We start from the raw sequence: 212,179 nt of genomic DNA, 5'->3' as shown, positions 1-212,179 counted from the left end.
GGAGGAGACACCGGCAGAAAGGGTCAGCGCGGACGCAAGCCACGCGGAGGCGAGAAAGCCAGTGGTCGGAGGGGACGACATGGAAAGGGCGGACCTACGACGTGGCAAATTGCGGCGGGCAAACCTCTCCGAGGCGAAGTTGCAGGGGGCAGACCTCTCCGAGGCGAAGTTGCAGGGGGCAGACCTCTCCAGGGCGGAGTTGCAGGGGGCAATCCTCTTCGGGGCGGAGTTGAAGGGGGCAGACCTCTCCAGGGCGGTGTTGCAGGGGGCAAACCTCTCCGGGGCCAAGTTGCAGGGGGCAATCCTCTTCGGGGCGGAGTTGCAGGGGGCAGACCTCTCCGGGGCGGAGTTGCAGGGGGCAATCCTCTCCAGGGCCAAGTTGCAGGGGGCAATCCTCTTCGGGGCGGTGTTGAAGGGGGCAGACCTCTCCAGGGCCAAGTTGCAGGGGGCAGACCTCTCCAGGGCGGAGTTCGATGATGCAACCAACCTCACCGCGGCTATTCTTCGAGGTGCCGCGGTGAGGTTGGTTGATGATACCACCGTAGCACGATTGCAGCCATTCTTCGACGACATCTTCGCCGATGGGAGCCTGTTTGGCCAAGATGACAGCAACAGGACCCTTCCTTTTGACGCGGACTGGCCGGACCATTGGCCAAGGGAAGAGTTTGATTTCGAAGATTTCTATGAAGCATGGCGCGCTTGGCAGCGCACCCTTGATCCGCCTTTGCCGCCGGAGGCCCTACCGGAAGACGGGTAGGACCGCGCTCGGACCGGGGTCGGCGCTTTGGGCCGCTGGGGCTCTTGTGCTTTATCGTGCCGCCCCCCTCTGACCGTTGGTTTTCCTGCGCCCTCGCCATGCGCCCGCCCGAGGGGCGGGACGGGCGCGGTCCGGGCTGGTCGCCCGGGCCATAAGGGGGCCAACCGTCGCGCTCCTTCATCCCCCCTTCCCCGTCCTGCCAAATCCGTGCATAAGCGCGCCCATCCGAAAAACACACCAAAGGACCGGACCCATGCATGACATCCGCACCATCCGCGACAATCCCGCTGCTTTCGACGCGGCGCTGTCTCGTCGTGGGATCGCGGGCATGTCGTCCGAGATCCTCGCGCTGGACGAGGCCCGCCGCGCCCTGATCCACGCCGCAGAGACCGCGCAGGCCGAGCAGAACAAAGCCTCCAAGGAGGTCGGTGCCGCCAAGGGCCGGGGCGACGAGGCGGAATTCGAACGCCTGCGCGCGCTGGTCGCCGAGAAGAAGGCCGAGATCGCCCGCATGACCGAGGAAGCCAAGGAAAAGGACGCGGCCCTGACCGACCTTCTTCTGGGCATCCCGAACCTGCCCTATGACGACGTGCCCGATGGCGCGGACGAGGCCGACAACGTGGAAATCCGCCGCTGGGGCACGCCGCGCAATTTCGCCTTTGACCCGGTCGAGCATTACGAGATCCCCGCCGCCAAACCCGGCATGGATTTCGAGACCGCGGCGAAACTGTCGGGCAGCCGTTTCGTGCTGCTGAACGGCGCGATGGCCCGTCTGCACCGGGCGCTGGCACAGTTCATGATCGATTTTCACATCGAAAACCACGCGCTGACCGAAACCATCACCCCGGTGCTGGTGCGCGAGGATATGATGGTCGGCACCGGGCAATTGCCGAAGTTCGGCGAGGACAGCTATCAGACCACGAACGGCTGGTGGCTGATCCCCACGGCCGAGGTGACGCTGACCAATATCGTGAACGGCGACACGGTCGACGAGGCCACCCTGCCCCGCCGCTACGTCGCCCATACCCAGTGTTTCCGGTCTGAGGCAGGCAGCGCGGGCCGCGATACCTCGGGCATGCTGCGCCAGCACCAGTTCGAGAAGGTCGAGATGGTGTCGATCACCCACCCCGACCAGTCCGAGGCGGAACACGACCGGATGACCGGCTGTGCGCAGGCGATCCTCGAGGCGCTGGAACTGCCCTACCGCACGGTCGTTCTGTGTACCGGCGACATGGGCGCGGGCGCCCGCCGCACCCATGATATCGAGGTCTGGCTGCCGGGGCAGAACACCTACCGCGAGATTTCCTCGGTCTCTACCTGTGGCGACTATCAGGCCCGCCGGATGAACGCCCGGTTCAAGCCCGCCGATGGCGGCAAGCCACAGTTCGTGCATACGCTGAACGGGTCGGGACTGGCCGTGGGCCGGACCCTGATCGCGGTGCTGGAGAACGGGCAGCAAGAGGACGGGTCGGTCACCCTGCCCGCCGCGCTGCACCCCTACCTGCGGGGCAAGACGCGGATCAGCGCAGAGGGCCAGATGGTCTGACAGGAAAGGGGGCCGCGGCCCCCTTTTTCATTTGATTGCAGCGATAGGCACGCGACCGCCCGGGTGGGCGTGGAACACGCCCGCCATGGGGCGGGCGGGCGTGTGCCGAGCCGCTGCGCGACCCGGCCAGTTCTCGTTATTTTTTCTCGCCCTTGCCGAGGTGCTTCTTCAGCCGCGAGGGCTGTTTATTCTTGCGGCCTTTAAACGGGTTCTTGTCGCCCTGATCGCGCAGGAACAGGCGGATCGGCGTGCCGGGCATGTCAAAATCGTCCCGCAACCCGTTGATAAGATAACGGGAATAGCTGTCCGGCACCTTGTCGGGATGCGAGGTCATCACGACAAACGCAGGCGGGCGGGTCCGCACCTGGGTCATGTAGCGCATCTTGATCCGCTTGCCTTGCGGCGCGGGCGGCGGGTGCTGTTCCAGCATGCCGATCAGCCAGCGGTTCAGCTGGGCGGTGGTCACGCGGCGGTTCCAGACATCGTGGGCCTTCATGATCGCCTGCTGCAACCGGTCCAGCCCCTTGCCCGTCTTGGCCGACACCGTCACCAGCGGGGCCCCGCGCAACTGCGGCAGAAGCTTTTCAAACGAGGCGCGCAGGTCTTTCAGCTTATCCTGCTTTTCATCCTCCAGATCCCATTTGTTGACGGCCACCACAACGGCCCGACCCTCACGTTCGGCAAGGTCAGCGATGCGCAGGTCCTGCTGCTCAAACGGAATTTCGACGTCCAGAAGGACCACCACGACCTCGGCGAATTTCACCGCGCGAAGCCCATCGGAGACCGACAGCTTTTCCAGCTTTTCCTGAACCTTGGCCTTCTTGCGCATGCCGGCGGTGTCGAAAATCCGCATCGGAACCGGGCCACCGTCACGGCCAGCCCATTCGGTCTGAACCGAGATCGCATCGCGGGTGACACCGGCCTCTGGCCCGGTCAACAGGCGTTCTTCGCCGATGATCTTGTTGATCAGGGTGGATTTTCCGGCGTTCGGGCGACCGACAACGGCGATCTGGAGCGGCTTTTCACGGGTGGGCACGCGCGGGCCCATATCCTCGTCATCCTCGTCGATCTCGACATCGGTTTCGGGGGCGTCGCTGGCATGTTTTTCGGCGAATTCATCGGCCAGCGGCATCAGCACCTGCAACAGGTCGGTCATCCCTTCGCCATGTTCTGCGGACAGGCGGATCGGTTCGCCCAGCCCCAGCGAATAGGCTTCCAGCAGCCCGGCCTCGCCCGCGCGGCCCTCGGCCTTGTTGGCGGCCAGAAGCACATGGGCGTTCTTCTTGCGCAGGATATCGGCAAAGACCTCGTCCGTCGGGGTGACGCCGACACGGGCGTCGATAAGGAACAGGCACACATCGGCCATTTCCACCGCCCGTTCGGTCAGCCGCCGCATCCGGCCCTGAAGGCTGTCGTCAGTGGCTTCTTCCAACCCGGCGGAATCGATCACCGTGAACCGCAGGTCGCCCAGCCGCGCCTGTCCTTCGCGCAGGTCACGGGTGACCCCCGGCTGGTCGTCCACCAGCGCGAGCTTCTTGCCCACAAGGCGATTGAACAGCGTCGATTTCCCCACATTGGGGCGGCCGACGATTGCAAGGGTAAAGGTCATGGGTCACGGGTCCGGATAAATTCAGACCCGCCCTCTATACCATTCGCAGCCTAACGGAAAGCCAGCAGTTGGCCGCGCGTGTTCAGCAGGTACAGGACCTGCCCCGCCACAACCGGATTGGAGGCTGCGCCGCCGGGGATTTCCACCTGCCCGATTAGTGCACCAGAGGCCGGATCGAACTGCCGCAGCGCCCCGTCGGACGAGGCGACGATCACCCGTCCGCCCGCGATGATCGGCCCGAAGTGGGCGTAAAGCGTTTTCTGGCGGCGTTCGCGCCCTTCTTCGAAGGTCGGAAGCTGGATCCGCCAGACGACGCCCCCGTCACCGGAATCCATCCGCACCAATTCGTTGCGGTCGTTGATGAAGAACAGGCTATCGCCCGCGGGCCAGACCGGGCCGACGGCCCCTTCGGTCGCGGTCCAGAGCCGGTCGCCGGTTGCAGCTTCCATCGCGACAACCCGGCCCGAGGAATTGCCCACGTAAAGCCGGTTGCCAACCACCACCGGATCGGCGGCGATGTCGGACACGGTTGCCGCCGCACTGCCCAGCCGCTGCCCGGTCACGACCGAGGACCAGCGGCGCAGCCCGCCACGCGGGAAGGCGGCCAGCACTTCGCCGCTGGGGAAGGGGAAGAAGGCAAGTTCGCCGGTCACGGCAACGCCGGCCCCACCGCCAAAGCCCGATGCCGACGGCGCGCCGTCAATGGTCCAGCGGATGCGGCCGGTATCGGCCTCGATCGCCCAGGCGCGGCTGTCACGCGACACGACATAGACCAGCCCGTCGCGCACCGTGGGGGCAGAGCCGCCCGGCGCGTCAAGGTTCTGGGTCCAGACCTCGGCCCCGGTCTGCGCGTTCAGCGCGGTCAGTTCGCCAAAGCCCGTCGCCACGAACAGCATGCCGTTGGCAAAGGCGATCCCGCCGCCCGAGGCGGAAGAGGTCGAATCGTAGCCCGGCGTTACGTCGCGCGTCCAAAGGGGCGCGCCATTGGTGCCCGTGGCGGACACGGTCGCGCGGGCATCCAACGTGTAGATCACGCCGCCCGCCACAACGGGATCGGCGGTCATGCGGGCACGTCGGCTGTTGCCCTCGCCAACGTTGACCTGAAACGCCAGTTGCAGGGCCGATCCCAGCGCCGGGTGCCCCGCCACATGGGTCGGGCCGCCGTTGCGGTGGGTCCAGTCAGCATTCGTAGTTGCGGCAGGCAGGCGCAGCGGACGGGTTTCATTCGCGGTGGCCTCGGACGTGCCGACCATGCCGTCGCGCAGGTCCAGCCGTTCGCCGGGCAGGGTCACGTCACGTTCCCCGCAGCCTGCAAGCAAGACCAGCGAAAGGGCCGCCGTCGAAAAGAACCTGTTCATCGTCACTGCCTGTGCCCCCTCTTGGCCCTGCGCCCGGCCGGATCGTTACTGCGCGGTTCCGGCGACATCCGCCGGGCTGGCCAGATCTAGCGCGCCACCCAGCGCCACAATCAGGCCTCCGGCCCGGTCACGCAAGCCCCGCGTTGCGGCGGCGTCTTCGCGGATCGCCCGCAGGTCTGCCAGTGCCGCGTCGATCTCGCCCATTTCGATCCGGGCGAGGGCAATCTGTTCCTGCGCCAGAAGCGACAGCGGCGCGCCGGGGCGGGCCAGCGGTTCCAGCGCGGCGATACGGTCCGCCGGGGTGGTTGTGCCGGTTTCGGCCAGAACAGCCTTGAACGCGGCGATGTCGCGATATATCGGCGCCACCTCGGCATTGCCGGCAAGCGCCCGCAGGGTCTCTGCCGCTGCGGCCCCGTCGCCCGCGTTCTGCTGTTCCGCGGCCAGAAGGAAGGCGGTGGCGACACCGGTGGGCAGTTCCGCAAGTGCGGCGGCCCGATCCGCGCTTTCGTTGGCCGACAGAGCTGCATAGATCGCATCGCCCTTGGCCTGCGCGGCAGCGGCGCTGGTGGCGCGCTGGTATTCGGTCCACGCCGCCCCGCCGACAAGCCCGACGACCAGCACGGCGGCGATCCAGCCGTATTTCTTGAAATAGGCGAACAACTGATCGCGGCGGACCTCCTCGGTCACCTCGTCGATAAAGCTTTCAGGGTTGCTCACGCCAATATTCTCCGCTCGGGCACTTTGTTCCGGACCGTCTTAGCGTGAAGCGGCGGCCAATGCCAAGACCCGCGTCGCACCCCGGCCATGACCTGCCAAACGCCTGAATCTGTTGCACCCCTGCGCCACCTTGCCGCTATTTCATGAAAACTCTAATCTGAACCGGTTAGTTTAGCGTATCGGATGCATCAAAACGCTTGCGACTCGTCCTGCAGGACATAAGTCAACAGCCAACCGCACAAGTATTCGAACGTCTTTTTGAAGCCAAAGGTCCGACCGCCCATGAAGATCATGCCCATCCTGACCGCCATCATTGTCTCGGCTGTCCTTTATCTTGGTATTTTCGAACGTGACCGGCTGTTGGGCTTTGCGGGGCTGGATGGCTCTGAACCCGAGGTCGCGGCCGAGGAGGCCGTTGTCGAAGAGGTCGCCGAAGGTGATCTGATCAAGGTCGTGGTGCAAGCCTCGTCAGCCCGCGAAGTTGACAACGCCGTCATCCTGCGGGGCCAGACCGAGGCCGCCCGCGAGGTTGAAGTGCGGGCCGAAACCTCGGGTCTTGTGATTTCCGATCCGCTGCGGAAGGGCGCCAATGTGTCCGAAGGCGATCTGCTGTGCGAGTTGAACCCCGGCACCCGCGCCGCCGGTCTGGCAGAGGCCGAGGGCCGACTGGCCGAGGCCCGGTCGCGTCTGCCCGAGGCACAGGCCCGCCTGCCCGAATCCGAAGCCCGTCGGGGAGAGGCGCAATCGCGTCTGACCGAAGCAGAGGCGCGGCTGGAAGAGTCGCGAGCCCGCCTGTTGGAGGCGCAGATCAACTTTGACGCCGCTGAGAAGCTGTCCGAGGACGGCTTTGCCTCGGAAACCCGCCTTGCCAACGCCGAGGCGGTTTTGTCTTCGGCCCGCGCCGGGGTGACATCGGCACAGGCCGCCGTCGAAGGGGCCCGCGCCGGGATCGTCAGCGCTGAGGCCGGGATCGAAGGTGCCCGGGCGGCGATTGAAAGTGCCCGCGCCGGCATTGCCTCGGCGGAAGCCGGGGTTGCAAGCGCCGAGAAGGAACTGGAACGGCTGCGCATCGCTGCACCCTTCGCGGGACTTCTGGAAACCGATGCCGCCGAGCTGGGCGCTCTGCTGCAACCGGGCAGCCCCTGCGCCACCATCGTGCAGCTGGACCCGATCAAGCTGGTGGGCTTCGTGCCGGAAACCGACGTGGGCAAGATCAGCGTCGGGGCCATGGCCGGGGCGCGCCTTGCCTCTGGCTCCGAAGTGCGCGGACAGGTGACGTTCATCGCCCGGTCGGCGGATCCGACGACCCGCACCTTCCGGGTCGAGGTGAGCGTGCCCAACCCCGACCTTGCCATTCGCGACGGGCAATCGGCCGACATCCTTGTCGCCGCCGCCGGGCGCACCGCCCACCTGTTGCCGCAGTCTGCGCTGACCCTGAACGACGCCGGCATTCTGGGCGTGCGCATCCTTGAAGACGGAAACGTGGTGCGCTTTGCCCCGGTCGAGCTGATGCGCGATACGATGGACGGGGTCTGGGTCACCGGGTTGCCCGAGACCGTTGATGTGATCGTGGTCGGGCAGGAATACGTGATTGACGGGGTCGTTGTCGCCCCGACCTACCGCGAGGCGAACGGATGACCGGTATCGTAGATTGGGCCGCGTCCCGGGCGCGGATGGTTCTGGCCTTTATCGCCCTGTCCATCGCGGCGGGGTGGTTCGCCTATACCGGCCTTCCGAAGGAGGGCGAGCCGGATATCGAGATCCCGGCGCTGTTCGTGTCGGTCCCCTTCCCCGGCATTTCGGCGGAAGACGCCGAAAGCCTGCTGGTCAAGCCGATGGAAACCGAGCTTGCCGATCTCGACAACCTCAAGACCATGACCTCCACCGCCGCCGAAGGCTATGCCGGGGTTGCGCTCGAGTTCGAGTTCGGCTGGGACAAGACGCAGGCCATGGCCGATGTCCGCGACGCGATGAATGCGGTCGAGGCATCGTTCCCGTCGGGCGCCGAAAGCTATTCGATCAACGAGATCAACTTTTCCGAATTCCCGATCATCATCGTCAACCTGACCGGTGACGTGCCGGAACGGACCCTGATCCAGATTGCCAAGGACTTGCAGGACCGGCTGGAAACGCTTGAACCGGTTCTGAAGGCGCAGCTGACCGGCCAGCGGGACGAGATGCTACTGGTCGAAATCGACCCGCTAAAGCTGGAGGCCTATAACGTCACCGCTGGCGAATTGATCAACGTCGTGACCCAGAACAACCTTCTGGTCGCCGCGGGCGAGGTATCCAGCGCGCAGGGCACCTTTGCGGTCACGATCCCGTCGTCCTTCGACGAACCGCAGGACGTCTATAACCTGCCGGTCAAGACCAACGGCGACCGCGTCGTCACCCTGGGTGATCTGGCCACGATCCGCCTGACCTTCGAAGACCGCGAAAGCACGGCCCGGTTCAACGGGGTCAACACCGTGGCCCTTCAGGTCGTCAAGCGGAAGGGATTCAACGTCATCGACACCGCCGAAATGATCCGCGCGGCGGTTGACGAAGCCCGCGCGGACTGGCCCGAAAACATGCAAATCGCGGTCGAGGTCGGCACCTCGAACGACCAAAGCCGCAACGTGGCATCGATGGTCAGCCAATTGGAAGGGTCGGTACTGACCGCCATCGCGCTGGTGATGATCGTGGTCCTTGCAGCGCTTGGAACCCGGCCCGCGCTGCTGGTCGGCTTTTCGATCCCGACGTCTTTCCTGCTGACCTTTGCCCTATTGGCGGTCATGGGCGTGTCGATTTCCAACATTGTCATGTTCGGTCTGATCCTAGCGGTCGGGATGCTGGTGGACGGGGCCATCGTTGTGGTGGAATACGCCGACAAGCGCATCCGCGAAGGCATCGGCCCGATGCACGCCTATGTGGACGCGGCCAAGCGGATGTTCTGGCCCATCGTATCGTCGACAGCGACGACGCTTTGTGCCTTCCTGCCGATGCTGTTCTGGCCCGGCGTGGCAGGCGAATTCATGGGCATGCTGCCGGTGACGATCATCTTCGTCCTCTCGGCATCTCTGATCGTGGCGTTGATCTACCTGCCGGTCATGGGCGGGGTAACGGGCCGGATGAGCCGCCTGTTCGGCAAATATTCCGACGCCCTACGCGCGCGTCTGCCCTGGGCCGTGCGGGCGGTTCTGGTGGTTCCGTCGATCCTCGTGACCTACTCGGGCGCGATGCTGACCCTGAACCCCGGATACTTCTCGGGCGCAGCAAGCCAGACCGACGGGGGCGGGTCGTCCATTCCGGGCATGGCGCTGTTCGTGCTGGGCGCGATCATGCTGTCGATCACCGTCGGGTCAATCCGGCTGAACCGCCAGCAGAAGCGGATCAAGGCAGGCTACCGCCGGTCGCCCTTTGGCTGGGTGATCCATGCCATCGCGGGCAACCCGGTGATGCCGCTGGTGTCGATCGGGGCGATCATCTTCCTTGTGATCTCGGTCTTCACCTACTTCGGGGCGAACAACAACGGCGTCGAATTCTTTACCGAGAATGAGCCGGAGCAATCCATCGTCTACGTTCAGGCGCGCGGCAACCTGTCGCTTGAGGAGAAAGACGCGCTGGTCGCGCAGGCCGAACAGGTGGCCTTGTCGCAGCCGGGCGTGCAGACCGTCTTTGCCTTCGCGGGCGCGGGCGGGTTGAACCAGAACACCGCCGGGGCCACGGGCCCGACCGATGCAATCGGGCAGTTGCAGCTGGAACTTGTGCCGTGGGAAGACCGCGCCGCCCATTCCCGCGAAACCGGCATTCCGCTGTCCGATCTGGACGGGGATGTGATCATTGCCCAGCTGCAGAACCGGCTGAGCCAAATCCCCGGCATCCGCACCGAGACCCTGAACCTTGCGATGGGTCCGGGCGCGGTAAAACCGATCCACCTGCGTCTGAAGGGCGACAACTGGCAGGAACTTCTCGACACCACGCAGGTCGTGCGCGACTACCTCGACGGGCTGGAAGCCGTGATCCAGACCGAAGACAGCCGCCCCCTGCCCGGCATCGACTGGGAAATCAGCGTCGACGTGGAAAAGGCCGGCCTGTTCGGGGCGGATGTGGCCACCGTGGGCGGCATGGTGCAGCTGGTCACGCGCGGCATCCTGCTGGATACGATGCGCGTCGACACTTCGGACGAAGAGATCGAGATCCGGGTCCGCCTGCCGGAAGAGGATCAGGTCCTGTCGACCCTGTCGAGCCTGAAGGTGCGGACCGCGTCGGGCCTTGTGCCCCTGTCGAACTTCATCACAATCACGCCGGTGCCGACGCTGGCCCAGATCAACCGGATCGACCAGCAGCGGTATTTCGACGTGAAGGCCGGGGTGGAAACCGGTCTGGTCAAGCTGACCGATGCCGAAACCGGCGCGTCCCGGATCATCCCCGAAGCCGACTATGACGCCGACGAGGCGCTGAAGGCACAGGTGACCGCCGGGGACCTGACCCTTGCAGTGGTCAACGGTAACGAACGGATCGAGGTCATACAGGACTGGCTGGACACGCCGGACAACCTGCCGGCCGGGGTCAGCTATGAATGGGCCGGCGATCTGGCCGACCAGAGCGAATCCACCGCCTTCCTGCAAACCGCCTTCATGGGGGCGCTGGGGCTGATGTTCATCATCCTGCTGGCGCAGTTCAACAGCTTCTACAACTCGGTTCTGGTTCTGCTCGCGGTGATCCTGTCCACCACCGGCGTGCTGATCGGGATGCTGGTCATGGATCAGGCGTTCTCGGTCATCATGACCGGCACCGGGATCGTGGCGCTGGCCGGGATTGTCGTGAACAACAACATCGTGCTGATCGACACCTATCAGGAATACCGGCAATACATGCCCCGGACCGAGGCGATCACCCGCACCGCCGAGGACCGTATCCGCCCGGTGCTTCTGACCACGATCACCACCATGGCGGGCCTGACCCCGATGATGTTCGGCCTGAGCCTTGATTTCTGGAACGGTGGCTATTCCATCGACAGCCCCACGGCGCTGTGGTGGAAACAGCTGGCCACTGCCGTCGTCTTCGGCCTTGGGATCGCCACGGTGCTGACGCTGATCTTCACGCCCTCGATGCTGGCGGTGCGGGTCTGGGTGACCACCTATGCCGAATGGGCGTCGATGCTGGCCGCGAAACTGTCGATGGGCCGGACCAGCCGCGCCGCCCGCGACTGGGCCTTGTCAAAGGCCGCCAAGCGGGTCCGGACGCCGGAGATTATCTGGACGCCCGAGCTGATGCCCGTGGCAGAGCCTGCGCCGGAAGAAACGCCCGAGGAACCGGCACCGGAGGCCGCGAACGAGCCCGAGCCCGCCAAGGAAGAGGCCGAAAAGCCCGCCGGGAAGAAACCGCCACTGCGCGCTGCCGAGTAAATGGTAAGGTGGGTCTCGACCCACCACCCGGGCCCGGAGAAGGGAGATCTGGCTAGCCTGTCGCGCTGACAGGCTGCTTTGAGGGTTAGGCGGTGTTTCCGACGCGCGGACTCAAAGCCGCAGGCCGCCGCGCATCGCCGCACCGCGGCCCACCAATGCGCGACTCTGTCTGGGGGCTATGGGAATTATCGCTCTGTCCCGCACATGGGCAATTCCGACTCGGCGATACAAACCAAGAGTTTCGACCGTTGCCGCCTTCAACCAGACTGCCCGTAAGGTGGGTTTCAACCCACCATACCTGTCAGGCCGCGTCTTCCTCGGCCTGCTGGCGGTGCCACAGCTGGGCATAGCGACCCTCTTGCGCCAACAGCTCGTCGTGCCGTCCTTCTTCGACGATCTCGCCCTTTTCCAGCACCACGATCCGGTCCGCATCGGCAATGGTCGACAGCCGGTGCGCGATGGTCAGCACGGTCCGCCCCTGCCCCATCGCCTTCAGCTCTGCCTGAATTTCGCGTTCCGTGTCGGTATCCAGCGCACTTGTCGCCTCGTCCAGAAGCAGGATCGGCGGATTCTTCAGCAGGGTCCGGGCGATGCCGACCCGCTGTTTTTCCCCGCCCGAGAGTTTCAGGCCCCGTTCGCCCACCGCCGTCTCGTATCCTTCGGGCAGGGATTGGATGAAGTCGTGGATCTTCGCGGCCTTGGCCACCGCCTCGATCTCGGCATCCGTCGCGCCCGGGCGGCCATAGGCGATGTTGTAGCGGATCGTGTCGTTGAACAGGACCGTGTCCTGCGGCACCACCCCGATTTGCGCGTGCAGGCTGTCCTGGGTCACATCCCGAATGTCCTGCCCGTCGATCCGCAGCGCGCCGCCGTTCACATCGTAGAATCGGAACAACAGCCGCCCGATCGTGGATTTGCCTGACCCCGACGACCCGACGATCGCCACGGTCTGCCCGGCGCCCACGTCCAGCGTCACGCCCTTCAGGATGGGCCGCGCCGCCTCATAGCCAAAGGACACATTGTCCAGCGTCACCGCCCCGCCCGTCACCTCCAGCGGTCGCGCGCCAGGCTTGTCCTGCACCTCGGCCGGCTGTTCCAGCAGATGGAACATGTCGCCCATGTCGATCAGCGACTGGCGGATCTCGCGGTAGACTGTCCCAAGGAAGTTCAGGGGCATGGTGATCTGGATCATATAGGCGTTGACCATGACGAAATCGCCCACTGTCAGCGTGCCGTCCTGCACGCCCATCGCGGCAAGGATCATCACAACCACAAGCCCGCCGGTGATCAGGAAGGATTGCCCGAAGTTCAGGAAAGCCAGCGAATAGTTCGTCTTCAGCGCCGCCTGTTCATAGCCCGCCATGGCCCGGTCATACCGGTCGGCTTCCCACTTCTCGGCGCCGAAGTATTTCACGGTTTCGAAGTTCAGCAGGCTGTCGATGGCCTTCTGGTTGGCGTCCGTGTCCTGTTCGTTCATTTCCTTGCGGATCTTCACCCGCCATTCTGTGACGGCGAAGGTGAACTTTACATAGGCCGCGATGACCACGGCGACCACGGCAAGATACCAGAAATCGAACTGAACGAAGAAAATGATCCCGATCAGCAGTAGCTCAAGCACCAGCGGCCCGATCGAAAATAGCATGAAGCGTAAAAGGAAATCGACCCCCTTTACCCCGCGTTCGATGATCCGGCTGAGCCCGCCCGTCTTGCGCGTGATGTGATAGCGCAGGGACAGGCGGTGAATATGGGTAAAGGTTTCCAGCGCCAGCATGCGCAGCGCCCGCTGCCCGACCCGGGCAAAGACCACGTCGCGCAACTGCTGGAACCCGACGCTCATCAACCGGGCAAGGCCGTAGGCAATGGTCAGCCCGACCGCACCGATGGCCAGCATCCCCGCGCCCGAGGCATCGGGGGCCAACGCATCGACCGACATCCCGAAAAGCTGCGGCACGACGATCGACACGACCTTGGACAGAACGAGGATCAACAGCGCGCCAACGACCCGCCGTTTCACCCATCCCTGCCCTTCGGGCCACAGGTAGGGGCCGACCTTGCGGATCACCTGCCAGCCGCGCATCCGGTCTTCGTCGACCTCTGTGCGCTTTGGATCGGGCGGGGTTGCGCCTTGGGCGGCGGCGGGTGCGGCGGCGTCGGTCATGCGGGGGCTCCGGTCTGGATGGCCCCCTTACCTAGGATCGCACGCGGCCAAAGACCAGAGCGGCGGTGGATTTATTGTCCCTCGCCCACCTCAGGCAGGACGAAAACCTGCCCCGGATAGATCAGGTCGGGGTTTCGGATCCGGTCCCTGTTCGCCTCGAAGACATAGGTATACATCACCCCTTCGCCATAGCGGTCACGGGCGATGGCCCAAAGGGTATTGCCCGGCTGCACCGTCCGGACCGCGATGCCACGTTCGTCCAGCGTTGCCTGATCCTCGGCCATGACTTCGGCGATGGCTTCGGGCTCTTCCCGCTTGAACGGGGTTTCAATCCGGCTGATCACCGCGCCCTCGGCATCGACCTCGTCGACCCGCAGGGTATATACGCCGGTGTCCACCTCGGGCAGGTCCGTGCGCCAGTTGCCGCCGTCGCCGATCCGCGATGTGGTGATCGGCTGGTTGTCCAGATAGATGCGCACGAACCCATCGCTGCTGCCGCGTCCCGCAAGAAGGACTTCGCCCGCCGGGTCATAGGTGATGCTGTCCAGCGCGACCGAGGACATGACCTCGGGCGAAGTGTCAGAGGTGGCGGGCTGGATCAGTTCCACCCCCTCCTCGCTAAGGCTGAGCACCGCGGGCGCAGAAGGCGCGGCAGGTTCGCCGGTGTCGGATGTGAACACGCCCCCGGTCTCGGCCAGCGCGGTTTCCGTGGCCTCGGTCTGCGGTGTTTCCGGCGCGGGTGCCGTCGATGCGGACGCTTCGGCTGTTGTTTCGGTCGCGGCTACGGGGTCCGCTTCCGTGCCCTCAGCAGTCGTGGCCGGCGCCTCTGCCGTCCCGGTCGCCGGGGCCGCTGGCGCGGGGTCAGCAGTTGCAAGGGCAGCGGGCGCCGATGTCGGGCTGATCAATCGCTCGTCCGCTGACAGGACCGCCGCCCCGTCCGGGTCCGCCAAAAGGGCCAGAACGCGGGGCTGGTCTGAGGCTGGCAGGGACAGGAAGGCCATGAAGGCCCCGTTGGCATCCGCTGTCACACGGTCCACCGATGTGCCGTCGATCAGGATATCGACCACCATGCCCGGATCGGCGCGCCCGGCCACGGTACCCAACCCATCGGATTCAATGCGCATGTTGTCGAACCGGGGGGCCGACACGGCCGGGGCGTCCGGTTCCGACGCAGCGGGGGCCTCTGCCACCGCAGTTTCGGCGGTGGGGGGCGTGGCGCTGTCAGTCAGGTCTGCGTCCGGCGCGTCATCGGGGGCCGAAGGCGTGGGCGCGGGGCCGGTGTCGGCCTCTGCCGCCGGGGCAAGATCGGTGGCGGGGGCCGTCCCGGCCTCTTCGCCGTCCGGGGTCGCGGCAATGGCCGCGGGGGCGGCTGCCGGGTCAGGTTGTTCGGCGGGGGATGACCCAAAGACAAGATAGCCCGCAATGATGGCCACGACCGCAGCCACGCCACCCGCGGCAAGGCCCGCCGTGCTTGATCCAAAAACGCTTTTCACGCCTGTCCCTTCCCCCATGTCCACCCCGCCCGAAACCAGCATTTCCGGCAGAGGTTGAGCGACCATAGCAACGGGGGTATGAGCGGTCAAAGCCTATGAAACCCCATCCGAAAGGACAGCATATGACCGCATCTGCCCAAATTTCCGTCTGCGTCTATTGCGGGTCGCGGGCCGGGGCGCGCCCGGCCTATGCGCAGGCCGCGCGTGACACGGGCGCGATGCTGGCCCGCCGGGGTTGGCGGCTGGTCTATGGGGCGGGCGACGTCGGGCTGATGGGGCTGGTCGCCAAATCCACGCAAGAGGCCGGGGGCCGGACCTTTGGCGCGATCCCCACCCACCTTCTGGACTGGGAGGTGGGCAAACGCGATCTGGACAGCTTTGTCATCACCGAGACGATGCACGAGCGCAAGAAGATCATGTTCATGAACGCCGATGCGGTGGTCGTCCTGCCCGGTGGCGCGGGCAGCCTTGACGAGTTCTTCGAGGTGCTGACCTGGGCGCAGATCGGGCTGCACCGCAAACCGATCTTCCTGCTGAACACCGATGGCTATTGGGGCCCGCTTCTGGCGCTGATCGACCACACCATCGCCGAAGGCTTCGCGGGCGCATCACTGCGCGATTTCTACCGGGTGGTGGACACGGTCGAGGCGCTGGAGGCCGGGTTGTCCGACGCGACCTAGCCCGCGACGACCGCAGCGCGGCGCGCGGCCCGGTCCTGCCGGACCGAGGAGACCGAATAGATCGCCAAACCGACCCAGATCAGCGGGAAGGCAATCCCGTGCCAGACGGTGAAGGGTTCCATGAAGACCAGCGTGGCGCAGAGGAATTGCAGCGTCGGGTTCAGGTATTGCAGCAGACCCACCGTCGACAGCCGCAACCGCCGCGCCGCATAGGCGAACAGGATCAACGGCGTCCCGGTCAATAGCCCCGAGAACATCAACAGGACGTGGGTCCCCATCGGGTTGCCGCCCCCTGCCCCGGTTCCCATCAGCGCGATCCACGTCAGGGCCAGCGGCGCCAGCACCAACACCTCTGCCGTGACCGACACCACCGGGCCCAGCTCCAACCGTTTCTTCAGCACCCCGTAGCCGCCGAAGGTGCCCGCCAGCCACAGCGCGATCCACGGCGGAACGCCAAGGCCCAGGGTCAGAACCGCCACCGCCGCCGTTGCCAGCGCGACGGCGATCCACTGCGCCCCGCCCAGCCGTTCCTGAAACAGCACCCGACCCAGAAGGACCGCGACAAGCGGGAAGATGTAATAGCCCAGCGATGCCTCGACCGCGTGGCCGAAGGAAATCGCGAAGATGAAGCCGAACCAGTTGCCGGAAATCAGCAGGGCCGCCGCAAGGATCAGACCATAGCGGCGCAGAGAGTTGAGCGCCCCGAACACCAGCCCGAACCGCCCCTGTACGATCAACACGCCGGCGAAGAACACCAGCGACCAGAGCGAGCGGTAGGACAGCACCTCGAGCGGGGGGATGTGTTTGAGCATGGCGTAATAGAGCGGCGACAGGCCCCAGATGGTACAGGCTAGCACCATCGCCAGAACGCCCTTCATCGCGTCGCTCATCCCTGTCTCCCGCCCGGTTCGGCCGCATCTGCGCATGGGTCACAAGGATTGGCAAGTCGGCATGAAAAAAGGCCCGAACCAGCGGTCCGGGCCTTTCCTGTCATATCGGTCGCGCGGATTACATCCGGCTGGCGACGTTTTCCCAGTTCACGAGGTTGTCGAGGAAGTTGGTCAGATAGGCCGGGCGCTTGTTGCGGAAGTCGATGTAGTAGGAATGTTCCCACACATCGCAGCCCAGAAGCGCGGTCTGCCCAAAGCACAGCGGGTTCACGCCGTTTTCGGTCTTGGTGACGGCCAGCGACCCGTCGGCGTTCTTGACCAGCCAGGCCCAGCCCGAGCCGAACTGGCCGGCGCCAGCGGCGCTGAACTGCGACTTGAATTCATCGACCGAGCCGAAGCTTTCGACCAGCGCCTTTTCCAGCTCGCCCGGCATCGCCGACGACCCCGGCCCCATCATTTCCCAGAACTGGTTGTGGTTCCAAAGCTGGCTGATGTTGTTGAAGATCCCGTTCTGGGCCACCGCAGAGGCGTTGTAGGTGCCGGTGATGATCTCTTCGAGGGTCTTGCCCTCCCACTCGGTGCCCGCGATCAGCTTGTTGCCGTTGTCGACATAGGCCTTGTGGTGCAGGTCGTGGTGGTATTCGAGCGTCTCGGCGGACATCCCCTTGGCGGCAAGCGCGTCGTGGGCATAGGGAAGGTCGGGAAGTTCAAAAGCCATGTCGGGCCCCCTTGTTTTTGCAGCGTTTCGCGTGAGTCTAATCCTCGGCCATAAAGAGCGCATGAGGGGCAAAGGTCAAGGCAAGGGCCAGAGGAATCGGCGCGGTAAGGTGGGTCTAAACCCACCTTGCGCTATGGCCCCATGCGCCAAACCCCACGCAATCCGGTCCGTAAGGTGGGTCTTGACCCACCCCTTCCTAGAGCCAGTCCACCCGGTCGCGGAATGTATCCCGGTTCGGGAATTTCGCCGCGTGCACATCCATCAGCTTGCGCGCATCATCATGGCGGCGCAGCGGGCGGCACAGCATGATCAGCCGTTCCAGCGGCATCGGACGCCCGGGCGCAAGGTTCACCGCCTTGACCAATGCATCCCACGCATCCTCGACCCGCTCCAACCGGCGCAGCGCCGCGGATTCGAACAAGAGAACATCCACGTCCCCGTCCGCCAGTTCCCGGTTCTTGGACAGAAGATCGACGATGGCCTCGTAGTCTTCCAGCTTCTGCATCATCCGAACCGAAGACATCAGCGCCTCGGGGGTCATGGTCTCGGTCGGAGAATCGCCCGCCTCGGCCACTGCGCCCTCGACGTAGTTGGTCAGTACGTTCGACATGATCCGGTTGACCACATCGGGCGACACATGGCGGTAATCCCCGCGCGACCATGCGACAGTCGGGTTCGACAGGGTCACGAATTCATAGGATGGGAAATAGTCCACTCCGTCCTTGCCGATCAAGAACTCGTCCAGCGCCGCGCGCTGCACCGATTTCGAATAGGCATTGGCCACCAGCACATCCATATCCCGGAAGGTCGCCAGCAGCGGTACCGGCGACACGGTCACCAGCATCTTCAGCGGCTTGGTCCGGTGCTTCTGCAAAAGCGCGTAGAGGTCTTCCAGCCCGTCCAGCACGTCCTGATAGGACAGAACCCGGAACTCGAACCGCTCCGGGTCTTCCTTGATCAGCGGACCGGGGGGCGACACGTTCAGATAGAGGCCCAGCTTCGTATCATACCAGGTTTCCACATAGCCCAGCGTCAGGATCAGCACATCCGCCGTCGCCGCCTGCGCCATCGCATCCAGATAGCGGTGCCGGAAGGCCAGAATATCGTCCATCGGGAAATCCAGCTTGGCCATGCCCAACTGGCTGTCGCAATAGCGCCCCTTGCCCAGCGGATAGATCAGGTCCTCGCCCGGAAAGCTGTCCCGCTCCAACGCCCAGCGAATTTCATTCGTGACCGAATGGATCGAATATTTATTGAAGAAATTCGCAGCGTCCCCAAGGCTTTCGCCAATCGCGCCCAGTTCGAATTCCCGGCTGAGCACCCGTTTCCCCGCCGCCTCCAGCGACTTTTCGACGTTGCGGGCAAAGCAGCTGCCGATGGCGAAAATCGTATCCTCGGGGCCGATCTTGAACGAGGGCGAACAGTTCGGCGAGGCAAGCGGATAAAGCCGGTCGCCGTCCTTGTCCGGTGCGGGATATTTGCGCAGCCCGTTGGACCGTGCCCGCTCCATCGCCTTTGCCGCGCTCATCTGTTCGATATTGCCGCGCCGTGCCATCGGTTGCCTGCCCTTTCCATGCCCCGATCCTGATCGCCGGGGCTTGCGGGCGATGTTAGTCGCACCCCTTCCCCAGTTCAATACCACGCCCCGAAATGACCTTATTTCCAAGGCTGGTTAGGTTTTACATGGGGTGGGATATGAGCTAGGAAATCTCAACAACATGTGTACGAGGCGCAGTAAGAATGACCGATGGTGCAGAATACGCCGTGCCGGACTTGTCCGGTTCGATCGCGGACAAGATCAGTTTTCATGAAAACGCAATCGTCGTGCCGCCCCCCAAGGACGGGCTGAACAGGTCTGTGCAATGGTCGGGTGTGCTGGACGCCGATGGCACCTTTGTCGAAAATTCGATCACCTGGCGCGGCAAAAGCCAGGTCACCCGTCCGCCGCAGATGCCCGCCGAAGGCGAGATCACCGAGCTGAAGGGCACATGGATGTTCCTTGGCCCGCTGTTCGGTCATTTCGGCCATTTCCTTGTGGAAAGCATCTGCCGCATCTGGGCCTACGGGCAATTGAAGGACAAGATTGACGGGGTCATCTATGTCCCCAAGTTCCAGAACCGGCCTGAACATGTAGTCTCGGTCTATGCGCCTTTCCTGAAGGCGCTTGGCGTGGATTGCCCGGTACTGAACCTGTCCGACGCCACCCGCGTGGAAAAGCTCTATGTGCCCCAGCAGGGCTTTGGCATGTTCCAGATGATCGAAGGCGCGCCGGAATTCCGCGATTTCATCAATGACTACGCGGGCAAGGATGTGGAACCCGAGGGCGCGAAGAAGATCTATGTCTCGCGCTCCGCGCTACCGCCGATCCGGGGCTCGATCCTGGGCGAAACCCTGCTGGAAGAATGGCTTCAGGCCGAAGGCTACGAGGTCTACCACCCGCAGAAACACAACCACCTTGAACAGATCGCGGCCTATAAGGCGGCGACCCATGTGATCGCGGTGGATTGTTCGCCCCTGCACCTGCTGGCACTGGTGGGCAACAAGGACCAGAAGGTCGGGATCATTGCCCGGCGCGACGGCGACCTTGACCAGATCTTTGCCCGGCAGATCAAGGCCTTCAAAGGGGCCGAGGCCCATGCCTTCAACGTGCTTGAACGCAACTGGATTGAAAGCCATGCCAACCGACCCAGCCGCACAAGTTGGGGCGAGGTCAACTACGCCAAGCTCTATGAAGGGTTCAAAACGGCCGGGCTGATCACCGGCGACACCCCCTGGCCCGCCCTGACAGAGACGCAGGTGACCGAGATCGCCGACGAGATCGGCAAGGGCGCGGACACGACCTTCCGGCCCTTCGAAGGGAAATAACCAAACGAAAAGGCGACTCCCAAACAGGGGCGTCGCCTTTCCGATTTCAGATCAGGAATGCGCGGTAGCGCTCCTTTGGATCACGCCTTTTCAGGCCAGAACGCCGACCGGCCCGGCCTTGGCACCGTTTTCCAGCAGCCCGAACACATAGTGCCCGACCGAGCGGAAACAGACCACGTGGAAGGTCTCTGCATCGTCGAGCCAGAAGGCCCCCGCGACCTGTGCCATGCGGGTCCGGCGGAAGTCCCCGGCGCCAAAGGCCGCCGTGGACAGGTCCACCGGCGCGATCTTGGCCAGTACCTCGCGCGCGGCCACACCGCCCGACAGGGTCAGGCAGGCGCGGGCGTCGGACACGTTGACGGCCATGAAATGGCCGCCCGCCAGCGCGCTTTCCAGTTCCGCAACCGCTGCCGCGGCCTCGGCATGAGGCACCACGATCAGCAGTTCATCCGGCGACATCCAGCAGGCGCCCTTGCCCCCGGTGACGGTGGATTTGCGCACCCCCGGCACGGGCTGCCCGGTGATCTTCTTGACCGCCGTTTTCAGCTTGGCCGCCGACAGGTCGCCCCGCAGGGTGACCATGCCGACCGGGCCCGCATCGCGGACGGTGACGCCGTTGTGGGTGGCCTCTGCCCCGTTCAGGAAACTCACAGCCTCAGACATTCTGCTTCTCCCCGTCCTTGTCGTAGAACACCTGATCCACGATCTTGGCTTTGACAAAGGTGCCGTCACCCTTGGTGAACTCGATCACGTCGCCCATGCGGTCCGGCCCTTTGTGGACCAGCCCCATGGCAATTCCCCGGCCCAGCGTCGGCGAGAAATAGGTCGATGTGACCCGGCCCTGCACGTTGCGCTGACCATTGGCGTTGTCGCCCGGTGCTGGGGCATAGGCCCCGTCCGGAATGACCGACCCGTCAAGGGTTTCAAGGCCCACCAGTTTCCAGCGGTCGGGGCTGGCCATATAGGACCGTTCCTGCGCCCGCTTGCCCAGATAGTCCTCTTTCTTCTTCGAAATGGCCCATTCCATGTTCAGGTCCTGCGGGATGACGGTGCCATCCGTTTCGTCCCCGATCATGATGAACCCCTTCTCGGCCCGCATGATGTGCAGGCATTCGGTGCCATAGGGCATCACCCCGAATTCCTCGCCCGCCGCCAGCAGCGCATCCCAGAAGGCGCGGCCCTGGCTGGCCGGAACGGCGATTTCGTAGGACAGTTCGCCCGAGAAGGAGATCCGGTAGACCCGCGCGTTGAACCCGCCGATCTGCCCGTCTTTCCATTCCATGAAAGCGATGGACTCTTTCGACACGTCCATGCCACCCAGCTTTTCCAGCACCTTGCGCGCGTTGGGGCCAACCACGGCGACCTGCGCGAACTGTTCGGTCGCGTTGGTCACATAGACCTTCCAGTCCCACCATTCGCACTGAAGCCAGTCTTCCATCCACGCGTGAATGCGCTCGGCCCCGCCGGTGGTGGTGTGGCACAGGAAGGTGTCTTCGTCGATCCGGGCAACGACGCCGTCGTCGATCAGGAAACCGTTCTCGTTGCACATCAGCCCGTAGCGACATTTGCCCGGCTTCAGGGTCGACATCATGTTGGTATACATCATGTCGAGGAACTTGCCCGCGTCCGGCCCTTTGACGATCAGCTTGCCAAGGGTCGAGGCGTCGAGCAATCCGAGGTTGCGACGGGTGTTCTTCACCTCGCGCATCACCGCGTCATGCACGCTTTCTCCCGACCGGACAAAAGCATAGGGGCGGCGCCAGTGACCGACCGGTTCAAAGTCGGCGCCGTTGGCCTCGTGCCAGCCATGCATCGGTGTCTTGCGGATCGGCTGGAACAGCTCGTCCCGGGCCTCGCCACCGATGGCACCCATGGAAATGGGCGTATAGGGCGGGCGGAAGGTGGTGGTGCCGGTCTGCGGGATCGCCTGATCCAACGCATCAGACAAGATCGCCAAGCCGTTGATATTGCTCAGCTTGCCCTGATCGGTCGCCATGCCCAGCGTGGTATAGCGCTTGGCGTGTTCGACGCTTTCGAACCCTTCGCGGGCCGCAAGCTGCACGTCCGAGACTTTCACGTCGTTCTGGAAATCCAGCCAGGATTTCATCCGCAGCTGGATCGGTGCGCCCTGCGGCATCAGCCAGACCGGGGAGATCGCGCCTTCTTCGGCGTCGGACCCGGCCGGGGCCTTGCCTGCCTTGGGCTTGCCGCCCGCAGCCTTGACCGCGGCCTTGGCCTGCGCCACGGCGTCCTCCAGCACGGCGGCGGTGCGCAGGTTGCCATTGGCGGTGCCCGCAGCTGCGACAAAGGGCTGGCCCTTGTCGCCTGTCGGGGCGCGGGACGGATCGGGGCGGAACATCGCCTGCGCCTCGTCCCAGATCAGCTTGCCGCCGCAATGGGACCACAGGTGCACCACGGGCGACCAGCCGCCGGACATGGCGACCGCATCGCATTTGATCTCTTCGATCACAGCGCCTTCGCCGGCCTGCAGGCAGATCGCCACGCCTTCGACGCGCTTGCCGCCCTTCACCTTGGCGATGCCCTTGCCCATCTCGACCCGGATACCCTTGGCGCGGGCCGCGTCGGCCAGCGGCCCGGCCCCGTCGGTGCGGGCGTCGATGATGGCGGGCACCGAGAGGCCCGCATCGACCAGCGCGATCGCGGTGCGATAGGCATCGTCGTTGTTGGTGACGACCACAGTGCGATCCCCGATCGACACACCCCAGTTGACCACATAGTCGCGCAGGGCGGCGGCCAGCATCACGCCGGGGATGTCGTTGCCGGCAAAAGACAGCGGCCGTTCGATGGCGCCGGTTGCGGTGATGATCTGCGTCGCGCGAATGCGCCACAGGCGGTGACGCGGACCGTCCTGATCCGGGCAATGATCGGTCAGCCGTTCGTAGCCCAGCACATAGCCGTGGTCATAGACCCCAGCACCCATGGTGCGGGCGCGGATGGTGACATTCTCCATGCCTTCAAGGGTTTGAACGGTGTCTTTCACCCAGTCATCGGCGGGTTTTCCGTCAATCTCGGCCCCATCCACAACGGCGCGGCCACCCCAGTGGTGGGTCTGTTCAAAGATCGTGACCTTCAGGCCCGACTGCGCCGCTTCCAACGCGGCGGCAAGGCCCGCGATCCCGCCACCGATCACCAGAACATCGGTGAAATGGTAGAAATGTTCGTAGGTGTCGGAATCCCGTTCCTTGGGCGCCTTCCCCAGACCGGCCGACTGCCGGATGAAGGGTTCATAGACGTGCTTCCAGAACGGACGCGGGAACATGAACATTTTGTAGTAGAAGCCCGCAGGCAGGAAGCGCGCGAAATGGGTGTTGATCGCGCCCACGTCGAACTCAAGGCTCGGCCAGTGGTTCTGCGAGGTGGCATAAAGCCCGTCGAACAGCTCGGTCGTGGTGACGCGCTGGTTCGGTTCGAACTTGCCGCCCTGCCCAAGGTTCACCAGCGCGTTCGGCTCCTCGCCGCCCGAGGCGACGATCCCGCGCGGGCGGTGATATTTGAACGACCGGCCGACCAGCATCTGGTCGTTGGCCAGAAGCGCCGAGGCGAGCGTGTCGCCCTCGTAGCCCTTCATGCGCTTGCCATTGAACTGAAACTCGACGGGCTTGGCCTTGTTCACAAGGCGGCCGCCGTTGGAAAGCCGGGTGCTCATTGAAACTCCCTCCACGACCAGCCGGGGTGTTTGGCGCTGATCTTGTCCTTGATGTCCTGGGGCGGCTCGTGCGTCTGGGCCGGGTAGAAACCGAAGAATTCCAGCGTGTTGGTGTCGCGGGCCGCAAGGAACCACTTGCCGCAGCCGTTCACATGCCGCCAGCGTTCGAAATGCACGCCGCGCTTGTTTTCGCGCATGAACAGATAGCCTTCAAACTCGGCATCCGTGGACCCGGGGCCGAAGCGCTTCAGATGCGCCTCTCCGCCCGCGTGGAATTCCGTCTCTTCGCTTTTCACCCCACAGCAGGGGCATTCGAGAATAAGCATTGTCCTGCCTCCTTAGTGGGCGACGCCAGCGGCGACGCTTTCGTCGATGAATTTGCCTTCACCGAACCGCCACATGCTGAATTCCTCGGTCAGCGGCGAATGGCCCTTGGCCATCAGTTCCGCCATGGCCCAACCGGACCCCGGAATGGCCTTGAACCCGCCGGTGCCCCAGCCCGCGTTGATGAACATGCCCTCAACCGGGGTTTTCGACAGGATGGGCGAGCGGTCGCCGGTCACGTCCACGATCCCGCCCCATTGCCGCAGCATCTTCAGCCGGCTGATGATCGGGAAAGTTTCGTTCAGGGCGCGGACGGTTTCCTCGATATGGTGGAACGATCCGCGCTGGGTGTAGTTGTTGAACCCGTCGGTGCCGCCGCCGATGACCATTTCGCCCTTGTCGGACTGTGACATGTAACCGTGCACGGTGTTGGCCATGACGACCACATCCATGCAGGGCTTGATCGGTTCGGACACCAGCGCCTGCAGGGCCACGCTTTCGATCGGCACACGGAAGCCCGCCATCTCGGTCAGGACCGAGGTATTGCCGGCGACGATCCCGCCCAGCTTGTCACAGTCGATGGACCCGCGGTTGGTGTCCACGCCCTTGACCTTGCCGCCTTCGGTGCGGATCGCGGTGACTTCGCATTTCTGGATCACGTCCATGCCCATGTCGGAACAGGCGCGGGCATAGCCCCATGCCACGGCGTCGTGCCGGGCGGTGCCGCCACGGGCCTGCCACAGCGCGCCCAGAACCGGATAGCGGGGGCCGTCGATATTGATGATCGGCACCAGTTCCTTGACCCGCTGCGGGGTGATGAATTCGGTCTTCACGCCCTGCAGGCTGTTGGCGTGCGCGGTGCGCTGGTAGCCGCGGATTTCATGCTGGGTCTGGGCCAGCATCATCACGCCGCGCGGGCTGAACATGACGTTGTAGTTCAGGTCCTGCGACATGGTCTCATACAGGCTGCGCGCCTTTTCGTAGATCGCCGCCGACGGATCCTGAAGGTAGTTCGACCGGATGATGGTGGTGTTCCGGCCGGTGTTGCCGCCGCCCAGCCAACCCTTTTCAAGGATCGCCACATTGGTAATCCCGAAGTTCTTGCCAAGGTAGTAGGCTGTGGCGAGCCCGTGCCCCCCCGCGCCGACGATGATCACATCGTATTTCTTCTTCGGTTCCGGGCTGCGCCAGGCGCGTTCCCAGCCGGTGTGATAGCGCAGCGCCTCGCGGGCGACTGCAAAGACGGAATAACGTTTCATCCTTGGCGAATCCCTTCCAGACATTCAGGGGGTCAGTCTGGCCCTTATCGGCGCGTGGGCGTCGCATCTGTCGATTCCCAGCGGCGAAAACACCCCGTTATGCGACATTTGCGGCGCCCTTGCCCCGCGCGGGGTTGGGTCAGGGGGACGCAGGGCCGCCTTTGCCTCTTTTCCGCGGGGCGCGGGGGGCTTAGGTAGGGGCGGACAGACCCTGAAAGGTGGCCCATGCTGTTCTGGATACTCGCGGTCCTTCTGACCCTTCTGACCGTGTCTTTGCTGGTCCTGCCGATGCTGCGCGGCGGGGACGGTGTAGAAGCCGCGGATGACCCGGCAGCCAAGGATATGGCGATTTACCGCGACCAGCTGGCCGAGGTGGAGCGCGACCTGGCCCGGGGCGTGCTGGACGAGGCCGAGGCCGAGCGGACCCGGACCGAGATTGCCCGCCGCCTGCTGGCCGCCGACAAATCCACCCGGTCGGACGGGGCCGAGGCGCCGCAGGGGATCACACGCGGAACGGTGGCAGTGACGGCCCTGCTTCTGGCCGGAGGCACCCTTGGTCTTTATGCATGGTTGGGCGCCCCCGGCGCGGTCGACGTGCCCCATGCCGCAAGGATCGCCGCCAGCGCCGAGATGCGGGAAAACCGCCCCTCGCAGGCAGAGCTGGAAGAGGCCGCCCTGCCGCTGATGCCTTTGATCAATGCCGACGAAGACTATCTTGCCATCGTCAACCAGCTGCGCGAGATCGTCCCGACACGGCCCGACGACCTGCAAGGCTGGCTGCTTCTGGTCCAGCACGAGGCCGCGCTGGGGCAGTTCGCCGCCGCCGCGCGGGCGCAGGAACAGGTCGTTCGGATCAAAGGGGCCGGGGCCGAGGTTGAAGACTATACCGTGCTGCTTGACCTGATGGTCGGGGCGACGGCGGATCATGTCTCGCCCGAGGCCGAGGCCCTGATCCGGCAGATCCTTGATATGGACGACCGCAACATCACCGCCCGCTACTACCTTGGACTGCTTTACGACAAGACCGACCGGCCCGACATTGCCTTTCGCCTGTGGCGCGGCGTGATCGAGGAAGGCGACGCCGACACCTTTCACGTGTTCCAGGCCCGCCAGCAGATCGAACGGACCGCCTGGCTGGCCGGGGTCGACTACACCCTGCCCCCCGAACGCGGCCCCAGCGCCGAGGATGTGGCCAATGCCGCCGACATGACCGACGAGGACCGGCAGGCGATGATCGAAGGCATGGTCGCGCAGCTGTCCGACCGGCTGGCCAACGAAGGCGGCACGCCCGCCGAATGGGCGCGGCTGATCAATGCGCATGGGGTTCTGGGCAATACCGAACAGGCCGCCGCCATCTGGGCCGAGGCGCAGCAGGTCTTTGCCGCCTCGCCCGAGGCCGTGGCCACGATCCGCGCCGCCGCCGAAGCCGCCGGGGTGGCCCAGTGATCTGCGCCAGCGCCGAAGAATTTGCCGCCGCCCTGCCCCGCCACGGCGCGGTGGCGGGCCTTGATCTTGGGACCAAGACCATCGGTGTAGCGGTGTCGGATGGGCTGCGCAGCGTGTCGACCCCGCTGGAAACTATCCGCCGGGTGAAATTCACAACCGACGCGGCGGCGCTTCTGGCTATCGTGGCCAAGCGCGACATTCAGGGGCTGGTGCTTGGCCTGCCCCTGAACATGGACGGAAGCGAAGGACCGCGCGCCCAGTCGACCCGCGCCTTCGCCCGCAATCTTGAACGGTTGACCGAGATCCCGATCGCATTCTGGGACGAACGCCTGTCCACGGTTGCGGCAGAAAGGGCACTGTTGGAGGCGGATACGACCAGAAAACGTCGCTCCGAGGTGATCGACCACGTGGCCGCAGGTATTATCCTGCAAGGCATGCTGGACAGGCTGGCCTTCCTGAAGGGATAGCGCGGTGACAAAGCCGGAAATAAGTGACGAGATCTGGAAGCGGGCCGAGATCGACAGCCCCTGCGTGAAGATTTGCGTTGTGCACCCGGCGGCGCGTTTGTGCACCGGCTGCCTGCGGTCCATCGACGAGATCGGACGCTGGAGCCGGATGACCCCGGAAGAACGCCAGACCATCATGGCCGAACTGCCCGCACGCAAGCCGCTGTTGGTGCAGCGGCGCGGCGGACGTCAGGCGCGTCTGGATCGGCGGTAACTGCCGGGCCTACTCGTTCAGGCGGGACATGGAATCGATCAAGTCACTTAGAAACTCGGTCGCTTCCTCGGCGGTCTCGAAATCCGGCGGCAACCCTGATGACACGGCCTCGCAAATCAGCCCGACAAGGGTATTGCGACCCCAGCCGCCATCAATGGCAACCCGGTAAAAGTCATGCGCAGCGAGCCGGGTCTGGATCGTCCGCCGCTGCAATTCGTCATAGGAATTGAAGGCAGAAATTAGGGGCCGAGCGTCATCGGCCCGCACAGCCTCTCCTGCGTGCCATGACCCATACCAAGCCCGCCCGTTTTTGGTCCTGACGGCCCCTGTTCCCTCTCGCTGTTCGTGGATGATATCTCCGCAGTAGAACGCCCCGTCCTCGTAGCGAATTATCGCGCGACCATGCTTTTCCCCGTCGATCCAGTCGCCCGCGTAGGAATAGCCGTTTGAGGCGGTCAGAACGCCGTATCCATGACGTTGGTTAGCGGCAAACGTCCCGACATAGACAGTTCCATTGGACCAAGTTGCCGTGCCTTCCCCCGCCATCTGGCCATCTAGGAAGTCACCCATGTAGGAACCCCCATCAGGGAAGGTCAACGTGCCCTCGCCCGAAGGCCGTCCCTCTAAAAACGTGCCGACATAGATCGACCCATCCGGGAAGACCGCGCGCCCGGTCCCGGTCGCTTCGCCCTCAAGCCAATCGCCTTCGTAGGTATACCCATTGGGAAGCGAAAAGGTCCCGGTTCCGTGACGCTGACCGTCAAGAAACTCTCCGGTATAGACCGCTCCGCCTTCGTAGGTTTCGGTGCGAATCTCAGGGTCCGGCAAGGCTTGGTTCGGTAACGAGAGGCAAGCAACGACTGCGAGCATGCGTAAGTTCATGAGATGCACCTCGAGCGCGGGCCAAATCCCGGTGTTGGGACCTGGCCCGAATACTTCGCCGCAACCACCGCCTGACTTTGCCCGACTCTAGGTCAGGAATGGCAATCCGTCTATCCTCGCGCCTGCATGCCCAATCGAACGAAAGCTTAATCAGCCTTCAGCCAGTCGCGCGGGTCCGGGAAGCAGGGCCGGAAATAGGCCATCATCCGGCCTTCGTCGGGGATGGTTTGCCCCGCCTGCCACGGCGCGACGCCATGGATCGCCAGCCTGTGGACCAGCACGGCCTGCCCCGGCTCCAGCGGCACTTCGGTGCGGTGGCACATCTCGAACACCTCGGCGCGGGCATCCTTGTAGACCTCGGTCACATCTATGTCGGCCCACATCGCGGGCGGCAGCCCGGCAAAGGCGGTCATGAAGGCATCGCGGATGATCTCGTGGCTGCCTTCCCAGACGACCAGCGGGCAGGCTCGGGCCGGGGTCAGCGCGATCCCGAGGATATAGGCGTGGGGTTCGCGCAGGTGCCGCCGCTTGTCCGGCCCTTCGGCCAGAAGCCCGTCCAGATGGGCGGCGTCCCGACGCGCCCGAAACCGATGCGCGGCATCGCTTTCGCCCGCGTCGCGGCCCGGATAGCCCCGGTAGACGACGGAGAGTTGCGCCGGATGCAGCGGGTGGATCGTGGGCACGATCCCTTCCCAAGCTCCGCGCAGAGGAACATTGCCGATCTCGCCCTCAGGCCCCGTCGGCAGGGCGTCGACGCCTACGAACCAGGTTCGGTCATGGCGCAACCACTTGGCTTGCATCGCCGGGTCCGCCGTTACCTTTCGGGCCGCCTCCCGGGCCGCCTCGGCCCATTGACCCGTGCGCGGATCGGCGGGCAGGACGGCGAAGGACCGCTCGGTCAGGGCGTCCATCACCATCCCAGTGCCTTGCGCAGCATGTTCAGCGCCACCAGCACAAGGAAGGCCCCGAAGAAGCGTTTCAGCCGCCCGGCGTCCGTCTTGTGGGCCAACGTCGCCCCCAAGGGGGCCGTGATGAGCGTCATCGCCACCACCAGCCCGAAGGCCGCCACGTTCACCGCCCCGATGGTGAAGGGCGGAACATTGTCGATATCGACCAGAAGGAACCCGGCAACCGAAGGGGCCGCGATGATCACCCCGAACCCGGCGGCTGTGGCCACCGCCCGGTGGATTGGCACGCCGAACAGGGTCATCGTCGGCACGCCGAACGACCCGCCCCCGATCCCCATCAGCACCGACAGGAACCCGATCACCGGGGAAAAGGCCAACCCTTTGATCCCTTTGGGCATTTCACTTCCCAACCGCCAGCTGGATTTGCCGAAAGCCATGTAGAGACCGATGGCGATCCCCAAGCCGCCGAACACCCCCTGAAGCACGGCCGACCGCAGGCTTGAGGCCACCAGCATCCCCAGGATCGCGCCTATCACGATCCCCGGCGCGAAACTGCGTAGGATCGCCCAATCCACCGCGCCCTTCTTGTGGTGCGCCATGACCGACCGGATCGAGGTAACGATGATCGTGGCCAGCGAGGTCGCCAGACAGATCTGCATCAGCTGCGGCCCGTCATATCCCAGCCCGGCAAAGGCATAGTAGAAGGCCGGGACCAGAACGATCCCGCCGCCGACGCCCAAAAGCCCGGCAAGCACCCCGGCAATCGCCCCGATCACCAAAAGCAGCCCGCCCATCTGGATCAGCATCATCGTATCTGGCATCGGTCATCCCCCATGTGTTGCGACTTGATGCCCTGCCCCGGTGAAATGGGCAAGACACCATCCGCGTCGCCGGGGGTGGGGCATCAGGCCGTCGCGCGGCTTTCCAAGAGCTTGGTCAGCCAGTCGGGGTCCATTTCCGGCACCGAGGACAGAAGCAGTTCGGTATAGGCCGGGTGCGGCGGCGACAGGATGTCGTCCTTGATCCCCTGCTCGACCACCTTGCCCTGGAACATCACGACGATCTCGTCGCTGATCGCTTCGACCGTGGCGATGTCATGGGTGATGAACAGGTAGGAAATCCCCTTGTCTTCCTGCAGCTTCATCAACAGCCGCAGGATCCCTTCCTGCACGATCTGATCGAGTGCCGAAGTGACCTCGTCGCAGATGATCACCTCGGGGTCCGCGGCCAGCGCGCGGGCAATGCAGATCCGCTGTTTCTGACCGCCGGACAGCTCGGAGGGCAGCCGGTCGTAGAAACTTGCGTCCAGTTCGATTTGTTCAAGCAGTTCGACCACGCGGGTTTCCAGCGCCTTGCCCTTAAGCCCGTGATAAAACTCCAGCGGGCGGCCGATGATTTCCCCGACCGTCTGGCGCGGGTTCATCGCGGTATCCGCCATCTGATAGATCATCTGGATGCGCCGCAGCTGGTCCTTGTTGCGCCCGGCCAGCGTGGGCGGCAGCGGATCGCCGTTGAAGGTCACCTGCCCTTTCATCGGCGGCAAGAGCCCGGTGATCACCTTGGCCGTGGTGGATTTGCCCGATCCGGATTCGCCCACGATGGCGACGGTCTTGCCCCGTGGCAGGCGGATGTTCACATCATGCAACACCTGCACCTTGTTGCCATAGGCCGCATCGACCGTGTCGATGGACAACACGATGTCCTCTGACTTTTCCGCAGGTTTGCGCAGCGACCGCACCGACCAGAGCGATTTGGTATAGTCCTCTCGGGGGTGGTCCAGCATCGCGCGGGTTTCCGCCTCTTCCACCTCTTCCCCGTAGCGCAGCACCTTGATGGTGTCGGCCATCTGGGCCACCACGGCAAGGTCGTGGGTGATGTAGATGGCGGCGGTGTTGAACTCTTCGACGATCTTGCGCATCGACATCAACACTTCGACCTGAGTGGTCACGTCCAGCGCGGTAGTGGGTTCGTCAAAGATGATCAGGTCGGGCCGGGGCGACATGGCCATGGCGGTCATGACCCGCTGCAACTGCCCGCCTGACACCTGGTGCGGGTAGCGGTCGCCGATGGTGTCCGGGTTCGGCAGGGTCAGCGCCTTGAACAGCGTCCGGGCATCCTGTCGCGCCTCTGCGTCGGATTTCAGCCCTTCGCGCACGGTGGCCCCGACCGTCTGGTCGATCAGCCGGTGGGCCGGGTTGAAAGAGGCGGCGGCGGATTGCGCCACATAGGTCATCCGGGTGCCCCAAAGCTTGCGCTTCTGGCTTTCCTTCGCCTTGGCAAGGTCGATGCCGTCAAACAGGATCGACCCGCCGGTGATCCGGCAGCCCGGCTGGACATAGCCCATCGCGGCCTTGCCCAGCGTCGATTTCCCCGCCCCGGATTCCCCGATCAGGCCCAGGACCTCGCCCCGGTGCAGGGTCAGGTCCACGCCCTTGATGATCGGGTTCCACTTTTCGTCGGCATAACCCTCGATACGGATGTCCCGCATTTCCAGAAGCGGCGTGCCTTTGGGATCAGTGTTCATCGCGGATACCACTTGTCTTGTGCAGGAACCAATCGACGACGAAGTTCACGGCGACGGTCAGGATAGCGATACAGGCCGCCGGAAGCAGCGGGGTCAGCCCTGCCTTCAGGTCGAACTGCGCGAACTGGATCAGGTTGGCGGTTTCCCGCACCATCGTGCCCCAGTCGGCCGTGGGCGGCTGGATGCCCACCCCAAGGAAGGACAGGGCGGCGATGGTCAGGAAGACAAAGCAGAACCGCAGCCCGAATTCGGCCACCAGCGGCGGCAGGATGTTGGGTAGGATTTCGCGCCGCATGACCCAGCCCAGCCGTTCGCCGCGCAGGCGGGCGGCTTCGACATAATCCATGACCGCGACGTTCACCGCGACCGCCCGGGTCAGACGGAACACGCGGGTGCTGTCCAGCAGTGCGATGATGATGATCAGCGAAATCGCCGAGGATCCGAAGATCGACAGAAGCATCAGCGCAAAGATCAGCGACGGGATCGCCATGAACACATCGATGCCCCGGCTGATGAACTGGTCAAGGTAGCTGCGGTTGATCGCGGCGATCAGGCCAAGCCCACCGCCGATTATGAAGGCCAGAACCGTGGTTGCCAGCGCAATGCCGATTGTGTTGCGGGCGCCATAGATCAGGCGGGTCAGGATATCGCGACCGATCTGGTCAGTGCCGAACCAATGTTCGGCGCTCCATGGCAGGTAGGACCCGAAGGAACTGTCCGCCTCGCCATAGGGCGCGATCACCGGGGCCAGAATGGCCACCACGACATAGAAGGTGATGATCAACATGCCCGCGATTGCGGTCGGTGGGGCCTTTTTCAGGGTCAGCCAGATACGCTGGGCACGGGTCCGGCGGGTCTTGACCTGGCCGACCTCGGCCGCGGCCGAATAGGATTGATTGGTCTGGGTCATTTCGGATGCAGGAGCCTCGGGTTGGTGATGATGCCGATGATGTCGGCGGTCAGGTTCAGAAGCACATAGGTCGCGGCGAAGATCATCGCGCAGGCCTGAACCACGGGAATGTCACGCGAACTGACGGCGTCGACCATCAGCTGCCCGATGCCGGGATAGACAAAGACCACCTCGACCACGACAACGCCGACGACCAGATAGGCAAGGTTGAAGGCAATGACGGCTGCGATCGGCGCCCAGGCGTTGGGCAGTGCGTGTTTCATGATCACCCGCGCCGGCGGTTCGCCCTTCAGTCGGGCCATTTCGATGTAGGGGCTGGCCAACAGGTTGATGATGGCCGCGCGGGTCATCCGCATCATATGCGCCACGATCACCAGCGTCAGGGTCAGGGCCGGCAGGGCCGTCGCGTAGACCCGGTCCCAAAAGGGTGTTTCCGCCTGCACGTTGGCAAGGCTTGGAAACACTGGCCACAGGGTCGCGAACAGCAGGATCAGGATGTAGGCGACGAAGAATTCCGGGAAGGAGATTGTCGTCAGGGTCGAGGCGCTGACCGCCTTGTCATAGAAGGAGTTGCGCCACAGCGCGGCGGTGATCCCCAGAAACAGCGCCAGCGGAACCGAGATGATCGCCGCAAAGCTGGCCAGGAACAGCGTGTTGGCCAGACGTGGCGCCACAAGATCCATCACCGGGCGCGACCGGTCCACACCGGATGCCGCCCTGCCCGAGAAAGATGTTCCGAAATCGCCGGTCATCATTGACCCGAGCCAATCGAAGTAGCGCAGCACCACCGGCTGATCGAGGCCGATCTCGCGCCGGAAGGCGGCCACCGTTTCCTCGGTCGCGGCCTGTCCCAGCACCGCCTGGGCAAAGTCGCCGGGCAACATGCTGATCGAGGCAAAGATGATGACAGAAACGATAAGCAGTGTGATTATCCCAAGGCCGAGGCGCTTGAGAATCGTCGTCAAGATTGGATGCATGCATCCTTCTCCCTGTGTTCCCTGTCCCGTCTCCCGTCAGCCGAAAACGGCCGATCTTGGCGGGACTTTCATCAAGGATAGGCAGAGTCGTCCTTGGAAGACCACAAAAAATTACCCGCCATGACCCCAAAAATTTTGTTGAGGCCGTGACGGGACACGCATAGGCTTTGGCTTGAGTTTCCCTGTCCGGACCGGACGGGGGGAACCAAAACAGGGAGAACATAATGAAAGACAACTTCATGGACCGGCAGCGAGCACTTCTGCGGGCTGGCCGTTTGTCGCGTCGCGACTTCATAAATTCGGCAATGACGGCGGGGATCGTCCTGCCGACCGCCATGACGCTGGCCGACGGCGCAATGGCCCAGTCCGCCAAGCGCGGCGGCGATCTGAAGATCGGCCTTGGCCACGGCTCCACCACGGACAGCCTTGATCCGGGCACCTATGAAAACGGGTTCTCGACCAATGTCGGCTATATGTGGGGCAACAGCCTGACCGAGGTCGCGCCGAACGGCGAACTGGTCGGCGACCTTGTCACCGGTTGGGAAGCATCGCCCGACGCGATGACCTGGCGGATGCCGCTGCGTGAAGGCGTGACCTTCCACAATGGCAAGACCATGACCCCCGACGACGTGATCGCCTCGTTGAACTTCCACCGTGGCGAAGACTCCAAGTCTGCCGCCAAGGGCCTGTTCGCCACCGTCGACGACATCAGCGCTGACGGCAACACCCTTGTGTTCCAGCTGAACACCGGCAACGCCGACTTCCCCTTCCTGATGTCGGACTATCACCTGCTGATCATGCCGTCGGAAGGCGGGTCTGTGGACCCCAACGCCGGGATCGGCACCGGGCCCTATGTGCTGGAAGCCTTCGAACCGGGCGTGCGCTGCTTTGGCCGCCGGAACGAAAACTACCACAAGTCGGATGCCGCATGGTTCGACACCGTCGAGGTTCTGTCGATCATCGACCCGACCGCGCGCCAGAACGCTCTGATGAACGGCACCGTCCATTTCATCGACCGGGTTGACCCGAAGACCGCCAGTCTTCTGGGCCGCGCGCCGAATGTCACGATCCTCGAAAAGACCGGGTTCCTGCACTACACCATGCCGATGCGGGTCACCTCGGCCCCCTTCGACAACTATGATCTGCGGATGGCGCTGAAGTACTCGATCAAGCGTCAGGAACTGGTGGACAAGATCCTTCTGGGTCACGGCGTGATCGGCAACGACCACCCGATTTCGCCCTCGGTTCCGTTCCATGCCGCCGGTCTGGAGCAGCGGGAATTCGACGCCGACAAGGCCCGGTTCCACTTCGAAAAGTCCGGCCATTCCGGCCCGATCCAGCTGTCCACCTCGGATGCGGCCTTTGCCGGTGCGGTGGACGCCGCCCAGCTGGTCGCCGCCTCGGCCGCCGAAGCCGGGATCGAGATCGAAGTGGTCCGCGAACCGTCGGACGGCTACTGGTCGAACGTCTGGAATAAGAAGGGCTGGTGCACCTGCTACTGGGGCGGTCGCCCGACCCAGGACTGGATGTATTCCTCGGCCTATACCGCGGACACCGAATGGAACGACACCGATTGGCGCACCACGGACGCCGCGGTCCGCTTCAACGAAGTCGTGGGCCAGGCCCGTGCCGAACTGGACAACGCCAAGCGCGCCGACATGTACTTCGAGGCGCAGTCGCTGATCAACGACGACGGCGGCGCGATTGTCCCGATGTTCGCCAACTACATCATGGGTCATTCCAACATGCTGGCGCACAACGACGACGTGGCGGCCAACTGGGAACTGGACGGCTACAAGCTGACCCAGCGCTGGTGGTTCGCCTAAGTCCAGCCGGACATCTGAAACAGGAAAGGGCGCGGTGCAGACCGCGCCCTTTTCTTTTACGAAGCAAACGCGGGCACGCGTCCGACCGGGTGGGCGTGGAACACGCCCGCCTTGGGGCGGGCGGGCGTGTGCCGGGCCGCTGCGCGACCCGGCGTTCATTCGGACGTCAGCAACCCAAATGAAAACCCCGCGCGGGTCGCTCCGCGCGGGGTCAATATGTACAGATCGCGGTCCGCCTAGCTGATCTTGGTCAGCAGCTCGTCCAGCGACTTCTTGGCGTCGCCGTAGAACATCCGCGTGTTCTCTTTGTAGAACAGCGGGTTCTCGATCCCGGAATAGCCGGTCCCCTGCCCCCGCTTGGAAACAAAGACCTGCTTGGCCTTCCAGCATTCCAGAACCGGCATCCCGGCGATGGGGCTGTTGGGATCTTCCTGCGCGGCGGGGTTCACGATGTCGTTCGACCCGATCACGATGACCACATCGGTGTCCGGGAAGTCCTCGTTGATCTCGTCCATTTCCAGAACGATGTCATAGGGGACCTTCGCCTCGGCCAGAAGCACGTTCATATGGCCGGGCAGTCGGCCCGCGACCGGGTGGATCGCAAAGCGGACGTTCTTGCCCTTGGCCCGCAACCGCTTGGTCAGTTCGGAAACCGACTGCTGCGCCTGCGCCACAGCCATGCCGTAGCCGGGGATAATGATGACGTTGTCGGCCTCTTCCAGCGCGGTTGCGACACCGTCGCTGTCGATGGCGATCTGCTCGCCCTCGATCTCCATCGCGGGGCCAGAGGTGCCGCCGAAGCCGCCCAGGATCACGCTGACGAAGGACCGGTTCATGGCCTTGCACATGATGTAGGACAGGATCGCACCCGACGAGCCCACAAGCGCGCCAACCACGATCAGGAGGTCATTGCCAAGCGAGAAGCCGATCGCCGCCGCCGCCCAGCCGGAATAGCTGTTCAGCATCGACACGACGACGGGCATATCGGCCCCGCCGATCCCCATGATCAGGTGATAGCCGATGAACAGCGCGGCCAGCGTCATCAGCGCCAGCGGCAGGAAGCCCCCGGTGTTGAAGTACCAGATCAGGCAGATTGCCGAGAGGATCGCCGCCCCGGCATTGAGCGCATGGCCCCCCGGCAGTTTTTCCGCCTTGGAGCTGACCTTGCCCGCCAGTTTGCCATAGGCGATCACCGACCCGGTGAAGGTCACCGCCCCGATGAAGATGCCAAGGAACAGTTCGACCCGCAGGATGTTGATCTCGACCGCCGATTTGTGGGAAATCAGCGACCCGAAGGTGCCAAGCCCCTGATCGTGCAGCCACGCCTCGATCCCGGTTGCGGTCAGGGTGGTGGGCACGCTTGCCATGATTTCGGCCACGCGGCCGATCTCGAAATGGGCGTTGAAGCCGACGAAAACGGCCGCAAGGCCCACAAGGCTGTGCATCGCCGCGACCAGTTGCGGCATTTCGGTCATCTGGACGCGCTGCGCCACCTGATAGCCGATGATCCCGCCGCCCGCGATCAGCAGAAGCGACAGAAGCCACAAGCCCGAACCGGGGCCAATCAGCGTCGCCGCCACCGCCAGCGCCATGCCGACGATGCCATACCAGACCGCGCGCTTGGCGCTTTCCTGCCCCGACAGACCGCCGAGGGAAAGGATGAAGAGAACAGCCGCGACCACATAGGCCGCCGTGGTGAATCCGAATTCCATTGTCCCCTACCCCCTTACGATTTCTGGAACATGGCGAGCATGCGCCGCGTGACGAGGAAGCCGCCGAAGATGTTGATCCCGGCCATGAAGACCGAGAGGGCGGCAAGGAGGATCACCAGCCACGACCCGGACCCGATCTGCATCAGGGCGCCAAGGATGATGATCGACGAGATTGCGTTGGTCACCGCCATCAGCGGCGTGTGCAGCGAATGCGACACGTTCCAGATGACCTGGAAGCCGACGAAGACCGAGAGGACGAACACGATGAAGTGCTGCATGAAGCTGGCGGGGGCATAAAGCCCGGCCAGAAGCATCAGCCCGCCGCCCACGGCCAGAAGCGTGACCTGGTTCTTGGTCTGGGCCTTGAAGGCCGCGACCTCTGCGGCGCGTTTCTCTTCCGGGGTCAGCTCTTTCGGGGCTTCCTTCTTCACCGCAGCGATGGCCTGCACTTTCGGCGGCGGGGGTGGGAAGGTGATCTCGCTGGCGAAGGTCACCGTTGCGCCACGGATCACGTCGTCTTCCATGTTGTGATTGATCTGGCCGTCCTTTTCGGGGGTCAGGTCAGTCATCATGTGACGGATGTTGGTGGCGTAGAGGGTCGAGGCCTGCGCGGCCATCCGACTGGGGAAGTCGGTATAGCCGATGATGGTCACGCCGTTGTCGGTGACGATCTTTTCGTCGGCCACGGTCAGCTTGCAGTTGCCGCCCTTTTCGGCGGCAAGGTCGACGATGACCGATCCGGGCTTCATCGCCGTGACCATGTCCTCGGTCCACAGCTCCGGCGCTTCGCGGTTGGGGATCAGGGCGGTGGTGATGACGATGTCCATCTCGGGCGCAAGCTCGCGGAACTTGGCAAGCTGGGCTTCACGGAATTCCGGAGAAGAAACAGAGGCATAGCCGCCGGTCGCGGCCCCGTCCTGCTGTTCTTCCTCGAAGTCGAGGTAGACGAATTCCGCGCCCATGCTTTCGACCTGTTCGGCCACTTCGGGCCGCACGTCAAAGGCATAGGTCACGGCACCCAGAGAGGTCGAGGTGCCGATCGCGGCAAGGCCCGCAACGCCGGCCCCGACGATCAGGACCTTGGCCGGTGGCACCTTGCCCGCGGCTGTGATCTGACCGGTGAAGAAACGGCCGAAATTGTTGCCCGCTTCGATCACGGCGCGGTAGCCCGCGATATTAGCCATGGACGACAGCGCATCCATCTTCTGGGCCCGGCTGATGCGGGGGACCATTTCCATGGCGATAACGTTGGCGCCCTTCTTGGCCGCCGCCTCCATCCCTTCGGCATTGCCGCCGGGGTTGAAGAAGGTGATCAGGGTCTGGCCTTCGCGCAGGCGCTTCATTTCGGCGTCGGTGGGCACCCGGACCTTGGCCACGATATCGGCGGCTTTCCACAGGGCGGCGGCGGTCTTGACCACCTCGACCCCTGCGGCCTTGTAATCCGCGTCCGAGAACCCGGCGTTCGCGCCGGCCCCGGTTTCGATCAGGCAGTCATATCCAAGTTTTTGCAGGTCAAGGGCGGACGCAGGCGTCATGGCGACCCTGTTTTCACCCTCGATTACTTCCTTCGGAGCTCCGATTTTCACGAAAGCGTCCCCCTCTCTCTCCGTTTGCGTCCCCAGACGGCGGGCCTGCCGAAAGGGGTTTCCACCCAGTTGCGGCGCAGGGCCGCGAAATTCCTTGCCCGGTTGGTCCGGGTCTGATGTTGCGCATAGCGGGCGTCTGCGGTTTTCACAACCCGGGACGCGGCGTTTCCGACCATTCTGGACAGAATCCCGACCCCCGCTCTAATCCTTCGTCGTGCCGAACCAGCGGCGGGTTTTCATCGAGTATCGGGCGAAATCGGCCCTGAACGTGCGGCGTAGCCGGTCCTCCTCGGGCAGGATGAACCGCCGTTCCAGCACCCAGACGAAAACCGGGATCAGGGGCAGCGCAAGGGCCGCATCGAACCGCAGGATCAGCCCGGTCAGAACCAGCACATCGCCCAGATAGATCGGGTTGCGGCTGCGCCTGTAAATGCCGGATTGCACCATCTTCGCGGGCACGCGGTGCGGGATGACGGTGGTGCGCTGCTTGCGCAGCTCGGTCACCGCCAGAAGCATCAGAACCAGCCCACCGCCGATCAGCAGTCCGGCGGCAAGGTCGGACCACGCCCCGCCGAACCCAAGACCCCACGGGTCGGCTATCCCGATCCGCCAGGCAATGACCACGAAACCCGCCAGCCAGACAGGGGGGATGTCGATCCACTTCAGCATGTGCCATTCCCCTTGTTTTTCAGGCCGATCCGGTCTCGGCCAACACATTCGACACATTGCATGTATATTACAAGTCCCCTTCTAGATCTGCGTTGCATTGTCGCGATACCAGAACCGGCCAAATTTCCGAAATGTGGCGACAAAGCGGCCTATGACACAGGTTCGCCATGGTTCGGGAAAATTGAGGCAAATTTTCACTAAATGGTCACAAGATTTCCCCTTCCAAACGAAATCCTGCCCTAACCGTCAATTAATTCAAACTCTGTAAACAAAGGCCCGAGGTGTGTCCGCACTACAGGAATGCGGTGGGCGAGCAGAGAGTGGTGAAACAATATGATCGGTTATCTGGTTACGCTTGGCGACGGCAGCCTTGACAGCGGAGATTACATCTCTGCCTCCCAGTCCAATTTCACGCAGGATAGCATCATTGGAACGGGCAGCTGGAACTGGTCCGGCGTCTGGCAAGGCGATGGTCTTTTCTATTCGAACATCAACGACACCGGGGTTTATTACCTCGGGTCCGACGGCAACGTCTATTTCGTTCCGGATAACTGGTACACCACCAGCGGCGACGCCTCTGCCGTCTCTGCGCCGGCATATGTCGCCGACGATGGCATCGTTTCGGGCACGGGTGGCAGCGATTTCATCGATTCCAGCTATACCGGCGATCCCGACGGGAACGTCGTTGATGGCGCCGACGGCGACAACGACAGCATCGATGCCGGGGGCGGCAACGACACGATCATTGCCGGGTCGCTGAACGACACCATCGCGGCGGGCGACGGGAACGACGTCGTCTATGGCGACAGCACCACCACCCCGCCGGCGAGCACCTCTGAACACCTGAACTGGATCGCGCAGGGCGCGAACGGCACCAATATCGCCGGCGGGTTTACCCAAGATACCGGCGGGATGAACGTCAACGTCTCGTTCACCAATGACGGTGGCAACACGGCCGTTCAGACCTCCAGCTCGACCCAATATGTGGGCACCGGCCCCTATGCCACGAACTCTGGCCTCTATTTGGCCGGCGGCGCGGGTCCGAACGTCACCGCAACCTTCGATTTCAGCGCCGAGGCCGGATCGGGCCTGACGGGTGAAGTCCAGAACATCAGCTTCATCCTCAACGACGTGGACATGTCCGGCTGGCAGGACATCGTCACGATCAACGCCTCTGACGCGAACGGAAACCCGGTTGCCGTCACGATCACGCCCTATGGCGCGGATACGGTTTCGGGCAATACGGTTACCGCCGCAAACACCTCGGACACGCAGACCAGCACAGAGGGCGCGGTGCTTGTCGAAATCGCAGGCCCGGTTGCGACCTTCGAAATCATCTATGAAAACGGTGGAACCGCCGGTCAGGCGTTGTGGGTCACCGATGTCTACTACGACACGATTCCGATCGTTGAGGGCGACGACAGCATCAACGCCGGCATGGGCGACGACCTTGTCTATGGCGGTGGCGGCGACGACATCATCCACGGCGATGATTATACCGCGCAGACGCCGGACCCGATCACGATCGACGCCACGAACTTCACCGACACGACCAGCGGCTTTACGGTCACTGCGGTCAACGTGGTCGGCGGTGTCCAGACCGCGCCCAGCGCGGGCAACCTTGCGACCTTTACCTATAATGGTGTGACCGGGTTTGGCGCCAGCGGCAACATTTCCGACTCTGACAGCGCGGTGTCCCAGCAAACCGGCTATGACCTTGCCTCTGGCCTGTCGGAAGAACTGCACGTCAACTTCGATCAGGACATCACCGAACTCAGCTTTGATTTCAGCGTCCTGTGGACCCAAGATTTCGCCGAACAGGCGCAATGGGCGATCTATAACGATGGCGTTCTCGTCGCCTCTGGCACCTTTACCGAAGGTGTTGCCGGCAGCGGCGAAGGCACGGTTGATGTCTCCGGCTATGGCGCGTTTGACCAGATCGTCTTTTCCGGCCTACCGCAGACCGACGGCACCGACGGGTCCGACTTCCTGATCACCTCTGTCACCTACACCCCTGCCGCCGATACGGCCGGGAATGACACGCTTTACGGTGGCGCAGGCAACGACAGCATCTGGGGCGTAGACGGCGACGATACGCTTTACGGCGGCGACGGGAACGACCACCTGGACGGCGATGCCGGGAACGACATTCTCTATGGCGACGCCGGGAATGACGTGCTGGTGGGCGACAGCGGCAACGACCAGCTTTACGGCGGGTTGGGCGACGACGGGATCTATGCCTCGTCCGGCGACAACTATGTTGAGGGTGGGGCCGGGAACGACTCCATCTACATGGGCGGCGGCTATGACATCGTGAACGCCGGAGACGGCAACGACGTCATCTTTGGCGGCGCGGGTGCGGACATCCTTTCGGGCGAGGCTGGCGACGACACGATCTATTCCGGGGACGGGATCGATACAGTCGCCGGTGGCGCAGGCAACGACACCATCTTCGTCGGTTCCGGAGATCAGGCCGTTTTTGGCGGCGACGACGCTGATACCTTCATCGTCGATCCGACGCTGACGGACGGGTTTGGCAACACGAACACCGCGATCTGGGTCGACGGTGGCGCGGGCGGGCTCGACAGCGACACGCTCGATCTCTCCGCCTATCTGGCCTACCAGAACCTGTCGCAGACCCCCGATCCGGACGGCAACAGCACCTCGGGCAGTGTCCAGGTCCTCAATGCGTCGGGCGAGTGGGTCACGGTTCAGTTCGCCGAGATCGAAAACCTGACACTTCCGCCCTCGGACGGGACCGTTTCGGGCACCGCGGGCGCGGATATCATCAACTCCGGCTATTCCGGCGACCCGCAGGGCGACATGGTCGATGCGGGGGACGCGGTCCTTCCCGGTCACGCCGCCAACGACGACCTGATCGAGGCCGGCGCGGGCAACGACATCATTCAGGCCGGTGCCGGAAACGACACCGCTTATGGTGAATCGGGCAACGACACGCTCTATGCCTCGGCCGGGAACGATACGCTGTACGGCGGTGACGACGGCGACCGGTTCATCGTCACCAACACCACCTTCGACGGCGAAACCTTTGTCGGCGGCGAAGGCGGGACCGACTACGACATCCTTGATACGCCGTTCACCTCTACGGATGTGCGCAACATCACCTTCACCGGGGACGAGGCCGGGACGATCACCGATGGGTCGGCAACCGCGACCTTCTCGGAGATCGAAGCGATCTACACTGGCGCCGCGAACGACACGATCGACGCGACCCTGGACAGCTCTGGCATGGACCTCAGCACCGGGGGCGGTGACGACACCGTCATCGGCGGGTCCGGCGCCGATTGGATCATCGCCGACTTTGGCAATGACTCGGTTGCGGCCGGGGCTGGAAACGACACGGTCGAGGCTGGTGCCGGGAATGACATCGTCTATGGCGGTGCGGGCACAGACACCGTCTATGGTGGCGACGGCAACGATTTTGTCGATGCGGGCGCGGACAACGACATCGTCTACGGCGGCGCGGGCACCGATACCCTTCTGGGCGGAACCGGCGACGACACCATTTATGGTTACCAGACCTTCGGGTCCGACACCGCGGGCGACAGCATCGACGGCGGCGCCGGCAACGACGAAATCTATGGCGGCGACGGCAATGACGTGATCGCCGGTGGCGACGGCAACGACTACATCGAGGCCAACGACGGCGACAACTACATCGATGCCGGCGCGGGCGACGACTATGTCTACAGCTGGGCCGCGAACGACACCGTTCTGGGCGGCGCGGGCAACGATATCCTGTCGATGGACTGGGCCAGCCAAAGCGTCAGCGGCGGCGACGGCGACGACATCATCGAGGTCTGGGATTCCTGGGGTGCCGGTCCGCACAACATGACCGTCGTGGGCGGCGAAGGGGCCGAGACCACGGGCGACACGCTCGACCTCAGCTTCCTGTCGACCGATACTACCGTCGATCTGACCGCGAACGACCCCGAGGCCGGGACCGTGACCGATGCCAATGGCATCGTCACCTTCTCGGAGATTGAAAACATCGTCCTCAGCAGCGGCCGCGACACGATCCTGCTGGCCGATGGCTCTGGCGCCGATGCGGTCACCGGCTTCGATCTGACCGACAGCGGCGATGGCACCACCAACGACCAGCTGGACGTCTCTGCGCTGACAAATGCGTCGGGCGACCCGGTGACCACCGCCGACGTGACCGTGACCGACACCAATGGCGACGGCACCGGCGACGCGATCCTGACCTTCCCGAACGGGGAATCCATCACCCTGATCGGCGTTTCGCCGACCTCGGTCGACAGCGCCGCCGAACTGGAGGCCATCGGCATCCCCGCCGCACCGACGCTGGACGGGACCGTCAGCGGCACATCGGGTGACGACATCATCGACGCGGCCTACACCGGCGACCCGGAAGGCGATATGGTCGACGGCAACGATGCGGTCCTTGCTGGCCATGCTGGCAATGACGACCTGATCGAAGCCGGGGCCGGGAATGACTCTGTCACGGCGGGTGAAGGCAACGACACCGTATTGGGCGGTGACGGATCTGATACCATCAACGGCGGGTCCGGCAACGATATCCTCTACGGTGACAGCCCGCAGGTCGTGAGCGACCAGTTGGTCAACGGCGGCTTTGACGGGAACCTCTCCGGCTGGACCAACACCGGCTCGGTCTATTACGAATCCGGCACCGCGACCCTAAGCCAGGATAGCGGCTCTGGCACGCTGACCTATGACACGTTGCTTACCGGGCTGGACAATGGCCCGAGCGGCGACGGGACCGCCCAGATCCAGGTTGATCTGAGCTGGGGCAACGGTCTTCCCGATCTGACCGGCACCGCGACCCTTGAACTCCAGATCGATGGTGTCACCTACGCCATCCTGGAAACCGGGGGCCAGAACGGCTCGACCGGCACGATCACCTACCTCAACGGTGCATCCGGTTCGACAACGACGGTGACCGCCGGGACGCTGACCTCTGTGGTCATCGATCTCCCCGCTGGCATATCTTCGACCGGAACGCTCAGCTTCGTCTACGACGCGGCGTCCGGGGGCTCGCGCGATGACCTTTGGGTCCACGAAGTTCAGGTTCTGACCTATCCGTCCGATGGCGGCGACGACACCTTTGTCCTGAACGATTCCTTCGGCAACGACACCATCATCGGTGGCGAGCTGGGTGAAACCGGTGGCGACAAGATCGACGCCGAGACGGTGACCGCCGACACCACCCTGAACTTCACCGCCAACGAAGCCGGGACCTTGTCGGACGGCACCTCGACCGCGACCTTCTCCGAGATCGAGGTCTTCTCGCTCGGCTCTGGCAACGATGTCGTCGATGCCTCCGCCACCACGGTCGGCGTGACGGTCCATGCGGGCGCTGGCGACGATTCCATGCTGGGCGGCGATGGCGACGACATCCTGATCGGCGGCACCGGCGCGGACACGCTGAACGGCGGCGCGGGTAACGACCTTCTGGATCTTGGCGAAGGCGCGCCGGACGGCGACGCGGATGTCATCATCCTGACCGACGGGTTCGGCAATGACAGCGTCGACAACTTCGATGCGCCGACCGCCAATGGCGACGGCACCTTCACCGGCATCGACACGCTGGATGTGACGGGGCTCACCGATGCGGGTGGCGATCCGGTCAACGTTTGGGACGTGACCGTCACCAACGACGGCGGTGGCAATGCGGTCCTGACTTTCCCGAATGGTGAATCCATCGTGATCAACGGGGTCGACCCGCTGGTCGCCGATGATCCTCTGTGGCTGAACGCCATCGGCATCCCCCTGTCCGACGGCACGATCGAGGGCACCGCGGGCGCCGACGTGATCAACGGCGTCTATACCGGCGACCCCGACGGGGACATGGTCGACAACAACGATGCGATCCTGCCGGGCCACGGGCCCAATGCGGACCTCATCTATGCCTATGGCGGGGACGACACGATTTCTTCCGGCCTGGGCGACGCGACCATCTATGCGGGCGACGGCAACGACGAAGTCTACGGTGGCGTCGATGGCGGCAATGAAACCGTCTATGGCGGCACCGGCAACGACACGATTTCCACCTTCGATGGCGAAGACACCATCTTTGGCGGCGCTGACGACGACCTGATCTTTGGCGGCGGCCATGCCGACGTGATTTCCGGCGATGCCGGCAATGACATCATCAACGGCGGCACCGGGGACGACCAGCTTTTCGGTGGCGATGATGCCGACCGCTTCGTCATGGAAGCCGGGTTTGGCAGCGATGTCATCGTCGGTGGCGAAGGCGGGACCGACAGCGATACCATCTGGTCGACCCAGGGGATCGACGTCACCGTCACCATGACCGGCGACGAGGCTGGCACGATCACCGATGGCGCCTCGACCGCGACCTTTTCGGAAATCGAAGCAATCGAAACCGAAGGTGGCGATGACAAGGTCGACCTGAGCCTCGATAGCTCCGGTATGTTTGTCGACTCCGGCGCAGGCAACGACAGCATCACGGGTGGCAGCGGCTCCGACAGCATCGTCGCCGGGGCAGGCAATGATGTGGTCTATGGTAATGCCGGCGACGACACAATCCGCACGAATGATGGCTCTGACACAATTTTCGGTGGCGACGGTGCCGACAATATCATGGCCGGTCAGGACAACGATATCGTCTACGGGGGCAGCGGCGCCGATAACATCAACGGCGACTCCGGTGCCGACCTCATCTATGGCGGAACGGGTGCTGACAGCATTGATGGCGGCACCGGGAACGATACGATCGTCTTCTCGGAAGGCGATATCGCTCGTGGGCAAGACGGCGACGATACACTTGTCCTTGAGGACCTTGGAGAGCTGACCAACGGGACCATTACCGTTTCCGGCGGAAATAATGCCGAAACCCTCGGCGGCGGTGACACCCTGCAACTGGGCGATCTGGCTGATCTGTCGACGCTGAACATCACCAGCACTACGACCAACGCCAGCGGCAATACCTCCTATTCCGGCTCGGTGACGCTGGACGATGGCACGATCCTGAACTTCAGCGAGATCGAGAACATCATCTGCTTCACCACCGGAACCCGGATCGCCACGCCGCATGGCGCGCGTTCGATCGAGGACCTGAAGGTTGGCGATCTGGTCGTCACCCGCGACCACGGGCTGCGCCCGATCCGCTGGATCCAGTCGCGGACCGTTCCGGCGATGGATCGTTTCGCGCCGATCCGGCTGCGCCGCGGGGTGATCCGCGGGCTGGAAAACGATCTTGTCGTTTCCCCCCAGCACCGGATGCTGTTCCAGGGCTACGAGGCGGAACTGCTGTTCGGCGAGACCGAAGTTCTGGTCTCGGCCAAACATCTGGTCAACGGCAAGGACGTGACCGTGGAAGAAGGCGGCACGGTCACCTACTACCACATGCTGTTTGACGAACATGAGATCGTCTATGCCGAAGGGGCTGCGACCGAAAGCTTCCACCCGGGCGATATCGGCATGACCGGGATCACCGACGAAGCCCGTGAAGAACTGTTCGCGGTCTTCCCGGAACTGCGGTCGATGCCGCGCTGCTATGGCGACACGGCCCGCCGCGTGCTCAAGCAGTACGAAGCGCAGCTGATCCGGATCTGATCACCCCTGCCCCCGCGCGGCGCGACCGCGCGGGGGATCAGTTGATCCCGTTGACCTGTTGCAGACGGCGGATATAGGCGACAATCGCCGCGACCTCGCCTTCTGTAATTCCTTCGACCGGGGGCATATCCCCAAACCGCCAGTGGTGCGCCCGCACGCCATTGCGGGCGGCCAGCAGGAACGCCATGTCGCCATGGTGCGACGGTTCATAGATCTTGTGAATCAGCGGCGGGCCATAACCGTCGCGCCCGGCGGCATTCTGCCCGTGACAATCGACGCAGTAGGTATCAAAGGCCAGCTTACCGAACTCGGCGTTGCCGCCCAGCATCTCCGGCACTGTTACCTCGACCAATGGCGCAGCGGCAGCGGGGTCGGTTTGCGCTTCGGCCACCCTACCCTGTCCCATCACAACCGATAGAGCCGCGACGGCGGCCAGCCCGGCCGCGCCAATGAAGATTATATTCTTCTTCATTCATTCCTCCTGCATTCTGGCGCCCGTTTGCAGGGTTCCCCCACTGGAAGGTCAAGCCCCCATGCGCAGGCGTGGGGCTGTTTTCGCCTGTTGCCAGTCCCGCGCCGCTGCACCGAATGCTTCGAACAGCGGGCGCGATACCGGGTCACTGCCCGCGTTCCATTCCGGATGCCATTGGACCGACATGGTAAACCCCGGTGCGCCGTCGATATAAATTGCCTCGGGTGTGCCATCGGGCGCGTGGCCGTCGATCACCACGCGGGACCCCGGCGACTTGATCCCCTGCCCGTGCAGCGTATTGGTCATCACCTCGCGCGCGCCGAACAGTCGGTGGAACGGCCCGCCTTCGGTCAGGGACACGACGTGACGCAGGGCGAATTTCTCTTCCAGGGTGCCGTCGGGCGGCATCCGGTGGTTATCGCGCCCCGGCAGGTCGCGGATTTCCGGGTACAGCGTCCCACCCATGGCCACGTTGACCTCTTGAAAGCCTCGGCAGATTCCCATGAACGGCTGGCCCCGATCGACACAGGCCCGGATCAGCGGCAGGGTGATCGCATCGCGGCACCGGTCGAAATCGCCGTGGGCCGGGGTCTCGGCCTCACCATATTCCTCGGGGTGGACATTGGGGCGCCCGCCGGTCAGCAGGAAACCGTCACAGATTTCAAGCAGTTCATCGACCCGCACCATCGCGGGGTCCGCCGGGATGATCATCGGCAGCGCGTTCGACACCGACGCCACCGCGCAAGAGTTCATCGTGCCGCCCGCATGGGTGGGGTAGCTGCCGTCCAGAAGGTAGGAATTACCAATAATCCCGATCACGGGGCGCGTCATACCGTAGTCTCCCATTCCTGACAGGAGAATAGGGCCGCTCTGCGCCTCGGGGAAGAGGCACATATGCGGGCAATGTCACACGCCCTTGTGCAGCGGCGCACGAAACCGCGCGCCGCTGTAGGATCAATGGTTGCGCTGCGCCTTCAACTCCAGCCGCCGCCGGTGCAAAACCGGTTCGGTATAACCCGAGGGCTGAACCCGCCCCTGAAACACCAGATCGCAGGCGGCCTGAAAGGCGATTCCGTCGAATTCGGGCGCCATGGGGCGGTAGGTCGGGTCGCTTGCGTTCTGCCGGTCCACCACGGTGGCCATCTTCTGCATGGCGGTCATCACCTCGGCCTCGGACACGATGCCATGGTGCAGCCAGTTGGCAAGATGCTGGGACGAGATGCGGCAGGTGGCGCGGTCTTCCATCAGGCCGACATCATGGATGTCCGGCACCTTGGAACAGCCGATCCCGGCGTCGATCCAGCGCACCACATAACCAAGGATGCCCTGGGCGTTGTTCTCGACCTCACTCAGGATCTGGTCGCGGGTCCATTTCTGATAGGTCGCCAGCGGGATATCGAGGATCGTATCCACATGGGCACGGCGACCGCCCTTGCGCAGCTTGGCCTGCACGGCGAAAACATCCACCTTGTGATAATGCAGCGCGTGCAACGTGGCGGCGGTGGGGGACGGCACCCAGGCACAATTCGCCCCGGCCTTGGGATGTTCGATCTTCTGTTCCAGCATCGCCGCCATCAGATCGGGCATGGCCCACATGCCCTTGCCGATCTGGGCGCGGCCAGACAGGCCGCATTCCAGCCCGATATCGACGTTGCGGTTTTCATAGCCGCCGATCCAGGCCTTGCGCTTGATGAAATCCTTGCGGCTGAACGGCCCGGCTTCCATCGAGGTGTGGATCTCGTCGCCGGTGCGATCAAGAAAGCCGGTGTTGATGAAGGCCACCCGCGATTTCGCGGCACGGATACATTCCTTGAGGTTGACCGAGGTGCGCCGTTCCTCGTCCATGATACCCAGTTTCACGGTGTGACGCGGCAGGCCCAGCATGTCTTCGACGTGATCGAATATGGCGCTGGCAAAGCCGACCTCTTCCGGGCCGTGCATCTTGGGCTTGACCACATAGACCGATCCGTGGACCGAATTGCCGCTGTCGCGTTGCAGGTCATGCATTGCGATCAGCGTGGTGATGGCCGCATCCATCAGCCCCTCAAAGGCTTCGTTCCCGTCGCGATCAAGGATCGCCGGATTGGTCATCAGGTGGCCCACGTTGCGGATCCACAGCAGCGCCCGGCCCTTCAGAACCAGTTCGCCGCCATCGGGGGCGGTATAGGTCAGGTCGGGGTTCAGGCGGCGGGTAAAGGTTTTGCCGCCTTTCGACACTTCCTCGGTCAGGTTGCCCTGCATCAGGCCCAGCCAGTTGGAATAGGCCTGCACCTTGTCCTCGGCATCGACGCAGGCGACGGAATCCTCGCAATCCATGATCGCCGACATCGCGCTTTCCAGCCGCACATCGGCCAGAAGCGCCTGATCCCGGCTGCCAATCGGATGGGCGCGGTCGAAGACCAGTTCGACATGCAGCCCGTTGTTGCGCAACAGGATCGCGTCGGGGGCCTTTGGGTTGCCCCGGAAGCCCACGAATTTCGACGGGTCGATCAACGGCCGGTCATCGACCAGAAGCTGGCCCTTTTCCACATGGTAACGGCGCACGTCGGCGTGGCTGGTGCCCTCGATGGGAAAGGTTTCGTCAAGGAAGACGCGCGCCCGCGCAACGACCCGCGCGCCCCGGCCCCGCTCATAGCCACCGGCCGGCGCGGGGCTACCCATGGCATCGGTCCCGTAAAGACAGTCATACAGGCTGCCCCAGCGGGCGTTCGCGGCGTTCAGCGCATAGCGGGCATTGGTGATCGGCACCACCAGCTGCGGACCGGGCACCTTGGCGATTTCCGGGTCTACGTTGGCGGTGTCGATCTCGAAATCCGCACCTTCGGGCAGCAGATAGCCGATCTCGGTCAGGAAGGCCTTGTAGGCCTCGTGGTCATGCGGCTTGCCCCGATGCGCGATGTGCCAATCGTCGATCTGGCTTTGCAGCGCCTCGCGCTTGTCCAGCAGGGCGCGGTTGCGCGGGCCGAAATCATGGACCAGCGACGAAAACCCTTGCCAGAAGGCATCCGGATCGACCCCGGTTCCGGGCAGGGCCGCCCCGTCGATGAATTGCGCCAATTCGGCCGCCACCTGCAGCCCGTGCTTTTCGATGCGATCGGTCATGGTTCCTCCGGCAAATGCATACCGCTGTATGCGGTTTCATCCGATGTAGCGCATCGCCCACCGCCCGACAACGCGCGCGACCCAAACCATCCCCCGAAAAAGCGGGAAAGTGCTTTCGCGATTTTTTGTCAGTTGGCCCGGCTTGCGGGCAGCTAAGCCCGGTCCTAGGGTCGGCCCGACAACGACAGGAGCCACAGATGAAAGACGCCAGCCCGCAGACCATCTACCTGAAAGATTACACGCCCTTCGGCTGGATCGTGGACCGGGTGCAGCTGACCTTCCGCCTGTCGCCAACCGCGACGCGGGTTCTGTCGCGGATCGAGTACCGTCCCAATCCGGCGGCAACGCCCGGTGCGTTCTTCCTGCATGGCACCGACATGACCCTGATCAGCGCACGCATCGACGGGACGCTTGTCACACCCAGCCTGACCGACGAGGGGCTGACCTGCGATGTGCCCGATGGTCCGTTCATCTGGGAGGCCGAGGTCGAGATCGACCCCGCCGCCAATACCGCGCTTGAGGGGCTCTACCTGTCGAACGGCATGTTCTGCACCCAATGCGAGGCCGAGGGGTTCCGCAAGATCACCTATTATCCGGACCGCCCCGATGTCATGGCCCCCTTTGCCGTGCGGATCGAAAGCGACCTGCCAGTGCTTTTGTCGAACGGCAACCCGGTGGCACAGGGGCCGGGCTGGGCGGAATGGGACGATCCCTGGCCGAAGCCCGCCTATCTGTTTGCGCTCGTCGCAGGCGACCTTGTCGCGCTGAAGGATAGGTTCACCACATTGTCCGGCCGTGAGGTAGAGCTTGCCATCTGGACCCGCGCGGACGAGGCACACAAGACCGCCTTTGGCATGGAGGCATTGAAGAAATCCATGCGCTGGGACGAAGAGGTCTATGGCCGGGAATACGATCTGGACGTGTTCAACATCGTCGCCGTCTCCGATTTCAACATGGGCGCGATGGAAAACAAGGGGCTGAACATCTTCAACTCCTCCTGCGTCCTTGCCTCGCCCGACACATCGACCGATGCCATTTTCGAACGGATCGAAGGCATCATCGCGCACGAGTATTTCCACAACTGGACCGGCAACCGGATCACCTGCCGCGACTGGTTCCAACTGTGTCTGAAGGAAGGGCTGACGGTTTTCCGCGATCAGCAGTTCACATCCGACATGCGGTCCGAACCGGTCAAGCGGATCGACGATGTGCTGGTCCTGCGGGCGCATCAGTTCAAGGAAGACAACGGCCCGTTGGCCCACCCCGTCCGGCCCGACCATTTCGTCGAGATCAACAACTTCTACACCGCCACGGTCTATGAAAAAGGGGCCGAGGTGATCCGGATGCTGAAGCTGCCGGTCGGCGACGCCGCCTATGACAAGGCGCTGGCGCTTTACTTTGACCGGCATGACGGGGACGCAGCCACGATCGAGGATTGGTTGCAGGTGTTCGAAGACGCCACCGGGCGCGACCTGACCCAGTTCAAACGCTGGTACGAACAGGCGGGCACCCCGCGCCTGACCGTCACGGACGACTTCAAAGACGGCACTTATACCCTTAATTTCAAACAGGAAACGCAGCCGACCCCCGGTCAGCCGGTCAAAGACCCGCGGGTGATCCCGATTGCCGTGGGCCTGTTGAACCCGAACGGGGACGAGGTGGTGCCGACCACCCTTTTGGAAATGTCCGGGGCTGAACAAAGTTTCCGCTTCGAAGGATTGGCCGCGCGGCCCGTCCCGTCGATCCTGCGCGGATTTTCCGCCCCGGTGATCCTGCAGCGCGACACCACGAACGCGGAGCGGGCGTTCCTTCTGGCCCATGACACCGACCCCTTTAACAAATGGGAGGCCGGGCGCAGCCTTGCGCTGGACGCGCTGACCCGGATGATCCGCGATGATGCCGCGCCGGATGCGGGCCTTCTGGATGCGCTGGACCGGGCGCTTGCGGATGAAACGCTTGACCCGGCGTTCCGCGCCTTTCTGCTGGCTCTCCCGTCCGAGGATGAACTGGCCCAAAGCCTGTTCGACGCCGGGACGACCCCCGATCCGGCGCTGATCCACGACCGGCGCGAGGCGCTGCGCAACGCCGTGGCCACCCACTGCGGCGGCACGCTGGCAGCGCTTTACGACCGCCATCAAGTGCACGGCCCCTATTCGCCCGACGCGGAACCGGCCGGCAAGCGGGCGCTGACCAACGCAGCCCTGTCGCTACTGACCCTGACGGACGGCGGCGCCCGCGCCCGCGCCCAGTTCGCCCGCGCCGATAACATGACACTGTCGCAGGCCGCACTTGGCGCGCTCTTGTCGATCGGATCCGGTCAGGACGAACTGGCCGCGTTCGAGGCGAAGTGGACCGCCGACAAGCTGGTGATGGACCGCTGGTTCGGGATGCAGGTGGCCCATGCCGCCCCCGACCGGGTGGCAGAAACCGTTGCGGCCCTGACCACGCGGCCCGATTTCGACATGAAGAACCCGAACCGGTTCCGCGCGGTGTTCGGGGCGCTGTCGGGCAATGCGGCGGGGTTCCACCATGCCTCGGGCAGTGGCTATGATCTGATGGCAGATTGGCTGATTCGACTGGATGACATCAACCCCCAGACCACCGCGCGGATGACCACCGCCTTCCAATCTGCAAAGCGATACGATGCGGACCGCAAGGCCAAGATCCGAGCCGCCCTGGGACGGATCATGGCCAAGGACAGGCTGAGCCGGGACACCCGCGAAATGGCGGAACGGATTCTGGGCGATCTTTAGCCTTTTGGCCGGGCGACAGGGCGCAGGCTGGTCAGGACCGCGGCTTGCGGTTGGCAATAATCCTGCGCCCGTGTCCATGTCTGCATTTCCGCAATCTTCGATCGGTTTGTCATCGGCCCCCAATCGGCGGCCACGCCGCGCCAGCGGCTGTCGCGCAGCGCCACGGCCTGATCCCGCGTCACGGTGACCGCCATGATCCGGGCCGCGCAAGACAGGTTGTCGGCGGGATCTTTCAGGGCCTCCCCTGTCCGCGCCCGGCAGCCATAGCGGCGGGCCGTATCCGGGTAGATCTGAAGCAGGCCATACCATTTCCCGCCCCCGCCGACGGCATCGGGGTTCCATGTGCTTTCGTGCCGGGCCAGTGCCGACATCATCCCGACCCAGAAGGCGCGGCGGCGGTCGGGTGGATTCTGTGGATAGGCCGGACACCACGCCGCGATATCACGCGGCACCACATCGACCATCGCCGCCCCATGCGCCGAAAGGGCCGACATCGCGGCCCGTGTCCACAGGGCCGCGCCGGGCCGGTGGTCCCAGCGGGCATCGGGCAGATATCGGGGCCGGGCACGCGGCCGAACACTGGCCGGGCCTTCGTTCACCACGACCGGCCCGCGCAGCATCCAGACGGGCCGCGCCTGCGGCCGGACCGCAGACAGGCGCAGCGCCGCCGCATCGGATAGCAGCGGGGGTTGCAGGCCGGATTGGTCGGGATCGGCGAAAACCGCCGCACTGAATACCCAAAGCCCAACCATCCCCCCAAGGATTAGCCGAACAGCAAACATGAAACTCAGACTGCGCCCCCTGCCCGCCCCCTGACAAGCCTTATTTCGCATAGGCTCCGCCCCTTGCAGGAAACCGCGCTTCGGCCTAGACAACGCGGAACGAAAATCCGAAGGACGCCGCCCCATGCTCGACCTGACCTATGACTCCCCGAAACCCAAGGTGATTGCCGGTGCCACCGGCGATTGGGAACTGGTGATCGGGATGGAAGTGCACGCGCAGGTCGCGTCCAAGGCCAAGCTGTTTTCCGGCGCCTCGACCCAATTCGGCGCAGAACCCAATTCCAACGTCGCCTTCGTGGACGCGGGCATGCCCGGCATGCTGCCCGTCATCAACGAAGGCTGCGTTGAAATGGCGGTGCGCACGGGGCTTGGACTGAAGGCCGAGATCAACCTGTTCTCTGCCTTCGACCGGAAGAACTATTTCTACCCGGACCTGCCGCAGGGCTACCAGATTTCGCAGCTGTATCACCCCATCGTGGGCGAAGGCGAGGTCCTGGTGGAGATGGGCAACGGCATGGCGCGGCTGGTGCGGATCGAACGCATTCACCTTGAACAGGACGCGGGCAAGTCGATCCATGACATGGACCCGGCGATGTCCTTCGTCGACCTGAACCGGACCGGCGTGGCGCTGATGGAAATCGTCAGCCGCCCCGACATTCGCGGCCCGGAAGAGGCCGCCGCCTATGTCGTCAAACTGCGCCAGATCCTGCGTTATCTGGGCACCTGCGACGGGAACATGCAGAACGGCAACCTGCGGGCCGACGTGAACGTCTCGGTCTGCCGTCCGGGCGATTATGAACGCTATCAGGCGACGCAGGATTTCGGCCACCTCGGCACCCGGTGCGAGATCAAGAACATGAACTCCATGCGGTTCATTCAGGCCGCCATCGACTACGAGGCGCGGCGCCAGATCGCCATCCTTGAAGACGGCGGCAAGGTGGATCAGGAAACCCGGCTCTATGACCCGGACAAGAACGAAACCCGGTCAATGCGGTCCAAGGAAGAGGCGCATGATTACCGCTACTTCCCCGATCCGGACCTGCTGCCGCTCGAGATCGAGCAAGCTTGGGTGGACGACATCGCCGCCCGCCTGCCGGAACTGCCCGATGCCAAGAAGGCCCGGTTCATCAATGACTTCGGCCTGTCGGACTATGACGCATCGGTGCTGACCGCCGAGGTCGCCAATGCCGCCTATTTCGAAAAAGTGGCCGAGGGGCGCGATGGCAAGCTGGCCGCCAACTGGGTCATCAACGAGCTGTTCGGCCGGTTGAAGAAAGAAGACCACACGATCGAGGAGAGCCCGGTCACGCCCGAACAGCTGGGCAAGATCGTCGGCCTCATTTCGTCGGACGCCATTTCCGGCAAGATCGCCAAAGACCTGTTCGAGATCATCTATACCGAAGGCGGGGACCCCGAAGCCATCGTCGAAGAGCGCGGCATGAAGCAGGTCACCGACACCGGCGCGATCGAGGCGGCCGTGGACGAGGTGATCGCCGCGAATCCCGGTCAGGTGGAAAAGGCGCAACAGAACCCCAAGCTGGCCGGCTGGTTCGTGGGCCAGGTGATGAAGGCTACCGGTGGCAAGGCCAACCCCAAAGCCGTCGACAGCCTCGTGAAGGCCAAGCTCGGGATCGAATAAGCGTAATCAAACTGACGAACGCAAACCGCCGTGGCAAACCCGCGGCGGTTTGTGCTTTCTGGGGATGGGTCCTGCCGTCCACAATCAGAACGATCTTCCACTGAAGATACGGCAGATCAAACGGGATTCTTCGACCGCTCCCGCTAACACCTGTTGCCCCAACGGACGATCCGGAACGATACTATCGGGTCTTTGGAAGTGGTGCCCGGGGGCGGAATCGAACCACCGACACGAGGATTTTCAATCCATAAAGTCACATAAGAATAAATCGTTCCGAAACAAGGTGTTACCATCTTTCTTTCGGTGCGCTTGGTCACCCTTACATCACCCCTAAATACTGTTGACAAGGGTCACCAGCCCTTGCGTGGCGGCGCGGGTTCGTTGCGGTGTGCCATTTTGAAACTGTCCGGGATCAAATCACCAGAGTCGTTACAAGCTCCCGTTGATCACCTTCAAAGAGGTGAGCGTAGGTATCCAGTGTGATTGCTGCCGTCGCGTGTCCCATGAGCGTTTGTAATTCTTTTAGGTTCGCACCTTTCTTCACCAAGCGGGATGCGTAGTGATGCCTAAATGCATGGAAGGCGCGGTTTCGGCTCACTCTAACAAACCTCGGGTCCGACTTTGATTCCGCCAAGGCGTCAGCACGTTCCTTGAGCGGTTCGAGCATGCGTGAGTACAAATTGCTACCGCAGATCGGAACGTCACTTTCGGTGCCAAAAGCCAATATTCGGCTATGGTCCCCAAGCCATTCCTTGAGGACTTCTTCAAGGATCGGGTGGAGAGGAATATCCCGCACAGCATCAGCCGTTTTCACGTATCCTACGTCACCTTTTTCCGGCGCGCTTTGGGTGATCTTTATTACTCCGTCACGCGGGAGGAAGTCCTTTCTGGGGAAGCCACGCGCTTCGCTAATTCGAGTCCCGGTATAAACGAGGAAGTAGAGCATTGGACGATACCTCGCCCAAACGCGACGAGTTTGCAGTTTGTCATCCTGTGCCAAACTGTCTGCCGCAGCCAGCATCGTGTACACTTCATCGGGAGTGTAAGTCTTTTCGTCGCGCTCCATGCGTTCGCGGATTTTCTCCTTGTTCGTCGGCGACGTATCAATGTCGTGTGAGGGGACTTCAGTGATGTAGTCACAGGCCTTAGCGTGTTTCAGTACCGCAGTGATCAGACGCAACGTCTCCTTGCGCGTCTTTCGGGAAAAACCGGCCAAAACGCATGTATCGTAAACCTCTTCAAAGTGCTGCCTGCTGACGTTTGCAATCAGGACGCTCCCAATTGCCGGGTAAATCCGTTCCCGCAAATAGGACTCGTACACCCTCAATGTGATCGGTGCGATGGGATCGCCACGCCGTGGATGCTCTTTTACTGTAAGGTAGGATTGAGCTACGGCTTTGAAAGTAGGGTTTTCTCCTGTCTTGCGAGGCCTTTTGCGCTTGCGGTCCTTCGCGGTGTCAATGTTTTTCTGAGATCGAAATAGCTCAGCCTCCGCACGTGTGTCGAAAGCCTCCTGCACCTCCTTTTCACCGTTCTTCCAGCGGACGGCGTACGGCTTTTCCTTCCGCTTCAACTTAATCACTTTTGCCATGAATCACCCCTGATACTTATGTGTCGGTGATGGTAGCGCATCCCGTGCCACAGATTGAGGTCACTTCATGGCAGGTTTGTGGAAATTCAGAATTGCTTGGCTGGAAACGGTAGTGCGTTTTGGGGCATCCCATTGCCCGGGGGGCCAAGGAAATCCGTGACACGTGCTCTTATGCCCTCTCTGTTCACAGTTTCACATTCCCAGATCACCAAGACGCGCCAACCTGCATCTATTAGCGTGGCTGTGTTCTTTGCATCCCGCTCTACATTGCGGGCAAGTTTGCCTTGCCAATAGGCTGAATTTGATTTGGGCCGGTTTGTCCGTTTGCAATCCGACGCATCGTGCTGATGCCAAAAGCACCCGTGGACGAAAAGGACTGCCCTACGTGACGGAAACACGAGGTCTGGTTTACCGGGCAAGTCCTTCCGGTGCAGCCGATACCGGTAACCCATTGCATGGCACAGTCGGCGCACGCGCATTTCTGGTGCGGATTTGTTAGACTTGATCCGCCGCATGTTCTCTGAGCGGGTTTCGGGTGATACACGATCCATGGTCAACATTCTGCGGTTGAATTGGGCATTGATACCAGACTCGCAACATGTATTCATGCCCACATGGCGTTAAAAGTGACCGAGTTCTTCGGGTTCACCCCACTGGACCCGGCAGCGCGCCCCTACGTTGAGGGACTGAAGTGTCCCTTCGTGGACGGGAAGTGCATAAAACCTGAACACGGCGCGTGTTCGGTTGAGCCGCTGACACTTGCGGAGCCCGTCATATGCTGCCCAAATCGGATGTACGGGGAGGGCTTCCTTGCACTGAAAGACTTGGCCCAAGAGGCCTTCGGTTCGGGATGCACCCTAATCCGCCCGAATGAAGCACAGGACCGAATTGCCGGGCTGGGCGATCCTCTCACCGGGAACGAAGTTGTTGTATTCGGGAAGTATTGGGGAAAGGAGCTACCGTTGCCGCGCCCGAAGGGGAAGGGAGCCAAGACGGCCAGTGCCTATTACGTTGATTGGGTGCTGGCCCGGCTCGATGCTGCTGGCGATCTGAGCGAGATTATCGCCGTCGAGGTCCAGACAATCGACACCACAGGCAGCTACCGCGACCAATCCGAAACGTTCTTTCAGGGAAGGGCATATGCTGACGCGTCTGGCAGAATTCCCGGTTTCAGCAACGCCGGAATGAATTGGGAGAACGTGAACAAGCGCATCCTGCCCCAGTTGATCTACAAGGGCCATGTTCTGCGCCGGGAAGAGCTTTGCCGCAAGGGCCTGTTCTTCGTCTGCCCGAAACAGGTCTATGATCGTATCCGCGACCGGCTAGGGGGTCATCTGCACGACTACCGCCCCGGACAAGGTACGATTACGTTTCGAAGCTATGAACTTGGTGTAGAGGGAGCAGCGGGAACCCATCGTACCATGACATTGCATGGTCAGTTCACGACAACCGTTGACCAAGTGGCCTTGGCGTTTACGTCGCCTATGAATCTTCCGGACGCGGATGTTTATGCTGCTGCAATCCGAAACGCCTTGAATCGGTAGTTCAGAGAATTCGTTGAGGTTTGAAAATGCCGGTTCTTGATTTCAAAGAAATTCCTGAGGCGCATGTTGCGGACGGACGGCAGGATACCTTTGAACTGTTTGCGAGGGATGTACTCAGCTTCATTGGTTTTACAGTTGTCGCTGCACCTGATCGGGGCGCCGACGGCGGGAAAGACCTAATTGTCGAAGAGCGGCGTACCGGCGTTGGGGGCGAAACAGTTCTAAGATGGTTGGTTAGCTGCAAGCACAAAGCGTTCAGCGGGAAGTCTGTTAGCCCTGCGGACGATTCCAATATTCAGGACCGCGTAGCCGCCAATAAGTGCCAAGGCTTCCTTGGTTTCTACTCGACTTTACCAAGCGCCGGGCTTGGTGGGATTCTTGCGGGCCTCAATATCGAAACTCAGGTGTTTGACCGGGAACGGATTGAAGGTGAACTCCTGCATTCCGCAAAGGGTCTTGAAATCGCCGAGAGGTACTTTCCGGAATCTTTGGCGGTATGGAAAACTGAAAACCCAAGCCCAGCCAAAATTTTCGCGGACCAGTCATCACTAAGGTGCCACGTTTGCGATAAAGAGTTGTTGGAACAGGACGACAAGGGAATTGTAACGCTCTGGCAGGAAATGAAGGACGGTGACTATTCTCGACCAGATAGTTACCACCACGTATTCTGGACGTGTCGTGGTCATTGTGATCGCGTTTTGAAAGACCGAATGAGGGATGAAAGATTAATTGACGGCTGGGAAGACATTTCCGACGTGATGATGCCAACAATCTACGTCAAATGGACGATGAGCATCATGAATGAATTGCGGTCTGGTGTGACGTATTCCGACGAGGCCTTTGAAGCGTTGAAGGAATTCCTTCTGCAGGTCTATCCCTACGTGGCACGGGACCTTTCCACAAACGAGCGGGAACGAGTGAAGACGCTTTCGGGAATTCCCGCTTTCCTTGGCGGATTGGGCTACTAAGCGCTTAGCAAATTCGTCTCGACGCTATCCAAGGGACGCAACCAGTTCGTTTTCGCGGGTATCAGCAAGGGCAGATTCTGCAAAGAGTATTGCTTCACCGATCTTCCTGCCCAACATCGGGGGTACCGCATTTCCAACCTGAACGTATTGTTCGGTTCGTGGACCTTCGAACCGGAACCAATCAGGGAAAGATTGAATTCGGGCCGCTTCACGCACAGTAATGCTACGATCCTGTTCGGGGTGGATGTAGGCACCCCAGTGTACGTCGCACTTGGTCAAGACTGTGCAGGACTGTTCGTCCCACTTCATCCGACCATATCGCTTTGTATGGTCGCTGCGTTTGGCTCGCTTCATCCCGGCAGGTAGCAAATCAAATGGAATATCGCGCCAGCTACCGCCTTGCGGGATATGCTGCATCCGCTCGATATTAATAGCGCCAAGGCGCGGCGCGGCATGGTTGTAGACGGCATTTGAACCGGCCCGCAACTCGCGCTGGTAGTCTGACTTCGGTTCCGACGCATAGCCGCATACACCGGCGTCTTCGCCGTTGCTGAGGCTGGGGAGGTCTGACAGGGCGTCGTGGATTGTCGTCAACGGCGATAACCCCTCACCGTGCGTCCTTTCAGGCCAGACGATAGGCAGCCCAATCCGGTTTGCGATGAACACTACGCGGCGGCGTTCCTGCGGAATGCCGTAGTCTTCGGCACGAAGGATTTGCGCTTCGACGTTGTAGCCAAGTTCCTTGATCCCGGCCAAAACGCCTTGGAACGCTTCGCCTTCACCGGCGGACATGATCCCGGTGACGTTTTCCATCACAAGCCATTTCGGCATGAGGCCTTCCACAATCCGAAGGTATTCGCGGAACAAATGGCTACGTTCATCGTGCATACCGCGCTGATGGTTGTAGACCGAATACCCCTGACAGGGCGGTCCTCCCGCAAGACAATCCAACTCGCCCTTTTTCAGGCCAGTGGCTTTTAGGAAATCGGATGCATCAAGGTCCCGAATGGACCCTTCTAGGAAATATGCTTCTTTGTGTGTTGCGACGAACGTAGCCCCAGCGAATGGGTCAATATCGTTACCGGCAACGATAGAATACCCAGCTTGGCGAAGCCCCTCGGACAGGCCGCCTGCGCCGCAGAACAGGTCGATTGCAGTTGGTCGGTTCATTGTGGTCCCCTTCGTCCGGTCGCCGGTCTGGGTAGCGGCAAACCCGGTTCCTCATGCCGATTCCGGTCAAGATACTCGGAAACGGCCTGCCGTATCACCCACGAAAGCGACACATCCCTATCCTCAGCAATCTGGGTTAACAAATCGTGGTCACTGTCAGTGAATGAGACTGTGACCCTAGATGATTTTTGAGCGGCTGCCAAGGTATGTTCCGGCTTTGTTCCTGCGGTGCGATTTTCCGCATAGTGCATCACTTTGATGATGTTGTCACCAGAAATCATCGCCCCAAACATCGACCGAAACCACAGTTGGATTGACATTTGCGTTGCAATGAGGTATTAAAATACCACATTGTTGGTGCTGCGGGGCAGCTTCACAGCGTGCCGGTGGTGCGGTGCCTTTTCAGGGCAATGAGCAATCTCCAATCATCGAGAACCAACATGGACTACACCCTTTCCATGCGGGACGTGGCCGTTGCCTGCGGACTTTCGGATTTCAGTTGCCGCAAGTTTTTCCGCGACCCCGCTCTTCGGAACTTTACCGCACAACCCGGCCCAAATGGCGGGCGGCCTCGCCGGTACTGGCGTCTTGCTTCTCTGGTGCCCGTCCTGCGTCAGCAGGTGTGGTTCACGCCAGAAATGGAAACCGAACTGGCACACCTTGACCTACAACAACGGAACAAAGGAAATGACTAACACACCTCGCATCACCCGCAACTCATTGCACGCCGGAGAGCGTGCCCGCCTCGAAAAAATCGAGAATTCTTTCCGCGTACATGCCGCTGCTTTGCACGGCGATTCACTGAGCCCGATCATGGTGGATACGCTGGTGAATAGCCTCGTTGGCGACCCTCGCGTTTTTCATCATTTGGTCACTGGCGGCACCGAAGAAATCAATCCCGACGACGCAGCGGTTATGCGCGGGTTCTCCCGCGCCCTTATTCAGGGCGATGACATGGCCCAACGCAACCTCGAATTCAGTTCAGCCACCCGTCGCGCTGAGCTTGAATCCATGTTCTTCGCATCCTTGAAGCCGGGCGAAGCCCTCGCCATGCAGCGGCGGGGCAACGATGTGCTTTCCCGTGCGAAAGAAGCGTATATTTCGGAACGGCTCGATGAACGCTTTGCCTGAACCCGGTAGCAATCCGCTTAATGGCCGGGCAGAACGCTTCGCGCGTTTGGTCGGTATCGACGGGCTCACCTACCTTGCCGCATGGTGCGAGTCCGCGGAAGGATACCCGAAGCCGGAACCGACGCCCTCCGCAAGGGTTCAGGCCAGTCGAATGGCGGCAAAAACGGCGGATCGCCGGGCGTGGTTGGCCAAGCGGAAAGCTGATGCTGCCGCGCCGCGTGAGATCAACACGTCGCCACAATCTATCCTGTTGCTCATGGATGACGTCAGCACTGCTCTCATGCACGCTGCAAAAGTGGCCAGTGCGCACGGTGCTGATCGGCTGAGCACCGCCCTGAAAGCCAGCTTGACCCGGCACGTTGGAAGGCATGCGCGAGTCTCTCAGCGCGTAGAGCGCCCCGCTATTGATACCAATGATCCAGACGGTGCCGAAACGTTTGCCCGGCGCATCTTGGAGATTAGCTGATGAGCACGCAACTGGAAGCCTTGGTCTTTGTCTGCACCACCTCTCTTTCAGAGTTGAAAGCGCTGACCGCTTCTTTGGATGACACAGACCCGCGCATTATCGACGCACGGATTCGGCAGATCGAAGCCTGCGCCTCAACCTTGTCGAGTGGACTTGACCGTTTGTCGAAGACTTTGGACGATCTTCCGCCCGAGACGGGAGTGCCAAACAATGGACCCCAACCACCGGTAGATGACGGTGGGCTCCTGTTGCACGCCGCTCAGCGCCTTTTTGAGTTCCTTCCCAATGACAACTGACCGGAATTCTTTGCCTTGGTGCGCAACTCTGATCCGTCCGATGCCTGCTGGAACCGTTGTGAACCCTACAGAGGCGCAAGCCCTTTTTGGGCGGCACTGGGACCCCGGAGAGGCTTACATTGTTTGTGGGGACGGTACAGCGCGCCGTGTGGTGACGGAAGACCGCGCGCGAGAGCAAAGCCTGAACTGGATCATGCGCGCCGAGGCCTGCCGGAACGGTCATTTCGCTCTGCGGCGGCTCGGGCGGAACGGTCCACCAGCCTGCCGCGAATGTGAGCGCGCATCCAAACGCCGCGCCCGGCAACGACGTACAGTAAATCGCTCGGGATGAGCGACCCAATACCCGACCAACACAAGCACTCCAACCCGACAGGAGAAACCTAAATGGAAACCTGACCATGCAAATCAATCTCAATCGTGCCAAACGCTCGAAACTTCACACTGCGATGCGGGATGCCATCGGGGTTGGAGCCGATCCCACAGATACAGAGGAAGTAATGCTGTCCGGCTTCATCGAGGCGTTTTGCTGGGCTGATTACCCCGGCGAAGCCTTTGAACTGGCCCGCGCGTTGGATGCACATATCTATAGCGATCTTCACCGTTCTGACTTTTGTTTCGTCACAGTAGACGCCTGTGAGTTGCGCGACGCGCTGGGGGCCAAATCAGTGAACATGGCGCTCCGTATGTGCGGCATGCGCCCGCGTCAGCGGGGGAGTCGCATCATCTGGTCCGATGCTCCGGGTAACGAACCGACCATGACTGTAACCCTTCCTGCTGACCTGTTGGACCGTTGGAATGAAGACGTTTGAACTGGGACCATTGGGGCAATTCTTCGGGCAGTGGGGCGAGTGTGCCGACGTTCGTTTGCCCTGCTGCCTTGTCAGCCGTAATGCCCGGTTTTCCCATGAGTGCCGGACACGAGAAGACTTGTGTAAGACCTTGCAGCTTCATGCGGATGCCGATGGGGTCAGCATCCGGGATGTGGGTGAACTGGTGTCTTGGGTACTGGGTGACGATGTTCCGCCGAAACCGATCCGCCGAAATGTCGGTCATGTCGCGGTGGATGCGACGTGGTTTCTCTACTGAAATGCAAAAGGCGAGGGCCTGAACGACCCTCGCCAGTCTTATTTGCGCAACCGGATATGGAGATCGTCCGGTGTGAACCTAAACGCCACTTTTTCTTACCATTTTTTCCTATCTGACGCAAGATTTGACGGTTGCATTTTCCGGCTCCAATTGCAATTTCCACCAAGCTAAACTTTTGATATAACACGATTTTTTTAGACCGAATCGTGAAAATTGCTGGACATGGGCCTGCGTCCGTGGCAATTATGCGGCAACTGGGGTTTTAACCGACCTCGTTCTTGCACCGTCCACGGTTGATCGTCCGTGGACACCCCCGCGCTGGGATTGGATTTCATCCTTTCCCATTAGAACCTAAAGCGCAGCCAATCACCGACGAAGCCTTGAACGCGGAGTTTTTCGCGAAGGGCGACGTGTATCTACCCGACTGAAGTCGGCAAGAAATCCGTTTCGACGGAGTGGTATCGGCTGCCGAATTTCGGAGAATCTGAACATGGCGAAGACTGCCACCAAAAAATACCAAGAGTACGGCCCGGACGTAGCCGCCAAGTTGGAAGAAGCGTACGACGCTCTTTCCCAGATTCCTAAACACCACAAAACCCCGGAGGATGCCGACAAGGTAATGAAACCGCTGATCGAGGCGGAGAAGATGGCGCTGGGCGGTATCGAAACTGACTCGCTGAATGCATGGCTCCCCCGCGTGGATTTTCTGGGGTTGGTTAAACAGCGTTTCTCAGTTCGTGGCGGAGTGAATCGCAAAGCCGTCGCCCGTTGGGCGGCTTTGGCCGGGGTCAAGATGGACCCTGTAAGCCTGCCGCAGGAGCGGCCCCGTCTGACGGTTGTGAATTCTGACCAGTTGAAAACCTCCAAGGCCGGTTCAGAGACCAAACAGAAATCAGCAAAACCGAAACTCGAAAAGACCAAAGACCAGACCTCACAACCGCTGACGCGGACTCGTGACGAGGTAGACGCGGATATTCGTGCCGCAGACATCAGCCCCGACACTACAGAAGCCCAGTTGGTCAAATTCCTCGGTGAACGGATCGGAGCCGACAAGCCGACCCGCGCTCACTATACTGAGGCGCTGGCAAAGAGCGGTGGAGGCTTCACCAACCTCCCCAAAACCGATGTGCGCCACCTCTGGCGCACCGCTGGTAAGGCCGGGGAGCCGGGTGCTGAAGACAACGAAGCGATCCCAGTTGTAAACCAATGGGGCTTCCCGGATATGGTGGAGGATGGGACACGGCGGATCGAAGGAGCCAACGCAAAGAAGCCCACAATCTTCCGCTATATGGATGAACCCGCGCATATCGAAACGTCTTCGGCGGGCTTGCCTCGCATTCGTCCGCTGATCGAAAAGCAGCACAAGGTGCTGCTGAATAACGTCTCAGCGTGGCAGCACGCTCGCACCACAGCAGGTGGGGACGAAGTCAAACGCAGGGTTTCGGTTCCAGACGATGTGAATGCTCAAATCTATGGCAATATGCGCACGCGTTGGCCGGTTCTTCGCGGTATCACCTCGACGCCGACATTCGCGTTCAATGGCAGCCTGATCCACACGCCGGGTCTGCATGACAGCGGAATCTACTATTCCCCTGACTGGAAGATGGACCTGCCCCGTGTCGACACCAAGCCCTCTGAGGAAGACGTGCGGGAGGCCGTCCGGCTTCTCGTCGAAGAGGTGTTCGCTGACTTCCCGCTTGGAGGCATGCAACGCGACGAGATCGTGGAAACGGTGCTCAATGGTGAGGGTGTTCCTGCGGTGGCAAACCTTCTGGCGATGCTGTTGACTATGTTCTGCCGTGAAATGTTCACAGGGTCGCCGGTGCCCGGTATGTTGGTTGGCAAGCCTCAGCCCGGCACCGGAGCATCGCTGTTGATGGACGTGTTTTCCATCATCGCCACCGGCAGCGAAGTGCCAGCTATGTCGCTTCCCACATCCAAGGAAGAAATGGTCAAGACTCTCCTGACCGTGATGACCGATGGTTCGGTGCTCTGCAACTTCGACAACGTTGACAAGCGTATCAACAGCGGCGAACTGGCCTCGGTCCTGACAGCACCGAAGTACAAAGGACGCAAACTCGGTGACAACGAGTCTATCGAAGCTGAGGTGCGGGTGCTCCTGACGTTCACGGGCAACCATGTCCAAATGACCGGTGAACTTGTGCGCCGTCTGGTGCTGGTCGATCTGGATGCGAAAACCGCTCATCCAGAAAAACGTGCGGGGTGGCGGCACCCGGACATTCGCAAATATGCTCGGGATAACCGTGGACGGCTGGTCTGGGCGTGTTTGACGTTGATCCAGAACTGGGTGGCAAGCGGTATGAAGCGCGATGAAAGCGCCGTGCTCAACAGCTATGAGAACTGGTCCGGCGTGATCGGCGGCATTCTGAATGACGCTGGCGTTAAGGGCTTTCTCGGCAACCGCGTGCAGTTGGAGGCATCCGCCAAGGATAGCGCAACCCTTGCCAAGGAGAAATTCATCTTCGAACTGGCGGCATGCTATTCCGACGGGCAGCCATTCCGTGTAGCGACGGATTCGGATCGGGTGGACAAACCGGGCAAGGTGCCGTCGCTGATCGGAATCGCCGATAAGGAGAACGAGGCAAACGACGGCTTCCCGATCCTGCTGGAAAACAGTGGCTACGACAAGGAAACGGGGCGGTTCTTCAAGGACAAGGCGGCCGGACCGTTTGGAAAGATGATGGTGCGGTTTGCCGACGAAACACATGAAACCGTGGTGGACGGCACACGGTACGAAGTGACTTTCGTGGAACGCAAGTTGCGTACCGGTGCCACGGAATACGTGATGCGCAAACAGCCTGCCAAGTGATACCGGCCCGCGTCAGCGGGCGCACTATTTGGCCCGCTGACGCATTAACTCTCAACAATGCTGGTCATGAGTATCGAAAACTTGCTGGGGATTGCCTATCTCGTATTCGATAACTGATTTTCTCGGAACCTAGCATGTATTTAGCCGATGCTTTGCTGCGCTCGACCAGCAGTGACCCCAATCTTTCTCAGATGCGATCACGCTTGGAAGACGCAGAGCTATTCGCGGTTGAGGCAAGTGCAATGACGCTGTGCCACGAGCTTCGGTTGGAAAGCGCCGGGCAATTAGAGCGGATTTCCGGCATCATCTGCGCACACCCCAGAACAATTTTTGCCGAGACTTCCACAAAGGTGCTGGCCCCCCTCCTGATGCGGGTCATGCATATGGACGAGCCCCTTGCACAGCAGTTAATCAAAACCTTCCCGCGCATCGGTGTTTTGATGGTGCCCGATGGCAACGAAGTCGAACTAACGCTGGCGTGGATAAATGGGGAAATCCCGCACCGAAAATGGTCGGCAGATTGGCGTACGCGACTTGTTGGCGTCGGAACATGGCGCGTTCGATTGAGCACGTCCGAGCCTTTTCCTTTTCAGTCACCGGACGCCATGCTCGCAGCAGCATTCCACAGACCAGAAGTCGACGTTTTCATCCGAGCATTTGAGCAAGATGGTATCCCGTACGATGATGCGGTGCACATGGCATGGATGACGAACAGGTTGCTTGCACTTGGCGGGACACCCGACCAAGATGCACATGGTTGGGACGGGGTGCTACGTACAGTTGCGATTGCCGCAGCAATAGCGCTTGGAGCAATCCTTCAGGTAGAAGCCCCAGAATTGAAGCGCGATCAGCGTTCTGCAGCCAATCCGCGTTCGCGTCGACCGGCACGTACTAAGAAAGCCGTTTACGAAGACAGATCCTTTGAAGACCGCCTCTCCATAGTCACGCTGCGCCTCACCGATCCCGAAATACAGCGATGGTATGAGACACCGGCACAAGCCGAACGTCGAAAGCGAAAAACGGCTGCTCGCCACCTTGTGCGAGGGCATTTGTTTGCGACCCGATGGGGCGGGATCGCATGGCGTAAACCTCACTGGCGGGGAGACCCGAACAGAAAAACTCTTCACCGCGTGATCTAAGGCCCGTCGAACAGCGGAGAGCAGTGCATAACGACAAACGGATTGTCATAGGGGGCAGCATAGGGCGCGAAATGCGCCCCCTATGCAGTTTTGCCCAACGTTTGTTGGGTCTCACGGGTCCTGCATATGGGTGCATAGGGGCAATGGCCAATCAAGAGCACTTTCAAATCCAATTTTTCAATCCTCGCTCCCGCCGGTCGCCAAGATAAAACCAGAGCAGAGTGTCGTGCAGCGTTGCACTACCCCTATGCACCGCCACGCACCCTATGCAGGCCGTGGGATTGTTGAAAATGCCGCATTGGTATGGCAGTTACCGCTAATGCAATCAAACCGGCGCTCTTGTGCAGTTGCGGTCCGGTTCGCGTGGGCGAGCCAGTTAACAAGGTTGCGGGAAGTTTCAGTTTGAAAAACTGACCCAGAAACACCGACCAAAGTCCCACAGAGACTCGCCTGACAGGATTTTATGCCAGCTTTTGTTGCGATACGCTGAGAATGCGCAGGCATGAACCTTGGTGCCGAGATTGGAGCTTTTCGCTTAAGTCGTGGCTGTTTGGGCGTGCAGGACAAAATCAAATTCGTTAACACCTTAGTCTCGATGGGTGCCCCCTGCCTTTTGACAACCAGCCATTTTGACGAGTTCGCGTTTTTGCGCTGGGGAGCGTCATGACTTAATTGGTTCGCAGAGACTTCAATGAACTTCCCTCCGGGTGGACTTACATAACAAAAACCTCCTTGGGCAACGCAACGTTGGGCCGGGCGCAGCACTGAGAAAGCACGTGGGTTTCTGGGCCAGAGCAGGTCTCAATAGGCACGTACCCAGAAATACCGTGATATTGCACCCAGAATAGTATCAAAATACCTAGCGAATCATCCTATTGATACTATATCATGCCTTCTAGGGGCGTATGATACTGAGAGGTGTTCTGAAATGGAAAAATGGGGATACATCCGCGTGTCGGTAGATCGTGTCACCCAAGCGGCGGGTTGGGAGGACCAGATCGCCACACTGAAAGAGCTAGGCGTTGCCGACGAGAACTTGAACCCAGAGGAAGCCAGCACACGTGGTCCGCGTCCGGTGTTTGAGAACATGCTTGCCAAAGCGAACAGACTGGCGACTCCCGAGCGGAAAATCTGTATATGTGCGGCAAAGATGGACCGCGCATTTCGCGATTTGGCCGCCGCTGACGCGGCCATAACACACCCCGAGAACCCCAATGTGATTTGGCTTCTGCCCGACCTATCCAAGAACCCGCTGGACGCCGAAGACCCCACGCAGATGCTGCTTGTCAGGATGATGGGTGCTGTCGCTCAGTTCGAGCGAGATCGGTTGGCAGAGCGTAGGGCCTATGGCATCGCGAAGGCCAAACGGGATGGAAAATACAAGGGCCGCAAGCCAACCGCCCGCGCAAAAACGCCAGAAGTCCTCAAGCTCAGGGAACGTGGTTTCAAGCCGGACGAGATCGCCAAGCAGCTTGAGATTGGGCGTGCATCCGTCTTCCGCATTCTGCGGGATCACCGCGAAGGGATGGCACGGGGCCGCTGACGCGGCCCACCGTCACCCCGCCAACCCAACGATCGCCTGCGTGGCAGGCCAACGGCGCGAACCGTCCTTGGGCTTGTTGAAGCCTGTAGGCCGGACGTCCCCCGATGATTAAGATTTGAGGGACCCGTCCGGGTACCTACCCCGTGCGCCATCCGGCGCGGGGGCAACTGCGCGTGCGTAGCAGATCACCGAACGTTATCGTTAGCCACCGACGAAGGCGGGGACCCGCAGAGTGCAGTATAGGTGGACCCCCCCTTGCCGCCGGTTTCGTAGACTCAAAATTTGATACGGATGTTATCCGCGTGTTTCACAAGCTTCTGGTTGCCGTCAGTGTGAGAGGCGTCATTCCTCGACACGGCTGGTATGTTCACCGACCAGTGCATCGCGGATTTCCTTGAGTAGGGTCAGGCCCTTGTCGAGCGCTATGAACAGAATGCCCGAAATCACACTGCTTAGACCACTTGCCATCCAGATCACGTCTTGTTCGTTGTATCCGGCCCATACCGCAAGGGCACCCAAAATCATGCCCAACGCACCAATCAAACTGAGAATAAACATTCGCCACCATCTTTTCGCTTAGTTGAAATTGCTGACGTTACTCATAGTCCGTGGTCCCATAGTCTGCAACAACACATTCGTTGTGCATGGCAAAGGTGGTTGATTCAGAACTGGTTGGGGTTTTTGCGGTGCGTATGCGTGAAGAGCGTTTGCGCCTCGGAATTTCTCAGGAAGAGTTGGCACATCGGGCCAATCTTGACAGGACCTATGTCAGCGGTTGCGAACGGCGTTTGCGCAATCCGTCGTTGGTATCTGTTGAGCGGATTGCAAACGCGCTGGGCATCCCAGCCGGGGATTTGCTTAACTCTTCGGAGTGACTGCCTTCCGGTGGAAACGAAGCCGAGCATTTCTTGACGGGAGAACAGGAGCCATGGATACTCAATTTTAGCGCGACTCTTTTTGGAAAAGGATTCCCGGTTGGGCAAATCGAAGACGTATTCACTTTACCTTGCGAAAGAAGACGTAACCGATTTTGAGGATGTTTTCACTGAGACGGCCAAGGACAGAATTAAGGCGGGTGATGTAACTCTTTCGGACACTGATGATCTAGGGGAAGCTGCGTCCGTTTTTGTGTTTGAGAATGTGCCGAAACATCCAACTTGGTTTTCAGACGTCACCGGGGTTTTCGATGGTATCCCGGCTATTAAAAACAAGTCGTCATGCGCTGTCGTTGTCTTTAGGCACGTGGACCGGGTCTTTGTAACCACTTTCGCACATGGGTGGCAGTATATCGACGACACAAAAATTGAGTCTGATTTCGGCTTGCGTGTCGCGATCAATTCACTCGACGACAGTAAGGTTCGAAGAATTGACAGGAGCAATCTTGGCGAAGCGATAAAAGGCGTTTCCCAGTCGGCATTTCAGAGAGACCTTCAAGCTTTCGGAATAGATGAAGCTCTTGATCTCGTAAGGCGCATTTCCGGTCGTATTGAAGACGATGACTTCGCCAACAGTGTCTCTGGTGCGACTGCACTAAAGATCACCCGGGAAATGACGCTTGCGGAGCTTCCCGAGGTCGCGGAAGAAGCGCTGACCCGATCCCAGTCGACGGACTATCAGTCGAGCGGTTTCTATATCATCGACAAGGTTCGGCCCATTCTTGATCGTGTTGTGCTTGCTGAACTCGATGCAAAGGCCGTCGAGATCATTAGCGACGGGGCAGACAACTTCGAGCTTTCCATGCCGGGCTGGTCCGAAGAAGATGTCGTTTACTACGGGTTAAAGGGACCGGGACTGAGGGACCGCTTTCCCGATCTTCTGATGTCGCACTATCGGAATGCCCTTGGCGAGAAGATCGGTGATCTGGATGTGGAAACGATTGCCCGCAAGCATGGCGTATTCGCCGAGTTCAATAATGATTCAGCGGTAAAGAAGCGGTGGAGTATTAAGAAGGCGTTGGTGGGATCGGTTGTTCATAACGGCGGCCTGTACGCGATCAGCGAGGGTGATTGGTTTCGGCTGGATCAACAGTTCAAGACTGACATCGATGCTGCATTTGGTGCGCTCAAGCAGGATTGGGCAACACCGCCTTTGATGATTGTGAAAAAGGTTTCTGAGGACGGGAAGAAGACAGGTTTCGAAAGCGAGTTGAGCTACAACCAACGTTGCGCTGTGAAATATGGTCAGGTTTGTTTGGATCAGGAAATGCTGATGGTGCCTGCATCCCCGCATGGCAAGTTTGAGGCGTGCGACCTTCTGGACATTGCAAACAAACGCCTGATCCACGTGAAGAAGAGTTCCCGTCAGTCGAGTGTGTTGAGCCACTTTTTCAAACAGGGCAGCAATTCAGCGCGCATCCTCAAGACGATTCCGGAAGCACGGGATGCTTTGGTGAAGAAAGTGGGAGATTTGACCGACGCCGCTACGGCGAAAGCATTAGAAGACGCCTTGGGCGACTCGATGGATGGATGGACGGTAGAGTTTCACATCGTTGACGCACCGCGAAAAAACGGTGAGTTTATGATCCCGTTTTTTAGCCGGATTACGTTGCGTGACGAAGCACGTATGCTGAAAGGCATGTCGTTTGACGTTTGTTTGCGCTTCATCCCAACACCATCAGCATAGTTCGAAGGAATTGTCGCGGACACGCCGGGATACTTCTTGGCCGCATTTCAAAAATAGAAAAGCTGCAATATAATTAAGAAAGGCAGTCAGATGACGATCGAAGAATTCATCGCCCATATTAAACGGAGCCCGCAACACCGTTATCTGTATCACTTCTCTGACGAAAGCAACTTCGATAGCATCAACCGCCTTGGGTTAGTGTCGAAAGAGCGCATGCGCGTAGAAGGATGGTGGCCAACCACCACAGGTGGCAATGATTGGAGCCACACTCAGGACACTGTAAGGGGCATTGACCCCTATGTTAGCCTTTGCTTCACGTCCAACCACCCCATGAAGTTCGTTGCCCACAATGAGGGGAGGCTACCAAGCCCCCGGTATTTGGCCATCAACCCGGAAGTGCTTCTGGTGCCGGGTGTAAGAATTGCCTTTGGTGTCGCGAACGCCAATGATACCGTAATCCTTCCACTGAATGAGGCATTGGCGCAAATTGACATTGAAGTTATCTACTCTCGAACCGACTGGTCCGATCCGGCTGTCAATGCTCGCCTCCGAGCGGCAGAGAAAATGGAAATATTGGTACCTAACGGTGTGGAGCGCGCAATGATAGCGGGAATTGTGTAGTGGCAAGCCGACCCGTCTTTCTCCCGGTGTTCGAAGGCCGCAATCTCGTCTTAGAACGAGCCTTCGAGTTCCCGTGGGCTTCGGGTTTTGCTGAGGTTCAGAAGAAGAAGAACATTGTAGCTCTGCACAATGCAGCGCATCGCCACGGAGTCGAGAACATCCTAGAAATATCTTCCAAGTCGGCTGACGAACTTGGAAGACGCCTTAGCGCGTTCAGCTTGAAAGTCCCCATCGAAGTTGGAAAGCGCCCGCTGGAAAGCGTGTATCAGGGATCAAAAGTTTTTGAGAAAGGCGGGCCGTTCCCTCAGGTTTTTGACATGACGCCACGCGAAGCCAAGCGCTTCATCCGGGATCAAGACAAAGGCAAACTCATCCGTTTTGAACTTGATGGTAGACGCTTCCCGCTATCCCCAAAGAGCGCATTCTATGACTGGCTGTACATCCGGGCCCTTGTCGAACATGCCGACTGGATCAGCCGCAATGTTCACTATGAAGCTTTCACCGACATTGAATTCAACCCAGCCAAACAAGTGAACTGCCAAGCCCGCGCGTTTGCAGAGTATTTGAGTCTTCTCAACCGCTCAAAACTCCGAGAGGCAGCGGAGAACTTCGAGAAGTTCGCGGATATGCTCAGCCCGGTTTGACTGGTGTCCTGCGGTATCGTGACAGGCCTGCGGACATCGATGCGCATGTGCCATATTGTTTCGATCTACGAATCGTCACATCACCCCATTTCCAGAAGGTCAAATCTGACTAAACTGAGTCACCCCTACGTCACCCCTTGATGTGCCAAAAGATCGGAACCCCCCCCCAAAAACGTTGGCTTTTTCTCGTGACGCGAAATTTTCCCGCGAAGCTAAACTTCTCGTAAGGTGTTGATCTAACAGGATATTCGTGGTGCCCGGGGGCGGAATCGAACCACCGACACGAGGATTTTCAATCCACTGCTCTACCCCTGAGCTACCCGGGCACGGGATGCGTTGACTGTCTTGTCAATCGCTTGGGTGGGTGCCTTCTAGACGCGCTTTGGGTGGGTGTCCAGAGGCTTTTGTCGCAAAAATTTCAATGCGGTTTGCGAAGCTGTCCTTCCATCTCCCGAAGCGCCTCTTCGGCCTCTTCCGGGTCCTCGGAGGGGATCGCGTAACTGCCTGACAGCCACTTGCCCAGGTCGATGTCGGCGCAGCGTTTCGAGCAGAAGGGACGCGCCTTTGGGTCGGTCTGTTTGCCGCAGATCGGGCAGGTCATTCCTGCACCGTGGCCAGCAGGGACCGCATCGGCAGCCGTTCCCGTTTGCGCTGCATTTCGAACAGGCCCATGGTGGTCCAGCCGACCAGAGAGGTCTCGATCCCGTCGGATTTGAAGGCGGCGCGCAGCGATTGTTCCACCTGCCGCCGGTGCGCCTTGGACATGGGCGCGAAATCCACCACGATCTGTCCGCCCAGCCCACGCAGACGCAGCGCGCGTGGCAGGGCCCGGGCGGCGGCAAGGTTAGCCTTGAGCGCCGCGGCCGGGGATGTATCGCCGCCGGTGTTCACGTCGACCGCGACCAATGCGCGGGTCGCCTCGACCACCATTGTTCCCTCGCCGATCGGCACCTCGGCCCGGCCGATTCCGTCGATTTCATCCAGAACGCCCAGCTGGGCAAATCCGCCCGGTTTGGTGACGACCTCGGCCCGGTCGGTCCAATCGCGCCAGGCCAGAACATGGGGCCCGTCCCCATCGGTCAGCGCCTCGGGGTCCGTGCCCTCGGCATCGCCTGTCACCGCCTCGGCCAGCGCCAGCATGGCGGCGATGTCCTCGGCAATCTCCTCTTCCCCGGCCCCGTCACAGGATGACCGCAGAATCAGCCCGTGCTCCGCCCCCTCCATCTCGGCATGGCCGATGGCAAGGATGCGGGCGCGTTCTTCCTCGTCCTCGACCTGCCGCGACAGGTTGATGCCCGGCGCGCCGGGGGTGACGATGGCATAGCGGCTTTTGAACAGGATCCGGTTGGTCAGGGGCACGGCCTTGCCATCCTCGGCATAGCCGGTGACCTGCGTCAGGATCGGCTGGCCGGGGCGCAGCCCCTTGCCCTGCCGCAGAAAGCCGGTCTGCCCGTCGGGCAGGCGCACCATCATGCCGCCCTGCCCCTTGAGAGGCCGGTCACAGATCGCCCGGAAGATCGCACCGGGGCGCGGCTGGCTGTCATCGTCGATCAGAAGATCGTCAAGCCGCCCGTCGACCATGCGCGCGGCGGCTTCGCGCCCGCCAATGTGGTCGAGAATGATTGTCCGGCCCTTCATGCCGCGCCTCCGTGAACTGGGTATCCCATCGCCTGCAATAACCCCGCGGTTTCGGTCAGGGGCAGGCCCACGACACCGGTGAACGATCCGTTGATCCACGGAATGAAAGCCCCGGCGGGCCCCTGGATGGCATAAGCGCCGGCCTTGCCGTCCCAGTCCCCGGTGGCGAGATATGCGTTCACCTCGGTGTCCGACAGCCGCTTCATCTGCACAATGGTCAACACGTCCCGGACCTTGATCACCCCATCCCGCTTTGCCGCGATGGCGGTGATGACCCGGTGGCGGCGGCCGGAGAGTTTGTAAAGGAATTCAGCGGCTTCGCCTGCGTCCTCGGGCTTGCCCAGGATCCGGCGACCCAGCGCGACAGTGGTATCGGCGCAAAGCACGACCTCGCCCACCTCTGCCGGTACAGCCTCGGCCTTTTCGCGAGCCATACGTTTGACGTAGTCGCGGGGCAGTTCGCCCTTTTGCGGGGTTTCGTCGATGTCGGGTGCGCGCACCGCATCGGGGCGCAGCCCGATCTGCGCCAACAACTCCAGCCGCCGGGGCGAACCGGAGCCGAGGATCAGTTTCGGGGATGCTGCGGTCATGTCCTCACCCAGAAATGCCACCGGGCGACGGCCACGGCTTGCCGTGCAAACCGTTTACCCGCGCGGGGCGAAACGCCGTTTCGCCCTACTTGAAGCGATAGTTGATCCGCCCCTTGGTCAGGTCATAGGGGGTCATTTCGACCTGCACCTTGTCGCCTGCCAGAACCCGGATGCGGTTCTTGCGCATCTTGCCTGCCGTATGCGCGATGATCGTATGGCCGTTTTCCAGCTCGACCAGGAATGTCGCGTTCGGCAGGAGTTCCTTCACGACACCGGGGAATTCGAGCAGTTCTTCCTTGGCCATGTGATCTCCTGAATTGGTTCTTCGCGCCCGAATGCGCGACCGGCGCTTAAATGCGCCCGAAACCGCCGATTTTCAAGGGGCAATCAGCGCAACGACCGGATTGTGACCGTTTCGACCCGCCCATCCTGTTCCGTCCAATGGGCGAAATTGCCAACCTGCCCGGTCTGACGCGGGGCGGCGATGGCTGCGGGGTCCACATCGGCGATGACCCAGCCGGGGGCATCGGTGTCGCCCTGGGCGATGATCCCGTCGGACGGCAGGCCAAAATCGGGCGGGCAGAAGAACCCGACGCGGCCCGTGCCGCTGTCCAAAACGTCACATCCCGCGACCCCACCCAAGACCGGGGCCTGCACGATCAGGCATTGCCCTTCGATGGCGCGGGCACGACAGGATTGGCGGACGCGGGTCTGCCCGGCGGGAAAATCCGTGGCGGATGGGACAAGGATCATATCCGCCCCGGCCTCGACCAATGCGCGGGCCTGAAGCGGGAATTCGCTGTCATAGCAGATCAGCACCCCGATCCGGCCCAGCGCGGTGTTGAACAGCCGAATCTCGTGCCCCGGTGAGATTTGCATCTCGTGCCGCTCGTAGGGGGTGAGGATCAGCTTGTCCTGCCAGTCCAGCTGTCCCTGCGGCCCGAATAGATAGGCGCGGTTCACCGTTCGGCCCACCGCGTCATGGGCGCAAAGCGACCCGGCAAGGATCCAGACGCCGTTGTCCCGTGCCAGCCGCTGGTGCAAGGCGGCCCAGTCCTCGGCCCGGTCGGCCATGCGGTCGGCCCAGGTTGCGGGGTCCGGCTCTCCCTCCGGCGTGCCGATCAGCGCCGCCTCTCCACCCGCGTATTCGGGAAAGACCAACAGATCGGCCCCCTGCCCCGCCGCATCGGCCACCCAGGCCGCCAGCTTCGCCTCAAGCGCGGCGGGCGTCGGGTGCCATTCGGGACGATAGGCGCAGGCGGCGATTTTCATAGTGGCTTGATCCAGAATTGCAGGGGTTTCGGGGATTCACTGGGCTGACCATGATCTTTCCAGCGGAAAATGGCGATGGCCCCGTCCAGTTTGCGATAGCCGCGCTTGCGCCAAAATCCGTCCAGCGGGACATAGGCCTCGGGCCGGTCGGGGTGGTCTTCGGGGCGGATCACCCCGCAGAACGCGGAATAAAGGTACCCAAGAGACCGCGCATGCGCCTCTCGCATGTCAAAGAAAACATGGCCCGCCCCCTGCCCCCGATATTCGGGCAAAAGCACGGATTCGGCGCAATAGAACACGTCGGCCATGGGGATATCGACCTCGGCAAAGGCCTTGGCGAACTGGTCGTCATGGCCAAGAAGCGGCGTCCCGGTCGAGGCGCCAACGATCCGGTCCCCGTCAAAGGCGGCAACCAGCACCGCGCGCGGGTTGTCGCGATAGCTGGACATATATTGCCGCTCATAGGCCAGATCGCCGTCATAGAGATAGGGCCATGCCCGGAACACCTCGATCCGGAGGCGGGCAAGATCATCCAGCGCCGCCTCGACCTCGGCGCCGGTCAGGGTGCGAAACTCCAGCGTCACGCCGCCACCTGCGCCACCCAATCGGCAAGGTTGTAATAGGTGGTCACGCGCGAAATCTTTCCGTCCCGCAGTTCCATGAACGACCCGCCCGGCAGGCGGTAGGTCTGGCCCCGCGCCTCGGGCAGGCCCGCGTCGGTTTGCAGGTAGGTGCCGTTGACGATGAATTCGGCCGCCGCGCGGGTGCCGTCGTCGTTCGCGAAAATCACCATGTCCGTCAGCTCCTCCTTGTAGCAACGGGTCATGTGATCGCAGAAGGCCCTGAACAAATCCTTGCCGGTCCTGATCTTTCCCTCGTTGACGTGGTGGGCGACGTCCTCGGTCAGCTCGGCCAGCATGGCGTCGGTGTCGCCCGCGTTGAAGGCCTCGAAATAGCGGGTCAGGGTGGCGCGCGCGTCGGTCATCGTCGTTTCAACTCTCTCTTGCGGGGCCCCAGCGTTCGATCAGGCGGCCCATGATCTGATCCCGGGTCTGGCGGTAGCTGTCCAACCGCGCCTCCCGGCTTTCTCCCAGACCGGTGGGGTCGAGGATTGGCCAGTACTCTACGTCCAGATGATAGAACCGGGTGAGCTCCAGCGCCCTTCTTTGGCTCGCGGGCGACAAGGCGATGACCAGATCGAAGGACGACAGGTCGTCGCCCCATTGTTCCATCTCGTCGAATGACCGGGACCGGTGGCGGGACAGTTCCACGCCAAGCTCCTGACAGACGGTCACAGCGAATCCGTCGATCTCCAGATCGTTCTTCACGCCGACGGACTGGATATAGCATTCCTGCCCGTAGAGTTTCTTCATGATGCCTTCGGCCATGGGCGAGCGAACCGAATTATGGTCGCAGCAAAACAGGACCGACTGGGGCAAAGGCGGAAAGGTTTTGTCCCCGTCCCCCACCGGTTAGCCTCCCCAGTGCAGAACGCAGATCAGGGTGAACAGGCGGCGGGCGGTGTCGGTGTCCAGCTCTGCCTTGCCTTCCAGCCGCTCCTGCACGACGCGGGCGCCTTCGTTGTGAATCCCCCGACGGGCCATGTCGATCGTTTCGATCTGGCTGGGGGCGGCGGTTTTCACAGCGTCGAAATAGCTTTCGCAGATCTGGAAATAGTCCTTCACCACCTGACGGAACGGCCCAAGCGACAGATGAAATTCACCTGCCGGGGCGTCGGCCTCGGTGCGGATGTCAAACACCAGTCGCCTGTCGCGGATCGCAAGGTTTAGCTTGTAGGGACCGGGCGGGATGCCCTTCCCCTCAGTGTCCGGCAGAGTGAAGCTATTGTCTTCCAGCAAATCGAACACGGCAACCTTGCGCTCCTGCTCGATCTCGGGCGTGGGCGGCGGCAGGTTGCTGTCGTCGATGGCAATCTCGATGATCTTCGACATGGCCCTACCCCTCGTTCAACCGGTCAAGCCGGGCACGGACGGACAGGCCGTGCGCCTGAAGGCTTTCGGATGTGGCAAGCCGTTCAGCGGCGGGGCCGATGGCGGCCAGCGCCTGCGGGGTCATGCGGGCAAGGGTGGTGCGTTTGACGAAATCCATCACGGACAATCCACTTGAAAACCGGGCCGACCGGGCGGTGGGCAGCACGTGGTTGGGTCCGCCGATGTAATCGCCAATCGCCTCGGGGGTCCAGCCCCCGATAAAGATCGCGCCCGCATGGGTGACGCGGGCCGCCAATGCCTCGGCGTCGTTCACGCACAGCTCCAGATGTTCGGGCGCGATCCGGTCGGACAGGGCCACGGCCTGATCCATGCTGTCCACGGTGATCACCGCACCGAAATCGCGCCAGCTGGCCCCGGCGATGGCCCGGCGTTCCAGCGTTTCAAGCCGTTTGTCCACGGCGGCGGCCACGGCCTGCCCAAAGGCCGCATCGTCGGTGATCAGGATCGACTGGGCGCTTTCGTCGTGTTCGGCCTGGCTTAGCAGGTCCAGCGCGATCCAGTCCGGGTCGTTGTCGCGGTCGGCGATGACCAGAATTTCAGACGGCCCCGCGATCATGTCGATCCCGACCTTGCCAAAGACCCGGCGTTTGGCCGCGGCAACAAAGGCGTTGCCCGGCCCGGTGATCTTGTCCACGGGCGGGATGGTTTCAGTGCCATAGGCAAGGGCCGCGATCGCCTGCGCCCCGCCGATGCGGTAAATCTCGTCCACCCCGGCAATCCGGGCGGCAAGGATCACCAGCGGGTTCGTCACCCCATCGGGGGTCGGCACGGTGATGGCCAGACGGGACACTCCCGCAACCTTGGCCGGGATCGCGTTCATCAGGACCGAGGACGGGTAGGATGCCAGCCCGCCCGGCACATAGAGGCCCGCCGCCGACACGGCCGTCCAGCGCCAGCCAAGCGAGGCACCGGTGGCATCCTCCCAGCGGGCGTCTTCCGGCATCTGACGTTCGTGGTAGGCGCGGATGCGATCCGCGGCGAGTTCAAGGGCGGCACGATCCTCGGGGCTGACCTTGGCGCACTCCGCCTCGATCTCGGCCTCGGAAAACCGCAGGGTCGCAGGGGTCAGGTCCAGACGGTCGAATTTCGCGGTCAGGTCGATCACTGCCGCATCGCCACGCGCCCGCACATCGGCAATGATTCCGGCCACGACGGCATCCACATCCGGGCTGTCTTCGCGCTTCATTCCCAGAAGCGCGGAAAAGCGGGCTTCGAAATCGGCGTCACGGGTGGACAGAAAATGCGGCATGGGCAGGCTCCTTCCCCCGCCTGATACAAGGGGCGGGGCCGGGCATCAATGCGGCGTTTGGGGTCTGGCCGCGCGCCTAGTCGTCCAGCCGCCGGATCAACTGGATTTCGTCGACATAGTTGCCCTTGATCAGCAGCGCGCGGGGGATCACGCCGAAGCGGACAAAGCCGTGCCGGGCGTAGGCGTCATAAGCGCGGGTGTTGGTTTCGGCGACAGTCAGTTCGATCTGGGCCAGCCCATCGGCGCGGCCCTGCGCAATCGCCGCTTCGATCAGCAGATCGACCGCCCCTTTTCCGCGCAACCGCTTGCGCACATAGACCGCGTGCAGGCTGGCGCGGTGGCGGGCGTTCAAACCATCCTCGCGGTCATAGGCCAACAGCCCTTCCAAGCCCTTGTCCGTCCAAAGGCCGAAAATAACGCCCCCTTCCAACCGCTGAATATAGCGGGATTCGGGAAGGGTCTCCCATTGCGCGAGGGTCGAGCCATAGGCCTCGGGATGCAGGCGCAGCGCCTCCAGCCGGACATGGCGAAAGGCCAGCGCATCGGCGGCTGTCAACCGCCGGACGATCATTCGGGATGATCCGGCGTCTTTTTCGATGGCGCGATGTAGGGGCGGGTGACGTCCTGAAGGAGGACTTCCAGCGCCTCGACCTCCAGCGCGATGGCCCCGTCCCCTGCGAGGGTCAGGGTCACGCGGCCGGTTCCGTCTTCGCCCGCTTCAAAGGAAATAGACAAAAGCGATAGAACGACATCGGAATCGCCACGCGGCACCCCTTGAGATTGCACTTTTCGAACATCTTCGATGGACAGGACAGATTGAACCCGCTCCACCGCGCGGCGCCGGGTTGCGGCCCGGTCGGCATCTTCCCAACGGAACCGGTTCAGCAGGATCGCAAAGCGGCGCTGCCGGGGCAGCCATTGCATTTCCGACGCCGGAAAGACCGCATCCTGCGCCAGTGCCGACAGGACCGACAGGTCCATCTCGTCCAGCGCCTTCAGGCGCAGCGGCTTGTCGCCGCCATCCTCGAATCGTGCGTCTCCGGTCACTCGCCCGCCACCCTTTCGATCTGTGCGCCCACCGCGCCCAGCTTTTCCTCGACATGCTCATAACCACGGTCAAGGTGATAGACCCGGTTCACGCGGGTTTCCCCCTCTGCCGCCAGCCCCGCCAGAATCAGCGAGACCGAGGCGCGCAAATCCGTCGCCATGACCGGTGCGCCCTTCAGACGGTCGACCCCGTGCACCGTGGCATGGCCTCCGTGCACCTCGATACTGGCGCCCATGCGGACAAGTTCCGGGGCGTGCATGAACCGATTCTCGAAAATCTTCTCTTCCAGCACGCTGGTGCCCTCGGCGGTGCAGAGCATCGCCATCATCTGCGCCTGAAGGTCCGTGGGGAACCCGGGGAAGGGTTCGGTGGTCACGTCCACCGCGCGGGGGCGGTCGCCATTGCGGGCCACTTTCAGCCCCTCGGCGGTTTCCGTCACCTCGACCCCGGCCTGATGCAGTTTTTCGACAAAGCTTTCGACCAGCGACAGACGGCCGCCAATGCATTCCACCTCGCCCCCGGCGATCACCGGGGCCAGCATATAGGTGCCCAGTTCGATCCGGTCGGTCACCACCTGATGGGTCGCCCCGCCCAGACGGTCCACGCCCTGCACCTCGATCCGGCCGGTGCCGTCGCCGTCGATCTGGGCGCCCATCTTGCGCAGGCAATCGGCCAGATCGACGATTTCAGGCTCGCGCGCAGCGTTGTTGATCACTGTGGTGCCCTTGGCCAGCGTCGCGGCCATCAGCGCGTTTTCCGTCGCCCCGACCGAGGCAAAGCGGAAATCAATGGTGCCGCCTTTCAGGCCACCCCGGGCGACCGCATGAAGATAACCGTCCTTCAACTCGATCTCGGCCCCCAAGGCCTCAAGCGCGGTGACATGCAGGTCCATCGGACGCGCCCCGATCGCGCAGCCGCCGGGCAGCGACACGACCGCATGGCCCTCGCGTGCAAGCAGCGGACCCAGCACGAGGTTGGAGGCGCGCATCTTGCGCACGATCTCGTAATCCGCGGTGGTCGAGTTCAGCCCGTGGCTCGACAGCACCTGCACCTTGCCGTCATGCAGCGCGGACACTTCGGCCCCCAGCGACTGCAACAGAAGGGTCATCGTCTTGATGTCCGACAGGCGCGGCGTGTTGGTCAGGGTCAGCGGCTCTTCGGACAGAAGGGTTGCCGGCATCAGGGTCAGTGCCGCGTTCTTCGCCCCCGCGATCCTGATCTTGCCCTTCAGCGGCGTGCCGCCCTTCACGATAATCGAATCCATAGCCTGCCTATTCGTCTTTCCCGGCGGGGTCGTCCGCCGTCTTGCCTGTGCCACGGGCGCGCGCCTGCGCCTTACGCCGGGCCATATTCGCCTTCAGCGCTGCCTTCAAACGGTCTTCCCGCGTCTGCGTGGATTTCCGCCCGGTCTTTGGCCCGTCTTTCTGCTCCATGACCGCGTTGTTAAAGGAAGGTGCAAAAACCGTCCAGAGAGGGCTTGCGCCCGATTTCGATTAGGGCTAATCCCCGCCTCGCAGATGCTGCAGTAGCTCAGTGGTAGAGCACTCCCTTGGTAAGGGAGAGGTCGGGAGTTCAATCCTCCCCTGCAGCACCATCCTTAATTCCTTTGATGTGTTGCACAGTTCAGGCGTTGGGCCTAATAATACATTGCACTGGACGGCCTTCTACAACACCCTGCGGGTGGGTTGGGTATGGTTGGTTCGGTGCAGGTCATGAAGCTAGGAAAGTATTCCGGTACAGTTCTTCAGTTCGACTTTGGCGATTTCTATTGCTACGGCATTTGCGTCGGGGCGAGCCAGTTGCCGCATGAAGACTCCAAGTCGGCCAAAGGCATCTTCATCGTCCGGATGCTTGCTCCGGCGGTGTCTGAGGAAGTGTCCGACCTGAACGTCATACACGGCTTTCCTCTTCGGACTTATGTGCGGTTCCATCTTGGCGCCATGATGCGCCAACCTGAGGTCACGATCCTTGGACAGGTCGAGTTGTCCGAAAGCGAACTGTCGGAACCCACCTTCAAGAGTCTTGGTCTGTTTGCGCCTGGAGCGAAGGCCAAGGGATGGTGGTTGCTCAACAGCAATCGAGAGGATTGGGTGACAAGCCTGACACCTGAAGAAAGGCGCTTCCCCATAAATGGGGTCTACGGTCTCGTTGGCTTGCGGGAACTCTACGACTTGGATCTCTACCCCGAGTCCGAAATTTATTTCACGAATGCCCCAGCCTAACCAATGAATGCCTGCCAACCACCTTACATCGGGAAACTCACCCGCAGTTGCACGGTCTCGATCCCCGGGTTCTGGGCGAATATGTCGGCGTTGGACCGGTGGTCGTAGGCCAGTCCGAACCGGACCCCGCTGCGGGTTTCATAGCCGAACTCGATCCCCGACCGAAACTCCAGCGGTCCGCCAAGGTCGAACCCGTCGTTGGGCGCGTAAAGCCCCGGCATCAGGTGCAATTCGGCGAAATAGGGCGTGTCGGGGCGGGTCAGTTCGTAGGTGACGCCGTAACCCATCCACAGCTCTCCCTTCTCACCCACCGACAGGCCCGCGGCGGTGCCGAAGGGGCCGAATCCTCGACCGAAATCGTAGCGCAGGTAGATCTCTCCGGCCGGCTGTGCCCGCCGTTCCAGCACCTCGCCCGCCGAGATCGCGAATCTTGCCTGCCGGTCGTTGCCCGCAAGGCAGCCCGCGTCGGTCCCGCAATGGTTTTGCGCCATGTCGGTCAGCCCGAAGGCCAGCAAGAGCACTGCAAAGGTTCCGTCGGCCATGATACCCCCTTGGTCTGATGGTTGCGGGCTACCATAGACAAGCGGCCCGCGCTGTCCACCGCCCGGCCTAGACGCCCTGAAGGATCGCCAGCGCCTCGGCATGGATGTCACGGTTCGCGGCGGCGATCACGCGCCCGCCCATATGCGCCGGGCCACCGTCCCAGCTTGTGACGATCCCGCCCGCCGCCTCGATCACGGCCTGCGGGGCCTGAATGTCATAGGGGTTCAGACCTGCCTCGATCACAAGATCCACCTGCCCCGCCGCCAAGAGGGCGTAGCCATAGCAGTCCATCCCATAGCGGGTCAGCCGGGCGCGGGTCGCCACAGCGTGAAAGGCGCGGCCCTCCTCATCCGTTCCGACCTCGGGAAAGGTGGTCAGCACTGTTGCCTCGGACAGGGGACGGTGGGCGCGTGTGACCAGCGGCGCGGTGCCGGATGGCCCTGTCACCTCGGCCCGGCCAAAGCCGCCGACGAACCGTTCCCGGATATAGGGCTGGTCGACGATCCCGAAGATCGGCCCCTGTTCGTCCGACAGCGCGATCAGAACCCCCCAGGTCGGCGTGCCCGAGATATAGCCGCGCGTCCCGTCGATCGGGTCGATCACCCAGGTCAGGCCGGAGCGTCCTTTCGTGGTGCCAAATTCTTCGCCCAGAACCCCGTCATCGGGGCGTTCGCGCGCCAGAATATCGCGGATCGCCTGTTCGGCGGCGCGGTCGGCGACGGTGACAGGGTCGAAGCCCGCCCCGGTGCCGGTCTTGTCATCGGTGTCGATCTGGGCAGCGCGGAAATGGGCCAGCGTTGCGGGTCGGGCCGCATCGGCAAGCAAATGGGCGACCCGTTCCAGATCGCCCTTCGTTGCATCGTTCAATGTGTTGCGCATCCCTGCCCCCGACGGTCCCTTTGCACAGGCGGTAGCCCGCCCGCGCAAGGCCCGTCAAGGGTTCGGTCAGGCGGCGTCGCTCAGGACGCGGGCCAGATCGAACAGGCGACGGCGCTGGGTTTCGGGAATGGCATAGTAGGACCGCAGCAGGTCCAGCGCTTCCTTGTCGGCCAGGATATCCCCCGGCAGCGTTGCATTCGCGTCTTCCTGCCCCGCGGCGTCCAGACCTTCGAAGAAGAACGAGATCGGCACCGAAAGCGCGTGGGCGATGTCCCACAGGCGAGAGGCGCTGACGCGGTTCATGCCGGTTTCGTATTTCTGGATCTGCTGGAACTTGATCCCAACTTTTTCGGCCAGCTGCTGCTGGGTGGTGCCAATCATCCAGCGACGATGCCTGATCCGCTTTCCAACATGAACATCAACAGGGTGCTTCATTGTAATACCTCGACTACGGGGCCGACCCTGCTCCTCATGTGTCTTTTCCCGGTTGAGTGCCCGTACACATGGCGATCGGCGCGATTTGATATTGGCCAAGGAAACACGTCTTGGTTGCGTGGGTCTACATGACCTTTAGGATAGGTATCCCCGTTCCAAAGGCGCCGAATCCCGGAATAAACCCGTCCAAAAGGATAGGTTCACGCTGCAAACCCGCTATACTAGCGTCTGCAAGCCAATGATAGAAAACGGGATTCCATGACGCACAAAGCCTTTCGCATTCTCGCTTCGGGCGGGGAACCGACGCTGACACATGTGGAAACCCCCATGCCCGCAAAAGGCGAAGTTCGCCTGAAGATCGAGGCATGCGGGCTTAACTTTGCCGATCTGTTGATGGCGAAAGGGACCTATCAGGACACGCCCCCTGCCCCTTTCACCCTTGGGCTCGAGGTGTGCGGCACGGTGATCGACAGCGGCCCCGAGACAGACGCCCCGCCCCCCGGCACCCGCGTGGCGGTGTTCAGTGGGCAGGGCGGGCTTGCCGAAGAGGGGCTTTTTCCCGCCGACCGCTGCATTCCCGTCCCCGACACAATGGACCCGGCGGTGGCCGCAGGGTTTCAGGTTGCCTATGGCACCTCGCATCTTGCGCTGACCCGGCGGGCCCGACTGCGGCCGGGGGAACGTCTGGTTGTCACCGGGGCGGCGGGCGGTGTGGGCCTGACCGCGATCGAGATCGGCAAGGCCTTGGGGGCCGAGGTCGTGGCCATCGCGCGCGGGGCCGACAAGTTGGCCGTGGCGCAGGCAGCGGGGGCTGACCATGTGATCGACGCGACCACCGACCCGGCTGACATTACCGCCCGGATCAAGGCGCTTGGCGGTGCCGATGTGGTCTATGACGTGGTGGGGGGGGATCTGTTCACCGCCCTGTTCAAGGCCGCCAACCGCGAGGCGCGTTTGATCGTCATCGGCTTTGCCGGGGGCGAGGTGCCGAAGATCCCGGCCAACCACCTGCTGGTCAAGAACATCGACGTGATCGGCTTCTACTGGGGTGGCTACATGGCCTTTAACCCCGAGGCCCTGACCGACAGCATGACCGAATTGATGCGCTGGCATGCCGAAGGGCGACTGAAACCCCATATCAGCCACTCCCTGCCCCTTGACCGGGCCGGCGACGCGCTGGCGCTGCTTGCAGACCGAAAATCCACCGGCAAGGTCGTGGTGACAATGGGCGGCTAGGTCAACTGCCCGCGGATCGGAATTTCTCCATCAGGTAGGGGCCGGACCGGACGGCTGGATAGGCGTCCGATCCGTCCAGCGGCGTGATTTCCGCCTCCCAGTCGGGTTGGTGAAAGAAGGCGAGGCTTTGACGGGCCGGCTGATCCGGAAGCGCCACCACCCGGTGCAGCGTTGACACCCAGCGGTCCGCCGTCCAGCGCGCCATCAGGTCGCCGATGTTGATGAAGAATGCCCCTTCTTCTGCCGGAACATCGACCCAGTCCCCGTCCGACATCACCTGCAAGCCACGCGACCCCGCCTGCGGCAGCAGAATGGTGAGCGAGCCGTAATCCGTATGCGCCCCGGCCCGCTGTTGCCGGTCCAGCGCCGCGCCCAGCGTCGCCGGATAGTGCAATGCCCGCAGGGCCGAGATGGGATTGCCGATGAAGGGCGCGAAATACCCCCGGTCCAGCCCCAGCGCCTCTGCAAAGGCGGCCATGATCCGCGCGGCCAGCGCTTCCATTTCGGCGTAATAGGCCTCCCACGCGGGTCGGAACCCCCCCAGATCCGGCCAAAGCGTCGGCTGGTAGCAAAAGGCATGGGCGTCCGGGTCCGACACCCCGTCGGGCACCCTCAGGGGACCGCCGTTGAAGCTTTCTTTCAGATCGGGTGGCGTGTCTTCACCCTTGGATTTCGCCAGCGCCTCTTTGTCCGGGCCAAGGTAGCCATAGGGGTAGCCCGCGTAGGGCGCGGCCACCGCCTGTTTCGCCGCGACCCCTTGGGCAAAGAACCGCTGCGCCGCAGTCCAGACCGCGCCGATGACCGCCTCTGGCACCCCGTGCCCGCGCAGGATCAGGAACCCGCTGTCGCGGCAGATCGCATCCAACCGGGCGGCTTCCCCGGCACGGTCAGCCCCCGTCGCGGCCTCGAACCGGGCAAGGTCGAGCGTGGCGAATTCCACCGCCCTAGCCTTTCAGCACATCACGCCAGCTGTGGCGCGGCTGAAACCCCAGCATCGCCTTGGCCTTGGCGTTGGAATACATCGGCTCGGCCTCGCCCATTTCGCGTTTGACCGGGACGCCCTGATAGTAGCGCGCCTGCACCTCGGCATTGGTCAGCCCGACGCTCATGTCGTCATTGGCCACGTTGAACACCTCGTGCCCCAGACCATCCTTCTTGAGGCAGAGGTCCACCATCTGCCCAAGGTCGCGCCCGTCAATATAGGCAAAGAAGTTGCGACGGCGCATATCGGGGTTGTCGATGAACTGCGGGAAAAGGGTGCGATAATCGTCCTCTTCCATGACGTTGTTCAGTCGCAGCCCGTAGATATCCGCTCCAGACCGGGCCTGGAACGACCGGGCGGTCGCCTCGTTACAGACCTTGGACATGGCATAGCTGTCCTGCGGCAAGGTCGGGTGATCTTCGTCCACCGGGATATAGTCGGGCTGCTTGTGCCCATCCCAGAAACAGACGCCATAGGTGGTTTCCGAACTGGCGTAGATCACCTTGCGCACGCCCATCCGCAGGGCCGCGTCGATCACGTTGTAGGTGGACAGGGTGTTGATCCGGAAGGTTTCATTATCGGGCACGATCATGATCCGGGCGATGGCCGCGAAATGCACGACCGCGTCGAAGCCCGGCATTCCCGTCCCAGCCTCAAGGTCCGGGAAATCGCCATAGGCCCGCATTGCGTTGAACACCTGGCCCGCGTCGGTCAGGTCCACCCGCAGGGTCGGAACACCGGGAATATCAAGTGGTTGCAGGTCAAGGTTGACGACCTCATGCCCCTGATCCAGCAGGTAGGGGATCACCTGCCGCCCTGCCTTGCCGCTGCCACCTGTGAATAGAATGCGCATGGTTTCGTCCTTTCGTTCAGGTCAATTTCCGGATCGGCGACCCGGCCTGATAGGCCCGGATCGCATCGACCGTCTGTTGGTAGAAAAGCTTGAAGGTTGCCGTTGTCGTATAGCCCAGATGCGGGGTTAGCAGAAGCCGCCCGTCGGCGATCAGCCCGGCATCGCGCAACGGGTCGTCGGCGGGCAACGGTTCGATGTCGAACACATCCAGTCCCGCCTTTGCCGGCCGTCCCCGTCGCAGCGCCGCCAAAAGCGCCCCGCTGTCCACGATCGGCCCGCGTGACGTGTTGATGAACACCTGACCCTCTTTCGCGGCGACGAGCGCGTCGGCGTTGATCAGGTGGCGGGTCCGGTCCGACAGCACAAGATGAACGCTGACCACATCCGACCGCGCCATGAGGTCATGCAGGCTGTCCGCCTTTTCCACGCCCACCTCGGCGCAGCGGTCTTCGGTCAGGTTCTGCGACCAGGCCAGCGGCACCATCCCCAGGGCCCGGCCGATCGTGGCCATCTGCGCGCCGATATTGCCCAACCCCACCAGCCCAAGCGTCAGCCCGGCCACATCGCGCCCCAGCCCCGCCTGCCAGCCAACCGGCCCGTGCAGCGCCGCCACCTCTGGCATCAGCCGCCGGTTCAGCGCCAGCATCATGAGGGTGGCCAGTTCCGAGGTGGTTGTCTTGCGGCTTTCGGTGCCGCAAACGGCGATCCCCCGCGCCCGTGCGGCGGCAAGGTCGATGGCGGCGTTTCTCGGCCCCGAGGTTACGATCAATCGCAGATTCGGCAGCGCGGCGATCAGATCGGCCCCTAGCGGCGTGCGTTCCCGCATCAGGCACAGACAATCGAAGGGGGCCAGCCGCGCGGCCAGCGCCGCCGGATCGTGCAACGTGTCCCGAAACACCGTCACCTCGCCCAGCCCCGACCAATCGGCCAGATCGGTCGCCACATCCGCGTAGTCATCCAGTATCGCGATTTTCATGCCACCCCACCCCCGTTTTCGACAGTTGACCCCGCCCGGACAAGAAATGCAATCGGCCGGGTCGACGGTGGGCGCAAACCGCTTCCCCCTCTGCAACCGACCTGCCATAATGACCGCCAATCAAGAGAAACAAGAGCAGCTGCCATGCCGAACGATCTCCTCTCCGGGGCACATAGTGCCACTTACGACGCGTCCTCAATCAAAGTGCTCAAGGGCATGGAGGCCGTGCGCATGCGCCCTGGCATGTATATCGGCGGCACCGACGAACGGGCGCTGCATCATATGGCTGCGGAAATCCTCGACAACTCCATGGACGAGGCGGTGGCGGGCCACGCCAACCGCATAGAGGTTGAACTGCACGCCGACCATTCGTTGACTGTGCGCGATAACGGGCGGGGCATTCCAATCGATCCGCACCCCGACGACCCCAAAAAATCTGCACTTGAGATGATCTTTACCGAGTTGCACGCGGGCGGAAAATTCAACGGTGACGCCTACGAGACCTCAGGGGGGTTGCATGGCGTTGGCGCTACCGTTGTGAACGCCCTCTCCGACAGCCTTGTGGTTCAAGTTGCCAAGAACAAAGAACTTCATGAAATCCGCTTCTCAAAAGGCGTGCCGCTAACCGGTCTCGAAAAGGTAGGCGCGGCACCGAACCGGCGTGGAACTACCGTAACCTTTCATCCCGACCCTGAAATCTTTGGGTCACTTCGATTCAAGCCGTCTCGGCTGTTGAAGATGGCCCGGTCCAAGGCCTACCTGTTTTCCGGTGTGGAAATTCGTTGGAAATCAGAAATTGACGATGGTGAAACACCAACCGAGGCGTCCTTCTTTTTTCCCGGTGGCCTATCCGACTATCTAATAGAAAGCCTCGGAAAGTCGACGACCTACGCGGAACGCCCCTTTTCCGGCAGGGTAGACTTCAAGGAAAAATTCAACGTCCCCGGATCGGTCGAATGGGCGATCAACTGGACGCCCGCGCGCGATGGGTTCATCCAGTCCTACACCAACACCGTCCCCACGCCCGAGGGCGGCACGCATGAGGCCGGGTTCTGGCAGGCGATCCTGAAGGGCATCCGCGCCTATGGCGAATTGGTGGGCAACAAGAAGGCGGTGCAGATCAACCGCGACGACCTTCTGACCGGGGGCTGCGCGCTTCTGTCCATCTTCATCCGCGAACCGTCTTTCGTCGGCCAGACCAAGGACCGGCTGTCGACGGAAGAGGCGCAGCGCTGGGTCGAATCCGCGGTGCGCGACCATTTCGACAACTGGCTGGCGGCGGATACGAAATCGGCGGGCGCGATCCTTGATTTCCTTGTGCTGCGGGCCGAGGAACGGCTGCGGCGCAGGCAGGAAAAGGAAACCGCGCGCAAGACGGCGACCAAGAAACTGCGCCTGCCCGGCAAGCTGACCGATTGTTCCGCCAAATCGCGCGAGGGGACCGAGCTGTTCATCGTCGAGGGCGACTCGGCCGGCGGCTCGGCCAAGGGCGCGCGGTTCCGCGAGTTTCAGGCACTCCTGCCGCTGCGGGGCAAGATCCTCAACGTGCTGGGCGCGGCCTCGTCCAAGCTGGGCCAGAACGCCGAGATCAACGACCTGTGCGAGGCATTGGGCGTGCGGATGGGGACCAAGTTCAACCTCGACGACCTGCGCTATGACAAGATCATCATCATGACCGACGCGGACGTGGACGGGGCGCATATCGCCTCGCTCTTGATGACCTTCTTCTTCACCCAGATGCGGCCGATGATCGACGCGGGCCACCTCTACCTCGCTTGCCCGCCGCTGTATCGGCTGACGCAGGGCGCGCGGCGGGTCTATGTGGCCGACGACGCAGAAAAAGAGGCAGTGCTGGCCCGCGGGTTGGGCGGCAAGGGCAAGATCGACGTGCAGCGGTTCAAGGGGCTTGGCGAAATGGACGCCAAGGACCTGAAAGAAACCACCATGGACCCGGCCACGCGCAAGCTGATCCGAGTGACGATCGACGAGGACGAACCGGGCGAAACCGGCGACCTGGTGGAACGGCTGATGGGGAAAAAGCCGGAACTGCGGTTCCAGTACATTCAGGAAAACGCGCGGTTTGTTGAGGAGTTGGATGTTTGAGCAAGCCGCCAAACGCCGCAGCAAGGAGCCTGATAGCTCGTACTTTCATAGATTCGGCGGATGGCGATTATGTCGCGGCCCGCGCCTTGTGGTTTCTAGGTATCGATCAGCAATTTTGCTGGTCCGCTCAACAGGCCATTGAAAAATATCTAAAGGCCGCTTTGCTTTTGAACGGCGTGAACGTTCGGAACAGCAATCATGCTCTATCAAGAAACCTGACAAGTCTTGTTCAGGTTGGTCAGGGGTCAGGATTTGCTCTAGATAGCCGCATCATGGACAAGATGGGGTTTGCTGATCCGGAATTGCCGCTAGCCGACGAAACTTTCGGCGAATTCATCGAGAGGATGGAAAGAGGCGGCAATGTTAATGTGCGCTACGGCTTCCACGGATTCGTGCTATTTCCGGGAGATTTGGCGAAACTAGACCATGTTGTTTTTGAGGTCCGTCGCCGTTGTACCGACCTTGACAGCCTAGTGTACCATCGAGCGCCAAATTTGGGAAAAATACGCGATTATCTTGAAGAACATCCTGACTTTGAGCCTTCACCCTTACGCTCAAGCCCGATCTTTTTCGGAAATGAGGGAGCGGCGAATGAACGCTTACAACAACTCCTAAGAGAAAACCTCTCGTTCAACAGGACTGAGACTTCCGAGCTCTCATTGGCGCACCATCGTTTTTCAGGGCGCAACCCGCCTTTTTCAGAACGGTTGAAATATGCCGAGGGAATGGACGCGATAAAATGGCTATTGGAACACGCATACTTTTCGGGACCCGATAAGAAAGCGTTGGAAGCGGCGCTTGAAATTTCGGTTCGCGCCTAGTCCGAGTACGGGCGGTGACGTTTGCCCGTCGTGTGGACATGGCCATAGCCTTGCAACAGGTGCTGCGTTTCAGCAATTGGCGCCCACCCGGCGCGCCAGCGTCGGGCACGCGTCCGCCCGCCCCATGGCGGGCGCGTTCCGCGCCCACCCGTGCGGACGCTTATCGCGTTGCCCTGACCGGGGTGCCGAACAGGCGCAGCCCCCTACTCCTGCACCGCTTCCAGATAGGCCACTAGGTCGGCGATGGCTTGTGTCGTGGTGATCTCTTGTCCGGTCTCGATCCGCAGCGTGGCGGGGGTTCCGGCCTCTTCGAAATAGCCGCCCCAGACCGGCATCGGCGACCCGTGCGCCACCAGCGGGTCGCGTCCGTCGATCCGCATCACCACCCGCAGCACCGGGAACACCCCGTCGTTGGACAGTGCCAGCGTGGTCAGCGCGGGCGGTTGCAGGATCAGCATGGCGGCCATCGGCCCGCCGCCCGTCGCCTCGGCCCCGTGACAGGTCGCGCAGGAGTTCATGTAGATTTCCGCCCCCCGCGTGGCCTCCCCCTCCTCTGCCAGCACCGCGCCGCCCAGAAGCGCCAGACCAAGGGCCAGCGCGCGCATCACTCGGCCTCGCGCTGGATGGATTGCAGGTAGCTGGCCAGCGCCCAGAGCCGCGCCGGGACGGGGGTGGAGCCGACCATGATCGTCTCGCCCATGTCGCCCGCGCCAAACTCGGGCATGGCTGTCGAAAAGCTGCCGTCGCGGTGAAAGCCGTCAATCGTGCTCATGACATAGTCGGTCGGGAAGGTGCCGCCGTTGCGGGCCGCCAGTGTGGTCAGGTCCGGGGGCTGCTTGATCAGCATCTCGCCGAACTCTCCGGACCCGCGCGCGTCGGCACCATGACAGGCCGCGCAATCCTCCATGAAGGCCTGTCGACCGTCCACGGTTTCCTCGACACAGGCGCCAAGCGCCAGAACCCCGATCAGAACTGCTGTTTTCTTCATTGCCGGTCTCCCTGTTCGCTCTGGTTATCCTGCGCCCCGGATCGACAGGACGCCTTGATCTGCGTCAGACAAGCCGCCCCGCATCAAGCCGCAGCACCCGGTCCATCCGGGCGGCAAGGTCAAGATTGTGGGTGGCGATCAGCGCGGCAAGCCCCGATCCCCGCACAAGGGACATGAGTGTGTCGAACACCACCTCTGACGTCGCCGGATCAAGGTTGCCGGTGGGTTCATCCGCCAAGAGCAGACGCGGCGCATTGGCCAGCGCCCGGCAGAAGGCCACCCGCTGCTGTTCCCCGCCCGAGAGCGCGGCGGGCCGGTGGTCGGCCCGGTGTCCGACGCCCACACTGTCCAGAAGCCCCCGCGCCCGATCCGCCGCCGCCCCCGGCGCTGTGCCATTGGCCAGCTGCGGCAGGGTCACGTTTTCCAAGGCGCTGAATTCCGGCAGCAGGTGGTGGAACTGGTAGATGAACCCCACGTCCGTGCGCCGGATCGCGGTCCGCTTGCGGTCGGACAATTGCCCGGCGGCGACCCCGCCGATACTCACCTGCCCCGCGTCGGGCGTATCCAGCAGCCCGGCGATGTGCAGAAGCGTCGATTTCCCCGCGCCCGAGGGGGCGACCAGCGCCACGACCTCGCCCGGGTGGATCACCAGATCGGCGCCGGTCAGCACGGTCACCTGGTTCGGCTTGCCGTGGTTGTAGCCCTTGGTCACACCGGACAGTTCAAGGATTGGATCACTCATAGCGCAGCGCCTCGACCGGGTTCATCCGGGCCGCGCGGCGGGCCGGGAAGATGGTGACCGTCCAGGACAGGCCAAGGGACAGCGCGATAGAGGACAGGACGTCATCGAGTTCCAGTTTCGCAGGCAGGGTGTAGATGCCCCGGATCGACGGGTCCCAGACGCCGCCGCCCGCGACGTAGTTCACGAAGGAAAAGATCGGATCGATGTAGATCGCGAACAGGCAGCCCGCGATCAAGCCCAGAACCGTGCCCAGCGTGCCGATCCCGGCCCCGCAGATGAAGAAGATCCGCAGTATCGACCCTTCGGTCAGCCCCATGGTCCGCAGGATGCCGATATCGCGCCCCTTGTTCCGCACCAGCATGACCAGCCCGGAAATGATGTTGAGCGAGGCGATGAGCACGAGGATCGACATGATGACGAACATCACATTGTCTTCGACCGTCAGCGCCCGCAGGAACGACCCCGAGGCATCCCGCCATGTCCAGACCAGCGCCCGGTCCCCGGCGGCGGCCACGATCTGCGGGATCAGCGTGTCGACCGCGTCGGGGTCGTCCACCATCACCTCGATCTCGTCGGCCACCCCGTCCTTGTTGAAGAACAGCTGCGCCTGATCGATCGGCATGTAAATGCGGGTCCGGTCTATATCCCAGCGCCCCGCGGTGAAGATATAAGCGACCTCATAGGCCGAGACGCGTGGGCTGGTGCCAAAGGCGGTGCGGGTGCCATTGGGTGAAATGATCCGGATCTTGTCGCCCACCGTCACCCCCAGCTCTCGCGCAACGCCAGAGCCGATGGCGATCCCCTCGCCAAAGTTTGCGATATCGCCAAGGCTGCTGATTGGTTCGACGATTCTTGGAATAGTGACAAGATCACTGGCAGAAATGCCGTAAACCTCTACCCCATTGTTCGAATTTTGATAGTTTGCCATGACCTGCCCCTTGACCAGAGGGGCGGCGCGGGTGACGCCGGGGATGTCGCGAAGAGCGGCGGCCATGGCGTCGTAGTCGGTTATCGCGCGGCTGGTGCGGCCGTTCTCATCCACCCCGATTGACTGGTAGACGGTCACATGGGCGTTCGATCCAAGGATCGTATCGACGAATTCGGCCCGAAACCCGGACCGGACGGCCAGCGTCACGATCAGGGCAAAGACCGCCAGCGAGACGCCGATCAGGCTGATCCATGTCATGATCGACACGCCACCCTCGGCCCGGCGGGCACGGATATAGCGCCACGCGATCATGAACTCGAAGGGGGCGAAGGGGGCGGTTGCGCCTTGTGACATCGTTGGTCCTGCTGCTCTTTCGCCCAGATATACCGCAGGCGCGGGCGCGGGACCAGTGGCCGCGGCGGCAGTGGTGCTTGCCCGCCTATGGCGGCCTGGGTGCCCGTTCGCCCACCGATTGCGTTTCTGGCCCTATCGTGCAACCTGTTGTCCGGAAACGATTTGCCCCGGTATCAGCACATGCGCGTCATCTGGAAATTCTTTCGGTCGATCTGGGATCACTTCGTGTTCTTCCAGATCCGCCTGTCATCGCATCCCCGCGCATTGATCCTTATCTGGGGTGGTGCAGTCGCCCTGTCTTCGGTTCTGACGCAATCGCGCGGGCCAAGCGCGCTTGGCTTTTTCGCAAGCCTTGGCATCGGTCTGATCGCCCTGCCCGCCCTTCAGTTCCTGAAGAACCAAATGCAGGCAGGCACGGCCGGCCGGGTCAATTTCCAGGTCCCGCCGGGCCTGCTGGACGAGGTCGAGACCGCACAGCAGGCGGTGACGGACAAACCCAACGGGATGGTGATGGTGCGGCGCGGGCCGAACCCCGGCCCGATCATGCATTCGGTTGCGTTCGACAAGGGGCTGCGGCAGCCGGGACAGGACTGGACCATCAGGACCACGGAAGACAGCCCAACTTATGCCCGTGTCATCGACCACATGCGCAACCGCGCCCCGCAGTGGCGCAGCTATGGCCAGACCAAATTTCTGGATCAGCTGTTCACCAAACAGCCGCTGATCAACGAGAACAAGATCATCTTCGAAACACCGCTGGACCTTGCGGCCCCGGAGATCACGCTGGGCAAATCCGACTATTTCGTGGGCATGTGCACCGCCGACCTGTGCCTGCGCACCGGGTTCAGCATCGGCGGCGAACATGATGCGGTGCTGCCCGCCCGGGACCGTTGGGGCTATCAGCGGCTGTCAGACAGGCTGATCGCGCCAGCGCTGGTCAACGCCACGACCCCGGCGTCGTTGCATCTGGGTGTTGATGTGGTTGTGGTGACCCGCGACAACAGGATGCCGCTGGCGGTTCAGGGCAAGCACAACCTGCAAAGCCCCAACCGCATTGTCCCCTTCGCCACCGGGTCGATGGATTGGGAGGACATCGGGGATAACACGACCCTTAAATCCGTGGTTCTGTCCGCCGCGCGGCGTGAGTTGAACGAGGAATGGGGCGGACCGAACCGCAACGCAGAGGCCTCGCGGGCCTGTATCTCTGCCCGTTTGCAGGTGATCGGCGCTTATCGGGAAATGACGCGCGGCGGCAAACCGCAGTTTGTTGTCGCGGGGCGGGTCGATATCGATTTCGCCCATATGGTCCCCGACGCGGCCGAGGTTGTCCGGTCACGCCACCCCGAAGCGGTTCCGATCGTGGAAAACCTTCGGGATGTTCATGGTGTCGCGTCTCAATTGGTGAACGGTGGCTTCGAAGACCTGCTGGGGCCGTCACAAGCCCTGTTCGGGACGTTTTACTGTCTCAAGATGGCGGTCGAACATGACCCCAAGATCATGTCCGACCTGCTTGGATTGCCCGAGACCTAGGCCTTCGCCAGAATCGCGGCGATCTGGTCTTTCAGGTGCAGCCGTTCCTTGCGCATCTCCGACATATGCAGATCGTCGGTCGGCTCCACATCGGTTTCGGCGCGGTGCACGGCGCGGTTCACCTCGTGGTATTTGTCCGCAAGGGTCGCGAAATGCGCGTCCTTGGTCTTCAACGCGTGGATCGCGTCAGCCTTGTCGGGGAATTCCTCGTGCAGCTCGTGCGGGGTATGCGACATGCGTTTGTCCTTTCATCGCTCTGTTCCCCCCGACCCTAGCCGGGGGAATCACGCCGCACTTTGACACGGGTCAAATCACCGTTGCTGGTTTTGCCAGTCCGGGTGCATCCAGGGCTGAAGGTTGGACCGGGGCAGCATGCCCCGTCCAAGGATGTGATCGGCGGCCTTTTCGCCGGTCATGATCGAGGGCGCGTTGAGGTTGCCATTGGTGATCCGGGGGAAGATCGAACTGTCCGCGACCCGCAGTCCATCCACCCCGATGACCCGGCATTCCGGGTCGACGACAGCGCTGGGATCATCCGCCGCGCCCATCTTACAGGTGCCGCAGGGGTGATAGGCGCTTTCGGCATGTTCGCGGATGAAATCGTCCAGCGCATCATCAGACTGAACCGCGTCGCCCGGCTGGATCTCATGCCCGCGGAACGGCGCAAAGGCCTCCTGCGCGAAGATCTCGCGCGTGAGACGGATCGCGGTACGGAATTCGTCCCAGTCGTCAGGGTGCGACATGTAGTTAAAGAAAATGCGCGGGTCGTCGGCCGGGTCGGGGGACCGCAGGGTGATCTCGCCCCGCGATTTGGACCGCATCGGGCCAACATGGGCCTGAAATCCGTGCCCTTCGGCGGCGACCTGCCCGTCATAGCGCACGGCGATGGGCAGGAAATGGAACTGGATGTCGGGGTAGTCCACCCCGGCCTTCGACCGGATGAACCCCGCGCTTTCGAACTGGTTCGACGCGCCAAGGCCGGTCTTGGTGAACAGCCATTGCGCCCCGATCAGACCCTTGCCCCAGAGGTTCCAGTATTTGAACAGGCTGACGGGTTTGGTGGCGGCCTGCTGGATGTAAAGCTCCAGATGGTCCTGCAGGTTCTGGCCCACCCCCGCCCGGTCCGCGACGACGTTGATCCCGTGGTCTGCCAGATGCGCACCCGGCCCGATGCCGGATAGCATCAACAGTTTGGGCGAGTTGATCGACGAGGCGGCAAGGATCACCTCGGCCCGGGCCCGGATCACCGTCCGTTCGCCGCCCATGTCCACCTCGACGCCGACGGCGCGGCCCTCTTCAATGACAACGCGGCGGGCAAAGGCCCGAACCAGATCGCAGTTGTCCCGCTTCAGCGCGGGCCGGAGATAGGCATTGGCCGCAGACCAGCGCCGCCCTTTCCAGATCGTCGCGTCGAAGGGACCGAACCCTTCCTGCTGTTCGCCGTTGTAGTCGCCGGTGACCTGATAGCCCGCCTGCTGCCCGGCTTGAACGAAGGCGCGGGTCAGCGGGTTGGTGCGCGGGCCACGCGTGATGTGCAGCGGGCCGTTTGTGCCGCGCCACGACGGGTCGCCCCCGTGGCCGCCACTGTGCCAATGTTCCATCCGCTGGTAGTAGGGCAGCACATCGGCATAGGACCAGCCGCGCGCGCCGCTGTCGTCCCAATGGTCGAAATCGCGGGCGTGGCCGCGCACGTAGATCATCCCGTTGATCGACGACGATCCGCCGATGACCTTGCCGCGCGGGGTGGCCAGCCTGCGTCCGCCCAAATGCGGTTCCGGGTCCGACCGATATCCCCAGTCGTACATCTTCATGTTCATCGGGTAGGACAGCGCGGCAGGCATCTGGATGAACGGTCCGCCGTCCCAGCCGCCGTGTTCGATCACCAGAACGGACTTGCCCGCCTCGGACAGCCGATAGGCAAGGGCGCAGCCGGCGCTGCCCGCGCCCACAATAACGTAATCTGCCTGCATGTCAGAACGGCGCCTCGCAGGGGTTCATCGACACGTAGACGGATTTGACCTGACTGTAGTGTTTGATGGCTTCCTTGGAGTTCTCGCGCCCGACGCCGCTGGCCTTGACGCCGCCAAAGGGGGCCTCGACCGGGGCAAGGTTGTAGGTGTTGATATAGCAGGTGCCGGCCTCGAACCCGGCGGACACCCGGTGCGCGCGGGTCAGGTCATTGGTAAAGACCCCGGCGGCCAGCCCGAATTCGGTGGCGTTGGCGCGGGCCATCACCTCTTCCTCGGTGTCGAAATCAAGGACCGACAGGACCGGGCCGAAAATCTCTTCTCGGGCGATGGTCATGGTATCGGTCACATCGGCAAACAGGGTCGGTTCGATGAAGAACCCTTCATTGCCGATCCGCTTGCCACCGGCGACCAGACGCGCGCCTTCCTCCTGCCCAATGCGGATGTAGTTTTCGACAATCTCAAGCTGCCGTTCGTTGACCATCGGGCCGATGGTGGTGGCCATATCCATCGGATCGCCAATCACGGCCTTGCCCATCCGTTCGGCCATCCGTGCAAGGAACGCGTCCTTGATCCCCTTTTGCACGAACACGCGGGTCCCGTTGGAACAGACCTGCCCGGTGGAATAGAAATTGCCAAGGATCGCGCCGGACACGGCGCTGTCCAGATCCGCGTCGTCGAAGATGATCAGGGGCGATTTGCCGCCCAGTTCCATCGTTGCGTGCTTCATGTTCTGGGCGGCCATGGCATAGACCTTGCGCCCCGTCGGCACCGACCCGGTCAGCGACACCTTGGCCACGCGCGGGTCCTGCACCAGCGCGGCGCCGACGTTCCCCAGCCCCTGCACCACGTTGTAGACCCCCGGCGGGGCACCCGCCTCGGACAGGATTTCCGCGACCTTCAGGGCACAAAGCGGCGTCGCCTCGGACGGTTTGAAGACCATCGTATTGCCGCAGGCCAGCGCCGGAGCGCCCTTCCACGCGGCGATCTGGGTGGGGTAGTTCCACGCGCCGATGCCGACGCAGACGCCCAGCGCCTCGCGGCTGGTATAGACGAAATCACCGCCAGCCAGCGGGATATGTTCGCCGGTCAGGCTGCCCGCCAGCCCGCCGAAATATTCCAGCGCGTCGGCGGCGGATGTGGCATCGGCCACGGTGGTTTCGGACAGGGGTTTTCCCGTGTCCCATGTCTCCAGCACCGACAGGTCATGGTTGCGGTCGCGCATGATATCGGCGGCGCGGCGCAGGATACGGCCCCGTTCGGTGCCCGACATCGCGGCCCAGTCCTTTTGCGCGCGCTTGGCGCTGGCCAGCGCCAGTTCGACAATCTCCGGGGTGGCGGCATGAACCTTGCCGATCACCGCCCCGGTGGCCGGGTAGATCACCGGAATCTCGGGGCCGTTCGTATCCTCGACATATTGGCCGTCGATGAAATGGCTGGCGGTGGGTTGGGTCGGATAGGTCATGTCGTCACCTTCGGGTCATGTCATTCGCCGCGCGGGAACCGCTGGCTTTCTTCAAGGATGTTGAGGTCCATGTGGTTGCGCATGTAGCGCTCGGACGCTTTTTGCAGGGGCTGGTAGTCCCATGGGTAATAGGCGCCGTTGCGCAGCGCCTCGTAGACCACCCAGCGGCGGGCCTGGCTTTCGCGCACCTCGGCGTCGAAGCGGGCCAGATCCCAGCGGGCCTCTGACTTGGCGCGCAGGCTGTTCAGCGTGCCCTGATGGGCCGGATCATCGGCAAGGTTGGTCAGTTCGTGCGGATCGGCGTCCAGATCGAACAGCTGGTCGGGGTCCAGCGCGCAGCGGTTGTATTTCCACTTGCCGTAGCGCAGCGATACCATCGGGGTAAAGGAAGCCTCGGCCGCGTATTCCATTGCCACCGGGCTGGTCCGTTCACCGCCCTGCCCCAGATGCACAAGGCTTTCGCCGGTGGTCCACGGCATCACCTCGTCCATGCTGACGCCTGCCAGATCACAGAGCGTCGGGCAGACGTCGATGTTCGAAACGGGCGTATCAACCCGTCCCGGTTCCATCCCCGGTGCTGCGATCATCATCGGCACCCGGGACGAGCCTTCGTAGAAGGTCATCTTGAACCACAGCCCGCGTTCCCCCAGCATATCGCCGTGGTCGGACACGAACAGGATCACCGCCTCTTGCCGGGTATCTTCCAGCACTTGCAGGATTTCCCCGATCTTGTCGTCGAGATAGCTGATGTTGGCGAAATAGGCGCGGCGCGACCGGCGAATGTCTTCCTCTGAAATATCAAAGCTGCGCCAGTCGTTGGCGTCGAAAATCCGTTTCGAATGTTGGTCCTGATCGTCGTAGGGGATGGCAGGCACCTGCGGCAGCAGATGGTCGCAGTCTTCGTAAAGATCCCAGTATTTCTTACGCGCCACATAAGGATCATGCGGGTGAGTGAAGCTGACGGTCAGGCACCAGGGCCGGTCATCTGCCCCCCGCGCAAGGTCGTAAATCTTGCGGGTCGCGTGATAGGCAACCTCGTCGTCGTATTCCATCTGGTTGGTGATCTCAGCCACGCCCGCGCCGGTCACCGACCCCATGTTGTGATACCACCAGTCGATCCGCTCTCCGGGTTTGCGATAATCCGGGGTCCAGCCGAAATCGGCCGGGTAGATATCGGTGGTCAACCGTTCTTCGAACCCATGCATCTGGTCGGGGCCGACAAAATGCATCTTGCCCGACAGCGCGGTGTGATAGCCCGCCCGGCGCAGGTGATGGGCATAGGTCGGCAGGGACGAGGTAAACTCCGCCGCGTTGTCATAGACCCGCGTGGCCGAGGGCAATTGCCCGGTCATGAAACTGGCCCGCCCCGGCGCGCACAGGGGACTGGCCGTATAGGCATTGCGGAACCGCGTGGACCGCGCCGCAAGTTTCTTCAGGTTCGGTGCCTGCAACCAGTCGGCCGGGCCGTCGGGAAACAGGGTTCCGTTCAGCTGGTCCACCATCAGGATCAGGATATTGGGGCGGTCGGTCATGTGCTGTGGGCTCCGATTTCAAGGTCGAGGGCGGTCAGGACATGGGCCACGGCATCGGCGCCGGTCGGCTGGGCCTGACCCAACACTTCTCGCAGATACAGCCCGTCGATCAATCCGGCGACACGATCCGCGACCGCATCCGCCCTGTCCCCGACAAGGGGCCGCAGGTCGTGGGTCAGGTTCGAATGCAGTCGCCCCTGATAAACCGCCAGAAGACGCCGCGCCTCGTCATTGGATTGGGCAAGGACGTAGAAATTCAGCCAGGCCGCCACGACCTCGCGGCGGAAGTTGGACGAGGTGAACCCGGCGCGCACGATCGCCTCCAGCCGGCCGCGGTGCCCCCGCGCCATGGCAAGCGCGCCGCGCACCTCTGCCCCGTAAAGCGACAGCGTGTGGCGCATCGCGGCAAGGAAGATCTGGTCTTTGCCGCCAAAGTAGTGATGCGCAAGGGCCGAGGACATGCCTGCCCGCTTGGCGATCTGGCTGACCGTCACGTCCAGCGACCCGGCGGCGCCGATCTCTGCGATCGTCGCTTTCACCAGCGCCGCGCGGCGTATAGGCTCCATCCCAAGCTTGGGCACGGTGATCCCCCTTTTTCACTTGCCAAGCGAGACTGGAGGTTTTTAATTGACTCGTCAATCAACAAAAAACCATAAACCCCTAATGCTGACCTCACAGGGAGACTTCAGATGAAACTTCGCACCACCCTTTCCGCCGCCGCGCTTGCCGTGGCCGCCGCCCCGGCCTTTGCCGCCGGGCACGCCGAATGTGGCACTGTCACTTTTTCCGACGTGGGCTGGACCGACATCACCGCCACCACCGCCGCGACCACGGTCGTGCTGGATGCGCTCGGCTATGACACCGACGTAAAGGTGCTGTCGGTGCCGGTGACCTATACCGGTCTGGCCGAAGGCGACGTGGACGTATTCCTTGGCAACTGGATGCCGACGATGGAGGCCGACATCGCCCCCTACCGCGAGGCGGGCACCGTCGATACCGTCCGTGCCAACCTTGAAGGCGCGAAATATACGCTGGCCGTGAACAAGGCCGCCGCCGATCTTGGCATTGCCGATTTCGCCGACATCGCCGCCCACAAGGACGCGCTGGAAGGCCAGATCTTTGGCATCGAGCCGGGCAATGACGGCAACCGCCTGATCATGGACATGATCGCCGCCGACGCCTTTGGCCTGACCGGGTTCGAAGTGGTCGAAAGCTCGGAACAGGGGATGCTGGCGCAGGTCGCCCGCGCCGATGAACGCGGCGAGCCGGTCATCTTCCTTGGCTGGGAACCGCACCCGATGAACGCCAACTTCGACATGTCCTACCTGACCGGTGGTGACGACTGGTTCGGCCCCAACCTTGGCGGCGCGACCGTGTACACCAACACCAGTGCGGGCTACGTCGACGCCTGCCCGAACGTGGGCAAGCTGCTTCAGAACCTCGAATTCACGCTGGCCATGGAAAACGAGATCATGGGCGCGATCCTGAATGACGGGGAAGAGCCCGAAGACGCCGCCACCGCTTGGCTGGCCGCCAACCCCGACGCCTGGGCTGGCTGGCTGGACGGCGTGACCACCATGGACGGGGGCGATGCCGCCGCCGCCGTGGCCGCGGCCCTTCAGTAAACGACACCCGGACGGGCGGCCCCGCGTGGGCCGCCCGTTTCGCATGTTACCGCAAGAGGGGCCAAAGCCCCCGAAAGGACAGGGAATGGAGTGGCTTGAGGACAACAAGATCCCCGTGGGCAAGGTTGCCGGGGATGCCTTTGACTGGCTGGAATCGAAGGGCGCCTTTTTCTTTGATGCCCTGTCAGACGTTCTGGATTGGATGATCGACGCCTTTCTTTGGCTTCTTCAAACCCCCAATCCGCTGATCATCATTGCCCTGTTTGCTGCCCTGACGTGGTGGCTGCAACGCAGCTGGAAACCCGCCCTGTTCACGGTGCTGGGCTTCCTGTTCATCATCAATCAGGGGTACTGGGAAGAAACCACGGAAAGCCTGACGCTTGTGCTGTCGGCCTGTGTGGTCTGCATGGGTGTGGGTGTGCCGATCGGCATCGCCGCCGCGCACCGGCCCCGCCTGTATCAGTGGATGCGCCCGGTGCTGGACCTGATGCAGACCCTGCCCACCTTCGTCTACCTGATCCCGGCGATCGTCTTTTTCGGCATCGGCATGGTGCCCGGGCTGATCGCGACGGTGATCTTCGTTCTGCCCGCGCCGATCCGACTGACCTATCTTGGGGTCTCCTCGACCCCGCAACCGCTGCTGGAAGCGGCGCAGGCCTTTGGCGCGACCAAGCAACAGGTGCTGTGGAAGGTCGAACTGCCCTCGGCCCTGCCGCAGATCATGGCCGGGTTGAACCAGACCATCATGCTGTCGCTTTCGATGGTGGTGATCGCGGCCCTTGTGGGCGCTGACGGTTTGGGCGTTCCGGTTGTCCGGGCCCTGAACCAGGTAAACACCGCCAAGGGCTTTGAAAGCGGGTTCGTCATCGTTGTGGTGGCAATCCTTCTGGACCGGATGCTGCGGATGGAGCGGAAGTGATGACCAAGACAACCAACCCGACCGCGACCGCCGGAGTGGCCGTCGAATTCGACAACGTCTCCATCGTCTTCGGCGAGAAGCCGGAAGAGGCCCTGCCCCTGATGGACGAAGGCATTGAACGCCCCGAGATCCAGCAGAAGACCGGCCAGGTTCTGGGCGTGCATGACTGTTCCCTGACCGTAGCCGAGGGCGAAATCCTTGTGCTGATGGGCCTGTCAGGGTCCGGCAAATCCACGCTTCTACGCGCGGTCAACGGGCTGAACCCGGTCTGCCGTGGCGCGGTCCGGGTCTGCGACGGCAACGCGCTGGTTGACGTGACCCACGCCGACAGCGCCACCCTGCGCCGGATGCGCCTGTCCCGCGTCGCCATGGTGTTTCAACAGTTCGGCCTGCTGCCCTGGCGCACGGTTCGCGAAAACGTCGGGCTGGGGCTGGAACTGGGCGGAATGGCCGCCCCGGAACGCCGCGACCGGGTGGATACCCAGCTGCAGCTAGTGGGTCTGTCTGACTGGGCCGACCGCAAGGTGGGCGAATTGTCCGGCGGCATGCAGCAGCGGGTCGGCCTTGCCCGCGCCTTTGCGACCGAGGCCCCGATCCTGCTGATGGACGAGCCGTTTTCGGCGCTCGACCCGCTGATCCGCACCAAGTTGCAGGATGAATTGCTGGAGCTACAGCAAACCCTGAAACGCACGATCATCTTCGTCAGCCACGATCTGGACGAGGCCTTCAAGATCGGCAACCGCATCGCGATCATGGAGGGCGGGCGCATCGTGCAATGCGGCACCCCGCGCGACATTTTCAGCAATCCGGTGAACGAATACGTGGCGGATTTCGTGGCGCATATGAATCCGCTGGGCGTGCTGACCGCGCGTGACGTGATGGTCGATGGCGCGGCGGACGGGCCAGAGGTCGGGCCGGAAACCCCGGTGAAGGACCTGATCGACCAACTGCACGGCGTCCCTGCCCTGTCCGTGGTTGAAGGCAGCACCCGGCTGGGCGTTGTCACGCAAAGTTCGGTCCTCGCGCGGATCGGCTGAAAGGGATGCGCCTGCCCCGGCAAGGGGCGGGCGTAATCCGACCCCTACGCCGGATCGAACCCGTATCCGAACCGAGCGATATCCGCCGCGCAGAACCGCGCCACCAATGCCGCGTCCCTGTCTGAATAGTAGAGACGCCAGTCCCGGTCACGGTCCGAGGCATTCACCCGCCCGACCGCCAGCGAAAAGCCAAGATGCGCCTCGAATGGCTGGATGTCTTCGGCCAGATGTTCCAACCGGATAAAGAGGTTTGCATGTTCGACCCCTGCCCCATCGGTCAGGTAGCGGGCATAGGGATTGGCGTGAAAGCTTTGCCCGACCATCGGCGCGTTGAGGAAGGTGCTGAAGTCCGTGGCCTGCGCCAGACGGACGGCGGGATGGTCGAAGGTCTGGGTTTGCAGCCAATGGTAATAGCTCACGAGCCGGTCCCAGGGGTTGCGCACCAGTGAGACGCAGTAGAGGTCAGCCATTTCTGCGCGGCTGATCAGACCTTCCACGTCAGCAAGGGTCGAATGTTTCCACAGCCGCCCGGCCGCCTGCACCCCCTTCAGCCGCTTGCGCCGCCGCAGCGCCTTTGGCGTGTCGCCGATCAGGATATCATCGGCCTTGGCCCGCGCCTCGAGCGCGAGCGCCAGCGCGGTGCCCCCGGTCTTGGGCGCATGGGCAAAGATGTAACGGCGACCGCGCGAGATAATCATGCCCGCAGGCTAGGGCCCGACAGCGTCCCCCACAAATGAAAATCGCCCGGCCTTTGCGGGACCGGGCGACCATTTCTTGCGCTGCGGCGGATCAGCCGACCAGAACCGCGTCCGACAGGATGTCGGTCGTCGGGATCGGGCCGCTCAGATCGTTGGGATCATAGGGGTTGTCGAAGACCGTATCGTATCCCATGTCCTCGAGCGCGGCGATCGAGGTCAGCGACAGGTAGTTCGCGTCGTTGATGTAGCCGGTCATGATCTCGTTGACGAACAGCACCTCGTCCCAGTGGCCGCCAGCGGTCCCCGCCGCGCCATCCATTTCGATCGGTACGCCGAAATCGAACCCGTCAGACGCGGCGATATCGGCGAATTCCGATTCATAGACGTCATTGGCGTTCTGGCCGGTGAAGACCAGATCGCCGGTCGCGATCGACCCGGAGGTCAGCCCCATGTAATCCCACAGGGTGCCAAAGCCGAGCGTGTGCAGCATTTCATGCAGCACGATATCGTTGAACAGGCCCAGCGCGTCGAAATCCTCCGCATCGGCGATGTCAAACTCCATGATGCCCGCAATCGGGGTGCCGTCGGCGGTGCGCACCACGGTCGGCCCGGCCTGCCCAAGAATGCCGCCCACCCCGTCGATATCGGTGAGCGAGGCAGAGATGGTGATATCGTCCGTCGCATAGCGACCCCGGTCGATATCGGCCATGTCCGACAGGATCAGGTCGGACAGGAATTCGGCGGCGTCGATAAACGCCTGCTGAAGCGCGGCGGTCCAGGTGCCGGAGAATTCGATGGTGATGTTGAACCCCGAGCCGTCGCTGCTGCCGGAGGTGTATTCGGTCAGAAGGGTCGGGTCGCCGCCGCCGGGTTTGCCGCCACCGCCGCCGCCGGGCTTGTCGCCGCCGCCGCCACCACCGCCGCCACCACCGCCGCCGCCCTTGGCGTCGCCGGAAACGTCAACAAACGTGATCCCGGTCGCCCCAAGGCTGATCTGGGAATAGGCGCCCATGCCACCGAAACTATAGTCAGCTGCGGGGCCAAAGGTGGTCACATCGGCAGGGCCGCCGCCCTGCCCGCCAAAGTCGAATTCATCGACGGCATCGTCGAAAAAGTCCGGAAAGTCTTTCATCTGATCCTCCTGTGCCCCACGCCCCGCCATACTGCGCCCCGAACAGGGCATGGGGCAAGAGCAGGGTTTTCACAATTTTGCCCGTTTCAAATACAAAAGGCCGCCATTCCGAAGAACAGCGGCCCATTGTTTCGCAGTTGGAAACGGTGGCTTAGCCGACCAGTTCCAGACCCGAGAAGAAGAATGCGATTTCTTCTTTCGCGGTTTCCGGGGCGTCCGACCCGTGAACCGAGTTTTCGCCGACCGACTGGGCGAACTCGGCACGGATGGTGCCAGCGGCGGCGTCGGCCGGGTTGGTGGCGCCCATCACTTCGCGGTTCTTGGCAATCGCGCCTTCACCTTCAAGCACCTGCACCACGACCGGGGCAGAGGCCATGAATTCGCACAGTTCGCCATAGAAGGGGCGCTCGGCGTGCACGGCGTAGAACTGGCCAGCCTGGGCCGGGGTCAATTGAATCCGCTTCTGGGCGACGATGCGCAGGCCGGCATCTTCGAACTTGGCGTTGATCTTGCCGGTCAGGTTGCGGGCGGTGGCATCGGGTTTGATGATCGAAAGGGTGCGTTCAACAGCCATCTGTCTAGCCTCTTCTTTGCATGGGCGGTTGGCCCGGGTTGGAATTTGGCGCCGCCCTATCACGGGCAGCGGCGCAGGGGAAGGCCAAGAAACGCGATTGCGGCGCGGCAGGGGGGCGATAGTCTGCGCCCCATGATCCGTATTCTGCGACACCCGGTCTTTGCCCATCTCTTTGCGGCGCAAGTGGTGGCCCTTCTGGGCACCGGCCTGTTGACGGTCGCGCTAGGGTTGCTGGCCTATGACCTTGCCGGGGACCGGGCGGGGTTGGTGCTGGGCACGGCCTATACGATCAAGATGGTGGCCTATGTCGGCCTTGCGCCTTTGTCTGCGGCGATCCTGTCGCGTGTCCCGCGCAAGCCGCTGTTGATCGGTGCGGACCTGATCCGCGCGGGGGTGGCCCTGTCGCTGCCCTTTGTCAGCGACATCTGGCAGATCTACCTCTGCATCTTCCTGCTCCAGACGGCTTCGGCCACCTTCACCCCCGCCTTTCAGTCAACCATCCCCGAGGTTCTGACCGACGAGGCCGATTATACCCGCGCCCTGTCCCTGTCGCGGCTGGCCTATGACATCGAAAACCTCGTCAGCCCGGCGCTGGCCGGGGCGCTGCTGCTGATCGTGTCCTACAGCAACCTGTTCTTGGGGACGGTGGCGGGGTTCATTCTGTCGGCCCTGCTCATCTGGCGGGTTGCGCTGCCCCTCCTGCCCCGCGCCAAGGATGCCCCGTTTCGCGAACGGCTGCTGGGCGGGCTGGCCCGCTATCTGGCAACGCCCCGGCTGCGCGGGCTGCTTGCGCTGACCCTGACCGCCGCTGCCGCAAGCGCCTTTGTCATCGTCAACACGGTGGTGATGGTGCGGGGCTCCTACGGGCGGGACGAAGGCGCCGTGGCCCTTGCACTGGCGGCCTATGGCGCGGGATCGATGCTGGCCGCGCTGGTCTTGCCCCGGCTACTGGACCATCGCCCGGACCGCCCGGTGATGCTCGCGGGCGGTGTGGGGCTGGTGGCGCTGATGGGCTTGGCCGCCGCGGGGTTCGCGGGCGGGCCGCCGGGCTGGGGCGTGCTTCTGGGGCTGTGGTTCGGGATGGGACTGGCCTATTCGGCAGTGCTGACCCCCTCGGGCCGGTTGCTGCGCCGCTCCGCCCCGCCCGAGGCGCGCCCGCCTCTGTTCACCGCCCAATTCGCCCTGTCCCACGCCTGCTGGCTGCTGACCTACCCGCTGGCAGGCTGGGCGATGACCGCCCTTGGCCCGGCTGGGGCCTTCGCCGCGCTGGCGCTTCCGGGTGCGCTTGGGGTCGGCTTGGCCCTTTGGCTTTGGCCGATGGGCGATTGACGGCGCCCCCGACCTCTGGCAAGGCGCGGTCATGCTCAAAATCCGCGACATTTCCTACTCCATCGACGGGCGCACCCTGATCGACACGGCCAGCGCCACCATTCCCACCGGCCACAAGGTCGGGCTTGTGGGCCGCAACGGCACCGGCAAGACCACCCTGTTCAAGCTGATCCGGGGAGAGTTGATCCTTGATACCGGCGATGTGGAATTGCCCCGAGGCTGGAAGATCGGCGGTGTCAGTCAGGAAGTGCCCGGAAACGAGGTGTCACTGATCGACACGGTGCTGGCGGCGGATGTGGAACGCGCGGCCCTTCTGGCCGAGGTGACCGAGGACGCCAACCGGATCGCGGAAATCCAGACCCGGCTGGCCGATATCGACGCCTGGAGCGCCGAGGCGCGGGCCTCCTCCATCCTGAAGGGGTTGGGGTTCACCGACGCCGAACAGAAAATGCCCTGTTCGGCCTTTTCGGGCGGCTGGCGGATGCGGGTGGCCCTTGCTGCCGTCCTGTTTTCCGAACCGGACCTGCTGCTACTCGACGAACCGACCAACTATCTGGACCTTGAAGGGGCGCTTTGGCTGGAAAGCTACCTGCGGACCTATCCCCACACCGTGCTGATCGTCAGCCACGACCGGGAGCTTCTGAACCGCTCGGTCACGGGCATCCTGCACCTCGAAGATCTGAAGCTGACCTATTATTCCGGCCCCTACGACAGTTTCGCCCGGCAGCGGGCCGAAAAACGGGCGCTGATGTCGGCGGCGGCGAAAAAGCAGGATGCAAAGCGGGCGCATCTTCAGAAATTCGTGGACCGGTTCAAGGCCAAGGCATCGAAGGCCAAACAGGCGCAAAGCCGGGTCAAGATGCTGGAAAAGATGGAAACCATCCGCGTCCCCGAGGATGCCGCACGCACCGTCTTCACCTTCCCCGCGCCGGAAGAGCTGTCGCCCCCGATCATTGCCACCGAAGGGGCCTGCACCGGCTACGGCGACACCATCGTGCTGCGGGATCTGAACCTGCGGATCGATCAGGACGACCGCATTGCCCTTCTGGGCCGCAACGGCGAGGGCAAATCGACCCTGTCAAAGATGCTGTCGGGCCGGCTTGAGGTCATGGCCGGCCGGATGAGCATGTCGAACAAGCTGCGCATCGGCTTCTTTGCCCAACATCAGGTCGAAGAACTGCGGGTCGACGAGACCCCGCTGCAACACATCATCCGCGCCCGCCCCGGCGAGGCGCAGGCCAAGCTGCGCGCGCGGCTGGCGGGCTTTGGCCTGATGGCGGCGCAGGCGGAAACCGAGGTGGGGCGCCTGTCGGGCGGGCAAAAGGCGCGTCTATCTCTGCTTTTGGCCACGCTGGACGCGCCGCATCTGCTGATCCTCGACGAACCGACCAACCACCTTGATATCGAAAGCCGCGAGGCGCTGGTCGAGGCCTTGAACGCCTATACCGGCGCGGTGATCCTTGTCAGCCACGACATGCACCTTCTGTCGATGGTGGCCGACCGTCTGTGGCTGGTGAAGGACGGGCGCGTCGGCCCCTATGACGACGACCTAGAGGCCTATCGCCGGATGCTGTTGCAGGTGGAAAAGCCCACCGAGAGGGCGAAGCCGGAAAAGCCGAAGGCCCCCAAGCCGACCCGCGATCAGATCCTTGCGCTGCGGGCCGAGGTTCGCAAGGCCGAGGACCGCGTCGCCAAGATCGAGGAAATGCGCGAACGGCTGGCCAAGAAACTGGCCGATCCAGAGCTCTACGAGGATACCAAGAAGGGCGAGCTGGAGACCTGGAACCGCAAATACGCCGAGATCATGGACGGGCTGGCGCGGGCCGAGGCGCTGTGGGTGGCCGCAAGCGAGAAGCTGGAAAAGGCGGAAAGCGCCTAAGCGATAAATAACTTGAAAGCCCGCGCAGCGCCTGCCCGTGGGGTGGCGATTTGGCGTTTTCAGTGGCGTGATTTATCGTGCCACCCCGCCTGACTTTCCCGCAGGTGTGCATCATTGCAAAATCGCCAGCCCGCCGGGACGGGCAGGCGATGCGCGGGCGGCCTTCGGCCTTGTTCCCGCGCAAGTCACGGATATGGCCAAAACCAGTGGCCCCCCTGCCCGCCCCATGCCATGATGCCCAAAACCGACCGAGCAGAGGCCCCATGACCGATCTTGCCGCCCTCATCACTGCCTTCACCACGCTGTTCGTGATCATCGACCCGATCGGGCTTGCCTCAATCTTCATCGCGATGACGCAGGGCCAAAGCGATGCGGCACGGCGCCGGATGGCGCTGCGGTCGTGCCTTGTCGCCTTTGGGCTGATGCTGGTGTTCCTGTTTCTGGGCGAGGCGGTTCTGACCTTTGTCGGCATCTCGATGCCGGCGTTCCGCATCGCGGGGGGTGTCCTTTTGTTCCTGACCGCGCTGGACATGCTGTTCCAGCGCCGCCAGCAGCGCCGCCGCGAAAACGCGGAAGAGGCCGAACAGGATCACGCCGACGACCCTTCGGTCTTTCCGCTGGCGATCCCGCTGATCATGGGGCCGGGCGCGATCACCACGCTCATCCTGTTAACCGGGCAGGCCCGTGGCCCGCTGGAGTTTGCCGCCGTGGGCGCCGTGGCCACAGTGATCCTCGTGATCGTTTTCCTGACCTTCCTTGCCTCCCCCTTCATCGAGCGGGTTCTGGGAAAGACCGGGATCAACGTCGTCACCCGTCTGTTGGGCATGTTGCTGGCCGCCTTGTCGGTGCAGTTCATCCTGGACGGGCTGCGCAGCTTTGGCATCGCCGGATAGGCCCGCACCATGAGCGAACATGAAATCGGACGCCTGATCTACCTTGTGGTCCTGCTGACCGCCATTGTCGGCTGGGGCTGGAGCCGGGGACGCGGCGCCATGGGCCAGCAATTTCAATACCTGCTGATCTGGGGATTCCTGTTCATGGGGGTGATCGGGATCTACGGTCTTTGGCCGAGCCTGCAAGAGGTGATCTCGCCCCGGCAGGGGATCAGCACCGATGGCGCGATCACCCTGCCCCGCGCGCGGGATGGGCATTTCTATATCACCGCCGATGTGAACGGAACGCCGGTTCGTTTTGTCGTGGATACGGGGGCATCCGACATCGTGCTGCGACAGGAAGACGCCCGGCGGGCGGGGATCGACACGGGAAGCCTCAGCTACCTTGGCTCGGCCCAGACCGCCAACGGGATCGTCGCGACCGCGCCGGTGATACTGGACAGCCTGAGCGTCGAAAGCATGACCGACCGCGATGTGCGGGCCGTTGTGAACGGGGGCGAGTTGTTCGACAGCCTCTTGGGTATGTCCTACCTGAACCGGTTCGAAAGCGTCGAAATCCGGGGCGACCGTCTGATCCTGAACCGATAGGGTCTATCTATACGAAATGCGCCCGCCACCGGACGGGCGCGTGCCCGACGCTGGCGCATCGGGCCGGGCTTTGGATCACAACTCTTTCGCGATCTTGCGCAACTCGAACTTCTGGATTTTGCCGGTCGAGGTCTTGGGCAGCTCCTGAAATACAACCTTTTTCGGGGTCTTGAACCCGGCCAGCCGCTCGCGCGCAAAGCCGATCAGCGCGGCCTCGTCCACCTCGGCCCCGTCTTTCACCTCGACAAAGGCGCAGGGAACCTCGCCCCATTTGTCATCTGGTTTGGCCACGACAGCACAAAGCAGAACCGCAGGGTGGTGCATCAGCGCGCCCTCCACCTCGACCGACGACACGTTCTCGCCGCCGGAAATGATGATGTCCTTCGCCCGGTCCGTGATCTTGATATAGCCGTCGTCGTGCTGGAACGCGATGTCGCCAGAGTGGAAATACCCGCCTGCGAAGGCCTCTTCGCTGGCCTCGGGGTTTTTCAGATAACCCTTCATCACCGAATTGCCGCGCAGCATGATCTCGCCCACGGTTTCATTGTCCCAGGGCACAGGCGTCATGGTGTCGGCGTCCATCACCACGGCCTCTTCCATCATCGGCTGGATCACACCGGTCCGGGCCTTGATGGCGTAACGCTCTTCGGTCGGCAGGTCGTTCCAGCCGTCCTTCCAATAGCATTCGGTGACATGTCCATAGGTTTCGGTCAGCCCGTAAACCTGCGTCACCTTGAAGCCCAAGGGTTCGATCCCGGCCAGCGTCGCGGCAGGCGGCGGGGCGCCTGCGGTATAGGTGGTGACGATATGGTCGAACGGACGACGGTCGCTGTCCTTGGCGTTGATGATCGTGTTCAGCACGATCGGCGCGCCGCCCATATGGGTGATCCCTTCATCGGCGATGGCGTCATAGATGCCCTTGGCCGTCACATCCCTCAGGCAGATCACAGTGCCGCCCACAGCAGGGATCGACCATGTGTGGATCCAGTTGTTGCAGTGAAACAGCGGCACGATGGTCAGGTATTTGCTGGCCTCGGTCAGCCCGAAGGTCATGCAGGTGCCCATCGAATGCAGATAGGCCCCCCGGTGCGAATAGACCACGCCCTTGGGCCGCCCGGTCGTGCCCGAGGTATAGTTCAGCGCAAGGCTTTCCCATTCGTCTTCGGGCATGATCCAGTCAAACTCCGGATCGGCGGCGGCAAGGAAATCCTCGTATTCGGTGTATGTGCTAGAGGCTGGGAAGCCTGCGTCGGGATCGGCCACTTCGATGATGCGGGGGCCATCGCCCTCCATCGCGTCAATCGCCGCCTCGGCAAGGGGAAGAAGCGCAGTATCGACCAGCGCCACCTTGGCCCCGCCATGGCCGAAGATATAGGCGACCGTATCCACGTCCAGACGGGTGTTGATCGTGTTCAGAACGGCGGCGCAGGCAGGCACGCCGAAATGCGCCTCGGCATGGGCGCCGACGTTGGGCAGCAGCGTCGCGACCACATCGCCCGGCGCAACACCCGCCGCAACAAGGGCCGAGGCCAGCCGCGTGCAGCGGTCGTGATACTGCCCGTATGTCAGGCGGCGGACGCCATGCACCAGCGCTTCGCGTTCCGGGAAGATCAGGGCCGCGCGGCGCAGGTGGCTTAGCGGCGTCAGCGGGACAAAGTTCGCCCTGCGCCGTTCCAACCCGGTTTCATCTGCCATCCAGCCCATCGCCAACCTCCCCTGAATGTCGTTTTCGGACGAGAGTATTGCGGCGGCGCAGCGGAAAAGAAAGGGCAAAAGAACAAAGGGTCCGGCGAATGGACAAAAATGTAAGACATTTTGCAGCTGCGGGATACATCTTCTGCGGCATGGCCGTGATCGGGTTGTCGGACAATGCCATGCCGCTCCTGACGCCGGTGACCAGCCTGTGGGTGTTCCACCTGATGCGGTCGGCCATGGTCATCGCGATGCTGTTGGGGATTGCCCTGTTCGCCGGTCTGCCCCTTCTGCCGAAAAGCTGGCTGTGGGTCACCGGGCGGAACCTGTTTTCGGGCGGCGCGATGTTTCTCTACTTCGGGGCGCTGGCCTTTGTTCCCATCGGGGTCGCGGTGGCGGGGCTGTTCACCGCGCCGGTCTGGGTTCTGTTGTTTTCCGTCGTGTTCCGGGCCGAACGGGTCGGCTGGGTCCGCTGGCTGGCCGTGGCCATGGGCTTTGGCGGGGCGGTTCTGGTCATCAACCCAGCGGCGGGCGGGCTGACGCTGGCCGCCGTGGTGCCTGTCATGGCCGGGGTTCTTTACGCCATCGGGGCGCTGGCCACCCGCAGCTGGTGCGAGGGCGAAGGCACCGCGCCGATGCTGTTTTCCTACTACCTTGTCATCGGGGTCGGGGCGCTGATCGGGCTGGGCGTACTGGCGCTGGCCCCCATGCAGGCCGCGCCGGACGCCGCCGGCTTCGTCGCCCGGGGCTGGGTCACGCCAGACCTGCCCACCTGGGGCTGGATCGGGTTTCAGGCCGTCACCTCGATCATCGGGGTTGGGTGCCTGACCAAAGGCTACCAATTGGGCGAGGCGACCTATGTCGCCATCAACGAATACGCGCTGCTGGTCTTTGCCTCGGTCTTTGCCTGGGTGCTGTGGGGCCAGACCCTGTCGTGGACCGAACTGGCCGGTATGGCGATGATCGTCGGATCGGGCGCGGCGATTGCGCTGCGGACCCCGCGTTAGGCGGGCGTCAGCGCGCCGACCGTCCAGCCATCGGTGGTGTTGAAGGGGATCGCCTTGTTTTCAGCCCGGGTTTCGCAGGTCACCCCTGCCCCGGTCGTGGTCATCCGCACATCCACCCCGCTGGAGGGGGTCATCAGGAAATAGGACGGCAGGCCCTTGTTCCCGACCTGCTTGCGCACGGCCTTGGCCTGTTTGCCCCATTGCATCTTGGACTTGCTGTTCCAACCCGACCCGGACGAGGTCAGCGCGCCCACGTGATAGATGGAATGGACACCGCCAGCCGATCCGGCCTCGACCTGCGAAAGCAGATTGTCAAAATCCGCCGTGCTGTCGGCGATGGTCAGGTGCATCCCCATCAGCCGCCCGCTGTTCAGTCGGAAGGTGATCGTGGTGCAGGACGACACGCCGGGAAAGAACAGCTGGGTCGGGTGCCAGCCCATCTGGGTTTCACGGATGATATTGACATCGCCCATCTGCCGCCACGTGCCGCGGCTGGCCAGAAACTTCATCCCCATCGTCGATCCCTCCCCCTGCGATCCTGCCCCCACTATGGCAAGTTTGCAGGCATCGGAAAAGAGCGTTGGCGTCAGGCCTCGACCGGACAGTCGCGGCGGATTTCGCGGTCCAGAAGGCCGGTTTCAACCAGAAGGCAACGGTCGCGCGCTTCGTAGTAATAGCCGCGGGCATACCACATGACCGCCGCGTCGATATCGCCATCCGACACAAGCCACGCGCCACGCAGGTAGCGCCCGGCGTACATCAGGTTGGTTTCCGCATCCAAAAGCTCGGACGCGGGGCCATTGTGCCCCATCTGCCGGGCGGTGGCGGGCAGCACCTGCATCAGCCCCCAATAGGGGCCGTTTCGGGCACCCGGCCGGTAGTCACTTTCGCGCTGGATGACCCGGTGCAGCAGTTCCGCCGGGATGCCATGGATCTGGGCGTATTTGTTGACCAACGCCCGCATCTCGGCGGTTTCGCCGGGATAAAGGGCGGGTTCGGACCGGACCAGCGCCTTGTCGGAATGCGGGGTAGAACAGGCGGCCAGAAGGCCAAGGAGGCAGACAAGGGCAAGGCGGCGCATGGCGGAGAATCCGGCAGTTGTGACCCGCGTCTTCTAGGGCAGCGCGGGTCATATGGCAAAGCGCCCTGTTGGCGATCGGCGGAAGGGTGCCGGACTGTCAGACCGGCATGATCCGCCGCATCGGCCGGGGCGTGACCTGTTCTGCCCGCGCAGCGACCTTGGCCAGGTTCTTTTCCAGCAACCGGTAGTTGCGGATATTGGCGTTATAGACCACGTCGAACACATCCCCCACCAAGGGGATTGACCCGATCAGCAGGTCGGCCAGCAGGTTGCAGCACATATAGGCCAGCGCCCCCGGCGTGGCCCCCAGCTGGCGCGCCTTCCAGATCATCCAGACCGAGGGCGCCAGTGTCGCCACATCGCCCACAACCGGCAGCAGCCCAAGGATATTATCCAACCCAACGGACCAGTTGGTGCCCGGAATGTAGAACAACGCATCCATCCGCCACGCAACGCGGCGGAGGCGGGCCAGCTCGGAATCGATGGTTTGCGGCTCAATGTTCATGCCATTAACATAGGGATGGGATGGCGCGATGTAAATCTGTTTTGGAAATGAGTTAGAAGGTAAAAACAACAAACTGAGGTGGACTATGTTGAGACCACCTCAGATAAATGGATCTACCGGAAGTTAAGGAGCCATCGGGAATAGCCTCGCCAAGTGATCGACCCCAGAACCGATCTGAAATTTCTACGAAATGGCGAGAGACGGAGCCGGTATCATCGGTGCAGGTCACTGTTCCATAGCCCCATTCTCCTATGGACTCCCTAAGCAAATCGCCCTTGCATTCACCGCCTCCCCCATCCGAGGTCGCGAAAATTGATGCGGTCCGTGCCCCATCAAAAGTGATAGTCCCGACGAAGCCACCGAGGTGCTCCAAACTTGAATTGCTTATGACGGAAATTCCGACGGGAAGAGGTTTACCGAGCGGTACAGGCACACCTGCCGCAGCGAGGGAGGAAGAAGACGCCTCAATACTGTCGTCAAATACTGCATCACCACTAAAGGCAACTTCAGCCATGACCGGCGTATGCAAAAGCCAAAGCAATACAGCGGCGAATTTGAGTTCCAAAGAAATTCTCCACAAATGGCATCACAGGTTTCGATCAATTGGGCTCATCGAAATTGGTCGATTGAAAGAACCTTCCCGCGTCACGCTGGCAATCTGCGAAATCCTGCCAACTGTCGAGTTGCGCATCCGCCTCTATGGTTTTGTGTCATTCATTGTTGGGAACCGCCGCAGCGCCCAGGCGATGCCCACATCCAGTTGGCCAGCGCTGGACTGCACCCCCGATTGACGCAGCGTGCCCGAAGGTCTGCCCCACATCTCGCGCGGGGCGGCCATGTCGAAATTCAGGTCGGGCTGGCCAGCGCTGCGGCAGGTGATCCTGCCCGCCCCATCCGCCCCCGGAGCGGGTCGGGTAATGGTGCCTCGGCAATCCGGGCTGCCGCCCGGCCCTTCAGCCCAGACAAAAACGCGTGTCACCCCTTCAGCCACCATGAAGCCGTGCAGGATAAGGGGCGACCCGTTCGTCGGCGTCAACTGCACCACCAGATGCACCGATGGCCCCTGCCCCCGGCCCTGCCCCTCGTGATCGGCGGTGGGGATATCCGCCCGGCGCGGCAGGTCATCGGCCAGCGCCGCCCCGGCGATCAGGCATGCGAGGATCGTCGCGCCCGGTTTCATCCCGGTTTCACCAGCCCGATCCGGTTCATGAACTCTTCCAGCTCCGACCGGCCAACATCGAAACTTTCGGCCTTGATCGCATCGAATTCCTTGCGCAGCGCGGCCTTTTCGGCCCCCTTGCAATCGTTCCACGGGCGGCCCTGCAATCCCATCACAAGGACATAGTAGCCGATAAAATGGGGACGGGTTCCGGCGGCCAGAAGGCGGCGGTAGGCCTCCTTCGCGCCCAGCGCCCGAATCTCCTCGGCCGTGGTGATGCCCGCCTTGGCGAATTCCGCCGCAGTGGCCGGGCCGAGGTTGGGAATGGTGGTGATATCGCTGCACATGGGCGCAGAATGCCCCGGCCGCGGCACGCGCGAAAGCCGGAAAAAGGGCCAGCCCTGCGCAGCAATGGGAGGATCCCGCGCAACAGGCTGGCCGGTCAGGATACCGGACCCCGAGGGAGAGGCGGGGCCACGGCGGAGGTTCTGCGTGCCTCAGATCGAGGCGTAATCCTTGAAGAGCGGGACCGGCGCCCCGGTCTGCCCCTTGGTCGGAGGCTTCGGGGCCGGCTTCGGCGCGCTCTTGGTCTTTGACGGACGGGTCAGCATGTCGGACCCCTTTTCTGTCTGCCTGCCTTGAACACGGGCGATCTGCGCCGCCTCGTTCCTTGACCATAGAGTCCAAAACGGGCACCGCGACGGCAGAAATGTGGCGAAAACATGGCACTGTCGCCAATCGCGAAACGATCAGATCAAAGAGGAAATTTTGGCTCCGGCGGTAGGGATCGAACCTACGACCAATTGATTAACAGTCAACTGCTCTACCGCTGAGCTACGCCGGAACACGGGGCGGTATGTAGCAACGGTCTTTCCCGGCGTCCAGAGCTTTTCGCGGAAAAAATGCACAATCGGGCCGGAAAGTTCAGATGATGGAAAAACGGGCGTCGATGGCGGGCTGGGGATCGGCGGATATCAGGTTTTTTCCCACCAGATCAATAAGATGCGCAAAGACGTTCCGTTCGGCCATACCCAGCATCCCCTTGGGGATGTCAGTGTAGATGGCCAGGGTCAGGTCGCGCGCCGTGGCCGTACCCTGTGCGAGAGTGGCGAGGATTTGCGCCTCGCGCCCCCGGCGATGCCCGATCAGCCAGTCGATCCGTTTGTCCGGGTCCGGCACCGGATGCCCGTGCCCGGGCAGGTGCCGCGCCACCCCGATCCCCCGCAGCTTTTCGCAGGAGTCCATGAAATCGGTCAGGTCGCCGTCGGGCGGCGATACCAGCGTGCTGGCCCAGCCCATGACGTGATCCCCCGACAGAAGCGAATCGCCGACCCGCAGGCAGATGTGGTTGCCGAAATGGCCGGGGGTGTGGATTGCCTCGGCCTCCCACCCCGCCCCTTGTAGCACCCCGCCATCTGCGATGGTCTGGTCGGGCCCGAACAGCGGGTCTACCCCCTCGCCACCCCCGGTCAGCCCATCAGCGGCCAGCCGGTCCATCACCTCGGACCGCCCCGCCCTGCTGTCGCCAAAGGCCACGACCGGCGCATCGACGCGGCCCGCCAGCCGCGCGGCAAGGGGCGAATGGTCCACGTGGCTATGGGTGACGATGACATGGGACACGGGCCGGCCTCCGATCGCGGCCAGAAGTGCCTCAAGATGGGTCGGGTCATCCGGGCCGGGATCGACCACCGCAATCTCATCCGTGCCGATCAGATAGCTGTTGGTCCCAAACAGCGTCATCGGCGACGGGTTCGGGGCCAGCACCCGCGAAATCCCGCCCCCCAGATCAACCCGTTTGCCTGTCTCGTCCTGCATTCTCTTCCCTCTTGCCCCGGCCCAAGCTAGCCTGCCCGTCATGGTCTTCCAATGGCTCAAACGCTACATGCCCCGAGGGCTTTACGGACGCGCGGCGCTGATCCTCGTGTTCCCTGTCGTCATGCTGCAGCTGATCGTATCGCTGGTCTTCATCCAGCGCCATTTCGAAGGCGTGACCGAGATCATGTCGCGGGCCGTGGTGCAGGAGATCACCTTTCTGCTGGACGAGATGGCCGCCGCCCCGGACAGCGCCGCCGCGCGGGCCGAAGCCGGGCGGATCGCCGACGCCCTGGATTTCGATCTGGTGTTCGATGCCGCCCCGGATGCGGTTGTCGCGGCCCGACCCTTCTATGACCTGTCGGGCCGGGTGATGCTGGATATCTTCAGCGCCGCGATCCCCGGGCTGGGCCCGACCGACCTGTCCAACTTTCGCGAGGTGCATATCCTGCTCGACACGCCGGAAGGGCCTGCCGTTCTGAGCTTTGGCCGGTCGCGGGTGTCGGCGTCAAACCCGCACCAGCTGATCGTGATCATGGTGGTGATGGGTGCGTTGATGACCCTGATCGCCTATCTGTTCCTGCGCAACCAGCTGCGCCCGATCAAGCGGATGGCCGATGCCGCCGCCGATTATGGCAAAGGCCGGGTCGTCCCCTATACCCCGTCGGGCGCGGTCGAAGTGCGGGCCGCCGGGATGGCGTTTCTGGAAATGCGCGCCCGGATCGAACGCCAGACACAGGCCCGGACGATGATGCTGTCGGGCATCAGCCACGATCTGCGCACCCCCCTGACCCGGCTGCGCCTTGGCCTGTCGATGATGGACGAGGAGGAGGCCGAACCGATGGTCCGCGACGTGGCGGACATGGAGCGGCTGGTGGATGCATTCCTGGACTACGGCCGCGAGGACGCCGCCGACGCCCCGGAACCGACCGACCCGGTCGCCTTTCTGCGGCAGGTGGCCGGGGATTCGGCGCGGGCGGGCCGAGCGGTGGAACTGGGCCGGATCGACGGAATCGACGACACGGCACAGGTGATGCTGCGCCCCATGGCCCTGCGCCGGGCGCTGGAAAACCTGATTGGCAACGGGCTGCGCTATGGCGGCAAGGTGCGGCTGTCGCTGACCGCAAGCGACCGCACCCTGCGGTTCCGGGTCGAGGATAACGGCCCCGGCATTCCCGCCGACCAGCGGGACGAGGCGATGCGCCCCTTCACCCGGCTGGACCCGGCCCGCAACCAGAACCGCGGCACCGGTGTGGGCCTTGGGCTGGCGATCGTGGCCGACATCGCCCGGCTGCATGGGGGCACCCTGCGACTGGGCGAAAGCGCCGATATGGGCGGGCTTTGTGCCGATATCGTCGTGGCGCGCTAGGCGCGGCGCAACCACGTCTTTCATCCCGCGCCCCGGTCCACTATGAAAGCGCGGAACGATTTTGGCAGGCATGGATATGGCACGGCATCTGATCACCTCTGCGATCCCTTACATCAACGGGATCAAGCACCTTGGGAACCTCGTGGGCAGCCAGCTTCCCGCCGACCTCTTCGCCCGCTACCAACGCGAGCGCGGCAACGAGGTGCTGTTTCTGTGCGCCACCGATGAACACGGCACCCCGGCGGAACTGGCCGCGGCCAAGGCCGGCAAGCCCGTCGCCGAATACTGCGCCGAGATGCACGAGGTTCAGACCCGCATCGCCGAAGGTTTTCGCCTGTCATTTGACCATTTCGGCCGCTCGTCCAGCCCGCAGAACCACAAGCTGACCCAGCATTTCGCGGGGCGACTGGCCGAGGCCGGGCTGATCCGCGAAGTCAGCGAAAAGCAGATGTATTCCCACGCCGACGGCCGGTTCCTGCCCGATCGCTATATCGAAGGCACCTGCCCCAACTGCGGCTTCGACAGCGCCCGTGGCGACCAGTGCGACAATTGCACCAAGCAACTAGACCCGGTGGACCTGATCAACCCGCACTCGACGATCTCCGGCTCGACCGACCTTGAGATGCGGGAAACCAAGCACCTCTATCTGTGTCAGTCCAACCTCAAGGACCAATTGGAGGAATGGATCGACACCCGCGAAGGATGGCCAGTGCTGACCACCTCGATCGCCAAGAAATGGCTGAACGACGGAGACGGCTTGCAGGACCGGGGCATTACCCGCGATCTGGACTGGGGCATCCCGGTCAAGAAGGGGGACGAGGATTGGCCGGGCATGGAAGGCAAGGTCTTCTACGTCTGGTTCGACGCGCCCATCGAATATATCGCCTGCGGCTCGGAATGGGTCGAAGCGGGCAAAGGCGACGATTGGGAACGCTGGTGGCGCACCGACAAGGGTGCGGAGGACGTGACCTATACCCAGTTCATGGGCAAGGATAACGTGCCCTTCCATACCCTGTCCTTCCCCGCCACGATCCTTGGGTCCGGCGAGCCGTGGAAGCTTGTCGATTTCATCAAATCGTTCAACTACCTCAACTATGACGGCGGCCAGTTCAGCACATCGCGCGGGCGCGGCGTGTTCATGGATCAGGCGCTTGAGATTCTGCCCGCCGACTACTGGCGCTGGTGGCTTCTGTCCCACGCGCCGGAAAGTTCCGACAGTGAATTCACTTGGGAGAACTTCCAGACCTCGGTGAACAAGGATCTGGCCGATGTGCTGGGCAATTTCGTGTCCCGCGTGACCAAGTTTTGCCGGTCGAAGTTCGGCGAAGTGGTCCCCGAAGGCGGTGCCTATGGCCCGCGTGAAGAGGCGCTGATCGCGGCGCTTCAGGACCGGATCACCACCTACGAGGGGTTTATGGACACCATCGAGGTCCGCAAATCCGCCGCCGAACTGCGGGCGATCTGGGTGCTGGGCAATGAATACCTGCAAGAGGCAGCCCCTTGGGCCACCTTCAAGGAAGACCCGGACACCGCCGCCGCGCAGGTCCGCTTCGCACTGAACCTGATCCCGCTTTACGCCGCCCTGTCCGCCCCCTTCATCCCGGATGCGGCAGAGGCGATGGCGACCGCAATGGGCGTGTCCGCCGACTGGCCGTACAGCGCCGCGTCGGCCCTGACCCGGCTGGCCCCCGGCCATGCTTTCACCGTGCCCGACAACCTGTTTTCCAAGATCAGCGACGAGGCTCGGGAAGACTGGCAGGTCCGCTTTGCCGGAACCCGCGACTGACCGGTTCCATATCCATGCGGCGGCCCGGCTGACAATCGCCGGGCAGCCCGTGGCCCTGCGCAGCAGCGCCGCGCCCTGCCCGCCCGGCCCGGTGCCCGTGTGCGACATCGCCCCCCTGCCCCTTGCCGATGCGTTGCCCGCGCTGGTCGGCTGTCTGGCAAGCGGGGCGCCGTTTTGCGTGTCAGTGACCCCGGCAGGGCTGCAGGAACCGGCGGGAACATTTCATACCGCCACGTCCGGGTCGACGGGCGCGCCGAAACGCATTCGCCGCAGTCACGCGTCATGGATTGCCAGTTTTCGGGAAACAGCACGCCGTTGGGGCGTCACCCCGGACGATCGGTTGGCGGTTCTGGGCGGGTTGGATCAATCCCTGTCGCTTTATGCGCTTGTCGAAGGGCTGCATCTTGGGGTGACCGTCGATGTCCTGACCGGCCTGCGCCCGGACCGGCAGGCTGCGGCGCTGGACGGGGTGACGCTGCTTTACGCGACTCCGACCCAAGTGGGGCAGATCGTGCAAGCCGACCGCCCCCTGCCCGCCCTGCGCCATGTGGCAGTGGGCGGCGGTGCCTTTGGCGCGGCCCAACGCGCCGCCCTTGCCCGTCTTGCCCCGAATGCATCGGTCGAGGTGTTCTACGGCGCGGCGGAAACCAGTTTCGCCACCCTGTCGGATGCGACCACGCCCGAGGAGTCGGTCGGTCGCCCCTATCCCGGTGTTGACCTGCGGGTGGACGAAGCCAGCCTAGTCTGGCTCCGCAGCCCTTATCTGTTTGACGGCTACGCGGTGGGACATTCCGACGGCACACAGATCGTCGACGGATGGGTGACGGTCGGGGAAACCGGATATCTGGACGACGCGGGCAACCTGTTCCTGACGGGCCGCGCCGACCGCATGTTCACCGTGGCCGACCGCAACCTGCACCCCGAGACGATCGAGGCGGTGCTGACCGCCCAGCCCGGCGTGACCCATGCCGCCATCCTGCCCCTGACCGATGCCAAACGTGGTGCGGTGCCGGTGGGGTTCTACGCAGGCGACGCCGCGCCCGAGGTGCTGATGGCTGCCTGCCGCGCGGCCCTTGGCCCCGGCATTGCGCCCCGTTGGCTGCGGCCCCTGCCCGACTGGCCACTGCTGCCCGGCGGCAAGACGGACTTGCGCGCCCTGTCCCGATTGGTCGAGGGTGGCGCATGACCGCCCGCATCCTTGCCGCCCGCCGCACCGCAGTCTGCCCAAGGGGCGGGGCGCTGTCGGCCCTGTCCATCCACGACCTTGCCGCGCCGGTGATCCGGGCGCTTCTGGACGACGCGGGGATCGCACCGGAGGCCGTGGACGAGGTGATCCTGTCCAATGCCATGGGCGGCGGTGGCAATCCCGCGCGGCTGGCCGCCCTTGCCGCCGGTCTGCCCGAGACCGTCGCGGGGTTGAGCATCGACCGTCAATGCGCCGGGGGGCTGGACGCCATCGGTCTGGCAAAGGCGCTTGTCGAAAGCGGACAGGTCCGCGTCGTGATCGCGGGCGGGGCCGAGAGCTATTCCCGCCGCCCCCTGCGGTCCCATGTGCCGGCGTCAGGCGACCCAATCCCCTATGACCGCCCGCCCTTCACCCCCTTCCCCAACCGCGACCCCGAGATGGAAGAAGCCGCCGCCGCGCTTGCCCAGCGATTGGGGATCGGGCGCGACCGGCAGGACGCCTGGGCCGTGGACAGCCATGCCAAGGCCCTTGCGGCGCGCGACAGGCTGGCGTCCGAGATCGTGCCCGTGGCTGGCGTGGTGGCCGACAGTTTCACCCGTGACCTGACCCCGGCGCTGGCCGCGCGGGCCAAGGTGATCACCGGCCCCATTACCCACGCCAACGCCGCCGTCGCGGCGGATGGGGCGGCGTTCTGCCTTGTCGTCGCGGCGGACCTTGCCCCGGATGCGCCCCGGATTACTGGTTTTGCCTCGGTCGGAGGGGCGCCGGACATGCCCGGTCTGGCCCCCGTGGCGGCGATTGGCCGGACGCTGGCGGGGCGGGCTGCGGCGGACCTGTCGGTGGCCGAGGTGATGGAGGCCTATGCCGTGCAGGCCATCGCCTGTGTCGAGGGCGCAGGGCTGGACCCTGCCATCGTCAATCCCGGCGGCGGGGCGCTGGCGCGGGGGCATCCGGTGGGGGCTTCCGGCGCGGTCCTGGCCGTGCGCCTGTTTCACGAGGTCACACGGACGGGCGGAGCGGGGGTCGCCGCAATCGCGGCGGCAGGCGGGATTGGATCGGCGCTGGTTCTGGAAATCTAGGTAGATCGCATAGCCCGCGCTGGTCCTGCCCCTAGTCAAACCCCCGGAAGGTCGCGAACTCTTCGACCGAAAGCCGCTCGGTCCGGAACTGGTTCACCGGGTGATCCCAGTCAGGGTGCCCCAGCGCGATGCCACAGACGACCAACTCGTCCGCGCCCAGCCCCAGATGGTCGTGCACCAGCCGCCCGTGGTTGGCCAGCGCGCCGATCCCGCAGGCCCCAAGCCCCGCATCGGTCGCAGCCAGAAGGAAGGTTTGCAGGCACATGCCCAGATCCATGAAGCACCCTTTGCCCATGTCGGGCCGGATGGTGACGACAATACCCACCGGCGCATCGAAGAACCGGTAATTGCGGTCGAACTGCGCCCGCCGCCCATCAAGATCGCGCTTGTCGATGCCAAGGGCCGCATAAAGGGCAAAGCCCGCCGCCCGTTGCAGCGCCTTCAATTCGGCCGGCATCGGGCGGGGAAAATAGGAATAATCGGCGTCATGCGGACTGCCCGCGGCCTCCGCGCCGGTCAGCGCGGCGGAAAACTCGGCCAAGGGCCTGCCGGCCAGCACATGGAACCGCCCCGGTTGCAGGTTGGCCCCGCTGGGCGCCATGCGGGCGATGTGCAGAAGGTCGGCGACCTGTGCCTTGTCGACGGGTCGGTCCAGAAACGCCCGGACCGAGGTGCGCCGTTCAAACAGGCTGTCGCCGCCCGGCGTCATATCAGCCCCGCGACAGGATCGCGCCGGGCCGGGCCTGATACAGCCCCCGAACGATCAGGCCCGTCACCACGACCTTGACCAGATCGCCGGGGATATAGACCCACAGGATGCCGATGGCGGCAAACAGGGTCCGGTCGGTCAGCAGGTAGAAGCCCACCATGCCAAAGGCATACAGGACCAGCACCCCGCCGATGGCCGCAGCCACCCCGGCCGACAGTGCGATCGGGCCACGCAGCCGTTCCATCACCAGACCGGTGACAAAGGCGGCCACCGGAAAGCCCACGACGAACCCGGCGGTGGGCGAGGCAAAGACGCCCAACCCCCCGCGCCCGCCCGCCAGAAGCGGCAGACCAAGGGCGACCAGCCCCACGAAGAGAAGCATCGACAGCCCGCCCCGTTTCGCGCCCAGAACCGCCCCGGCCAGCATCACCCCAAGGCTTTGGGCGGTGATCGGCACGCCCCAGGGCATGGTGAACTGCGGGATCAGCCCCAGCGCGGCGGTCAGCGCGGCAAAGAGGGCGATCAGGGCGATGGATTTCTCGGGGCTTTGCATCGGGGGTCCTCCGTAATGTCAGGGGCGGTGTATCAGGGCCGAAACTCTGCCGCCACCCCGCCGCGCGCGCGCAGCGCCTCGGCCACATGGTCGGCATCGTCAAGGGCGGACAGAGTCAGGGGCAGGACGATCCGCCATGCGGGCGGTCGGGTGGACCGGGCCTTCCAGGCTTGCGTCAGGCTGCGCGCCCGGTCGCCCAGCACCGGGACAAAGCGGACGACCAGCGCAATGGCCAGCGCAACGGGTGCCGTGCGCAGACCAATCGCGCGGAGGGGCGACAGCAGCCACATCAGCACGTCGATCATGTCGGACAGTTTCGTCGTCAGCGTCACAAGGTTGGCCAGCGCCACCGCCGTGCCCAGCCGCAGGCAGATCGCGGACCCACGGGCCCAATCCCCCGTCACCACATGCCACAAAAGGATCAGCGCAAGCACCAGCCACAGGGGCCGCAGCATCCGCAGGCCAAGCCGGGCGAACCGCACCCCGCCGGTCAGGTAAAACCCGGCAGTGACAGCCGCCGCACCGGCCAGCCAAAGGGGCGATTGCAGGGCGAACAGCCCAACGGTGGACAGCGACAAAGCGGCCAGCTTCCATCCCGCCCGAAGCCGGTGAAACGGGGTCTGAATGTCAGAGGTCAGCGCCAGCATCGGGCAACTCCTGTTCCATCGCGGCGCGGTAGGCGGGAAGCACCGTACCCGGGGCACCATCCCCTATGACCTTGCCCCGCTCCAGCCAGATAACCCGGTCATATCCGGCGATCACAGCCGGATCGTGGGTGATATGCACCAACGTCTGTGGCAGCGCGTCCAGATAGCGGGTTAGAGCCCGCGTGGTCGGGATGTCGAGGCCGGAAAACGGTTCGTCCAGAACGATCACCGCCGGGTCCATCGCAAGGACCGCCATCAGGCAGACTAGGTGTCGCTGGCCCTGGCTGAGGGTGGCGACGGAGCGTCCCGTCCAATGGGATTTGCCAAAGCGGGCCAGCATCCGCGCCGTGGCACCGGCTGCCGCCCCCTTGCCCTGCCCCAACTGCCGCAGGCCAAAGGAAATCTCTTCGTCGACGGTCGGGAAGATGATCTGGTGGTCAGGGTTCTGGAACAACAGGCCCACCGTGCGGATCGCCGCCTTGCGGTCGGTCAGAACGTCAACGCCACCCACCCGGGTCTGGCCCGCCTCGGGCGCGATCAGACCACACAGCACCCGCGCCAGTGTCGATTTGCCGGACCCGTTGCGCCCCACGATCCCGATCCGCCGGTCGGCGGTCTGCACCGATAGCCCGTCCAGCGCCCGCACCTCGCCCAGCTGCACGGTCACACCGTCGATGCTGATCTGTGCCGGGGTGGCGGTGGTCATGGCTGTCCCTTGTCCCTTGGCCGCGCGTGCGTCGGCGCGGACTGAATGGCGCAAGGGGGCGGTGATATCAACGGTTTTCGGGGATCAGGGGTGGTACCCGCGGCCGGACTCGAACCGGCACGGCCTTTCGGCCAAGAGATTTTAAGTCTCCGATGTCTACCATTCCACCACGCGGGCTCTGTGGCCGGGGCTTAGCAGAGCTGCCGGGCCCCGCCAAGGGATCAGAACAGCCGGATCATCTGTAGCCCCCAATAGGCGAACATCAAATCAAGGCCGGTAAGGGCATAGAGGAACCGGGCCGCCTCCCAAAGAAATCCGAACAGGTCGCGGGCAAGGAAAAACACCGCCATCAGGATCATGAACCCGGCCTGTGCGCGGATCCGATACATGGTTTCACGGATCCGGGCCGGGGCCAGCTCGGCCAGCGCGGAATAGCCATCCAGCGGCGGGATCGGCAAGAGGTTGAAGAGGATGAACCCGATCGACAGGTAGATCGCCGTCGACATCAGCGCGACATAGGTTTTCGACCCGAGGGAAAACGTCGAATAGGCAATGAAGATCAGGGCGATCAGGGTCAGGATATCCATGATGATTCCGCCCAGATCGACCCAAAGCTTCTTTCTCTGGTCGATCAGTGCAGGGTTCAGATAGACCGCGCCGCCGGGCAGGAAGATGCCCGACCAGATGAAGATCAGCCCCGGCAGAAGGATCGAGGTGAAGGGATCGGAATAGCGCAGGATATTGAGCGTGAGGTAACCGGAACTGCGCACCGTATAGTCCCCGGCCCGGTAGGCGATGATCGCATGGCCGAATTCGTGAAAGGCCACTTTCAGCGTCATCAGAAGCAGCATGAAGAGGATACCCAGCGCCTTTTCCGCAACTCCGGAAAAGACCCCGAGAAATAGCAGCAGGCCGCTTAGAACAACTGCCGAAGAATGCAGGATGAAGGGAAGCCATTCCCGCTGCCCAATCCGGCGCGGCCGGTGACTCATACGCTGTTTCACTGGTTACTCCCTGACATTTGCCGCATTTGGTCAGGCCGGCGCGGCGGGGGCAAGCCCCTCTTCCTTGACCGCCTGCATCGCCACATAGGTCGATGTATTGGCAAGATAGGGCAGCGTGGAAATCTTTTCCGCCAGAACCAGCCGGTATCCGGACATCGACGCGGTGCGCACCTTCAGCAGGTAGTCAAAGGCCCCGGCGATCAGGTGACATTGTTCCACCTCGGCGATTTTCAGGACAGCGGCGTTGAATTCCGCAAGCGCGGCTTCGCGGGTGTCGGTCAGCTTCACCTCGACAAAGGCGACGTGATCGCGGCCCAGCCGGATCGGATCGAACAGGGCGCGGTAGCCACGGATCACGCCGGATTCCTCCAGCCGCTTCAGACGCGCCTGCGTCGGCGATTTGGACAGGCCGATGCGGCGGGCGAGTTCGGTCACGCTGATCCGGCCCTCGACCGCAAGCACGTCCAGGATCTTGCGGTCGAATGGGTCGATGTCGGAAAATCGTTCGGTCATGGTTTGGCCTGTTTTTCGGTCCGAATGGCTTTCACTTGGATCAATAGCAGGCGAACCGCCCAGCAACAATGCTGTATCTTGGGAAGATCATCTATGGAGTGATTCATGTCCCACCCCTCGCTTGCCCAGATCCGCACCGATATCGACGCCGCACTCTATGCCCCCGAGGGCCCGGTGATCGACCGGCTGACCCGCACCGCCGCCCTGACCGCTGCGGACCGCGCACAGATCGCCGCGAAGGGGGCCGACCTTGTCCGCCAGATCCGCGACGCCGCCGATCCCGGCCTGATGGAAGTGTTTCTGGCTGAATACGGCCTGTCAACCGAGGAAGGCATCGCGCTGATGTGTCTGGCCGAGGCCCTGTTGCGGGTGCCGGACGCCGATACCATCGACGCGCTGATCGAAGACAAGATCGCGCCGTCGGACTGGGGCAAGCACCTTGGGCATTCGGCCTCGTCGCTCGTCAATGCCTCGACCTGGGCGCTTTTGCTGACCGGCAAGGTTCTGGATGATGAAGGCACCGGCCTGAGCCGGGTGATGCGTGGCGCGATCAAGCGGCTGGGCGAACCGGTGATCCGCACCGCCGTGGCCCGCGCGATGAAGGAAATGGGCCGCCAGTTCGTTCTGGGCGAAACCATTCAGGCCGCGATGAAGCGGGCGCAGGGGATGCAGGCCAAAGGGTTCACCTATTCCTACGACATGCTGGGCGAAGCGGCCCGGACCGAGGATGACGCCAAGCATTTCCACCTCGCCTATTCCCGCGCGATTTCGTCTATCGCGGACCATTGCGACAAGGGGTCGGTGGCGGAAAACCCCGGCATCTCGGTCAAGCTGTCGGCGCTGCACGCCCGCTATGAACAGGCCCAGAAGGCGCGGGTCATGGACGAACTGGTCCCGCGCCTGCGGTCGCTGGCCCTTTTGGCGAAATCGGCGGGCATGGGATTGAACATCGACGCGGAAGAGGCCGACCGCCTGTCCCTGTCGCTGGATGTGATCGAAGCCGTCCTGTCAGAACCGGCCCTGAAGGGGTGGGACGGGTTCGGCGTGGTGGTGCAGGCCTTTGGCCAGCGCGCCAGCCATGTGATCGACTGGTTGCACGCCATGGCCGAAAAGCATGACCGCCGGATCATGGTCCGCCTTGTAAAGGGCGCCTATTGGGATGCCGAGATCAAGCGCGCGCAGGTCGAAGGGATGGAAGGGTTCCCGGTCTTCACCCGGAAAGAGGCCACTGACATTTCCTATATCGGCAACGCCCGCAAGCTTCTGGGCATGACCGACCGCATCTACCCGCAATTCGCTACCCATAACGCCCACACGGTCGCCGCGATCCTGCATATGGCCCGCGACATGGGCCGCACGCCCGCCGACTATGAATTCCAGCGGCTGCACGGCATGGGCGAGGCACTGCACACCATCGTTCTGAAGGCCGAAGGCACCCGCTGCCGCGTCTATGCCCCGGTAGGCGCGCATGAAGACCTTCTGGCCTACCTTGTCCGGCGGTTGCTGGAAAACGGGGCCAACTCCAGCTTCGTCAACCAGATCGTGGACGAAGACGTCCCGGCCGAGGTGGTTGCCGCCTGCCCGTTCGACGCGCTGGGGCAAGGGCTGCACCTGCCAACGGGGCCAGAGCTGTTCGCGCCGCATCGCCGCAATTCCAAAGGCTGGGACATTACCCATGTGCCGACGCTGGCCGGGATCGACGCGGGCCGCGCCCCCTATCAGGGGCACCGCTGGACCGCCGCGCCGATGGTCGCCACCGGTGGCACTGGGGCTGACCCGCGCATGATGCCCAACCCCGCCGATCTGTCGGATGTGGTGGGTGAGGTGCGCGAAGCCACCCCCTCTGACATCGCCGCAGCACTTGACGCCGCCCGCCCCTGGCAGGCCAGCGCCGCCGAGCGGGCCGATGTGCTGGACCGGGTCGCCGACCTTTACGAAGAGAACGCAGAAGAGATTTTCGCCCTTGTCGCCCGCGAGGCGGGCAAGATCATGTTCGATGCAGTGGGCGAGGTCCGCGAGGCGGCGGATTTCCTGCGCTACTACGCCGCCGAGGCCCGCGCGGCGGGCGACGCCACCGACCCGCGCGGCGTCTGGACCTGCATCAGCCCGTGGAACTTCCCACTCGCGATCTTCACCGGACAGGTGGCCGCCGCGCTCGCGGCTGGCAATGGCGTTCTGGCGAAACCCGCCGAACAGACGCCCCTGATCGCCACCCGCGCGGTGGCGCTGATGCATCAAGCCGGGGTGCCGGGCACGGCTCTGCAACTACTGCCCGGTGGCGGCGGCGTGGGCGCGGCCCTGACATCAGACGCGCGGGTGAACGGCGTGGCCTTCACCGGGTCCACCGCCACGGCGATGAAAATCCGCGACGCGATGGCCGCGCATTGCGCCCCCGGCACGCCCCTGATCGCCGAAACCGGCGGGCTGAACGCGATGATCGTCGATTCCACCGCCCTGCCGGAACATGCGGTCCGCGATATCGTCATGTCCGCCTTCCGGTCCGCCGGGCAACGGTGTTCGGCGCTGCGCTGCCTGTATGTGCAGGAAGACATTGCCGACAAGCTGTTGAAAATGCTGAAGGGCGCGATGGATGAATTGTCCATCGGCAACCCCTGGCACCTGGCCACCGACATCGGCCCGGTGATCGACGCCCAGGCCCTGAAAACCATCCGCGACCATATCGAGGCCGCCCGCGCCGAAGGCCGCATCCTGCACGAGCTGCCGGAACCCAAGGGCGGACACTTCGTGTCGCCGACGGTGATCCGGGTCGATGGAATCGGCGCGCTAGAGCGGGAAATTTTCGGGCCGGTCTTGCATGTGGCCACCTTCCGCGCCGACGAGATCGAGGCGGTGATCGACCGGATAAACGCCACCGGCTACGGGCTGACCTTCGGGCTGCACACGCGGATCGACGACCGGGTGCAGACCATCGTGGAGCGGGTCCATGCGGGCAACATCTATGTCAACCGCAACCAGATCGGCGCCGTGGTCGGCAGCCAGCCCTTCGGGGGCGAGGGGTTGTCTGGGACCGGGCCAAAGGCCGGTGGGCCGCACTACCTGACACGGTTCCGCGCGCCCGCCGCTGCAGGGCCGGTGGGCAGTTGGGACGGGGCGGCGGACACCGGCGCGCTGGCCGGGGCACTGATGCAGGCCGCACCTGCCGGCGCGATGCCCGAGCCCGTGGCGATGCCGGGGCCGACCGGGGAATCCAACCGGCTGGGCGTCTCGCCCCGTGGTCCGGTTCTGTGCCTTGGGCCGGGGGCAGCCGCCGCGAAAGCGCAGGCCGACACCGTGCGCGCCCTGGGCGGCATCGCGGTCGAGGCCGGAGGCGATGTGCCGCCCGAGGCGCTGACCGTGCTGGCCCCGCTGGCGACCGTGCTCTGGTGGGGCGACGCGGACACCGCCCGCGCCTATGAGGCTGCCCTTGCCCGGCGCGAGGGCCCCATCGTGGCGCTGGTCACCGCCCAACCCGACGCCGCCCATGTGCTGCACGAGCAGCACGTCTGCATCGACACCACCGCCGCCGGGGGCAACGCCGCCCTTCTGGCCGAGGTGGCCGCAAGCAGCGCGGCCTGATAAAAGGTCCCTAGCACACCCGCCCGGCTCTCAAACGAGGGTTCCGGGCGGTTCTTTTTGTTCAGGCAGTCGTTTGGGGACCGATGTCGAAATTCTGTTTCAGTGTAATGGTCGGCTGGACAGCGATCGTCGCGCTTGGCCCGTTTGTGTCCAGCGCGGCAGAGTTGCACTACGACGATCCGTCAACAGTTCGACAGCTTGCGTGGTGGTTCCTCGGGATCACAGGTTGGCCGGATAGTATCGCCGGTGAAGTGGTCCATACCTTCGGCGCCGGCAGGTCTGAATATTTGCACTACGGCTTGGTCTTCATTCAAATTGTCGCGGCATGGCTGGTCGCGATTTGGGGTTGCGCAGCTTTCAGTCGACGCAGCTCATGACCTGGCGCGGTAAGTCAAACATCACAAATGCAAACGCCTTGATGTTAACCCCAGTTTCCATGGTGACGCGGCGGGCCAATCCGCTAGTCTGGCCGCGACCCAATTGCCGGAAGACCGATGTTCCCGATCCGCGATCATAACCCCTCTGAGAAGGTGGCCTTTGTCACCTATGCCCTGATTATCCTGAATATTTCGGTTTTCATCCTTACGGTGACGGTCTTTCAGACCGACCGCGATCTGGCAAAACTTTACTGGCATTACGCCCTGATCCCTGACCGGCTGTCCTCCGGAGATAACCCGCTGGCGCTGATAACCTCGCAGTTCCTGCATGGCGGGTTCCTGCATCTGGCCGGTAACATGCTGTTTCTATGGATTTTCGGCGACAACATGGAAGAGGAGATGGGCCATGTCGGGTTCCTCCTGTTCTACCTGGCTGCGGGCGTGGGTGCGGGGCTAGCGCAATATGCCTCGGCCCCGTCCTCGAACGTGCCGATGATCGGAGCCTCGGGGGCGATTGCGGGGGTGATGGGGGCCTATCTGCTGTTCTTCCCCAAGGCGCAGGTCGATGTGCTGATCATCATCATCTTCTTTTTCCGGATCATCCCGATCCCCGCCTGGATCGTGCTGGGCGTCTGGTTCGGGCTGCAGCTGTTCAGCGGCGTCGGCGACAGCGGACAGGCGGGCGGGGTTGCCTATTGGGCCCATGCGGGCGGATTCCTTGTCGGGATTGCCCTTGCCCTGCCGCGCTGGCTACGTAAGGGGGCCACGGCCTTCTGGTCGCGCACCGATGGGCACCCGCCCCACCCCGAGGCTCGCTATACAAGGATCGACAGCCGCATTCCCACCGTTCGCCGCCGCAAGTGAAGGACCCCGCCATGCCCCGCCCCCGTATCGACGCCGTCGCCATCACCGCCCGTGACATGGCCCGCTCTGTCGCCTTCTACCGCTGTCTTGGGTTTGACATCCCCGAGGTGCCCGCAGACGCCCAGCATATTGAGGCAGTCCCGCTGCCCGGCGAGGCGCGACTGATGATCGACAGCGCGGCACTGGCCGAGAAACTGTCGGGCCGCCCGCCGGCCCCGGCCACCCATTCCGCCTTTGCCCTTCTGTGCGAAAGCCCGACCGAGGTGGACAGCGTCGCCGCAGCGGTGGCCGCCGCCGGGTTCACCGTCAAGACCCAGCCCTGGGATGCCTTCTGGGGTCAGCGCTATGCCACCGTCGTGGACCCCGACGGGTACGAGGTTGACCTGTTCGCGCCCTTGGGTGGGTAAGGGGATGGTGGGTTGAAACCCACCTTACGGGGTCGGGATATGCCTTTGTAAGGTGGGTCTTGACCTACCTGACCTGTCAGGTACCGCCGGTCTCTTCCGGCACCCAGATAAACTCGATCCCCGCGATGGTGGCCGAGATCTTGTCGGCGAGGGCCTTGGCCCCGTTGCCGACTGAATTCATCACCGCGATCCCAAGCATCACGGCGGCGGCGGTGCCCACGACCCAATCAACGGTCGCGGCCCCGTCCTCTTGGGCGTGAAAGCAGTGCAGAAATGACAAAAGGCGGTCCATGCGGGCCGCCTATCATCGGATTGGGACGAAATTTTGACCGCTCAGGCGCCGCGGATCACCTTGGCGAATTGCGGGAAGATCGGCTCGTTGGCGCAGATCACCTCGCCATCGGCAAGGATGTCGCCGCCGGGGTTCAGCGGTTCGACGAAGGCACCCGCCTCTTTCGCGATCACAAGCCCGGCAGCCATGTCCCAGGCGTTCAGGCGCCGTTCCCAGAACCCGTCGTAGCGGCCCGCCGCCACATAGGCGAGGTCCAGCGCGGCGGCGCCGAACCGGCGCACCCCGGCCACGGCAGGCAGAAGCCGGCCAAGGTCTTTCAGCGTCTCGGGCAGGTCCGACCGGCCACCGAAGGGCAGCCCGGTGGCAAAGATGCATTCGATCATCCGCGACCGGCCCGACACGCGGATCCGGCTTTGGTTCATCCAGGCGCCAGCGCCTTTTTCAGCATGGAACATCTCGTCCTTGACCGGGTCATAGATGACCCCCGACACGATCTGCCCCTTGTGTTCCAGCGCGATGGACACAGCCCAATGCGGCAGCCCGTGCAAGAAGTTCGTGGTTCCGTCCAGCGGATCGACGACCCAGCGGCGGGTCGGGTCTTCGCCGTCGATTTCCTTGCCCTCTTCACCCAGGAACCCATAGGTCGGGCGGGCGGCCATCAGCGCCTCGCGGATGATCTCTTCGGCTCGGTGATCGGCCTTGCTGACGAAGTCACCCGGGCCTTTGGACGAGACCTGCAGGTTTTCCACCTCGGTGAAATCCTTCAGCAACGACCGGCCGGCGGTGCGGGCGGTCTTCATCATCACGTTGAGATTGGCGCTGAATTGCATTGGGCAGGCTCCGCAAAAGGGGTCAGGCCGGGCGTATAGGCGCTTGACCCGCCCGGGGCAAGGGGGCGCGGCGCGGCTCAGGGCGTTAACCATTTGGTTATCCCTTCGCGCGACACTCTGGCCGGGACAATACGGGTCGGTGAAATGTTCGGGTTAACGATCGACAAGCTTCGGTATCAGACAAGCATCGTCGTTCATATCGAGGCGCGGGATCGCCTGAAACGGATCGCATCGGCCCTGATGCTGGTCGCGCTATTGCAATTTCTTGGCCAGATCACGTTTTCGCATTGGTTTCTGGGGCTGGTGGCGGCCGCGGAATGCGCCTCTTACCTCATGTATCGCAAAATCCCGTCGAATTTCAGAAAAATCCCGATCCCGCTGATGTCGGCGATCTGGCTGCTGAACCTTGCAAGCACCGTGGTTTATGTCTCCCCCGCTCTGGTGCTGGCCTCGACCCCGACGACGGCGATGCTGCTGGCCGGATATCTGTGGATCTTCGGGATATTCGTGCACACCACCAATAATTTCGCGACCCTGCCACTGTATAACTGGACACTGATGGTCCCGACCTTCCTGACCAGTTTCGCGATTTTCTGGCTGGCGTCTCAGATCGACTATGGCCCCGCTGGCCGAGAGGAATGGCTGATCACGACGGCCTTCATGGTCGTCTATTGCTTCAACACCATCGAAACCCTGCACAAACAGAAAGATACCCGCCGGGCCCTCAACGCCGCCCGGGACGAGGCCAATACCCGACTGCGGGCACTGGAACATATCTCGCGCCATGATCCGCTGACTGGATTGCTGAACCGAAATGCCTTTGACGAGGCGCTGGAAGAGATGCTGGCGGCCCGGCGCGGCAGGACGGACGTGGCGGTCTTCATTATCGATCTGGATGGGTTCAAGCCGATCAACGACACCTACAGCCACGACGCAGGCGATCAGGTGCTGCGGACGATTGCAGAACGGCTGCTGGCGCTGGCCGGGCAGACCGGGATCATCGCCCGTCTTGGGGGGGATGAATTCGCCATGGCGTTCCGATCCATCAACTCTGAACCGGCGGCGCGGCGTCTGGCCGAATATGTCTCGTTCGAGATCCAGAAACCGATCATCGTGGATGACAAGCACCTGACCGTCGGGGCAAGTGTCGGGATCGGGCTGACCCGCCATGCGGGGCACAGGGTGGATTCCCTGTGCAAGGCCGCCGATCAGGCGATGTATCGGGCCAAGTCCCTGCGCGACAACGCCCATAGCGCGGTTCTGTTCCGGCCCGAGGATTTCCAGAAGCGCGCCAGCCTTGAAGACCGCAAGGTCCTGATCGCATCCATGGCCGCGCGCGAGATCAAACCCTATTACCAGCCCAAGGTCTGCTTTGAGACCGGTGCCATCATCGGGTTCGAGGCGCTGGCCCGCTGGGACCACCCGATGCGGGGGCTTCTGACGCCGGATAATTTCCTGCCGCAGATCGACGAGTTGGGCCTGCAGGGCGATTTCCTGCAACACATGGCCCGCGCGGTCCTGAACGATCTGGATGACATGGTGGGCGAAGGGCTGTCGCCGGGTCAGGTGTCCATCAACGTCCCCGAGGTTGCACTGGCAACCCGCTCTGGCCGGGAGGGGCTGGACAGTCTTCTTGCCCGCCATTCGCGGGTCCGCCACCTGGTCACACTGGAGATCACTGAGGATGTGTTTTTTGCCCGGTCAGGGGATGCGATCCGGGCGGCGATCAGCCATTTCCGCGCTGCCGGGCAGCGGGTCTCGCTCGATGATTTCGGCACCGGCTTCGCCTCGTTCCAGCATCTGCGCGAGTTGGAGTTCGACGAGTTGAAGATCGACACCAGTTTTGTCCGGGATCTTGGGCGGGACCCCAAGGCCGAGGTTCTGGTGCGGGGGTTCTTGTCGATGGCCAGCGGGCTGGGTGTGACGACCATCGCCGAAGGGGTCGAGACAGAGGCGCAGATGAACCACCTGCGGCAGCTCGGATGCCGATATGGTCAGGGGTTCCTGTTCGGCCGCGCGCAACCGCTGGCCGAAACCAAGCTGCGCCTGCATGCCGACTGGCGGCTGATCGAGCCAAGAACCGGCACGCTGACATGGCCACCGCTGACTAAGGTCTCTGCAACTTGACCGCCTCCTGACGGGCCAGACGCGCAAAATGCGCCATGTAGGGGCGTGCGGTGTCTTCTTCCCGGGTCGCTGCGAACAGCCGCCGGGTGATCCCCTCGGGCCGGACCAATGGACGGGTGACATAATCGGACGAGGTTTTCACCTGACGCACCACCCAGTCGGGCAGCACAGACACCCCCCGGTCCGACGCCACCAGCATCAGGATCACCGCCGTCAATTCCACCTGCCGCACCGCCGCCGGTTCAACCTTGGCCGGGGACAGCAGCATCTTGAAGATATCCAGACGCGCCCGGTCCACCGGATAGGTGATCAGGGTCTGGCCCCGGAAATCCTCGGCCTCGATCACCGCCTTGTCGGCCAGCGGGTTGTGCGAAGAGGCCACGAAGACCGGGGCGTAGTCGAAGAGCGGCGTGAAGTCGACACCCGGCAGGGTTTCCGGGTCCGAGGAGATGACAACATCCACCTCCTCCTTGCGCAGCGCGGGCATGGCATCGAAGGCTAGGCCGGGACGGATGTCCACGTCCACCTCGGGCCAGGCCTTGCGGAACTGTTCCAGCACCGGGAACAGCCATTCGAAACAGGCGTGGCATTCGATAGCGATATGCAAGCGCCCCGCCTTGCCCGAGATCAGCCCGGCGAATTCCGCCTCCAGCGCGGCCATGCGGGGCAGGATGTCGTCGGCGGCGGAGAGGAGTTTCTTGCCCGCCGCAGACAGCTTCAAAGGTTTCGACCGGCGCACGAACAATTCGACGCCCGCCTGATCCTCGATCCCCTTGATCTGATGGGACAGGGCCGACTGGGTAATCCCCAGAACGTCGGCCGCCCGGGCCAGCCCCCCGGTTTCATGGATCGCCTTGATGGTGCGCAGGTGCCGGAATTCGATATACATTCCCAACTCGATTCATAATCTTTGTGAAAGTTATGAATTTGTCTCATGTGAAGAAATCGGTGACAAGGGGTCAACTCAAGTCACACAGGTGTCCCATGACTCGCCCCAAGGTTTCTTTCGAATTCTTCCCGCCCAAATCGCTCGACGCGTCGTTCCGGCTTTGGGATTGCGTGCATGCCCTGTCCCCGCTGGAGCCGGAGTTCGTCTCGGTCACCTATGGCGCGGGCGGAACCACCCGCACCCTGACCCACGAAGCCGTGGGCACGATCCACAAGGCGACGGGCCTGACCGTGGCGGGCCATCTGACCTGCGTCGATGCCAGCCGGGCCGAAACGCTGGAGATCGCTGAAAGCTATGCCGCCGCCGGCGTGACCGAAATCGTCGCCCTGCGCGGCGACCCGCCGAAAGGCGCGGGCGGATTCCGCGCCAACCCCGACGGGTTCGGATCGTCGGTGGAGCTGATCGAAGCGCTGGCCGAGACCGGGAAATTCACCATCCGCGTCGGAGCCTATCCCGAAAAGCACCCCGAAAGCGCCGATGCCAAGGCCGATATCGACTGGCTCAAGCGCAAGATCGACGCGGGCGCAACCAGCGCGATCACCCAGTTCTTTTTCGAGGCCGAGACCTTTTTCCGGTTCCGCGATGCCTGTGTGAAGGCCGGGATCGACGCGCCGATCATCCCCGGCATCCTGCCCATCGAAAACTGGGAAGGCGCGCGCCGGTTCGCCAAGTCCTGCGGCACCTCCATCCCGCAGGTGGTCGAGGACGCCTTTACCAATGCGACCCGCGACGGCACGACCGAATTGCTGGCCACTGCGCTGGCAACCGAACTGTGTGATGATCTGCTGCAGGGTGGCGTCGATCACCTTCATTTCTACACGCTGAACCGTCCCGAATTGACGCGCGATGTCTGCCACGCCTTGGGAATCTCCCCCCGGGTTCGGCTACAGCAGGTGGCCTGACGGCCCCCGTTCAGCGGGGCACCATTCCCGTGTCACTCGCCCCGCCCGCGTCCTTCAGCCCGCCTGTCCCGCCAGGCGGGCTGTTTTTGTCAGATCGAGGGTTTCCGCCTTGGGATGTCCCTGTGCCGTGACATGCAGCCGTTCGGACGGGTCACGCCCAACGATCCGACGCCGCCGGGACAGGAACAGCTTGCCCCAGCCGCGCCATGTTCCGATCGACGGCGCGGCAACATCGCAGGGAAACCTGTCGCGCCAGCCGTCCGGCAGGTCCAGCCCGCAGTCCTCCAGCCGCCCCAGAAGCCAAACCAGCGGGATATTGGCCAGTGGCCGGGCCGCGTGGTCGCCCCCCAACTGCCCGCCCACGTCCCCGTGGGTGCCCCGGAACCAGACCTGCTCCATCACGCCGGGCCAGTCGGGCGGGGTTTCCCACATGACCGGGGCATAGGCCTCGCGGGTTTCGTCAAGCGCGAGTGCGTGGAACCCGTGTCGCACATGGTTCGACAGACCATGGTCGTGGAAATGATGGGTCGCCTCGGCCCAGCGCCAGATGATCGGCAGCCGCATCCCCAGCGCCTTGACCGTGTCCCAGCAGGCCACGGCCTCGATCTCGGTATCGGGGTGACAATAGAGTTCGCGGAACTTGGCGGCGTATTTGCTGCGGGCGCCGGTCCGGTAATGGCGATAGGCCTGCCGGATATTGCGCACCGTCGCCTGATCGTGGCGCACCAGCCCGACCATCCCCACGACCCCGGCCAGGGACCGCACCGCATAGGCGCCGCGGGAATAGCCGATCAGGATGATCTTGTCCCCGGGCCGGTAGCGCGAGGCCAGCACTCCATAGGCCCGTTCTATCTGCCGGTTGATCCCCTTGCCGGTCATCACCCCATAGGTTCCGGACCAGTCGCGCCACTGAATCCCCGCCTCGTAATAGACGGTCAGGTTGGCCCTGATCCCGGCCTCGCGCAGCAGCTTGAAGGTGATCCCGGCGTTTGTTTCATCGCCGTCGTCCAGCGTCGACATCGTCCCGTCCAGAACGATCACATGGGTCGCAGGCCCACGGTGCCGCCCCTGCCCTTCTTCGTGGCGGGGGCCGCGGCCGATCAGGCCGAACAGCCAGTCACGCAGAGAGGCCATTTCCGCGCCCCTTTCTGCCGATGGCGGAATAAGTCGCCATGCGTATCATGTCCCCAGTCTGCCCATGGCGGCTGAAGAATCCATGAAAAACCGCGTGAGCCTTTGTTACTGGCCCTGCATGGCCTGCCAGACCCGTTGCGGGGTGAACGGCATATGGGCCTGTCGTCCGTCCAGCGCGTCGATCACCGCGTTGGTCACGGCGGCCAGCGCACCGACCGTCCCGGCCTCGCCACAGCCTTTCATCCCAAGCGGGTTATACAGCGACGGGGTCGGTTCCGAGGTGAAAGAGATCATCGGCAGATCGGCGGCGCGCGGCATCGCGTAGTCCATGAAGGTCGCGGTCAGAAGCTGTCCGCTGTCGTCAAAGACCACATGTTCGGTCAGGGCCTGCCCCACCCCCTGCGCCACCCCGCCGTGCACCTGCCCTTCGGCCAGCATCGGGTTGATCAGGTTGCCGAAGTCGTCAACGACCGTATAGCGGGCCAGCGTGACCTGTCCCGTCTCTCCGTCGATGTCCACCTCGGCCAGATGCGCGCCGTTCGGGAAGGACCGGTTGTCCAGACGGATGGTCTTTGACTGCGACAGAAGGTCGGTCCGGCCAGCGGCGCGGGCCATCCCGGCCACTTCCAGCATGGTCGGGGTCAGGTTCGAGCCCGGAATGCGGAACCGTTCGTCATCAAACCTGATGGTCCCGGCGTCCGCCCCTTCGTGATCGGCCAGAAAGGCGGAGAAGGTTTCGATGATCTGTCCCACCGTGGCCAGCGTGGCGGTGTTCTGAACCGTCACCGACCGCGACCCACCGGTGCCGCCACCCGTCGCGATCAGGTCGCTGTCGCCCTGCACGATGGTGATCGCCTCCATCGGGATGCCGGTCTGGTCGGACAGATAGGCGGCATAAACGGTTTCATGCCCCTGCCCGTTCGACTGGGTGCCGACAAAGACCGACACGGTGCCGTCTGCATTGAAGTCAACACGGGTCGTTTCCTCGGGGTCGCCTAGGATGCTTTCGATGTAATAGCACAGCCCGATCCCGCGTCGGTTGCCCTTGGCCGCGCTGTCGGCGCGGCGCGCGGCAAAACCCGGCAGATCCGCCTTTTCCACGGCCCGGTCCAACACGCGGGCAAAATCGCCCACGTCGTAGGTGACGCCGGCGCGGGTGGTATAGGGAAACTGGTGGGGCCTGATGAAATTGATCCGCCGCAGGTCCAGCGGATCGACCCCCAGTTCCCGCGCGGCCTGATCCATGGCCCGTTCCAACACAAAGATCGCCTCGGGGCGGCCCGCACCACGATAGGCATCGACGGGCGTCGTGTTGGTATAGACACCCGTGCATTGCAGCCACATGGCCGGGATGTCGTAAGTGCCCGGCGCGACCTTGGTGAACAGCTCTGTCTGGATGCCTTGGGCGAACTGGCTGTTGTAGGCGCCCATATTCGCGATGCTTTCCACCTTGTAGCCGATGATGCGGTTGGCCGCGTCAAAGGCCAGCGTCGCGGTCGAGGTCAGATCGCGCCCGGCATTGTCGGACAGCATCGCCTCGGTCCGCTCAGACATCCAGCGGACAGGACGGCCCAGCGCGCGGGCGGCGTGGGCCACCAGCACCATTTCGGGATAACGCATTGCCTTCATCCCGAAACCGCCGCCGACATCGGGGTTGGTCACCCGGACCTGCGCGGGGTCAAGCTTCAGGTGGAAACAGATTTCCTTTTTCGATTCCCAGACCCCCTGCCCGTTCACCGAAACATGCAGACGGTCGCCTTCGGGTTCTGCGAAACAGCCCCGCGGCTCCATCGAATTCACGATCACCCGGTTGTCGGGTATCTCGACCCGGACAACGCGGGCAGCACGGGCGATCGCCGACTCGACCTCGGCTTCGTCTCCGAAGCCCCAGTCAAAGGCGATGTTGTCCGGGGCCTCGGGATGGATCTGCGGGCCGCCCGTGACAAGGCCAAGGTGCGGGTCAGCCTCGTCGATATCCAGCAGGATCATCTCGGCCGCATCGCGGGCCTCTGCCATGGTGTCGGCAACGATCATCGCCACCGCCTCGCCCAGATGGCGGACCCGGTCGCGGGCAAGGATCGGGCGTTCGGGCGCGGCGCCCTTGGTGCCGTCGCGGTTGGTGGCGCGGCTGCCCTTGAGGCCCATGTTCAGCCCCGCCGCTTCCAGATCGGCGGCGGTCAATACCAGATGCACGCCGGGCGCCTCGCGGGCGTCGGCAACGTCCAGTTCCGTGATGGCCCCATGCGCCATGGGCGACCGCAGGACATAGGCCACCAGCGCGCCGTCGGGTGCAATATCGTCCACATAGCGGCCCTGCCCGGTCAGGAACCGGATATCCTCGACCCGTTTAACGGATTGGCTGCGCCCGAATTTTTCCATGTGCTCTTGTCCGCTCTTCTCTTGAGGCCAACTTGTCCATTGTGTTTCCACCATACCACTCAGTACCAGCCGTCCGCGGGTGGCGCGGAACGCGCCGCCCATGGGGGCGGACGGCGCGTGGCCTTTCTGCGAAAGGCCGGGGCGAAGCACGGTATCGTTGGAAATCTTGCCCAAGCACGCCGTCTGTCTTGCCAGTAGCGTAGCGGGCGGGGCGGCACTGTCCAGCCCCGGATGGTCAGTTCAGGTCCAACTCGGCCAGAAGCGGGGCCCAGCCCGCGCCGTGCATATCCCTGTCCTGCGCCATCCCCTGCACGTTCGGGCGCGGCATGGAAAACTTCACCACGTTCAGGTCCGGGATATCGAACCGTTTGAGCTGCGCCGGATCGACTTGAAACAGGGCGGCGACCCGGTCACTGGACAGTCCGGCGCTGACCCTTGCAAATGCCTCTGGCGAGCCGCAGAAGATATCGACGGTCAGCCAGAACGGCCCCGCGTTCTTGGACCGCACCTTTTCAACGATCTGCCCCAGTTCAGGCATTGATCACCTCCAGCCGGAAGGCCTCCATCGGGTCTGACAGGGTCAGAACGTGATTGAGGCAGAATTCATAGGCCGCCCCCCGGTCGATCTCGGCCGGGGAGAAGGGGAAGGCAAAGGTCGGCTGCTCTTCTTCGCGTGTCAGCGGATGGTGCAGCAGGAAGGGGTTGAGAAGCTTGCCGATCTCGTTGGCGCGGTCCTGCGTGGGCGCGGTGATGATCCCCAGAACCCCGACCTCGACCGGCGGGGTGGCACGGTTTTCCAGTTTGCCCAGTGTCGCGTCCACCCCGATCACCCGCAGTTCCACGCTGAACTCCTCTGGCGACAGGCCAAGGCGGTTCTGCACCCGCGCCCCGTGCTTGGCCAGAATATCATCGCACCACGCATGGATGTTTTCGACATAGCGGCGGTCGCGGATCGTGGCCATCAGGATGGTCTGGAACCCGGCGGTCCGCGCGCCTTCCAGTTTGACGGTATAGCGGTCCGACGGCACCCAGACCGACCCGTCCACCCGGACCGACCGGTCGTCTTTCTGCACATAGCGCGCGGCGGTCACATCCAGATGCCCGCCCGGTTCATGCAGGATGAACGGGTCGGAGTTTTCGTAAAGCATATGCGCCGACACGGTATGCGGCGTGCAATAGGCCCCGTCGGCCAGCGGGGTCACGGTAAACCCGGTGGCGTCAAAGTCGATCACGATCACCCCCGATTGCGGGTTCGTAGCACAAAGCGCGCCGCATTCCCCGATCTTGGCCCCGTGCCACGCGCCCCCGGCATGATCGCCCCGCATCAGGGGCAGGGCCGCGATGGTGGCTGTGTCGGTGGTGCGGCCCGCGATGATGATCTCGGCCCCGGTGTCGATCGCGGCGGCGATCTGTTCGGCCCCGGCAAGGGCCACGATATGGGTGCAGCTTCCGATCAGGTCGGCGTCGATCTCGGGCGCCGCCGGCAGGGCCGCAACCCGACCGGCGGCGAAGGCCTTGGCCACCTCGGCCGGGGCCTGTTCAGACCGCAAGACGGCGATCTTGGCGGTCTGCCCCAGTTCAGCCAGACATTCGCGGGTGATATCAAGAAACCAGTCGACAGTGCTGTCGGTGCCGCAGGTTCCCGCAGTCCCGATGACCAGCGGACAGCCCGCCTGTGCCCGCGCCTCGATCAGACCCTTCCATTCGGCCTTGGTCCCCGCGCGGGAATATTTCGACACACCCCGCCCAAGGTAGGACGGGCCGCTGTCGGTCGACCCGCCGTCGATGGCGATCAGATCGGGGTTCAGGGCAATGCCACGGGCAAGGGCCTCGGCATCATAGCCGAGGCCCAGCGCGCCCGAAGGGATGAGGACGCGGGTTGGCATCAGTCGGTCACCGCTTGCGGCTTCTTGATGTATCCGCGCAGGAAGACCGGCGCGACGAAGCCCGCGATGGCGAAGATCCACAGACCCACCGCGATCGGCGAGGAGAAGAGATAGGTCACTTCCCCATCACTCAGAACCATGGCGCGGCGCAGCGCGTCCTCCATGTTCGACCCCAGAAGAATGCCAAGGATCACCGGCACGGTCGGGATGTCCATCTTGCGAAAGACATAGCCCACGACCCCGAAAATGATCATCAGCAGAAGGTCGAAGTAGCCCCCCGTCAGCGAATAGATCCCGACGAAAGACACCATCGTGACGCCGGGCAGCAGCAGCGCGGGCGGCACCTGCAGGACCTTCACGAAGACCTTCACCATCGGCACGTTCATCGCCAGCAGGACGAAGTTCGCGATCAGAAGCGATGCGATCAGGCCCCAGACGACCTCGGGCCGGTCGGTGAACAGGGTCGGGCCGGGGGTGATGTTCAGGGTCATCAGCACGGCCAGAAGAACCGCCGTGGTCCCCGATCCCGGCACGCCCAGCGTCAGCATCGGCACCAGCGCCCCGCCAGCGGCGGCGTTATTGCCCGCCTCGGGCGCAGCGACCCCTTTGGCCACCCCGGTGCCAAAGCCCCCATTGGGACCGGCGATCGTCTTTTCCATCATATAGGTCAGGAACGACCCGAGCGAGGCCCCCGCACCGGGCAGGACGCCGGCGATAAATCCGACGATGCCGGACCGGACCTGCGTCCAGCGGGTCGACCAGATTTCAGCCCAAGGCACCGTGACCTTGCCCAGCGCCACGCCAACCGCGCCGCCCTTGCCGTGCTTTTCGATGAAGAAGAACACCTCGGACACTGCAAAAAGGCCCACGATGGCAACAAGGAAATCGATCCCGTCCATCAGGTGCAGGTTGCCGCCGGTCATCCGGGGCATGCCGCTGAAATTGTCCAGACCGATCACCGAAATCCCCAGGCCCACGCAAGAGGCGAAAGCCGCCTTGGCCTGATTGTTCGAGGCAATTCCGCCGAGGGTGGAGAAGGCCAAGAGGTAGAGCGCGAAGTATTCCGCCGGGCCGAATTGATAGGCGATCCGGCTCAGCGCCGGGGCGATCAGGGCCAGCATGACCGTGGCGAACAGCGCGCCCCAGAACGAGGCAAAGCCCGAGATCACCAGCGCATCCCCCGCCCGACCTGCCTTGGCCATCGGGTATCCGTCCAGCGTTGTCATCAGCGCGGGTTCATCACCGGGGATGTTCAGAAGGATCGAACTGATCCGCCCGCCATACATGGCGCCGTAGTAGACAGAGGTCAGCAGCACCAGCGCGGCGGTCGCGTCCAGCCCCATGGTGAAGGTGATCGGGATCAGGATCGCGACCCCGTTCGACGGCCCAAGACCCGGCAGTGCGCCCACAATGGTGCCGATAAAGCACCCCATGACCGCCAGCATCAGCGTCCAGGGCGACAGCGCGATGGAAAAGCCCAACGCGAGGTTTGAAATGATGTCCATGACTGGCCCCCTATCCGGTCAGTCCCTTGGGAAAGGCGACCAGCCCAAGCCCAAGCACGAATTTGAAGAGAACGAACAACCCGACCGACAGGCCCACACCCGCAAGGGCGGCAAAGGTCGGACGCGGGTTGATCTGGTAGCTGAGGATCGCGGCGGCAATCGCGGTCGGAAGGATGAAGCCCAAAGGCTTCAGCGCATAGGCGTAGCCGACCAGAACCACCACCGACAGCACCAGCGCCAAAAGCGCGGGCAAGGGCGGCCAGTCCGGTTCGTCGTCCGGCTTGAACACCATGAAGACACCACACAGCGCCGCAATGCTGGCGATCAGCACCGGGAATGTCTTGGGCCCGACCGGGTCGGACAGGAAACTGGTCGGGATTTGAAGGGCGCTCGCGACATACGCGAGCGCCCCCAGGATCACGACCACTCCGAAGATGCGGTCGGTTTTCATCACTGGATCACACCAATCTCGCGGCTCAGCGCCTCGGTATCGGCAATCACCTGATCCACCCAGCCCTGGAAGTCGCCACCCACCTTGGTGAAGGGGGCAAGACCGTTGGCGGCCATGGTTTCGGCCCATTCCGGGCTGTCGGCGACGGCCTGGATCTTGGCGGCCCATGCATCGAACTCTTCGTCCGAGATGTCATGCGGGACATAGAAGCCGCGCCAGTTCACGGCGACCACGTCAAAGCCCTGCTCCATCGCGGTCGGGATATCTTCGAACCCCGGGACGCGTTCTTCGGTCAGGACCGCAAGGGCGCGCACTTCACCGGATTCGAGGAAGCCCACGATTTCCGACATGTCGCCGGTCATCGCCTGAGTGAAACCGCCCACGGTCTGGGTGATCGCATCCGCGCCACCATCGACGCCGATATACTTGACCTGCGTGATGTCCGAGAAACCACCGGCCTGAAGCACCATCAGCGGCTTCATGTGGTCGAACCCGCCCGCGGCAGAGCCACCGGCAAAGGCAACCGAACCGGGGTCGGCCTTGATCGCGTTGACCATATCTTCAAGGTTCTGCATCGGGCTGTCGGCGGCCACGACGATCACGCCCGGATCGGCACCGATGGCCCCGACCCAACGCACCTGATCGGCGCTGGCATCACCATAGGCGCGCTGTGCAAGACGCGTGGTGGTGGCGGAAGAGGCGGCAACGATCAGTTCGGCATCGGTTGCGCGTTCGGCGACCACATGGGCAAAGGCAAGCCCGCCACCGGCGCCAGCCATGTTGGTGACCTGCACGGGGCTGTCGACCTGACCCAGATCATACAGAAGCTTGCCCACCTGACGGCAGGTGAAGTCCCAGCCTCCACCGGGGTTGGCGGGCGCGATGCATTCGGCCGCAAAGGCGGTGCTGGCGGTGATCGACAGGGCGGCGCCCGTCAGAAGGGCGCGTAGGGTCTTGTTCATTGGTTTCCTCCCAAAGTTCCAAAGCAGCGGGTGGCGCGGCCCCCCTTCCTCCGGGAGGGCAATGCGCCCCTTGCGGAATGCAGACTTCGCCCCCAACCTGACACCAACCTGTCACCGCCGCACTTTTTTCAGGCAAGGGAGAACCGCGTGCGCTTTCTGCTGGTCGAAGATAACCCGGATCTGGCCCGGTCGGTCGCGGACCGGCTGGCGTTGGACGGACATGGGGTGGATATCGCCGGAACCCTGTCCGAGGCAGAGGACCATCTGGCCGCCGCGACCTATGACCTGATCCTTCTGGACATCATGTTGCCCGATGGGGACGGACGCGATTTTCTGGCCGCCCACAGGCGGGCCAAGCGCGACACACCGGTGATCGTGATGACCGCACGCTCGGCGGTATCGGACAGGGTCGCCCTGCTGGATACCGGGGCCGATGACTACGTCACGAAACCATTTGATTTCAATGAACTGGAGGCCCGCGTTCGCGCGGTTCTGCGGCGGCGTATGGGCACTTCTTCCCCTTCGGTCAGCTTTGCCGATCTGACCTTTGATCCGCTGTCGGCCACGGTCCGGGTCGCGGGGGCAGACCGGGAGTTGCGCAACCGCGAACTGCGCCTGTTCGAGATCCTTCTGGCCGCCCCCGGCCGCATCTATTCGAAGGGCCAATTGTGCGACCGGCTGTTCTCGGCCACCGAGGCCGTGACCGACAACGCGATCGAGGTTTATGTGGGCCGGTTGCGCAAGAAACTGGACGGATCGGCGGCCCGGATCGAAACGGTGCGCGGGGTCGGATATCGGCTGGTGACGGATTAGGCAGGTGGTGAACCGCCCCCATCTCCGCCCCGCCACCGGGGGATCGATTCGCCGCCAACTCGTGGTGCAACTGCTGATCGTGGCGGCGGTTCTGTCGGGGCTTTTGTATCTGTCCGTCCGGGGCGTGGCCGATACAGCGGTCGAAACCACGCAGGACAGCATCCTTGGCGCGGCCACCATCGCCATTGCCGAGGAATTGCGCGGCGGCGAGGACGGGGTGTCCATCGACATCCCCTACACCGCCTTTTCCATGCTCGGTTCCATCGGCGAGGACCGGGTGTTCTACCGCATCCTTGTGGGCGGCGAGACGGTCACCGGCTACCCCGACCTTGCCCTACCCGAAAGCCCGCCGGGCAGCGGGCTGGACCCCCGGTTCTTTACCACATCCTACGATGGGTCCGAGGTGCGGGCAGCGGCGGTCGTCCGGTCGGTGCTGGTCGAGGGGCGCAATACCGAGGTCATGGTGATCGTCGCCCAAACGCGCGGTGCCAAGGACGCGATTGTCGCGCAGATGGCCAACCGGGCGGCGCTGCTGGGGCTGGGGTTCTTTGCCCTTGCCGCCGTGCTGTCCGTCATCACCGCGCGGTCGGTCCTGAACCCCGTGCAGCGACTGGCAGAGGCTGTGGGGCGGCGCGGCCCGGATGATCTGCGCCCGGTGGAACGCCCGGTTCCGTCGGAACTTGCGCCGCTGGTGCGGGCCCTGAACGGGTTCATCGCGCGGCTGTCGGGGGCCCTGTCGCGGACCGAAACCTTTATCGCCGAAGCCGCCCACCATATCCGCACACCGCTGGCCACCCTGCGCACCCAGGCCGAAATTGCCCTGCGCAAAACCGATGACGAAGCCACCCGCGATAGCCTGCGCGCGATGATCCGCGCCGCCGACGACAGCGCCCGGTCGGCGGGCCAGTTGCTGGACCATGCAGCGGTCGTCTATCGCACCGACCAGCGGACCGAGGAACGGATCGACCTGTGCCAGTTGGCCCGCGACATGTCGGACAGTTTCGGACCAACCGCCGACATCCGCGACATCGACTTGACGACCGACCTTTGCGCCCCGCCGGTCGAGATCACCGCCGACCGGCTTTTGGTCGAATCCGCGCTGCGCAACCTGCTGGACAACGCGATCAAATATTCCCTGCCCGACGGGTCGGTCGCCGTCACGGTCGGCACCGACGGGGGGCGGGCCGTGATCCGCGTGCTGGACCGGGGGCGCGGGCTGTCAGGCGCCCGCACGACGCAGTTGACGGGCCGGTTTCGGCGCGGCACCAACGTGGCCGATGTGGTGGGATCGGGCCTTGGCCTGACCATCGTGCGCGAGGTCGCCCGCGCGCAGGGCGGAGAGTTCCGCATCACCGAACGGGAAGGAGGCGGCACATGCGCCGAACTATCGCTGCCCTTGTAATCGCTTTCTGCGTCGCCCTGCCCCGGTTGGCCCTTGGGTTCGATGTTGAGGAGGAACAGGTCTTTCCCGCCCCCTCGGGTGCCCCCACAGCGCCGCTGCGTATCCTGTCGACCACCGACACCGAGATTTTCGCGCCCCTGTTGGACGCGTTTCAGGCCGACAATCCCGATGTGCCTATCCACTATACCGTGGCCAGCACGCAAGAGGTCTATAAGGCGCTGCACGATGAAGGGGCCGCCTTTGACCTTGCGGTGTCTTCTGCGATGGACCTGCAAATGAAGCTGGCCAATGACGGGTTTGCCCTGTCGCACCGCAGTGCGCCCACGCAGGCCCTGCCCGGTTGGGCCCGTTGGCGGGATCAACTTTTTGCCTTTGCGCAGGAACCGGTGGTGATGATCGCCTCGGCCCGCGCCTTTGACGGCCCCCTGCCCCGCACGCGGTCCGATCTGATCCGCGCCCTGCGCGACCGGCCAGAGGCCTTCGACGGGCGGATCGGCACCTATGACCCGAACCGGTCTGGCGCGGGATACCTGTTTGCCACGCAGGACGCCCGCCAGTCAGATACCTATTGGCGGCTGTCCGAGGTCATGGGCGGCCTGTCGCCGCGCCTCTATGACACCACCGGCGCGATGATCGCCGATGTGCAATCGGGCAAACTTGCGCTGGCCTATAACGTGCTGGGATCATACGCCGAGGCGCAGCTGGACCCGGACGGCGACGCGCGGATCGTCGCGTTCGAGGATTTCACCCATGTGCTGCTGCGGACGGCGCTGATCCCCCGCACCGCGCCCAACCCGGATGCGGCCGGGGCCTTTGTGGATTTCCTGTTGTCCGGGGACGGGCAAAGGTTGATTGCATCGGAAACCGGCCTGCCCCCGATTTCCGAGGCCGCGCTCGCCGCCGACCCCTATCTGCGCCCGATCCGGCTGGACCCCGGGCTTCTGGTCTTCGTCGATCCGTTGAAACGGCAACGGTTCCTGAACGAATGGACGGCGGCGGTGGTGCAGCCCTAAAGCCGCGCCACCTCGACCGTATCGCGGGCGCCGTAGCCATTGAACCGGGTAGTGACCCCGGTCAGATAGGCCCCCATGGACCCAAACAGGATGTAATCCCCCTCGGCCAGGTCACCGGGCAGGTCGAGCGGCGCGGGAAGCTGATCGAGACTGTCGCAGGTGGGACCGAAGACAATCCGGGGCATCGGCGCGGCGGCCCGCGTGGTGCCATCGGGCGCGAAGACCCGGAAGGCGGGCAACACCATCGACGGGAATTCGGACAGCCCGCCATAGATTCCATCGTTCAGATAGGCGCGACCCGACCGCAGGGATTTGACCCGCACCGCATAGGCAAAGCTGTCCGCGACCAACCCGCGCCCCGGTTCGCAGACTAGCGCGGGCGGGGTGTCGAAGTGGCGCAGCGCATCGCCGATCGCGTCGAAATAGGGGGTCAGGTCCAGCGGCTGGCCATTACGGGCCGACGGGAACCCGCCACCCACGTTGACCCGGGCCACCTGAACGCCCGCGGCGCGGGCAATCCGGGCGGCGGCGGCAAGATAGGTGGCATAGGCCGCGGGATCGCCGCATTGGGTGCCAACGTGGAACGTCAGTGCCGGGGTCAGGCCGGCCGTGGCGACACGGGATAAGAACGCCACGGCCTCGGCCTCCTCGGCGCCGAACTTGGCCCCGAAATCGTAATGCGCGCCGGCGACCGGCAGCTTGAACCGCACCGCCACCTCTCCGCCGACCCCGGCGGCGATCAGCTTGTCCAGTTCCGCCCCGTCATCGACCGACCAGGACGCGACCCCGGCGGCAATCCCCGCCGCGATCTCCTCGGTCGACCGAACCGGGTTGTTGTAATGCAGAACAGCGCCCGGGCAGATCTTGCGGATCGTCGCGATCTCTTGTGGCGAGGCGACGTCGAACCCGGCAATACCGCCCGCACATAGTTCGGACAGGACCAGCCGCGAGGGGTTGGCCTTGACCGCATAGGTCACCATGCCGGGAAAGCCGTCCTGAAAGGCGCGAAGCCGATCGCGCAGGGCGACGGGCGAAAAGAAATGCACCGGCACATCGGGCCGGGTGGCCGCCAGCCAGTTAATCGGGTCGGTCGGAAGAAGGGGGCGCTGCAACATTGTCGGAACCTGCCTGCTGGTTTTCTTTCAGTTTGCGGCAGGTCTTGGTCGATTCATCGCGGCACTTTGTGCAAAGCGTTTGTATTTTTGGTCATTTCGACGTTAGACCTGTCAGTATGACCGAACCTGATGAAATCGACCGGCAGCTTCTGGCCCTTCTTGGGGCCAATGCCCGGCTGCCCGTGGCCAAGATCGCGACGAAACTGGGCATCGCTCGGACCACGGCGCAGGCGCGGCTGGACCGGCTGGAACGGGCCGGGGTGATCGCGGGCTATACCGTGAAACTGACCGAGGCGGCAGAGCGGAACATGATCCGCGCCACGGTGCTGATCCACATGCGGCCCACGGCGCAGGCCGCCGTGCTGCGGGAACTGGGGCGGCTTGCGGCGGTCGAGCGGGTGCACACCACCTCTGGCCGGTTCGATCTGGCCTGCCAGCTGCGCACCGAAAGCACCATGGCGCTGGACGAGGCATTGGACCGGATCGGCGCGATCGACGGGGTTGAGGTGATGGAAAGCCTGATCCACCTCTCGACACGGATCGACCGGACCGTGTGACCGGGATGGTGGGTTGAAACCCACCTTACACCCCCACTCTCATTTTGCCCCAAATACTCCGGGGTGAATGGCCCGGCACGGGCCAGAGGGGCAGCGCCCCTGAAAAGTAAGGTGGGTTTCAACCCACCGCCCCCTTCCCGCTTCCCCTTGCCGCCAACATTCGCTAACAGACCCCGGACGCGAAACCTGCCGCGCGAAAGGGACGATCATGCCGATGGAAAAGACATTCAACGCCGCCGAGGCCGAGGCCCGCATCTACAAGATGTGGGAAGATGCTGGCGCGTTCAAAGCCGGGGCCAATGCCTCGCGCGATGACACCTTCACCATCATGATCCCGCCCCCCAACGTGACCGGCGCGCTGCATGTGGGCCATGCGTTCAACAATACGTTGCAGGACATTCTGGTTCGCTGGCACCGGATGCGCGGCTTTGACACCCTGTGGCAGCCGGGGCAGGACCACGCGGGCATCGCCACCCAGCTTCAGGTCGAAAAGAAGCTGAAGGCCGAAAGCAACCTGCGCCGCACCGACATGAGCCGCGAGGATTTCCTGGCCAAGGTCTGGGAATGGAAGGGCCAATACGGCAACACGATCATCGACCAGCTGAAACGGCTCGGGTCGTCCTGCGACTGGTCGCGTAACGCCTTCACCATGTCCGGCGCCCCCGGTGCCCCCAAGGCCGATGCACAGGGCAATTTCCACGACGCGGTGATCAAGGTTTTCGTCGATATGTACGAAAAGGGCCTGATCTATCGCGGCAAGCGGCTGGTGAACTGGGACCCGCATTTCGAGACCGCGATTTCCGACCTTGAGGTCGAGAATATCGAGGTTGACGGCCATATGTGGCACTTCAAATACCCGCTCGCCGGCGGCGCGACCTATACCTATGTCGAGAAGGACGAGGATGGGAACATCGTGCTGGAGGAAGAGCGCGATTACATCTCTATCGCCACCACGCGGCCCGAAACCATGCTGGGCGATGGTGCGGTAGCGGTTCATCCATCGGATGAACGTTATGCCCCAATCGTCGGGAAACTTTGTGAAATTCCCGTTGGTCCCAAGGAACACCGCCGGTTGATCCCGATCATCACCGATGAATATCCGGACAAGGATTTCGGGTCGGGCGCGGTGAAGATCACCGGCGCGCATGACTTCAACGACTATCAGGTGGCCAAGCGCGGCGGCATCCCGATGTATCGCCTGATGGACGTGAAGGGCGCGATGCGGGCCGATGGTGCGTCCTACGAGGAGTGCGCGAATACCGCCATGGCCGTGGCCAAGGGCGAGCGCACCCTGACTGAAGCCGAAGCCGACGCCATCAACCTTGTCCCCGATCACCTGCGCGGGCTGGACCGGTTCGAGGCGCGCGAAAAGGTGATTGCCGAGATCACCGCCGAGGGGCTGGCCGTGATGACCCGCGCCGACAACCCGGTTCTGGGCCGCAAGCTGGGCGAGGATGACGACCCGGCGGCGCTGGTCCCGCTGGTCGAGGCCAAGAAGATCATGCAGCCCTTTGGCGATCGTTCTAAGGTCGTGATCGAACCGATGCTGACCGACCAGTGGTTCGTCGACGCCGAAAAGGTCGTCGGCCCCGCGCTGGAGGCGGTCCGCAACGGCGATGTGAAGATCATGCCGGAGTCCGGCGAAAAGACTTATTACCACTGGCTGGAAAACATCGAGCCCTGGTGCATCTCGCGCCAGCTGTGGTGGGGACATCAGATTCCGGTTTGGTATGGGCCGAAAATTCACTATCAGGAACATGCTGACGGCACTCTGGACTTCACCATCGACTTCAATGAACTCACTTCATTTTGTGCGCCAACAGAAGACGAAGCTCTAGAAAAGGCCATGGACCATTACGGCATTATGGCCGTTGCATTCCCCGACGGTGACTCAGCAAAGCGTGCTGCTGAAGAGCCCAAACAGCTTATGGCCGCTCCAGTGTTCCGCGACCCCGACGTGCTCGACACCTGGTTCTCCTCCGGTCTCTGGCCCTTCGGCACCCTTGGCTGGCCGACCTGGGATGACAGCACGTCGAAATACTTCCCCACGGACGTTCTGATCACCGGGCAGGATATCCTGTTCTTCTGGGTCGCCCGGATGATGATGATGTCCCATGCGGTCATGGGCCAGAACCCGTTCCACACCGTCTATCTGCACCAACTTGTCCGCGACGAGAAGGGCAAGAAGATGTCGAAGACCACCGGCAATGTCATCGACCCGCTGGTGATCGTTGATGAATACGGGGCCGATGCGCTGCGCTTTACCAATGCCTCCATGGCGGCGATCGGCGGCGTGCTGAAACTGTCCGAGGACCGGATCAAGGGCTTCCGCAACTTCGGCACCAAACTGTGGAACGCCTGCCGCTTTGCCGAGATGAACGGAGCGACCCATTCGGATGGCCGCATCCCCACCCCCACCGCCACGGTGAACAAATGGATCGTGGGCGAGGTCGCCAAGACCCGCGAGGAGGTGGACGACGCCCTTGCCGCCTATCGCTTCAACGACGCAGCCAACGGGCTCTACGCCTTTGTCTGGGGCAAGGTCTGCGACTGGTATGTGGAGTTCTCCAAACCCCTGCTGCTGGACGGCGACGACGCCATGAAGGCCGAAACCCAGGCGACCATGGCCTGGGTTCTGGACCAGTGCCTGATCATGCTGCACCCGATCATGCCCTTCATCACCGAAGAGCTGTGGGGCCTCTTGGGTGACCGCCAGAAGATGTTGGTCCATGCCGATTGGCCGACCTTTGCTGCCGCCGATCTGGTGGATGCGGGCGCGGACGCGGAAATGAACTGGGCGATTTCGCTGATCGAAGGCATCCGCTCGGCCCGGGCGCAGATGAACGTGCCGGTGGGTCTGTATGTCCCCGTGGTGATGGAAGAGGCGGACGCGGCGGCCAAGGCGGCGCTGGCCAATAACGAGACGCTGATCAAGCGCCTTGCCCGTATTGGCGAGGTCACTGAAGGGACCGCGCCGAAAGGGTCGATCACCATCCCGACCGCCGGGGCCAGCTTTGCCCTGCCGCTTGCCGACATCATTGACGTGGAGGCCGAAAAGGCCCGTGTCGAAAAAGCCCTTGGCAAGTTGCAGAAGGAGTTGGGCGGGCTGCGGGGCCGTTTGAACAACCCAAAATTCGCCGCCTCCGCCCCCGAAGAAGTGGTTGAAGAGGCCCGCGCCAACCTTGCCCTGCGCGAAGAGGAAGAGGCGCAGCTGACCGCCGCGTTGGCGCGTCTGGCCGAGATCGGCTGAGGCCCGTCACCGGCCGATTGCCACATTGGCCCCGCGCCGTCCATTTGCTTGGGCGGCGCGTTCGTTTCCCCTGCGGACGACTTGTTCAGCGCTCCCTTCGGTGCGACACTTCAGCCGCATCAATCTGGGAAACGGCCCATGCCCCGGTGGCTCGACAAGATCGCGGAACGGCGGATGCTCAAGGCGCGGGCCGAGGGCAAGTTGCAGGGTCTGTCTTGCGAGGGCAAACCCCTGCCCCAGCGGCCCGGAGACGCCTTTGTCGACCCGGGCGAAGCGGTGGGGTTTCGGATCATGGCCGAGGCGGGCGCCCTGCCCGAAGAGATCACCATCAAGCGCCAGATCGAGGCGGTGAAGACCCGACTGGCCGGGTTGATTGACCCCGTGGACCGCAAGGCGGTGATGGCCGAGGTATCCCGGCTTCAGACGAAACTTGCCATGGCGGAAGAGGCCCGGCGCAAATTTTTGCGGGACTAGCAGAAAATGAACTTAGATAACGTGCAAAATACTGAAGTACTCTTTCAGCGCTTTCTGGGATGCGACGTCTCAACTCTGGTCGGAATATTCTTCATAGGCCCCGATGGCAAACTGGACAACGAAGCAATGTCAGTTGGCGTGGAAGTCAAAGGCCAAGCACTGACGACCTTGGCTTCAAATGATGTCGGTAGCTTCAAAGAGTGGCCAACAATTGACGAACTCATTCGTGTTCCTGAGATTGGAGCTTGGGTTTTGGGACCCTTAACACTGCACACAGGATTGGAAGACCTGCCGAAGACCAGAGTCGAGAAGATTTCTGTCGTGCGGGAGAAGTCTTGCCAAGAGGTGCGAATGCAAACTGAGTGCGGCGGGTTTCTGGCTGTCCGCTCTGAAGACGGGTTCTGCTTTCTGCGTTGGGCCAAACCTTGAACACAGTTATTTCGCCCCGCCGCCCGTAAGGTGGGTCTTGACCCACCACTACGGCACGACCCGGTCCACCGCCCGCATCATCCCCAGCCCCTTGTCAAAGACGAGCGTCAGGATGCGCCGCCCACCAGTCCGGGCCGCGATCTGCGGCAGGGCGCGGGCACCCGCGGCGGCGGCGGCAGTCAGGATGAACCCGCGTCGGGTCAGTTTGGTCATGGGCAATCTCCCTTCTGATCCAACCTATGTGCGCCCATCCTGCCGCCAACCCCTTGCACAGGGGGGAATTTCGGCGCTTATCTTCCCCCATGACAGATGATCCGCGCCTGACCCCGCTGGCCCAGAGCCTTCCCGCCACCGTCCCCTTTGTCGGGCCAGAGGCGCAGGAGCGCGCGCGGGGCCGTCCCTTTGCCGCCCGTCTTGGAGCGAACGAAAGCCTGTTTGGCCCGTCGCCCCGCGCCATCGCCGCAATGGAACGGGCCGCGTCCGAGGTCTGGATGTATGGCGATCCCGAAAGCCACGACCTTCGGGCGGCCATTTCGGCGGCACTTGGCGTGCCCGCCACCAATCTCGCCATTGGCGAAGGGATCGACGGGTTGTTGGGGCTTGTGGTGCGCCTGTTCGTCGGGCCGGGAGATGCGGTTGTCACCTCGGCCGGAGCCTATCCGACCTTCAACTATCACGTTGCCGGATTTGGTGGGGCGCTGCACACCGTCCCCTATACCGGCGACCATGAAGACCCTGACCGGCTGATCGCCAAGGCGCGCGAGGTGGGGGCAAAGCTGATCTATATCGCCAACCCCGACAACCCCATGGGCACTTGGCACCGGGCCGCGACCATCGAAAAGATGATCGGTCAGGTGCCCGACGGCTGCCTGCTTGTGCTGGACGAGGCCTATGTCGAGTTTGCCCCGGCCGAGGCTGTGCCCGCGACCGACCCGGACGACCCCCGCGTCATCCGGATGCGGACCTTTTCCAAGGCGCATGGCATGGCAGGGGCGCGGGTCGGCTATGCCATTGCTGCTGCGGATGTGATCACCGCCTTCAACAAGGTGCGCAACCATTTCGGCATGTGCCGGATCAGCCAGGCCGGGGCACTGGCCGCCATTCAGGATGGCGACTGGCTTGCCCATATCCGGGCTACGGTCGGGGCCGCGCGAGACCGGATCGCGGCGATTGCCGCCGACAACGGGCTGCGGGCTGTCCCGTCGGCCACCAATTTCGTTGCCATCGACTGCGGCGCGGATGGCGATTTCGCCCGCGCGGTCCTGTCGGGGCTGGCGACGCGGGACATTTTCGTGCGGATGCCCTTCGTCGCGCCGCAGGATCGCTGCATCCGGGTCAGCGTGGGCCGTGCCGAAGACATCGACGCCTTTGCCGCCGCCCTGCCCGGCGCGCTGGCCGACGCACGGAAACGTTAACCGCAAACTGGGACGGGATTGCTAAACTGGCCAGAGGAAAGGACCCCGACGATGCCAAAGCCGCATATCCCCCGCCCGGTCGAGAATTACACCAACGCCTTCCTGACCATGTGTTGGGTGATCCTGTTCATGGGGCTTTGGGTGATCCACGCGGTGGCCGGGGCGATCTGGGTGGCGATCACCGCAGCGGCGGTGGACCGGACCATCACCCTGATCGGACGGCTGCGGGGTTAGGTGGGTCAAGACCCACCTTACGGGGTCAGCGCGGGGCGTAAGTAAGGTGGGTTTCAACCCACCGTCCCGGCGATGACCCGCGTTGCGGCCTCGACCGCGCCCGGTCCATGCGCAATGTCCAGCGCCTTCAGTCCCGCATCAATGGTGCCGATGACCCCAAGGATCATATGGGCGTTCACATGCCCCATATGCCCGATCCGGAACCATGCATCCTCTGGCACCCGGCCCAGCCCAATACCCAGGGTCAATCCGGCCTGAAATTCGCACCAGTGCCGCAGCCGGTCCGCATCGGGGCTGTCCATCCCGACCGAGGTCACGGCATGGGACCGGTGCACCGGGTCGGCGACATTGAGGCGCAGCGCCCCACCCTGCCCCCAGACCTCGCAGGCGGCCCAGATGGCGCGGGCCAGGGTTTCGTGCCGGGTCCAGACATTTTCCAGCCCCTCCTCAGCAATCATGTCCAGCGCCTCGCGCAGGCCATAGAGGTGATGGGTCGGGGCGGTTCCATCGAAATACTGGTAATACATCTCGGGCTTCGCCCGTGGCCGCCAATCCCAGTAGCGGCTGGCAAGGTCCGCATCCTCGCGCCAGCGGTCGGCCTTGTCGTTGAACCAGGCGAACCCGATCCCCGGCGGGGTCATCAGCCCCTTTTGCGAGGCGGCGATGGTCACATCCGCGCCCCAGGCATCCATCTCGTAGCGGTCACATCCCATCGAGGCGATGCAATCCACCATCAAAAGCGCCCCGTGCCCGACGGCGTCCAGCAGGTCCCGCACCGCCCGCACATCGTTGCGGATCGACGACGACGTATCGACATGGCACATCAGCACTGCGCGGATCTTCTGCCCGGTGTCGGCGCGCAACGCGGTTTCGATCTGGTCGAAGTCAAAGGCGGATCGCTCGCCGAAATGCATCAGCTCAACATCCAGATGCAGCCCGGCGGCCATTTCCGACCAGCCGATCCCGAACCGGCCCGAGGACAGCACCAGCACCTTGTCGCCGCGCGAACAGGTGTTGCACAGGGCCGCCTCCCACAATCCGTGACCGTTTGCGATATAGATCGTGGCGTTGCCATCAGTCCGGGCCACGGCCTTCAGGTCGGGGATCAGGCTGTGGGTCAGGTCGTGCAGCTCCCCGGTATAGATGTTCGGCGCGGGCCGATGCATGGCCCGCAACACCCGGTCGGGAATCACGGACGGGCCGGGAATGGCAAGATAGGACAGACCGTTGGCCAAGGACATGGAACACCCCGCAGAACCGATATGAGTCGGCCAGACCCTAGTGCCCCAAATGCCGAAGGTGTAGTCAGAAAAGCCCCTGCCCCGGCACAGCGATCAAGCCTACCCAGAGAGGCCACAACGTATTATCATTGCGGGCAAAACAGCACGCGGGCAGCATGACGGCACTTTCGCAATACGAACGTCTGGAATCGACCGGCCTTTGGCGCGCCGCGCCCGGGGAACAGCGGCGCGAGGTCACGGTGTCCTTTGGCGATGCGACGCTGGTGATTGCCGATAGTGCGGGCCGGCCGCTGACCCATTGGTCGCTTGCCGCCATTGAACGGGTCAACCCCGGCCAGCGCCCGGCGGTCTTTGCCCCTGATGCGGAACGGAGTGAAACGCTTGAGGTCGAGGACGACATCATGATCGGCGCGGTGGAAACCGTGCGCAAGACCATCGCCCGGCGACGGCCCCGTCCCGGCAGGTTGCGCTGGTTGGGTCTGGCGATGTCGGTGGCGGGGGTGGCCGCCCTTGGGTTCCTGTGGCTGCCCGATGCGCTGCGGAACCATACGCTGGGCGTTGTTCCGCCCGCCAAGCGCAGCGAGATCGGCGCGACCCTTCTGGGCCATATGCAACGCCTGACCGGCCCCAGTTGCCGCGACGCGGTGGGCACGGCGGCGCTGACGCGTCTGCGCGCCCGGGTTCTGGGGTCCGGCAGCCAAATCCAGCTTATGGTCGTTCCCGGCGGCGTGCCCACATCGCGCAGCCTGCCCGGCGGGATTACCCTGCTCAATCGCGGATTGGTCGAGGACTACGAGGATCCGGCTGTGGTTGCGGGCTATGTTCTGGCCGAATTGGCGAACAACCTGTCATCCGACCCGCTTGACCCCTTGCTGAAGGCGGCGGGCCTGCGGGCCACGATCACCCTGCTGACAACTGGCGACCTGCCGCCCGAGGTTCTGCGCAGCTATGCCGAAACCCTGGTCAGCACCCCCCCGGCACAGCCCGACACCGACGCCTTGATCGCGCAGTTTGCACGGGCCGAAATCGCCGCCAGTCCCTTTGCCTATGCCGTTGATATCACCGGGGAAACCACGCTTGATCTGATCGAGGCGGACCCGATGGCGGGCAGCACCGCACCGCCGATCCTGTCGGACCGGGATTGGGTCGCGCTTCAGGGGATCTGTGGCGGCTGACAGGTGCCCAAGAAAAGGCCCCGCATAACCAGCGCGAGGCCCTTTCCCGGGAGAACCGGTTAGCGACGCAGGAACGCGTCGGAATATCCCGCACCCCGGACCGCCGAAAGGGCCGATCCAAGCGCGGATTGCGAGGCGAAGGGCCCCGCGACAATGACAGTCAGGTTCTGACCATTGCGGGTCACTGTGCCCCGACGGGCGGGCAGGCCCAACGCGATCAACCGCTGTGCGGCGGCTTCGGCGTTGGCGGGATTGGCAAAGGTGCCGACCTGAACATAGCGGTGGCTGGCCGCGACCTGCGGTTGCTGCTGGTCCGGTGCGGCTTGGGTCGGGGCCACGGCCCGGGCAGAGCTGTGCACGTTGCGCACCAGTTGCGGGCCGCGGTTCGGGTTCAAACGCCCGTCATCCCACGCGGCTTCATAGCCTTCCGGCGGGGTTGCCCGGTGCGGCGTGGCGGCGGGCGGGTTTGACAGCGGCGGCGGGGCCAACCATCCGCCGACCTGTGTGCGGTTCGAACGGTGGGTCTGCGGGGTCGTCATCGGCGCGGCGCGGCTGACAGTGCCCGACGGCGATTGCGTTTGCGGGCCGCAGCGAACGCCCTGCCCTGACAGATAGCGCGCGCTGACAGGGCTGAGGTCCGGGCAGGACGTCGCCACCGGGGCGGCAACCGGCGCAACAGGCGCAGAGGCAACCGCGACAGGGGCCGACGGGGCGGCGGGTGACGCCGGGGACATCGGGGCCGCGGGCCGGGCAATGGCCGCGGGAACCGCCGCGGCCACGGTCGTGCTGACCGGTTGAGTCTGCGGGCCGCAACGGACGGGCAGCCCGGTTCGGGCGTTGATATAGCGGCGGCCGGTGACGCTGATGTCCGTGCAGATCTCTGCCATGGTCATGCGACGGGGTTCCGGGCTGGCCGCAGGGGTCGTCGGGGCGGCTGTCGGGATCGGCGCGGCGCTGGCCAGAACCGGGGCCGGACCACAGTCGATCGGCCGACCGGTCCGCGCACTGACATAGCGCGGCTGAACACCGAACTTGCCCTCGCAGGCTTCGGCGCGGGTAATCCGGCGCGGCTCGGGCTGCTCTACGACTGCCGGGCTGGGTGTTGGCGCAGGGGCCGTTGCCCGGACCGGGGTCGGGGTTCCGGGAGGCGGCGCAATCTGCGGGGTGGTGGCCCGGACGGTCGGCGGCGTTGTCACCGAGGCCACGGTTTCCATCGGTGCCGGACCTTCGGGTCGCGACGGCGCCGCGGCGACGTTTTCGGGTTGCGCCATCTGGATGATCGGGCCGGCAGGTGCGGCGGCCGCCGGGGCACCGGCCACCTGTGTCGGTGAATAGCCGCACAGCTGCCGGCGGTTCCGGTCGACGCGCGGCACCCAGGTGGTCACGCCGCCGATGCCCGCGCGAATAAAGATACAGCCGGCGCTGTCTACATATTGTGTCCCGGTGTAGCTGGCCGGGGGAAGCTCAGCAGGCGCGCCCTGCGCAAATGCGGGCCCATTCACCAAAACCGCGATCATGGCAGCAGATGCAACGCGAGACAGCACAATCATTCCCCCGAACAGAATTTGTCGAAGAATGCATGACAATCAGGCGTGTGTAAAGGAGATTACCCCCCTATTTCGTACCAAACATGCGGTCGCCCGCATCACCTAGTCCAGGGACAATATATCCATGGTCGTTCAGGTGATCGTCTACAGATGCTGTGACGATCGGCACGTCGGGATGGGCCTCTTTCATGCGGGCAATGCCCTCGGGCGCGGCCAGCAGGCACAGGAAGATCAGGTTCTTCGCCCCCGCCTCTTTCAACATGTCGATGGCGGCGGCAGAGGAATTCCCGGTGGCCAGCATCGGGTCGACCACGATGGTCAGACGGTCCTCCAGCTCTGCCGGGACCTTGAAGTAATACTTCACCGGCTGAAGCGTCTCTTCATCCCGGTAAAGACCCACAAAGCCGACCCGCGCGTTGGGGATCAGGTCCAGAATCCCGTCAAGCAGCCCGTTGCCCGCCCGCAGGATCGACACCAGCGCCAGCTTCTTGCCGTCGATGATGGGGGCCTCCATCGGGCACAGGGGGGTCTCGATCGTCTTGGTGGTCATCGGCAGGTTGCGCGTGACCTCATAGGCCAACAGGTGGCTGATTTCATGCAGAAGCTGCCGGAACGACTTGGTCGATGTGTCCTTCTCCCGCATCAGGGTCAGCTTGTGCTGGACCAGCGGGTGGTTCACGACGGTCAGATGTTGGGTCATTGGGCGGCCTCCAGACGTTTGGCGATCTTGTCCTTGGTTGCGTCATCGCAGAAGGCCGCGTCAAGCGCGGTCTGGTTCAGGGCGCGCAATTCCTCTTCCTCCCAGCCGAAAACCTTGGCCAGCATGTTGAATTCGTCGGTCATCGTGGTCTTGAAGAAGGGCGGATCGTCGGTGGACACGGTGACATTCACCCCGCGTTCGCGCAGGCGGGCGATGGGGTGGTCCTTCCACGATTTCACGGCCCCCAAGAACACGTTGGACCCCGGGCAAACCTCAAGCGTGATGCCCGCCTCTGCGATCTGATCGACAAGGGCAAGGTCGTGGATCGCGTTGATCCCGTGGCCGATCCGTTCCACCCGCAGGTCGCGGATCGTGTCGGCCACCATATCCGGCCCGCCCCATTCCCCGGCATGACAGGTCAGGCGCAGCCCGGCCTCGCGCGCCATGTCGAAGCTGTAGGTGAAATCACCGGGGCGGCCCATCATCTCGGCCCCGGCCATACCGAACCCTGTGATGAAATCGCCCTTGGTCTCGGCGGCACAGAGGGCGGCGGTTTTGGCCTGCTCCGCCCCGAAATGGCGAATGCAGGTGATGATCCCCCTCAGCGTGATGCCCATCTTCGCCTCGGCCTCGGCGGCGGCGTCCTCTATCGCGGCAAGATAGTCGCGCCAGGCGACCAGATCACCGCCGCCGCAGAAATCTGGCGACAAGAAGGTTTCGGAATAGACCACGCCGTTTGCGGCGCTTTCCTCCAGCACGGCAAGGGTCAGACGGCGGAAATCCTCGGGGCCTTGCAGTGTTGTGCAGGCGGCCTCGTAGACCTGAAGGAAGTGGTCGAAATCGCGGTAGGCATAGCTGCCGTCTTCATTGAATATCTTGCTGATATCAATGTTCTTTTCCTTTGCGAGCCCACGAATGAAGGCGGGCGGGGCGCCCCCTTCGAGGTGCAGGTGCAATTCGACCTTTGGCAGGGATTTGTAACTCATAGAAAACTCCGTCCGGGGCCTTGGGCGGGCACGCCCAGATGGGCGGCCACGCTTGCGGCGATGTCTGTGAAGGCCAGTTGGCCAAGGGCGCGCGCCCCGATCCCGTGGACCAGCACGGGCACCTGTTCGCGGGTGTGGTCGGTGCCAACCCAGGTCGGGTCGTTGCCATGATCGGCGGTGACGATCAGCAGGTCACCGTCCCGCAGGCGGGGCAGGATTGCAGATAGTTCAGCATTAAACCATTCAAGGTGTCGGGCATAACCTGACACGTCGCGCCGGTGTCCGTATTCGCTGTCGAACTCGACGAAATTGGCAAAGATCAGCGCGCCATCGGCGGCCTCTTCCACCAGATCGGACAGGTGATCCATCAGCTCAGCATCGCGGCCCTTGCGGACCTCGTCGATCCCGCGCATCGAAAATATGTCACCGATCTTACCGATCGCATGGACCGGATGCCCCGCACCCTGCACCCAGTCGCACAGCGTCGTCGCGGGCGGCGCGATGGCGATGTCCTTGCGGTTGGCGGTGCGGGTAAACCCCTCTTCCACAGAGCCGACAAAGGGGCGGGCAATGACGCGCCCGACCTTCATTCCGTGCAGAAGCGGCGCGACGGACTTGCACAAATCATACAATTTCTGCAGCCCAAAGGCCGTTTCATGGGCCGCAATTTGCAGAACACTGTCAGCGGAGGTGTAACAGATTGGCCAGCCGGTCCGCAGGTGTTCGGCCCCGAACTCGGCGATGACCTGCGTGCCGGACGCATGACAATTGGCAAGAATTCCTTCGGTGCCGGCGGCCGTGCACAGGGCCTCGGTCACCTCTTCGGGGAAGGCCGGATGTGTATCGGGGAAGGTGTGCCAGTCCCACGGCACCGGCACACCAGCCAGTTCCCAGTGGCCCGAGGGCGTGTCCTTTCCGCGCGAAACTTCCCGCGCGACGCCCCAGGCGCCGGTTGGCTCGGCCCCCAACCCCGGCGTGTCGATTTCGGTTGAGGCGCGGACGGCCGCGCCCAGCCCCAATGCGTCCAGCGTGCCGACAGACAACGGGCCGCTGCGCCCCTCCTCTGCCCGCCCGTTCGCGCAGGCCTGCACGATATGGCCAACGGTATTCGCCCCCGTATCCGGCACATCGCCGTTGAAATAGCTGTCGGCGTCCGGCGCGCCGCCGATCCCGACACTGTCGATCACCACAAGAAACGCGCGCGGCATCAGTCGATCCTTTCGTGAACCAAGGGGAAGGCCTCTGGCGCGTCGCCGATCCTGATCGCGGCGATGACGGCCTTTGCCGCAGCCTCGGCCCCGGCCTCGGTCCGGGCATGGATAGTGCACAGGGGATCGCCCTTCGCCACCTTCACGCCGCGCCCCACCACATCGGTCAGGCCAACCGCCGGGTCGATCCGGTCGGTTTCAACCCGGCGCCCACCGCCCAGATCGACAACCGCAAGACCCAAGGCTTCGCCATTGATTTCATTTATATATCCATCTCGTGGCGCAGGCACGTCACCGATCACGGGTGCCTTGGGCAGATGGGTCATCCAGTCCTTTTCCATGTCCGGCGGGCCGCCCAGTTCGGCCACCATGGCCGCGAAATGGGTCATCGCACGGCCCGAGGAAATCGCCTCGGCCATCTTTTCTTCCGCCTCGCCTTCCTCTTCGCCCACAAGGGCCAGAAGGCGCCCGCCCAAGGAAACCGTCAGGTCATGCAGACGCGGGGCGGCGGCGCGGTTTCCGGCCATCACCTCCATGCAAATCGCGACCTCGAGCGCGTTGCCAAGGACCGGGGCCAGCGGTTCGTTCATATCGGTGATCAGCGCGGCGGTCGCGCAGCCCGCCCCGTTGGCGGTGTCCACGATCGACCGGGCCAACGCACGGGCATCATCGGCCGTTTTCATGAAGGCACCCGTGCCGACCTTGACGTCCATGACCAGTGCTTCCAGCCCGGCAGACAGTTTCTTGGACAGAATCGATGCGGTGATCAGGTCGATGGATTCGACAGTCGCTGTTACGTCGCGAATGGCATAAAGCCGCCTGTCCGCCGGGGCGATCCGTCCGGTTGCCCCGACCACGGCGCAGCCCACCTTGCGGACGAGCGGCCGCAGCTTGTCTTCCTCGATCTGGGCCACGACGCCGGGGATCGCCTCCATCTTGTCCAATGTGCCGCCGGTGTGGCCCAGCCCCCGGCCCGAGATCATCGGCACGAAGGCACCGCAGGCCGCCAGCGCGGGCGCAAGGATCAGCGACACGCAATCGCCCACCCCGCCGGTTGAATGTTTGTCGACCACCGGGCCGGGCATGTCCCAGCGCAGCACATCGCCGCTGTCACGCATGGCGCGGGTCAGGTTCACCCTGCCCTCGGCGCCGATCCCGTTCAAAAGCACCGCCATGGCAAAGGCCCCGGCCTGCGCGTCCGACACGGCTCCGCTGGCCAACCCGTTGGCGAACCATTGCAATTCCTCGGCGGTCGGGATGTCGCGGTTGCGCAGCTTGGCGATGATTGCGCGGGCGTCCATCGTCAACTCCGCACCATGTAGTCTTCGGTAAAGACGCCCGGCAGAAGGTCGCCGATGGTGGTTTCCAGTGTCGTGCCATCCATTGTGGCCAGCGTCACCTTGACCCCGGGCTTCCCGAATTCGGCCAGCTTCTGGCGGCAGCCGCCACAGGGCGACACGGGGATCGGGCTGTCGGCGATCACCGCGACTTCGGCTATCGCGGTCTCTCCAGCGGCGATCATCGCGGCGATCGCGCCCGCCTCGGCACAGGTGCCTTCGGGATAGGCCACGTTTTCCACGTTGCAGCCCTGATGCACCGCGCCGCCCTGCCCAAGGATGGCCGCCCCGACCTTGAAATTCGAATAGGGCGCATAGGCCCGTTCGCGCACATCGCGCGCCGCATCGACAAGGGACATCTGGCACCTCTTTTTTTGACCAAGTATTCAAAAAACCACAAGGCCTGTCCGGGCGCAAGGGTTTATGCAGCTTCCTGCCCCGCGATATCATTTGCAAGTTTCACCTTAAGCTGTGTATTGGAAAGGCCCCCTTCCCCGGCGGAAGGCAAAATGGTTTAAAGTTAAACCATACAAGATACAGGAGGCCCCCGCATGTCCGACGACAATCGCGAAGCCCTGCGCCGCGCCGCGCTGGAATACCATCAGTTCCCGAAGCCCGGCAAACTGGAGATCCGCGCGACCAAGCCACTGGCCAACGGCCGCGACCTGTCCCGCGCCTATTCGCCCGGCGTGGCCGAGGCCTGTCTTGAGATCAAGGCAAACCCCGACACCGCCCGCGATTATACCGCGCGCGGCAATCTTGTAGCGGTGGTCACGAACGGCACCGCAGTTCTGGGGCTGGGCAATATCGGTGGGCTGGCGTCGAAACCGGTGATGGAAGGCAAAGCCGTCCTGTTCAAGAAATTCGCCAATATCGACTGTTTCGACATCGAGTTGAACGAACCGGACCCGGAGAAGCTTGCCGATATCGTCTGCGCGCTGGAGCCGACCTTTGGCGCGATCAACCTTGAGGACATCAAGGCCCCCGATTGTTTCATCGTCGAAAAGATCTGCCGCGAGCGAATGAACATCCCGGTCTTCCATGACGACCAGCATGGCACCGCCATTGTCGTCGGCGCGGCAGCGACCAACGCCCTTCAGGTCGCTGGCAAGCGGTTCGAGGATATCAAGGTCGTCAGCACCGGCGGCGGCGCGGCAGGTATCGCCTGTCTGAATATGTTGCTGAAACTGGGCGTGAAGCGTGAAAACGTCTGGCTCTGCGATATCGAAGGGCTGGTCTACAACGGTCGCGAGAAGGAAATGACCCCGCAAAAGGCCGCTTTTGCCCAAGGCGACAGCCCGGCCACGCTGGCCGATGTAATCGACGGCGCGGATCTGTTCCTTGGCCTGTCCGGCCCCGGCGTCCTGAAGCCCGAGATGGTCGCGAAGATGGCCAAGGGTCCGATCATCTTTGCCCTTGCCAACCCGACCCCGGAAATCCAGCCGGACGAGGCCCGCGCCGTGGCCCCCGATGCGATCATCGCAACGGGCCGCAGCGACTACCCCAATCAGGTCAACAACGTGCTGTGCTTCCCCTTCATCTTCCGGGGTGCGCTGGACGTGGGCGCGACCGAGATCAATGACCAGATGCAGGTGGCCTGTGTCGAAGGCATCGCCGCCCTTGCCCGCGCCACCACCAGCGCCGAGGCCGCAGCCGCCTACCGCGGGGAAAAGCTGACCTTTGGGGCCGACTACCTGATCCCCAAACCGTTCGACCCGCGCCTGATGGGGGTCGTTGCCAGCGCCGTGGCGAAGGCCGCGATGGAAACCGGCGTCGCCCAGCGCCCGCTGGACGATCTGGCCGCCTACAAGCGCAAGCTGGACGCCTCGGTCTTCAAGTCCGCGTTTATCATGCGCCCGGTGTTCGAAGCCGCCCGCAGCGCCGAACGCAAGATCGTCTATGCCGAGGGCGAGGACGAGCGGGTGCTGCGCGCTGCACAGGCCGTGATGGAGGAAACCACTGACACCCCGATCCTGATCGGCCGCCCCGAAGTGATCGAACGGCGGTGCGAACGGGCGGGCCTCAAGATCCGCCCACTGACCGATTTCGAGATCGTGAACCCCGAAAACGACCCGCGCTACCGCGACTACTGGGGCACCTATCACGAATTGATGGCCCGTCAGGGCGTGACCCCGGACCTTGCCAAGGCGATCATGCGCACCAATTCCACCGCGATTGCGGCGGTCATGGTCCACCGGGGCGAGGCCGACAGCATGATCTGCGGCACCTTCGGCCAGTTCCTGTGGCACCTGAACTATGTCCAGCAGATCCTTGGGCGTGGCGGGCTGCATCCCGTCGGGGCGCTGTCGCTGATGATCCTTGAGGATGGGCCACTGTTCGTGGCCGATACGCAGGTGCACCCGAACCCGACCCCGGAACAGATTGCCGAGACGGTGATCGGCTGCGCCCGCCATGTGCGCCGCTTTGGCGTGACGCCCAATATCGCGCTTTGTTCCCATTCCCAGTTCGGCAACCTGGACTGCGACACCGGCAACCGGATGCGGGCCGCCATCGACATCCTGGACAGCCAGCCCCGCGATTTCTGCTACGAGGGCGAAATGCATGTCGATGCCGCGCTGGACATGGACCTGCGCGACCGCATCTTCCCCGGCAGCCGGATGAAGGGCGCGGCCAATGTGCTGGTCTTCGCCAATACCGATGCGGCCTCGGGCGTGCGCAATATCCTCAAGATGAAGGGCGGCGGGCTAGAGGTCGGGCCGATCCTGATGGGCATGGGCAACCGGGCGCATATCGTCACCCCGTCGATCACCCCGCGCGGGCTGTTGAACATGTCCGCGCTCGCCGGGACGCCGGTGACGCTCTACAGCTGATCGCGACTCGGGTTTCGCAAACGTAGATTTGCAGATTTGCAGAACGCGCATCGCGGGCTGCAAATCCTGCCCGTCCGCAACGGGTTTGCAAAAGTTTGCAGGCCCGAGCGGCGATTTCTGCAAATTTTCTGCGCCAATCTGCCGCTGCCCCTGCCATGGCGCTTGCCCGCGTCGCACCCCCCCGCGTAACACATTTCCAACGCTGAGGAGGAGACAGCACATGGGTTACAAGGACGTCTATGACAGCTGGAAGGCCGACCCCGAGGGGTTCTGGATGGAACAGGCCAAGGCGATTGACTGGGACACCCCGCCGACCAAGGCGCTGAACGATACGAATGCGCCGCTGTATGAATGGTTCACCGATGCCCGCGTGAACACCTGCTACAACGCGGTCGACCGCCACGTCGAAAACGGCCGCGCCGATCAGGCGGCGATCATTTATGACAGCCCGATCACCGGTGTGAAGGACCAGATCACCTTTGCCGAACTGAAGGACAAGGTCGCGGGCCTTGCCGGGGCGCTGGCCGCGCGCGGTGTGACCAAGGGTGACCGGGTCATCATCTACATGCCGATGGTGCCAGAGGCGCTGGTGGCGATGCTCGCTTGTTCGCGGATCGGGGCGATCCATTCCGTTGTCTTCGGCGGGTTTGCCGCCAACGAGTTGGCCGTCCGGATCGACGACGCCAAACCAAAGGCGATCATCGCCGCATCGTGCGGGATCGAGCCGGGCCGCGTGGTTGACTACAAACCGCTTCTTGACGGCGCGATTGACGCCGCCAGCCACAAGCCGGAGTTCTGCGTCATCTTCCAGCGCGAGCAAAGCCCTTCAGAATTGGTTGAGGGCCGCGATGTGGACTGGTTCGCCGCACAAGAGGGCGTTGCCCCGGCCGATTGCGTCCCGGTCGAAGGCGACCACCCGGCCTATATCCTTTATACGTCTGGCACCACGGGCGCACCCAAGGGCGTTGTTCGTCCGACGGCTGGCCATCTGGTGGCGCTGAACTGGACGATGAAGGCGATCTACAATGTCGATCCGGGCGATGTGTTCTGGGCCGCGTCCGACGTGGGCTGGGTCGTGGGCCATTCCTACATCTGCTATGGGCCGCTGATCCACGGCAACACGACGGTTGTCTTCGAAGGCAAGCCGGTGGGCACCCCCGATGCATCGACCTTCTGGCGGGTCATTTCGGAACATAACGTGCGCAGCTTCTTCACCGCGCCGACCGCCTTCCGCGCGATCAAGCGGGACGATCCCAAGGGCGAGATGATCAAGGATTTCGACATCTCCTGCCTGCGGGCGCTGTATCTGGCGGGCGAACGGGCCGACCCGGACACCATCGAATGGGCGCAGCGGGTGATGAACGTTCCCGTCTACGACCATTGGTGGCAGACCGAGACCGGCTGGACCATCGCCGGGAACCCCGCGGGGATCGAGGCGCTTCCGGTCAAGATCGGGTCGCCCACCGTGGCGATGCCGGGCTATGACGTGCAAATCCTTGACGAAGGCGGCCATCCGATGAAACCGGGCGAACTGGGCGCTATCGCGGTGAAACTGCCCCTGCCGCCGGGCACCCTGCCGACCCTGTGGAACGCCGAGGACCGGTATCGCAAATCCTATCTGACCACCTTCCCCGGTTACTACGAAACCGGCGACGCGGGCATGATCGACGAAGACGGCTATCTTTACATCATGGCCCGCACCGATGACGTCATCAACGTGGCCGGACACCGCCTGTCGACGGGTGGGATGGAGGAAGTTCTGGCCGCCCACCCCGACGTTGCCGAATGCGCGGTGATTGGCGTCAGCGACGAGTTGAAAGGGCAGCTGCCCATGGGGTTCCTCTGCCTGAACAAAGGCTGTGACCGCCCGCATGACGAGGTGGTCAAGGAGGTGGTGAAGCTGGTGCGCGACAAGATCGGCCCGGTTGCGGCCTTCAAGCTGGCCGTGGTGGTGGACCGGCTGCCCAAGACCCGGTCGGGCAAGATCCTGCGCGGGATCATGGTCAAGATCGCGGACGGTCAGGACTATAAAATGCCCGCCACCATCGACGACCCGGCGATCCTGGATGAAATCCGCGAGGCGCTTCAGACCCTCGGCTACGCCAAGGCCTGATCCTCGACGACGCAAATGGGTCGGGCGGTCCGTTGGGCCGCCCGACGCTGTTTCAGGGCAAACTATTGTTCCCGTTGCCACATGGGCCCGCCCCGCCCTACCCTTCGGTATGGATGGGAGGGACGATCATGGAAACGACACTTCTGACACTGCACTACCTGTCGCTGGCCGTGGGCATCGGTGGCGGGGCAGCGACCGCTGTCATGGCGGGGATGACGAAAGGCGCTGATCCGGCCATTGCCGGACATGTGGGCAAGGTCCAGTCGCGGGTCGGCGATATCGGCTTTGGCGCGATCATTCTGCTGTGGATCACCGGCATCTGGATGGTCGCGGACCACGGCGGATACGCGGCCATGCCCGCCGCCTTCACCTATAAAATGGCCGGGGTTGTTACCCTGACGCTTGCCCTTCTGGCAATGCAGGTGGTCAAGCGCCGGGCGATGGCGAAGGGACAGCCCCCAGCCGCGGCAACGATGGAGGGGTTGGGCCGGATCGCCCTGCTGTCTGCCATTTTTACCGTGATCATGGCTGTTATCAGCTTCAGCTAAACCATAGCTGCCGGGTCAGCCCGCCTTTACTGGCCCCCGGGGCCATTCGAATGCTTGCGCTATGGGCCATGTCGCCCAATACTGCGGCCACGTATTTATCGCACCATAGGAGTTTCACGTGGCAGGGAAGTTTGAAATCTACAAGGACAAGGCCGGGGAATTCCGGTTTCGCCTGAAGGCAGGCAACGGCGAGATCATTCTGGCCAGCGAAGGCTACAAGGCGAAGGCAAGCTGCGAGAACGGCATCGCGTCGGTCCGCAAGAATGCCCCCGACGACAAGCGCTATGAGCGCAAGGAAACCAAGTCGGGCGGCCATATGTTCAACCTCAAGGCCACGAACGGTCAGGTGATCGGCACCTCGGAAAGCTACACATCGACCTCGGGCCGGGACAACGGGATCGAGTCGGTCAAGAAGAACGCGCCCGACGCCAAGCTGGACGATCAGACCGCCTGATCCGTCAAACGAACTGCTCCGAGATCAGCCTTTCCTCCAGCCCGTGGCCGGGATCGAACAGGAGACGGTGCTGGATGCTGGGCTCGGAGCGGATTTCCACCTTCACGACATCCTTGACCGACCGGCTGTCGGCATCAGCCATAACGGGCCGTTTGTCGGGGTCGATCACGTCGAACTGCACCTCTGCCGATTTTGGCAGCAGCGCCCCGCGCCAGCGCCGGGGCCGGAAGGCCGCCATCGCTGTCAGTGCCAGAACATCTGCCCCGATCGGCAGGATCGGACCGTGGGCAGAGTAGTTATAGGCGGTCGACCCGGCGGGCGTGGCCACCAGCGCGCCGTCGCATACCAGTTCAGTCAGGCGCAGCCGCCCGTCGATGGTGATCCGCAGTTTCGCCGCCTGCGGTCCCGCCCGCAGCAGGGACACTTCGTTGATCGCCAACGCCCGGTGCACCGATCCGTCGCGACAGGTCGCGACCATCGACAGCGGGTTGATAATCTCCTCTTCCGCGGCGGCCAGCCGAAAGAACAGGTCATCCTCGTGGTATTCGTTCATCAGAAAGCCGACGGTGCCCCGGTTCATCCCATAGACAGGGGCGGGGTTGTCCTGCGTGGCGTGCAGGGTTTGCAACATGAAACCGTCCCCCCCCAGCGCCACGATGACCTCTGCCTTGTCCAGCGGATGGTTGCCATAACGCGCGACCAGCGCCTCGAACGCCTCTTGTGCGGGCGGGCTGTCACTTGTGACGAATGAAACTCTTGGTTTGGCGGCCATCTGCAGTCCTTGAAGGTTTCCAAAAGTGTTGGCCTTTGCGGAAAGGAAACGCAAGTCGCCTAAGAGATGCGGCAAATGGCGGCAAACCCGGAAAAGAAGTCGCATTGAGGGTTTTCCTATAGGAAACTTACCCCTATTGATCCGCCAACCTCCACCCTGGGACAAGGACACCAGCGATGAACGCCACCACCCGCGACTCGGGCTTTTTCACCGAAAGCCTGTCTTCCCGTGACCCCGAACTGTTCGGCGCAATCACCGGCGAACTGGGCCGTCAGCGCCACGAGATCGAACTGATCGCCAGTGAAAACATCGTTTCCGCCGCCGTGATGGAAGCCCAAGGCTCTGTCATGACCAACAAATACGCCGAAGGCTATCCGGGCCGCCGCTACTATGGCGGGTGCGAGTTTGTGGATGTGGCCGAAAACCTGGCCATCGAACGGTCCTGCCAACTGTTCGACTGCGCCTTTGCGAACGTTCAGCCGAACTCGGGCTCGCAGGCGAACCAGGGCGTGTTTCAGGCGTTGCTGACGCCGGGAGACACCATTCTGGGCATGTCGCTCGACGCGGGCGGCCACCTGACCCACGGCGCCAAGCCGAACCAGTCGGGCAAATGGTTCAATGCCGTGCAATACGGCGTGCGCCAGCAGGACAGCCAGATCGACTATGACCAGATCGCCGCGCTGGCCACCGAACACCAGCCGAAGATGATCATCGCCGGCGGCTCCGCCATTCCGCGCATCATCGACTTTGCCCGGATGCGCGAGATTGCCGACAGCGTCGGTGCCTACCTGATGGTTGACATGGCCCACTTTGCCGGTCTGGTCGCGGCGGGCCTTTACCCCTCGCCCTTCCCGCATGCCCATGTGGCCACCACCACCACCCACAAGACCCTGCGCGGCCCGCGTGGCGGCGCCATCTTCACCAACGACGAAGATATCGCCAAGAAGGTCAACTCGGCCATCTTCCCGGGCATTCAGGGCGGCCCGCTGATGCATGTGATCGCGGCCAAGGCCGTCGCCTTTGGCGAGGCGCTGCGCCCCGAGTTCAAGCTGTATCAGGAACAGGTCGTCAAGAACGCCAAGGCGCTGGCCGACCAGCTGATGAAAGGCGGTCTGGACATCGTCACCGGCGGCACCGACAGCCACGTCATGCTGGTTGACCTGCGCCCCAAGGGCGTGAAGGGCAACGCCACCGAAAAGGCACTTGGCCGGGCCAACATCACCACCAACAAGAACGGCATCCCCTTTGACCCGGAAAAGCCGACCGTGACCTCGGGCATCCGTCTGGGCACCCCGGCTGGCACCACCCGCGGCTTTACCGAGGCCGAGTTCCGCCAGATCGCCGACTGGATCGTCGAAGTGGTCGACGGGCTGGCCGCCAATGGTGAAGAGGGCAACGCCGAGATCGAAGCCAAGGTGAAAGCCGAGGTTGAAGCCCTGTGCGAGACCTTCCCGCTGTACCCGAACCTCTGATCGGCTGACGCAGACAGAATTTCGCGGGCCGCCTCTGGAAAACAGGGGCGGCCCGTGGTTCTTTCCAGCCCATGAAACAGACACGCCAGATCGAACGCTCGCTTGGCTCTGCCGTGCGCCATGCCCTGCCCGGATGGCTGGCCGAATTTGTGATGTTCGGTCTGAAGATGGGCTGGGCCGCGCTGTTCGGCGGGTTGATGCTGGGTGCGATCATCCTGTCGAAGACGGTGGATTTCGACGCCCTTCCGATCCACCGCTATGACACGCTGTTTCTGTTTGCGCTTCTCGTTCAGGCCCTGTTTCTGGTGTTCCGGCTGGAAACCCTGACCGAGGCGAAGGTGATCCTGCTGTTCCACCTGACCGGCACCGCGATGGAGTGGTTCAAGGTGGGCGCGGGCAGTTGGGGCTATCCCGAACCGGCCCTGTTCAAATTGCTGGGCGTTCCCCTGTTTTCGGGGTTCATGTATGCCAGCGTGGGCAGCTTCATTGCCCGCGTCATCCGCATCTTCGACATGTCCTTTGCCCCCTACCCGCGCCGCTGGGTCACATTCCTGCTGGCGGCGCTGATCTATGTGAATTTCTTCAGCCACCACTACCTGCCCGACATCCGCTGGCTGCTGATCGCGGGAACGGTGGTGATCTTCGGACGCACATGGATCGGGTTTACCGTCGGCGGGCGCTATCACATGCCGATGCCGGTGGCGGCGCTTTTGTCGAGCTTCTTTCTTTGGGTTGCAGAGAACATCGGCACGCTGACCGGCACATGGGTCTATGCCGGGACAGCGGCACAGGCCTTTGCCAGCCTGTCAAAAATGGGAAGCTGGTATCTGCTTTTGTATGTGGCGTTCGTCACCGTGACGGTCGTGGTCCCGCCCCCCGGCAAAACGCGGTAGGGCAGCCAAAGCCGCCCTACGAAATTCCCGTGACGGATCTTTTGCCTCGTCAATCCACCTCGGGGAAGATATGTGCCTGCGCCGGGTCAAAGCGGAAATTGGCTTCGGTCCCTTCGTCGAGGATGGCATCTTCTGACAGCGCCGCGACCAGTTGGGTTCCGTCTTTCAGCATCACGTTGACCACGGTCTCGCTTCCCAGACGTTCGGTCAGGATGACCTTGCCGTGCAGCATCCCGTCATCGCCTGCCGGGGCAAGATACTGCGGACGCACGCCCAGTGTCGCGGTCTGCCCCAGTGTGAATTTGCGCCCCTTGTGGGCCACGGTCACGGGGTCAAGCGCCGAGTTGGAGACGGTGACGCCATGATCGTCGATCGCATCAACCGTCACGCGGAGAAAGTTCATCGACGGCGCCCCGAGGAAGCCCGCAACAAAGAGGTTGGCGGGTTCATGGTACAGTTCCATCGGCGCGCCGATCTGCATGACCTGCCCGTCTTTCAGAACCACGATCTTGTCGGCCAGCGTCATCGCCTCAACCTGATCGTGGGTCACGTAGATCATCGAACTTGCCAGCGATTGATGCAGCTTGCCGATCTCCATCCGCATGTCCATGCGCAGGGCGGCGTCGAGGTTGGAAAGGGGTTCGTCGAAAAGAAAGACCTTGGGGTCGCGCACGATGGCGCGGCCGATTGCGACGCGCTGGCGCTGGCCTCCCGACAATTCCGAGGGGCGACGGTCCAGAAGATGTTCCATCTGAAGGATGCGCGCGGCCTCTGCGACTTTCCGTTCCTTCTCGGCCTTGCTGGCCTTGTTGATGGTCAATCCAAAGGCCACGTTTTCGCGCACGGTCATATGCGGAAAGATTGCATAGCTTTGAAAGACCATGGCGATCCCGCGCTTGGACGGTTCGAGGTCGTTCACAACCTGCCCGTCGATTTCAAGCGTGCCCGAGGTGATATCCTCAAGCCCTGCGATCATCCGCAACAGGGTGGATTTGCCGCAGCCGGACGGGCCAACGAACACCACGAATTCACCATCCTCAACGTCGATATCGACGCCTTTGATAACTTCGACGGGTCCATAGGATTTGCGCACATTGCGCAATTTGACATTGGCCATTTTCTACTCCGCTGCTTGCTGTTGCGAAGGGATATGCAGGTGGCCTTCGCGCCCGACGATCACTTCTTCCGGGTCCATGACGTGGCCGACGAAGTCACCGCCGTCCGGTCGGTCTGCGAACCCGAGGATCAGAAGCCGGTCGCCATCGCGAACGATCCGCGCGGCATAGCGGCGGCAGGGAAGCGCCCCGTCCAGGAAGTCAGGCCCGATGCGCCACGGACCGCGCGGATTGTCGGCGATCAGATAGTGGTTGCCCGTCACCGGGCCGCCCGCGGTCTTTGCCGCCTGCTCGATGGAAAAATGATCGGCTGCGGTGCAGAACAAGCAATACCACTGCCCGCCGTATTCAAACACCTGCGGCACTTCAAGCTGACCGTAGCCGCCAGTGAAGACCGGCGGTTGAAGGGTCCAGTCATAGCCGTCGGGCGAGGTGGCGAAGCCGATGCAGCCACCGGCGTTCGGCTCTGCAATGCCGCGCGACCGGGCCGTGAAATACATCAGCCACCCATCGCCATCGGGATCACGCATGACCCACGGATCGCGCATCGCCCGGTCGTGCCAGACCGAGTCATCCATGCTGACCTCATAGTGGACCGCGTTCGGACCATTCAGGTCGAGGATTTTCCCATCGCCGATCCGCGACCAGTTGTGCAGGTCGGTCGAGGTCGCATGACCAATCCGTTGGTAAAGCCCGTTTTCGGCTTTGGACGTGCCAGTATAGTAGAGATGCCAGAGGTCGTCATCGCCGCGCACCACGGATCCGGTCCAGGTCGTCAGATCGTCCCAAGCAGGCCCTTCGGTGGGCGCAAAGGTGGTGCCCAGATGGGTCCAGTTGGTCAGGTCGCGGCTGGTCGCGTGCCCGTAGGTGACGTTCCAATGCCGAAGCTCGGGATCGCCGATGCTGCGCGGGGCCTGAAGGAAATACCCGTGCCACAGGTCTCCGTCATGGACATACCAGCTGTCCCAGATGAACTTGTCTTTGATTGCGATAACCATGGCTTATCCTTTGACGCCGGTGGATGCGATCGAGGCAATGAATGCCTTCTGAAGCACCAGATAGAAGGCCAGTACGGGCACGGTGATCAGGGTCAGATAGGCCATGACCTCGCCCCAGGCGATGTTGAGTTGGAAGAAGTATTGCAGACCGACCATTACGGGGCGGTAGCTTTCCTCTTGCACCACGATCAGTGGCCAGAGGTATTGGTTATACATGACCAGGAATTTGAGGATCGCAGCCGTGGCCAGCACCGGGCCGGACAGGGGCATGACGACCTTGATATAGATCTGCCACCAGCTTGCCCCCTCGACCCGGGACGCCTCGATCAGTTCGCGCGGCAGGTCTTTGAAGTATTGCACGAAGAGGAAGATCGTCAGGCCATCCGCAATCCACGGAATGATCTGCACCCGGTAAGAGTTGAGCCATCCCCATTCCAACCCCTCCCAGCCGATCCACGGCAGTTTCGAGACAAGCAGGAGCAGCGGAATTGCGATGGTTTCGAACGGAACGATCAGCGTGGCGATGATGATCGACAGGGCAATGTTGCGGCCCCTCCAGTTCAGGAAAACGAACGAAAACGCGGCGAGCGAGCAGAAGAACAGGGACAACAAGACCGTCAGCCCCGTCACCAGAACCGAGTTGAAGACAAAGGTTGCGACGGGCGCGCGATCAAAGGCGGCGGCGTAGTTGTTCAGGCTCAGGTCGCCCACCGGCAGGAAAGCCCGGAAGCTGCCCGTATCCCGCAGAAGCTGCAGGTCCGGCTTGAAGCTGGACATCACCATGAAGACCAGCGGGAAGATGAAGATCACCGCGATCAGAGTAAGCACCGCGTAGCGGGTCGCCAGTCGCAGGCCCTGGTTGGAGGGATCAATGGCAGCCATATCTATTTCTCCCGCGTTAGGTAGCGTTGGATCATGCTGATGGTCAGGACCATCAGGAAGAGGACCACACTGATGGTCGCCCCACCCGAGATATCCTGCTTGCCGTAGCCGCGCTCGACGGCCTGGAAGACAAGCGTGGTGGTGCTGTCGAGCGGCCCGCCGTTGGTCATCACGTCAATCTGGGCAAAGAGGGCGAAGGCCTGCATCGTGATCACGATCAGCACAAGAATGGCGGTATTGCGCAGGCCGGGCCACGTCACATAGCGGAAGGTTTGCCACTTGTTGGCCCCTTCGATCGACGCCGCCTCGTAGAGTGTCGGCGAAATGGTCTGAAGACCTGCCAGCCAGATCACCATGTGAAATCCGACCGCCTGCCAGATCGACATGCCGATGATGGACCCAAGCGCCGTGTTAGGGTTACCGAGCCAATCCCGCCCCTCGAACATCCCAAAGCTGAGGGCGGAGAGGATGTTGTTCAACAGCCCGTCGTTGCCGTCATAGATGAAACGCCACAGAAGCGAGACAACGACGATCGAGACGACGACCGGCATGAAGTAGATCGCCCGGTAGATGTTGATGCCGCGCAGTCTTTGGTTGATCAGCAAGGCAAGGCAAAGCGCCAGCCCACCCTGCACCGGTGCGACGATCAGAACGAACATCAACGTGTTGGTCAGCGACTTCCAAAAGACAACGTCCGTCGCGACGACCACCTTCGCGGTATCGCCGGAATTCCAGCGGAACCACTCGCGCATCCCTTCGTAACCCGCAAAATCAGGGTTGTTGCGGGTGAAGGTTCGGACGCGCGGATAGACCAGATCGCCGTTGTCATCCCGAAGAAGATTGCCGTTTTCATCCTGTTCGGGGTCAATATCGATGACCCCGACGCTCAGCAGGCGCTCGTAATTGGACAGGCCGACGAATTCCGTCGGGTTGGGCGAAATCAGGCGCTGATTGGTCAGCGACAGCCAAAAGGCAAAGAAGAATGGCACCACGATAAACAGCGTGATTAGGCCGAAACCGGGAAACGCAAACAACCACCCGGACCGGTTTGATGTCGTGAGTTTCGATGCCATTGTTCGTGACCTTTTTGCGGGAAAAGTGCCGGAGGCGCGGCGAAGCGCGCCCCCGGCGGGAGGTAGGCGGGATTAGTGGCCGTAGCCGTTGTTCGCCGCGATATCAGCGTTGATTTCATCAACCGCCGCATCCAGCGTGTCAGCAACGTCGGCACCATTCGCGATGTCGGCCAGGGCCTTCTCGAAGACTTTCGCCTGAACGACGTAGCCGGGGGTCACGGGGCGAACCAGCGCCTGGGCTTCGGTCAGTTCGAAGAAGACTGCCATCGGGCCGCCGTCAGCGTAGTTCTCGGTCATCTGGGCCGAGCTTGCGGTGGCGGGGATCAGGCCGATGCCGTTGGAGAAGTCAGCCAGATACTGGTCCTGAAGCGCGAACTGGATGAACGCGGCTGCCCCTTCCGGATGCTCGGACGAAGCAGAGACCCCGAACTGCCAGCTGGCGGCACCGATGGTCGACCCGTTGCCAAAGTCCGGCGCCGGCAGGAAGAGCGTGTCGTCATGCGCATTGAGCGCACCCAGAGCAGCCCAGTTGCCGTTCCACGAGAAGGCGTACTTGCCGTCGATGAAGCCGCCGTCACGGTCGGCGGGGTCCTGGCTGGTGCCCGGCGCATAGCCGTTCGCAAACAGGCCCTGCCACCACTCGCCAAAGGCCATTGCCGCATCACCATTCAGCGCGCCTTCGGCGGTCTGATAGGTCGACCGGTCCACAATGTCGCCGCCGAAGGACTGCAGGAAGGGCGAGAAGGCATAGGGATACCATTCACCGGTCCAGGCCATGCCCAGATCGAGCGGGTAGTCAAACTCGCCCGAAGCCTTGGCGGCATCAAGCGCGGCCATGAACTCTTGGAGGTTCCACGGCTCTTCCAGCGTCGGCGTCCGCAGGCCAAGCGCGTCTAGCGTCGACTGACGGGTCACGAGCGCGACAGCCGCGTCCCAAAGACCGATGGAGTACAGCTCGCCATCCCAGTAGCCCTTCGGGCCGGGCAGGAAGTTTTCGATGACGCTTTCGTCAATCGGCAGCGGCTGCATGTAGCCGGCCCAAGCCCAGTTGGGCATGACGGGGCCATCGACGTCGAGGATATCGGGCAGGTTCCCGGCAAGTGCGGCAGCAACGACGGAGTCGTTGTAGGCGCCCTGCGGGAAGGATTCCAGCGACACAACCCAGTCAGACTGGCTGGCGTTGAAGTCGGAAACGATCTGGTTGATGATGTTGCTTTCGACCTCGTTCCCTGCCCCGTGATACCACATAGTCAGTTCGGTCTGGGCCGCCGCCGCGCTGCTGAGGCAGGCGCCGAAGACCAGAGCGGTCGTTAGTTTCAGTGTCGATTTCATGTCGATTTCCTCCCGACTGTTGAAAGCTTGGTGATGGGTCTTGGTAGTTCCCTGACAGAGCCGCCGGGGGTGACCGGGCCGCTGACCAGGATTGGTTTGTCCGGTGGCGCCTCGCCGTCCAGAAGCTTCAGCAGAAGCTGGGTGGCGCGAATGCCGATCGCCGCATAGGGCAGTTCGGCCGAGGTCAGCGTCGGATAGAGTGTTTCGGTGATCAGCCGGTAATTGTCATAGCCCGCGACGCTGATATCCCCCGGCAGGTTCAGCCCGCGAGAGCGCAGGATGCCATAGGCCCGCATCGCCATGCGGTCATTGCCGAAACAAATCACCGTTGGCGGCTCGGGCAGGGTCAGGACACGGTCGATGGCATCCCAAAGAAGCTGGACGGCCGTTTCCCGATCCGGAGATTCGATTTCGGCGGGAACCACGAGTTCCGGATCAAAGGCAAGCCCGGCCTCGGTCAGGGCCTCGCGGTAGCCCGCGGTGCGTTCGCGGGTGGCGTCCAGGTTGGGGCTTAGCGACAGATAGGCGATCCGCCGGTGCCCCTTGGCGATCAGCGAACGGACGAGCGCATATTGGCCCTGCCTGTCGTGCGGAAGGACCGATGGGGTCGCGCGGTCGTCGTAGCAGTTCGCGAGAACCAGTTTGATATCAGAGCCGATGCGCGGCAGGCTGACCTGCTGGTGAAAATCCGCCACATAGATGATGCCTTCGACCCGGTGTTCTTCGAAGGTGCGGATCAGATCGGGCACGCGCTCTGTCTTGCCGCCGGTATCGGCGATCAGAAGCGTCTTGCCGCTGGATTCAATCGCCTTCTGGATGCCCTGAACGATGAAAAGGTCCGGCAAGCCGCTGGTGTCGATCGCGTTGGCATTCATCGAGATGGCGCCGGTGATCAAGCCGATCAGTCCGGATTTATTGGACCGCATGGTGCGCGCGGCAGAACTGGGAACATAGCCAAGCTGGCTGATGGCCTGCTGCACCCGATCCAGCGTTTCCTTCTTCACGGGCGCGTCGCCATTCAGGACGCGGCTGACCGTTTTCGGCGAAACGCCTGCGGCCTTCGCAACATCATAAATGGTCGCCATTCCCAGTGCCCTCCCCCTGTCAGAACCGATGACATCGGTGTCATGACATCGGTGTCATAACCGAGTCGCCGCAATCGAGTCAATCTTTTGATACCGGCTGACCCGAGTCAGATGACGCAACTGGGGTCGATCTTTCGCGGCACGGAGCGCCCCAAACGTTCAAATCCCCTTACTAGCGGTGGAAAATGGAGGGTTGCCCTCATACACCCCTCCTGCCCCACGGTCGTTGGCCATGGCCATTCGTATCTTGGGGTCGGCGTGTGCGGCGGCGTCGGTCCCGCGCCCTCAGTTATTTTCGGACATATTGCCGGGCGGCATCCTGATCGACCACGTAGTCCCACGCCGTTTCATTCGCCGCCATCGCAGCATTGACGACCTGCTTCTGCGCCAGTCGGTCCCAGACATCGCGCCCGATGGCCTCAAGGTCGAAGCCGTCGGTGATGACCGACAGAAGCGCCGCCTCGATCTTTGCAACCGATGCGTCGCCGGCCCGGTTGTCCCATTCACCGGGATCGGTTTCGAGATTGAACAATTGCGGCGCGGACCCGTGGCAGTAGATCATTTTCCACGCGCCCTGTCGGACCATGAAACTGGGCCGCATGATGCCTTCGCCGTGGTATTCGGAAATGACCGGAACGTCCGGTAGCGGCTCGCCCCGCAGGGCAGGCAAAAGCGAGCGGCCCTCCATCGGGCGCGCCAGCGTTTGGCCCGCCATGTCGGCCAGCGTCGCGGGCAGGTCCAAAAGGGACACAGGCGTGTCGATGCTGGCCGGGGCAGTGCCGGGGATGTCGATGATCAACGGGATGCGCGCCGACCATTCGTAAAGGCTACGTTTCTGGATCAGTCCCTTTTCGCCCAACATCTCGCCGTGGTCCGAGGTGAAGATGACCACCGTATTGTCACGCAATCCCTGTTCGTCGAGAACCTCCAGAAGCTCGCCCAGCTTGTCATCGACATACTGGGCAAGCGCCGCAAACCCCCGGCGCATGGCCATCAGATCGTCGGGATTGCGAATGCTTTTGCGGTCGAGCCCATACCAGCGGATGAAGGCCCGGTCGAAATCAGAATAGCGGTCATCCATGTCGTCGGGATAGTGCGGCAGCGGCAGGTCGGCGTCCTTGTACATCTCCCAATACTTGCGGGGCACGATGTAGGGCGGGTGCGGGTTGGTGTAGCTGACCGTCAGCAGGAACGGCCCGTCCGGCGCATGGCGCAGGTATTCCAGCGCGCGGAAATGGGTTTCCTCGTCATACTGCAACTCAAGGCTCCAGCCGGCACCGATGTTCTGGGCCTGATATTGCGGCGCAAAATCAAAGGCCTTCGCCTCGGGGTCGTCGGGATCAAGCAATGGGTAGGACCAGATAAAGCCCGAAGGGTAGATATCGGTGTTCAGCCGCCGCTTGAACCCGTGCAACTGATCGGCTCCGACGAAGTGCATTTTGCCCGATAGGATCGTCTCGTAACCCGCGTTGGTCAGGTAGTGGGCAAAGGTCGGAATGAAACTGTGATAGGGGTCGCCGTTATCGTAGCAGCCGGTGGTCGAGGTGTGCAGGCCGGTCATCAGGCAGGACCGGGCGGGCACGCAGATCGGGCTGGGGGTATAGGCGTTCGTGAACTGGACACCGCGCGCGGCCAATGCCGCCAGATTGCGGGTCCGCGCGATGGGATACCCGCAGGCCTCCAACATGAATGGCGTCATCTGGTCGGCAATGACCAAAAGGATGTTGGGGGTTTGGGTCATGCGTCGGTATCCGTTTCTTGTGGCGCGGGGCAAGACCAGCTCACCCTGATGAAGGATCAGGCTCGGCCCATCTTGTAGCGAGGATGGTCGAAGGTCAGATGTTGTTCGCACCCAACCAACCCCGGTTTCGCGTGACGGTAAGGGGCCCGCCAATAGGGCTGAAGGGTGACGCCCTCATCCTGAATCAGCTTTTCGATCCTGGCAATGACCTCCCGTCGTGCATCCGCGTCGGCAATGGCCAGCGCCTGATCCAATAGGGCATCGAATTTCGAATTATTCCAACCGAATTCGTTCCATGCCTCTCCAGAGCGATAGGCCACATCGAGGATCTGTACTTCCAGCGCGCGACTATTCCAGTTGGTCGCCTAGAACGGGTCCTTCGTTCGGTCATTCCAGCACGTCGCCCCGGGCAGGACGGTCCGGCGAACCTTGATTTCGGCGTCCCTCAATTGCGCGGCAACTGCATCGCAGGTGTTTCTTCGCCAGTCATCGTCGATCGAAATAAGGTCATGTTCGAAATCGGCCATGCCCGCCTCTTGCATCAGGGGCAAGGCGCCTTCGGGATCAAAGTCCTGGGGCGGAAGCGGGTCGAAAGACTGTGGCGGCGAGAGGGGCTGGAAGCGCCAATGGCTGATAAATGAAGAAAACTCTCCAGCTCTTATCGGAGCGCTTTGCAACAAGGGCGGTATGCCTCGGTCGGCGTTACGCTTTGAAGGATCGCAAGCGGCAGTTGATAGTATGCCATTTGCGACAGGGCCTCGTAGCCTTTCTCCGACAGTTCTGTATCGACCGTTGATAGCGATAGCCTATCGCGCCAATTGACTTCGCTGTCCATGAATCGATGAATGCAAATGGCTTCTTTGAACACAAATTTGCAGATTTGAACCGATGGTACGGAAAGGTCAAAGATAACACTTAGTTCTAGGGCGTCGTCATACCGCCACCATGTTTCACCCCGGCGGATGAGAAACAGGGGTTGGACTATCCTATTCGAGCCTTCAAAATTGAACCAATATGACGAGACCATTCTGGCATTTGCCATTTCAGTCACAGATAGATCTTCTAGATCGGCAACCACAGTGAAACTTTGAGAAAGCTGAGGTACGTCTTCAGGCGCTTCCACAAATATTTCTCGCAGAAGAGACATACGCATCACCGATGCGTCAGCAACGCCAAATTTTTCTTGGCCTTGGCTGTCTACAATACTCAGCTGCTGTTTGATCTCGTCAATCGGCGCAGGCTGATTTTCGCTAGGCGCAACGCCGTCCGGCAGTGTTACATGAAATGACTCCAGAAAGATCGGAAGTGCGTCTTGCGGACTGGCCACAGTCGGAAACGCCAGCGCCGCCAAGAAAATCATACTGCGGACTGTATAACTCATTTCTGAACCCATGTTGGCGCGCCGATCGAACTTTCGCTTGGACATATTCACACAGGCAGTCTGAAACATCAGCAATCGGAGTGACGATCAGTTGCCCGACGCGGCACAAAGCGCAGTCCGTGAAGTTACATGGAAAAGACATTCTTGCAAGTTGCAGCGTCGAGTGCTCTGGGCTCTGAGCCGACTTGCGGCGTCGCAGAGCAAAGTTCGCCGACCACCCCTTGGCTTTGATTGGCCTGTTGGCCTTAGCCAGCCCAATCAAGACATTCGTTCTGAACGAGTGTCTCTTGGTCCCTCCTCCGAGTGGGACGGATTTCGGCCATTCGCGGCACCGGCAAACACATCGTGCTGACCTGCCCCCGAGGATCCTCCCTTCACTACGAGGGTGGCGGGGTTGTTCGGGCTTCGGTCGCTCGCTTGGCATTATTGGTCCGCCGTATTCTAAACATGGCGGTGGACCGGTTCAGTTGGGGAGATGAAAGGTTGCAAAATACGGGGTGAGTGAGGCGCAATCGTTGCTGCGCCGGGGTGCGCAGTGTGGCTTTGCCGTCTTGCCCAAGAGCCTGAACCCAGACCGAACCGCGCCAGAAAGAACGGCTTGGCGCTAATGCCCTTGCTTGGCGGGCGCGCCCGCGCATTTCGGACGTCCGACGATTGTGTTCGACAGGGTTTCCAGCCTGCGATCGAATTGTTTGAGCGACCGACGAACCCGTCGGATCGACCGGGCCACATCATCGGAATATCCGGCCTCGAGACTGCGTCTGTCGAACACTGTCGCGCCGTATTCGGAGGCCCGAACCTCTTTTGTAAGGTCTTCGATGTTGCAGCGCGGCGGCTCCATCAGATCATCCATCAGGATCGCCTTGAACTCCCGATAGAAACGTTCTGCCTGGGCTACATTGCCCTGCATCATCGCCGCCTTCATCTGTATTTCGCGAATATCCTCGCGGAAGGGCTCCAGCTTGGTCAATCTGGTGGCAAGGCTTTCGGCCGCCCGGAAATCCCCTGACTCGAAAGAAATCTGCGCCAACATGGCCAGCGCATCGCAATAGGTGTTTTCCAGTCGGGCCCGTTCGGTCAGGGCCCAGTCATCGGAAAGGTCGGAAAACGCGGCCCCTTCGTAGATCGCAATCGCGCGGATCAACAGATGCCCGGCCTGGGCGCCGCCCCGACCCGCACGGTTGACGATATGCTGAAACGCAAGCGCGTCGACCCATGTCCGCTGGGTCGGCGCAAAGACCAGACGATCGCGGCCCAGCCGATGGATCGACCCGGCAACGGCGTTGCACTTTCTTAGGCGCCAGAGCGCGGTCGACAAGGCCCGCTTACCTCTTTCAATCGGCAGGTCCGGCCAATGTGTCTCGGTCAGGTGCGTTCGGCAAAATACCCGCCCGGCGTTCAGGCTCAGAAAACTGAACAGCGATCGGGGAAAATCCGTTGGCAACTCTATCGAGCGCGGGCCCTCGCGAACCCTCAACCCTCCGAAATGGCGAATGATCAATGTGCTCATCTCAACCCCCAAAATGATGAGTCCAAGTATCCGGCCCGGGCCGCCACTCGCCAACTGCGGGAATCCATACCCGGCGGATTCTTGTCGATGACGGCAAAAAACCTGCGGAAAACATGGCCCGTGACAGCCCTGTGACCAATTGGTGACCGACCGGTGAACCGGGCCTGCTACCAAATCTCCACAACCCACGAGAAGGGCGTGACCATAATGAACATGGGACCGAACGCAGGCCGACGGACGATTCTTCTACGGCTCCACGTCAAATCATCAGAGCAGGCGACAACCGAGCCGCAGGCCGTTCGCGGTCAGGCGGAATGCATCGAACTGAAACTGCGACAGCGCATCAACGGCTTCGCCACCCTCAGGATGTTCATCGACCAAATCCTTGGCACCGCACCCGTTTCGCCGCGCTCAGACCAGAAGGAAGACTGACATGACACATCCGACCTTGGTCTACACCCGCTTTCCCGTTCTGCGGTCCGCATTTTCCGAGGAATTCGAAACACATGACGACGACGCATTTGCACAGGCGGTCGAGGCCTATTTCGAAGACTGGACGGTGGACGAGCTTGAGATCAATTTCAGAAACTTCGGCCGGACCCTCGGGCGCGGACTGAACCAGGTGGGCAATGTCGCGGCCCGTGCGGCGCCCGGCGCGCTTAGCGGTGCCATGCAGGGGGCAACGATGGGGGCGGCCCTTGGCCCCTACGGTATGCTGGCCGGCGCGGCCCTTGGGGCGATTGGCGGCGGCATTGCAAGCTATTCGCAGTCCGGGCAACGCAATCGGCCCGGCCCGGCCGCACCCCGGCCCGCGGCTGCGCCCGCACCCCGGCCAGCGCAAATGGCTGGACACCCGGCACCCGCCTACGCGCCGGTTCCGCAGGGTCGCCCCCAGGCCCTGTCGCCTCCCCCCGCAGCCGCGCCCAGCCAATCGCAGGCCATGACCGCGCAATTGATCCAGCTCTTGTCCCGGCCAGAGGTCATTCAGGCTCTCTTGTCGCTCTCGGTCGGGGCCATGGGCCGCCGCAACATCCAGGTAGGCAATCAGACGGTGCCCCCGGAACAGGTGCTTGACGCGATTGCCTTCACGCTCGGCGGGCGGGTCGCTTCGGCAACCGACACCCGAGAAAGCTGGACAGCGGCGCCGGGCGGAGAGGTCCTTGAGGCGATGGCTAGGTCGAACCCCGAAGATCATCCGTTCGGCCAGACGCTGGCAATGATCGAGGCAGACATCGAAGACCAGATGTTCTTCGACGCCGCCGACCCCGCCTTCACCCAGCACCTGTAGGGAGCACACAATGACCGATCTCATGCACATGTTGGCCGCCTCCGGATCGCAGGCGCCCAATGACCTGATCCAGTCCCTGATCAACAGCGGGCGCATTTCCGGCGAACGTGCACAGCTTCTTGAAATGATGATGGCGCAGCAGGCCGGGGACGAAAGCGAAGTGATCGACGCAGAGCCGGCTACCGAACCGCCTCACCATGCCGCCCCCCTCGACCACAGGATCGAGGCGCTCCTGACGCAATCCGCGGATCGGATCGATTATCTTGAGCGCTTGACCCACCGGCTGGGCCTCGCCCTTGGCGCCTGCCCCGAATGTTTCGGGCAGGACACCGATTGCCCGGAATGTCGTGGCCGGGGCCGCCCCGGCGACATGCGCCCGGACCGCAGGGAATTCACCACATTCGTTCTTCCGGTTTTGAGCCGGATGAGGCGCAGCCCGGAAAAGCGGACCGCGCGATTGCAGCCCACCCCGCACGGGGCGGCAGATTGATCATCTGAAAGGAGAAGACGATGGAACCGGAACTGATTGAAGAGGACGTCGGATACGACTTCGACGATTTCGGCGATCTACTCGAAACAGATTTCGAGGATGACGACGATCTTTACGACCACGAATTCGACGATGACGACGCGCTCGAATTTGCCGATGACGATGACTACGAAGACGATGACGACGATTTTGACGACGACATCGAACGTCGCGGACGCCGTCGTCGGGCGCGCCGCCGTGCGCGCCGGAACGCGCGCCGGATGAAGACCGGCCGTGGCAGCGGCTACATGCAGCGCCAGCTTCGCGGCTATGTGAAACGCAGCGAGCTGCAGAAAGCCTTGCGCAAGGTCGGCGGCGACATCAAGCGCAACGGCGCGGCGATCAAGACCACGGCTCGCCGGGTGTCCAGCAATGCCTCGCGCATTTCGTCGGTGCGGCGTGTCAACGCCCGGCAAAGCAAGGACATCACCAAGATCCGCAAGGACATGGAACAGCAGCAGCAGATGGCGCTGCTGGTTGCACTGATGGATCGCGGTCCCAAGACCTACGCGGTTCAGGGCAGTCTCAACAACGAAAACGGCACAATCACCCTGGACGAACAGAGCGACAACCTCAGCCTTCTTCTTCCCATGATGATGAGCGGCGGGATGGGCGGATCGGGCGGGTCCGGCGGACTGTTTGCAAACCCGTTGATGCTGTTGCTGCTGTTCTCTGACGGCCTGAAGTAGGGGCCGCGCCATGCAGATGAACAACGTCATATCCGGAATGATGGTCGGCAGGATTGCCGGCCAGGGCAACAAGGACGCCTTCCGAACCGGTCTGATCGGTGCTGCTGTCGGCGGCGAAGATCCGATGATGGTTTCGGTTGTGTCGCTGCTGTTTGCCCGCCGCCAACAGAAGGAGCGGCCCCGCCGCCCCCTCTCCCACAACACTGCGGAACCGGGCGCGAAGACGCAACGGGGCTGCGATGACAACGGCAAGGACAGTGGCCAGACCACCACCGAGGCCGTTACCGCCGAGCCGGCGGAGCAGAGCTCAGGCAGCTCAGACGGCGCCAAGTCGAAACGGCGCAGTTAGGTCCGAAAACGTCGGGGGCGGTCCCCGCCCTCGACCCATGAACAACACGTCACGCGACGAGGTAAGCTATGGATCCGCAGCTTTGGGAAGAGATCGAACGCGGCGACGCGGAAGAGGAAATCGAAGCGATCGTGCGACTTCGGCTCGATCATCCGGCCCCGGAAAACCTGCGAATCGTCGCCCGGTTTGGTGATGTAGCCACCTGCCGGTTGCGTCGCCGGGATATTCTGGAGGTGCGGTCGCATCCCGCCGTGCGCAGCCTCAAGGCCTCAAGACGCCTTTCGAACGACGATATGCGCAGCCCTCTCTCGTCTGGTCGGTCAAATGACCGGCGGCGCCCCAACCTTCGCGAAACGGGCAACGGGGTGATTGTCGGTATCATCGACTATGGCTGCGATTTCGCTCATGCGGCCTTTCGCAACGCGGATGGGTCGACCCGCCTGCGCTGGCTTTGGCACCAGGGCGGAGCGACCACCGACCAGTCCCCCGCGCCCTATCACAAGGGCCGTCTCATCTCGCGCGAAGAGATCAACCAAGCGCTTCAGGCTGACGATCCCTACGAGGCGCTTGGCTATCATCCCACATCTCCTGGGTCCCGCACCGGCAGTCACGGCACCCATGTTCTGGACATCGCCGCCGGAAATGGCCGTGGTCTGGCCCCGTCTGGCATGGCGCCAAATGCCGATATCATTTTCGTCCATGCCGCGACGGGAAGAACCGACGGGCTGTCGAATTTCGGCAATTCCGTCGGGGTGATGGAGGCCGTGGCCTTCATTCGCGACAAAGCCCAGGACCAGCCCTGCGTGATCAATATCTCGATGGGGCGGCACGGCGGCCCGCATGACGGAACAACCCTGATCGAACGCGGGTTCGACGCGGTTCTTGCACAGCAAACCGGCTTTTCGATCGTGCAAAGCGCGGGCAATTACTACGCCGCCGAAATCCACTGCAACGGGCGGTTTCGCGCATCTGGCGACAGCGCCCGAATGACGATGCGCACCTTCCCCGACAACCACCGAACCAAAGAGCTTGAGATCTGGTATTCAAGCCGAGACCGGCATTCGGTCCGGATCGTGTCCCCTGATGGCCGCACCCGCGTGACCCTGCCCTACAACAGCCGCCGGACCATTCGGATCGAAGGAGAGGTGGTCGGGCGCGCCTATCACCGGGTTGGCGATCCGGGAAATGGCGACACCCACGTCGACATATTTCTTTATGAAGAAGCACCATCAGGCGAATGGACGATCACCCTGACAGCTGAAGAGGTGCAGGACGGGCGCTGGCACGGCTGGATCGAACGCGACGGCGGCGCGGGCAGACAGACCCGGTTTTCCGGCGGACCAGTGTCGCCTGCGACGACCGGCGGAACAATTGCGCATGGGCGTGGAGCAATTCAGGTGGCCGCCCACGACGGCGCGCGCGGACCGCGCCGCCGATACACGTCGTTTTCCAGCGCCGGACCAACCCGCGACGGCCGCCGGACACCATTTGTCGCCGCGCCCGGTCTTGATGTCCTCGCGGCCCGGTCCGCGCGGCGCGATCGCCCAAACTCCGGTCGCGAAGCGGTTCGCAAATCCGGCACATCCATGGCCTCGCCGCATGTCGCGGGATTGGTTGCCCTGATGCTAGAGGCCGCACCGCACGCCAGTCAGCGGCAGTTGCGGGGCATTCTGGCCCGAACCTCGCGCCGGATTGTTGGCGCCCGAACCTCAGCGGGGGTCAGATCGGCCCATGGCGCCGTGAATGAAGTTGCGGCCGTGCGTGCCGCACGCAGGCTTGGCCAGAGATCAACACCCCGGATCGGCAGCCCTGACACTCTGATTGACGCGACCGAAAGCGCAACAGAAACCATCACCACCTCAGACTGGGCCCTGATCAGGAATTGGATTGCGGTTGGTGCGGTGCCGACCGATGGATCAGGGGCGCTTCCGACCAACCGGTCGATGCCAAACTCCACCCTGCTTCCCTCTGCCCCGGCGCAAGCAGCCCGCCTTCTTGCCCAGGCCCTGATGAATTACCATCACGTGCAGGCCGGGACGACTGGGCCCGTTGGTATCATGCCGGCCAATCCGGCAGCCGCGAATGCCCGGCTCGATCCCACGGCGCGGCTGATCCTGCCGGCACTTCCGCCAACCCACACCGAATGGCAGGAGGTCGGGACCTTTATAGAGGGGCAACTTGACGCGCAGCGCGGCGGCACGGCGACCGGACTGATCGGGACTGACGACCGGGTCAACCGGATCAATATCGCCCATCATATCGCTTGCCTGCGGCTGCAGGTCTTTCCCGGCTCCACCGCGTCACCGGCATCGCGCTACTGCACCTATCCGCAGTCCTCACCCCCGGACATGGCGATTGTCATACTTGCGCAGGCGCTGGCCCGGCTTGGGCCAATCGTGGACTGGGCGCGGATTCCCTTCGATGATCGCATCCACTATGTCATGAGCCGCCTAATCCACCGCCACGGGCTCAGCCGCAACGCCGCCGCAGGTCTGGTCGGCAACATGATCGAGGAATCGGGCGTTCTGCCTGAGCGGCTGGAAGGGTCGTCACGGGCAACCCCCCGGTACGCGCCATCGCGCCAGCGGCGACGCGCCGGTCAGAGGCGGTCCACTCCGGGACCGAGCCGCAGACATTCGGCCACTTCCGCCCGGACCCGGCCATTGGGCGGGCCCCATTTTGGCGGGGTCGGTTTGGTTCAATGGACCAACACGCGCCGTGACTTCCTTTTCGGCCTTCAACCCGGCGGCGTCGCCATTGGCGATTTCATCCTATATTTCATGGACGGCCAGATTGACGGGGTTATCGCCGAACTCGGGCGGCCCGGATACCGGCAAGCAAACCGCGTTCTTCGCCGCGCGGGCGTCACGCGCGATGCCGTCGCCGACGAGATCGTCTATAGCTATGAAAAACCGGGACGCGTGCTGGAACCCGACCCCGCGCGACCGGGCCGGAAACGTCGCCGGGCGCGCACCGATCCGCAGGTGCAGGGCGTCTTTCGCCGCCGCCGCGCCGCCGCCACCGACGCCGATGCCGCCTACGGCCGTGTCGAAGCCCGCCGCACCGCGGCCACACCGACACATTCCGAACAAACGGTCTTTGCCCCAATCAAGGAGGAGACATCATGAACGACCTTGCCCTGTTCCGGCCCGGCCCTGTCTTTCCCATCGAAACAGCGGGCGAGCCCCGCGATGCCGAACGGGTTCTCCAGCGCAACGTCCGCTATCTCTGTTTCGAAGGCGGTGGCGGCAAGGGGGTGATCTTTCTGGGGGCGATCCGCGCCCTGACCGCGCGCGGCGTGCTTCAATTTCGCAATGGCCGCCTTGTTCCGGGTGCCCAGATCGACGGGATCGCCGGGTCGTCAGCCGGGGCGCTCACCGCCGTTCTTCTGTCCTGCGGCTATGATCACCGGGCAATTCAAAGCCTGATTTTCGGGGCTTACAACTTCAACCGTTTCTTCGATCAGCCCTCCTCACCCGCGCGCCGGCCCACGGTGGCAGGCTACGACGATGACGACCACCGACCGCATCTTCCCTGGTATCTAAGCCCGTTGACCCGAGTGCCGATTTCTGGCTCGGCAGACGACGGGGCCGGGGCGAAACTGGGCAGTTCGCGCATCGTTCACTACCTTCTGAACCTGTGGCGGCACATGGGCGCCTTCTCCGGATGCGCGGCCTATGACTTTTTCGACCGGCTCATCGCGATGAAGGCCGCCCGTTTGGCCGGTCAGGCGAATTGGCGCGACTACCACGGCATGACGTTCGAACAGCATTTCCAGACATTTGGCATCCGTCTTGTCCTGACCGGGTCCAACTTTGAAACCGGAAAAAGCGCCTTCTTCTCGGCAGAGACCTGTCCGAACATGCGGGTCGCCGTTGCTGCCCGCATTTCAATGAGCTTGCCATTGATCTTCAAACCGGTGCGCATCTCGGCCGCATCGGCCCGCCGACTTGCAGGGCCGCCGTCCAATCCACTCAGTATCTCTGCAAATGATTTCGAGGGGGTCTGGGTCGATGGCGGCTATATGAACAACCTGCCCCAGACGGCGTTTTCGCATCTGCCGGGCGGACGGGGTCGTACCCTTGGGTTCACGCTGAACGACTACGGCGCAAGCCGCAAACGGATCCGGGGCCTTGCGGACTTTCTCGCAGCCTATGCGCAGCTTGGCATGTTCGGAACCGGCGAAAGCCATGAAACAGCCAGCACCGGGGTCAGCGATGACCGTGTCGCCCTGATGGCAGGGGACGCGTCGTTTCAGATCGGGACAATTGATTTCGCTTTCAGCCCCGCCCAACGCCCCCATGTGGCGCGTTTGATCACGGCCGCCGAACGCGCGGTCCTGCACTATTTCGACCGTCCCTAGGAGTCGTTCCCAGTTGCCGATGGCAGCCGCCCGATCCGATTGGAAAAGGCTTGCTCCTCCGGCGCCAGTCTCGACGGGAAAAGCGGCCACAGACCTCAACACCGCAGAAGAGTCGCGATGTAATCAGGCGCCTTGGGCACAATTCCGTTCGGTTTCAGCGCCTTCATCGAATATGCGCCTATTGCGATCTAGACGTCTGCTGGCCCAAACCTGTTATTGCCCACGCCATGGGGCGAGCGCAGCTTGCATTGTCTACATTCGCCGCAATCGCAAAATCAGGTCGTAGGCGGGAACTCTTCTTTTTTGAGGAGCGCGTGAGTAGAATTTATTTCCGGGGCGGATTTGGGGCATAGCAATCCTATTTCCGACACTAGAAGACCAAGGACAGCTTTCTCTCGGCCAAGTGGATCGTTGCCTCTGTCCCCCAATCGAACGATAGAAAGTCGTCTTCGATTCCGTCTGCAAAAATGACACCGCCCTCATTGATGCGGGACAGCACCGATAGATGGTTACCCTGTGCGATTTCGCCGGCGGCAATGTCATTGCCTGATGTGCGGCTTGGCCAGGGTTCGCGCGCAAAGAAAGCTGCGCGATGGTCGGATGGCGCAATGTTGTAGGCGCGCTGCGTCGCAGCCATGATTGACTTGGCCCATCCTGTCAGACCGGTCCCCGTCGCAACGATGACACCCGACGAAGACTGGAATTCCTCCGCGCCGTCAGCCCGCAGGACATATCGCGCAGATTGATGTGATCGGTGGCCGATGAAAAGCTCGTTGAGGGCGAGCAATGATTGCCCCTCACCTGTCTGGGCCTCGACCATCGTTCTGGCCTCAACGTCAGCATCGCCATGCGCCACCCGTTTCAACAGCGCAGGCAAATGGGCGGCACTGTGTCGGGTCAGGACACCTTCTGACACCGAGGGGTCAGGGGTCACGCCGATTACCGGCTGCCCATCAAGGTACTTGGCAAGGTTTGCGACGAGGCCATCCTGGCCAATCGGCACTACAATGTCGTTGGCCGAGAAAAGAAAGCGACTCAGATCATCCCGTGTGACATGGGCGAAGGACCAATCCGAGGGTATGGAAGCCTTTGCAAACTGGATCGCATCAGACAGCAAGGCATCCCGTGCTTCCGGTTCGGCGATATCCTGACCGCGAGCCGACAGAAAGAACGCAGCCTGCCCCCGCGTGCCATGTTTAGCCAGAAGCGCAGCGTATTCGCTTTCGCGACTGACCAGGACGACACGCGGGTTCAGGCTGCTCATCTCATTTCTCCGCGCTTTGGGCCGCCAATAGAGCCCTTGCCTGTTGGGCAAGCCCGGCCAGCATATCGGGGCTCACGTTCAGGCTGTCGATCCGTTCCAGCTTACCTGCGAACTGCTGCGCCGCGAGGGCAAAGAGGACAGCAGGCGGCACATCGGCGATAGCCTCCATCCGCGCCCTTTCCATGTCAGCTGCGGCCTGTTCGACAGCGCGGATGCGCTTGGCCTCAGCCTCAGCACTGATGATCTTGGCCTTGCTTTCGGCCTCGATGGAGATCCGCCGGGCGGCGGCCTGCGCTTCAGCCTCTGACCGGGCGTTCGCGTCTTCGCGCGCAATCAGATCCTTGCGCCGCGCCGCCAGTGCGATCTGGTTTTGCAGTTCGTTTTCAGCAATCGCACGTTCCTTATCTACCGCAAGCGCTCGCCGGGCAAAGGTTGCCTCGTCCGCTTTTTGCTGCAGACTTTCAAAGGTTGGGGCCTGCAGCGCCCGCGAAAGTTCGGCGCTTGGGGTCAGGGCAGAGACCCGGATACTGACGACCTCTAGCCCCATGCCGGACACTGTCGGATCAGCCCCAAAGCCATCCGCAATGGCCGCCTGAACGGGCGACAAGCCTGCCTCCAGAAGTTCTCGCACGCTTTTATTCTTCAGATAGGCGTCTGCGAACGCGCGCACGAGACCCGTCAGGACAGACTTGATCTGATCCTCGGGCTTGCCAAGCTGCACGCCCTTGTTGACATCGATCCCGAAGTCGATCCGGTTTGCGATCTTGTCCGCATCGGCCACCCGCCAGATGACGCTACCCTGCACCGCCAGGTCCTGATAATCCGAGGACTGCCCCTTGATCATGAAGATCAGTTCCCGGTCATTCATCGGAACTTCTGCCAGAGACGCCCCGGTCGGGTCGAACCAGAAGGACAGGCCCCGACCGGATTTCTTCAAGACCCCTTTGCGGAAATATTGGATGTGCTGCGAGGCTTCGGCCCGCAATTGGTTAGCGATGATGTAGCGTTTGATCTGTGCCATCGCTCTACTCCTCTGGCTTCAGTGTATAAAGTTCGGCTGGCCGGTAGGCCCCGCCGGTTTCGAATTCACCTGTTGGGATGATCATCCCGCGATCCAGCAGTTTGCGCCGGAACGGCGGTTTATTCAGTGACCGCCCCAGGATGGCCTCATGCACTTCCTGGACCTCGCGCAGGGTGAAACGTTGCGGCAGAAAGGCAAAGCCAATGCGCGAATAGTCCAGCTTGCCTCGAAGCCGCTTGACGACATCCCCAAGAATTTCCGCGTGATCGAAAGCCAGCGGCAGACTCGCGCCATTCTGGACCGCTTCCGCCACGCCCCCTGCCACGCCTTCCCACGCAACGCGGATCGTGGAGAGAGGCATGCCCGCCAGTGCCGCTGCTGGACAGAGCGCCATGTAGACAACACTGATCACCCGCCCCCTTGGGTCGCGGTCAACGGCCCCGTAGGTTGCGAGTTGCTCAAAGCGGACCTGCGGCTGTCCCACTTTCTCCGCCAGAACACGGGCAACTGTTTGATCAAGCGATTGGTCAAGGTACACGAATCCGCCTGGCATGGCCCAACCCGGCACGTTGTCCTCCGGCCTCTCGACGAGCAGGGCCTTCAGTGCACCATCGACAACCGTCATGATCGCTAGGTCCACTGCAACGCTGGGTCTGGGATAGGTTTCGAGGTTCGACATCTGTAATATCCATATTAGTAATTACCTAATTATATATTACATACTCGCCTGTCAAGCGGGTCTCATTCCCCTAGAGCAGCCCCAGTGCAAAGAGCAAAATACGGACTTTGGCGACAGGGCTGGACGCCGCGATGCGGCTTCACCAACGCGGCCGCTGGCAATCTTATCCGGCACTCCGGTTGGACAAGGGGCTGTCCCGCGGCCACTCTCCCATTACGTCCTCACCTTCGGCGGGCAACAAACGGGGGCGACGATGGCACGTTGCGGTCGCGCATTGCGGATAGGGGATTCTTGAGGGTAATCATTCCGTCGAACTGATAAGGTTGACAGCTGTGCGCAAAGCAATCGTCTTAGGTGGCTATGGGCTGATCGGCTCGGCCTGCATGCGGAAATTGACGGATGCAGGTTTCGAGGTCACCGGAATAGGCAGATCGTATCGCTCTGCGATGACTGCCGACGCCACGGCAAACTGGGTCATCCGCGATATCCCCTCGATCCCCGTCGATGAATGGCGGGAGCTGCTCGCAGATGCTGATGTCGTCGTGAACGCCTCGGGCGCGCTTCAGGATGGGGCCCGTGACGATGTTGAAGCGATCCACGTCGCTGCTATCGCCAAGCTGATCGAGGCAGCGGCCGGGCTCCCTATTCGGATCATTCAGATTTCCGCGGCGGGGGCTGCAGCCGATGCCACAACCGCCTTCCTGCGAAGCAAGGCGCGCGGGGATGAGATCGTGAGGCTTGCGGCCGATTGGGTGATCCTGAGGCCGGTGCTCGTCCTTTCGACAGAAGCCTATGGCGGGACGGCGCTGCTTCGGGCTGCGGCGGCATTGCCTGCGGTTTTGCCTGTTATCTTCCCTGACAGCCGGATCCAAACGGTCAGCGTCACTGATGTCGCAGAAGCGGTCGTTTGTGCTGCCCGTGGTGATCTGCCATCCGGTCTTGTCGCGGACCTGACCGAACATGAGGCGCACAGGTTTCCCGATCTGCTTGCCAAGGTCCGATCATGGCAGGGGTATGACTCACCGATTTTCCGGCCACGATTTCCCGGAGTTCTTGTCACATCGATTGGAAAGCTGGCCGACCTGCTCGGCTATCTGGGCTGGCGCTCGCCTTTCCGCAGCACCGCGTTGAAGGTGTTGAGGGACGGCATCCGTGGCGACCCCTCTGCCTGGGAAAATGCAGGTGGCCGACCTTGCAGGTCGCTCGGGGAAACGCTGGCGCAGATCCCGGCGACCCGGCAGGAGAGGCTGTTTGCGCGGGCCTATTTCGCTCTGCCACTGGCGATCGGCACATTGGCGCTCTTCTGGTGCCTGTCGGGGTTAATCACACTGGTCACGCCATCGCGTGCAATGGCCGTTCTGGCTGTAAGAGACGTTCCAAGCTGGGTTGGCGGACCCACGGTTATTGGCGGTGCCCTTGCGGATATTGCGCTTGGCCTCGCGATCCTCTGGCGGCCATGGGTGAAGCATGCGGCGCTTGGAATGATCGGACTTTCCTGTAGCTATCTTATTGGCAGCGCCTTGGTCGCACCCGACCTGTGGGCCGATCCGCTGGGACCTATGGTTAAGGTCCTCCCGGGAATTACCCTTGCGGCATGGGTTTGGATGACGATGGAGGAACGATGACCTACGAGTTCTTGCGTTTCTTGCATGTCATTGGCGCGACCGTCTTGCTCGGGACCGGTGCAGGGATCGCGTTTTTCATGGTCATGTCCAATCGAAGCAATGATCCAAGGCTGATCGCGCATGTTGCCGGGATTGTAGTGATCGCGGACACCATCTTCACCGCGACCGCCGCGGCGGTGCAACCGATCTCTGGCTTTCTTTTGGCGCGACACTTCGGCAGGCCGATCTTCGAGGGCTGGGTTGCGTGGTCCCTATGCCTCTATGTTTTCGTTGGCGTCTTTTGGCTCCCAGTCGTCTGGATGCAAATCAGGATGCGGAATCTCGCGATCGCGGCGCGTGATGCCTGCACCCCCCTACCGCCCTCGTATCACCGGCTATACCGGTGGTGGTTCGCCTTCGGCTTTCCGGCATTCGCAGCTGTGCTTGCGATCATCTGGCTCATGCTCACCAAGCCCACGTTCTGAGCTTGACCGTCGATCAGCTCGGACCGATTGAACCCCAAGACCTGCGGTGCGGAACAGATCCGGCGCTTTGGGTCATCTGGCCCGTCGCGGAACTGTGCGCACTTCTCGATTTCCGCTGTCGCAGGCCGGTTTGCAGTCGTTCAAATGCATAACGAAGCAGTTGCTTCTCGATCCCAGACGGAAACGTTTGCTAGGGTATAGTCCAAGGCTTGCCGGGACATAGTTCGGACCAAGAAATGAAAAATGTTATTCTAACCCAATCCCTTAGCGCGGGTGGCACAATTCGCCAGTTGTTTCGAAAGATCCGACCAGATTGGCAAACACGTGTCATCGCATCTTATGATGACTACTCACACGGGCCGCTTGCATATCGTGGCACGGGCCACGACTTCGTCGCGAAACGGCGCGAGTTCTGGAGGTCGTTTGATCCGTATGACACCGACATAATTCACGCGTTCGACCTCAAGGATGAATACGACTTGATGGTCAACGAAGTCATTTCGTCGCAGAACGCCGAGATTTGGATCTCGGATAGCGTTCAGGACTTCTTCTATGCCACGGTGGTCCTGCATCTGATGACGGCCGAGGAAATCAATACATCTGGCATCTCGGTAAGATACTTCGGTGGCAAACAGGTGAAATGGGGCCTTGGCGTCCTGAGAGTTGAAGAGCTCGAAGACTTGTATTGCTCGAACACGGCGGAGTCTTTCGACCCCGAGTACTTCAAAGACGCATGGAAAGCGATTTCTGCAGGTTCCGGTGAAGCAATAAGCGGACTCATCGAAGTGAATGCCCCGTCCACGCCAATGGCTAAGGCGCTTTCAGCCTATTTGTTAAGGTTCCCGCGGTTCAATGGTGGATTGGGATCAATCGAGCGCTCTTTGCTGGGAGCGGGCACCGAAGAGATGAAGAATGCCGCCTATACAGTTGGAAATGCGATGGCCAAGGGTGAACCACCGAATGATCGCATCGGCGACCACGTGTTGTTCAAAAGGCTGGTTGAGCTTTGCGATGAAACCTCCGCCCCATGGTTCAGGCTCGAAGGGGATCGTCGGAGAATGCGAAGTTGTTCGGTGCAGATCACCGAAAGCGGGAAGGCGGCCAGAGAAAGATATTCGGTTCAAGGTCTGTAGGACCGTGTCGGCACGAACGACGTCAATGCTGCCATTTCGACGCTGCCCGGCGTCCGCTTTTACGGGCTCGGCGTTGCAACAGCGAGGCGCAGCGCTGGCTTCCTGAGCCGGTCTCAAGCGAAAATCGCCTGCTCGCCGCAGTGAAGGATCGGGTGTTACCCGATTCATTTCGAACGCTTTACTATCTGCCGCGCTACGCCGCCAATTGGCGAGCCAGCGGCGGTGCACCGCAACCAGTTCCACACCTCATTACCTCGGGTTTCGTGTTGACGGTTTGGGACGCCGCCCCCTCTGCACGGGAACTGCACATCACCCTTCTCCTGTCCTGCACGACACACAGCTACACCCAGACGGAGCAGTTGTTATGGGAGTTCGTGATGAAGACATTTCTGGTTCGGGGTGTCCCGCCGGGGTTGGCAAAGGATGCTTGGTGGATGACGCCGGATGCCACGCGGGGATCGGCTGCGCGGCCTCGGGGCAAGAGCATGGCGGGGGGCCGTCGTGCGGGCCTGCTGGCCGCGTTGATCCTGTTGGCTGATCAGTTGCTATGGCAGGTGATCCCTGGCCTGTCGCTCATCCCGTTGACAATTGCCGTCGCCGCCGCCGCGCAATGGTCCGTTGGCCGCCAGATGTCGCGCGCCAACCTGATCCGGGCTTGGGGCGTGCTGCTTTTCCTGCTGATTCCGGCGATTGTGCAGGTCCAGTTTCTTTCGGTCATGTTTCTGGCGATGGGACTGGGTCAGTTTCTGGTTTGCCTGTGTTACCCCAAGACCGCCCCCGGGGCCGCAGAGTCGCTGCGCACGGGGCTTCGGTTGCCCTTGCGCGCTGTTGTCCAGAATGTGGACGATATCAGCGCGCTGCCCAGTCTTTTGTCGCGCAAGAACCAGTACATGCGCCGGATCTGGCGCGGCGTCGGCGACTGGCTACTTCCGCTTGGACTGGGCGCTGTTTTCATAACGCTGTTCGCGGTCGCAAACCCGCTGATTGATCGGATCCTCTCCTATCTCGTCAATTGGGATATGGCGTCGATTGACGGTGCAAGGCTTCTTGTCTGGGTTGGGCTTGCGTGGTGCATTTGGCCCATCCTTCGACTTCCCGCGTTTCGGGAACGGCTGATCCTAGCCGGGCCAGAGCGGACGATCGCACGGGGTCGGTTCCCGGGGCTCAATGCCCGATCTCTGCTCCGGGGTCTGGTGATCTTCAATCTGCTTTTCGCCATTCAATCGGTGTCGGACGGGGCCTATCTTTGGGGCGGCGCGGCGCTCCCGGACGGGATGAGCTATGCGGCCTATGCCCATCGCGGGGCCTACCCGCTTCTGGTCGTCGCACTGCTTGCCGGTGGGTTCAGCCTTCTGGTGCAACCCCATCTTGCGGGGCACCCAACACTCAAACGATTGCTTTACCTTTGGCTGGCTCAGACGGTGGTCCTTGTTGCCTCTACGTTGATGCGGCTTGACCTTTATGTCGGCGCGTTCGGGTTGACCCGGTGGCGGATCGCAGCGGCAATCTGGCTGGTGCTGGTCATGGTGGGCCTGTGCCTGATGCTGTGGCAGCTTTGGAAGGGTCACGGGCCGGGCTGGCTGATCTTGCGATCGGCGGCGGTGTCTGCCCTTTCCCTTTACCTTGTCTGCTTCGTCAGCCTTGGTGGATTGGTTGCAAGTCATAACCTGACGCACCAGAAGGACCATATGATCGACCGTGGCTACATCTGCGGGCTTGGCCCGGACGCGCTTCCCGCGATCCGCCGATGGGAATCCGAAAAGGCGGCGACCTTCTGCCGTGCAGACTGGATGACCCGCGCCACTGCTCCGCTGCCAAGGGATTGGCGGGAATGGGGCTACCGCAACTGGCGCTTGCGATCTACCTTGGCCGGGATCGCAGCGCAGGGACATGACCAGCAATGAGCCATCACATCCTGATCGTCGAAGACGACCCGCAGATCCGGGATGTCGTTCGCATTGCACTGTCGCGGGCCGGCTATACCGTGAAGGAGGCCGCAGACGGACAACGCGGGCTTGATACCGCCCTATCGGAACGTCCTGACCTGATCGTTCTTGATATCGGATTGCCCGAACGAGACGGGCTAGATGTGTGCCGCGAAATCCGGAAAACCGCGGATATTCCTATCCTGTTCCTGACCGCCCATTCCGATGAAGTGGATCGCATTGTCGGACTGGAACTGGGGGCCGACGACTATGTCAGCAAACCGTTTTCACCGCGCGAACTGGTGGCACGGATCAGGGCCATCCTGAAACGAAGCGGTCCATCAGCTGCTTCAACTGCGCAGTTCCGCCATGGGGTATTGACCGTTGACCCGGACAGGCATCTTGCGGTGGTCGGGTCCGAGACGATCCCCCTGACCGCAAGAGAGATGGAGTTGATCGCCCTGCTGATGGCCAGCCCGGACAGGGTGACGTCACGACCCAGGTTGGTCGATCAGGTCTATGGGACAAACGTGCAAGTGTCGGACAGGACATTGGACAGCCATCTGCGCAACCTGCGGGCCAAGCTGGCGCAGGCGGGATGCCATGATGCGATCGAGACGGTGCATGGGGTCGGGATCAGGATGGGGCCATGCCGGGGCGCATAGTGCGGAAATGGCGACCGCCCTTGGCACTGGTCCTTGGCGGAACGCTGGCGGCGGTTCTGGGGGTTCCGCTGGTCGGGATCGCCTATTTCCGCGTCGCCGGATCCGTGCTGGGTTGGGCCGAGACCGCATGGCTGATTGGTTGGATGGCGGTGGTTGCCACAGTGATCCTCGGGATCCTGCTTTGGCGCCTTGTCCTGCGGCCGGTCCAAAGCCTGACCGGCTATGCGCAATCCATCTCGGCTGGGCAGGCCGCAAGCCCCCCGCGCCATTTTGGAACACCCGAATTTTCAGCACTGGGACAAAGCGTGATCGATATGGGTGACCATCTGCACCAGCGCGCGGAACACATGCGCGCCTATGCCGATCACGTCACACACGAGCTGAAGTCGCCGCTGACCACTCTGCGTGGTGCCGCAGAACTGCTTCAGGACGGCGGCTTGTCTCAAGACGAACAGGACGCGCTCGTGTCGCGGATCACGAACGCAACATCCCAGATGACGGAACAACTGGATGCCCTTCGGCGACTGGCCCACGCGGATGCCACCCCGATGCGCGGCACCAGCAGGCTTGTCGAAATCTTGCCCCGGATCGAAAAACGATATCCGTCTGTCGCGATCTCTGTTCAGCAAGACGGAACTGTGCCCTTCCCGCCGCAGACACTGGAACCGGTGCTGGATCACCTAATTGCAAATGCCTCTGAACATGGGGCTGACCGGATCACCCTGTCGGTCGAACGCGGGGGAATGGCGATCGAGGACAACGGAAGAGGAATCTCACCCGGCAACCGCAAGCGCATTTTCGACCCGTTTTTCACAACGCGGCGAAGTGGCGGCGGAACGGGCATGGGTTTGCCAATCGTGCGCCGCATGTTGGAGGCGCAGGGGGCGGACATCACCCTGTTGGAAAGCCCGTCGGGGGCCCGCTTCTGGGTGGAATTTCATAGATGAATATCTGTTGCGCGGATCGGTTGAGGGGATCGGCCTCGTGAATCCAGCACGCTGCCATAGGTGCGGTTGCCCCCCAGTGAAGGACAGGTTCATAACCTGACTTTCACACAAGACCGAACTGAAGCTATGTTTTCCTGGGCCCGAGTATGCGAACAGCGCCGAGACCGAGCGGAACGCTTTCACATGAAAGCGCCCCACTTAACCCGTCCCGACCTGGCGATTTCCGACCTGCGGTTTCCTTATCCGTTTGGCCGTCGCCCGGTTACGCCGCTGCTTCGCCCCGGTGATGTGAAACCGCGTCGATCAGGTTCTCCTCGGTCATGTCATCGCCTTCGAATTCGGCCACAATGGCCCCCTCGGACATGGTCAGCACCCGGTGGCTGACCCCCAGCACCTCGGGCATTTCCGAAGAGATCACGATCACCGCCAGCCCCTGTTCGGCCAGATCCGCGATCAATTCGTGGATCGCCGATTTCGAACCCACGTCGATGCCGCGGGTCGGTTCATCAAGGATGATCAGCTTGGGATCGGCGCAGAGCCACTTGGCCAGCACGAATTTCTGCTGGTTTCCGCCCGAAAGCTGCGACACGGCCTGATCCGGGCCGGTGGTCTTGATCGACAGCGCCGAGCGGTATTTCTCGAACGTGGCGAGTTCCCTCGACCGGTTCATGATCGAGAGTTCCGAGAACAGCCGCAGATGCGGCAGCGAGGTATTCTCGCGCCCGCCCATCATCAGCACCAGCCCCTGTTCCTTGCGGCTTTCCGGGACCAGTGCCATGCCCATGTCGATGGATTGGCGCGGCGTCGGCAGGTCGATCTCGCCACCCTTCCAGGTGATCTTGCCGCCATCCGCCTTGCGCACGCCGAAGACCGTTTCGACTACCTCGGACCGGCCAGCGCCGACGAGGCCATAGAGCCCCAGCACCTCGCCCTCGCGCACCGAGAAGCTGACGTCTCGGAACAGACCCTGCTTGCTCAGGCCGTCGACGCGCAAAACCTCTTCGCCGAACTCTGCCTTGGCCTTGACGAAATAGGCGTCCAGCGTCCGCCCGATCATCATGCGCGTGACCTGGTTTAGGTCGGTCGCGGCAGTTTCGACCGTGCCCTGCACCTTGCCGTCGCGCAGCACGGTGATCCGGTCGGTGATGTCGAAAATCTCGTCCATCTTGTGGCTGATATAGACGATCCCCACGCCCCGCGCCTTGAGGCCGCGAATGGTGTGGAAAAGCTGCTCTTTTTCCGTATCGGTCAGCGATGCGGTGGGCTCATCAAAAATCACCACATTGGCGCGGAAGGCCTCTGCACGCGCGATTTCGACCATCTGTTGCATCGCCACCGAAAGGGTGCCAACACGCACATCCGGGCCAAAGCCGCATCCCAAAGCCTGCAACGCCGCGGACGCATTGCGACGCAGTTCGCGTTTTTTCAGCACCCCGAAACGATTGGTCGGCCACGCGCCAAGATAAATGTTCTCGGCCACTGACAATTCGGGCGACAGCGACAGTTCCTGATGGATCAGCAGGATGCCCTTTTGCCGCGCATCCAGCGGCCCGGTAACTTCGGTCGGCGCACCCTGATAGATGATTTGCCCCTGATCGGGCTTATGCAGCCCGGCAAGTGCCTTCATCAGGGTTGATTTTCCGGCCCCGTTTTCGCCCACCAGCGCGTGAACCTCGCCACGGCGGATGTCAAAGCTGACATCGTCCAGCGCCTTGACGCCCGGAAATGTCTTGGTGATGCCTTCGACCTTCAGAATGACGTCGTCCATCACCTGTCCTCCTTGTGGTTCAGCAGCTTGTCCAGGGCGAGCGCCAGAACGAGCACGCCACCCATCACCATCAGTTCAACGTAGTTGGGCGTATTGAGCAGCCGCAGACCGTTGCGCAGCACCGCCAGCGTCAGCACGCCGCCGATAGTCATCCACATACTGCCGAAACCGCCCTGCAGACGCGTGCCACCCAGCACCACGGCGATGATAGTCCACAGTTCCCAGATTTTGCCGGCGTTGGGTTCCGCCGTGCCAAGCCGCATCGACAGAAGAATGCCACAGATCGCCGCCAGCGTGCCGCAGATGGTGAAATTGATGATCTTGTGGCGTTTGACATTGATGCCAGCATCATGCGCGGCCTCGATATTGTCGCCCACCGCATAGGTCTCGCGGCCGTGGCGGGTGCTCGACAGCACCCATTGAAAGAACAGCGCCAGCACGAAAAACAGGATCGCGGTGAGCGAGATTGGTCCAAGATAGATCTCGGGGATTTCGGTGTAGCTGAAATCCTGCACCATCAGCGCGTTTTCCCCGCTGTAGACAAAGACCAGCCCACGAATGCCGATCAGCCCACCCAGCGTCACGATAAAGGAATGCATCCCTGACAGCGCCACAAGCGTACCGTTCACAAATCCCAGCGCCGCGCCGGACATCAGGCCCAGAAACACGGCGGGCCAGACGCCCATATGATCCTGCAAACCGATTGCCAGCGCAGAGGCCAGCGCCAGGATGGCACCGACGGAGAGGTCGATCTCGCCGTCGATCATTACCATGGTCATGCCGATGGCAAGGATGCCGATGAATGCGCCCTGGGTCAGGATATTGCCGACATTGTTGATGGTCAGGAAATAGGGGCTGGCCAGCGAAAAGACGACCACAGTAAGGGCCAAAAACACCCAGATATGATTCCTCAGCAGCAAGTTCAGCAGGTTGTGCAGTGGCGATCCGGTCCGACGGTCTGTGACAGAGCTCATGCGAAGATCCTCCCGCGCTTTGCGCCCAGATCAATCCAGACGGCGATGATGATGACGGCCCAGGTAACGAGCCATTGCACGTAGTACGGAAATCCGAGCAGCAGCAGTCCGTTTTGGATGAAGCCCAGCATCGAGATACCGATGACGGTCCGCCAGATGCTGCCAGAGCCGCCAAGGAGTGACGTGCCGCCAAGGATCACGCCGGCCAGAACCGTCAATTCATAGCCCTGCCCGATGGTGTTCTGCGCGCCCATAACCCGGCTGCCCATGATGATCGCGGCGAGGCCTGTTGTGAAACCCGAGACCACGTAGGTCCAGAACACCGTCCAGCGCGCGTCTATCCCGGAAAAGATACTGGCGGTTTCATTGCCGCCAACGCCGTAGACGCGCCGCCCAAAGCTGGTGAATTGCAGGACCAGCCCGGCAATGATGGCGGCCACAAGGAACAGGATCACAGGCACCGGAATACCAAGGAAATCCCCCCGACCGAACACTGCGAACCAGGTTTCCTGGGCATTGGCGACATTCACGTTTGCCCCTCCCGAATAAAACAAGACAAGCCCTTGCAAGAACGACAACATTGCCAGCGTGACGATCAGGGCGTTCAAACCGATAAAGCCCACCAACAAGCCATTGACGGCCCCCACGGCCAGCCCGGCCAGCAACGTCATGACAATCGCCGGGAACGGGCCTGCGAAATTGTGCTGATCTACCACGATGACGGTCAGCAATGTCAGAAGGGAACCCACTGACAGATCCAGCCGCCCGGTCAGCACCACGAAGGTCACCCCCAGCGCCATCACGCCCGTTATCGACACCTGACGCAGAACGTCGAGGATGTTACCCGGTGTCAGAAAGGACGGGGCATTGAACGCCACGCCCCCCAGAAACACCAGAAACGCCAGTATCAGCCCGTGGCGACGCAAGACGCCGTTGATCGTCTGTCCCATACGAAAATGTCCTCCCTGAAGCGACGATAGGCAGCGGTCTGTGTCTGAAAAACTGCCGTTATATCCAAAATGAATCTTCGACCAAGCGATGCCCCCACACTCCTCCAGGACGACGCTCGGTGGTGCAAATGCCGGAAAGTCAGATTTGGATATTTCAGCTGTTGAGCACCCCCTCCTTCTGCCGAACAGTCAGAGACAAGCACCCCGCAACGCTGCCAACGGGGAGTGCATTGAGGAGGAATGGCAGCGTCCAGAGGAGGAACACATGACGAAATTTACATCAGTGCTGGCCATCGCGGCCGCCGTCACTTGCGCCGCAAACTTTGCAGGCGCCCAGGATGCGCCGGAATGGTTGGGCGGTGAGCTCATGAAGCCGCTGTCCGAGACCCGCATCGGCATTACCGTGCTTTATCCCGGTTCGAATTCCTATCAGGCAAAGTATGCCGAAACCGCCGAAGCCTACGCAGCCGAGCTGGGCATTCAGGCAACCGTGATGGACCCGCAGGGCGACCCTGCCGTGCAGTTCGACCAGATTCAGGACATGGCGTCGCAGAACCCTGATGCGCTGGTGGTCTGGCCGACATCGCAAAACGCGCTGATCCCGGCCATCCGCGAGGCCTCGCGCGCTGGCATTCCGGTGATCACCTCCAACTCGCCCATCGGTGAAGCCGGCCGCCGCTACATTGAGAGCCACACCGGTCCTGACGATTGCGCTCTGGCATCCCAGGCCGCAGACATGCTGGGCGATGCCCTGGGCGGCGAAGGTGATATCGTCGTGGTCGAGGGCACCCCGGGCTACGCGGTTTCGATCCTGCGCGGCAACTGCTTCCTTGACCGGCTGGCCGACAACTACCCCGACATCAATGTCCTCGGCAGCCAAACGGCCGAATGGAACCGGGAAAAGGCACAGAGCGTGACCGAAACCTTCCTGACCCAGTTCGGCGATCAGATCGACGGCATCTATGCTTTCGATGATGGCATGGCCCTTGGGGTCGTCAGCGCGCTGCAGGGCGCGGGGATGGAGCCGGGCGATGTCAAGGTCGTCAGCTGTAACCAGTTTGGCGAAGGATGGGACGCGATGAGAGAGGGCTGGATCTCCGGCTCTGGCAAGCAATCCCCGATCGATGATGCGATCCTCGCGATCCAGACCGCGATCAAGGTTGCCAACGGCATCGAGGTTCCCGAGTTGCTTGAAATCGAGCGTGCGAAGATCACGCCCGCAAACGTTGACGAGTTCGAACGCCCGACTTGGTAAACCCGAAGACATTGACGTGCAGGCATACAGATCGTGTGCCTGCACGATTTTTTGAGTCATGAACCTGCGGATCGGGCCCGAGATGTCACAAAAGATGCGTGCAGCCGTTCTTGTCGAGCCGCGCAGGTTTGAAATCGAGCTGCGCACCGTTCCCGAAATCAAACCCGACGAAGTTCTGATCGAGGTCGCGCGATGCGGCATCTGCGGGACCGACACCCATATCCATGATGGCGGGTTCATGGCCCATCGGTTGCCGCTTGTCCCCGGGCACGAGTTTTCCGGTCGCGTGGTGAAAGCGGGTTCGCAAAGTGGCGTTGCAGAAGGCATCGCGGCTGTGGTGGACATCAATCACGGTTGTGGCCGGTGCTATTACTGCAGAAGAAACGAATTGATGAATTGCCCGTCGATCAAGCAGATCGGGATCGATGTGGATGGCGGTTTTGCCGAATATGTCCGCGTTCCGGGGCACCTTGTGATCGAAGCGCCCGAAACAACGCCTTTCGACGTTCTCGCCCTGACAGAGCCTGTCGCCTGCGTGGTGCATAGCGCGACGCGCAGCGGGTTTGAATTGGCGCGCTCTGTGCTGATTATTGGGGCCGGACCCATCGGGAATTTGCACGTGCAGATGCAACGGCTCACTGGGGCAGCCCCGATTATTGTGGCCGAAACGTCCGCTGATCGCGCTCGGCTGGCCAAAGCGGCGGGGGCCGATGCGGTGGTCAACGACCCGCAAGTGTTGATGGATGTCGTGCACAGTCTGACCGAAGGACGGGGTGTGGATCTTGCCATCGAAAGCGTCGGTGCGACCGCATTGTATGAAACGGCGCAGGCGGCCCTGCGCCCGGGCGGCCATCTTGCGGCATTTGGCCTTCCGCCCGAAGGCTCGGAACTGAAGGTGGATCTATTGACAACCGTGCTACGCGAAAATTCCCTGATGGGAAGCGTGGCCGGCCCGGGACAGGCGATGCATCACGCGCTTTCTTTGCTCTCTCACGGCAGGTTTGACACCAGTGCCTTTACGTCTGCGACCTATGCGCTGGAAGACATCTCAACAGCGTTCGAAACGCTGCCTGAACGGCCGCAGGATCTAAAAACCCAAATCATCCTCAACGATAATCTGTGAGTTCAAGCGTCAATACCGCCCCCGTTCACGCATGATCGCGTCAATCCGGTTTTGTGATCTTGCGAGCGCATCCTGCACGGAGATCGCACCTTGCAGCATCATGTGAATTTCGTCGCCGAGGATGCTGAGAAGGTTACTGAATTCCGGGATTGGCGGGCGCGGCCAGGTCTGCAATTCGCCGCGCCGCTCCATGCCGTCCACCTCGCTGATGAGCGACGAACTCGCCTGCACCTCGGGGTCGGCGCTGGTCGAGAACCGCGGGCTGGTGAGGTTACCGTTCAGCACGTACCATTTCAGCATTTCTGGCCGGGTCAGGTATTCCATGACCTTCCACGACGCTTTCTTGCGTTCGGCGCTCAACCCCGCGGGCACTGCCAGTGAAAATCCCCCGATGGGCGAGACGGTGCGCGCGCCCGGCCCGTGTGGATGCGGCACGAATTTCACATTTCCATGGGCCGGGGAATTCGCGTTCAACTCGAACGCGGCAGCGCGGATGCTCCAGCCATAGGTCATCGCTGCCTCGCCACGCGAAAAGATGCTGATCCGCCGATCCCAATTGCAACTCAGGCTGTCCTTGTGGGAAAACTCTGCCAGCTCCAGCAGGAACTCCGCCGTGTCGCGCGCCGCGTCGGTATCAAGCTGCGGGCGGTAGTTCTCCCCGTCGATCTCGGCCACGTTGAATTCATCGCCCAGCGGATCGAGATTGATTATCGGCTGTCCGAAATCCGCGAGTGTTTGCATAAAGGTATGGGCCACGGGCGTCCCGCGCCCGAAATTCATCACGATCCCGGACATGTTGAAGCCCGAGCGGTGCAGCACCCGAGCGGCAAGCAATAGCTCGTCGGTGGTTGTCGGACAGGACAGCCCGGCTTCGGCAAACAGGTCAGAGCGGCAGAACAGCAACTCCGCCGTCGGCTGGATCGGCAGGCCATATTGGCTGCCGTTCCACGACGATCCCCTGTAGGCCGCATTGTGGAAATCCGAGGGGTTGTAGCGCTCTTCGCGCATCACCTCATCCAGCGGTTCGATCACCCCTTCGGTGGCCAGTTGGCCAATCCACGGCAGATCCACTGCCATCAGATCGTATCTGGACTGTTGCCGCTCGGCATTGCTCATGATCTCGCCATGCAGCTCATCCAGCGGCAGATTGACGATTTCGATATTGGTGCCGCAGAGTTCGTCCAGATTGGACGAAAACTCGCTGAGCGTCTTGAAGGTGGGGTCGATGGGGCTCAGGATACGGAAGGTGCGCTCGACCCCTACCCCCTGCCGCATGGCGCTAGGATAGGGCAAGGTGCGCGACGCCATGTAGTAGCCCCCAAAGTAGAAATCACCCATCTCGCCATTGCCGGTGGTAAATCCAAATGTATTGCCCACCATCGCCTTGAGTTGCATGGCAAAACTTTCGAATTCGGCGATCAGCTTGCGGGTGGGATGCAACGAAAAACTCTTGCCCGAGCGCGACTTGGGCCGCTTCTGCAACATCCCCTCTTCGATCAGCTCCGAAATGCGCCGCATCGCAGTGCCATAGGGCACGTCCGCCGCCATCGCCGCCGAGGTAATGGTGAGCAGCTTTCCCTCAAGATGCCGCCGCATGGCAAAGGCCACGATGTTCCAGCGCGGGTCCACGGTGGCGAGGCTGGTCCGCTTCTCGGATATGTCTCTGTTCGATTCCACAAAGGTGAGAATCCGCAGCAATTCCTCGCGCGTCATTGGGGCTTCTCCTGTCGTCCGGCGGCCTGATCGGCCCCATGATTTCAAAGCCGTCCCGGCAAACCAGAAGCGGTTCGTCCAAATCTGACATTTCACGTGTTCAGCAACAAGGTCGCCCCGTGCGACGATCCAGAAAACAAAATAAGTCTGTTGGAGGAAACCATGGCCCACGCGGAATACGACTACATCGTGATCGGGGCTGGCTCTGCGGGTTGTGCTGTTGCGGGGCGGCTTGGTGAGGCTGGGTTCAGCGTGTTGTTGCTGGAGGCCGGGGGCAAGGACCGCAATCCGTTCATCCAC

At 62.8% G+C, this 212,179-nt stretch carries 194 protein-coding genes, 4 tRNA genes and 2 pseudogenes; 84 read left to right on the top strand and 116 right to left on the bottom strand.

The window, feature by feature from the left end; all coding sequences use genetic code 11:
* Together EU803_RS16905 and serS are read left to right on the top strand one after the other, a co-directional pair.
* A partial coding sequence (locus EU803_RS16905; RefSeq protein WP_165352887.1) for a pentapeptide repeat-containing protein occupies positions 1-757 on the top strand: 757 nt, incomplete at its 5' end.
* A 253-nt stretch (positions 758-1,010) separates the two neighbouring features.
* The gene (gene serS, locus EU803_RS16900; protein WP_129685013.1) at positions 1,011-2,303 is read left to right on the top strand and encodes a serine--tRNA ligase; all 1,293 of its coding nucleotides are present in this window, start codon (positions 1,011-1,013) and stop codon (positions 2,301-2,303) included.
* Positions 2,304-2,439: 136 nt separating this feature from the next.
* On the opposite strand, the gene der is transcribed toward serS, so the two are convergent.
* From der to EU803_RS16885, 3 genes are read right to left on the bottom strand one after another with little or no spacing between them, the layout of a single operon-like run.
* Positions 2,440-3,912, bottom strand: coding sequence for a ribosome biogenesis GTPase Der (gene der, locus EU803_RS16895; RefSeq protein ID WP_129685011.1), 1,473 nt, complete (start codon positions 3,910-3,912; stop codon positions 2,440-2,442).
* A 50-nt stretch (positions 3,913-3,962) separates the two neighbouring features.
* Positions 3,963-5,270 (bottom strand): PQQ-like beta-propeller repeat protein, encoded by a 1,308-nt coding sequence (locus tag EU803_RS16890; RefSeq protein ID WP_129685009.1) that lies wholly within the window; start codon positions 5,268-5,270, stop codon positions 3,963-3,965.
* A 45-nt stretch (positions 5,271-5,315) separates the two neighbouring features.
* The gene (locus tag EU803_RS16885; protein ID WP_129685007.1) at positions 5,316-5,987 is read right to left on the bottom strand and encodes a hypothetical protein; all 672 of its coding nucleotides are present in this window, start codon (positions 5,985-5,987) and stop codon (positions 5,316-5,318) included.
* 282 nt (positions 5,988-6,269) lie between these two features.
* Between EU803_RS16885 and EU803_RS16880 the strand changes: the two genes are divergently transcribed.
* Together EU803_RS16880 and EU803_RS16875 are read left to right on the top strand one after the other, a co-directional pair.
* Positions 6,270-7,625 (top strand): efflux RND transporter periplasmic adaptor subunit, encoded by a 1,356-nt coding sequence (locus EU803_RS16880; RefSeq protein ID WP_129685005.1) that lies wholly within the window; start codon positions 6,270-6,272, stop codon positions 7,623-7,625.
* Positions 7,622-11,377, top strand: a complete 3,756-nt coding sequence (locus EU803_RS16875) for an efflux RND transporter permease subunit (RefSeq protein ID WP_129685003.1) — start codon at positions 7,622-7,624, stop codon at positions 11,375-11,377. The genes EU803_RS16880 and EU803_RS16875 overlap by 4 nt, the downstream gene beginning before the upstream one ends.
* 301 nt (positions 11,378-11,678) lie before the next feature.
* Here EU803_RS16875 and EU803_RS16870 read toward each other — a convergent pair whose 3' ends face one another.
* Positions 11,679-13,454, bottom strand: coding sequence for an ABC transporter ATP-binding protein/permease (locus EU803_RS16870; RefSeq protein WP_207209234.1), 1,776 nt, complete (start codon positions 13,452-13,454; stop codon positions 11,679-11,681).
* A gap of 152 nt (positions 13,455-13,606) precedes the next feature.
* Entirely contained in the window at positions 13,607-15,094 is a 1,488-nt protein-coding gene (locus EU803_RS16865) for a LysM peptidoglycan-binding domain-containing protein (RefSeq protein ID WP_129684999.1), read from the bottom strand.
* A 56-nt stretch (positions 15,095-15,150) separates the two neighbouring features.
* Here EU803_RS16865 and EU803_RS16860 point away from each other — a divergent pair, with 56 nt between their 5' ends.
* On the top strand, positions 15,151-15,708 hold the full coding sequence (locus EU803_RS16860; protein ID WP_129684997.1) for a TIGR00730 family Rossman fold protein: 558 nt from the start codon (positions 15,151-15,153) through the stop codon (positions 15,706-15,708).
* Here EU803_RS16860 and rarD read toward each other — a convergent pair.
* The 3 genes from rarD to EU803_RS16845 form a co-directional block, all read right to left on the bottom strand.
* The gene (gene rarD, locus EU803_RS16855) at positions 15,705-16,598 is read right to left on the bottom strand and encodes an EamA family transporter RarD (protein WP_129684995.1); all 894 of its coding nucleotides are present in this window, start codon (positions 16,596-16,598) and stop codon (positions 15,705-15,707) included. The genes EU803_RS16860 and rarD overlap by 4 nt on opposite strands.
* Before the next feature lie 118 nt (positions 16,599-16,716).
* Positions 16,717-17,316, bottom strand: coding sequence for a superoxide dismutase (locus tag EU803_RS16850; protein ID WP_129684993.1), 600 nt, complete (start codon positions 17,314-17,316; stop codon positions 16,717-16,719).
* A 196-nt stretch (positions 17,317-17,512) separates the two neighbouring features.
* Entirely contained in the window at positions 17,513-18,871 is a 1,359-nt protein-coding gene (locus EU803_RS16845) for a GSCFA domain-containing protein (protein WP_129684991.1), read from the bottom strand.
* A gap of 185 nt (positions 18,872-19,056) precedes the next feature.
* Between EU803_RS16845 and EU803_RS16840 the strand changes: the two genes are divergently transcribed.
* On the top strand, positions 19,057-20,181 hold the full coding sequence (locus EU803_RS16840) for a glycosyltransferase family 61 protein (protein WP_129684989.1): 1,125 nt from the start codon (positions 19,057-19,059) through the stop codon (positions 20,179-20,181).
* Between the two features lie 90 nt (positions 20,182-20,271).
* Here the strand turns inward: EU803_RS16840 and EU803_RS16835 are convergent, their stop codons facing one another.
* The 4 genes from EU803_RS16835 to EU803_RS16820 are packed head-to-tail and all read right to left on the bottom strand — an operon-like array spanning position 20,272 to position 25,431.
* Positions 20,272-20,844, bottom strand: coding sequence for a sarcosine oxidase subunit gamma family protein (locus EU803_RS16835; RefSeq protein ID WP_129684987.1), 573 nt, complete (start codon positions 20,842-20,844; stop codon positions 20,272-20,274).
* Positions 20,837-23,848, bottom strand: coding sequence for a sarcosine oxidase subunit alpha family protein (locus EU803_RS16830; RefSeq protein WP_129684985.1), 3,012 nt, complete (start codon positions 23,846-23,848; stop codon positions 20,837-20,839). The genes EU803_RS16835 and EU803_RS16830 overlap by 8 nt, the downstream gene beginning before the upstream one ends.
* Positions 23,845-24,174 carry a sarcosine oxidase subunit delta gene (locus EU803_RS16825; protein ID WP_129684983.1) on the bottom strand — a complete coding sequence of 110 codons (330 nt, stop codon included), beginning with the start codon at positions 24,172-24,174 and terminating at the stop codon, positions 23,845-23,847. Before EU803_RS16825 ends, EU803_RS16830 begins: the two co-directional genes overlap by 4 nt.
* Positions 24,175-24,186: 12 nt before the next feature.
* Positions 24,187-25,431, bottom strand: a complete 1,245-nt coding sequence (locus EU803_RS16820) for a sarcosine oxidase subunit beta family protein (RefSeq protein ID WP_129684981.1) — start codon at positions 25,429-25,431, stop codon at positions 24,187-24,189.
* Positions 25,432-25,656: 225 nt separating this feature from the next.
* Here EU803_RS16820 and ccmI point away from each other — a divergent pair, with 225 nt between their 5' ends.
* Genes ccmI through EU803_RS16805 form a run of 3 tightly spaced genes read left to right on the top strand, consistent with a single transcriptional unit; the run spans position 25,657 to position 27,597 of the window.
* Positions 25,657-26,877 carry a c-type cytochrome biogenesis protein CcmI gene (gene ccmI / locus EU803_RS16815; RefSeq protein ID WP_129684979.1) on the top strand — a complete coding sequence of 407 codons (1,221 nt, stop codon included), beginning with the start codon at positions 25,657-25,659 and terminating at the stop codon, positions 26,875-26,877.
* Positions 26,874-27,344 (top strand): Holliday junction resolvase RuvX, encoded by a 471-nt coding sequence (ruvX, locus tag EU803_RS16810; RefSeq protein ID WP_129684977.1) that lies wholly within the window; start codon positions 26,874-26,876, stop codon positions 27,342-27,344. The genes ccmI and ruvX overlap by 4 nt, the downstream gene beginning before the upstream one ends.
* A gap of 4 nt (positions 27,345-27,348) precedes the next feature.
* On the top strand, positions 27,349-27,597 hold the full coding sequence (locus EU803_RS16805) for a DUF1289 domain-containing protein (RefSeq protein ID WP_242494401.1): 249 nt from the start codon (positions 27,349-27,351) through the stop codon (positions 27,595-27,597).
* 9 nt (positions 27,598-27,606) lie between these two features.
* On the opposite strand, the gene EU803_RS16800 is transcribed toward EU803_RS16805, so the two are convergent.
* The 6 genes from EU803_RS16800 to EU803_RS16775 form a co-directional block, all read right to left on the bottom strand.
* Positions 27,607-28,467, bottom strand: a complete 861-nt coding sequence (locus tag EU803_RS16800) for a hypothetical protein (protein ID WP_207209232.1) — start codon at positions 28,465-28,467, stop codon at positions 27,607-27,609.
* Between the two features lie 158 nt (positions 28,468-28,625).
* Positions 28,626-29,396, bottom strand: a complete 771-nt coding sequence (locus tag EU803_RS16795) for a hypothetical protein (RefSeq protein ID WP_347400089.1) — start codon at positions 29,394-29,396, stop codon at positions 28,626-28,628.
* On the bottom strand, positions 29,390-30,208 hold the full coding sequence (locus tag EU803_RS16790; protein WP_129684973.1) for a sulfite exporter TauE/SafE family protein: 819 nt from the start codon (positions 30,206-30,208) through the stop codon (positions 29,390-29,392). The genes EU803_RS16795 and EU803_RS16790 overlap by 7 nt, the downstream gene beginning before the upstream one ends.
* An 83-nt stretch (positions 30,209-30,291) precedes the next feature.
* Positions 30,292-31,911, bottom strand: a complete 1,620-nt coding sequence (locus tag EU803_RS16785; protein ID WP_129684971.1) for an ABC transporter ATP-binding protein — start codon at positions 31,909-31,911, stop codon at positions 30,292-30,294.
* Positions 31,901-32,821, bottom strand: coding sequence for an ABC transporter permease (locus EU803_RS16780; protein ID WP_129684969.1), 921 nt, complete (start codon positions 32,819-32,821; stop codon positions 31,901-31,903). The genes EU803_RS16785 and EU803_RS16780 overlap by 11 nt, the downstream gene beginning before the upstream one ends.
* Positions 32,818-33,798: an ABC transporter permease gene (locus EU803_RS16775; RefSeq protein ID WP_129684967.1), complete on the bottom strand. Its 981-nt coding sequence runs from the start codon at positions 33,796-33,798 to the stop codon at positions 32,818-32,820. The genes EU803_RS16780 and EU803_RS16775 overlap by 4 nt, the downstream gene beginning before the upstream one ends.
* A 224-nt stretch (positions 33,799-34,022) precedes the next feature.
* Here EU803_RS16775 and EU803_RS16770 point away from each other — a divergent pair, with 224 nt between their 5' ends.
* Positions 34,023-35,624, top strand: coding sequence for an ABC transporter substrate-binding protein (locus tag EU803_RS16770; protein WP_129684965.1), 1,602 nt, complete (start codon positions 34,023-34,025; stop codon positions 35,622-35,624).
* Positions 35,625-35,860: 236 nt separating this feature from the next.
* Here the strand turns inward: EU803_RS16770 and EU803_RS16765 are convergent, their stop codons facing one another.
* The 3 genes from EU803_RS16765 to EU803_RS16755 form a co-directional block, all read right to left on the bottom strand.
* A complete protein-coding gene (locus EU803_RS16765) occupies positions 35,861-37,336 on the bottom strand; it encodes an NAD(P)(+) transhydrogenase (Re/Si-specific) subunit beta (protein WP_129684963.1) in 1,476 nt (491 codons plus the stop codon).
* Between the two features lie 14 nt (positions 37,337-37,350).
* Positions 37,351-38,922, bottom strand: a complete 1,572-nt coding sequence (locus EU803_RS16760) for a Re/Si-specific NAD(P)(+) transhydrogenase subunit alpha (RefSeq protein ID WP_129684961.1) — start codon at positions 38,920-38,922, stop codon at positions 37,351-37,353.
* Between the two features lie 201 nt (positions 38,923-39,123).
* Complete coding sequence (locus EU803_RS16755; protein ID WP_129685023.1) at positions 39,124-39,588, bottom strand: methyltransferase; 465 nt, start codon at positions 39,586-39,588, stop codon at positions 39,124-39,126.
* 336 nt (positions 39,589-39,924) lie between these two features.
* On the opposite strand from EU803_RS16755, the gene EU803_RS16750 reads away from it, so the two are divergent.
* Positions 39,925-47,172, top strand: a complete 7,248-nt coding sequence (locus EU803_RS16750; protein WP_129684959.1) for a Hint domain-containing protein — start codon at positions 39,925-39,927, stop codon at positions 47,170-47,172.
* Positions 47,173-47,209: 37 nt separating this feature from the next.
* Here EU803_RS16750 and EU803_RS16745 read toward each other — a convergent pair whose 3' ends face one another.
* The 3 genes and pseudogenes from EU803_RS16745 to EU803_RS16735 all read right to left on the bottom strand — a co-directional run bounded on the left by EU803_RS16745 (position 47,210) and on the right by EU803_RS16735 (position 50,746).
* A complete protein-coding gene (locus tag EU803_RS16745; protein WP_129684957.1) occupies positions 47,210-47,644 on the bottom strand; it encodes a c-type cytochrome in 435 nt (144 codons plus the stop codon).
* A gap of 51 nt (positions 47,645-47,695) precedes the next feature.
* Positions 47,696-48,536: pseudogene (locus EU803_RS16740) on the bottom strand (gamma-glutamyl-gamma-aminobutyrate hydrolase family protein).
* A gap of 62 nt (positions 48,537-48,598) precedes the next feature.
* Entirely contained in the window at positions 48,599-50,746 is a 2,148-nt protein-coding gene (locus EU803_RS16735) for a malate synthase G (protein WP_129684953.1), read from the bottom strand.
* Positions 50,747-50,943: 197 nt separating this feature from the next.
* Between EU803_RS16735 and pepN the strand changes: the two genes are divergently transcribed.
* The gene (gene pepN / locus EU803_RS16730; RefSeq protein ID WP_129684951.1) at positions 50,944-53,499 is read left to right on the top strand and encodes an aminopeptidase N; all 2,556 of its coding nucleotides are present in this window, start codon (positions 50,944-50,946) and stop codon (positions 53,497-53,499) included.
* On the opposite strand, the gene EU803_RS16725 is transcribed toward pepN, so the two are convergent.
* Positions 53,496-54,281, bottom strand: coding sequence for a transglycosylase SLT domain-containing protein (locus EU803_RS16725; RefSeq protein WP_242494400.1), 786 nt, complete (start codon positions 54,279-54,281; stop codon positions 53,496-53,498). The two genes, pepN and EU803_RS16725, sit on opposite strands and share 4 nt — an antisense overlap.
* 124 nt (positions 54,282-54,405) lie before the next feature.
* Between EU803_RS16725 and gatB the strand changes: the two genes are divergently transcribed.
* The gene (gene gatB / locus EU803_RS16720; protein ID WP_129684949.1) at positions 54,406-55,920 is read left to right on the top strand and encodes an Asp-tRNA(Asn)/Glu-tRNA(Gln) amidotransferase subunit GatB; all 1,515 of its coding nucleotides are present in this window, start codon (positions 54,406-54,408) and stop codon (positions 55,918-55,920) included.
* A gap of 412 nt (positions 55,921-56,332) precedes the next feature.
* Here gatB and EU803_RS16715 read toward each other — a convergent pair whose 3' ends face one another.
* Positions 56,333-57,511: a site-specific integrase gene (locus EU803_RS16715; protein ID WP_129684947.1), complete on the bottom strand. Its 1,179-nt coding sequence runs from the start codon at positions 57,509-57,511 to the stop codon at positions 56,333-56,335.
* 86 nt (positions 57,512-57,597) lie between these two features.
* Positions 57,598-58,062 carry a very short patch repair endonuclease gene (locus EU803_RS16710; protein WP_129685019.1) on the bottom strand — a complete coding sequence of 155 codons (465 nt, stop codon included), beginning with the start codon at positions 58,060-58,062 and terminating at the stop codon, positions 57,598-57,600.
* A 63-nt stretch (positions 58,063-58,125) separates the two neighbouring features.
* Between EU803_RS16710 and EU803_RS16705 the strand changes: the two genes are divergently transcribed.
* Positions 58,126-59,055, top strand: a complete 930-nt coding sequence (locus tag EU803_RS16705) for a NotI family restriction endonuclease (protein WP_129684945.1) — start codon at positions 58,126-58,128, stop codon at positions 59,053-59,055.
* 26 nt (positions 59,056-59,081) lie between these two features.
* Positions 59,082-60,023, top strand: a complete 942-nt coding sequence (locus tag EU803_RS16700) for a restriction endonuclease (protein ID WP_129684943.1) — start codon at positions 59,082-59,084, stop codon at positions 60,021-60,023.
* A 24-nt stretch (positions 60,024-60,047) separates the two neighbouring features.
* On the opposite strand, the gene EU803_RS16695 is transcribed toward EU803_RS16700, so the two are convergent.
* Complete coding sequence (locus EU803_RS16695; RefSeq protein WP_129684941.1) at positions 60,048-61,193, bottom strand: DNA cytosine methyltransferase; 1,146 nt, start codon at positions 61,191-61,193, stop codon at positions 60,048-60,050.
* Positions 61,190-61,513 carry a ribbon-helix-helix domain-containing protein gene (locus tag EU803_RS16690; protein ID WP_129684939.1) on the bottom strand — a complete coding sequence of 108 codons (324 nt, stop codon included), beginning with the start codon at positions 61,511-61,513 and terminating at the stop codon, positions 61,190-61,192. The genes EU803_RS16695 and EU803_RS16690 overlap by 4 nt, the downstream gene beginning before the upstream one ends.
* A gap of 120 nt (positions 61,514-61,633) precedes the next feature.
* Between EU803_RS16690 and EU803_RS16685 the strand changes: the two genes are divergently transcribed.
* From EU803_RS16685 to EU803_RS16645, 9 genes are all read left to right on the top strand, one after another.
* A complete protein-coding gene (locus EU803_RS16685) occupies positions 61,634-61,888 on the top strand; it encodes a hypothetical protein (protein ID WP_129684937.1) in 255 nt (84 codons plus the stop codon).
* The gene (locus EU803_RS16680; protein ID WP_129684935.1) at positions 61,854-62,324 is read left to right on the top strand and encodes a hypothetical protein; all 471 of its coding nucleotides are present in this window, start codon (positions 61,854-61,856) and stop codon (positions 62,322-62,324) included. Before EU803_RS16685 ends, EU803_RS16680 begins: the two co-directional genes overlap by 35 nt.
* Positions 62,308-62,790: a hypothetical protein gene (locus EU803_RS16675; protein WP_129684933.1), complete on the top strand. Its 483-nt coding sequence runs from the start codon at positions 62,308-62,310 to the stop codon at positions 62,788-62,790. The genes EU803_RS16680 and EU803_RS16675 overlap by 17 nt, the downstream gene beginning before the upstream one ends.
* Positions 62,790-63,086, top strand: a complete 297-nt coding sequence (locus tag EU803_RS16670) for a hypothetical protein (RefSeq protein WP_129684931.1) — start codon at positions 62,790-62,792, stop codon at positions 63,084-63,086. The genes EU803_RS16675 and EU803_RS16670 overlap by 1 nt, the downstream gene beginning before the upstream one ends.
* 398 nt (positions 63,087-63,484) lie before the next feature.
* Positions 63,485-63,895, top strand: a complete 411-nt coding sequence (locus EU803_RS16665) for a hypothetical protein (RefSeq protein WP_129684928.1) — start codon at positions 63,485-63,487, stop codon at positions 63,893-63,895.
* Positions 63,896-64,025: 130 nt separating this feature from the next.
* Positions 64,026-64,172 (top strand): hypothetical protein, encoded by a 147-nt coding sequence (locus EU803_RS18770; RefSeq protein ID WP_207209231.1) that lies wholly within the window; start codon positions 64,026-64,028, stop codon positions 64,170-64,172.
* Positions 64,173-64,662: 490 nt separating this feature from the next.
* Entirely contained in the window at positions 64,663-67,002 is a 2,340-nt protein-coding gene (locus EU803_RS16655) for a hypothetical protein (protein ID WP_129684924.1), read from the top strand.
* Between the two features lie 134 nt (positions 67,003-67,136).
* A complete protein-coding gene (locus EU803_RS16650; protein WP_129684922.1) occupies positions 67,137-68,141 on the top strand; it encodes a hypothetical protein in 1,005 nt (334 codons plus the stop codon).
* Between the two features lie 928 nt (positions 68,142-69,069).
* Positions 69,070-69,684, top strand: a complete 615-nt coding sequence (locus EU803_RS16645) for a recombinase family protein (RefSeq protein WP_129684920.1) — start codon at positions 69,070-69,072, stop codon at positions 69,682-69,684.
* Between the two features lie 342 nt (positions 69,685-70,026).
* Here EU803_RS16645 and EU803_RS16640 read toward each other — a convergent pair whose 3' ends face one another.
* Positions 70,027-70,242, bottom strand: coding sequence for a hypothetical protein (locus EU803_RS16640; protein ID WP_129684918.1), 216 nt, complete (start codon positions 70,240-70,242; stop codon positions 70,027-70,029).
* 86 nt (positions 70,243-70,328) lie between these two features.
* Here EU803_RS16640 and EU803_RS16635 point away from each other — a divergent pair, with 86 nt between their 5' ends.
* The 4 genes from EU803_RS16635 (at position 70,329) to EU803_RS16620 (ending at position 73,571) form a co-directional block, all read left to right on the top strand.
* Entirely contained in the window at positions 70,329-70,559 is a 231-nt protein-coding gene (locus EU803_RS16635) for a helix-turn-helix transcriptional regulator (RefSeq protein ID WP_129684916.1), read from the top strand.
* Between the two features lie 100 nt (positions 70,560-70,659).
* Positions 70,660-72,306: a DUF6119 family protein gene (locus EU803_RS16630; protein ID WP_165352885.1), complete on the top strand. Its 1,647-nt coding sequence runs from the start codon at positions 70,660-70,662 to the stop codon at positions 72,304-72,306.
* Positions 72,307-72,396: 90 nt separating this feature from the next.
* The gene (locus EU803_RS16625) at positions 72,397-72,927 is read left to right on the top strand and encodes a DarT ssDNA thymidine ADP-ribosyltransferase family protein (RefSeq protein ID WP_129684912.1); all 531 of its coding nucleotides are present in this window, start codon (positions 72,397-72,399) and stop codon (positions 72,925-72,927) included.
* Positions 72,927-73,571, top strand: coding sequence for a hypothetical protein (locus EU803_RS16620; RefSeq protein WP_129684910.1), 645 nt, complete (start codon positions 72,927-72,929; stop codon positions 73,569-73,571). Before EU803_RS16625 ends, EU803_RS16620 begins: the two co-directional genes overlap by 1 nt.
* A gap of 251 nt (positions 73,572-73,822) precedes the next feature.
* Here EU803_RS16620 and EU803_RS16615 read toward each other — a convergent pair.
* The 15 genes from EU803_RS16615 to EU803_RS18670 all read right to left on the bottom strand — a co-directional run bounded on the left by EU803_RS16615 (position 73,823) and on the right by EU803_RS18670 (position 82,813).
* Positions 73,823-73,897, bottom strand: a tRNA-Phe gene (locus EU803_RS16615).
* Positions 73,898-73,989: 92 nt separating this feature from the next.
* Positions 73,990-74,172 (bottom strand): DNA gyrase inhibitor YacG, encoded by a 183-nt coding sequence (gene yacG, locus EU803_RS16610; protein WP_129684908.1) that lies wholly within the window; start codon positions 74,170-74,172, stop codon positions 73,990-73,992.
* A complete protein-coding gene (locus tag EU803_RS16605; protein WP_129684907.1) occupies positions 74,169-75,209 on the bottom strand; it encodes a ribonuclease E/G in 1,041 nt (346 codons plus the stop codon). Before EU803_RS16605 ends, yacG begins: the two co-directional genes overlap by 4 nt.
* Entirely contained in the window at positions 75,206-75,799 is a 594-nt protein-coding gene (locus EU803_RS16600; RefSeq protein WP_129684904.1) for a Maf family protein, read from the bottom strand. Before EU803_RS16600 ends, EU803_RS16605 begins: the two co-directional genes overlap by 4 nt.
* A gap of 85 nt (positions 75,800-75,884) precedes the next feature.
* On the bottom strand, positions 75,885-76,103 hold the full coding sequence (gene infA / locus EU803_RS16595) for a translation initiation factor IF-1 (RefSeq protein WP_008186030.1): 219 nt from the start codon (positions 76,101-76,103) through the stop codon (positions 75,885-75,887).
* Between the two features lie 83 nt (positions 76,104-76,186).
* Positions 76,187-77,071 carry a carbon-nitrogen hydrolase family protein gene (locus EU803_RS16590; protein ID WP_129684902.1) on the bottom strand — a complete coding sequence of 295 codons (885 nt, stop codon included), beginning with the start codon at positions 77,069-77,071 and terminating at the stop codon, positions 76,187-76,189.
* The gene (locus EU803_RS16585) at positions 77,068-77,655 is read right to left on the bottom strand and encodes a GNAT family N-acetyltransferase (RefSeq protein WP_129684900.1); all 588 of its coding nucleotides are present in this window, start codon (positions 77,653-77,655) and stop codon (positions 77,068-77,070) included. Before EU803_RS16585 ends, EU803_RS16590 begins: the two co-directional genes overlap by 4 nt.
* Complete coding sequence (locus EU803_RS16580) at positions 77,652-78,056, bottom strand: ketosteroid isomerase-related protein (RefSeq protein ID WP_129684898.1); 405 nt, start codon at positions 78,054-78,056, stop codon at positions 77,652-77,654. Before EU803_RS16580 ends, EU803_RS16585 begins: the two co-directional genes overlap by 4 nt.
* 7 nt (positions 78,057-78,063) lie before the next feature.
* Entirely contained in the window at positions 78,064-78,540 is a 477-nt protein-coding gene (locus tag EU803_RS16575) for a low molecular weight phosphatase family protein (protein ID WP_129684896.1), read from the bottom strand.
* A gap of 3 nt (positions 78,541-78,543) precedes the next feature.
* Positions 78,544-79,023, bottom strand: coding sequence for a UPF0262 family protein (locus EU803_RS16570; protein WP_129684895.1), 480 nt, complete (start codon positions 79,021-79,023; stop codon positions 78,544-78,546).
* 4 nt (positions 79,024-79,027) lie between these two features.
* Positions 79,028-80,332: a histidinol dehydrogenase gene (hisD, locus tag EU803_RS16565; RefSeq protein WP_129684893.1), complete on the bottom strand. Its 1,305-nt coding sequence runs from the start codon at positions 80,330-80,332 to the stop codon at positions 79,028-79,030.
* Positions 80,333-80,408: 76 nt separating this feature from the next.
* The gene (locus tag EU803_RS16560; RefSeq protein WP_129684891.1) at positions 80,409-80,903 is read right to left on the bottom strand and encodes a GNAT family N-acetyltransferase; all 495 of its coding nucleotides are present in this window, start codon (positions 80,901-80,903) and stop codon (positions 80,409-80,411) included.
* Positions 80,900-81,379 carry a DUF2948 family protein gene (locus EU803_RS16555; RefSeq protein ID WP_129684889.1) on the bottom strand — a complete coding sequence of 160 codons (480 nt, stop codon included), beginning with the start codon at positions 81,377-81,379 and terminating at the stop codon, positions 80,900-80,902. The genes EU803_RS16560 and EU803_RS16555 overlap by 4 nt, the downstream gene beginning before the upstream one ends.
* Entirely contained in the window at positions 81,376-82,644 is a 1,269-nt protein-coding gene (murA, locus tag EU803_RS16550) for a UDP-N-acetylglucosamine 1-carboxyvinyltransferase (RefSeq protein WP_129684887.1), read from the bottom strand. The genes EU803_RS16555 and murA overlap by 4 nt, the downstream gene beginning before the upstream one ends.
* A 7-nt stretch (positions 82,645-82,651) precedes the next feature.
* Positions 82,652-82,813, bottom strand: coding sequence for a hypothetical protein (locus EU803_RS18670; protein WP_165352884.1), 162 nt, complete (start codon positions 82,811-82,813; stop codon positions 82,652-82,654).
* A gap of 86 nt (positions 82,814-82,899) precedes the next feature.
* Here EU803_RS18670 and EU803_RS16545 point away from each other — a divergent pair.
* Together EU803_RS16545 and EU803_RS16540 are read left to right on the top strand one after the other, a co-directional pair.
* A tRNA-Thr gene (locus EU803_RS16545) sits at positions 82,900-82,974 on the top strand.
* A 118-nt stretch (positions 82,975-83,092) separates the two neighbouring features.
* Positions 83,093-83,602 carry a hypothetical protein gene (locus EU803_RS16540; protein WP_129684885.1) on the top strand — a complete coding sequence of 170 codons (510 nt, stop codon included), beginning with the start codon at positions 83,093-83,095 and terminating at the stop codon, positions 83,600-83,602.
* Positions 83,603-83,625: 23 nt separating this feature from the next.
* Here EU803_RS16540 and EU803_RS16535 read toward each other — a convergent pair whose 3' ends face one another.
* From EU803_RS16535 to EU803_RS16525, 3 genes are all read right to left on the bottom strand, one after another.
* On the bottom strand, positions 83,626-84,144 hold the full coding sequence (locus EU803_RS16535) for an acyloxyacyl hydrolase (protein WP_129684883.1): 519 nt from the start codon (positions 84,142-84,144) through the stop codon (positions 83,626-83,628).
* Between the two features lie 67 nt (positions 84,145-84,211).
* The gene (gene hisN / locus EU803_RS16530; RefSeq protein ID WP_129684881.1) at positions 84,212-85,024 is read right to left on the bottom strand and encodes a histidinol-phosphatase; all 813 of its coding nucleotides are present in this window, start codon (positions 85,022-85,024) and stop codon (positions 84,212-84,214) included.
* A gap of 66 nt (positions 85,025-85,090) precedes the next feature.
* A complete protein-coding gene (locus tag EU803_RS16525; RefSeq protein ID WP_129684879.1) occupies positions 85,091-85,459 on the bottom strand; it encodes a helix-turn-helix transcriptional regulator in 369 nt (122 codons plus the stop codon).
* Between the two features lie 258 nt (positions 85,460-85,717).
* On the opposite strand from EU803_RS16525, the gene EU803_RS16520 reads away from it, so the two are divergent.
* Entirely contained in the window at positions 85,718-86,695 is a 978-nt protein-coding gene (locus EU803_RS16520) for an NADPH:quinone oxidoreductase family protein (protein WP_129684878.1), read from the top strand.
* A 1-nt stretch (position 86,696) separates the two neighbouring features.
* Here the strand turns inward: EU803_RS16520 and EU803_RS16515 are convergent, their stop codons facing one another.
* The 3 genes from EU803_RS16515 to EU803_RS16505 are packed head-to-tail and all read right to left on the bottom strand — an operon-like array spanning position 86,697 to position 89,506.
* Positions 86,697-87,635 carry a 2OG-Fe(II) oxygenase family protein gene (locus tag EU803_RS16515; RefSeq protein WP_129684876.1) on the bottom strand — a complete coding sequence of 313 codons (939 nt, stop codon included), beginning with the start codon at positions 87,633-87,635 and terminating at the stop codon, positions 86,697-86,699.
* Positions 87,636-87,639: 4 nt separating this feature from the next.
* The gene (locus EU803_RS16510) at positions 87,640-88,530 is read right to left on the bottom strand and encodes an NAD(P)-dependent oxidoreductase (RefSeq protein ID WP_129684874.1); all 891 of its coding nucleotides are present in this window, start codon (positions 88,528-88,530) and stop codon (positions 87,640-87,642) included.
* A 16-nt stretch (positions 88,531-88,546) separates the two neighbouring features.
* Positions 88,547-89,506 carry a D-2-hydroxyacid dehydrogenase family protein gene (locus EU803_RS16505; RefSeq protein WP_129684872.1) on the bottom strand — a complete coding sequence of 320 codons (960 nt, stop codon included), beginning with the start codon at positions 89,504-89,506 and terminating at the stop codon, positions 88,547-88,549.
* 144 nt (positions 89,507-89,650) lie between these two features.
* On the opposite strand from EU803_RS16505, the gene parE reads away from it, so the two are divergent.
* Both parE and EU803_RS16495 read left to right on the top strand, forming a co-directional pair.
* The gene (parE, locus tag EU803_RS16500; RefSeq protein WP_129684871.1) at positions 89,651-91,609 is read left to right on the top strand and encodes a DNA topoisomerase IV subunit B; all 1,959 of its coding nucleotides are present in this window, start codon (positions 89,651-89,653) and stop codon (positions 91,607-91,609) included.
* A complete protein-coding gene (locus EU803_RS16495; protein WP_129684869.1) occupies positions 91,606-92,430 on the top strand; it encodes a HEPN domain-containing protein in 825 nt (274 codons plus the stop codon). The genes parE and EU803_RS16495 overlap by 4 nt, the downstream gene beginning before the upstream one ends.
* A gap of 203 nt (positions 92,431-92,633) precedes the next feature.
* On the opposite strand, the gene EU803_RS16490 is transcribed toward EU803_RS16495, so the two are convergent.
* The 4 genes from EU803_RS16490 to EU803_RS16475 form a co-directional block, all read right to left on the bottom strand.
* The gene (locus EU803_RS16490) at positions 92,634-93,035 is read right to left on the bottom strand and encodes a cytochrome c (protein WP_129684867.1); all 402 of its coding nucleotides are present in this window, start codon (positions 93,033-93,035) and stop codon (positions 92,634-92,636) included.
* Positions 93,035-93,418 (bottom strand): cytochrome c, encoded by a 384-nt coding sequence (locus tag EU803_RS16485; protein ID WP_129684865.1) that lies wholly within the window; start codon positions 93,416-93,418, stop codon positions 93,035-93,037. Before EU803_RS16485 ends, EU803_RS16490 begins: the two co-directional genes overlap by 1 nt.
* A gap of 64 nt (positions 93,419-93,482) precedes the next feature.
* Complete coding sequence (locus EU803_RS16480) at positions 93,483-94,160, bottom strand: ABC transporter ATP-binding protein (protein WP_129684863.1); 678 nt, start codon at positions 94,158-94,160, stop codon at positions 93,483-93,485.
* On the bottom strand, positions 94,153-95,442 hold the full coding sequence (locus tag EU803_RS16475; RefSeq protein ID WP_129684861.1) for a lipoprotein-releasing ABC transporter permease subunit: 1,290 nt from the start codon (positions 95,440-95,442) through the stop codon (positions 94,153-94,155). The genes EU803_RS16480 and EU803_RS16475 overlap by 8 nt, the downstream gene beginning before the upstream one ends.
* 180 nt (positions 95,443-95,622) lie before the next feature.
* Between EU803_RS16475 and EU803_RS16470 the strand changes: the two genes are divergently transcribed.
* Positions 95,623-96,972 (top strand): hypothetical protein, encoded by a 1,350-nt coding sequence (locus tag EU803_RS16470; protein ID WP_129684859.1) that lies wholly within the window; start codon positions 95,623-95,625, stop codon positions 96,970-96,972.
* Here the strand turns inward: EU803_RS16470 and EU803_RS16465 are convergent.
* The 5 genes from EU803_RS16465 to betI form a co-directional block, all read right to left on the bottom strand.
* Positions 96,969-97,208: a YdcH family protein gene (locus EU803_RS16465; protein WP_129684858.1), complete on the bottom strand. Its 240-nt coding sequence runs from the start codon at positions 97,206-97,208 to the stop codon at positions 96,969-96,971. The two genes, EU803_RS16470 and EU803_RS16465, sit on opposite strands and share 4 nt — an antisense overlap.
* A gap of 75 nt (positions 97,209-97,283) precedes the next feature.
* Complete coding sequence (betA, locus tag EU803_RS16460) at positions 97,284-98,942, bottom strand: choline dehydrogenase (protein WP_129684856.1); 1,659 nt, start codon at positions 98,940-98,942, stop codon at positions 97,284-97,286.
* A gap of 1 nt (position 98,943) precedes the next feature.
* Positions 98,944-100,404: a betaine-aldehyde dehydrogenase gene (betB, locus tag EU803_RS16455; RefSeq protein WP_129684854.1), complete on the bottom strand. Its 1,461-nt coding sequence runs from the start codon at positions 100,402-100,404 to the stop codon at positions 98,944-98,946.
* A 20-nt stretch (positions 100,405-100,424) separates the two neighbouring features.
* Positions 100,425-101,936 (bottom strand): choline-sulfatase, encoded by a 1,512-nt coding sequence (gene betC, locus EU803_RS16450; protein WP_129684852.1) that lies wholly within the window; start codon positions 101,934-101,936, stop codon positions 100,425-100,427.
* Positions 101,933-102,502 carry a transcriptional regulator BetI gene (gene betI, locus EU803_RS16445; protein WP_129685017.1) on the bottom strand — a complete coding sequence of 190 codons (570 nt, stop codon included), beginning with the start codon at positions 102,500-102,502 and terminating at the stop codon, positions 101,933-101,935. The genes betC and betI overlap by 4 nt, the downstream gene beginning before the upstream one ends.
* A gap of 123 nt (positions 102,503-102,625) precedes the next feature.
* Here betI and choX point away from each other — a divergent pair, with 123 nt between their 5' ends.
* The 3 genes from choX (at position 102,626) to choV (ending at position 105,517) form a co-directional block, all read left to right on the top strand.
* Complete coding sequence (choX, locus tag EU803_RS16440) at positions 102,626-103,561, top strand: choline ABC transporter substrate-binding protein (RefSeq protein ID WP_129684850.1); 936 nt, start codon at positions 102,626-102,628, stop codon at positions 103,559-103,561.
* Positions 103,562-103,646: 85 nt separating this feature from the next.
* The gene (choW, locus tag EU803_RS16435; protein WP_129684848.1) at positions 103,647-104,480 is read left to right on the top strand and encodes a choline ABC transporter permease subunit; all 834 of its coding nucleotides are present in this window, start codon (positions 103,647-103,649) and stop codon (positions 104,478-104,480) included.
* Positions 104,480-105,517 carry a choline ABC transporter ATP-binding protein gene (gene choV, locus EU803_RS16430; protein WP_129684846.1) on the top strand — a complete coding sequence of 346 codons (1,038 nt, stop codon included), beginning with the start codon at positions 104,480-104,482 and terminating at the stop codon, positions 105,515-105,517. The genes choW and choV overlap by 1 nt, the downstream gene beginning before the upstream one ends.
* 44 nt (positions 105,518-105,561) lie before the next feature.
* Here the strand turns inward: choV and EU803_RS16425 are convergent, their stop codons facing one another.
* The 3 genes from EU803_RS16425 to ndk all read right to left on the bottom strand — a co-directional run bounded on the left by EU803_RS16425 (position 105,562) and on the right by ndk (position 107,921).
* Positions 105,562-106,215 (bottom strand): sulfotransferase family 2 domain-containing protein, encoded by a 654-nt coding sequence (locus tag EU803_RS16425; RefSeq protein ID WP_129684844.1) that lies wholly within the window; start codon positions 106,213-106,215, stop codon positions 105,562-105,564.
* A gap of 91 nt (positions 106,216-106,306) precedes the next feature.
* Positions 106,307-107,347, bottom strand: a complete 1,041-nt coding sequence (locus EU803_RS18765) for a leishmanolysin-related zinc metalloendopeptidase (protein ID WP_207209230.1) — start codon at positions 107,345-107,347, stop codon at positions 106,307-106,309.
* A gap of 151 nt (positions 107,348-107,498) precedes the next feature.
* Positions 107,499-107,921, bottom strand: a complete 423-nt coding sequence (gene ndk, locus EU803_RS16410) for a nucleoside-diphosphate kinase (protein ID WP_129684838.1) — start codon at positions 107,919-107,921, stop codon at positions 107,499-107,501.
* Positions 107,922-108,053: 132 nt separating this feature from the next.
* Here ndk and EU803_RS16405 point away from each other — a divergent pair, with 132 nt between their 5' ends.
* The 4 genes from EU803_RS16405 (at position 108,054) to EU803_RS16390 (ending at position 112,610) form a co-directional block, all read left to right on the top strand.
* Complete coding sequence (locus EU803_RS16405) at positions 108,054-109,250, top strand: MFS transporter (RefSeq protein ID WP_129684836.1); 1,197 nt, start codon at positions 108,054-108,056, stop codon at positions 109,248-109,250.
* 31 nt (positions 109,251-109,281) lie between these two features.
* Entirely contained in the window at positions 109,282-111,129 is a 1,848-nt protein-coding gene (locus tag EU803_RS16400) for an ABC-F family ATP-binding cassette domain-containing protein (RefSeq protein WP_129684834.1), read from the top strand.
* 263 nt (positions 111,130-111,392) lie between these two features.
* Positions 111,393-112,022 carry a MarC family protein gene (locus EU803_RS16395; RefSeq protein ID WP_129684832.1) on the top strand — a complete coding sequence of 210 codons (630 nt, stop codon included), beginning with the start codon at positions 111,393-111,395 and terminating at the stop codon, positions 112,020-112,022.
* A 9-nt stretch (positions 112,023-112,031) separates the two neighbouring features.
* The gene (locus EU803_RS16390) at positions 112,032-112,610 is read left to right on the top strand and encodes a TIGR02281 family clan AA aspartic protease (RefSeq protein ID WP_129684829.1); all 579 of its coding nucleotides are present in this window, start codon (positions 112,032-112,034) and stop codon (positions 112,608-112,610) included.
* 75 nt (positions 112,611-112,685) lie between these two features.
* Here EU803_RS16390 and EU803_RS16385 read toward each other — a convergent pair whose 3' ends face one another.
* The gene (locus tag EU803_RS16385) at positions 112,686-114,314 is read right to left on the bottom strand and encodes an AMP-binding protein (protein ID WP_129684827.1); all 1,629 of its coding nucleotides are present in this window, start codon (positions 114,312-114,314) and stop codon (positions 112,686-112,688) included.
* Positions 114,315-114,403: 89 nt separating this feature from the next.
* On the opposite strand from EU803_RS16385, the gene EU803_RS16380 reads away from it, so the two are divergent.
* On the top strand, positions 114,404-115,309 hold the full coding sequence (locus EU803_RS16380; RefSeq protein WP_129684825.1) for a DMT family transporter: 906 nt from the start codon (positions 114,404-114,406) through the stop codon (positions 115,307-115,309).
* On the opposite strand, the gene EU803_RS16375 is transcribed toward EU803_RS16380, so the two are convergent.
* The 8 genes from EU803_RS16375 to EU803_RS16340 all read right to left on the bottom strand — a co-directional run bounded on the left by EU803_RS16375 (position 115,306) and on the right by EU803_RS16340 (position 119,869).
* On the bottom strand, positions 115,306-115,824 hold the full coding sequence (locus EU803_RS16375) for a hypothetical protein (RefSeq protein ID WP_129684823.1): 519 nt from the start codon (positions 115,822-115,824) through the stop codon (positions 115,306-115,308). The two genes, EU803_RS16380 and EU803_RS16375, sit on opposite strands and share 4 nt — an antisense overlap.
* 71 nt (positions 115,825-115,895) lie before the next feature.
* Complete coding sequence (locus EU803_RS16370) at positions 115,896-116,390, bottom strand: lytic transglycosylase domain-containing protein (protein WP_129684821.1); 495 nt, start codon at positions 116,388-116,390, stop codon at positions 115,896-115,898.
* Positions 116,391-116,487: 97 nt separating this feature from the next.
* Positions 116,488-116,895, bottom strand: a complete 408-nt coding sequence (locus EU803_RS16365; protein ID WP_129684819.1) for a DUF4112 domain-containing protein — start codon at positions 116,893-116,895, stop codon at positions 116,488-116,490.
* A 52-nt stretch (positions 116,896-116,947) separates the two neighbouring features.
* The gene (locus EU803_RS16360; RefSeq protein ID WP_129684817.1) at positions 116,948-117,460 is read right to left on the bottom strand and encodes a hypothetical protein; all 513 of its coding nucleotides are present in this window, start codon (positions 117,458-117,460) and stop codon (positions 116,948-116,950) included.
* A gap of 132 nt (positions 117,461-117,592) precedes the next feature.
* Positions 117,593-118,075: a hypothetical protein gene (locus EU803_RS16355; protein ID WP_129684815.1), complete on the bottom strand. Its 483-nt coding sequence runs from the start codon at positions 118,073-118,075 to the stop codon at positions 117,593-117,595.
* On the bottom strand, positions 118,072-118,401 hold the full coding sequence (locus tag EU803_RS16350) for a TfoX/Sxy family protein (protein ID WP_129684813.1): 330 nt from the start codon (positions 118,399-118,401) through the stop codon (positions 118,072-118,074). The genes EU803_RS16355 and EU803_RS16350 overlap by 4 nt, the downstream gene beginning before the upstream one ends.
* A 422-nt stretch (positions 118,402-118,823) precedes the next feature.
* Positions 118,824-118,898 (bottom strand) — tRNA-Asn (locus tag EU803_RS16345).
* An 80-nt stretch (positions 118,899-118,978) separates the two neighbouring features.
* Positions 118,979-119,869, bottom strand: coding sequence for an MBL fold metallo-hydrolase (locus EU803_RS16340; RefSeq protein WP_129684811.1), 891 nt, complete (start codon positions 119,867-119,869; stop codon positions 118,979-118,981).
* Between the two features lie 40 nt (positions 119,870-119,909).
* Between EU803_RS16340 and EU803_RS16335 the strand changes: the two genes are divergently transcribed.
* From EU803_RS16335 to EU803_RS16320, 4 genes are all read left to right on the top strand, one after another.
* Positions 119,910-121,235, top strand: a complete 1,326-nt coding sequence (locus EU803_RS16335; RefSeq protein WP_129684809.1) for an ATP-binding protein — start codon at positions 119,910-119,912, stop codon at positions 121,233-121,235.
* A gap of 76 nt (positions 121,236-121,311) precedes the next feature.
* Positions 121,312-123,021 (top strand): methionine--tRNA ligase, encoded by a 1,710-nt coding sequence (gene metG / locus EU803_RS16330; protein WP_129684807.1) that lies wholly within the window; start codon positions 121,312-121,314, stop codon positions 123,019-123,021.
* Positions 123,002-124,207, top strand: a complete 1,206-nt coding sequence (locus EU803_RS16325; RefSeq protein ID WP_165352883.1) for an AMP-binding protein — start codon at positions 123,002-123,004, stop codon at positions 124,205-124,207. Before metG ends, EU803_RS16325 begins: the two co-directional genes overlap by 20 nt.
* Positions 124,204-125,286 carry an acetyl-CoA C-acyltransferase gene (locus tag EU803_RS16320; protein ID WP_129684804.1) on the top strand — a complete coding sequence of 361 codons (1,083 nt, stop codon included), beginning with the start codon at positions 124,204-124,206 and terminating at the stop codon, positions 125,284-125,286. Before EU803_RS16325 ends, EU803_RS16320 begins: the two co-directional genes overlap by 4 nt.
* A 31-nt stretch (positions 125,287-125,317) precedes the next feature.
* Here EU803_RS16320 and EU803_RS16315 read toward each other — a convergent pair whose 3' ends face one another.
* The 7 genes from EU803_RS16315 to EU803_RS16285 all read right to left on the bottom strand — a co-directional run bounded on the left by EU803_RS16315 (position 125,318) and on the right by EU803_RS16285 (position 129,418).
* A complete protein-coding gene (locus EU803_RS16315; protein ID WP_129684802.1) occupies positions 125,318-125,995 on the bottom strand; it encodes a nitroreductase in 678 nt (225 codons plus the stop codon).
* Position 125,996: 1 nt separating this feature from the next.
* Complete coding sequence (locus tag EU803_RS16310; RefSeq protein ID WP_129684800.1) at positions 125,997-126,548, bottom strand: biotin transporter BioY; 552 nt, start codon at positions 126,546-126,548, stop codon at positions 125,997-125,999.
* A gap of 32 nt (positions 126,549-126,580) precedes the next feature.
* Positions 126,581-127,195 carry an energy-coupling factor transporter transmembrane component T gene (locus EU803_RS16305; RefSeq protein ID WP_129684798.1) on the bottom strand — a complete coding sequence of 205 codons (615 nt, stop codon included), beginning with the start codon at positions 127,193-127,195 and terminating at the stop codon, positions 126,581-126,583.
* Positions 127,176-127,901: an ABC transporter ATP-binding protein gene (locus EU803_RS16300; protein ID WP_129684796.1), complete on the bottom strand. Its 726-nt coding sequence runs from the start codon at positions 127,899-127,901 to the stop codon at positions 127,176-127,178. Before EU803_RS16300 ends, EU803_RS16305 begins: the two co-directional genes overlap by 20 nt.
* 91 nt (positions 127,902-127,992) lie before the next feature.
* Positions 127,993-128,078, bottom strand: a tRNA-Leu gene (locus EU803_RS16295).
* Positions 128,079-128,122: 44 nt separating this feature from the next.
* Positions 128,123-128,905 carry a site-2 protease family protein gene (locus EU803_RS16290; protein ID WP_129684794.1) on the bottom strand — a complete coding sequence of 261 codons (783 nt, stop codon included), beginning with the start codon at positions 128,903-128,905 and terminating at the stop codon, positions 128,123-128,125.
* Between the two features lie 30 nt (positions 128,906-128,935).
* Positions 128,936-129,418 (bottom strand): Lrp/AsnC ligand binding domain-containing protein, encoded by a 483-nt coding sequence (locus EU803_RS16285; protein WP_129684792.1) that lies wholly within the window; start codon positions 129,416-129,418, stop codon positions 128,936-128,938.
* Positions 129,419-129,523: 105 nt separating this feature from the next.
* Here EU803_RS16285 and putA point away from each other — a divergent pair, with 105 nt between their 5' ends.
* The 4 genes from putA to EU803_RS16265 all read left to right on the top strand — a co-directional run bounded on the left by putA (position 129,524) and on the right by EU803_RS16265 (position 134,642).
* A complete protein-coding gene (gene putA / locus EU803_RS16280; protein ID WP_129684790.1) occupies positions 129,524-132,994 on the top strand; it encodes a bifunctional proline dehydrogenase/L-glutamate gamma-semialdehyde dehydrogenase PutA in 3,471 nt (1,156 codons plus the stop codon).
* 83 nt (positions 132,995-133,077) lie between these two features.
* On the top strand, positions 133,078-133,371 hold the full coding sequence (locus tag EU803_RS16275) for a hypothetical protein (protein ID WP_207209229.1): 294 nt from the start codon (positions 133,078-133,080) through the stop codon (positions 133,369-133,371).
* Positions 133,372-133,488: 117 nt separating this feature from the next.
* Positions 133,489-134,235, top strand: a complete 747-nt coding sequence (locus EU803_RS16270) for a rhomboid family intramembrane serine protease (RefSeq protein ID WP_129684786.1) — start codon at positions 133,489-133,491, stop codon at positions 134,233-134,235.
* Positions 134,236-134,246: 11 nt separating this feature from the next.
* Positions 134,247-134,642 carry a VOC family protein gene (locus tag EU803_RS16265; RefSeq protein ID WP_129684784.1) on the top strand — a complete coding sequence of 132 codons (396 nt, stop codon included), beginning with the start codon at positions 134,247-134,249 and terminating at the stop codon, positions 134,640-134,642.
* Between the two features lie 76 nt (positions 134,643-134,718).
* On the opposite strand, the gene EU803_RS16260 is transcribed toward EU803_RS16265, so the two are convergent.
* The gene (locus tag EU803_RS16260; protein WP_129684782.1) at positions 134,719-134,934 is read right to left on the bottom strand and encodes a hypothetical protein; all 216 of its coding nucleotides are present in this window, start codon (positions 134,932-134,934) and stop codon (positions 134,719-134,721) included.
* A 41-nt stretch (positions 134,935-134,975) separates the two neighbouring features.
* Positions 134,976-135,764: an inositol monophosphatase family protein gene (locus EU803_RS16255; RefSeq protein WP_129684780.1), complete on the bottom strand. Its 789-nt coding sequence runs from the start codon at positions 135,762-135,764 to the stop codon at positions 134,976-134,978.
* Positions 135,765-135,908: 144 nt separating this feature from the next.
* On the opposite strand from EU803_RS16255, the gene EU803_RS16250 reads away from it, so the two are divergent.
* Positions 135,909-137,891 (top strand): EAL domain-containing protein, encoded by a 1,983-nt coding sequence (locus EU803_RS16250; protein WP_129684778.1) that lies wholly within the window; start codon positions 135,909-135,911, stop codon positions 137,889-137,891.
* Here the strand turns inward: EU803_RS16250 and EU803_RS16245 are convergent.
* Entirely contained in the window at positions 137,872-138,780 is a 909-nt protein-coding gene (locus tag EU803_RS16245) for a LysR family transcriptional regulator (RefSeq protein ID WP_129684776.1), read from the bottom strand. The genes EU803_RS16250 and EU803_RS16245 overlap by 20 nt on opposite strands.
* Positions 138,781-138,875: 95 nt before the next feature.
* On the opposite strand from EU803_RS16245, the gene metF reads away from it, so the two are divergent.
* A complete protein-coding gene (gene metF, locus EU803_RS16240; RefSeq protein WP_129684774.1) occupies positions 138,876-139,742 on the top strand; it encodes a methylenetetrahydrofolate reductase [NAD(P)H] in 867 nt (288 codons plus the stop codon).
* A gap of 54 nt (positions 139,743-139,796) precedes the next feature.
* Here metF and EU803_RS16235 read toward each other — a convergent pair whose 3' ends face one another.
* The 7 genes from EU803_RS16235 to EU803_RS16205 all read right to left on the bottom strand — a co-directional run bounded on the left by EU803_RS16235 (position 139,797) and on the right by EU803_RS16205 (position 148,059).
* Positions 139,797-140,876 carry a DUF2235 domain-containing protein gene (locus EU803_RS16235; protein WP_129684772.1) on the bottom strand — a complete coding sequence of 360 codons (1,080 nt, stop codon included), beginning with the start codon at positions 140,874-140,876 and terminating at the stop codon, positions 139,797-139,799.
* A gap of 105 nt (positions 140,877-140,981) precedes the next feature.
* Positions 140,982-143,255 carry a xanthine dehydrogenase family protein molybdopterin-binding subunit gene (locus EU803_RS16230; protein ID WP_129684770.1) on the bottom strand — a complete coding sequence of 758 codons (2,274 nt, stop codon included), beginning with the start codon at positions 143,253-143,255 and terminating at the stop codon, positions 140,982-140,984.
* Positions 143,256-143,490: 235 nt separating this feature from the next.
* The gene (locus EU803_RS16225) at positions 143,491-143,793 is read right to left on the bottom strand and encodes a DUF4387 family protein (RefSeq protein WP_129684768.1); all 303 of its coding nucleotides are present in this window, start codon (positions 143,791-143,793) and stop codon (positions 143,491-143,493) included.
* Positions 143,786-145,141: an acyclic terpene utilization AtuA family protein gene (locus EU803_RS16220; protein WP_129684766.1), complete on the bottom strand. Its 1,356-nt coding sequence runs from the start codon at positions 145,139-145,141 to the stop codon at positions 143,786-143,788. The genes EU803_RS16225 and EU803_RS16220 overlap by 8 nt, the downstream gene beginning before the upstream one ends.
* On the bottom strand, positions 145,141-146,646 hold the full coding sequence (locus EU803_RS16215; protein ID WP_129684764.1) for a tripartite tricarboxylate transporter permease: 1,506 nt from the start codon (positions 146,644-146,646) through the stop codon (positions 145,141-145,143). The genes EU803_RS16220 and EU803_RS16215 overlap by 1 nt, the downstream gene beginning before the upstream one ends.
* 10 nt (positions 146,647-146,656) lie before the next feature.
* Entirely contained in the window at positions 146,657-147,097 is a 441-nt protein-coding gene (locus tag EU803_RS16210; protein WP_129684762.1) for a tripartite tricarboxylate transporter TctB family protein, read from the bottom strand.
* The gene (locus EU803_RS16205; RefSeq protein WP_129684760.1) at positions 147,097-148,059 is read right to left on the bottom strand and encodes a tripartite tricarboxylate transporter substrate-binding protein; all 963 of its coding nucleotides are present in this window, start codon (positions 148,057-148,059) and stop codon (positions 147,097-147,099) included. The genes EU803_RS16210 and EU803_RS16205 overlap by 1 nt, the downstream gene beginning before the upstream one ends.
* Before the next feature lie 147 nt (positions 148,060-148,206).
* Here EU803_RS16205 and EU803_RS16200 point away from each other — a divergent pair, with 147 nt between their 5' ends.
* The 3 genes from EU803_RS16200 to EU803_RS16190 are packed head-to-tail and all read left to right on the top strand — an operon-like array spanning position 148,207 to position 151,287.
* The gene (locus EU803_RS16200; RefSeq protein ID WP_129684758.1) at positions 148,207-148,872 is read left to right on the top strand and encodes a response regulator transcription factor; all 666 of its coding nucleotides are present in this window, start codon (positions 148,207-148,209) and stop codon (positions 148,870-148,872) included.
* A gap of 4 nt (positions 148,873-148,876) precedes the next feature.
* A complete protein-coding gene (locus EU803_RS16195; RefSeq protein WP_207209228.1) occupies positions 148,877-150,274 on the top strand; it encodes a sensor histidine kinase in 1,398 nt (465 codons plus the stop codon).
* Positions 150,247-151,287: an ABC transporter substrate-binding protein gene (locus EU803_RS16190; protein WP_129684754.1), complete on the top strand. Its 1,041-nt coding sequence runs from the start codon at positions 150,247-150,249 to the stop codon at positions 151,285-151,287. Before EU803_RS16195 ends, EU803_RS16190 begins: the two co-directional genes overlap by 28 nt.
* Here the strand turns inward: EU803_RS16190 and EU803_RS16185 are convergent.
* Positions 151,284-152,402 (bottom strand): type III PLP-dependent enzyme, encoded by a 1,119-nt coding sequence (locus tag EU803_RS16185; RefSeq protein ID WP_129684753.1) that lies wholly within the window; start codon positions 152,400-152,402, stop codon positions 151,284-151,286. The two genes, EU803_RS16190 and EU803_RS16185, sit on opposite strands and share 4 nt — an antisense overlap.
* A 116-nt stretch (positions 152,403-152,518) precedes the next feature.
* Here EU803_RS16185 and EU803_RS16180 point away from each other — a divergent pair, with 116 nt between their 5' ends.
* From EU803_RS16180 to EU803_RS16165, 4 genes are all read left to right on the top strand, one after another.
* Positions 152,519-152,959 carry an Lrp/AsnC family transcriptional regulator gene (locus EU803_RS16180; RefSeq protein WP_129684751.1) on the top strand — a complete coding sequence of 147 codons (441 nt, stop codon included), beginning with the start codon at positions 152,519-152,521 and terminating at the stop codon, positions 152,957-152,959.
* Positions 152,960-153,167: 208 nt separating this feature from the next.
* A complete protein-coding gene (locus EU803_RS16175) occupies positions 153,168-156,209 on the top strand; it encodes a valine--tRNA ligase (protein WP_129684749.1) in 3,042 nt (1,013 codons plus the stop codon).
* A gap of 138 nt (positions 156,210-156,347) precedes the next feature.
* Positions 156,348-156,683, top strand: a complete 336-nt coding sequence (locus tag EU803_RS16170; RefSeq protein ID WP_129684747.1) for a DUF1992 domain-containing protein — start codon at positions 156,348-156,350, stop codon at positions 156,681-156,683.
* 6 nt (positions 156,684-156,689) lie between these two features.
* Entirely contained in the window at positions 156,690-157,112 is a 423-nt protein-coding gene (locus EU803_RS16165) for a hypothetical protein (protein WP_129684745.1), read from the top strand.
* 48 nt (positions 157,113-157,160) lie between these two features.
* On the opposite strand, the gene EU803_RS16160 is transcribed toward EU803_RS16165, so the two are convergent.
* A complete protein-coding gene (locus EU803_RS16160) occupies positions 157,161-157,325 on the bottom strand; it encodes a Tat pathway signal protein (RefSeq protein ID WP_129684743.1) in 165 nt (54 codons plus the stop codon).
* 89 nt (positions 157,326-157,414) lie between these two features.
* Here EU803_RS16160 and EU803_RS16155 point away from each other — a divergent pair, with 89 nt between their 5' ends.
* Positions 157,415-158,527 (top strand): pyridoxal phosphate-dependent aminotransferase, encoded by a 1,113-nt coding sequence (locus EU803_RS16155; protein ID WP_129684741.1) that lies wholly within the window; start codon positions 157,415-157,417, stop codon positions 158,525-158,527.
* A gap of 51 nt (positions 158,528-158,578) precedes the next feature.
* Positions 158,579-158,761, top strand: a complete 183-nt coding sequence (locus tag EU803_RS16150) for a hypothetical protein (RefSeq protein ID WP_129684739.1) — start codon at positions 158,579-158,581, stop codon at positions 158,759-158,761.
* A 53-nt stretch (positions 158,762-158,814) separates the two neighbouring features.
* On the opposite strand, the gene EU803_RS16145 is transcribed toward EU803_RS16150, so the two are convergent.
* A complete protein-coding gene (locus EU803_RS16145) occupies positions 158,815-160,002 on the bottom strand; it encodes an aminotransferase class V-fold PLP-dependent enzyme (RefSeq protein WP_129684737.1) in 1,188 nt (395 codons plus the stop codon).
* A 155-nt stretch (positions 160,003-160,157) separates the two neighbouring features.
* On the opposite strand from EU803_RS16145, the gene EU803_RS16140 reads away from it, so the two are divergent.
* Positions 160,158-161,177, top strand: coding sequence for a hypothetical protein (locus tag EU803_RS16140; protein ID WP_129684736.1), 1,020 nt, complete (start codon positions 160,158-160,160; stop codon positions 161,175-161,177).
* Between the two features lie 59 nt (positions 161,178-161,236).
* On the opposite strand, the gene EU803_RS16135 is transcribed toward EU803_RS16140, so the two are convergent.
* The 6 genes from EU803_RS16135 to EU803_RS16110 form a co-directional block, all read right to left on the bottom strand.
* Entirely contained in the window at positions 161,237-162,694 is a 1,458-nt protein-coding gene (locus EU803_RS16135; RefSeq protein WP_129684734.1) for an SPOR domain-containing protein, read from the bottom strand.
* Between the two features lie 97 nt (positions 162,695-162,791).
* Positions 162,792-163,424, bottom strand: a complete 633-nt coding sequence (gene upp / locus EU803_RS16130; protein ID WP_129684732.1) for a uracil phosphoribosyltransferase — start codon at positions 163,422-163,424, stop codon at positions 162,792-162,794.
* Entirely contained in the window at positions 163,421-164,410 is a 990-nt protein-coding gene (locus EU803_RS16125) for an adenosine deaminase (protein WP_129684730.1), read from the bottom strand. The genes upp and EU803_RS16125 overlap by 4 nt, the downstream gene beginning before the upstream one ends.
* Entirely contained in the window at positions 164,407-165,618 is a 1,212-nt protein-coding gene (locus tag EU803_RS16120; RefSeq protein WP_129684728.1) for a phosphopentomutase, read from the bottom strand. The genes EU803_RS16125 and EU803_RS16120 overlap by 4 nt, the downstream gene beginning before the upstream one ends.
* Positions 165,618-166,919, bottom strand: coding sequence for a thymidine phosphorylase (locus tag EU803_RS16115; RefSeq protein ID WP_129684726.1), 1,302 nt, complete (start codon positions 166,917-166,919; stop codon positions 165,618-165,620). Before EU803_RS16115 ends, EU803_RS16120 begins: the two co-directional genes overlap by 1 nt.
* A 2-nt stretch (positions 166,920-166,921) precedes the next feature.
* Entirely contained in the window at positions 166,922-167,314 is a 393-nt protein-coding gene (locus EU803_RS16110; RefSeq protein WP_129684724.1) for a cytidine deaminase, read from the bottom strand.
* A gap of 192 nt (positions 167,315-167,506) precedes the next feature.
* On the opposite strand from EU803_RS16110, the gene EU803_RS16105 reads away from it, so the two are divergent.
* From EU803_RS16105 to EU803_RS16090, 4 genes are all read left to right on the top strand, one after another.
* Positions 167,507-169,786, top strand: a complete 2,280-nt coding sequence (locus EU803_RS16105) for an NADP-dependent malic enzyme (RefSeq protein WP_129684722.1) — start codon at positions 167,507-167,509, stop codon at positions 169,784-169,786.
* Between the two features lie 220 nt (positions 169,787-170,006).
* Positions 170,007-171,899, top strand: a complete 1,893-nt coding sequence (gene prpE, locus EU803_RS16100) for a propionate-CoA ligase PrpE (RefSeq protein ID WP_129684720.1) — start codon at positions 170,007-170,009, stop codon at positions 171,897-171,899.
* Positions 171,900-172,027: 128 nt separating this feature from the next.
* Positions 172,028-172,447 carry a hypothetical protein gene (locus EU803_RS16095; protein WP_129684718.1) on the top strand — a complete coding sequence of 140 codons (420 nt, stop codon included), beginning with the start codon at positions 172,028-172,030 and terminating at the stop codon, positions 172,445-172,447.
* 118 nt (positions 172,448-172,565) lie between these two features.
* Positions 172,566-172,901: a YegP family protein gene (locus EU803_RS16090; protein WP_129684716.1), complete on the top strand. Its 336-nt coding sequence runs from the start codon at positions 172,566-172,568 to the stop codon at positions 172,899-172,901.
* A 4-nt stretch (positions 172,902-172,905) separates the two neighbouring features.
* Here EU803_RS16090 and EU803_RS16085 read toward each other — a convergent pair whose 3' ends face one another.
* A complete protein-coding gene (locus EU803_RS16085; RefSeq protein ID WP_129684714.1) occupies positions 172,906-173,673 on the bottom strand; it encodes an NAD kinase in 768 nt (255 codons plus the stop codon).
* Between the two features lie 176 nt (positions 173,674-173,849).
* Between EU803_RS16085 and glyA the strand changes: the two genes are divergently transcribed.
* Positions 173,850-175,145, top strand: coding sequence for a serine hydroxymethyltransferase (glyA, locus tag EU803_RS16080; RefSeq protein ID WP_129684712.1), 1,296 nt, complete (start codon positions 173,850-173,852; stop codon positions 175,143-175,145).
* Between the two features lie 71 nt (positions 175,146-175,216).
* Positions 175,217-176,038, top strand: coding sequence for a DUF817 domain-containing protein (locus EU803_RS16075; protein WP_129684711.1), 822 nt, complete (start codon positions 175,217-175,219; stop codon positions 176,036-176,038).
* A 49-nt stretch (positions 176,039-176,087) separates the two neighbouring features.
* On the opposite strand, the gene ugpC is transcribed toward EU803_RS16075, so the two are convergent.
* The 10 genes and pseudogenes from ugpC to EU803_RS16020 form a co-directional block, all read right to left on the bottom strand.
* Entirely contained in the window at positions 176,088-177,155 is a 1,068-nt protein-coding gene (gene ugpC / locus EU803_RS16070; protein WP_129684709.1) for a sn-glycerol-3-phosphate ABC transporter ATP-binding protein UgpC, read from the bottom strand.
* Between the two features lie 3 nt (positions 177,156-177,158).
* A complete protein-coding gene (locus EU803_RS16065) occupies positions 177,159-178,151 on the bottom strand; it encodes a levansucrase (protein ID WP_129684708.1) in 993 nt (330 codons plus the stop codon).
* 3 nt (positions 178,152-178,154) lie between these two features.
* A complete protein-coding gene (locus EU803_RS16060) occupies positions 178,155-179,033 on the bottom strand; it encodes a carbohydrate ABC transporter permease (RefSeq protein WP_129684706.1) in 879 nt (292 codons plus the stop codon).
* 2 nt (positions 179,034-179,035) lie between these two features.
* Complete coding sequence (locus tag EU803_RS16055; RefSeq protein ID WP_129684704.1) at positions 179,036-180,106, bottom strand: sugar ABC transporter permease; 1,071 nt, start codon at positions 180,104-180,106, stop codon at positions 179,036-179,038.
* Positions 180,107-180,178: 72 nt separating this feature from the next.
* Positions 180,179-181,438 carry an extracellular solute-binding protein gene (locus EU803_RS16050; protein WP_129684702.1) on the bottom strand — a complete coding sequence of 420 codons (1,260 nt, stop codon included), beginning with the start codon at positions 181,436-181,438 and terminating at the stop codon, positions 180,179-180,181.
* Positions 181,435-182,523 (bottom strand): LacI family DNA-binding transcriptional regulator, encoded by a 1,089-nt coding sequence (locus tag EU803_RS16045; protein WP_129684700.1) that lies wholly within the window; start codon positions 182,521-182,523, stop codon positions 181,435-181,437. The genes EU803_RS16050 and EU803_RS16045 overlap by 4 nt, the downstream gene beginning before the upstream one ends.
* 289 nt (positions 182,524-182,812) lie before the next feature.
* Positions 182,813-184,264: a sulfatase-like hydrolase/transferase gene (locus EU803_RS16040; protein WP_129684698.1), complete on the bottom strand. Its 1,452-nt coding sequence runs from the start codon at positions 184,262-184,264 to the stop codon at positions 182,813-182,815.
* Positions 184,265-184,320: 56 nt separating this feature from the next.
* A pseudogene (locus EU803_RS16035) lies at positions 184,321-184,848 on the bottom strand (diguanylate cyclase); the annotation flags it as partial.
* 74 nt (positions 184,849-184,922) lie between these two features.
* Complete coding sequence (locus EU803_RS16030; RefSeq protein ID WP_129684696.1) at positions 184,923-185,690, bottom strand: hypothetical protein; 768 nt, start codon at positions 185,688-185,690, stop codon at positions 184,923-184,925.
* A 559-nt stretch (positions 185,691-186,249) separates the two neighbouring features.
* Positions 186,250-186,963: a BTAD domain-containing putative transcriptional regulator gene (locus EU803_RS16020; protein WP_165352882.1), complete on the bottom strand. Its 714-nt coding sequence runs from the start codon at positions 186,961-186,963 to the stop codon at positions 186,250-186,252.
* Between the two features lie 399 nt (positions 186,964-187,362).
* Here EU803_RS16020 and EU803_RS16015 point away from each other — a divergent pair, with 399 nt between their 5' ends.
* The 7 genes from EU803_RS16015 (at position 187,363) to EU803_RS15985 (ending at position 194,373) form a co-directional block, all read left to right on the top strand.
* On the top strand, positions 187,363-187,587 hold the full coding sequence (locus EU803_RS16015) for a hypothetical protein (RefSeq protein ID WP_129684692.1): 225 nt from the start codon (positions 187,363-187,365) through the stop codon (positions 187,585-187,587).
* A 1-nt stretch (position 187,588) separates the two neighbouring features.
* Positions 187,589-188,443 carry a hypothetical protein gene (locus tag EU803_RS16010; RefSeq protein ID WP_129684690.1) on the top strand — a complete coding sequence of 285 codons (855 nt, stop codon included), beginning with the start codon at positions 187,589-187,591 and terminating at the stop codon, positions 188,441-188,443.
* 10 nt (positions 188,444-188,453) lie between these two features.
* Positions 188,454-188,933 (top strand): hypothetical protein, encoded by a 480-nt coding sequence (locus EU803_RS16005; RefSeq protein WP_129684689.1) that lies wholly within the window; start codon positions 188,454-188,456, stop codon positions 188,931-188,933.
* Positions 188,934-188,953: 20 nt separating this feature from the next.
* Entirely contained in the window at positions 188,954-189,661 is a 708-nt protein-coding gene (locus EU803_RS16000) for a hypothetical protein (RefSeq protein WP_129684680.1), read from the top strand.
* A gap of 10 nt (positions 189,662-189,671) precedes the next feature.
* Complete coding sequence (locus EU803_RS15995; protein WP_129684678.1) at positions 189,672-190,010, top strand: hypothetical protein; 339 nt, start codon at positions 189,672-189,674, stop codon at positions 190,008-190,010.
* A gap of 68 nt (positions 190,011-190,078) precedes the next feature.
* On the top strand, positions 190,079-193,138 hold the full coding sequence (locus EU803_RS15990; RefSeq protein WP_129684676.1) for a phage tail tip lysozyme: 3,060 nt from the start codon (positions 190,079-190,081) through the stop codon (positions 193,136-193,138).
* On the top strand, positions 193,135-194,373 hold the full coding sequence (locus EU803_RS15985) for a patatin-like phospholipase family protein (protein WP_129684674.1): 1,239 nt from the start codon (positions 193,135-193,137) through the stop codon (positions 194,371-194,373). The genes EU803_RS15990 and EU803_RS15985 overlap by 4 nt, the downstream gene beginning before the upstream one ends.
* Before the next feature lie 370 nt (positions 194,374-194,743).
* Here the strand turns inward: EU803_RS15985 and EU803_RS15980 are convergent, their stop codons facing one another.
* From EU803_RS15980 to EU803_RS15970, 3 genes are read right to left on the bottom strand one after another with little or no spacing between them, the layout of a single operon-like run.
* Positions 194,744-195,637, bottom strand: a complete 894-nt coding sequence (locus tag EU803_RS15980; RefSeq protein ID WP_129684672.1) for an NAD(+)/NADH kinase — start codon at positions 195,635-195,637, stop codon at positions 194,744-194,746.
* 1 nt (position 195,638) lies between these two features.
* On the bottom strand, positions 195,639-196,658 hold the full coding sequence (locus EU803_RS15975) for an SPFH domain-containing protein (RefSeq protein ID WP_129684670.1): 1,020 nt from the start codon (positions 196,656-196,658) through the stop codon (positions 195,639-195,641).
* A 4-nt stretch (positions 196,659-196,662) separates the two neighbouring features.
* Positions 196,663-197,337 (bottom strand): NUDIX domain-containing protein, encoded by a 675-nt coding sequence (locus EU803_RS15970; RefSeq protein WP_129684668.1) that lies wholly within the window; start codon positions 197,335-197,337, stop codon positions 196,663-196,665.
* A 332-nt stretch (positions 197,338-197,669) separates the two neighbouring features.
* On the opposite strand from EU803_RS15970, the gene EU803_RS15965 reads away from it, so the two are divergent.
* The 6 genes from EU803_RS15965 to EU803_RS15940 all read left to right on the top strand — a co-directional run bounded on the left by EU803_RS15965 (position 197,670) and on the right by EU803_RS15940 (position 204,096).
* Positions 197,670-198,962: an SDR family oxidoreductase gene (locus EU803_RS15965; protein ID WP_129684666.1), complete on the top strand. Its 1,293-nt coding sequence runs from the start codon at positions 197,670-197,672 to the stop codon at positions 198,960-198,962.
* Positions 198,959-199,426 (top strand): DUF2269 domain-containing protein, encoded by a 468-nt coding sequence (locus EU803_RS15960; protein ID WP_129684664.1) that lies wholly within the window; start codon positions 198,959-198,961, stop codon positions 199,424-199,426. Before EU803_RS15965 ends, EU803_RS15960 begins: the two co-directional genes overlap by 4 nt.
* A gap of 236 nt (positions 199,427-199,662) precedes the next feature.
* Entirely contained in the window at positions 199,663-200,559 is an 897-nt protein-coding gene (locus EU803_RS15955) for a DUF1835 domain-containing protein (RefSeq protein WP_129684662.1), read from the top strand.
* A 263-nt stretch (positions 200,560-200,822) separates the two neighbouring features.
* Positions 200,823-202,463: a DUF4173 domain-containing protein gene (locus tag EU803_RS15950; RefSeq protein WP_165352881.1), complete on the top strand. Its 1,641-nt coding sequence runs from the start codon at positions 200,823-200,825 to the stop codon at positions 202,461-202,463.
* A complete protein-coding gene (locus tag EU803_RS15945) occupies positions 202,460-203,149 on the top strand; it encodes a response regulator transcription factor (protein WP_129684658.1) in 690 nt (229 codons plus the stop codon). The genes EU803_RS15950 and EU803_RS15945 overlap by 4 nt, the downstream gene beginning before the upstream one ends.
* Positions 203,150-203,169: 20 nt before the next feature.
* The gene (locus EU803_RS15940) at positions 203,170-204,096 is read left to right on the top strand and encodes an MFS domain-containing histidine kinase (protein WP_242494397.1); all 927 of its coding nucleotides are present in this window, start codon (positions 203,170-203,172) and stop codon (positions 204,094-204,096) included.
* A gap of 262 nt (positions 204,097-204,358) precedes the next feature.
* Here the strand turns inward: EU803_RS15940 and EU803_RS15935 are convergent, their stop codons facing one another.
* Genes EU803_RS15935 through EU803_RS15925 form a run of 3 tightly spaced genes read right to left on the bottom strand, consistent with a single transcriptional unit; the run spans position 204,359 to position 207,788 of the window.
* On the bottom strand, positions 204,359-205,864 hold the full coding sequence (locus EU803_RS15935; RefSeq protein WP_129684655.1) for a sugar ABC transporter ATP-binding protein: 1,506 nt from the start codon (positions 205,862-205,864) through the stop codon (positions 204,359-204,361).
* A complete protein-coding gene (locus EU803_RS15930; RefSeq protein WP_129684653.1) occupies positions 205,864-206,838 on the bottom strand; it encodes an ABC transporter permease in 975 nt (324 codons plus the stop codon). Before EU803_RS15930 ends, EU803_RS15935 begins: the two co-directional genes overlap by 1 nt.
* Positions 206,835-207,788 carry an ABC transporter permease gene (locus tag EU803_RS15925; RefSeq protein WP_129684651.1) on the bottom strand — a complete coding sequence of 318 codons (954 nt, stop codon included), beginning with the start codon at positions 207,786-207,788 and terminating at the stop codon, positions 206,835-206,837. Before EU803_RS15925 ends, EU803_RS15930 begins: the two co-directional genes overlap by 4 nt.
* A gap of 265 nt (positions 207,789-208,053) precedes the next feature.
* Here EU803_RS15925 and EU803_RS15920 point away from each other — a divergent pair, with 265 nt between their 5' ends.
* Together EU803_RS15920 and EU803_RS15915 are read left to right on the top strand one after the other, a co-directional pair.
* Positions 208,054-209,043, top strand: coding sequence for a sugar ABC transporter substrate-binding protein (locus EU803_RS15920; protein ID WP_129684649.1), 990 nt, complete (start codon positions 208,054-208,056; stop codon positions 209,041-209,043).
* 58 nt (positions 209,044-209,101) lie between these two features.
* Positions 209,102-210,166 (top strand): alcohol dehydrogenase catalytic domain-containing protein, encoded by a 1,065-nt coding sequence (locus EU803_RS15915; RefSeq protein ID WP_242494396.1) that lies wholly within the window; start codon positions 209,102-209,104, stop codon positions 210,164-210,166.
* A 9-nt stretch (positions 210,167-210,175) separates the two neighbouring features.
* Here EU803_RS15915 and EU803_RS15910 read toward each other — a convergent pair whose 3' ends face one another.
* Positions 210,176-211,879, bottom strand: a complete 1,704-nt coding sequence (locus tag EU803_RS15910) for an extracellular solute-binding protein (protein WP_129684647.1) — start codon at positions 211,877-211,879, stop codon at positions 210,176-210,178.
* A gap of 162 nt (positions 211,880-212,041) precedes the next feature.
* Between EU803_RS15910 and EU803_RS15905 the strand changes: the two genes are divergently transcribed.
* Positions 212,042-212,179, top strand: a 138-nt coding sequence (locus EU803_RS15905; RefSeq protein WP_129684645.1) for a lycopene cyclase family protein, incomplete at its 3' end; no start/stop codon positions are given.

Origin of the sequence: Loktanella sp. IMCC34160, from assembly GCF_004145845.1 — a bacterium.
In the GTDB taxonomy this organism is placed as follows: domain Bacteria; phylum Pseudomonadota; class Alphaproteobacteria; order Rhodobacterales; family Rhodobacteraceae; genus SELP01.
The sequence above is the reverse complement of the archived record's forward strand: the minus strand, read 5'-3'. Positions and strand labels throughout refer to the sequence as shown.

Excerpts from the sequence above, each read along its gene's own strand:
- serS (WP_129685013.1), top strand. The coding sequence starts at position 1,011 with ATGCATGACATCCGCACCATCCGCGACAATCCCGCTGCTTTCGACGCG.
- der (WP_129685011.1), bottom strand. The coding sequence starts at position 3,912 with ATGACCTTTACCCTTGCAATCGTCGGCCGCCCCAATGTGGGGAAATCG.
- EU803_RS16890 (WP_129685009.1), bottom strand. The coding sequence starts at position 5,270 with ATGAACAGGTTCTTTTCGACGGCGGCCCTTTCGCTGGTCTTGCTTGCA.
- EU803_RS16880 (WP_129685005.1), top strand. The coding sequence starts at position 6,270 with ATGAAGATCATGCCCATCCTGACCGCCATCATTGTCTCGGCTGTCCTT.
- EU803_RS16875 (WP_129685003.1), top strand. The coding sequence starts at position 7,622 with ATGACCGGTATCGTAGATTGGGCCGCGTCCCGGGCGCGGATGGTTCTG.
- EU803_RS16870 (WP_207209234.1), bottom strand. The coding sequence starts at position 13,454 with ATGCGCGGCTGGCAGGTGATCCGCAAGGTCGGCCCCTACCTGTGGCCC.
- EU803_RS16865 (WP_129684999.1), bottom strand. The coding sequence starts at position 15,094 with ATGGTCGCTCAACCTCTGCCGGAAATGCTGGTTTCGGGCGGGGTGGAC.
- EU803_RS16860 (WP_129684997.1), top strand. The coding sequence starts at position 15,151 with ATGACCGCATCTGCCCAAATTTCCGTCTGCGTCTATTGCGGGTCGCGG.
- rarD (WP_129684995.1), bottom strand. The coding sequence starts at position 16,598 with ATGAGCGACGCGATGAAGGGCGTTCTGGCGATGGTGCTAGCCTGTACC.
- EU803_RS16850 (WP_129684993.1), bottom strand. The coding sequence starts at position 17,316 with ATGGCTTTTGAACTTCCCGACCTTCCCTATGCCCACGACGCGCTTGCC.
- EU803_RS16845 (WP_129684991.1), bottom strand. The coding sequence starts at position 18,871 with ATGGCACGGCGCGGCAATATCGAACAGATGAGCGCGGCAAAGGCGATG.
- EU803_RS16840 (WP_129684989.1), top strand. The coding sequence starts at position 19,057 with ATGACCGATGGTGCAGAATACGCCGTGCCGGACTTGTCCGGTTCGATC.
- EU803_RS16835 (WP_129684987.1), bottom strand. The coding sequence starts at position 20,844 with ATGTCTGAGGCTGTGAGTTTCCTGAACGGGGCAGAGGCCACCCACAAC.
- EU803_RS16830 (WP_129684985.1), bottom strand. The coding sequence starts at position 23,848 with ATGAGCACCCGGCTTTCCAACGGCGGCCGCCTTGTGAACAAGGCCAAG.
- EU803_RS16825 (WP_129684983.1), bottom strand. The coding sequence starts at position 24,174 with ATGCTTATTCTCGAATGCCCCTGCTGTGGGGTGAAAAGCGAAGAGACG.
- EU803_RS16820 (WP_129684981.1), bottom strand. The coding sequence starts at position 25,431 with ATGAAACGTTATTCCGTCTTTGCAGTCGCCCGCGAGGCGCTGCGCTAT.
- ccmI (WP_129684979.1), top strand. The coding sequence starts at position 25,657 with ATGCTGTTCTGGATACTCGCGGTCCTTCTGACCCTTCTGACCGTGTCT.
- EU803_RS16800 (WP_207209232.1), bottom strand. The coding sequence starts at position 28,467 with ATGCTCGCAGTCGTTGCTTGCCTCTCGTTACCGAACCAAGCCTTGCCG.
- EU803_RS16795 (WP_347400089.1), bottom strand. The coding sequence starts at position 29,396 with ATGGTGATGGACGCCCTGACCGAGCGGTCCTTCGCCGTCCTGCCCGCC.
- EU803_RS16790 (WP_129684973.1), bottom strand. The coding sequence starts at position 30,208 with ATGCCAGATACGATGATGCTGATCCAGATGGGCGGGCTGCTTTTGGTG.
- EU803_RS16785 (WP_129684971.1), bottom strand. The coding sequence starts at position 31,911 with ATGAACACTGATCCCAAAGGCACGCCGCTTCTGGAAATGCGGGACATC.
- EU803_RS16780 (WP_129684969.1), bottom strand. The coding sequence starts at position 32,821 with ATGACCCAGACCAATCAATCCTATTCGGCCGCGGCCGAGGTCGGCCAG.
- EU803_RS16775 (WP_129684967.1), bottom strand. The coding sequence starts at position 33,798 with ATGCATCCAATCTTGACGACGATTCTCAAGCGCCTCGGCCTTGGGATA.
- EU803_RS16770 (WP_129684965.1), top strand. The coding sequence starts at position 34,023 with ATGAAAGACAACTTCATGGACCGGCAGCGAGCACTTCTGCGGGCTGGC.
- EU803_RS16765 (WP_129684963.1), bottom strand. The coding sequence starts at position 37,336 with ATGGAATTCGGATTCACCACGGCGGCCTATGTGGTCGCGGCTGTTCTC.
- EU803_RS16750 (WP_129684959.1), top strand. The coding sequence starts at position 39,925 with ATGATCGGTTATCTGGTTACGCTTGGCGACGGCAGCCTTGACAGCGGA.
- EU803_RS16745 (WP_129684957.1), bottom strand. The coding sequence starts at position 47,644 with ATGAAGAAGAATATAATCTTCATTGGCGCGGCCGGGCTGGCCGCCGTC.
- EU803_RS16735 (WP_129684953.1), bottom strand. The coding sequence starts at position 50,746 with ATGACCGATCGCATCGAAAAGCACGGGCTGCAGGTGGCGGCCGAATTG.
- pepN (WP_129684951.1), top strand. The coding sequence starts at position 50,944 with ATGAAAGACGCCAGCCCGCAGACCATCTACCTGAAAGATTACACGCCC.
- EU803_RS16725 (WP_242494400.1), bottom strand. The coding sequence starts at position 54,281 with ATGTTTGCTGTTCGGCTAATCCTTGGGGGGATGGTTGGGCTTTGGGTA.
- gatB (WP_129684949.1), top strand. The coding sequence starts at position 54,406 with ATGCTCGACCTGACCTATGACTCCCCGAAACCCAAGGTGATTGCCGGT.
- EU803_RS16715 (WP_129684947.1), bottom strand. The coding sequence starts at position 57,511 with ATGGCAAAAGTGATTAAGTTGAAGCGGAAGGAAAAGCCGTACGCCGTC.
- EU803_RS16710 (WP_129685019.1), bottom strand. The coding sequence starts at position 58,062 with ATGGATCGTGTATCACCCGAAACCCGCTCAGAGAACATGCGGCGGATC.
- EU803_RS16705 (WP_129684945.1), top strand. The coding sequence starts at position 58,126 with ATGGCGTTAAAAGTGACCGAGTTCTTCGGGTTCACCCCACTGGACCCG.
- EU803_RS16700 (WP_129684943.1), top strand. The coding sequence starts at position 59,082 with ATGCCGGTTCTTGATTTCAAAGAAATTCCTGAGGCGCATGTTGCGGAC.
- EU803_RS16695 (WP_129684941.1), bottom strand. The coding sequence starts at position 61,193 with ATGAACCGACCAACTGCAATCGACCTGTTCTGCGGCGCAGGCGGCCTG.
- EU803_RS16690 (WP_129684939.1), bottom strand. The coding sequence starts at position 61,513 with ATGTCAATCCAACTGTGGTTTCGGTCGATGTTTGGGGCGATGATTTCT.
- EU803_RS16685 (WP_129684937.1), top strand. The coding sequence starts at position 61,634 with ATGGACTACACCCTTTCCATGCGGGACGTGGCCGTTGCCTGCGGACTT.
- EU803_RS16675 (WP_129684933.1), top strand. The coding sequence starts at position 62,308 with ATGAACGCTTTGCCTGAACCCGGTAGCAATCCGCTTAATGGCCGGGCA.
- EU803_RS16670 (WP_129684931.1), top strand. The coding sequence starts at position 62,790 with ATGAGCACGCAACTGGAAGCCTTGGTCTTTGTCTGCACCACCTCTCTT.
- EU803_RS16665 (WP_129684928.1), top strand. The coding sequence starts at position 63,485 with ATGCAAATCAATCTCAATCGTGCCAAACGCTCGAAACTTCACACTGCG.
- EU803_RS16655 (WP_129684924.1), top strand. The coding sequence starts at position 64,663 with ATGGCGAAGACTGCCACCAAAAAATACCAAGAGTACGGCCCGGACGTA.
- EU803_RS16650 (WP_129684922.1), top strand. The coding sequence starts at position 67,137 with ATGTATTTAGCCGATGCTTTGCTGCGCTCGACCAGCAGTGACCCCAAT.
- EU803_RS16645 (WP_129684920.1), top strand. The coding sequence starts at position 69,070 with ATGGAAAAATGGGGATACATCCGCGTGTCGGTAGATCGTGTCACCCAA.
- EU803_RS16640 (WP_129684918.1), bottom strand. The coding sequence starts at position 70,242 with ATGTTTATTCTCAGTTTGATTGGTGCGTTGGGCATGATTTTGGGTGCC.
- EU803_RS16635 (WP_129684916.1), top strand. The coding sequence starts at position 70,329 with ATGGCAAAGGTGGTTGATTCAGAACTGGTTGGGGTTTTTGCGGTGCGT.
- EU803_RS16625 (WP_129684912.1), top strand. The coding sequence starts at position 72,397 with ATGACGATCGAAGAATTCATCGCCCATATTAAACGGAGCCCGCAACAC.
- yacG (WP_129684908.1), bottom strand. The coding sequence starts at position 74,172 with ATGACCTGCCCGATCTGCGGCAAACAGACCGACCCAAAGGCGCGTCCC.
- EU803_RS16605 (WP_129684907.1), bottom strand. The coding sequence starts at position 75,209 with ATGAAGGGCCGGACAATCATTCTCGACCACATTGGCGGGCGCGAAGCC.
- EU803_RS16600 (WP_129684904.1), bottom strand. The coding sequence starts at position 75,799 with ATGACCGCAGCATCCCCGAAACTGATCCTCGGCTCCGGTTCGCCCCGG.
- infA (WP_008186030.1), bottom strand. The coding sequence starts at position 76,103 with ATGGCCAAGGAAGAACTGCTCGAATTCCCCGGTGTCGTGAAGGAACTC.
- EU803_RS16590 (WP_129684902.1), bottom strand. The coding sequence starts at position 77,071 with ATGAAAATCGCCGCCTGCGCCTATCGTCCCGAATGGCACCCGACGCCC.
- EU803_RS16580 (WP_129684898.1), bottom strand. The coding sequence starts at position 78,056 with ATGACCGACGCGCGCGCCACCCTGACCCGCTATTTCGAGGCCTTCAAC.
- EU803_RS16570 (WP_129684895.1), bottom strand. The coding sequence starts at position 79,023 with ATGTCGAAGATCATCGAGATTGCCATCGACGACAGCAACCTGCCGCCG.
- hisD (WP_129684893.1), bottom strand. The coding sequence starts at position 80,332 with ATGCCGCATTTTCTGTCCACCCGTGACGCCGATTTCGAAGCCCGCTTT.
- EU803_RS16560 (WP_129684891.1), bottom strand. The coding sequence starts at position 80,903 with ATGATCGTCCGGCGGTTGACAGCCGCCGATGCGCTGGCCTTTCGCCAT.
- murA (WP_129684887.1), bottom strand. The coding sequence starts at position 82,644 with ATGGATTCGATTATCGTGAAGGGCGGCACGCCGCTGAAGGGCAAGATC.
- EU803_RS18670 (WP_165352884.1), bottom strand. The coding sequence starts at position 82,813 with ATGGAGCAGAAAGACGGGCCAAAGACCGGGCGGAAATCCACGCAGACG.
- EU803_RS16540 (WP_129684885.1), top strand. The coding sequence starts at position 83,093 with ATGAAGCTAGGAAAGTATTCCGGTACAGTTCTTCAGTTCGACTTTGGC.
- EU803_RS16535 (WP_129684883.1), bottom strand. The coding sequence starts at position 84,144 with ATGGCCGACGGAACCTTTGCAGTGCTCTTGCTGGCCTTCGGGCTGACC.
- hisN (WP_129684881.1), bottom strand. The coding sequence starts at position 85,024 with ATGCGCAACACATTGAACGATGCAACGAAGGGCGATCTGGAACGGGTC.
- EU803_RS16525 (WP_129684879.1), bottom strand. The coding sequence starts at position 85,459 with ATGAAGCACCCTGTTGATGTTCATGTTGGAAAGCGGATCAGGCATCGT.
- EU803_RS16520 (WP_129684878.1), top strand. The coding sequence starts at position 85,718 with ATGACGCACAAAGCCTTTCGCATTCTCGCTTCGGGCGGGGAACCGACG.
- EU803_RS16510 (WP_129684874.1), bottom strand. The coding sequence starts at position 88,530 with ATGCGCATTCTATTCACAGGTGGCAGCGGCAAGGCAGGGCGGCAGGTG.
- EU803_RS16505 (WP_129684872.1), bottom strand. The coding sequence starts at position 89,506 with ATGAAAATCGCGATACTGGATGACTACGCGGATGTGGCGACCGATCTG.
- parE (WP_129684871.1), top strand. The coding sequence starts at position 89,651 with ATGCCGAACGATCTCCTCTCCGGGGCACATAGTGCCACTTACGACGCG.
- EU803_RS16490 (WP_129684867.1), bottom strand. The coding sequence starts at position 93,035 with ATGCGCGCGCTGGCCCTTGGTCTGGCGCTTCTGGGCGGCGCGGTGCTG.
- EU803_RS16485 (WP_129684865.1), bottom strand. The coding sequence starts at position 93,418 with ATGAAGAAAACAGCAGTTCTGATCGGGGTTCTGGCGCTTGGCGCCTGT.
- EU803_RS16480 (WP_129684863.1), bottom strand. The coding sequence starts at position 94,160 with ATGAGTGATCCAATCCTTGAACTGTCCGGTGTGACCAAGGGCTACAAC.
- EU803_RS16475 (WP_129684861.1), bottom strand. The coding sequence starts at position 95,442 with ATGTCACAAGGCGCAACCGCCCCCTTCGCCCCCTTCGAGTTCATGATC.
- EU803_RS16470 (WP_129684859.1), top strand. The coding sequence starts at position 95,623 with ATGCGCGTCATCTGGAAATTCTTTCGGTCGATCTGGGATCACTTCGTG.
- EU803_RS16465 (WP_129684858.1), bottom strand. The coding sequence starts at position 97,208 with ATGTCGCATACCCCGCACGAGCTGCACGAGGAATTCCCCGACAAGGCT.
- betA (WP_129684856.1), bottom strand. The coding sequence starts at position 98,942 with ATGCAGGCAGATTACGTTATTGTGGGCGCGGGCAGCGCCGGCTGCGCC.
- betB (WP_129684854.1), bottom strand. The coding sequence starts at position 100,404 with ATGACCTATCCGACCCAACCCACCGCCAGCCATTTCATCGACGGCCAA.
- betC (WP_129684852.1), bottom strand. The coding sequence starts at position 101,936 with ATGACCGACCGCCCCAATATCCTGATCCTGATGGTGGACCAGCTGAAC.
- betI (WP_129685017.1), bottom strand. The coding sequence starts at position 102,502 with ATGGAGCCTATACGCCGCGCGGCGCTGGTGAAAGCGACGATCGCAGAG.
- choX (WP_129684850.1), top strand. The coding sequence starts at position 102,626 with ATGAAACTTCGCACCACCCTTTCCGCCGCCGCGCTTGCCGTGGCCGCC.
- choW (WP_129684848.1), top strand. The coding sequence starts at position 103,647 with ATGGAGTGGCTTGAGGACAACAAGATCCCCGTGGGCAAGGTTGCCGGG.
- choV (WP_129684846.1), top strand. The coding sequence starts at position 104,480 with ATGACCAAGACAACCAACCCGACCGCGACCGCCGGAGTGGCCGTCGAA.
- EU803_RS16425 (WP_129684844.1), bottom strand. The coding sequence starts at position 106,215 with ATGATTATCTCGCGCGGTCGCCGTTACATCTTTGCCCATGCGCCCAAG.
- EU803_RS18765 (WP_207209230.1), bottom strand. The coding sequence starts at position 107,347 with ATGAAAGACTTTCCGGACTTTTTCGACGATGCCGTCGATGAATTCGAC.
- ndk (WP_129684838.1), bottom strand. The coding sequence starts at position 107,921 with ATGGCTGTTGAACGCACCCTTTCGATCATCAAACCCGATGCCACCGCC.
- EU803_RS16405 (WP_129684836.1), top strand. The coding sequence starts at position 108,054 with ATGATCCGTATTCTGCGACACCCGGTCTTTGCCCATCTCTTTGCGGCG.
- EU803_RS16400 (WP_129684834.1), top strand. The coding sequence starts at position 109,282 with ATGCTCAAAATCCGCGACATTTCCTACTCCATCGACGGGCGCACCCTG.
- EU803_RS16395 (WP_129684832.1), top strand. The coding sequence starts at position 111,393 with ATGACCGATCTTGCCGCCCTCATCACTGCCTTCACCACGCTGTTCGTG.
- EU803_RS16390 (WP_129684829.1), top strand. The coding sequence starts at position 112,032 with ATGAGCGAACATGAAATCGGACGCCTGATCTACCTTGTGGTCCTGCTG.
- EU803_RS16385 (WP_129684827.1), bottom strand. The coding sequence starts at position 114,314 with ATGGGCTGGATGGCAGATGAAACCGGGTTGGAACGGCGCAGGGCGAAC.
- EU803_RS16380 (WP_129684825.1), top strand. The coding sequence starts at position 114,404 with ATGGACAAAAATGTAAGACATTTTGCAGCTGCGGGATACATCTTCTGC.
- EU803_RS16375 (WP_129684823.1), bottom strand. The coding sequence starts at position 115,824 with ATGGGGATGAAGTTTCTGGCCAGCCGCGGCACGTGGCGGCAGATGGGC.
- EU803_RS16370 (WP_129684821.1), bottom strand. The coding sequence starts at position 116,390 with ATGCGCCGCCTTGCCCTTGTCTGCCTCCTTGGCCTTCTGGCCGCCTGT.
- EU803_RS16365 (WP_129684819.1), bottom strand. The coding sequence starts at position 116,895 with ATGAACATTGAGCCGCAAACCATCGATTCCGAGCTGGCCCGCCTCCGC.
- EU803_RS16355 (WP_129684815.1), bottom strand. The coding sequence starts at position 118,075 with ATGAAACCGGGCGCGACGATCCTCGCATGCCTGATCGCCGGGGCGGCG.
- EU803_RS16350 (WP_129684813.1), bottom strand. The coding sequence starts at position 118,401 with ATGTGCAGCGATATCACCACCATTCCCAACCTCGGCCCGGCCACTGCG.
- EU803_RS16340 (WP_129684811.1), bottom strand. The coding sequence starts at position 119,869 with ATGCAGGACGAGACAGGCAAACGGGTTGATCTGGGGGGCGGGATTTCG.
- EU803_RS16335 (WP_129684809.1), top strand. The coding sequence starts at position 119,910 with ATGGTCTTCCAATGGCTCAAACGCTACATGCCCCGAGGGCTTTACGGA.
- metG (WP_129684807.1), top strand. The coding sequence starts at position 121,312 with ATGGCACGGCATCTGATCACCTCTGCGATCCCTTACATCAACGGGATC.
- EU803_RS16320 (WP_129684804.1), top strand. The coding sequence starts at position 124,204 with ATGACCGCCCGCATCCTTGCCGCCCGCCGCACCGCAGTCTGCCCAAGG.
- EU803_RS16315 (WP_129684802.1), bottom strand. The coding sequence starts at position 125,995 with ATGACGCCGGGCGGCGACAGCCTGTTTGAACGGCGCACCTCGGTCCGG.
- EU803_RS16310 (WP_129684800.1), bottom strand. The coding sequence starts at position 126,548 with ATGCAAAGCCCCGAGAAATCCATCGCCCTGATCGCCCTCTTTGCCGCG.
- EU803_RS16305 (WP_129684798.1), bottom strand. The coding sequence starts at position 127,195 with ATGCTGGCGCTGACCTCTGACATTCAGACCCCGTTTCACCGGCTTCGG.
- EU803_RS16300 (WP_129684796.1), bottom strand. The coding sequence starts at position 127,901 with ATGACCACCGCCACCCCGGCACAGATCAGCATCGACGGTGTGACCGTG.
- EU803_RS16285 (WP_129684792.1), bottom strand. The coding sequence starts at position 129,418 with ATGACCGAACGATTTTCCGACATCGACCCATTCGACCGCAAGATCCTG.
- putA (WP_129684790.1), top strand. The coding sequence starts at position 129,524 with ATGTCCCACCCCTCGCTTGCCCAGATCCGCACCGATATCGACGCCGCA.
- EU803_RS16275 (WP_207209229.1), top strand. The coding sequence starts at position 133,078 with ATGTCGAAATTCTGTTTCAGTGTAATGGTCGGCTGGACAGCGATCGTC.
- EU803_RS16270 (WP_129684786.1), top strand. The coding sequence starts at position 133,489 with ATGTTCCCGATCCGCGATCATAACCCCTCTGAGAAGGTGGCCTTTGTC.
- EU803_RS16265 (WP_129684784.1), top strand. The coding sequence starts at position 134,247 with ATGCCCCGCCCCCGTATCGACGCCGTCGCCATCACCGCCCGTGACATG.
- EU803_RS16260 (WP_129684782.1), bottom strand. The coding sequence starts at position 134,934 with ATGGACCGCCTTTTGTCATTTCTGCACTGCTTTCACGCCCAAGAGGAC.
- EU803_RS16255 (WP_129684780.1), bottom strand. The coding sequence starts at position 135,764 with ATGCAATTCAGCGCCAATCTCAACGTGATGATGAAGACCGCCCGCACC.
- EU803_RS16250 (WP_129684778.1), top strand. The coding sequence starts at position 135,909 with ATGTTCGGGTTAACGATCGACAAGCTTCGGTATCAGACAAGCATCGTC.
- EU803_RS16245 (WP_129684776.1), bottom strand. The coding sequence starts at position 138,780 with ATGTATATCGAATTCCGGCACCTGCGCACCATCAAGGCGATCCATGAA.
- metF (WP_129684774.1), top strand. The coding sequence starts at position 138,876 with ATGACTCGCCCCAAGGTTTCTTTCGAATTCTTCCCGCCCAAATCGCTC.
- EU803_RS16235 (WP_129684772.1), bottom strand. The coding sequence starts at position 140,876 with ATGGCCTCTCTGCGTGACTGGCTGTTCGGCCTGATCGGCCGCGGCCCC.
- EU803_RS16230 (WP_129684770.1), bottom strand. The coding sequence starts at position 143,255 with ATGGAAAAATTCGGGCGCAGCCAATCCGTTAAACGGGTCGAGGATATC.
- EU803_RS16225 (WP_129684768.1), bottom strand. The coding sequence starts at position 143,793 with ATGCCTGAACTGGGGCAGATCGTTGAAAAGGTGCGGTCCAAGAACGCG.
- EU803_RS16220 (WP_129684766.1), bottom strand. The coding sequence starts at position 145,141 with ATGCCAACCCGCGTCCTCATCCCTTCGGGCGCGCTGGGCCTCGGCTAT.
- EU803_RS16215 (WP_129684764.1), bottom strand. The coding sequence starts at position 146,646 with ATGGACATCATTTCAAACCTCGCGTTGGGCTTTTCCATCGCGCTGTCG.
- EU803_RS16210 (WP_129684762.1), bottom strand. The coding sequence starts at position 147,097 with ATGAAAACCGACCGCATCTTCGGAGTGGTCGTGATCCTGGGGGCGCTC.
- EU803_RS16205 (WP_129684760.1), bottom strand. The coding sequence starts at position 148,059 with ATGAACAAGACCCTACGCGCCCTTCTGACGGGCGCCGCCCTGTCGATC.
- EU803_RS16190 (WP_129684754.1), top strand. The coding sequence starts at position 150,247 with ATGCGCCGAACTATCGCTGCCCTTGTAATCGCTTTCTGCGTCGCCCTG.
- EU803_RS16185 (WP_129684753.1), bottom strand. The coding sequence starts at position 152,402 with ATGTTGCAGCGCCCCCTTCTTCCGACCGACCCGATTAACTGGCTGGCG.
- EU803_RS16180 (WP_129684751.1), top strand. The coding sequence starts at position 152,519 with ATGACCGAACCTGATGAAATCGACCGGCAGCTTCTGGCCCTTCTTGGG.
- EU803_RS16175 (WP_129684749.1), top strand. The coding sequence starts at position 153,168 with ATGCCGATGGAAAAGACATTCAACGCCGCCGAGGCCGAGGCCCGCATC.
- EU803_RS16170 (WP_129684747.1), top strand. The coding sequence starts at position 156,348 with ATGCCCCGGTGGCTCGACAAGATCGCGGAACGGCGGATGCTCAAGGCG.
- EU803_RS16165 (WP_129684745.1), top strand. The coding sequence starts at position 156,690 with ATGAACTTAGATAACGTGCAAAATACTGAAGTACTCTTTCAGCGCTTT.
- EU803_RS16160 (WP_129684743.1), bottom strand. The coding sequence starts at position 157,325 with ATGACCAAACTGACCCGACGCGGGTTCATCCTGACTGCCGCCGCCGCC.
- EU803_RS16155 (WP_129684741.1), top strand. The coding sequence starts at position 157,415 with ATGACAGATGATCCGCGCCTGACCCCGCTGGCCCAGAGCCTTCCCGCC.
- EU803_RS16150 (WP_129684739.1), top strand. The coding sequence starts at position 158,579 with ATGCCAAAGCCGCATATCCCCCGCCCGGTCGAGAATTACACCAACGCC.
- EU803_RS16145 (WP_129684737.1), bottom strand. The coding sequence starts at position 160,002 with ATGTCCTTGGCCAACGGTCTGTCCTATCTTGCCATTCCCGGCCCGTCC.
- EU803_RS16140 (WP_129684736.1), top strand. The coding sequence starts at position 160,158 with ATGACGGCACTTTCGCAATACGAACGTCTGGAATCGACCGGCCTTTGG.
- EU803_RS16135 (WP_129684734.1), bottom strand. The coding sequence starts at position 162,694 with ATGATCGCGGTTTTGGTGAATGGGCCCGCATTTGCGCAGGGCGCGCCT.
- upp (WP_129684732.1), bottom strand. The coding sequence starts at position 163,424 with ATGACCCAACATCTGACCGTCGTGAACCACCCGCTGGTCCAGCACAAG.
- EU803_RS16125 (WP_129684730.1), bottom strand. The coding sequence starts at position 164,410 with ATGAGTTACAAATCCCTGCCAAAGGTCGAATTGCACCTGCACCTCGAA.
- EU803_RS16120 (WP_129684728.1), bottom strand. The coding sequence starts at position 165,618 with ATGCCGCGCGCGTTTCTTGTGGTGATCGACAGTGTCGGGATCGGCGGC.
- EU803_RS16115 (WP_129684726.1), bottom strand. The coding sequence starts at position 166,919 with ATGGACGCCCGCGCAATCATCGCCAAGCTGCGCAACCGCGACATCCCG.
- EU803_RS16110 (WP_129684724.1), bottom strand. The coding sequence starts at position 167,314 with ATGTCCCTTGTCGATGCGGCGCGCGATGTGCGCGAACGGGCCTATGCG.
- EU803_RS16105 (WP_129684722.1), top strand. The coding sequence starts at position 167,507 with ATGTCCGACGACAATCGCGAAGCCCTGCGCCGCGCCGCGCTGGAATAC.
- prpE (WP_129684720.1), top strand. The coding sequence starts at position 170,007 with ATGGGTTACAAGGACGTCTATGACAGCTGGAAGGCCGACCCCGAGGGG.
- EU803_RS16095 (WP_129684718.1), top strand. The coding sequence starts at position 172,028 with ATGGAAACGACACTTCTGACACTGCACTACCTGTCGCTGGCCGTGGGC.
- EU803_RS16085 (WP_129684714.1), bottom strand. The coding sequence starts at position 173,673 with ATGGCCGCCAAACCAAGAGTTTCATTCGTCACAAGTGACAGCCCGCCC.
- glyA (WP_129684712.1), top strand. The coding sequence starts at position 173,850 with ATGAACGCCACCACCCGCGACTCGGGCTTTTTCACCGAAAGCCTGTCT.
- EU803_RS16075 (WP_129684711.1), top strand. The coding sequence starts at position 175,217 with ATGAAACAGACACGCCAGATCGAACGCTCGCTTGGCTCTGCCGTGCGC.
- ugpC (WP_129684709.1), bottom strand. The coding sequence starts at position 177,155 with ATGGCCAATGTCAAATTGCGCAATGTGCGCAAATCCTATGGACCCGTC.
- EU803_RS16065 (WP_129684708.1), bottom strand. The coding sequence starts at position 178,151 with ATGGTTATCGCAATCAAAGACAAGTTCATCTGGGACAGCTGGTATGTC.
- EU803_RS16060 (WP_129684706.1), bottom strand. The coding sequence starts at position 179,033 with ATGGCTGCCATTGATCCCTCCAACCAGGGCCTGCGACTGGCGACCCGC.
- EU803_RS16055 (WP_129684704.1), bottom strand. The coding sequence starts at position 180,106 with ATGGCATCGAAACTCACGACATCAAACCGGTCCGGGTGGTTGTTTGCG.
- EU803_RS16050 (WP_129684702.1), bottom strand. The coding sequence starts at position 181,438 with ATGAAATCGACACTGAAACTAACGACCGCTCTGGTCTTCGGCGCCTGC.
- EU803_RS16045 (WP_129684700.1), bottom strand. The coding sequence starts at position 182,523 with ATGGCGACCATTTATGATGTTGCGAAGGCCGCAGGCGTTTCGCCGAAA.
- EU803_RS16040 (WP_129684698.1), bottom strand. The coding sequence starts at position 184,264 with ATGACCCAAACCCCCAACATCCTTTTGGTCATTGCCGACCAGATGACG.
- EU803_RS16030 (WP_129684696.1), bottom strand. The coding sequence starts at position 185,690 with ATGTCCAAGCGAAAGTTCGATCGGCGCGCCAACATGGGTTCAGAAATG.
- EU803_RS16015 (WP_129684692.1), top strand. The coding sequence starts at position 187,363 with ATGAACATGGGACCGAACGCAGGCCGACGGACGATTCTTCTACGGCTC.
- EU803_RS16010 (WP_129684690.1), top strand. The coding sequence starts at position 187,589 with ATGACACATCCGACCTTGGTCTACACCCGCTTTCCCGTTCTGCGGTCC.
- EU803_RS16005 (WP_129684689.1), top strand. The coding sequence starts at position 188,454 with ATGACCGATCTCATGCACATGTTGGCCGCCTCCGGATCGCAGGCGCCC.
- EU803_RS16000 (WP_129684680.1), top strand. The coding sequence starts at position 188,954 with ATGGAACCGGAACTGATTGAAGAGGACGTCGGATACGACTTCGACGAT.
- EU803_RS15995 (WP_129684678.1), top strand. The coding sequence starts at position 189,672 with ATGCAGATGAACAACGTCATATCCGGAATGATGGTCGGCAGGATTGCC.
- EU803_RS15990 (WP_129684676.1), top strand. The coding sequence starts at position 190,079 with ATGGATCCGCAGCTTTGGGAAGAGATCGAACGCGGCGACGCGGAAGAG.
- EU803_RS15985 (WP_129684674.1), top strand. The coding sequence starts at position 193,135 with ATGAACGACCTTGCCCTGTTCCGGCCCGGCCCTGTCTTTCCCATCGAA.
- EU803_RS15980 (WP_129684672.1), bottom strand. The coding sequence starts at position 195,637 with ATGAGCAGCCTGAACCCGCGTGTCGTCCTGGTCAGTCGCGAAAGCGAA.
- EU803_RS15975 (WP_129684670.1), bottom strand. The coding sequence starts at position 196,658 with ATGGCACAGATCAAACGCTACATCATCGCTAACCAATTGCGGGCCGAA.
- EU803_RS15970 (WP_129684668.1), bottom strand. The coding sequence starts at position 197,337 with ATGTCGAACCTCGAAACCTATCCCAGACCCAGCGTTGCAGTGGACCTA.
- EU803_RS15960 (WP_129684664.1), top strand. The coding sequence starts at position 198,959 with ATGACCTACGAGTTCTTGCGTTTCTTGCATGTCATTGGCGCGACCGTC.
- EU803_RS15955 (WP_129684662.1), top strand. The coding sequence starts at position 199,663 with ATGAAAAATGTTATTCTAACCCAATCCCTTAGCGCGGGTGGCACAATT.
- EU803_RS15945 (WP_129684658.1), top strand. The coding sequence starts at position 202,460 with ATGAGCCATCACATCCTGATCGTCGAAGACGACCCGCAGATCCGGGAT.
- EU803_RS15935 (WP_129684655.1), bottom strand. The coding sequence starts at position 205,864 with ATGGACGACGTCATTCTGAAGGTCGAAGGCATCACCAAGACATTTCCG.
- EU803_RS15930 (WP_129684653.1), bottom strand. The coding sequence starts at position 206,838 with ATGAGCTCTGTCACAGACCGTCGGACCGGATCGCCACTGCACAACCTG.
- EU803_RS15925 (WP_129684651.1), bottom strand. The coding sequence starts at position 207,788 with ATGGGACAGACGATCAACGGCGTCTTGCGTCGCCACGGGCTGATACTG.
- EU803_RS15920 (WP_129684649.1), top strand. The coding sequence starts at position 208,054 with ATGACGAAATTTACATCAGTGCTGGCCATCGCGGCCGCCGTCACTTGC.
- EU803_RS15915 (WP_242494396.1), top strand. The coding sequence starts at position 209,102 with ATGAACCTGCGGATCGGGCCCGAGATGTCACAAAAGATGCGTGCAGCC.
- EU803_RS15910 (WP_129684647.1), bottom strand. The coding sequence starts at position 211,879 with ATGACGCGCGAGGAATTGCTGCGGATTCTCACCTTTGTGGAATCGAAC.